Annotated in this window: 206 protein-coding genes, 4 pseudogenes and 1 riboswitch (2 of these 211 running past the window's edge); of the genes and pseudogenes, 120 read left to right on the forward strand and 90 right to left on the reverse strand. The window is 63.7% G+C overall.

Annotation, left to right across the window (positions count from 1 at the left end; all coding sequences use genetic code 11):
- The 3 genes in view from X739_RS153630 to moaB are tightly spaced (at most 5 nt apart) and all read left to right on the forward strand, a layout consistent with a single transcriptional unit that may run on beyond the window.
- A protein-coding gene (locus tag X739_RS153630) for a membrane protein (RefSeq protein WP_023772965.1) crosses the window boundary here: on the forward strand, positions 1-25 show its 3' end. Its footprint begins 161 nt before the window's first position; the window shows 25 of its 186 coding nt (coding positions 162-186); its start codon lies beyond the left edge, outside the window; it ends in the stop codon at positions 23-25.
- Between the two features lie 5 nt (positions 26-30).
- Positions 31-954, forward strand: coding sequence for a 4-(cytidine 5'-diphospho)-2-C-methyl-D-erythritol kinase (locus X739_RS153625; protein WP_198026142.1), 924 nt, complete (start codon positions 31-33; stop codon positions 952-954).
- On the forward strand, positions 941-1,495 hold the full coding sequence (moaB, locus tag X739_RS153620) for a molybdenum cofactor biosynthesis protein B (RefSeq protein ID WP_023772967.1): 555 nt from the start codon (positions 941-943) through the stop codon (positions 1,493-1,495). Before X739_RS153625 ends, moaB begins: the two co-directional genes overlap by 14 nt.
- A gap of 324 nt (positions 1,496-1,819) precedes the next feature.
- On the opposite strand, the gene X739_RS153610 is transcribed toward moaB, so the two are convergent.
- A complete protein-coding gene (locus X739_RS153610; protein WP_023794600.1) occupies positions 1,820-2,341 on the reverse strand; it encodes a glycosyltransferase in 522 nt (173 codons plus the stop codon).
- Between the two features lie 150 nt (positions 2,342-2,491).
- Here X739_RS153610 and X739_RS153605 point away from each other — a divergent pair, with 150 nt between their 5' ends.
- Positions 2,492-3,646 carry a PA0069 family radical SAM protein gene (locus X739_RS153605; protein WP_023794601.1) on the forward strand — a complete coding sequence of 385 codons (1,155 nt, stop codon included), beginning with the start codon at positions 2,492-2,494 and terminating at the stop codon, positions 3,644-3,646.
- A gap of 152 nt (positions 3,647-3,798) precedes the next feature.
- Positions 3,799-4,494, forward strand: coding sequence for a ribonuclease HII (locus tag X739_RS153600; protein WP_023771005.1), 696 nt, complete (start codon positions 3,799-3,801; stop codon positions 4,492-4,494).
- Positions 4,495-4,623: 129 nt separating this feature from the next.
- Here the strand turns inward: X739_RS153600 and X739_RS153595 are convergent, their stop codons facing one another.
- The 7 genes from X739_RS153595 to X739_RS153565 all read right to left on the reverse strand — a co-directional run bounded on the left by X739_RS153595 (position 4,624) and on the right by X739_RS153565 (position 10,193).
- On the reverse strand, positions 4,624-5,115 hold the full coding sequence (locus X739_RS153595) for a F0F1 ATP synthase subunit B (protein ID WP_023771006.1): 492 nt from the start codon (positions 5,113-5,115) through the stop codon (positions 4,624-4,626).
- Between the two features lie 10 nt (positions 5,116-5,125).
- Positions 5,126-5,725, reverse strand: coding sequence for a F0F1 ATP synthase subunit B (locus X739_RS153590; protein WP_023771007.1), 600 nt, complete (start codon positions 5,723-5,725; stop codon positions 5,126-5,128).
- Positions 5,726-5,787: 62 nt separating this feature from the next.
- The gene (locus tag X739_RS153585; protein ID WP_013896722.1) at positions 5,788-6,012 is read right to left on the reverse strand and encodes a F0F1 ATP synthase subunit C; all 225 of its coding nucleotides are present in this window, start codon (positions 6,010-6,012) and stop codon (positions 5,788-5,790) included.
- Positions 6,013-6,100: 88 nt separating this feature from the next.
- On the reverse strand, positions 6,101-6,859 hold the full coding sequence (locus X739_RS153580) for a F0F1 ATP synthase subunit A (RefSeq protein ID WP_023771008.1): 759 nt from the start codon (positions 6,857-6,859) through the stop codon (positions 6,101-6,103).
- Positions 6,860-6,916: 57 nt separating this feature from the next.
- Complete coding sequence (locus tag X739_RS153575) at positions 6,917-7,318, reverse strand: AtpZ/AtpI family protein (RefSeq protein ID WP_023771009.1); 402 nt, start codon at positions 7,316-7,318, stop codon at positions 6,917-6,919.
- A 257-nt stretch (positions 7,319-7,575) separates the two neighbouring features.
- Positions 7,576-8,757 (reverse strand): cell wall hydrolase, encoded by a 1,182-nt coding sequence (locus X739_RS153570; protein ID WP_023771010.1) that lies wholly within the window; start codon positions 8,755-8,757, stop codon positions 7,576-7,578.
- Between the two features lie 68 nt (positions 8,758-8,825).
- Complete coding sequence (locus tag X739_RS153565; RefSeq protein WP_023771011.1) at positions 8,826-10,193, reverse strand: MFS transporter; 1,368 nt, start codon at positions 10,191-10,193, stop codon at positions 8,826-8,828.
- A gap of 116 nt (positions 10,194-10,309) precedes the next feature.
- On the opposite strand from X739_RS153565, the gene X739_RS153560 reads away from it, so the two are divergent.
- A complete protein-coding gene (locus X739_RS153560) occupies positions 10,310-11,230 on the forward strand; it encodes a LysR substrate-binding domain-containing protein (protein WP_023771012.1) in 921 nt (306 codons plus the stop codon).
- A 37-nt stretch (positions 11,231-11,267) separates the two neighbouring features.
- On the opposite strand, the gene der is transcribed toward X739_RS153560, so the two are convergent.
- Together der and X739_RS153550 are read right to left on the reverse strand one after the other, a co-directional pair.
- The gene (gene der, locus X739_RS153555) at positions 11,268-12,698 is read right to left on the reverse strand and encodes a ribosome biogenesis GTPase Der (RefSeq protein ID WP_023782200.1); all 1,431 of its coding nucleotides are present in this window, start codon (positions 12,696-12,698) and stop codon (positions 11,268-11,270) included.
- Positions 12,699-12,759: 61 nt separating this feature from the next.
- The gene (locus X739_RS153550; RefSeq protein WP_023771013.1) at positions 12,760-13,425 is read right to left on the reverse strand and encodes a tetratricopeptide repeat protein; all 666 of its coding nucleotides are present in this window, start codon (positions 13,423-13,425) and stop codon (positions 12,760-12,762) included.
- A 323-nt stretch (positions 13,426-13,748) separates the two neighbouring features.
- On the opposite strand from X739_RS153550, the gene X739_RS153545 reads away from it, so the two are divergent.
- Positions 13,749-14,762 carry a polysaccharide deacetylase gene (locus X739_RS153545; protein WP_198026139.1) on the forward strand — a complete coding sequence of 338 codons (1,014 nt, stop codon included), beginning with the start codon at positions 13,749-13,751 and terminating at the stop codon, positions 14,760-14,762.
- Between the two features lie 31 nt (positions 14,763-14,793).
- Here X739_RS153545 and sbmA read toward each other — a convergent pair whose 3' ends face one another.
- From sbmA to X739_RS153535, 3 genes and pseudogenes are all read right to left on the reverse strand, one after another.
- Positions 14,794-16,053 (reverse strand): peptide antibiotic transporter SbmA, encoded by a 1,260-nt coding sequence (sbmA, locus tag X739_RS153540; RefSeq protein ID WP_023771015.1) that lies wholly within the window; start codon positions 16,051-16,053, stop codon positions 14,794-14,796.
- 113 nt (positions 16,054-16,166) lie between these two features.
- A pseudogene (locus X739_RS0134260) lies at positions 16,167-17,403 on the reverse strand (YbfB/YjiJ family MFS transporter).
- A gap of 78 nt (positions 17,404-17,481) precedes the next feature.
- Positions 17,482-17,700, reverse strand: a complete 219-nt coding sequence (locus X739_RS153535) for a hypothetical protein (protein ID WP_023782203.1) — start codon at positions 17,698-17,700, stop codon at positions 17,482-17,484.
- Between the two features lie 94 nt (positions 17,701-17,794).
- Between X739_RS153535 and X739_RS153530 the strand changes: the two genes are divergently transcribed.
- From X739_RS153530 to X739_RS153520, 3 genes are read left to right on the forward strand one after another with little or no spacing between them, the layout of a single operon-like run.
- Positions 17,795-18,787, forward strand: a complete 993-nt coding sequence (locus X739_RS153530; RefSeq protein WP_023771018.1) for a LysR substrate-binding domain-containing protein — start codon at positions 17,795-17,797, stop codon at positions 18,785-18,787.
- Entirely contained in the window at positions 18,784-20,049 is a 1,266-nt protein-coding gene (locus tag X739_RS153525) for an aminopeptidase (protein ID WP_023794603.1), read from the forward strand. Before X739_RS153530 ends, X739_RS153525 begins: the two co-directional genes overlap by 4 nt.
- A 14-nt stretch (positions 20,050-20,063) precedes the next feature.
- Positions 20,064-20,420, forward strand: coding sequence for a DUF488 domain-containing protein (locus X739_RS153520; RefSeq protein WP_023782206.1), 357 nt, complete (start codon positions 20,064-20,066; stop codon positions 20,418-20,420).
- Positions 20,421-20,476: 56 nt separating this feature from the next.
- Here X739_RS153520 and X739_RS153515 read toward each other — a convergent pair whose 3' ends face one another.
- The 7 genes from X739_RS153515 to X739_RS153480 all read right to left on the reverse strand — a co-directional run bounded on the left by X739_RS153515 (position 20,477) and on the right by X739_RS153480 (position 26,934).
- Positions 20,477-20,830, reverse strand: a complete 354-nt coding sequence (locus X739_RS153515; RefSeq protein WP_023771021.1) for an ArsC family reductase — start codon at positions 20,828-20,830, stop codon at positions 20,477-20,479.
- Between the two features lie 337 nt (positions 20,831-21,167).
- On the reverse strand, positions 21,168-21,521 hold the full coding sequence (locus X739_RS153510) for a SnoaL-like domain-containing protein (protein ID WP_023771022.1): 354 nt from the start codon (positions 21,519-21,521) through the stop codon (positions 21,168-21,170).
- Between the two features lie 649 nt (positions 21,522-22,170).
- Complete coding sequence (locus tag X739_RS153500) at positions 22,171-23,256, reverse strand: ABC transporter ATP-binding protein (protein WP_023782208.1); 1,086 nt, start codon at positions 23,254-23,256, stop codon at positions 22,171-22,173.
- Positions 23,246-23,854 (reverse strand): cupin domain-containing protein, encoded by a 609-nt coding sequence (locus tag X739_RS153495; RefSeq protein WP_023782209.1) that lies wholly within the window; start codon positions 23,852-23,854, stop codon positions 23,246-23,248. Before X739_RS153495 ends, X739_RS153500 begins: the two co-directional genes overlap by 11 nt.
- A 281-nt stretch (positions 23,855-24,135) precedes the next feature.
- Positions 24,136-25,206, reverse strand: a complete 1,071-nt coding sequence (locus X739_RS153490) for an ABC transporter substrate-binding protein (RefSeq protein WP_023771026.1) — start codon at positions 25,204-25,206, stop codon at positions 24,136-24,138.
- A gap of 25 nt (positions 25,207-25,231) precedes the next feature.
- Positions 25,232-26,053 (reverse strand): ABC transporter permease, encoded by an 822-nt coding sequence (locus X739_RS153485; RefSeq protein ID WP_023771027.1) that lies wholly within the window; start codon positions 26,051-26,053, stop codon positions 25,232-25,234.
- Positions 26,050-26,934: an ABC transporter permease gene (locus tag X739_RS153480; protein ID WP_023794604.1), complete on the reverse strand. Its 885-nt coding sequence runs from the start codon at positions 26,932-26,934 to the stop codon at positions 26,050-26,052. The genes X739_RS153485 and X739_RS153480 overlap by 4 nt, the downstream gene beginning before the upstream one ends.
- Before the next feature lie 346 nt (positions 26,935-27,280).
- On the opposite strand from X739_RS153480, the gene X739_RS153475 reads away from it, so the two are divergent.
- The 5 genes from X739_RS153475 (at position 27,281) to X739_RS153455 (ending at position 32,615) form a co-directional block, all read left to right on the forward strand.
- A complete protein-coding gene (locus X739_RS153475; RefSeq protein WP_023794605.1) occupies positions 27,281-28,432 on the forward strand; it encodes a fumarylacetoacetate hydrolase family protein in 1,152 nt (383 codons plus the stop codon).
- Positions 28,433-28,725: 293 nt separating this feature from the next.
- Positions 28,726-29,661 carry a substrate-binding domain-containing protein gene (locus X739_RS153470; RefSeq protein ID WP_023794606.1) on the forward strand — a complete coding sequence of 312 codons (936 nt, stop codon included), beginning with the start codon at positions 28,726-28,728 and terminating at the stop codon, positions 29,659-29,661.
- A gap of 118 nt (positions 29,662-29,779) precedes the next feature.
- Positions 29,780-30,766 (forward strand): ABC transporter permease, encoded by a 987-nt coding sequence (locus tag X739_RS153465; protein WP_023794607.1) that lies wholly within the window; start codon positions 29,780-29,782, stop codon positions 30,764-30,766.
- Between the two features lie 3 nt (positions 30,767-30,769).
- On the forward strand, positions 30,770-31,561 hold the full coding sequence (locus X739_RS153460) for an ATP-binding cassette domain-containing protein (protein ID WP_015318877.1): 792 nt from the start codon (positions 30,770-30,772) through the stop codon (positions 31,559-31,561).
- A gap of 31 nt (positions 31,562-31,592) precedes the next feature.
- On the forward strand, positions 31,593-32,615 hold the full coding sequence (locus tag X739_RS153455; RefSeq protein WP_023782213.1) for a LacI family DNA-binding transcriptional regulator: 1,023 nt from the start codon (positions 31,593-31,595) through the stop codon (positions 32,613-32,615).
- Positions 32,616-32,940: 325 nt separating this feature from the next.
- Here X739_RS153455 and X739_RS153450 read toward each other — a convergent pair whose 3' ends face one another.
- Positions 32,941-33,531 carry a TetR/AcrR family transcriptional regulator gene (locus X739_RS153450; protein ID WP_015318879.1) on the reverse strand — a complete coding sequence of 197 codons (591 nt, stop codon included), beginning with the start codon at positions 33,529-33,531 and terminating at the stop codon, positions 32,941-32,943.
- Between the two features lie 491 nt (positions 33,532-34,022).
- On the opposite strand from X739_RS153450, the gene X739_RS153440 reads away from it, so the two are divergent.
- The 4 genes from X739_RS153440 (at position 34,023) to X739_RS153425 (ending at position 40,388) form a co-directional block, all read left to right on the forward strand.
- On the forward strand, positions 34,023-37,199 hold the full coding sequence (locus tag X739_RS153440; protein ID WP_023794609.1) for a multidrug efflux RND transporter permease subunit: 3,177 nt from the start codon (positions 34,023-34,025) through the stop codon (positions 37,197-37,199).
- Between the two features lie 15 nt (positions 37,200-37,214).
- A complete protein-coding gene (locus X739_RS153435) occupies positions 37,215-38,366 on the forward strand; it encodes an efflux RND transporter periplasmic adaptor subunit (protein ID WP_023794610.1) in 1,152 nt (383 codons plus the stop codon).
- A 188-nt stretch (positions 38,367-38,554) separates the two neighbouring features.
- Positions 38,555-39,247, forward strand: a complete 693-nt coding sequence (locus X739_RS153430) for a GntR family transcriptional regulator (RefSeq protein WP_023782217.1) — start codon at positions 38,555-38,557, stop codon at positions 39,245-39,247.
- Positions 39,248-39,281: 34 nt separating this feature from the next.
- A complete protein-coding gene (locus X739_RS153425; protein ID WP_023782218.1) occupies positions 39,282-40,388 on the forward strand; it encodes a mandelate racemase/muconate lactonizing enzyme family protein in 1,107 nt (368 codons plus the stop codon).
- 54 nt (positions 40,389-40,442) lie between these two features.
- Here X739_RS153425 and X739_RS1000000170480 read toward each other — a convergent pair whose 3' ends face one another.
- On the reverse strand, positions 40,443-40,622 hold the full coding sequence (locus X739_RS1000000170480; RefSeq protein ID WP_245273835.1) for a hypothetical protein: 180 nt from the start codon (positions 40,620-40,622) through the stop codon (positions 40,443-40,445).
- Here X739_RS1000000170480 and X739_RS01000000166045 point away from each other — a divergent pair.
- The 5 genes from X739_RS01000000166045 (at position 40,605) to X739_RS153405 (ending at position 47,533) form a co-directional block, all read left to right on the forward strand.
- Entirely contained in the window at positions 40,605-41,573 is a 969-nt protein-coding gene (locus tag X739_RS01000000166045; protein ID WP_245273862.1) for a mandelate racemase/muconate lactonizing enzyme family protein, read from the forward strand. The two genes, X739_RS1000000170480 and X739_RS01000000166045, sit on opposite strands and share 18 nt — an antisense overlap.
- 265 nt (positions 41,574-41,838) lie before the next feature.
- On the forward strand, positions 41,839-43,503 hold the full coding sequence (locus X739_RS153420) for an ABC transporter substrate-binding protein (protein ID WP_023794611.1): 1,665 nt from the start codon (positions 41,839-41,841) through the stop codon (positions 43,501-43,503).
- 70 nt (positions 43,504-43,573) lie between these two features.
- Entirely contained in the window at positions 43,574-44,527 is a 954-nt protein-coding gene (locus X739_RS153415; RefSeq protein ID WP_023771039.1) for an ABC transporter permease, read from the forward strand.
- Positions 44,524-45,402, forward strand: a complete 879-nt coding sequence (locus X739_RS153410) for an ABC transporter permease (RefSeq protein ID WP_023771040.1) — start codon at positions 44,524-44,526, stop codon at positions 45,400-45,402. The genes X739_RS153415 and X739_RS153410 overlap by 4 nt, the downstream gene beginning before the upstream one ends.
- On the forward strand, positions 45,395-47,533 hold the full coding sequence (locus X739_RS153405) for an ABC transporter ATP-binding protein (RefSeq protein ID WP_023794612.1): 2,139 nt from the start codon (positions 45,395-45,397) through the stop codon (positions 47,531-47,533). Before X739_RS153410 ends, X739_RS153405 begins: the two co-directional genes overlap by 8 nt.
- 13 nt (positions 47,534-47,546) lie before the next feature.
- Here the strand turns inward: X739_RS153405 and X739_RS153400 are convergent, their stop codons facing one another.
- Positions 47,547-48,449 (reverse strand): LysR family transcriptional regulator, encoded by a 903-nt coding sequence (locus X739_RS153400; protein WP_023794613.1) that lies wholly within the window; start codon positions 48,447-48,449, stop codon positions 47,547-47,549.
- A gap of 116 nt (positions 48,450-48,565) precedes the next feature.
- On the opposite strand from X739_RS153400, the gene X739_RS153395 reads away from it, so the two are divergent.
- From X739_RS153395 to X739_RS01000000166055, 6 genes and pseudogenes are all read left to right on the forward strand, one after another.
- Positions 48,566-50,221, forward strand: a complete 1,656-nt coding sequence (locus tag X739_RS153395) for an ABC transporter substrate-binding protein (protein ID WP_023771043.1) — start codon at positions 48,566-48,568, stop codon at positions 50,219-50,221.
- A gap of 88 nt (positions 50,222-50,309) precedes the next feature.
- A complete protein-coding gene (locus X739_RS153390; RefSeq protein ID WP_023771044.1) occupies positions 50,310-51,107 on the forward strand; it encodes a DUF427 domain-containing protein in 798 nt (265 codons plus the stop codon).
- A 74-nt stretch (positions 51,108-51,181) separates the two neighbouring features.
- A complete protein-coding gene (locus X739_RS153385) occupies positions 51,182-51,946 on the forward strand; it encodes an SDR family oxidoreductase (RefSeq protein ID WP_023771045.1) in 765 nt (254 codons plus the stop codon).
- Positions 51,947-52,419: 473 nt separating this feature from the next.
- A pseudogene (locus tag X739_RS01000000166050) lies at positions 52,420-53,407 on the forward strand (ABC transporter substrate-binding protein).
- A 72-nt stretch (positions 53,408-53,479) separates the two neighbouring features.
- Positions 53,480-54,547 carry a glycine betaine/L-proline ABC transporter ATP-binding protein gene (locus X739_RS153380; RefSeq protein WP_023794614.1) on the forward strand — a complete coding sequence of 356 codons (1,068 nt, stop codon included), beginning with the start codon at positions 53,480-53,482 and terminating at the stop codon, positions 54,545-54,547.
- A pseudogene (locus tag X739_RS01000000166055) lies at positions 54,544-56,534 on the forward strand (ABC transporter permease subunit). The gene X739_RS153380 and the pseudogene X739_RS01000000166055 overlap by 4 nt, the downstream one beginning before the upstream one ends.
- 10 nt (positions 56,535-56,544) lie before the next feature.
- Here the strand turns inward: X739_RS01000000166055 and X739_RS153375 are convergent.
- Positions 56,545-57,903, reverse strand: coding sequence for an NAD(P)/FAD-dependent oxidoreductase (locus X739_RS153375; protein WP_023794615.1), 1,359 nt, complete (start codon positions 57,901-57,903; stop codon positions 56,545-56,547).
- A complete protein-coding gene (locus X739_RS1000000169300) occupies positions 57,900-58,112 on the reverse strand; it encodes a hypothetical protein (RefSeq protein WP_156939860.1) in 213 nt (70 codons plus the stop codon). Before X739_RS1000000169300 ends, X739_RS153375 begins: the two co-directional genes overlap by 4 nt.
- A gap of 49 nt (positions 58,113-58,161) precedes the next feature.
- Between X739_RS1000000169300 and X739_RS153370 the strand changes: the two genes are divergently transcribed.
- The gene (locus X739_RS153370; protein WP_023771050.1) at positions 58,162-58,878 is read left to right on the forward strand and encodes an XRE family transcriptional regulator; all 717 of its coding nucleotides are present in this window, start codon (positions 58,162-58,164) and stop codon (positions 58,876-58,878) included.
- Positions 58,879-59,002: 124 nt separating this feature from the next.
- On the opposite strand, the gene X739_RS153365 is transcribed toward X739_RS153370, so the two are convergent.
- The 4 genes from X739_RS153365 to X739_RS153350 are packed head-to-tail and all read right to left on the reverse strand — an operon-like array spanning position 59,003 to position 62,787.
- Positions 59,003-60,043: a DUF3445 domain-containing protein gene (locus X739_RS153365; RefSeq protein WP_023794616.1), complete on the reverse strand. Its 1,041-nt coding sequence runs from the start codon at positions 60,041-60,043 to the stop codon at positions 59,003-59,005.
- 9 nt (positions 60,044-60,052) lie between these two features.
- Complete coding sequence (locus tag X739_RS153360; RefSeq protein WP_023771052.1) at positions 60,053-61,018, reverse strand: PDR/VanB family oxidoreductase; 966 nt, start codon at positions 61,016-61,018, stop codon at positions 60,053-60,055.
- Positions 61,015-61,611: a dimethylamine monooxygenase subunit DmmA family protein gene (locus X739_RS153355; RefSeq protein ID WP_023794617.1), complete on the reverse strand. Its 597-nt coding sequence runs from the start codon at positions 61,609-61,611 to the stop codon at positions 61,015-61,017. The genes X739_RS153360 and X739_RS153355 overlap by 4 nt, the downstream gene beginning before the upstream one ends.
- A 42-nt stretch (positions 61,612-61,653) precedes the next feature.
- Positions 61,654-62,787, reverse strand: coding sequence for an aminomethyltransferase family protein (locus X739_RS153350; RefSeq protein ID WP_023782230.1), 1,134 nt, complete (start codon positions 62,785-62,787; stop codon positions 61,654-61,656).
- 284 nt (positions 62,788-63,071) lie between these two features.
- Between X739_RS153350 and X739_RS153345 the strand changes: the two genes are divergently transcribed.
- The 16 genes from X739_RS153345 (at position 63,072) to X739_RS153265 (ending at position 80,643) form a co-directional block, all read left to right on the forward strand.
- Entirely contained in the window at positions 63,072-63,359 is a 288-nt protein-coding gene (locus X739_RS153345; protein ID WP_023771055.1) for a hypothetical protein, read from the forward strand.
- An 11-nt stretch (positions 63,360-63,370) separates the two neighbouring features.
- Positions 63,371-63,748 (forward strand): hypothetical protein, encoded by a 378-nt coding sequence (locus X739_RS153340; protein ID WP_023771056.1) that lies wholly within the window; start codon positions 63,371-63,373, stop codon positions 63,746-63,748.
- Positions 63,749-63,780: 32 nt separating this feature from the next.
- Positions 63,781-63,942, forward strand: a complete 162-nt coding sequence (locus tag X739_RS1000000167955) for a hypothetical protein (protein WP_015318908.1) — start codon at positions 63,781-63,783, stop codon at positions 63,940-63,942.
- 14 nt (positions 63,943-63,956) lie between these two features.
- The gene (locus tag X739_RS153330) at positions 63,957-65,360 is read left to right on the forward strand and encodes an APC family permease (protein WP_031240484.1); all 1,404 of its coding nucleotides are present in this window, start codon (positions 63,957-63,959) and stop codon (positions 65,358-65,360) included.
- Positions 65,361-65,405: 45 nt separating this feature from the next.
- Positions 65,406-66,095, forward strand: a complete 690-nt coding sequence (locus X739_RS153325; protein WP_023794618.1) for a hypothetical protein — start codon at positions 65,406-65,408, stop codon at positions 66,093-66,095.
- Positions 66,092-66,421 (forward strand): hypothetical protein, encoded by a 330-nt coding sequence (locus X739_RS153320; protein ID WP_023794619.1) that lies wholly within the window; start codon positions 66,092-66,094, stop codon positions 66,419-66,421. Before X739_RS153325 ends, X739_RS153320 begins: the two co-directional genes overlap by 4 nt.
- Positions 66,422-66,504: 83 nt before the next feature.
- Positions 66,505-67,401 carry a glutamine amidotransferase family protein gene (locus tag X739_RS153315; RefSeq protein WP_023771060.1) on the forward strand — a complete coding sequence of 299 codons (897 nt, stop codon included), beginning with the start codon at positions 66,505-66,507 and terminating at the stop codon, positions 67,399-67,401.
- 4 nt (positions 67,402-67,405) lie between these two features.
- A complete protein-coding gene (locus X739_RS153310) occupies positions 67,406-68,128 on the forward strand; it encodes a GXGXG domain-containing protein (protein WP_023794620.1) in 723 nt (240 codons plus the stop codon).
- Between the two features lie 6 nt (positions 68,129-68,134).
- Positions 68,135-69,463 carry an FMN-binding glutamate synthase family protein gene (locus X739_RS153305; RefSeq protein ID WP_015318914.1) on the forward strand — a complete coding sequence of 443 codons (1,329 nt, stop codon included), beginning with the start codon at positions 68,135-68,137 and terminating at the stop codon, positions 69,461-69,463.
- Positions 69,464-69,495: 32 nt separating this feature from the next.
- Entirely contained in the window at positions 69,496-70,803 is a 1,308-nt protein-coding gene (gene glnT, locus X739_RS153300) for a type III glutamate--ammonia ligase (protein ID WP_023771062.1), read from the forward strand.
- A 34-nt stretch (positions 70,804-70,837) separates the two neighbouring features.
- Positions 70,838-72,091 carry a sarcosine oxidase subunit beta family protein gene (locus X739_RS153295; RefSeq protein WP_023794621.1) on the forward strand — a complete coding sequence of 418 codons (1,254 nt, stop codon included), beginning with the start codon at positions 70,838-70,840 and terminating at the stop codon, positions 72,089-72,091.
- A gap of 15 nt (positions 72,092-72,106) precedes the next feature.
- Positions 72,107-72,382 (forward strand): sarcosine oxidase subunit delta, encoded by a 276-nt coding sequence (locus tag X739_RS153290; protein ID WP_023771064.1) that lies wholly within the window; start codon positions 72,107-72,109, stop codon positions 72,380-72,382.
- A 226-nt stretch (positions 72,383-72,608) separates the two neighbouring features.
- Positions 72,609-75,590, forward strand: a complete 2,982-nt coding sequence (locus X739_RS153280) for a sarcosine oxidase subunit alpha (RefSeq protein ID WP_023794622.1) — start codon at positions 72,609-72,611, stop codon at positions 75,588-75,590.
- Entirely contained in the window at positions 75,583-76,206 is a 624-nt protein-coding gene (locus tag X739_RS153275) for a sarcosine oxidase subunit gamma family protein (RefSeq protein ID WP_023794623.1), read from the forward strand. Before X739_RS153280 ends, X739_RS153275 begins: the two co-directional genes overlap by 8 nt.
- A gap of 105 nt (positions 76,207-76,311) precedes the next feature.
- A complete protein-coding gene (locus X739_RS153270; protein ID WP_023794624.1) occupies positions 76,312-78,681 on the forward strand; it encodes an aminomethyltransferase family protein in 2,370 nt (789 codons plus the stop codon).
- 252 nt (positions 78,682-78,933) lie between these two features.
- Positions 78,934-80,643 (forward strand): APC family permease, encoded by a 1,710-nt coding sequence (locus X739_RS153265; protein ID WP_023794625.1) that lies wholly within the window; start codon positions 78,934-78,936, stop codon positions 80,641-80,643.
- Positions 80,644-80,711: 68 nt separating this feature from the next.
- On the opposite strand, the gene X739_RS153260 is transcribed toward X739_RS153265, so the two are convergent.
- From X739_RS153260 to X739_RS153245, 4 genes are all read right to left on the reverse strand, one after another.
- Positions 80,712-83,858, reverse strand: coding sequence for an efflux RND transporter permease subunit (locus tag X739_RS153260; protein ID WP_023794626.1), 3,147 nt, complete (start codon positions 83,856-83,858; stop codon positions 80,712-80,714).
- A 249-nt stretch (positions 83,859-84,107) separates the two neighbouring features.
- Entirely contained in the window at positions 84,108-85,250 is a 1,143-nt protein-coding gene (locus X739_RS153255) for an efflux RND transporter periplasmic adaptor subunit (RefSeq protein ID WP_023794627.1), read from the reverse strand.
- 54 nt (positions 85,251-85,304) lie between these two features.
- Positions 85,305-85,910, reverse strand: a complete 606-nt coding sequence (locus X739_RS153250; RefSeq protein WP_015318925.1) for a TetR family transcriptional regulator — start codon at positions 85,908-85,910, stop codon at positions 85,305-85,307.
- A 189-nt stretch (positions 85,911-86,099) separates the two neighbouring features.
- On the reverse strand, positions 86,100-87,740 hold the full coding sequence (locus tag X739_RS153245) for an acyl-CoA synthetase (protein ID WP_023794628.1): 1,641 nt from the start codon (positions 87,738-87,740) through the stop codon (positions 86,100-86,102).
- A gap of 202 nt (positions 87,741-87,942) precedes the next feature.
- Here X739_RS153245 and X739_RS153240 point away from each other — a divergent pair, with 202 nt between their 5' ends.
- Positions 87,943-88,908, forward strand: coding sequence for a sugar-binding transcriptional regulator (locus tag X739_RS153240; RefSeq protein ID WP_023771073.1), 966 nt, complete (start codon positions 87,943-87,945; stop codon positions 88,906-88,908).
- Positions 88,909-88,994: 86 nt separating this feature from the next.
- The gene (locus X739_RS153235; protein ID WP_023794629.1) at positions 88,995-91,049 is read left to right on the forward strand and encodes a bifunctional aldolase/short-chain dehydrogenase; all 2,055 of its coding nucleotides are present in this window, start codon (positions 88,995-88,997) and stop codon (positions 91,047-91,049) included.
- A gap of 160 nt (positions 91,050-91,209) precedes the next feature.
- Here the strand turns inward: X739_RS153235 and X739_RS153230 are convergent, their stop codons facing one another.
- The 3 genes from X739_RS153230 to X739_RS153220 all read right to left on the reverse strand — a co-directional run bounded on the left by X739_RS153230 (position 91,210) and on the right by X739_RS153220 (position 94,898).
- Entirely contained in the window at positions 91,210-92,259 is a 1,050-nt protein-coding gene (locus tag X739_RS153230) for a substrate-binding domain-containing protein (RefSeq protein ID WP_023771075.1), read from the reverse strand.
- A 50-nt stretch (positions 92,260-92,309) separates the two neighbouring features.
- Positions 92,310-93,305: an ABC transporter permease gene (locus tag X739_RS153225; protein ID WP_023794630.1), complete on the reverse strand. Its 996-nt coding sequence runs from the start codon at positions 93,303-93,305 to the stop codon at positions 92,310-92,312.
- An 81-nt stretch (positions 93,306-93,386) separates the two neighbouring features.
- A complete protein-coding gene (locus X739_RS153220) occupies positions 93,387-94,898 on the reverse strand; it encodes a sugar ABC transporter ATP-binding protein (protein WP_023794631.1) in 1,512 nt (503 codons plus the stop codon).
- A 136-nt stretch (positions 94,899-95,034) separates the two neighbouring features.
- Here X739_RS153220 and mtnK point away from each other — a divergent pair, with 136 nt between their 5' ends.
- On the forward strand, positions 95,035-96,309 hold the full coding sequence (mtnK, locus tag X739_RS153215; protein WP_023794632.1) for an S-methyl-5-thioribose kinase: 1,275 nt from the start codon (positions 95,035-95,037) through the stop codon (positions 96,307-96,309).
- Positions 96,306-97,400 (forward strand): S-methyl-5-thioribose-1-phosphate isomerase, encoded by a 1,095-nt coding sequence (gene mtnA, locus X739_RS153210; RefSeq protein ID WP_023771078.1) that lies wholly within the window; start codon positions 96,306-96,308, stop codon positions 97,398-97,400. Before mtnK ends, mtnA begins: the two co-directional genes overlap by 4 nt.
- An 11-nt stretch (positions 97,401-97,411) precedes the next feature.
- On the opposite strand, the gene X739_RS153205 is transcribed toward mtnA, so the two are convergent.
- The 4 genes from X739_RS153205 to nanR form a co-directional block, all read right to left on the reverse strand.
- Entirely contained in the window at positions 97,412-98,113 is a 702-nt protein-coding gene (locus X739_RS153205; protein ID WP_245273838.1) for a TIM barrel protein, read from the reverse strand.
- A 141-nt stretch (positions 98,114-98,254) separates the two neighbouring features.
- Positions 98,255-99,100 carry a phosphogluconate dehydrogenase C-terminal domain-containing protein gene (locus X739_RS153200; protein WP_023771080.1) on the reverse strand — a complete coding sequence of 282 codons (846 nt, stop codon included), beginning with the start codon at positions 99,098-99,100 and terminating at the stop codon, positions 98,255-98,257.
- A gap of 45 nt (positions 99,101-99,145) precedes the next feature.
- Positions 99,146-100,411, reverse strand: a complete 1,266-nt coding sequence (locus tag X739_RS153195) for a ribulose-bisphosphate carboxylase large subunit family protein (protein WP_023794634.1) — start codon at positions 100,409-100,411, stop codon at positions 99,146-99,148.
- Positions 100,412-100,513: 102 nt separating this feature from the next.
- Positions 100,514-101,230 carry a transcriptional regulator NanR gene (gene nanR / locus X739_RS153190; RefSeq protein WP_023771082.1) on the reverse strand — a complete coding sequence of 239 codons (717 nt, stop codon included), beginning with the start codon at positions 101,228-101,230 and terminating at the stop codon, positions 100,514-100,516.
- Positions 101,231-101,579: 349 nt separating this feature from the next.
- Here nanR and X739_RS0134285 point away from each other — a divergent pair, with 349 nt between their 5' ends.
- The 10 genes from X739_RS0134285 to X739_RS153145 all read left to right on the forward strand — a co-directional run bounded on the left by X739_RS0134285 (position 101,580) and on the right by X739_RS153145 (position 114,623).
- Positions 101,580-102,602, forward strand: coding sequence for an ABC transporter substrate-binding protein (locus tag X739_RS0134285; RefSeq protein WP_031240494.1), 1,023 nt, complete (start codon positions 101,580-101,582; stop codon positions 102,600-102,602).
- Between the two features lie 74 nt (positions 102,603-102,676).
- The gene (locus tag X739_RS153185) at positions 102,677-105,151 is read left to right on the forward strand and encodes an ATP-binding cassette domain-containing protein (RefSeq protein WP_023771084.1); all 2,475 of its coding nucleotides are present in this window, start codon (positions 102,677-102,679) and stop codon (positions 105,149-105,151) included.
- Positions 105,148-106,182 (forward strand): ABC transporter permease, encoded by a 1,035-nt coding sequence (locus tag X739_RS153180; protein WP_023771085.1) that lies wholly within the window; start codon positions 105,148-105,150, stop codon positions 106,180-106,182. Before X739_RS153185 ends, X739_RS153180 begins: the two co-directional genes overlap by 4 nt.
- A 107-nt stretch (positions 106,183-106,289) precedes the next feature.
- Positions 106,290-107,117 (forward strand): phosphogluconate dehydrogenase C-terminal domain-containing protein, encoded by an 828-nt coding sequence (locus tag X739_RS153175; protein WP_023771086.1) that lies wholly within the window; start codon positions 106,290-106,292, stop codon positions 107,115-107,117.
- 268 nt (positions 107,118-107,385) lie between these two features.
- Complete coding sequence (locus X739_RS153170; RefSeq protein WP_023771087.1) at positions 107,386-108,327, forward strand: D-ribose ABC transporter substrate-binding protein; 942 nt, start codon at positions 107,386-107,388, stop codon at positions 108,325-108,327.
- Positions 108,328-108,465: 138 nt separating this feature from the next.
- Positions 108,466-109,128 carry a DUF2291 family protein gene (locus X739_RS153165; protein ID WP_023771088.1) on the forward strand — a complete coding sequence of 221 codons (663 nt, stop codon included), beginning with the start codon at positions 108,466-108,468 and terminating at the stop codon, positions 109,126-109,128.
- Positions 109,125-110,666, forward strand: a complete 1,542-nt coding sequence (locus X739_RS153160) for a sugar ABC transporter ATP-binding protein (protein ID WP_023771089.1) — start codon at positions 109,125-109,127, stop codon at positions 110,664-110,666. The genes X739_RS153165 and X739_RS153160 overlap by 4 nt, the downstream gene beginning before the upstream one ends.
- A complete protein-coding gene (locus tag X739_RS153155; RefSeq protein ID WP_023771090.1) occupies positions 110,666-111,730 on the forward strand; it encodes an ABC transporter permease in 1,065 nt (354 codons plus the stop codon). The genes X739_RS153160 and X739_RS153155 overlap by 1 nt, the downstream gene beginning before the upstream one ends.
- Positions 111,731-111,732: 2 nt before the next feature.
- Positions 111,733-112,767, forward strand: a complete 1,035-nt coding sequence (locus tag X739_RS153150) for a Gfo/Idh/MocA family oxidoreductase (protein WP_023794635.1) — start codon at positions 111,733-111,735, stop codon at positions 112,765-112,767.
- Positions 112,764-114,623, forward strand: a complete 1,860-nt coding sequence (locus X739_RS153145) for a hypothetical protein (RefSeq protein ID WP_023771092.1) — start codon at positions 112,764-112,766, stop codon at positions 114,621-114,623. Before X739_RS153150 ends, X739_RS153145 begins: the two co-directional genes overlap by 4 nt.
- Here the strand turns inward: X739_RS153145 and X739_RS153140 are convergent.
- The gene (locus X739_RS153140; protein ID WP_023794636.1) at positions 114,599-115,312 is read right to left on the reverse strand and encodes a transcriptional regulator NanR; all 714 of its coding nucleotides are present in this window, start codon (positions 115,310-115,312) and stop codon (positions 114,599-114,601) included. The genes X739_RS153145 and X739_RS153140 overlap by 25 nt on opposite strands.
- Positions 115,313-115,521: 209 nt before the next feature.
- Between X739_RS153140 and oiaX the strand changes: the two genes are divergently transcribed.
- The gene (oiaX, locus tag X739_RS153135) at positions 115,522-116,772 is read left to right on the forward strand and encodes a 3-oxo-isoapionate-4-phosphate decarboxylase OiaX (RefSeq protein ID WP_023782255.1); all 1,251 of its coding nucleotides are present in this window, start codon (positions 115,522-115,524) and stop codon (positions 116,770-116,772) included.
- Positions 116,773-118,047: 1,275 nt separating this feature from the next.
- Here oiaX and X739_RS153130 read toward each other — a convergent pair.
- Positions 118,048-118,587 (reverse strand): Lrp/AsnC family transcriptional regulator, encoded by a 540-nt coding sequence (locus X739_RS153130; protein ID WP_023771096.1) that lies wholly within the window; start codon positions 118,585-118,587, stop codon positions 118,048-118,050.
- Positions 118,588-118,635: 48 nt separating this feature from the next.
- On the opposite strand from X739_RS153130, the gene X739_RS153125 reads away from it, so the two are divergent.
- The 4 genes from X739_RS153125 to dhaL all read left to right on the forward strand — a co-directional run bounded on the left by X739_RS153125 (position 118,636) and on the right by dhaL (position 122,335).
- A complete protein-coding gene (locus X739_RS153125) occupies positions 118,636-119,811 on the forward strand; it encodes an MFS transporter (protein WP_023771097.1) in 1,176 nt (391 codons plus the stop codon).
- A 99-nt stretch (positions 119,812-119,910) separates the two neighbouring features.
- Positions 119,911-120,055: riboswitch (FMN riboswitch) on the forward strand.
- Between the two features lie 77 nt (positions 120,056-120,132).
- Complete coding sequence (locus X739_RS153120; protein ID WP_023771098.1) at positions 120,133-120,606, forward strand: 6,7-dimethyl-8-ribityllumazine synthase; 474 nt, start codon at positions 120,133-120,135, stop codon at positions 120,604-120,606.
- A gap of 69 nt (positions 120,607-120,675) precedes the next feature.
- Positions 120,676-121,689 (forward strand): dihydroxyacetone kinase subunit DhaK, encoded by a 1,014-nt coding sequence (locus X739_RS153115; RefSeq protein WP_198019187.1) that lies wholly within the window; start codon positions 120,676-120,678, stop codon positions 121,687-121,689.
- Between the two features lie 10 nt (positions 121,690-121,699).
- A complete protein-coding gene (gene dhaL, locus X739_RS153110; RefSeq protein WP_023771100.1) occupies positions 121,700-122,335 on the forward strand; it encodes a dihydroxyacetone kinase subunit DhaL in 636 nt (211 codons plus the stop codon).
- Here the strand turns inward: dhaL and X739_RS153105 are convergent.
- The 3 genes from X739_RS153105 to X739_RS153095 are packed head-to-tail and all read right to left on the reverse strand — an operon-like array spanning position 122,332 to position 124,345.
- The gene (locus X739_RS153105; protein WP_023771101.1) at positions 122,332-122,772 is read right to left on the reverse strand and encodes an RpiB/LacA/LacB family sugar-phosphate isomerase; all 441 of its coding nucleotides are present in this window, start codon (positions 122,770-122,772) and stop codon (positions 122,332-122,334) included. The genes dhaL and X739_RS153105 overlap by 4 nt on opposite strands.
- A gap of 25 nt (positions 122,773-122,797) precedes the next feature.
- Complete coding sequence (locus X739_RS153100; RefSeq protein WP_023771102.1) at positions 122,798-123,556, reverse strand: triose-phosphate isomerase; 759 nt, start codon at positions 123,554-123,556, stop codon at positions 122,798-122,800.
- An 18-nt stretch (positions 123,557-123,574) separates the two neighbouring features.
- The gene (locus X739_RS153095) at positions 123,575-124,345 is read right to left on the reverse strand and encodes a DeoR/GlpR family DNA-binding transcription regulator (protein WP_023771103.1); all 771 of its coding nucleotides are present in this window, start codon (positions 124,343-124,345) and stop codon (positions 123,575-123,577) included.
- Positions 124,346-124,618: 273 nt separating this feature from the next.
- On the opposite strand from X739_RS153095, the gene fba reads away from it, so the two are divergent.
- Positions 124,619-125,683, forward strand: a complete 1,065-nt coding sequence (gene fba, locus X739_RS153090; RefSeq protein ID WP_023771104.1) for a class II fructose-bisphosphate aldolase — start codon at positions 124,619-124,621, stop codon at positions 125,681-125,683.
- 54 nt (positions 125,684-125,737) lie between these two features.
- Here the strand turns inward: fba and X739_RS153085 are convergent, their stop codons facing one another.
- The 10 genes from X739_RS153085 to X739_RS153040 all read right to left on the reverse strand — a co-directional run bounded on the left by X739_RS153085 (position 125,738) and on the right by X739_RS153040 (position 137,548).
- Positions 125,738-126,679, reverse strand: a complete 942-nt coding sequence (locus X739_RS153085; RefSeq protein ID WP_023771105.1) for a TIM barrel protein — start codon at positions 126,677-126,679, stop codon at positions 125,738-125,740.
- Positions 126,680-126,727: 48 nt separating this feature from the next.
- Entirely contained in the window at positions 126,728-128,245 is a 1,518-nt protein-coding gene (locus X739_RS153080; RefSeq protein WP_023794637.1) for a glycerol-3-phosphate dehydrogenase, read from the reverse strand.
- Between the two features lie 46 nt (positions 128,246-128,291).
- Positions 128,292-129,332 carry a 2-hydroxyacid dehydrogenase gene (locus tag X739_RS153075; protein ID WP_023771107.1) on the reverse strand — a complete coding sequence of 347 codons (1,041 nt, stop codon included), beginning with the start codon at positions 129,330-129,332 and terminating at the stop codon, positions 128,292-128,294.
- 10 nt (positions 129,333-129,342) lie between these two features.
- Positions 129,343-130,896, reverse strand: coding sequence for an FGGY-family carbohydrate kinase (locus tag X739_RS153070; protein WP_023771108.1), 1,554 nt, complete (start codon positions 130,894-130,896; stop codon positions 129,343-129,345).
- On the reverse strand, positions 130,896-132,020 hold the full coding sequence (locus X739_RS153065; RefSeq protein ID WP_023771109.1) for an ABC transporter ATP-binding protein: 1,125 nt from the start codon (positions 132,018-132,020) through the stop codon (positions 130,896-130,898). The genes X739_RS153070 and X739_RS153065 overlap by 1 nt, the downstream gene beginning before the upstream one ends.
- On the reverse strand, positions 132,017-133,135 hold the full coding sequence (locus X739_RS153060) for an ABC transporter ATP-binding protein (protein WP_023771110.1): 1,119 nt from the start codon (positions 133,133-133,135) through the stop codon (positions 132,017-132,019). Before X739_RS153060 ends, X739_RS153065 begins: the two co-directional genes overlap by 4 nt.
- Before the next feature lie 2 nt (positions 133,136-133,137).
- Complete coding sequence (locus X739_RS153055) at positions 133,138-133,995, reverse strand: carbohydrate ABC transporter permease (protein WP_023771111.1); 858 nt, start codon at positions 133,993-133,995, stop codon at positions 133,138-133,140.
- 9 nt (positions 133,996-134,004) lie between these two features.
- Positions 134,005-134,928 (reverse strand): sugar ABC transporter permease, encoded by a 924-nt coding sequence (locus tag X739_RS153050; RefSeq protein WP_015318968.1) that lies wholly within the window; start codon positions 134,926-134,928, stop codon positions 134,005-134,007.
- A gap of 154 nt (positions 134,929-135,082) precedes the next feature.
- Positions 135,083-136,528: an extracellular solute-binding protein gene (locus tag X739_RS153045; RefSeq protein ID WP_023771112.1), complete on the reverse strand. Its 1,446-nt coding sequence runs from the start codon at positions 136,526-136,528 to the stop codon at positions 135,083-135,085.
- Positions 136,529-136,573: 45 nt separating this feature from the next.
- A complete protein-coding gene (locus tag X739_RS153040; RefSeq protein ID WP_023771113.1) occupies positions 136,574-137,548 on the reverse strand; it encodes a sugar-binding transcriptional regulator in 975 nt (324 codons plus the stop codon).
- On the opposite strand from X739_RS153040, the gene X739_RS1000000170500 reads away from it, so the two are divergent.
- Positions 137,477-137,797, forward strand: coding sequence for a hypothetical protein (locus tag X739_RS1000000170500; protein ID WP_245273867.1), 321 nt, complete (start codon positions 137,477-137,479; stop codon positions 137,795-137,797). The genes X739_RS153040 and X739_RS1000000170500 overlap by 72 nt on opposite strands.
- A gap of 480 nt (positions 137,798-138,277) precedes the next feature.
- Here X739_RS1000000170500 and ftsZ read toward each other — a convergent pair whose 3' ends face one another.
- A complete protein-coding gene (gene ftsZ, locus X739_RS153035; RefSeq protein ID WP_023771114.1) occupies positions 138,278-139,315 on the reverse strand; it encodes a cell division protein FtsZ in 1,038 nt (345 codons plus the stop codon).
- 436 nt (positions 139,316-139,751) lie between these two features.
- On the opposite strand from ftsZ, the gene X739_RS153030 reads away from it, so the two are divergent.
- From X739_RS153030 to X739_RS153020, 3 genes are all read left to right on the forward strand, one after another.
- Complete coding sequence (locus X739_RS153030) at positions 139,752-141,812, forward strand: N,N-dimethylformamidase beta subunit family domain-containing protein (RefSeq protein WP_023771115.1); 2,061 nt, start codon at positions 139,752-139,754, stop codon at positions 141,810-141,812.
- Between the two features lie 185 nt (positions 141,813-141,997).
- The gene (locus X739_RS153025) at positions 141,998-142,696 is read left to right on the forward strand and encodes a GntR family transcriptional regulator (protein ID WP_023771116.1); all 699 of its coding nucleotides are present in this window, start codon (positions 141,998-142,000) and stop codon (positions 142,694-142,696) included.
- Between the two features lie 242 nt (positions 142,697-142,938).
- Entirely contained in the window at positions 142,939-144,294 is a 1,356-nt protein-coding gene (locus X739_RS153020; protein WP_023771117.1) for a glutamine synthetase family protein, read from the forward strand.
- 5 nt (positions 144,295-144,299) lie between these two features.
- Here X739_RS153020 and X739_RS153015 read toward each other — a convergent pair whose 3' ends face one another.
- Positions 144,300-145,160: a MurR/RpiR family transcriptional regulator gene (locus X739_RS153015; protein ID WP_023771118.1), complete on the reverse strand. Its 861-nt coding sequence runs from the start codon at positions 145,158-145,160 to the stop codon at positions 144,300-144,302.
- Positions 145,161-145,311: 151 nt separating this feature from the next.
- On the opposite strand from X739_RS153015, the gene murA reads away from it, so the two are divergent.
- From murA to X739_RS152975, 9 genes and pseudogenes are all read left to right on the forward strand, one after another.
- Positions 145,312-146,568, forward strand: a complete 1,257-nt coding sequence (gene murA / locus X739_RS153010) for a UDP-N-acetylglucosamine 1-carboxyvinyltransferase (RefSeq protein ID WP_023794638.1) — start codon at positions 145,312-145,314, stop codon at positions 146,566-146,568.
- The gene (locus X739_RS153005; RefSeq protein WP_023794639.1) at positions 146,565-147,446 is read left to right on the forward strand and encodes an N-acetylglucosamine kinase; all 882 of its coding nucleotides are present in this window, start codon (positions 146,565-146,567) and stop codon (positions 147,444-147,446) included. Before murA ends, X739_RS153005 begins: the two co-directional genes overlap by 4 nt.
- Before the next feature lie 166 nt (positions 147,447-147,612).
- Entirely contained in the window at positions 147,613-148,536 is a 924-nt protein-coding gene (gene murQ, locus X739_RS153000; protein ID WP_023794640.1) for an N-acetylmuramic acid 6-phosphate etherase, read from the forward strand.
- A gap of 120 nt (positions 148,537-148,656) precedes the next feature.
- The gene (locus X739_RS152995) at positions 148,657-150,168 is read left to right on the forward strand and encodes an ABC transporter substrate-binding protein (protein ID WP_023794641.1); all 1,512 of its coding nucleotides are present in this window, start codon (positions 148,657-148,659) and stop codon (positions 150,166-150,168) included.
- A gap of 31 nt (positions 150,169-150,199) precedes the next feature.
- Positions 150,200-151,159: an ABC transporter permease gene (locus X739_RS152990; RefSeq protein ID WP_023771123.1), complete on the forward strand. Its 960-nt coding sequence runs from the start codon at positions 150,200-150,202 to the stop codon at positions 151,157-151,159.
- Positions 151,159-151,998, forward strand: a complete 840-nt coding sequence (locus tag X739_RS152985) for an ABC transporter permease (RefSeq protein ID WP_023794642.1) — start codon at positions 151,159-151,161, stop codon at positions 151,996-151,998. Before X739_RS152990 ends, X739_RS152985 begins: the two co-directional genes overlap by 1 nt.
- Complete coding sequence (locus X739_RS152980; protein WP_023794643.1) at positions 151,995-153,743, forward strand: ABC transporter ATP-binding protein; 1,749 nt, start codon at positions 151,995-151,997, stop codon at positions 153,741-153,743. Before X739_RS152985 ends, X739_RS152980 begins: the two co-directional genes overlap by 4 nt.
- A gap of 91 nt (positions 153,744-153,834) precedes the next feature.
- Positions 153,835-154,802: pseudogene (locus X739_RS01000000166070) on the forward strand (serine hydrolase).
- Complete coding sequence (locus X739_RS152975) at positions 154,802-155,917, forward strand: anhydro-N-acetylmuramic acid kinase (RefSeq protein WP_023794644.1); 1,116 nt, start codon at positions 154,802-154,804, stop codon at positions 155,915-155,917. Before X739_RS01000000166070 ends, X739_RS152975 begins: the two are co-directional and overlap by 1 nt.
- Here the strand turns inward: X739_RS152975 and X739_RS152970 are convergent, their stop codons facing one another.
- Genes X739_RS152970 through X739_RS152960 form a run of 3 tightly spaced genes read right to left on the reverse strand, consistent with a single transcriptional unit; the run spans position 155,918 to position 159,478 of the window.
- Positions 155,918-156,343 (reverse strand): GNAT family N-acetyltransferase, encoded by a 426-nt coding sequence (locus tag X739_RS152970; protein ID WP_023794645.1) that lies wholly within the window; start codon positions 156,341-156,343, stop codon positions 155,918-155,920.
- A 28-nt stretch (positions 156,344-156,371) separates the two neighbouring features.
- The gene (locus X739_RS152965; RefSeq protein ID WP_023794646.1) at positions 156,372-157,727 is read right to left on the reverse strand and encodes a sigma-54 dependent transcriptional regulator; all 1,356 of its coding nucleotides are present in this window, start codon (positions 157,725-157,727) and stop codon (positions 156,372-156,374) included.
- Positions 157,724-159,478 carry a sensor histidine kinase gene (locus tag X739_RS152960; protein ID WP_023794647.1) on the reverse strand — a complete coding sequence of 585 codons (1,755 nt, stop codon included), beginning with the start codon at positions 159,476-159,478 and terminating at the stop codon, positions 157,724-157,726. Before X739_RS152960 ends, X739_RS152965 begins: the two co-directional genes overlap by 4 nt.
- A 366-nt stretch (positions 159,479-159,844) precedes the next feature.
- On the opposite strand from X739_RS152960, the gene X739_RS152955 reads away from it, so the two are divergent.
- A complete protein-coding gene (locus X739_RS152955; protein WP_023771131.1) occupies positions 159,845-161,173 on the forward strand; it encodes a dicarboxylate/amino acid:cation symporter in 1,329 nt (442 codons plus the stop codon).
- A gap of 151 nt (positions 161,174-161,324) precedes the next feature.
- Here the strand turns inward: X739_RS152955 and X739_RS152950 are convergent, their stop codons facing one another.
- The 12 genes from X739_RS152950 to X739_RS152895 form a co-directional block, all read right to left on the reverse strand.
- Positions 161,325-162,347, reverse strand: a complete 1,023-nt coding sequence (locus X739_RS152950) for an ROK family protein (protein ID WP_023794648.1) — start codon at positions 162,345-162,347, stop codon at positions 161,325-161,327.
- Positions 162,347-163,069, reverse strand: a complete 723-nt coding sequence (locus X739_RS152945) for a ribulose-phosphate 3-epimerase (protein WP_023794649.1) — start codon at positions 163,067-163,069, stop codon at positions 162,347-162,349. Before X739_RS152945 ends, X739_RS152950 begins: the two co-directional genes overlap by 1 nt.
- A complete protein-coding gene (locus tag X739_RS152940; protein WP_023794650.1) occupies positions 163,066-163,896 on the reverse strand; it encodes an alpha/beta hydrolase in 831 nt (276 codons plus the stop codon). The genes X739_RS152945 and X739_RS152940 overlap by 4 nt, the downstream gene beginning before the upstream one ends.
- Positions 163,896-164,714 (reverse strand): sugar phosphate isomerase/epimerase, encoded by an 819-nt coding sequence (locus X739_RS152935; RefSeq protein WP_023794651.1) that lies wholly within the window; start codon positions 164,712-164,714, stop codon positions 163,896-163,898. The genes X739_RS152940 and X739_RS152935 overlap by 1 nt, the downstream gene beginning before the upstream one ends.
- Entirely contained in the window at positions 164,714-165,790 is a 1,077-nt protein-coding gene (locus X739_RS152930) for a Gfo/Idh/MocA family oxidoreductase (RefSeq protein WP_023782287.1), read from the reverse strand. The genes X739_RS152935 and X739_RS152930 overlap by 1 nt, the downstream gene beginning before the upstream one ends.
- Positions 165,791-165,794: 4 nt before the next feature.
- Positions 165,795-166,616 carry a sugar phosphate isomerase/epimerase gene (locus X739_RS152925; RefSeq protein ID WP_023794652.1) on the reverse strand — a complete coding sequence of 274 codons (822 nt, stop codon included), beginning with the start codon at positions 166,614-166,616 and terminating at the stop codon, positions 165,795-165,797.
- 50 nt (positions 166,617-166,666) lie between these two features.
- Positions 166,667-167,509: a carbohydrate ABC transporter permease gene (locus X739_RS152920; protein WP_023782289.1), complete on the reverse strand. Its 843-nt coding sequence runs from the start codon at positions 167,507-167,509 to the stop codon at positions 166,667-166,669.
- 6 nt (positions 167,510-167,515) lie between these two features.
- Positions 167,516-168,412: a sugar ABC transporter permease gene (locus X739_RS152915; RefSeq protein WP_023771139.1), complete on the reverse strand. Its 897-nt coding sequence runs from the start codon at positions 168,410-168,412 to the stop codon at positions 167,516-167,518.
- Positions 168,413-168,532: 120 nt separating this feature from the next.
- Positions 168,533-169,780, reverse strand: coding sequence for a sugar ABC transporter substrate-binding protein (locus tag X739_RS152910; protein WP_023771140.1), 1,248 nt, complete (start codon positions 169,778-169,780; stop codon positions 168,533-168,535).
- A gap of 110 nt (positions 169,781-169,890) precedes the next feature.
- The gene (locus X739_RS152905) at positions 169,891-171,036 is read right to left on the reverse strand and encodes an ABC transporter ATP-binding protein (RefSeq protein ID WP_023771141.1); all 1,146 of its coding nucleotides are present in this window, start codon (positions 171,034-171,036) and stop codon (positions 169,891-169,893) included.
- Between the two features lie 88 nt (positions 171,037-171,124).
- A complete protein-coding gene (locus X739_RS152900; RefSeq protein WP_023794653.1) occupies positions 171,125-172,075 on the reverse strand; it encodes a PfkB family carbohydrate kinase in 951 nt (316 codons plus the stop codon).
- Positions 172,076-172,078: 3 nt separating this feature from the next.
- Complete coding sequence (locus X739_RS152895) at positions 172,079-172,879, reverse strand: class I fructose-bisphosphate aldolase (protein ID WP_023771143.1); 801 nt, start codon at positions 172,877-172,879, stop codon at positions 172,079-172,081.
- 162 nt (positions 172,880-173,041) lie between these two features.
- Here X739_RS152895 and X739_RS152890 point away from each other — a divergent pair, with 162 nt between their 5' ends.
- The 3 genes from X739_RS152890 to X739_RS152880 all read left to right on the forward strand — a co-directional run bounded on the left by X739_RS152890 (position 173,042) and on the right by X739_RS152880 (position 176,247).
- Positions 173,042-173,803 (forward strand): DeoR/GlpR family DNA-binding transcription regulator, encoded by a 762-nt coding sequence (locus tag X739_RS152890; protein WP_023794654.1) that lies wholly within the window; start codon positions 173,042-173,044, stop codon positions 173,801-173,803.
- A gap of 264 nt (positions 173,804-174,067) precedes the next feature.
- Positions 174,068-175,216, forward strand: coding sequence for a Gfo/Idh/MocA family oxidoreductase (locus tag X739_RS152885; protein ID WP_023794655.1), 1,149 nt, complete (start codon positions 174,068-174,070; stop codon positions 175,214-175,216).
- Between the two features lie 77 nt (positions 175,217-175,293).
- Positions 175,294-176,247, forward strand: coding sequence for an alpha/beta hydrolase (locus tag X739_RS152880; protein ID WP_023794656.1), 954 nt, complete (start codon positions 175,294-175,296; stop codon positions 176,245-176,247).
- Here the strand turns inward: X739_RS152880 and X739_RS152875 are convergent.
- Positions 176,235-177,269, reverse strand: coding sequence for a LacI family DNA-binding transcriptional regulator (locus tag X739_RS152875; protein WP_023771147.1), 1,035 nt, complete (start codon positions 177,267-177,269; stop codon positions 176,235-176,237). The genes X739_RS152880 and X739_RS152875 overlap by 13 nt on opposite strands.
- A gap of 259 nt (positions 177,270-177,528) precedes the next feature.
- Between X739_RS152875 and X739_RS152870 the strand changes: the two genes are divergently transcribed.
- Both X739_RS152870 and X739_RS152865 read left to right on the forward strand, forming a co-directional pair.
- Positions 177,529-178,482 (forward strand): sugar kinase, encoded by a 954-nt coding sequence (locus X739_RS152870; RefSeq protein ID WP_023771148.1) that lies wholly within the window; start codon positions 177,529-177,531, stop codon positions 178,480-178,482.
- Positions 178,479-179,762, forward strand: a complete 1,284-nt coding sequence (locus X739_RS152865; RefSeq protein ID WP_023771149.1) for a D-tagatose-bisphosphate aldolase, class II, non-catalytic subunit — start codon at positions 178,479-178,481, stop codon at positions 179,760-179,762. Before X739_RS152870 ends, X739_RS152865 begins: the two co-directional genes overlap by 4 nt.
- 179 nt (positions 179,763-179,941) lie before the next feature.
- On the opposite strand, the gene X739_RS152860 is transcribed toward X739_RS152865, so the two are convergent.
- The gene (locus X739_RS152860; RefSeq protein WP_023771150.1) at positions 179,942-180,871 is read right to left on the reverse strand and encodes an aldose 1-epimerase; all 930 of its coding nucleotides are present in this window, start codon (positions 180,869-180,871) and stop codon (positions 179,942-179,944) included.
- Positions 180,872-180,923: 52 nt separating this feature from the next.
- On the opposite strand from X739_RS152860, the gene X739_RS152855 reads away from it, so the two are divergent.
- From X739_RS152855 to X739_RS152820, 8 genes are all read left to right on the forward strand, one after another.
- Complete coding sequence (locus X739_RS152855; RefSeq protein WP_245273839.1) at positions 180,924-181,724, forward strand: FadR/GntR family transcriptional regulator; 801 nt, start codon at positions 180,924-180,926, stop codon at positions 181,722-181,724.
- A complete protein-coding gene (locus X739_RS152850; protein WP_023771152.1) occupies positions 181,721-183,448 on the forward strand; it encodes an IlvD/Edd family dehydratase in 1,728 nt (575 codons plus the stop codon). The genes X739_RS152855 and X739_RS152850 overlap by 4 nt, the downstream gene beginning before the upstream one ends.
- 11 nt (positions 183,449-183,459) lie before the next feature.
- Positions 183,460-184,239, forward strand: coding sequence for an SDR family oxidoreductase (locus X739_RS152845; RefSeq protein ID WP_023771153.1), 780 nt, complete (start codon positions 183,460-183,462; stop codon positions 184,237-184,239).
- Positions 184,240-184,272: 33 nt separating this feature from the next.
- Complete coding sequence (araD1, locus tag X739_RS152840; RefSeq protein ID WP_023771154.1) at positions 184,273-185,271, forward strand: AraD1 family protein; 999 nt, start codon at positions 184,273-184,275, stop codon at positions 185,269-185,271.
- Between the two features lie 53 nt (positions 185,272-185,324).
- A complete protein-coding gene (locus X739_RS152835; protein WP_023771155.1) occupies positions 185,325-186,350 on the forward strand; it encodes an ABC transporter substrate-binding protein in 1,026 nt (341 codons plus the stop codon).
- Positions 186,351-186,426: 76 nt separating this feature from the next.
- Positions 186,427-187,536 carry an ABC transporter ATP-binding protein gene (locus X739_RS152830; protein ID WP_023771156.1) on the forward strand — a complete coding sequence of 370 codons (1,110 nt, stop codon included), beginning with the start codon at positions 186,427-186,429 and terminating at the stop codon, positions 187,534-187,536.
- 35 nt (positions 187,537-187,571) lie between these two features.
- Entirely contained in the window at positions 187,572-188,405 is an 834-nt protein-coding gene (locus tag X739_RS152825; protein WP_245273840.1) for an ABC transporter permease, read from the forward strand.
- Positions 188,402-189,202: an ABC transporter permease gene (locus tag X739_RS152820; protein WP_023771157.1), complete on the forward strand. Its 801-nt coding sequence runs from the start codon at positions 188,402-188,404 to the stop codon at positions 189,200-189,202. Before X739_RS152825 ends, X739_RS152820 begins: the two co-directional genes overlap by 4 nt.
- 3 nt (positions 189,203-189,205) lie before the next feature.
- Here X739_RS152820 and X739_RS152815 read toward each other — a convergent pair whose 3' ends face one another.
- The 7 genes from X739_RS152815 to X739_RS152785 all read right to left on the reverse strand — a co-directional run bounded on the left by X739_RS152815 (position 189,206) and on the right by X739_RS152785 (position 195,169).
- The gene (locus X739_RS152815) at positions 189,206-190,600 is read right to left on the reverse strand and encodes an FAD-binding oxidoreductase (protein ID WP_023771158.1); all 1,395 of its coding nucleotides are present in this window, start codon (positions 190,598-190,600) and stop codon (positions 189,206-189,208) included.
- Positions 190,601-190,814: 214 nt separating this feature from the next.
- The gene (locus X739_RS152810) at positions 190,815-192,074 is read right to left on the reverse strand and encodes an ABC transporter substrate-binding protein (RefSeq protein WP_023771159.1); all 1,260 of its coding nucleotides are present in this window, start codon (positions 192,072-192,074) and stop codon (positions 190,815-190,817) included.
- A gap of 47 nt (positions 192,075-192,121) precedes the next feature.
- The gene (locus tag X739_RS152805) at positions 192,122-192,544 is read right to left on the reverse strand and encodes a DUF4440 domain-containing protein (RefSeq protein WP_156939356.1); all 423 of its coding nucleotides are present in this window, start codon (positions 192,542-192,544) and stop codon (positions 192,122-192,124) included.
- A 5-nt stretch (positions 192,545-192,549) separates the two neighbouring features.
- On the reverse strand, positions 192,550-193,605 hold the full coding sequence (locus X739_RS152800) for an aldo/keto reductase (RefSeq protein ID WP_023771161.1): 1,056 nt from the start codon (positions 193,603-193,605) through the stop codon (positions 192,550-192,552).
- A 1-nt stretch (position 193,606) separates the two neighbouring features.
- The gene (locus X739_RS152795) at positions 193,607-193,954 is read right to left on the reverse strand and encodes a TIGR04076 family protein (protein ID WP_023771162.1); all 348 of its coding nucleotides are present in this window, start codon (positions 193,952-193,954) and stop codon (positions 193,607-193,609) included.
- A 1-nt stretch (position 193,955) separates the two neighbouring features.
- The gene (locus X739_RS152790; protein ID WP_023771163.1) at positions 193,956-194,438 is read right to left on the reverse strand and encodes a DUF3830 family protein; all 483 of its coding nucleotides are present in this window, start codon (positions 194,436-194,438) and stop codon (positions 193,956-193,958) included.
- Positions 194,435-195,169, reverse strand: a complete 735-nt coding sequence (locus tag X739_RS152785; protein ID WP_023771164.1) for a GntR family transcriptional regulator — start codon at positions 195,167-195,169, stop codon at positions 194,435-194,437. Before X739_RS152785 ends, X739_RS152790 begins: the two co-directional genes overlap by 4 nt.
- 126 nt (positions 195,170-195,295) lie before the next feature.
- On the opposite strand from X739_RS152785, the gene X739_RS152780 reads away from it, so the two are divergent.
- From X739_RS152780 to X739_RS152760, 5 genes are read left to right on the forward strand one after another with little or no spacing between them, the layout of a single operon-like run.
- Positions 195,296-196,096 carry an ABC transporter ATP-binding protein gene (locus tag X739_RS152780; RefSeq protein ID WP_023771166.1) on the forward strand — a complete coding sequence of 267 codons (801 nt, stop codon included), beginning with the start codon at positions 195,296-195,298 and terminating at the stop codon, positions 196,094-196,096.
- The gene (locus tag X739_RS152775; protein WP_023771167.1) at positions 196,093-196,842 is read left to right on the forward strand and encodes an ABC transporter ATP-binding protein; all 750 of its coding nucleotides are present in this window, start codon (positions 196,093-196,095) and stop codon (positions 196,840-196,842) included. Before X739_RS152780 ends, X739_RS152775 begins: the two co-directional genes overlap by 4 nt.
- Positions 196,839-197,747 carry a branched-chain amino acid ABC transporter permease gene (locus X739_RS152770; protein ID WP_023771168.1) on the forward strand — a complete coding sequence of 303 codons (909 nt, stop codon included), beginning with the start codon at positions 196,839-196,841 and terminating at the stop codon, positions 197,745-197,747. The genes X739_RS152775 and X739_RS152770 overlap by 4 nt, the downstream gene beginning before the upstream one ends.
- Positions 197,744-198,727, forward strand: a complete 984-nt coding sequence (locus X739_RS152765; RefSeq protein ID WP_023771169.1) for a branched-chain amino acid ABC transporter permease — start codon at positions 197,744-197,746, stop codon at positions 198,725-198,727. Before X739_RS152770 ends, X739_RS152765 begins: the two co-directional genes overlap by 4 nt.
- Positions 198,724-200,028, forward strand: a complete 1,305-nt coding sequence (locus X739_RS152760; protein WP_023771170.1) for an FAD-dependent oxidoreductase — start codon at positions 198,724-198,726, stop codon at positions 200,026-200,028. Before X739_RS152765 ends, X739_RS152760 begins: the two co-directional genes overlap by 4 nt.
- A gap of 22 nt (positions 200,029-200,050) precedes the next feature.
- Here X739_RS152760 and X739_RS152755 read toward each other — a convergent pair whose 3' ends face one another.
- The 4 genes from X739_RS152755 to X739_RS152740 are packed head-to-tail and all read right to left on the reverse strand — an operon-like array spanning position 200,051 to position 204,384.
- Positions 200,051-200,707: a GntR family transcriptional regulator gene (locus X739_RS152755; RefSeq protein WP_023771171.1), complete on the reverse strand. Its 657-nt coding sequence runs from the start codon at positions 200,705-200,707 to the stop codon at positions 200,051-200,053.
- 15 nt (positions 200,708-200,722) lie between these two features.
- Entirely contained in the window at positions 200,723-202,027 is a 1,305-nt protein-coding gene (locus tag X739_RS152750) for an aspartate aminotransferase family protein (RefSeq protein WP_031247752.1), read from the reverse strand.
- Complete coding sequence (locus tag X739_RS152745; RefSeq protein ID WP_023771173.1) at positions 202,028-203,086, reverse strand: phosphotransferase; 1,059 nt, start codon at positions 203,084-203,086, stop codon at positions 202,028-202,030. It abuts the gene before it with no gap.
- Positions 203,083-204,384: an ArgE/DapE family deacylase gene (locus tag X739_RS152740; protein WP_023794658.1), complete on the reverse strand. Its 1,302-nt coding sequence runs from the start codon at positions 204,382-204,384 to the stop codon at positions 203,083-203,085. The genes X739_RS152745 and X739_RS152740 overlap by 4 nt, the downstream gene beginning before the upstream one ends.
- Before the next feature lie 178 nt (positions 204,385-204,562).
- On the opposite strand from X739_RS152740, the gene X739_RS152735 reads away from it, so the two are divergent.
- The 8 genes from X739_RS152735 (at position 204,563) to X739_RS152700 (ending at position 213,621) form a co-directional block, all read left to right on the forward strand.
- The gene (locus X739_RS152735) at positions 204,563-205,210 is read left to right on the forward strand and encodes a GNAT family N-acetyltransferase (protein WP_023771175.1); all 648 of its coding nucleotides are present in this window, start codon (positions 204,563-204,565) and stop codon (positions 205,208-205,210) included.
- Positions 205,211-205,278: 68 nt separating this feature from the next.
- The gene (locus X739_RS152730) at positions 205,279-207,921 is read left to right on the forward strand and encodes a LuxR C-terminal-related transcriptional regulator (RefSeq protein WP_245273841.1); all 2,643 of its coding nucleotides are present in this window, start codon (positions 205,279-205,281) and stop codon (positions 207,919-207,921) included.
- 80 nt (positions 207,922-208,001) lie between these two features.
- A complete protein-coding gene (locus X739_RS152725; RefSeq protein ID WP_023771177.1) occupies positions 208,002-209,123 on the forward strand; it encodes a class II histone deacetylase in 1,122 nt (373 codons plus the stop codon).
- Entirely contained in the window at positions 209,068-209,985 is a 918-nt protein-coding gene (gene urtB, locus X739_RS152720) for an urea ABC transporter permease subunit UrtB (protein ID WP_245273842.1), read from the forward strand. Before X739_RS152725 ends, urtB begins: the two co-directional genes overlap by 56 nt.
- Positions 209,982-210,965 carry a branched-chain amino acid ABC transporter permease gene (locus tag X739_RS152715; protein WP_023794659.1) on the forward strand — a complete coding sequence of 328 codons (984 nt, stop codon included), beginning with the start codon at positions 209,982-209,984 and terminating at the stop codon, positions 210,963-210,965. The genes urtB and X739_RS152715 overlap by 4 nt, the downstream gene beginning before the upstream one ends.
- Positions 210,965-211,669: an ATP-binding cassette domain-containing protein gene (locus X739_RS152710; protein WP_023794660.1), complete on the forward strand. Its 705-nt coding sequence runs from the start codon at positions 210,965-210,967 to the stop codon at positions 211,667-211,669. Before X739_RS152715 ends, X739_RS152710 begins: the two co-directional genes overlap by 1 nt.
- A gap of 2 nt (positions 211,670-211,671) precedes the next feature.
- Positions 211,672-212,373, forward strand: coding sequence for an ABC transporter ATP-binding protein (locus tag X739_RS152705; RefSeq protein ID WP_023794661.1), 702 nt, complete (start codon positions 211,672-211,674; stop codon positions 212,371-212,373).
- 78 nt (positions 212,374-212,451) lie between these two features.
- Complete coding sequence (locus tag X739_RS152700) at positions 212,452-213,621, forward strand: substrate-binding protein (protein ID WP_023794662.1); 1,170 nt, start codon at positions 212,452-212,454, stop codon at positions 213,619-213,621.
- A gap of 37 nt (positions 213,622-213,658) precedes the next feature.
- Here the strand turns inward: X739_RS152700 and X739_RS152695 are convergent, their stop codons facing one another.
- The gene (locus X739_RS152695) at positions 213,659-215,305 is read right to left on the reverse strand and encodes an acetolactate synthase large subunit (RefSeq protein ID WP_023794663.1); all 1,647 of its coding nucleotides are present in this window, start codon (positions 215,303-215,305) and stop codon (positions 213,659-213,661) included.
- A 94-nt stretch (positions 215,306-215,399) separates the two neighbouring features.
- Positions 215,400-216,302, reverse strand: coding sequence for a LysR family transcriptional regulator (locus tag X739_RS152690; RefSeq protein ID WP_023794664.1), 903 nt, complete (start codon positions 216,300-216,302; stop codon positions 215,400-215,402).
- Between the two features lie 103 nt (positions 216,303-216,405).
- Here X739_RS152690 and X739_RS152685 point away from each other — a divergent pair, with 103 nt between their 5' ends.
- From X739_RS152685 to X739_RS152675, 3 genes are all read left to right on the forward strand, one after another.
- Complete coding sequence (locus X739_RS152685) at positions 216,406-217,395, forward strand: zinc-dependent alcohol dehydrogenase family protein (protein WP_023771185.1); 990 nt, start codon at positions 216,406-216,408, stop codon at positions 217,393-217,395.
- 184 nt (positions 217,396-217,579) lie between these two features.
- On the forward strand, positions 217,580-217,879 hold the full coding sequence (locus X739_RS152680) for a zf-TFIIB domain-containing protein (protein WP_023771186.1): 300 nt from the start codon (positions 217,580-217,582) through the stop codon (positions 217,877-217,879).
- Positions 217,880-217,953: 74 nt separating this feature from the next.
- A complete protein-coding gene (locus X739_RS152675) occupies positions 217,954-218,955 on the forward strand; it encodes a Tim44 domain-containing protein (RefSeq protein ID WP_023794665.1) in 1,002 nt (333 codons plus the stop codon).
- A gap of 25 nt (positions 218,956-218,980) precedes the next feature.
- Here X739_RS152675 and X739_RS01000000166075 read toward each other — a convergent pair whose 3' ends face one another.
- Positions 218,981-219,316, reverse strand: coding sequence for a beta-propeller fold lactonase family protein (locus X739_RS01000000166075; protein ID WP_023794666.1), 336 nt, complete (start codon positions 219,314-219,316; stop codon positions 218,981-218,983).
- 268 nt (positions 219,317-219,584) lie between these two features.
- Between X739_RS01000000166075 and X739_RS152670 the strand changes: the two genes are divergently transcribed.
- From X739_RS152670 to X739_RS152660, 3 genes are read left to right on the forward strand one after another with little or no spacing between them, the layout of a single operon-like run.
- Positions 219,585-220,136 (forward strand): MaoC family dehydratase, encoded by a 552-nt coding sequence (locus X739_RS152670; RefSeq protein WP_023794667.1) that lies wholly within the window; start codon positions 219,585-219,587, stop codon positions 220,134-220,136.
- A 2-nt stretch (positions 220,137-220,138) separates the two neighbouring features.
- Positions 220,139-221,299, forward strand: a complete 1,161-nt coding sequence (locus tag X739_RS152665) for a CaiB/BaiF CoA-transferase family protein (RefSeq protein ID WP_023794668.1) — start codon at positions 220,139-220,141, stop codon at positions 221,297-221,299.
- A gap of 32 nt (positions 221,300-221,331) precedes the next feature.
- Positions 221,332-222,459: an extracellular solute-binding protein gene (locus tag X739_RS152660; RefSeq protein WP_023794669.1), complete on the forward strand. Its 1,128-nt coding sequence runs from the start codon at positions 221,332-221,334 to the stop codon at positions 222,457-222,459.
- A gap of 9 nt (positions 222,460-222,468) precedes the next feature.
- Here the strand turns inward: X739_RS152660 and X739_RS152655 are convergent, their stop codons facing one another.
- Positions 222,469-223,308 carry an amidohydrolase gene (locus X739_RS152655; RefSeq protein WP_023794670.1) on the reverse strand — a complete coding sequence of 280 codons (840 nt, stop codon included), beginning with the start codon at positions 223,306-223,308 and terminating at the stop codon, positions 222,469-222,471.
- A 63-nt stretch (positions 223,309-223,371) separates the two neighbouring features.
- Positions 223,372-224,157 carry an IclR family transcriptional regulator gene (locus X739_RS152650; protein ID WP_023771193.1) on the reverse strand — a complete coding sequence of 262 codons (786 nt, stop codon included), beginning with the start codon at positions 224,155-224,157 and terminating at the stop codon, positions 223,372-223,374.
- 157 nt (positions 224,158-224,314) lie between these two features.
- On the opposite strand from X739_RS152650, the gene X739_RS152645 reads away from it, so the two are divergent.
- From X739_RS152645 to X739_RS152615, 7 genes are all read left to right on the forward strand, one after another.
- The gene (locus X739_RS152645) at positions 224,315-225,634 is read left to right on the forward strand and encodes a sugar ABC transporter substrate-binding protein (RefSeq protein ID WP_023794671.1); all 1,320 of its coding nucleotides are present in this window, start codon (positions 224,315-224,317) and stop codon (positions 225,632-225,634) included.
- Between the two features lie 126 nt (positions 225,635-225,760).
- Positions 225,761-226,657, forward strand: coding sequence for a sugar ABC transporter permease (locus X739_RS152640; protein WP_023771195.1), 897 nt, complete (start codon positions 225,761-225,763; stop codon positions 226,655-226,657).
- 2 nt (positions 226,658-226,659) lie between these two features.
- A complete protein-coding gene (locus X739_RS152635; protein WP_023782328.1) occupies positions 226,660-227,526 on the forward strand; it encodes a carbohydrate ABC transporter permease in 867 nt (288 codons plus the stop codon).
- Between the two features lie 4 nt (positions 227,527-227,530).
- Positions 227,531-228,628, forward strand: coding sequence for a sn-glycerol-3-phosphate ABC transporter ATP-binding protein UgpC (gene ugpC, locus X739_RS152630; protein ID WP_023771197.1), 1,098 nt, complete (start codon positions 227,531-227,533; stop codon positions 228,626-228,628).
- A gap of 5 nt (positions 228,629-228,633) precedes the next feature.
- Positions 228,634-229,746, forward strand: coding sequence for a mandelate racemase/muconate lactonizing enzyme family protein (locus X739_RS152625; protein WP_023794672.1), 1,113 nt, complete (start codon positions 228,634-228,636; stop codon positions 229,744-229,746).
- Positions 229,747-229,755: 9 nt separating this feature from the next.
- Positions 229,756-230,085 carry an L-rhamnose mutarotase gene (locus X739_RS152620; RefSeq protein ID WP_023782331.1) on the forward strand — a complete coding sequence of 110 codons (330 nt, stop codon included), beginning with the start codon at positions 229,756-229,758 and terminating at the stop codon, positions 230,083-230,085.
- Positions 230,078-230,686: the 5' portion of a Gfo/Idh/MocA family oxidoreductase gene (locus X739_RS152615; RefSeq protein ID WP_023794673.1), read on the forward strand. 468 nt of this gene lie beyond the right edge of the window; the window shows 609 of its 1,077 coding nt (coding positions 1-609); it begins with the start codon at positions 230,078-230,080; the stop codon falls past the right edge of the window. Before X739_RS152620 ends, X739_RS152615 begins: the two co-directional genes overlap by 8 nt.

Consider the following 230,686-nt stretch of genomic DNA (forward strand, 5'->3'; position numbering starts at 1 on the left):
CGAATACCGGCTGGCCAAGGACTGACCCTCATTTTACTCGCAATCGAGACCGCGGAATCCGGTCAGCGTGTCCGGACATGGGCCGCACCCGCCAAGATAAACCTAGCTTTGCACGTCACCGGCAGGCGCGCCGATGGCTATCATCTCATCGACAGCCTGGCTGTGTTCACGCGCTTTGGCGACAGGATCGAGATCGCGCCGGCCGACGCCGATGAGTTCAGCGTGTCCGGACGCTTTGCGGCGGACGTGCCGCTCGATGGCGGCAATCTGGTGCTGAAGGCTCGCGACGCCTTGCGGCAGGCCGCCGGCGTTCGGAGCACGCCGCCCGTATGCATCAGGCTCGAAAAGAACCTTCCGGTCGCATCCGGCGTGGGCGGAGGTTCGAGCGATGCGGCAGCCGTGCTGCGCGGGCTGACCGAGAGCTGGGGGCTAGAGCTCGATAGCGTTGAGCTGGCGCGGATCGGTCTTTCGCTCGGCGCAGATGTGCCGATGTGCCTGGCGGCAAAGCCGCTGATCGCGCGCGGCATCGGCGAGGAACTGTCGATAGTGCCGGATTTTTCGGCACTGGGTCTCGTGCTGGTCAATCCGGGCGTTCCGGTCTCGACGTCGGAAATCTTCGCCGCGCTTTCCCATCGCGATAGTGAGCCGCTGCCGCCGCTGCCGCGCAGTATCGATTTTCACAGCCTGCGCAACTGGCTGGAAATCACCCGCAACGATCTCGAGCAGCCAGCCCTTACGATGCAGCCCGCCATAGGCAGGGCGCTTTCATGGCTTGATAAGGCCGGATCGGGCTTTTCACGAATGTCCGGATCGGGTGGGACGTGCTTCGGCCTGTTCGAGACCGGCAATGTCGCCAAGCGCGCGGCGGCCGAGATCCGCAGCCGCCAGCCCGACTGGTTCGTCGCGGCAACGCGCAGCATGGCGTCGGAGGCTGGGCGAGATGGCCAGAATTGACGAGAGCCGTGCCTTCATTCCGGTGCGCATCGCGGTGCTGACTGTTTCCGACACACGCAGCCTTGCCGACGACAAATCCGGCCAGACACTGGTCGATCGCATCACCAAGGCCGGCCACATCCTGGCCACCCGCGATATCGTCACCGACGACCGCGAAAGAATCCGCGACACCGTTCTGGCATGGTCGCGGGACAAGGCCATCGACGTCGTGATCACCACTGGCGGAACCGGTTTTACCGGACGCGATGTGACGCCCGAGGCGCTGGAGCCGATCTTCGAAAAGCGCATGGACGGCTTTTCGGAAGTGTTCCACCGCATTTCCTATGACAAGATCGGCACCTCGACGATCCAGAGCCGGGCGACCGGCGGTGTCGTCAACGCCACCTTCGTCTTTGTGCTGCCGGGCTCGCCCGGCGCCTGCAAGGACGCCTGGGACGGCATCCTCGAGCCACAGCTCGACTACCGGCACATGCCCTGTAACTTCGTCGAGATCATGCCGCGCCTGGACGAACATCTGCGGCGCGGCAAATCGGCCCCGTAAAAGCCTCCAGCACCTCCTGCATCACCGCGCGGATCACTTCGTGCAGCCCATCCGGGTTCGAAAGCAGAATGTCTTTGACGGCAGCGNATCTGCGGCGCGGCAAATCGGCCACGTAAAAGCCTCCAGCACCTCCTGCATCACCGCGCGGATCACTTCGTGCAGCCCATCCGGGTTCGAAAGCAGAATGTCTTTGACGGCAGCGATGGCGGATTTATCTTCGGTCTTGGTCATGGTGGCGTTCCTTCGCGGGAATCAGGTGACGTTGAACATCACCAGCCTGCCATGAACGCCCTCTCTCAGCGAATTTGCAGAACTCTCAGCACACTACCGGCGGCGCTTGTACCTGGGCGGCGCCGCCCAGATCTCGGCGTCGAGTTTCTTTGTCGCCAGACCTCGTGCCAACGCCTCGGCGCTGCCGGCATTCTTGGACAGAGATGCCGCCTGTCGCTTGCTGATTACCAGTCCGTCGGCGAGCGCGCGGTTCGCGGAAAAGACCCGGGCCAGGAACGGTGGACGGCTGCCCCGCGCCCGCGAGAACCGGGCCGCCATTGTCTGCCTAGCCGTATGGGCGAGGACGGCGTCGATCCAGCCCTCCACCAGCCTCGCACCCGGCTCGAGAAACAGCAGCCAGTCACCCTTTGCCTGGCGGATGCCGGCGGCGATGCCGCCGCTCCCCACATAGTGGCAGCCGGCATGCTCGGCGACGCGATGCGTCTGGTCGCTGGAGCCGGTGTCGCAGACGACGACCTCGCGCACCACGCCCTCGACCGCGCCGCCAATCAGCGTCGACAGCGTACGGGCGAGCCCCTCCTCGTCATTGTGCGTTTCAATCAGAACACTGAGCATGATTAGCCGAATACCGGAAAGCGTCGATCGGCGCCAGTTTTCGCGGCGCACCATAGAAAGTTCTTGATTTGTTCTCATCGACGAAATAGGAATAATTTCATGAGCAGAGCGATTCGACACAACATGAACAGTCCTTGGGAGCGGGCGAAGATGGAACCGATCATGCGCGCCGACATTGCAGCCTTCGGAGCAGGACGAGCCGAAATGGCCAATGCAATGATCGAGCAGAGCGGCATGCGGGTCCGTCCGGACCGCAACCGCGGCCGGTCGGCAGGCATCAATCCGTCCGGCCGGTTCGAACCTGTCAGCCGGCATGTCTTCGACGACGGCTGGAGTTCGCTGGAGGAACTTCCTCCCTTCAAAACCGAGGTGCAGGTGGAAAAGCCGCGCACCATCATCACCCGCAACGAATCGCCCGACATCTCCTTCGACCGGTCGATCAATCCCTATCGCGGCTGCGAACACGGTTGCGTCTATTGCTTCGCGCGGCCGACGCACTCGTTCATGGGCCTGTCGCCGGGCCTGGACTTCGAATCCAAGTTGTTCGCCAAGCCCGACGCGGCACGCCTGCTCGACAAGGAATTGTCAAAGGATGGCTACCAGCCGCGCACCATCGCCATCGGCACCAACACCGATCCCTATCAGCCGATCGAGAAGCAGTACCGGATCATGCGCGAAATCCTCGAAGTGCTGGAGGCGCGCGGCCACCCGGTCGGCATCGTCACCAAGTCAGCCCTGGTCGTGCGCGACATCGACATTCTGTCGCGCATGGCGGAGCGGGGCTTGGCCAAAGTGGCGCTGTCGGTGACGACGCTTGACCGCATGCTGGCCAGGACGATGGAGCCTCGCGCATCGACGCCGACCAAGCGGCTGGAGGCGATCAGGCAGCTTTCGGATGCCGGTATCCCCGCCTCGGTGATGGTGGCGCCGATCATTCCGGGCCTGACCGACCAGGAGATGGAACGCGTCCTCGATTCGGCGCACCATGCCGGGGCGCGCGAGGCTGGCTACGTGGTGCTGCGCCTGCCGCTGGAGGTCAGCCCGATCTTCAAGGACTGGCTGCTGCGCCACTATCCCGACCGCTACCGCCACGTCATGTCGCTGATCCGTTCGATGCGCGACGGCAAGGACTACGATTCGGAATGGGGCAAGCGCATGAAGGGCGCCGGACCCTATGCCTGGCAGATCGGCCGGCGCTTCGAAATCACCGCCAAGCGGCTCGGCCTCAATGCCGAGCGGCGTACGCTGCGGACCGACCAGTTCGTCGCTGCCGGCAAGGACCAGGAGCAGTTGATGCTGCTCTGAACCGAAAATCGCCTCGGCTGTTCATTGCCGCCGTGGCAAAGAAATCCCGTCCGGCCTGCCCCGGCCTGCAGACGGTGCCCTCCCGGTCCGGCGCCCCACCCGACCCGGAGGGACTTGCGGAGAATCGGAGCCGATGCGAACCTCGCCGCAACATGGCTCGCGCGCGTTCTGATTCTCCGCCTCTCTTCGAAATCGTCGAGAAACCCGATTTCTCCTTCGAGACGAAGGCGATGGCCGATGGTTTGTGGCCGGTCGCGGGGATGGACGAAGCCGGCCGCGGCCCGCTCGCGGGTCCTGTGGTCGCGGCGGCAGTGGTGCTCGACCCCGCCAATATTCCCGAGGGTCTCGACGATTCCAAGCGGCTTAGCCACTTGCAGCGCGAAGCGCTGTTCCTGCACATCATCGGCTCCGCTCTCGGCGTCTCGATGGCGTCGATCAGCGCCGAGGGCATCGATGGCAGCAACATCCTCAAGGCGAGCCTCGAAGCGATGCGCCGCGCACTGGTCGGGCTGCCGGTGCAGGCTAAGCTCGCGCTCGCGGATGGGCGCGACGTGCCGCCGGGGTTGCCCTGCGAGGGGCGCGCGCTGATCAAGGGCGACCAGCGCTCCCAGTCGATCGCCGCGGCCTCGATCGTCGCCAAGGTCATGCGCGACCGCATGATGCGCGGCTGCGGCAATCATCACGACCGCTACGGCTTCGAAGTCCATATGGGCTACGCCACGGTCCGGCACCGCACGGCGATCGAGGCGCATGGGCCAGTGGCTCGACTGCATCGCTCCTCGTTTGCGCCGTTCCGACTGGGCGGGACGGATGTGGTTGAGGAAGAGAGCTTGGCCGGGCTGGAGTAAGGCGACGGCAGTGGTAATGCCGATCTTGCCCACGAGGGCGGAGATTGGCCGCTTTGACGCGCCGCTTTCTCCCAACAAAAAAAGCCGCCAGGTTGCCCGGGCGGCTTCATGTCAGCGACTGAAGAACGCTCAGTTCAGCTTGGCCTTCACGTCCTGCAGCGCGGACCTGAACAGGTCGGCTCCGGCCTTGGCGTCAACCTTGGCGGCGAGCAATGCGCGTGCCGCCTCGACGGCTATGTCGACGGCGCTGGCGCGCACTTCGGCAACCGCGTCACGCTCGGCTTGGCCGATCTTCTGCTCGGCAAGCGCGGTGCGCCTGGCAACGTAATCCTCGGTCTTCTTGTGGGCGTCAGCGGCCAGCAATTCGGCCTCGCGCTTGGCGGCCGCTACAATGTCGGCGGCCTCCTGCTCGGCTTCCTTGCGCTTCTTCTTGTATTGGCCGAGCAGTTGCTGGGCTTCGTCGCGCAGCTTGCGGGCCTCGTCGAGCTCACTGCTGATCCTGGCGGCGCGGGCGTCGAGCGCCTTGGCGATCATGCCGGGCACCTTGATGTAGACGGCGATGGCCAAGAAGATGATCAGGGCAATCGTGGCCCAGAGCGTTGCGAGAGATGTAGCGTCCATGATGCGCTCCTCACCGGGCCACGGATTTGACCGCGGCCGCGATCTCGGCCTTGCTGGCCTTGCCGCCAACGAGTGCCTCGACGATCGCCGAAGCGGTATCCTCGGCGATGCTGCCGACTTCCTTCATGGCATTGGCCTTGATGGAAGAAATGCGTGCCTCGGCCTCGCCAAGCTTCTCATCGAGCGCGGCCTCGATTTTCTTGCGCGCGGTGTCGGCTTCCGCCTTGGCCGCATCGTTGGCCTGCTGGCCGATCGAGTTCGCGTTCTTCTTGGCTTCCGCCAGTTCCTGCTCGTAAGCGGCAACGGCGGCGTCGGCCTCGCCCTTCAACTTGGCTGCCTGGTCGAGATCCTGGCTGATACGGTCGTTGCGGACATCGATGATGCCCCCGACGCGCGGCATCACGACCCGCTTCAGGAAAAGGTAGAACAGCCCGAACGTGATCGCCAGCCACAGAAGCTGCGACGGAAACGTCTCCGGATTGAATGGCGGAAACGTGCCGTGCGCTTCGGCAGGCACGCTGGTGCCGGAATGCGTGTCGCCTCCGGTCGCAGCGTGGCTGGTGTCAGCTGATGGCGCGGACTCTTGCGCGAAGGCAGATGTCACGAACATGGACTATCCCCAGATATCAGGCCCGCCGCTTGCGCGGCCGGCCTGTCCAATCTTCTCAGTACTCAGCCGAACAGGGCCAGAAGTGCGATGAGAAGCGAGAAGATGCCCAGAGCTTCGGTCACGGCGAAGCCGAAGATCAGGCGGCCGAACTGGCCGTCGGCAGCCGACGGATTGCGCAGCGCGCCCGAGAGGTAGCTGCCGAAGATGTTGCCCAGGCCAATGCCCGCGCCACCCATGCCCAGGCAAGCGATGCCGGCGCCGATGTACTTTGCTGCTTCTGCGTCCATTTGTTCAACTCCTTTGGATCTGAAATTCCGTTGCGATTTCCATCCGGCGCCAGTGTTGGAAACCCTTGGGCCGGAAACTCTTGGGGCCTTAGTGCCCGGGATGCAGGGCGTCGTTGAGATACATGCAGGTCAATACCGCGAAGACGTAGGCCTGCAGGAAGGCGACCAGCAATTCAAGCGCCGTCAGCGCCACCGCCATGGCCAGCGGCAGGACCGAGCCCGCGACGCCGACCGCGCCGAGTGCGGAGAGGCTGACGACGAAGCCGGAGAACACCTTGAGCGTGATGTGGCCCGCCAACATGTTGGCGAACAGACGAACCGAGAGGCTGACCGGGCGCGACACGAAGGAAATGACTTCGATCAACACAACCAGCGGCAGCAGGAACACCGGCACGCCATGCGGCACGAACAGTTTCAGGAAACCGAAACCATGCTTCATGAACCCGTAGACCACCACGGTTCCGATCACCAATGCGGCGAGACCGAAAGTGACGATGATGTGGCTGGTGACGGTGAAGAAATAGGGGAACAGGCCGAGCAGATTGGCGACCAGCACGAACATGAACAGCGAGAACACGAAGGGGAAGAACTTCATGCCCTGCGTGCCGGCGGCGTCGCGCAGCATGTTGCCGACGAACTCATAGGCCATCTCGGAGACCGACTGCAGCCGGCCGGGGACCAGGCTGCGGCTCGACGTCGTCAGCAGCAGGAAGGCCGCCGCAACGACCACGGTCGCGACCATGAACAGTGCGGAATTCGTGAAAGACAGGTCGTAGCCGCCGATATTAATCGGAACCAGCTTGATGATATGGAACTGGTGGATCGGATCGACCTTGTCAGCTGCCACGTTCTAACCCCGTCAATGCCGCGTACGGCCAAATTTATCATTGCCGCGCGAGAGCGGCTATTTGCTGTTGTCCCGGTCAGGGCGCGATTTGTTGCCCTGTCCGAATTCCGCCACAACGCCAGCTGAACGCATGACATTGAGCACGCCGGCGCCAAAGCCAAGCAGCAGGAAAACGATCAGACCCCACGGCGATGTCCCCGCCATACGGTCGATGATCCAGCCGATGCCGGCGCCTACCACCACCCCGGCGATAAACTCGCTGGATAGTTTGATCGCCTGACCGTATCCGGTCACTGGTCTCGCGTCGTCTTTCCCCTCGAGCCGGTTCGGCAGCCTTGTCGCAAGCGATGCTCCAAGTTCACGCCGACGTCGCTCAAGATCGTCGTCGCGGATTTCGGGGTCATGCTGCTTGCCGCGGCCGGTTTCTCCGGTTCCGTCTGGCCTGTTTTTCTCGGCCATCGCAACCCCCCTGCCCGGGCAGACCGTCACCGTCCCGTCCGTTTCTAAAGTCGCCGGCAACATAGTTAGAGGGTTTGCGCCCGTCAAGCCACGGAGGGAAGTTCCGCTCTGTGTATTTTAGCTAGGAAAATCAAATAATTAGAAAGGTGCGACATCGTGCCCTTTGCGATCGGCGGGATGCGCCGCGCGAATCCCCCCGACAATGGCTCTCCGATCGACCGTGCGACCGCGCGAAAACACGGGCGGCGGCGGACCGCTCAGCTCCAGCCACCACCATAGGTCCGGTAGAAGATATGCAGGCCGATCTTGGTCATCTTCTGCATCGTGCGCGCCCAGCCAGGATGGACGTAATTGGCATAGTAGTGGGTCGACGATCCCACTTCCGGAATGAAGATCTTGCCGGCGGTGACGGCCATGCCGACATCCTGAGCGGTCTTGTAGGCGACCGGATTGTCGATGCGCTTCTTCCTGCCGTCGCAGGCGAAGGAGAACTGGCAGCGGTTGAACCAGCTGTCGTTCTGGTAGACGACGCCGCAGATCGAATTGGGATAGGCAGGATTGCGGACCCGGTTGAGGATCACCTGGGCAACGGCGGCCTGACCGCGCACGGCTTCGCCGCGGGCCTCGAAATAGATGCCGTTGGCCAGGCACTTCTGCTCCGGCTTGGAGAAGACGCTGGCCGGAAGCGGATTCTGGATCCAGGCGTGGTCGCCCTTGGCCATCGGCGGAATGAAGCGGCCGCTGTTGGGCTCTTCATCCTGAAGCAGGGCCTCAAAGGGTGAGGCCTTGGCATAGTCGGGCGCGGATTGCGCATAGGCGGTCGCCAGCACATCGGGATGGTCGTTGTTGACCAGGGCGGCAAGCATGGCCGGCACGCCGGGATCCGGCTTCTTGTCCTCACGCGCATGAAATGCCGCGGCGATCTGGATTTCCTTGCCTTTGATCCGCGGTTTGGCGAAGGCCATTTTCAGGTCGCCGTCCATGCTCGGCCGCATCAGCGAGGAGGTCCGCTGGAAGATCGAGCCGGCATTGAAGTTCTTCGGTGGTGCCACGGGAGAGACCTGGACGATGCGGCCCTTCTTGTCGGCGCGCACGACGCGATCCTCGTCGGGCGACCCGCTGACCTTGCCGCCCTTGCCGCGAAACGAGACCGCGCCGACACCGGGAAGGCGAACGCCGGAACCCGAGATCGAACTGGTGACGTCGGAATCGACGAACGGCATCTCGGCGGCATGGACCGAACCGGCGACGGATTTCTCGACATAGGAATTCCAGCGCGTGGTCGGCGATTCAAGGCCGGAAACGAGGCTGGTCATGTCCTGGTAGGCAGCGACGGTCGGAAAGCCGATCCAGATGCCGAGACCGATGATGAACGGAGACACAAGGCTGCGTTTCTCACCGGCGGCGGCCATCAGCCGCTTCAAGACACGTCGATGCACGGAACTCTCTCCAGGAACGCAACTGACCCCACTGGAGAGCAAAATGATGCATTAACCTTGATGGGACGTTAACGAGGTCGGTCAGGTTTTCTCGGTCGGCTGGAGGTCGTGGTTTCGAAGTCTGGCGATTTTGCGGCGGGAGGCTCAGTCCGCGGCAGGAAGATCGGCCAAGCGACCAGGGCGCAGGCGGCTGCCGACAGCCACACGCCAGGCCATGACCAGAGGTGCAGCAGCCCTGGGATGGCCACCGGAACCAGGAAGAAGCCGACAAAGACAAAGCTGTTGGCAAGGCTGAGCGCGGTTCCGACATGGCCGGCACCGGCAAGCGTGGCAAGCTCGGTATAGGCAACGCCGTGCCAGGCGGAGACCGAGATGCCGGCAACGACAAGCACCAGGGGCAGGACAGCGATCAGGATGGATTGGCTGGCAGGCATCGCGGGAGCGGCCAGAACCAGCAACCAGAGCACCACGAAGGCCAACGCGCTGTGCGCACTGCACAAGCGGAGAAATTGACGGCGGTTGCCGTGGCGGTCGGTAAAGCGGCCACTCCAGACGCGCATGACCATGGCGCCGACCTGTACAGCGGCGAGGCTGGCGCTGATCGCCGTCGTGCCAAGCCCGGCGAAGTCGTGCAGGAACACCGACGCGAAAGTGAGGACCGCCACCTGCGGAAAGCAGAGCAGGCCGATGGCGGTCGAGATGCGCCAGACCTCGATGTTGCGCAACGGCGCCTGGCCTGCCGCTTCAGATGAAGCGGCGTGGCCGCCACCCGCCATCGGCGGTTCGTGCAGCCAACGCCAGGCGAACAGGGCGGAGAGAGCGGATGCCGCCGCCAAAAGCCCGAACACCGCGGCGAACCCGAAAGCCAGGGCAAGGGAAGGCAGGACGAGTGCGCCGAGGCCGCCGCCAAGCGGCACCGCCGTCTGCCTGATGCTCATGGCAAAACCGCGCTCATTCTCCCGGAACCAGGCCATGATGGCGCGGCCGCTCGAGCCATTGACACTTCCGCCGAGCAATCCCGTGACGAGCAGGCTTGCCGCCAGCAACGTGACATCGGGAATGCTTGACCTTGTCGGCACGACGAGCATCGCCATCGTCAGCAGCGAGGCCGCCGTTGCACCGAGGCCGATCAGAAGCACGCGGCGATCCCCCCAGCGGTCGGTGAGCAGGCCCCATGGCAGCTCACTGAGCGCAACCCCCAGTCCAAGAAGACCGAGCGCCAGGCCAAGCTCGGCATTGCTCAAGTGATAGCCCTGACGAAGCACGACCGCCGTTGCCGGTATGCCGGAGAAAGTAGCCGAGAAACCGGCATTCGCGGCAACTCCGATGCCCAAGACCTTCCAGCGGTGGTTGGGGCCGAAGGTCCGGCCGGCCGCGGTCGTGATGGTGCCTCGCCCGGATAGCTGGCAATCGTTGCGAATGACGGTGGCAGACATGATTCCATTCCCGTGACGCCGGTCGAGCGGCCTTGACGGGAGGCATGTAGCGCCATAGCTTCATCCATAAAATCAGGAATATTTTGATCGATAATCCTGAAAATAAGGATGATCTCATGCGCCGCGTCACATTCGATCTCGACGTGCTCAGGACTTTCGTCACCGGCATGGAACTGGGAAGTTTTGCCAGGGCAGCTGAGCGGCTTGGCCGCTCGACCTCCGCCGTCAGCGCGCAGCTGAAGAAACTGGAAGAGCAGGCCGATACACCGATCTTCCGTAAGGCGGGGCGCGGCCTGTCACTGACCGAAGCCGGCGAGACGATGCTCGGCTATGCGCGGCGCCTGATCGAGCTCAATGACGAGGCAGCCCTGGCGATCCGCGAGGTCGAACTAGAGGGCTGGGTGCGGCTCGGCTTGCAGGAGGATTTCGGCGAGGCCGTGTTGCCGGAGGTGCTCGGTCGCTTCGCTCGCGCCCACCCCAAGGTTCGGATCGAAGCACGGATTGGACGCAGCCACGAATTGGCCGAGCGTGTCCTTTCCGGCAACCTCGACATTGCGCTCGCCTGGCATGATGGCACGACGCTGCCGTATAGCCGGCATGTCGCCGACGTGCAGGCGCGCTGGATCGGGCCGGCGAAACCAATAGAGGCAGGCCCCCACAATGGCGAGGCGCTGCAACTGGTTGTGTTCGAGGCGCCTTGCCTGCTGCGCACCGTGGCGACCGAGACGCTGGATCGTGCCGGGCGGCCCTGGCGGATGGCGTTCTCCAGCCCCAGCCTTGGCGGCATATGGGCGGCGGTGGCGGCTGGCCTCGGGCTGACGATCCGCACCGACATCGGCCTGCCCGCGAATGTCCGGGCGCTCGCGCCCGGAATGCTCGGGCTGCCGCCGCTGCCGAAGATGGCGCTCCATCTGCATCAGAAGGATGCCGAGCTCGAGCCGGTCGCGGCGCGGCTGGCCGACATCCTGCTCCAATCGGCGTTCGAGGCGTTGCCCGAGGGCGCCGAGATGAAAGAGACCCTGCCAAAAGTCGCTTAGTGCAGCTCCCGACGGAGGGGGGTTGCCGCCTCCATCCTCAACGCTTCTTCGCGCGGCCGGCGAACGGATTGTCCGAAGTGCGCAGCGCGATGCGGATCGGCACGCCCGGCATGTCGAAGGCTTCGCGCAGGCTGTTGGAGAGATAGCGGACATAGCTTTGCGGCATCGCGTCCGGCCGCGAACACTGGACAACGAAGCCCGGCGGCCGGGTCTTGGCCTGGGTGACGTATTTGACCTTCAGCCGGCGCCCGGCAACGGCGGGCGGCGGGTGATGCGTCAGGATGGCTTCAAGCCAGCGGTTGAGCTTGCCGGTCGAAACACGGCTGTTCCAGACCTTGTGCGTCCTCAACACCGCATCCATCAGCTTGTCGAGGCCGCGTCCGGTCTCGGCCGAGACCGGCACAGCCTGGATGCCGCGCGCCTGAGGCAACAGCCGCTCGGTCTTCTCGCGCAATTCGGCCAACAGTTCCTGCGGGTTGTCGATCAGGTCCCATTTGTTGAACGCGATCACCGGTGCCCGGCCCTCGCGGATGATCAGATCGGCGATCTGCAGGTCCTGCTTTTCGAAGGGAATGGTGGCGTCGAGTACGATGATGACGATCTCGGCGAAACGGATGGCGCGCAGGCCATCCTGCACCGACATTACTTCCAGCTTTTCGTGGATCCTGGCCTTGCGGCGCATGCCGGCGGTGTCGAACAGTTTGATACGGCGGCCGCGCCAGTCCCAGTCGACCGAAATGGAATCGCGGGTGATGCCGGCTTCCGGTCCGGTCAGCAGCCGCTCCTCGCCGATCAGCGCGTTGATCAGCGTCGATTTGCCGGCGTTCGGCCGCCCGACGACGGCGATGCGCATCGGCTTGGTGTCGTCATAGGATGGCTCGGCGTCCGGATCGGCGATGTCCTCGCCGATCAGCACCTCGCTGGCGGCGGCCTCTTCGTCGTCTGTATCCTCGTCTTCACCGAAGGCGCGCGCCTCGCCGAGCGCTTCGATCACGGCGTCGCGCAGGTCGGGCATGCCCTGGCCGTGCTCGGCAGAAACCGGGATCGGTTCGCCAAGGCCAAGTTCCCAGGCCTCCAGCATGCCGCCCTGGGCACCCTTCGCCTCGGCCTTGTTGGCGACCAGCACGACCGGCTTGCCGGATTTTCGCACGATCTCGGCAAAGGTCCTGTCATCCGGCAGCAGGCCGGACTTGGCGTCGATGGTGAAAAAGATCAGATCCGCCTCGCGGATGGCGATTTCGGTCTGCGCGCGCATGCGGCCCGGCAAGGTCGAAGCTCCGGCGTCCTCGAAGCCCGCGGTATCGATGACATCGAAATGCAGATCGTAAAGCTTGGCGGCGTGGACGCGGCGGTCGCGGGTGACGCCCGGCGTGTCGTCGACGAGCGCCAGCTTTCTTCCCACCAGCCGATTGAAAAGCGTCGATTTGCCGACGTTAGGTCTGCCGATGATGGCGACTTTGAATGTCATCCGACCCTACATCTTCCATGCATGTCGTGGTCCCAAACCGCCGCGCGCCTTGGGAAAGAGGTCACGATGCACTGCCCGACCCGCGGATCAGCTCGGACATCAAGGTCGCCCGCTCGCGCGTGTTGCGTGGGGCGCCATCATCGGAGGCGATCTGATCGAACAGTTTCAGCGCATCCTGGGTCTTGCCTTCCTTCCAGGCGGCAAGGCCAAGCGCCTCGCGCGCGCTGTGGCGCAGGGTGTTAGTGTCCGATGTCAGCGCCTCGACGCGGCTCGACACGTCGGCGAAGGAGCCATGATCGACGAGCAGGAGCGCCGCCCTCAGCCGCGCCATGTCGCGCAGGCCCTGGGGAATGGCGGTGTCGGCGGCGACATCGTCGAAGTCCTTGACGGCGGCATCGACGTCGCCCTTGTTGGCCTTGACGGTCGCGGCGCGCATGCGGGCGAGTAGGGGATAGGCGCCGTAACCATCCTTTTCCAGCTGATCGAGCGCGGCCAGCGCGTCATCGTTCTTCCCATCATTGGCAAGCTTCAGCGCCTGCGAGAAGGCATCGCCGGAGCGATTGGCGCGCGTCTCGTCCCAATAGCGATAGCCGACGAAGGCCGCGGTGCCGAGCACCACAAGCACCGCAATGACAAGCAAGGCCGGGCCAAAACGGTCCCACAGCTTCTGCGCCTGCTCGCGACGCATCTCATCATTGACTTCGCGAATAAAACTGTCGTCGGACATCAATCAAACCATTCCTGCCCCGGGCCGGGGCGGTTCATGAGCCCGCGTTTTAGCGAAATTTTGTCGGCATGGAAGGGGTTCGGCCGGAAAATCGGCTATTCCCGGGGCAAACCAATGTTTGTCCCCGGGGCAAACCAATGTTTGTCCCCGGGGCAAACCAATGTTTGTCCCCGGGGCAAACCAATGTTTGTCCCCGGGGCAAACCAATGTTTGTCCCCGGGGCAAACCAATGTTTGTCCCCGGGGCAAACCCACGAAAACCCAATCGCACCGGCGCCACATTTGCGCGATAGCCGGCTTGCCGACCACCCGGAGCCCGTGAATTTGCCAGTGCCTTGTTTGTCCCGCGTTGTTTTGTTCTCGCTTGCCTCGCTCGCCACCGCCGGCGCGGCCCTGGCCGATCCGCCCGCGCCACCAGCACCGGCAAGGCCGAAGCAGATCGTGATCATCTCCTTCGACAGCGCGCGCGACATCTCGCAGTGGAAGCGCAGCCGCGCGCTGGCCCAGCGCACCGGCGCGCATTTCACCTATTTCCTGTCCTGTGTCTTCCTGTTGTCGCCCGAGACACGCGGCCAATACACCGCGCCTGGCAAGACGGCGGGCAAATCCAACATCGGCTTTGCCGCATCAAGGCAGGACGTGGCCGAGCGGCTGGAACAGATCGGCCTCGCCGCCCATGAGGGTCACGACATTGCCAGCCACGCCTGCGGCCATTTCGACGGCAAGGATTGGAGCAAGGCCGACTGGCTGAAAGAGTTCGCCTCCTTCGAGCACATTTTCGAGAACGCCTATGCCATCAACGGCATTGCGCCCGAACCCGAGGGCTGGCGGGAATTCGCGCGGCATGCGGTGGCCGGTTTCCGGGCGCCGTATCTGTCGACCGGCAAAGCGCTTTACGAGGCACTCCCGGCAGCCGGCTATCGGTTCGACGCCAGCGGCGTTTCAATGGGGCCTGCCCTGCCGCCGACCGTTGGCGGCATCACCAACTTTTCCCTGCCGCGGATTCCGGAAGGGCCAAAATCACGGCCGGTGATCGCCATGGACTACAATCTGTACGTCCGCCATTCCGGCGGCTTCGAGCGGCCGAGCAACGCCGGCGAGTTCGCGGACCGGACCTACCAGGCGTTTCACGCCGCCTTCGACGCGCAATATCGGGGCAAGCGCATTCCGCTGGAACTCGGCTTCCACTTCACGCTGATGAATGACGGCGCCTACTGGAACGCGCTGGAACGTTTTGCGGGCGAGGTCTGCGTCAAATCAGATGTCGAGTGCATCAGTTTTCGCGATTACGTCTCGCGGCAGGATGGCGGCCAGAAGCAGGCGACAGTCGGCGGCTGACCCGCCAACCGGCGTTTCGTTCAGAGCGTCGTCAAGCCGGATCCTCGGCGCCCTGCCTTGCCAGATAGCGCTGATCAATATCAGGCAGGGGCTCGCCCTGCAGCGTCGCCTCGAAGGCGCGCAGGCGTTTGTGCACCGATTGCAGCTCGACGATGGTCGACCACGAGGTAAGCAGGAACTGCAGCGAACCCGTCACCTTGCCGAACGCGTTCGATATCTGGTTCAGCGCGCCGAACGTTATCTTGTGCGCGACCAGCGACGGACCCAGGATCAGCAGCGAGAAAATGTTGTCGGCCTGCAGGTAAGTGTACCGGACGACGTTGAAATAGATGTAGTGGAAATAGAGCCGGAAATAATTGTGCCGGACATTGGCGAACAGCTCGGCGGTGGTGGCGGGTTGCGCCCTGTCCGCATGATCCTCGCCATAGACCAGCTCCTTGCGGTAAGCGGCTTCGACGCGCTGGTTGCGGAACTGCAGGCCGGGAAGCTTCATGCCGGCAATCATCACCGAGATCGTGCCGAACAGACACCAGGCAAGTGCCGCGACCACCAATGGCTGCGGGATCGCGCCGATGATCGGCAGTTCGCTGATATGGGCCTGCAACTGGATCATCACCGGCAGGAAGGCGATCAGGGTCATGATCGACTGGACAAAGCTGGAACCGAGATCCTCCATGATCTGCGAGAACCGCATCGTATCTTCCTGTATGCGCTGCGAAGCGCCCTCGATATGGCGCAGCCTGCTCCAGTTCTCGATAAAATAATTGTTCATGGCTGTGCGCCAGCGGAAGATCCAATGGCTGACGACGAAGGCGTTGACCACTTGCACGTTCATGCCGACCAGGGCCAGCCATGAGAAGTCGGCCAATCCGGTATAGAACTCGGCGTCCGTCGACTTTCCGGTGCCCGACATCAGCCCCTGTACATAGTCGAAGAACGGGCCGTACCAGGCGTTGACGGCGACACTGACCTGCACGTTGAAATAGATGAAGAACAGGATGACCGCCGTCATCAGGATCGACCAGCGCTGCCATGGGTGCGGCGAATACCAGCTCCAGAACGCATAGAAGATGGCCACGCACAGCACGAAGTAGATGTAGAACCAGAGGAATGGCTTCGATACCAGAATGGCGATGCCGATGATGGGTGGCGCGCCGGGAGCAGCAGGAGGCATGCCGAAAACCGCCCCCAATTGCTCCCCGCCGAAAAACCAGAACAGGATCGCCGCAAGGCTCCAGATGGCGGCCGAAGAGAAGAACAGCTTCGGCTGCGGGAAGAAGGATACGAACACTGTGGCGAATTCCTCGATCTATGCGCAAATCAGGTGGGTTCGGCGGGCATAAGGTCACACATTAGGAGGAAAGAAAATGCCTGCCCGATGCCGGTGCAGAGCAAGACCACAAATCATGGCGATTTTGGCGCAGCCGACCATGTGACGGCGCCGGAGACGACCAGGACGGCCGCGGCGACGATCGAGGCGAGGAAGAAATCGCCCGACGCCTGGGCCAATAATCCGGCCGCGATCGGGCCGATGATCTGGCCAAGACCGAACGAGGCGGTCATCAGGGCAAAGATACGCCGGGGCGACGCTGGGGCCTGCTGCCTGGCGGCCTGCAGGCCAAGTGCGGTGATGGCTATGAACGTGCCGCCGAGCAGCACGCCGCCAAGCAGCGGCCCTATGCGCCCGCCGGCGGCGACGCTCGCGGTCACGCCGACAACTTCGACCAAGCATCCCAAGGCATAGGCGGCATAAAGACCGATCCGCGCCGCTATCTTCTGCCACAGCCAGACCGNCTTCGACCAAGCATCCCAAGGCATAGGCGGCATAAAGACCGATCCGCGCCGCTATCTTCTGCCACAGCCAGACCGAAGGGAAACCGGCAAGACCGGCAACCATCCACACCACGGCCTCGAAGACGCGGCTGCCGCCGGCTTGGCGGACGATGGCGACGAGGAAGGTTGCCGTCACCACATAGCCGAAACCGAACAGGCCATAGGCGACGATCACCTTCATCAGCGACCGATCTTTCGGCAGCGCCGGTTCACGGCGGACCTCGCCGTTGGTGAGTGGACCCTGGTTCACCAGCAGCCCCACGACGACGAAGCCGCAAGCCGAAATCGCCCCCGACCACAGCCAGCCCTGCGCCCAGCCGGCATGCTCGGTGACCAGCACCGCCATCATCGCCGCCGATATCGCTATGCCAAGGCCGACACCGCCGAAATGCCAGGCCTGCAGGTCGCCGCGCCCCACCGCCGCGATATGGCTGAAAACGATGCTGGCCATGAACACCATGACGAAAGCGCTCGCTAGACCGGCTAGAAAACGGATGGCGACGAAGGCGGCCATGGCGTCGGTCAGCCCCATCCAGGCGGCCAGCACGGCGCTGGCGCCGAGGGCGCCCAGCATCAGCAAACGCTCGCGTCGATGCGCCCAGCTGCCCGCCGCCACCAACGCGCCAACCAGATAGCCCAGATAATTTGCCGAGGCGATCCAGCCGGCATCGGCCGGCGACAGATGCAGTTCCTCCATCATGCCAGGCAGGATTGGCGTGTAGACGAAGCGGCCTATGCCCATGGCGACGGCCATGGCGATCATGCCGGCGAAGGCGTAACGCAGCGCTGTCGATTGGGGCGAAGTCATTGCAGTGCACAATAGATGTGCGAGCGGGTGAAACAATCCGCCTCGTGTTGGGCCAGGGCCTTGTTCGTGATCGCGCGCTCAGCAGCGCTCGCCGAAACCGGCGCTCGGTGAAACAGTCTCATGCACGGTCCGGCGCGCTGTCAGCCGGAACGGCACATCACCGAGTTCGCGCTCCGACATCACATCCAGCGCGGGATGGGCAAGCGGATCGGTGAGCCAGCTCAGCGTATCGAAGTCGCAGCGCGTGTCACCCGGCGAATTGGCCGCGACCAGGGCCTTCAGCAACATGCTCAGCATTCCGGCTCCGTGTGCCTGTTTCGACCCGTAAAGTCTGCCGTTTCGATATCTCTTTCAATTGAGATTTCGGCCGGATCGGTTTAGAAAATCTCAAATGGCCATGCTCAACCGCGTTCATCTCAACGGCCTTCGCGCCGTGGAAACCGTCGCCCGTCTCGGCTCGCTCGCGACCGCCGCCGGCGAACTCAATGTTTCCGTCAGCGCCGTAAGCCAGCAGATCAGCCGCACCGAAAAACAGCTCGGCCAGGCACTCTTCGAGCGCACGACAAGCGGCCTCGTGCTGACCGAATTCGGCGCCGTCTTCGCGGCCCGCCTTGGCGCCGGATTTCGCGAGCTTGCCCAGGCCGTGGCACTGGCCGACGAAGCCAGCCAATGCACATTGGTTGTTTCGGCGGCACCGGCCTTTGCCTCCAAATGGCTACTGCCACGGCTGTCGCGGCACTTCGACAGACATCCCAACGTGCTGCTGCGTATCGACGCTTCGGTGCGGCTGGTCAATCTCGATCACTCGGACGTCGACATTGCCATCCGGCTTGGCGACGGCAAATGGCCGGGTGGAAGGGCGGAGTTGCTCTTGGCGCAGGAAGTCTTCCCGGTCTGCGCGCCCGGGATTGCCAGAAAACTGACGTCGATCGGTGACCTCGCCCAGACCTGCGCCATCACGGACGAGCGGGCGATGATCAACTGGGAAAGCTGGTTCGCGGCCGCCGGGGTTGAACCCGTCACCTTCCAGAAAGGCGCCCGCTTCACCGATCCGATGCTGTGCCTGGAATCGGCGATCGCCGGCCATGGCGTGATGCTAGGCTGGCAATTGCTTGCGGCCGATGCGCTGGCCGACGGGCGCCTGGTGGCGCCGTTCGGAATCCGCGCCCAGAGCGGCCTCGGCTACTGGCTGGTGACCTCCACCACAAAGGCCGAAAGCCGCAAGGTCCGGGACTTCAAGGCCTGGATCAAGGAGGAGATCGCGGCGACGATGGCGCGGTTCGGATCGTCGGTCGCCGAGCCCAGCGGCACGATCGCGGTGGAAAGCACCGCGGCACCGGTCTATGTTCAATCAGACATCCCAAGACGACAGGCAGGATCATGACCACACATTCGCGCGGCGTTTCCGCAACGATCGACCCGGTGAAGCTCGACAGGCTGGCGGAAGTCGCCATCAAGGTGGGGCTGCAATTGCAGCCCGGACAGGACCTGGTGCTGACATCGTCGATCGCGGCCCTGCCGCTGACCAGGCGCATCGTCGAACACGCTTACAGGGCCGGTGCCGGGCTGGTGACGCCGATCTTCAACGATGACGAGATGACGCTGGCGCGCTACCGCTTCGGCGCCGATGCTGGCTTCGACCACGCCGCCGGCTGGCTCTACGAAGGCATGGCGAAGGCCTTCTCCAACAACGCAGCCCGGCTTGCCGTGCGCGGCGAGGATCCGTCGCTCCTGTCGGCGCAGGATCCGGCGAAGGTGGCGCGCGCCAACAAGGCCAATTCGATGGCCTACCAGCCGGCGCTGGAGAAGATCACCGGCTTCGACATCAACTGGAACATCGTCGCCTATCCTGATCTCGCTTGGGCAAGGCAGGTTTTCCCCGGCGATGCCGACGACGTGGCGGTTGCGAAGCTCGCCGACGCCATCTTCGCCGCCTCGCGGGTGGATGTGGAAGACCCGATCGGCAACTGGACGGCGCACAATGCGGCGCTGCGCGGCCGCACCGAATGGCTCAACGGCCATAATTTTCATGCCCTGCATTTCACCGGACCGGGCACCGACCTGACGGTCGGGCTGGCGGACGGCCATGAGTGGATGGGCGGCGCCTCTACCGCCAAGAACGGCATCACCTGCAATCCCAACATCCCGACCGAGGAAGTTTTCACCACCCCCCATGCGCGGCGCGTCGAGGGCCATGTCTCCTCGACCAAGCCGCTGTCCTACCAGGGCACGCTGATCAATGACATCTCGGTGCGCTTCGAGGGCGGCAGGATCGTCGAGGCCAAGGCGTCGAAAGGTGAGGACGTCCTGAGGAAGGTGCTCGACACCGACGAGGGCGCGCGCCGCCTGGGCGAAGTGGCGCTGGTGCCGCATTCCTCGCCGATCTCGGCCAGCGGCCTGCTGTTTTTCAACACGCTGTTCGACGAAAACGCCGCATGCCACATCGCGCTCGGCCAATGCTATTCGAAATGCTTTGTCGAGGGCGCCTCGCTCAGCCAGGACGAAATCGCGGCGCGCGGCGGCAACAAGAGCTTCATCCATATCGACTGGATGATCGGGTCGGACAAGATCGACATTGACGGCGTCGCCAAGGATGGCGGCCGCGTGCCGGTGATGCGCAAGGGCGAGTGGGCCCAACGGGTCTAGCCAGCGGAGGTGTGATGGCCTTCGATATCGCAGTCAAGCGCGTCTACGAGACACCCGGGCAGGCCGATGGCCAGCGGGTGCTGGTGGATCGAATATGGCCGCGCGGCGTCGCCAAGAAGGATGCCGCGTTGACCCTGTGGCTGAAGGAGATCGCGCCGAGCGACGCGTTGCGCAAATGGTTCGGCCACGAGCCGGCGCGCTGGGCGGAGTTTCAGAAGCGGTACCGTGGCGAGTTGGATGCGAATGAAAAGACCGTGGCGCAACTGCGCGCGATGCTCGGCCGCGGCAAGGTGACGCTGCTCTATGGCGCCCATGACGAAGCGCATAACAATGCCGTCGCTTTGACGGGGTATTTGCGAGCCCACACGTAATATCGCGACGCCGGCGGGACAGCGGGGGGTGCAAAGGAGCGCGGTGAGAGTCGGTTCTATTTCCCGCCCACCGCCCCTTCATAAACATCCGGCTTGAAACCGACCAGAATTGTGTCGCCGACCTCCAGCACCGGCCGCTTGATCATTGTCGGCTTGGCCAGCATCAGCGCTTTCGCCTTCTTCTCGTCGAGGCCTTGCTTGTCCGCCTCCGGCAGTTCGCGAAACGTCGTGCTGCCCTTGTTGAGCAGCTTTTCCCAACCGACCTTGCCGACCCAGCTATCCAGCTTGCCCGCCTCGATCCCTTCGGCCCGATAGTCGTGGAAACGATAGGGAACCCCATGGCCCTCCAGCCAGACGCGCGCCTTCTTGATCGTGTCGCAATTGGTGATGCCGTACATGGTGGTCGTCAAGACGCGCTTTCCCTAGGCTGACAGTCGAATCTTTTTCGCAGCCTAAAACCGCCCTTTCCGCTTGGCCAGCAGCTTGGCCAGCATTACCGGAAACACTAAGGAAATTACCTAATTGTCGCTAACGGCTTTTTGACGACCCGGGACTTTCGATGACCCGCCTCCACCCGCGACAACCATGAAAATGGGTTCTTCGACGGCTGGGGCACCGTGGCGATGAACTTGCGCAGTATGTGAAAGACAATTTGAGCGCCCCCAGCGGCCAGAGGATCGCTCTGGCCGCCGTGCTCATTTTCAACCTTGCCGCAAAGAGAGCAAGTTAGGTAGGCCTGTTCCGGCCTCAGTAATAAAAGCGCTCTTCGGTGATCTTGCCGTTCTTGACCGTGTACAGGCCAACCTCATCCATGGTGACACGCTCGCCCGTGGCCTTGGGCGTTATGTCAAAGGTGAAGCGCACCGCGAACTGGTCGCCATTGACATAAGGGCCCTCTACCGAGCCGCCATGCACTTCGTGGTTCTCTTGCCACCACTGGCTTTTCTGCCTGAGGGCCTCCTTGCCATGGCTGACGGCCATTGGCCCTTCCATGGCTTCATAGCTGGCGATATCGTCGGCGTTGTATTTTTCGGCAGCACCATTGTTGTCTCCCTGCTTGAGGAGCTCGGTGAAATCCTTGGCAATTTCCGTAATGGTCATGGGTGTTCCTCCTGTTCAGACGCATTCGAAGTAGGGAAGCACTTGCTGGCCTGCCACCCCTGCCCGCACGACAGCTGACAAGGCGTGTCAGCACGATAGATATAGCGCGGCTATGTGACGACGATTTGAGGATCGGCGCATCAAATCGCACTCAGCGGCCGACATCCCGGGAAAACGTACCTCCTCAGTCCGCGCAAACTGTGCACAAGAACGAACTGCCGGGCGACAAAGCTGATTGGGCCGATAGGCCGTTGCGGGATAAGTTTCTGGTCATAGGCCAGCGTCAAATGTGGAACGAAACTGTCCGAAGCTTTGAGGCCCTCGCGCAACATTTCAGCGCCGGGTTTCCTGCTCAATTCACAAACCGGTCCGTCATCGGCGAGAAGCACGAAAGGATGCTTGGCCAAGGGCCCCTCGTTGCCGGGCAACCGGGAAAGCTCCCGAATGACGAAAGGGTGACCTCAAACTCAGACATCGCGATGCGCCGCCCCGATCGGGCGGCAGCAAAGATGATTCCGAAATCGAACTCGCCTTGGTACATCCGCATACCCCACGCGCCGTAGCGATGATGCCCGTGACCTTCAGAAAATCGTAAGATCGCCCCAGTCGGCATATTCGCGGCCGTTGCCGACTGCTTGTAGCCGCCGAACTATGCGGAGAGCATCGGGCAGTTGGCACCACGGCGCAGGCTGATATGCGCCACGTCGCCGACGTTGAATTGAAAGCCTTCGGCCTGGCGCGGGGCATCGATGACGACGGAGGTTCCCTGCCCGATCTGGGCATGAAGGCGCAACGTGCGACCGTGGAAGACAACCCCGCTCACCCGCGCCGGCGCGGTGCCGTCGGCTGCTTCGGCGGCCGCCAGCAAATCCTCCGGGCGCACGCCGATGGTACGTGTATCGCCCGCGGCCGGCGTCTCGCCATTGTCGGAGGTAGCCTCCAGCGGCAGGTCACCGGCGGCAAAGCGCAAACGCTCGCCATCTCGGCCGAGAAAGCGCGACTGCAGGAGATTCATCGTGCCGATGAAGCTGGCAACGAACTTGGTCGCGGGCCGGTCATAGAGTGTTGCCGGCGGCGCGATCTGCTCGATGCGGCCCTTGTTCATGACGACGATGCGGTCGGAAATCGATAGCGCCTCGGTCTGGTCGTGGGTGACCATGACGAAGGTGGTGCCTAGCCGCGACTGCAGCCGCTTCAGCTCAATCTGCATCTGTTCGCGCAAATGCGCGTCGAGCGCCGACAGCGGCTCATCGAGCAGCAGCACGCGCGGTTCGCAGACGATGGCGCGGGCGAGCGCGACGCGCTGGCGCTGGCCGCCCGAGAGTTCCAAAACGCGGGCGCGAAGCTTGTCGCCGAGACCGACCATGTCGAGGGCTTCACCGACGCGGTTTGCCTGCTCGGCACTGGTGAGTTTTCGCAGGGACAAGCCGAAGCCAACATTTTCGGCGACGTTCATATGCGGAAACAGCGCGTAGTCCTGAAACACGGTGTTGACCGGCCGGTCGAACGGCCTAAGGGCCGTGATGTCTCGGCCGTCGAGCAAGACTTTGCCGCTCGACGGGCTTTCGAAGCCGGCGATGACGCGCAGGCTGGTGGTCTTGCCGCAGCCCGACGGCCCGAGCAGCGTGATGAATTCGCCGCTGATAATGTCGAGGTCGACAGCATCGAGCCCGACGATGCCGCCTGGGAAAACCTTCGAGACGGCCTCAAGCCTGACGAGTGGATCAGGCGCCATCGCGAACCTCGGAGGGCTTCGTGGTGTTGACCCAGAGGATCTGGCATTGCTCGGCGCCGGGATTGCGGAAAGCGTGCAACAGCGTGCTCTTGAAGGCAAAACTGTCGCCGGTCTTCAGCCCGTATGTCGTCGAATCCACCACCAGTTCGACCTCGCCCGAAAGCACATAGCCGAACTCATGGCCGGCATGGGCGTAGGCTTCCGCCGTGCCGCCGCCGGCTTCCACCGTCACCAGCATGCCGGTGAGCGTCGCACCGGGCGGCGACAGCAGCGCCTTGGCGATGCCTTCCGATCTTACGGGAATCCCGCGGCGGCTGTTGGCGCGCACGCAATAGAGATCGTTGACGGCATCGTTGCCGTCGCCGATCAGCGCCGACGGCTCGATATCGAGTGCGGCGGCCAGCGGCCAGATCACCTTGACGCGCAGCGAGGACATGCCGCGCTCGATCTGGCTCAGCGCACCGATTGATACGCCGGCTTTTGCCGCCAGTTCGGCCAGCGACAGGCGGCGCTCAAGCCGCAGCGCCCGCACGCGCCGGCCGACGCGAACGTCGGCATCGTCCTTGGGTTTCTCGGCGGCTTCATCGACTATATCCATCCGTTGGTCCTTCGATTGCAGTCATCTGCGCCGACGGCTGAGAAGGCCGGCATCAGAGTAGGATCGTATCTTGCCGGAAGCCGGCGCCGCCCCTCATCGCCCTGCCGGGCACTTCTCCCCGTATAGTGACGGGGAGAAGTGGCTGCCCCCGCGTCGTCTTTCTTCCTGCAACGCTGGCGATTGGCGAAATCTGCGATGACAGCGCCCCTCTCCCCGTCCCTATACGGGGAGAGGATGCCCGTAGGCAGGTGAGGGGCAGCACCAGCATCGGCGATTGGCCCTCAGCCCCCCGCTTTCACCTTCTCGAACATCTTCGCCATATCGTCATTCTGTTTCATCGGTCCGGTGAAGATCGTGCTCTTCAGCATGACATCCGGGTCGGCCGGCAGCTGCAGCTTCTCCAGTTCCTCCTTCGACACGCCGGCGAAAGCAGTGCTCAGCGAACTGCCATAGCCGTAGGACTGGATCAGGAACTTGCCCGAATCGGCGTCGAGCCGGCTGTTGATGAAGTCATAGGCGAGATCGACATTCTTGGCGTCCTTCAGCATGACGAAGCCGCAGGCCCAGGTCAGCATGCCTTCTTTCGGCTTCATGAATTCGACCGGCACGCCCTGTTTCTTCAGCGAGGTGGCCGACGCGTTCCAGGTCATGGCGGCGACCAGCTGGCCGCTGGCCAGCGCCTGTTCGACCGAGGTCATGTCGGTGGTGTAGTTGGAGAGCAGCGGACGCTGTTCGCGCAGTTTTGCCGCGACCTTGTCCATCTGAGCAGGCGTCATGTCGAACGGATTGACGCCAGCCAGAAGCGCGGCAACAATCGGCGTATCGTGCACGGCGTCGATGGTCGCCATGCGGCCGGCATATTGCTTGTCCCACAGAAGGTTCCAGCTGGCCTCGGGGTTCTTCACCAGATCGGTGCGGTAGAGGATCGAGGTGTTGCCCCAGTCCCATGGCACCATCCACACCTTGCCGTCGCCCGCCTGCAGATCAGGCAGGTTCTTGAATACCGGGAAGATCGAATCCCAGTTTTTGATGCGCTTGGTGTCGATCGGCTGCAGCAGGCCTTCCTTGTTCCAGCGCGCCACCTTGTCGTAGCAGGGATGGGCAATGTCGGGACGGAAGCCGGCCTTGACCTTGGTGAAGGCGTCGTCGTCGTCACCGAAGATAGAGGCCTCGACGCCGTCCGGGTGGGCGGCAAGAAAACTCTTGTTGAAATCGGGCAGTTCGTAGCCCGACCAGGTGAAATATTGCAGCTTTTCGGCGGCCAGCGCCACGGTTGACGACAGTGCGAGCGCCAGTGCGGCAAGGCCGGCCCGGGCCTTGTGCCCTGATATCGATTTCAGGTGGAATGCCATTTTCGTTCTCCTCTCATTGTTGTGGTCAGGCTGGATTGCGGCGCGCGGCTCCGAGCCCGCGATGGCGCAGGATCTCGGCGGTGCCGGCGATGATGAAGGATACGGCCAGAATCACCGTTCCGAGCGCCATGACGGTCGGCAGCGAGCGGGGGAAGCGTAGCTGGCTCCAGATATAGAGCGGCAGGGTCGGCTCGGTGCCGGCAAGGAAGAAGACGACGATGAATTCGTCGAAGGAGATCAGGAAGGCGAGCATGAAGGCCGACAGCACGGCAGGCAGGCTGAGCGGCAGCATCACCCGCCGGAACGTCGTCCAGTCGGTGGCGCCGAGGTCGAGCGCCGCCTCGCGAATGGTTTTCGGGATGGCGGCGAAACGGCTGCGCATGATCACCACCGTGGTCGGCAGGGCCACGAGGATATGGCCGAGGACGATGGCGACGCGTGATGGCCCGAGGCCGATGAGGTTGACCAGGATCAGCAGCGATATGCCGACGATGACGCCGGGGATGAGGATCGGCAGCCGGGCGATGGCGCTGATGGTGGTTGCCAATGGCGAGCGGCCGTAGAGGTCCATGTAGGAAACGGTGATGCCGCACAGCGTGGCGCCGGAAGCCGCGATGACGCCGATGACGAGGCTGTTCAACAGCGCGCCCGACAGCGCCGGGTTCCCATAAAGCGTCTCGTACCATTGCAGCGTAAACCCCTGCAGCGGGAACGCCGCCTGGATGGAATCGTTGAAGGAAAACAGCGGGATCAGCAGTACCGGCAGATAGAGGAAGACGAGATAGGCAAGGACGTAGAGGGCGAGCCAGCGGCCATCCCGTTTCGTACCTGCGCGTTCGGCTTTCATGTGCGGCTGCCAAATCTGCGGTCGGCGCCGCGTGCGACCAGCACCACGACCAGGATGACCAGCATGACGCAGACCGAAAGCGCCGCGCCGAACGACCAGTCATTGGCCTTGCCGAACTGCGACTGGATCAGCGTGCCGATCATGGTGCTGGCCGGGCCGCCGACCATAGCGGGAGTGACATAGTCGCCGACCGTCGGTACGAAGACGACGAGCGCCGCGGCCAGCACGCCTGGCATTGAATTGGGCAGCACGACGCGGCGGAAAGCGGTGAATGGCCGCGCGCCGAGGTCGGAAGCGGCTTCGAGCAGCGATTTCGGGATGGTGTCCAGCGCCACATAGATCGGCAGGATGGCGAAAGGCGCATAAGCATGGGCGAGCGTGACGACCACCGCCGCCGGCGTATTCAGAAAGGCCAATGTCGGCTGGGACCAGATGCCGCTTTCGATCAGCGCCGAGTTCAGCACGCCATTATAGGCAAGCACGATCTTCCAGGCGAAGACGCGCAGCAGGTAGCTGGTCCAGAACGGCAGCGTCACCAGGAACAAGAGCAGGCCGCGCCGCCGCCCGGCGTGGAAAGCGAGATAGTATGCGACGGGATAGGCCGTGACGACTGTTGCCAGCGTCACCAGGCTGGCGATGACCAGCGAGCGCAGCGTCACCGTCCAGTAAAGCGGATCGGTGGCCACGGCGACGAAGTTTGCGATGGTCAACCCAACGCCGAGCAGCGAGCCGTCATTGCCGCGGAAGGCGAGAAACAGCACCAGGCCAAGCGCAAACAGGATCAGCAGGAAAGTGACCAACGCGCCCGGCAGCAGCATGGCGAGCCGGAAGCCCGATGAAGAGCGAGCCTCCTGCGCTTGTGTTGCAACGACGGTCGACATCGACCTGCTCACCGAGATTTGAAATTGTCTAAGACTTTTTCATATTCATGAAATCTGTCAAGCGGAATCCCGATGACGGGATGGTTGTGCTCAACGTCTCACCGAGGCCGTCGCGACAGAGGTTGAATGCACCGCAAGCAAATCCATCGAGGTTTCATGCTCTTGAAAAATCCCGCCACTTCTCTCCTGCACATGACAGACCGGTCGCCGCGAATCCGGGATTTCGCAACCAAAAACACAGCACCTTTGATCACCATCGGTGGGATAGACCTTTGCAAGGATTCCGGTGAAAGTGCCGCGCCGACCCGGCACGGCCGTATCTTTCGATGATCAAAGGAGCGCACACATGACCAACCCGACACATCTGCCCGCTGAAGGCCTTTTTGTCGGCCGCGCCAAAAGCGCCTCGCACCCCCTGGTGGTCACCGTGCGCGACGGCACCGTCTTCGACATCACATCGAGCGCGGCGCCCACCGTGCGCGACGTCTGCGAACTGGCCGACCCGGCCGGCCACGTGCGCTCAGCCAGGGGCAAGCCGATCGGCTCGCTCGACGACATCGCGGCCAACAGTTTTGCGGCCAAACGCGATCCGGCAAAACCCTATCTCCTCTCCCCGGTCGACCTGCAGGCGGTCAAGGCATCGGGCGTGACGTTCGTCGTCAGCCTGCTCGAGCGGGTGATCGAGGAACAGGCGCGCGGTTCGGCTGACAAGGCGGACGCCATCCGCGCCGACATTGCCGGGCTGATCGGCCATGACCTGTCGAAGCTCAAGCCCGGTTCGCCCGAAGCGATGGAGATCAAGGCCAAGCTGATTTCGCGCGGCGCCTGGTCGCAATATCTGGAAGTGGGCATCGGCCCGGATGCCGAGATCTTCACCAAGTGCCAGCCGATGGCCTCGGTCGGCTTCGGCGCCGATGTCGGCCTCCACCCGGTGTCGACCTGGAACAATCCGGAGCCGGAGATCGCCATGATCGCCGCCGCGAGCGGCAGGATCGTCGGCGCCACCATCGGCAACGACGTCAATCTGCGCGACGTCGAGGGGCGTTCGGCGCTGCTGCTCGGCAAGGCCAAGGACAACAACGCCTCGGCCTCGCTTGGCCCCTTCATCCGGCTGTTCGACGACACGTTCTCTATCGCCGACGTGAAGCAGGCCGTCGTGCGCCTCAAGGTGGAGGGTGAGGACGGGTTTTCGCTGGAGGGGGCAAGCTCGATGGCCGAGATCAGCCGCTCGCCGGAGGAGCTTGTTGCCGCGGCGATGGGGCCGCACCACCAGTATCCCGACGGGTTGGCGCTCTATCTCGGCACGATGTTCGTGCCGTCGAAGGATCGCGGCGAAAAGGGCAAGGGTTTTACGCACAAGGTCGGCGACATCGTTACCATCTCGTCGGATAAATTCGGCGCGCTGGTTAACCGCGTGCGGCTGTCGCCCGATTGTCCGCACTGGATCTATGGCGCCAGCCATTTGATGCGCGACCTGGCCAAGGCCGGCCTGCTCTAGGCGGCTCTTGGGGTTCTCGCCCCAAGTGACCGCCCAGACATGATCGGGACAGTCCGCCCGGTTGAGCTCTCGGCGACAATCATCCGACTGCCCCGGAAAAATCATCCCGACTGATGCGATCTGATGGGGTCGCTGATGGCGCCGCGTCAGGCGCCAACTACATCTGCAGATGGAGGCTTGCCATTCGCCGAAAAAGGGAATGCTCTTAGGCATCCGAGCGGCGCTGGCAAAAAGACGCAATCCGGCTGAAGCCGGAACAAGGGACGGATCATCTTCAACCGGGAGGAAATCAAATGCTGACGAGACTAAGACTTGTGCTCTACGGCCTGCTGATCGCGCTGACGGTCATTCCGGCAGCCGCGCAGGCCAAGACGTTCTACTGGATTTCACATGGCGGGCCGGCCGACCCGGTCTGGACCTACTTCCTCGCAGGCGCCAAGCAATGGGCCAAGGACACCGGCAACACCGTCAACACCTCGTTCCACAATGGCGACGTCGCCTCGCAGCAGGAGGCGGTCCGCGCCGCCCTCTCGGCCAAGGCCGACGGCATCGTCACCACCAGCCCCGATCCGGGCAGCCTGGTCGAGATCGTCAAGGAAGCGCGCGCGGCCAACGTCCCGATCATCAACTTCAACACGCCCGATCCCAAGGCCAATTTCAACGCCTATGTCGGCGGCGACAACGTCACTTTCGGCAAGCACTGGGCGCAGTATCTGGTCGACAAGGGCCTGGTGAAGAAGGGCGACTTCGTCTGGATGCCGGTCGAGATCCCCGGCGCCACCTACGGCGTGCAGGAAGAGGAAGGCATCAAGAGCGTCTTCGGCCCACTCGGCATCACCTATGAAGTGACCGAAGCGACGCTCGACCAGGCCGAGGTGATCAACCGCATGGTCGACTACCTCACCGCCCACAAGGGCAAGGTCAAAGCCATCATCGGCCTGGGCGACCTCGTAACCGGTTCGATCAAGCGCGTGTTCGACCAGGTCGGCGTCAAGCCGGGCGAAATCCCGGTGGTCGGCTGGGGCAACTCGCTCGACACCACCCAGGAAGTGCTGAACGGCTATGTCAATGCCGGCCAGTGGCAGGATCCGCAGGCGACCAGCTATGTGGCGCTGTCGCTCGCCAACATGGCGGCCAGCGGCATTCCGCCGGGCTTCAACGTCATCACCGGCGCCCTCTATGAGAAGGACACCGCGGCGGTGTACGACAAGATCCTGTCCGGCAAATAATCCGCGATCCCCTGGCGCCGCGCGTTTTCGCACGGCGCCAGATATCTTCCTGCGCCGTGGCTCATCCACCCGATGCGGTGGAGCCCGCGGCCCGTCCCAACCATGTCGCGGGTTCCCAGTGGAAAATCATTCGCTCATCCAACGCCTGATCGCGCGGCCGGAATTCGGACCCTTCATTCTGCTCATCGTGGAGATTGCCGTTTTCTGGGGTTTCAACCACGACTTCCTGTCGCCGCAGAACATTTCCAATACGCTGGCCTTCACGGTCGAGCTCGGCCTGATCGCGCTGGCGATGACGCTGCTGATGACGTCGGGTGAATTCGACCTTTCCGTCGGGTCCCTGTTCGGCTTCTCGCCGGTGCTGATGTGGACGCTGTTCAATGCCGGCGTCACCTCGCTGGAAATAGGCTTCCTTGTCGCGCTGGTGGTTGCCGCCTTGATCGGCCTGGTCAATGGCTGGTTCGTCACGCAGCTCAAGATCCCGTCCTTCCTGGTGACGCTCGGCATGCTGCTCGTGGTGCGCGGCAGCGCGCTTTTCATCACCGACGGGTTTCCGCAGCGCACCTGGAGTGCCGAAGGCAGCTGGCTGGCGGAGGCTCTGGTCGGCGACTTCTTCATCGGGCCGTTCCGCATCTACATGTCGCTGTTTTGGTTCATCGCCGCGGCGATTGCGCTCGGCTATGTCCTGACGCAAAGCCGGACCGGCAACTGGATCCAGGCGGCGGGCGGCAATCCCAACGCGGCGCGTGCCCGCGGCGTCAATGTCAATCGTGTCAAGGTCGGCCTGTTCGTCCTGTCGTCGGTCATGGCCTCGCTTGCCGGCGTCATCTCATCGCTGCGCACATCCGCCGCCAACCCCAACAGCGGTACCGGCTACGAGCTCGAGGTAATCGCCATGGTGGTGATCGGCGGCACCGCACTCACCGGCGGGCGCGGCACCATCATCGGCACCGTGCTCGGTATCCTGATTCTGCGCGTGATGCGCAACGGCATCGTGCTGGTCGGCGTGCCCGGCCTTGCCTACAACATCTTCATCGGCGCGATCATCCTTGGCATGATGGCGTTGCACTCATGGCTGGAACGCCGGCACCAGGCGGGGACTTGAATCATGGCCGAGCCATTGATCCGCATGCACAACATCCGCAAGTCCTACGGCCGCGTCCAGGCGCTGGTGGACGCCAATTTCCATGTCAACGAGCGTGAGATCGTCGGCCTGCTCGGCGACAATGGCGCCGGCAAATCGACGCTGATCAAGGTTCTCTCCGGCGCGGTGCCGCTGACCAGCGGCGATATCTTCATCCGCGGCAAGAAGGTCACCTTGCGCGATACCAGCGACGCCATCGCCCACGGCATCGAGACCATCTACCAGGACTCCGCCCTGGTCACGCAACTGTCGATCGCGCGCAACCTGTTCCTGGGTCGAGAACCGATCAAACCGCCGCGCTTCCTCAACCGCATGGACCAGGACGCCATGAACACGGTGGCCCGCGATCTGCTCAAACAGGTCGGCATCTCCAAGAACATCCCGCCAACGACGCCGATCGGTTCGCTCTCCGGCGGCGAGCGGCAGGCGGTGGCGATCGCGCGCGCCATGCATTTCGACAGCGACCTGATCATCCTCGACGAACCGACCAACAATCTCGGCGTGGCCGAGACCCAAGGCGTGCTCAGCTTCGTGCGCAACGCCCGCGATTCCGGCCACTCCTGCATCTTCATCGCGCACAATATCCACCATGTCTTCCAGGTGGTCGACCGCATCGTCGTCATGCGCAGGGGCAAGGTGGTCGCCGACGACATCGATCCGAAGACGACAACCGTGACTGAAGTCGAGCGCATCATCACCGGCATGTCGGACAAGGACATCCGCGACGCCCTCGCCGACGGCAAGCCGGCGCACTGAGGACGTACGGATCGACGTGTAGGGCTGCGGCATGAAGGCTACCGTCTCCGACATCGCCAGGAACTGCGGGCTGTCGACCGCCACGGTCGACAGGGTGCTCAACAATCGGCCCGGAGCGAGTGCCGCCAACCGGCAACGCGTCATGGAGGCCGCCAAGCAGCTCGGCTATCTGCCGGTCGCCGACCAGGTGACGCTTCCCTCGAAGCCGGCAAACCTCGAATTCTTCCTGCCGATCGGCTCGAACGACTTCATGCACGACCTGGCAAAGCACATCGAGGACTACGCCTCGCGCTTGCCATTGGTGGCGTCCTGCCGGATTCACAATCTCGCCGGTATCTCGCCCAATGCCTTGCAGAACGCGGTCGAAAAGCTGTCGCTGCGCGCCAACGGCGTCGGTGTCATCGCGGTCGATCATCCCAGGACACGCAACATCCTGCGCGACATGGTGGAGGCCGGCATCCGCCTGGTGACGCTGGTGTCCGATATTCCGGCCGCACCTCGCTCGGCCTATGTCGGCATCGACAACCGCGTGGCGGGACGGACCGCGGCACTTTTGATGGGACGCTTCCTCGGCGGCCGCGAGGGGCAGCTGGCGATGGTCGTCGGCTCGCGTTCCTATCGCGGCCATGAAGAGCGCGAAATGGGCTTCCGCTCCGTGCTTGGCGAGGAGTTTCCCAACCTCACCGTCAGCAGCGCCGTCGAGATCAATGACGAGCCCGATGCCAGCTATGCGGCAACCATGAAAGCGTTGCGCAACGAGCCGGAACTGCTCGGCATCTATTGCGTCGGCGCCGGGCGCTCCGGCATTGCCAAGGCGATCCGGGAAACCAGGCCCAACCGCAAGCCGGTGTTCATCTGCCACGACCTGACAAGGGAGACACGCGGCTACCTCGTCGACGACCTCGCCGACGTCGTCATCGACCAGAACGCCAGGCTGATCGCGGAGCAGTCGGTCATCCAACTGCTCGGCTCGATCGCATCATCGGCGCCCTATCTCACCCGCAAATTCATCGAGCCGCGACTGATCTTCCGGGAAAACGTGCCCGTGCAGTGATATCCCGCATCTCCTGGTGAACCTGACCGCCCCGGCAAATCTGCACAGCAGCTATGCACAATTCATTGTTGCCGAATCATTGGGCAACTCGTAGGTTCTGGTTGTCGGCCATCTACTCCTCCCAGATGCGATGCCGACGCTGAATGGGGTGCACCTCCTCCCGCGCCACATTCGAAATCGAGCCCGCTGCCACCTCCTCCCGGCAGCGGGCTTTTTTCGTTCGGTCAATGGGAGATACGGTGCGGTCTGGTGAGATACCGTCCAGCCTGCAGGGCAGCCAAGCATCGTCGGTCACGCGACCGCAAATCACCAGCCACGGCAATACTTAACCGGCGGCAGTGCCCCGGAAGGAAACGATCAGTCCTTCAGCCATCCGCACGAACTGCGTGCTCGGGCCCTCGGCACCGACGGTCTGCACGCTGACCCGCGCGCCTTCAAACAGCAGCGACAGCGTATCGGCGAGAAGCTCGGCCTGGCCGATGCCGGCATCCCGGCAGAGCCCGACCAGGCGTTCGCGCTGGGCTTCCTTGAGTTCCTTGATGACGCGCCTTGCCGGATGATCGGGTTCGGTCAGCTCGGCGGCGGCGTTGGCCATGTCGCAGCCACGGCCGTCGGTGTTGAGCATGGCGGCGGCCTTGCGAACCCAGGCATGAAGTTGAGCGAGTTTGTCGCCCGGATGCTCGGCCTCGAACGTTTCCCACATCGCGCCGGCTTTCAGTGCGTTGGCGCGCAGGCATTCGACGATCAGTTCGTCCTTGGATTCGAAGTGACGATAGAGCGTCATCTTGTTCGTGCCGGCAGCCTCGGTGATGGCGTCGACGCCGACGCCCTTGATGCCGTGCTTGTGGAACATGTCACGCGCCGTCTCCAGAATCCGATCCCGGGGACGAGAGCGCTCCACGACGCCATCTGTCATCATGATCTCCTTTCGTTTCCAAAAAACCCTCGGCCACCTCTTGACTAGGGTGTTACCGGTCTGTAACTTCCAGAATGTTACTTACTGGTAACACCTATAGCGTCCGTCGTCAATAACAAGGTCGTGAACTGGTCCTACCAGATCAGATGGACAAAAAGATTGCCAATCATGCGGCCTCGGCCGGTGAAGAGATGAAAAAACGGTTCGCGAGCATGGGCTGCGAATCGACAGACAAGGAGCCGGCCAATGCCACAGCGCCGCGATCTTACCATAGATGAGGCCGTCCGGGATCCGATGATCCGGCTGGTCATGAAAGCAGATGGGGTCGACCCCCGCGCGTTCGAGAACATGTTGCGCTCGCTTGCCGATGGGCAGCGTCGCGAGGTGCCGTTGCTGCGTTCACAGGAAGGGTCCCGGGACGGGCGCGGCCAGTTATCCAGGGTCGCCAGCGCCTTCGGGCGGGCAAGAGCGGCCGGAGAGGCGTGCGTGTCGTGGTAAACTTTTTCATCCATCGTCCGATCTTCGCCTCGGCGATCGCCATCATCATGGTGCTCGCCGGCACGATTTGTTATTTCCTGCTGCCCGTCTCGCAGTTCCCCGACATCACACCGCCGCAAGTCGTGGTCAGCGCCCACTATCCGGGCGCCAGCGCGCAAGTGGTGGCAGACACGGTGACGACGCCGCTGGAGCAGCAGATCAACGGCGTGCAAGGCATGACCTACATGTCCTCGACGAGCTCCAATGACGGCTCGTCGACCATCACCATCACCTTCGATGTCGGCTATTCCCTGAGCACGGCCGCCGTCGACGTCCAGAACCGCGTCTCGCAGGCGGCCTCGTCGCTGCCGGCGATCGTCAACCAGGGCGGCGTGACGATCAAGAAGCAGAACCCGAACTTCGTGCTCATCGTCAACCTGACCTCGCCCGACCATTCGGTCGATCCGGTGGCGCTCTCCAACCTTGCCTATCTGCAGGTGGTGGACCCGCTGAAGCGGCTGCCTGGTGTCGGCGACGTGCAGATTTTCGGCGAACGGCGCTATTCGATGCGCGTCTGGCTCGATCCGGACAAGCTCGCCAATCTCGGCATCACCGCCGTCGATGTGCAAAATGCCATCGCCGAACAGAACGTCCAGGTGGCGGCCGGCAAGATCGGCCAGTCGCCGGCGCCCGCCGGCACCGCATTCGAGATGCAGGTCAACGCCGTCGGCCGGTTGAGCGACCCGAAGGAATTCGGCGACATCGTCGTGCGTGCCAACACTGATACCGGTTCGCTGGTGCGGCTGCGCGACGTCGCCCGTATCGAGCTTGGCGCCCTGCAATATTCGTCCTCGGCCTTTTTCGGCAAGGACCCGACCGTGGTGCTCGCCGTCTATCAGATGCCCGGCTCCAACGCGCTCGATCTGCAGCAGCGCGTCAAGGACAAGATGCAGGAACTTTCGGCCCGTTTTCCCAAGGGCGTCGACTATGCGATGCACTACGATACGACGCGCTTCGTCTCGGCCTCGATGCATGACGTGCTGATCACGCTCGGCGAAGCCCTGGTGCTCGTCGTCGCCGTGGTGTTCATCTTCCTACAGAGCTGGCGAACGACCATCATTCCGACCATTGCCATTCCGGTGTCGCTGGTGGCGACGCTTGTCATCATGGAGATGATGGGTTTCTCGCTCAACATGCTCTCGCTGCTCGGCATGGTGCTGGCGATCGGCCTTGTTGTCGACGATGCCATCGTCGTGGTCGAGAATGTCGAACGACAGCTCGAGGCCGGACTGAAACCACTGGCGGCGACAAAGGCCGCCATGGCCGAGGTCACCGGCCCGATCATTGCGACCACCGCCGTGCTGATGGCGGTGTTCGTGCCGGTTGCCTTCATTCCCGGCGTTTCCGGCAAGCTATACAACCAGTTCGCGCTGACGGTGGCGATCTCTGTCGGCATCTCCGCCTTCAACTCGCTGACGCTTAGCCCGGCGCTCAGTGCAGCCTTCCTGCGCCATCGCGGCGAAACGCAATTCTTCCTGTTCCGCTGGTTCAATACGGGCTTCGACAGACTGTCGCATGCGTATGCCCATGGCGTGCGCATCCTTATCCGGCTGCGCTGGATCATGCTTGGCCTGTTCGCGGCCGGCCTGGTCGCCACCTACTTCGTCTGGCAAAAGCTGCCCTCGACCTTCCTTCCGGTTGAGGACCAGGGTTATTTCTTCGTCGTCATCCAGCTGCCCGACGGCGCTTCGCTGGAGCGTACCGATGCGGTGGCCCAGAAGGCGCGCGACATCCTGCAGGCGACGCCAGGCGTCGACATCGTCGGCTCGATCAGCGGCCTGAACTTCCTCACCAGCGCGGCGCAGTCGAACTCGGCGGTCGAGTTCGCCATCCTCAAGCCGTGGGAGGAGCGTGGCCCCGACCAGAGCGCCTCGAAGCTCGTCGGCGACGTGCGTGGCAAGCTGATGCAGATTCCTGAAGCTTTCGCGCTCTCCTTCGATCCGCCCTCGATCCCCGGCATCGGCACCACGGGCGGCTTCGAATTCGTCGTCGAGGACCTCACCGGCCGCGGCAGCACGGCCCTCAACGACGCCACGCAAGCGGTGATCGCCGAGGCCCGCAAGCAGCCTGAAATCAATCCGCAGCAACTGTTTTCGCCGTTCTCGACCTCGACGCCACAGTTCAACTACGATCTCGACCGCGCCAAGGCGAAGCTGCTCGGTCTCAACCTGCCCGACGTCTTCAACACGCTGCAGATCTATCTCGGCTCGCTCTACGTGAACGACTTCAACCTGTTTGGCCGCACCTTCCGGGTGACCATCCAGGCCGACAAGGATTCACGTGCCGGTGCAACCGACATTTCACGGCTCTATGTGCGCAATGCTTCCGGCGGCATGGTGCCGCTCAGCACGCTGGGAAAGCTGGTGCCGTTCGTCGGCCCGGAAACCGTGCCGCATTACAACAACAACGCCTCGGCCACCATCAATGGCGGCGCCGCTCCCGGCTTCTCGTCGGGCCAGGCGGTCGCCGCCATGGAACGGGCCGCGGCAACCGCGCTGCCCAGGGATTTCGGTTTCGAATGGACCGGAATCACTTTCCAGGAGCTCAAGGCGGGGTCGATCGCGTCGGTGGTCTTTGCCCTCGCCATCGTCTTCGTCTTCCTGATCCTGGCGGCGCAGTACGAGAGCTGGGCAATGCCGTTCATGGTGCTGCTGGCGGTGCCGCTCGCCCTGTTCGGCGCGTTCGCCGCACTTTGGGTGCGCGGCATGCAGATCGACGTCTATTCGCAGATCGGCTTCGTCATGCTGATCGGCCTTGCGGCCAAGAATGCGATCCTGATCGTCGAGTTCGCAAGACGGCGGCGCGAGGAAGGCCTCAGCATCGTCGAGGCTTCAATGGAGGCCGCCCGGCTGAGACTGCGGCCGATCCTGATGACCGCGTTTGCCTTCATCCTAGGCGTGGTGCCGCTGATGATCGCCACCGGTGCGGGTGCCGCCAGCCGCCAGTCCATCGGCACCACCGTGTTCGGCGGCATGGTCGCCGCGACCATCCTGTCGCTGGTGTTCGTGCCGGTCTTCTACGCGGTCATCGAACAGCTGCGCGAACGGCGCGGCGGCGACGAGCCCGCTTCTCAACACACTGAACCAACGGCCAAACCCGCCTTCCCCCCCTTGGCGGAAGCGGCCGAATAATATTGGAGAATCATTATGCGTAAATGGAAAATCGCGTTGGGAACGGCTGTCGCGCTGGGCGCGATCTCGGTGGCGAGTGTCCACCTGCTGGACATGGGCAATCTCAGCCTGAATGCCGGCACGGCCGGAGCCGCGCCGGCTCCAGCAGCGTTCGTCATGCCGGTGCCGGTAGCGAACGTGGTCAAGAAGACGATCCCGATCTATCTTGACTATGCCGCGCGGACCGAGCCGATCCGCAGCATCACGCTGCAGGCACGCGTCCCCGGCTATTTGCAGGAACAGACGGCGCAAGACGGCGCCGACGTGCGGCAGGGCGACCTACTCTACAGGATCTCGCCCGATGACTTCCAGGCCTCGCTCGACCAGGCGAAGGCACAGGTTGAGCGTGACACGGCGACCCTCGATTATGCACGTTCCAATCTCGGCCGCGGTACCGAGCTGGCCAAGAGCGGCTACCTGGACAAGGACAGCTTCGACCAGCGCACCAGCACCTTGCGCGAGGCGCAGGCGTCGCTGGCGCTGAACCAGGCGGCTGTGCGCACGGCCGAGCTCAATTTGAGCTACGCTGAAATCCACGCACCGTTCGCTGGACGTCTGGGCCGCAACCAGGCTTCCGTGGGAACGCTGGTCAGCGTTGCCGGCACCGTTCTCAACACGCTGGTGCAGCTCGATCCGATCTACGTCACCTTCAATCCGAGCGAGACGGATCTGGCGCAGATCGAGGAAGCGCGTGCCGCCGGCCCGATCGAGGTCGAGGTCCTGCTTCCCGGTGAGACGGAGGCCCACCAGAAGGGCGAGCTCACCTTTATCGACAACACGATCGATCACTCGACCGGCACAATCACCGCACGCGCCACCATCGGCAACGCCAAGTTCACGCTCTTGCCTGGCCAGTATGTTCGCGTGCGGCTGCACGTCAAGCAACAGCCCGATGCGCTGATGGTGCCGCAGGTCGCATTGGGATCAAGCCAGCTCGGCAAGTATCTCTATGTCGTCGGCAAGGGCAATACGGTCGACCAGCGGCTGGTTTCGCTGGGGCCGACCAGCGGCGACATGATCGCCATCCTCAGCGGCGTCGCTGAAGGCGACCAGGTGATCACAGGCAATCTGCAGAAGATCGGCCCCGGAATGCCGATTTCGCCCCTGCCACAGAAACCGGCTACCTGAATCCCCCGCAGGCCCGGTTTCCGCGCGGCGCCCCCGACCTTTTCTCCGGTCGCGGGCGCCGTTTTCACGAGCAGACCGACCAGAGCGGCGACGTCGGCGCTGGGAAGTGGAAAACCCTGGTTGTTGGCTCTTGTCAGATTGTCGACAATCTGATTGTCTCTCCTTCTGTTCTCGCGGGAGTGGGCCGGATGGTGACGACGGAATTCAGTCCGATTGCCGACACGACACGCCGTGCCGAGATCGTAGCACTGCTCAGACGCGCGATCCTGACCGGTCAGCTCGAGCCGGGCCAGAAGCTCAACGAGCTCAGGATTTCCGAACAGATGCGGGTCAGCCGCGCGCCGTTGCGCGAAGCGATGCGCGAGTTGGTCCAGGAAGGCATCCTGACCAGCATTCCCTATGCCGGCACCTTCGTCATCAATGTCACCGCCAAGGACATCCACGACGCCTATTCACTCAACAAGGTGCTCGACGAATTCGCCATCGAGCGGACGTGGGAACTGCGCGACCAGCGCTTTTTCGATGAGCTCGACGGGCGCCACGAGGCGGTGAAGCAGGCGACGCGGGACCGCGACACCACAAGGCAGATCGAGACCGCGCTGCAACTGCATGGCCTGATCCATGAATGGGCCGACAATTCAGTGCTCTTGGAAACCTGGCAAAGGCTGACCAGCCGTTTGCAGATGTACTTCGCCCTGCACCAGCAGGCGCGCAAGGAAGCCGTGCCCGCCGAAGACGTTCATGAAACCTATGTGGCGCTGCTCAAGGGCGACGACATGCGTGCCGCCCAGCGCCACGCACGAGAGCATATCGACCACGATTTCGAAGAGCTTCTTGCCTATGCGCGCGGCCTCGAAAAGCGTTCGTCGAAAGGCGCCTGACCCTCCCCCTCATCGCGGATAATGGATACCCCACGTGCAGATCGAAACCATCAAAGCCTATCACGTCGTGCAGCCTTTCGTGGACGGCCCCTATCGTATGTCCAAGGGGCGTATGGCCGACTGCTTCGACGCTGTGATCGTCTCCATCACCTCCGACAGCGGCATCACCGGCTGGGGTGAGATGGCGCCGCTCGGCAATTTCTACTCGGCCGCCTTCCCGGCCGGCACCCGGGCCGGCGTGCCGGAGATCGCACCGCATCTTATCGGCCGGGACCCGCGCGGGCTGGCCAGCATCGGCCGACTGATGGACACGGTATTCAAGGACCATCCCTATATCAAATCGGCGCTCGACATGGCCTGCTGGGATCTGGCGGCGCGTGCCGCCGGCGTGCCGCTGGTGACGCTGCTCGGCGGCAGGGAAAGCGACACGGCCGAACTCTACAAAGTCGTCACCCATGGCACGGTCGATCAAATGGCCGCACTTGCCAAGCGCATCGTCGAGGACGGTTTCCGCCGGCTTCAGGTCAAGGTCGGCGGCAATGTCCATGACGACGTCGAGCGCGTCACGGCGGTCGCCGCCTCGGTGCCGAAAGGCACTGTCATTTTCTGCGACGCCAATGCCGGGTGGACGCCATACCAGGCGCGGCAGTTCGCCGATGCGACGCGGGCGATCGACTATACGTTCGAGCAGCCCTGCACGACGATCGACGAAAACATGTCGGTGCGGCGCATGCTCGACAAGCCGATGGTGCTCGACGAATCCGTCACCTCGCTGGAGGCTATGCTGGAAATCCATCGCCTCGGCGCGGCGGACGGGCTGACATTGAAGATCTCGCGGCTCGGCGGCGTCACCAAAACCCGGCTGATCCGTGACGTCGCCGTCGATCTCGGCTTCATGATCACGGTCGAGGACACCGGCGGCGCCGAGATCGACACATCCGCCATGGCGCATCTGTCGCTTTCGACCCCGGAGGAGCGCCGGCTGCACGCGATCGCCTTCCATGAATGGGTGACGGTGCGCACCGCGTCGAACGCACCGCTGGTCACCGGCAGCCGCATGGGTATTCCCGCCGGTCCAGGCCTTGGCATCGACGTCGTTCCCGACCTGCTCGGCAAACCCTTCTTCGAAGTTGGACGCTGAGATGAAGATCCGCGGCATCAAGGCCACGCCGATCAATCTTCGCCTCGAAGCGCCCTATGCCTGGGTGTTCGGCGAACTCGACGGTTTTTCCCCTGTTATCGTCGAAGTCGAGACCGAGGAAGGCCTTGTCGGCTGGGCGAAGCGCCAACGCCGGCAGCGGCCGCCATCATCAATGATGTTCTTGCCCAGCGGCTGGTCGGCCGCGATGCCTTCGACATTGCCGGCGCCGAACATGTCTGCCTGCCGTTTTGGACCGGCGTGCAGTCGATCAACGACCGCACCCGCATCATGGCCTTCGGCGCCATCGAGATGGCGCTTTGGGACCTGCGCGGCAAGGCCTGGAACCAGCCGCTCTATCAGTTGCTCGGCGGGGCCGTGCGCAAGGACATCCCGTTCACCGACTATTTCTCGCTGCGCGGCGATGGGGATGGTGTCAAGGGCGAGACGACGCCGGAAGAAGTCGCCGACTATTGCGTGGAACTGCACGAGACACATGGCACGACCTTCTTCGAAGGTAAGTTCTCGACCGACGACCCAAAAATCTCGCTGAGAATGGTCGAATTGATCCGCGAACAACTCGGCGACGATGCGATGATACGCATCGATTCCAACCAGGCCTATTCGCTCAGCACGGCGCGGCGGCTGGCGCGGCCGCTGGAAGAGCTCGGCGTGCGCAACTGGGAGGATCCGGTGGCCACGATCGAGGAGATGCGGCAGTTGCGAAAGCATTGCTCGATCCCTTTCTCGACCCACAATATCGACATCGCGCGCGCCATGGACCTCAAGGTGCCGGATGCATTCGTCGGCAATCCCACCGCGCATGGCGGCATCGGCCGGATGCTGCGCTTTGTCGGCGCCTGCGAGCACGCGGGCATCGATTTCTGGTGCTACAGCGGCGACAGCGGCATCGGCAGCGCGGCCTACCTGCATCTGTGCGCGGCCCTGGGCTGGATCCGGGAGCCGAACCAGTCGCTGTTTCGTATGCAACCCATGGACATCACCGAGGAGGGGCCGTTTTACCCCAGGAACAATACGGTGCGTGTCCCGGAAGGTCCCGGTCTTGGTGTCACCTTGTCGCGGAAAAATCTCGCCGCCTGCCATCGCGACTTTGCCGAGAACGGCCCTTGCAACAAATATCATGACCCGGCCAAGCCCGGGACATATCGCCGTTTGCCGCTGAACTAGGAGAACGACACGGGAAAGGAAACATAATTCAAGAACAAGAGTCCGCCGCGGCGATCGATGGCGACGGCAGGACCGGACGGGTGGAAGCATTGCTCAAGAAAATCTGACCCCCGCGCCGCAGGGATCGGATGGACCAGGGAAAACCGCATGCTACAGTCCCGGTCGACTGACATCGTTGATGGCCGGGGACAGGAGAATTCCACGGACTACGTCAACTGAGAGACGCGTTCATCAAACCATAAGAAACAGGGGAAGGGTTAAACCCATGATCAAGAACTGCCGCATTCTCGACCTGATCCGGCGCAATCGCTCGCCGCTTGAAAATCACCTGATCGACGGTCTCGTCGACGGCCGTGTCAGCCGCCGCGATTTTATCCGCCATGGCAGCCTGCTTGGCCTGTCGCTGCCGCTGCTTGGAGGCATCACCACGGCTGCCGGCCTTGGCGGAATGCCGTCTCTGGCCCGCGCCCAGGGCGCGCCCGGCGCCACGATCCGTGTCGCCAGCAGCGTGCCGGCGGCAGCCATCGATCCCGTCACGATCGCCGACGCCGGCGGCCTGCTGATCATGCAGCAGGTTGCGGAATTCCTCTGCGTCGACGGCCCCGACCTGGTGCTGCAGCCTGCATTGGCCGAGAGCTGGAAGCCGAACGACAACGGCTCGGTTTGGACCTTCAAATTGCGCAAGGGCGTGAAATTCCACAGCGGCGGCGAGATGAAGGCCGAGGACGTGGTGGCGAGCATCGACCGCCTGGCCGATCCGGCAAACTCGTCCAACGCGCTGTCGGTGTTCACCGGTATCCTGTCGAAAGGAGCCAGCAAGAAGGTCGACGACTACACGGTGGAATTCCACCTCGACGCGCCGAACGGCAATTTTCCCTACATGGTCTCGTCGGACAATTACAACGCCGTCATCATCCCGGCGGACTACAAGGGCGACTACGAGAAGAGCTTCGACGGCACCGGGCCGTTCAAGGTGGAGAAATACACAGCGAAGGTCGGCGCTTCCTTCGTCCGCAACGAGAACTACTGGGGAGCGAAGGCGCTGCCTGACCGTACCGAGTTCACCTTCTTTACCGACGTGCAGCCGATGATCCTGGCGCTGCAGGGTGGGCAGGTCGACGTCATCAACCAGATGCCGGTGCTGGCCGGCGTGGCCCTGCTCAACGATCCGGGCTTCGAAATCATCAGCCTGAAGTCGTCGGCTCACCAGCAACTGCATCTGCGCTGCGACGACGGTCCGCTGAAGGATGCACGTGTGCGCCGCGCCATCGCGCTCTGCCTCGATCGCGACAAGCTCGCCGCCGGTCTGATGAAGGGACGCTCGTCGCTGGGCAATGACAGCCCATTCGCCGCGGTCTACCCCTCGACCGATACGAGCATACCGCAGCGCAAGCAGGACATCGCGCAGGCCAAGCAGCTCATGGAAGCAGCCGGTGCCGGCAAGGGCTTCAAGATCACGCTGACCACCGAGCGCTATCTCGAAATCCCCGAATATGCCCAGCTCATCCAGAACTGGGTCAAGGAGATCGGCATCGAGCTCGAACTCAACATCCTCGACCAGAGCGCCTATTATGGCGACGCGGTGTTCGGCAAATCGAACTGGCTGGATTCGGTGATGGGCATCACCGACTACGGCCATCGCGGCGTGCCGAATGTCTATCTTGCCGCTCCCCTGAAGAGCGACGGCACCTGGAATGCCGCGCACTTCAAGAACAAGGATTACGATGCGTTGGCGACCAGCTATATCGCGGCGCTCGACCTCGAGGCACAGAAGGCCGACGCCGGGAAGATCCAGAAGCTTCTGCTCGAGGAAACGCCTGTCATCTTCGGCTATTTCTACGACTACCTGACGGCGACGGCGAAAGGCGTGGCCGGCGTGCAACCGACAGCCATGTCGCAGCTGTTCCTCGAAAAGGCATCGAAGGCGTAAGCGAAAAGGGAAAGCCAGTCCTCTAACAGCCAGCTCCCGCAGGGGGCTGGCTTTGCAAGGAGTCTTAGCCATTCTCTCCTTCTTTGCGCGGCGTGTGTCCCTGTCGCTGGTGACGCTGTTCCTGCTCAGCATCATGGTGTTCCTGGGTGGCCAGGTCCTGCCTGGCAATGTCGGGCGCGCGATCCTCGGCCCGTTCGCCGACCAACGCGCGGTCGACGCGCTCAATCACACGCTCGGCGTCGATCGCCCGCTGCTCATCCAGTACTGGAGCTGGATCTCGAACTTCGTCCAGGGCGACATGGGCACCTCCTACATATTCCGCTCGCCGGTAGCGCCCTTCGTCATCGGCGCGCTTGGCAATTCGATGAAACTAGCGGCGGTCGCCTTCGTGCTGGTGGTGCCGATCGGCATCCTCGGCGGCGTCATTGCCGCACTCAACCTCAACCGCCCGCTTGATCGTATCATCAGCCTCGGCGGCCTGTCGGTGACGGTGCTGCCGGAATTCGTCACCGGCATCATCCTGATCCTGATCTTCGGCGTGTGGCTGCGCTGGCTGCCGATCTCTGCCGCATGGCCCAGGGATGCCGGCGTCTTCACCCAACTCTATTACCTGATCCTGCCGTCGCTGCCACTATTCCTGGTGCTGTTCGGCTATATCGCGCGCATGGCGCGTTCCGGCATGATCGAGGCGCTCGATTCCGACTATACGCGAACGGCGGTGCTCAAGGGCCTGCCGTGGCGCACGGTGATCTGGCGCCACGTGCTGCGCAATGCGCTGCTGCCGACCATCACGGTGATTGCCACCCAGACCGGCTATCTCATCGGAGGCCTGGTCGTGATCGAGACGCTGTTCCGCTACCAGGGCATCGGCTCGCTGATCTTCACCGCCGCGCGCGGCAAGGATTTTCCGATGCTGGAATCCGGCATCCTCACCATCGGCATCGTCTATGCGGTGGCCACGTTGATCGCCGACTTCCTCTACTCCGTGCTCAATCCGCGCATCCGCCTGGGGTCAGACCAATGAGCGCCGTCCAGACCCCCTCCCCCGCACAGGACGACATGCGGCGCCGCGGCCCGCTGGCCGAAGTCTTCTTCTCCCTGCTGCGCTCGCGAACGTTCCTGGTCGGCATCGCCATCGTGCTGTTCTGGGTTGCCTGCGCGCTGTTTGGCGAACATTTTGTCCCCTACGATCCGCTCGCCGACGACATCATCAACGCCCTGGCGCCGCCTTCGCGCGAACACTGGTTCGGCACCGACCAGATCGGCCGCGACGTGTTCTCGCGCGTCATCGTCGGCTCGCGCGATATCCTGACGGTCGCGCCGCTGGCGACCTTGCTGGCGACGGTCGCCGGCACCGCGCTCGGCCTGCTCACCGGCTACTTCCGCGGCATCGTCGACGACGTCGTCAGCCGCATCCTTGAAGCCTTCATGGCGGTCCCCGTGGTGATCGTGGCGCTGCTTGCGATCGTCGCGCTGGGCACGTCCAAGACCACCGTCATCATCGTCATCGGCCTGAGCTTCGCGCCGATCATCGCGCGCACCGTGCGTTCGGCGGTGCTGGCCGAGCGCGAGCTCGACTATGTCGCCGCCGCACAGCTCAGGCATGAGAGCGCTCTGCATACGATGTTCATCGAGATCCTGCCCAACGTCATCCCGCCGATCCTGGTCGAGACCACGGTGCGGTTGGGCTACGCCATCTTCGCGGTCGCTACCCTCTCCTTCATGGGCTTTGGCATTCAGCCGCCGTCACCCGACTGGGGGCTCTCCATCTCCAGCAATTACGGCATGATCGGCGGCGGCTTCTGGTGGACGGTGCTGTTCGACGCGCTCGCCATCGCCTCGCTGGTGATCGGCGTCAACCTGGCCGCCGACGGCGTGCATGGGGCCTTCAATGACTGAACCCGCCAATGCATCGATTGGGAAAGCAAAGGACGCGCTCGCAATCAAGAATCTGTCGGTCGCCTACCGGGTCGCCGGCCGCAATCGCGCGGTGCTGCGCGATCTCAGCCTCACCATCGGCCAGGGCGAGGCCTATGGACTGGTCGGCGAATCCGGCTGCGGCAAGTCGACGGTAGCCCTCACCGTGGTGCGCTATCTCCCGCGCAACGGCTCGATATCGGGTGGCGCCATCTCACTCGACGGCCAGGACGTGATGAAGCTCGACGCGGAGGCGCTTCGGCGCGCGCGTGCCGAAAGCGTCTCCATGGTTTATCAGGATCCGGGAAAGGCGCTAAACCCGTCGATCCGCATCGGCCGGCAATTGACCGAAATTTTCGAGCTTGGCGGCATCACGGGCCAAGCGGCCACCGATCGCGCCATCGCCATGCTGAACCGCGTGCGCATCTCCGATCCGCCAAGCGTCATGCAGCGCTATCCGCACCAGCTGTCGGGCGGCATGNTGCTGAACCGCGTGCGCATCTCCGATCCGCCAAGCGTCATGCAGCGCTATCCGCACCAGCTGTCGGGCGGCATGCAGCAGCGCGTGGCGATCGCCATGGCGCTGGCCAACGATCCCTCGATGCTGATCCTCGACGAGCCGACCACCGGGCTCGATGCGACGGTCGAGGCCGAGGTGCTCGACCTCATCGCGCAGCTCAGGCAAGAGCTCTCGGCCTCGATCCTGTTCATCAGCCACAACCTCGCGGTCGTCTCCAACATGTGCGACCGGGTCGGCGTGCTCTATGCCGGCATGCTGGTGGAGGAAGGACCGACAGACGTCGTCTTCAACGATCCGCGCCACCCTTACACGGTGGCGTTGCTGCGTTGCCTGCCGCGCGGCGGCCAGCGCAAGGACCAGGGCCGGCTCGACACCATCCCCGGCTTCCTGCCCGGCATCGGCGCCGACATCAAGGGCTGCGCCTTCGCCGACCGCTGCGCGCTGGCCACCGACCGCTGCCGCACCGAATTGCCGCCGCTCTATGATCTGACCGACGAGCGCGGGAGGCGGCTGTCGCGCTGCCACTACCACGACCAGGCGCAGGCCCTGCCACGCGCCACGCCCGCCAACGTGGTGCCCGCACCGAAACCCACAACGGCGCCGGTGCTGCGCGTCGCCGGGCTGAACAAGACCTACGCCAGCCACGGCCATGCACTGCGCGCCGTCAAGGACGTTTCGCTCGATCTCAGGCCCGGTGAGACGCTCGGGCTCGTCGGCGAATCCGGCTCGGGCAAGACCACCTTCGCCAGGCTGCTGCTCGGGCTGGTGCCTCCCGATGAGGGCGGCACCATCGAGCTCGAGGGCAAGGCGCTGGCGCCGAAGCTGGAGAACCGCGGCGACGACCAGGTCAAGGCGATGCAGATCGTGTTCCAGAACCCGGACTCCGCCCTCAACCGCTCGCATTCGATCCGCCATCTGATCGGCCGTGCGCTGAAGCGGCTGGCAGGCTTGAGGGGTGCCGCACTGGAGGCACGCCTCAACGATCTCGTCCGCTCGGTGCGGCTCACCGACCGGCATCTGGCGGTCAAGCCGCGCCAGCTTTCGGGCGGGCTGAAGCAGCGAGTCGCCATTGCGCGTGCCTTCGCCGGCGATCCGCGCATCGTCGTCTGCGACGAGCCGACCTCGGCGCTCGACGTTTCCGTCCAGGCGGCGATCCTCAACCTGCTCGCCGACCTGCAGGCAAAGGAGGACGTCAGCTACATCTTTATTTCGCATGACCTTGGCGTGGTGCGTTATCTATCCGACAAGATCGCCGTGCTCTATCTCGGCCGCATCCTGGAGATCGGGCCATCGGAAGACGTTTTTTCCGGACCGCATCACCCCTACACCGAGGCGCTGCTATCGGCCGTACCCAAGCTCGATCAGGCCGAGACAGCGCGCATCCGGCTCGATGGCGAAATCCCCAGCGCCAGCAACCCGCCATCGGGCTGCGTCTTCCACACGCGCTGCCCACGCAAGATCGGGCCGATCTGCGAACAACAGGAGCCGCCGCTCGCCGAGGCCCAGCCGGGGCATTCGATCCGTTGCCACATTCCCTATGCCGAGTTGAGGCGGCTGCAGAAACCGGCGGCGGTCGCGGCCCTGCCGGCGTAGCGGCCCGTATCCATTAGGCCTGGCCGCTCATGCTGAAGGAGCGGTCGCCCTCGGCAAAGCCCTGCTCACCGGTCCAGTCCCTTGCCAGCGTCCGCAATCCGGTCAACGCGACGTCGAGCACATCCGACGATGCGGGATTGCTGGGATAGGCGAGATAGATCGGCCGCTGAAACACAGGCGCATCCTCTATGCGTTTCATCTCACCGTTCTCGATGTAGCCGCTGACGGCACTGAGCGGCAGATAGGCCGCGGCTTTTTGCGACAGCACGTGCTGCAGGCCGATGAATACCAGCCCGGCCGAGATTGCCGGCTGCACCATCCCGGCGAAGGCGCGATCGTGCTCGATGCGGAATTCGAGCCCCCAATCCATCAGGATATAGTTCTGCGTCCACGGTCCTGCCTGCGCGGAATGCTGGACAAGCACGACCTGATCGACGGCCAGCGTCTCGTAGACGATGCCGGGATGCGGCTGCGGCAGATAGAGAATGCAGATGTCGAGCAGCCCTTGGGCCAACTGGTCGATCGCCAGGTCGGGAAAGCTTCCTTCGAGCCGCAGCGCCACGTTCGGCCGCTGGGCTCGCATCCACGCGATCCATGGCGAGGTGACGCGATCCCAGAGATAGGCGGGCGCGGTGAAGCGCAACAGCGACTCGTAGCCGTCGGGAACGGCGATGTCCTGCCGCGATTGCTCCCAAGTGCGGGTGATCGAGGAGGCGTGCGGGAGGAACTGCCGGCCAGCCGGCGTCAGCGTGACGCCGTCGCGGTCACGGACAAAGAGCCGGCGCCCCAACTGCTCCTCCAACCCCCTTATCCGGGCGCTGACGGTTGACTGCGCGAGATTGAGCCGGCTGGCCGCGACGGTGAAACTGCCATGCTCGGCGACCTCCAGGAAGCTGCGCAGGTTTTCGGTATCCATGCCATCTCTCCAGCATCGAAAATTTCGATGGACCCCATCAAAAAATATCGCTTTCCGGTCGCGGTCAACAATGACCTAAATGGCCACTCTCCCGAGGGCAAGCGAGGAATGCAGCCATGCCAAGGCATTTCATGACGATCGACGCCGCCCGCGAAAGCCTCACGGAAATCGAAAATTCCGCTGTCGACGAGTTCATGGCAGGCAGGCTCGACCGGCGTGATTTTCTCCGCCACGGCAGCATGCTTGGCCTATCGCTGCCGTTGCTTGGCGGCATTTTGGGAGCGGCCGGTTTCGGCACGCGGAAGGCCCGCGCCGAGGGCAAGCCGGGCGGCACGGTGCGCGCCGGCGTGGCCACGCCCGGCGGTGCCATCGATCCTGTTACCTTCTATGACAGTGGCAGCTATCAGCTGGTTTTCCAGACCGCCGAATTCCTTTGCATCACCCAGCCGGATCTGACCTTGAAGCCGGTTCTGGCGGAAAGCTGGTCGCCCAATGCCGACGGCAGCGTCTGGACCTTCAAGCTGCGCAAGGGCGTGAAATTCCACAATGGTGAGGAGTTCAAAGCCGACGACGTCGTCGCAACGTTCGATCGGCTGGCCGATCCGAACGGCGCCTCCAACGCGCTGTCGGTGTTCAAGGGCCTGTTGTCGAAGGGTGGAACCCGGAAGGTCGACGATCACACCGTCGCCTTCCATCTCGATGCGCCGAACGGCAGCTTTCCCTATTCGGTGTCGATCGACAATTACAACGCCGTCATCCTGCCGGCGAGCTACAAAGGCGATTATGAAAAGACCTTTGAGGGAACTGGGCCGTTCCGGATGGAGACCTACACGCCGAAGGTCGGCGCGACCTTCGTGCGCAATCCCGACTATTGGGGCGAGAAGGCATTGCCCGACCGGCTCGAATTCAAGTTCTACAACGACGTGCAGCCGCGCATCCTGGCGCTGCAGGCCGCCGAGGTCGACATTCTCGACGCGGTGCCGCTCGACGTCAGCCAGGTGGTGCTGAACAGCCCCGACATCACGGTGCTGCGCGTCGCCTCGACCGCGCATCGCCAGTTGCACATGCGCTGCGACATGGCGCCCTTCACCGACAAGCGCGTGCGCCAGGCGCTGGCGCTCAGCATCGATCGGTCCAAGCTGGTCGACGGACTGTGCCGCGGCATGGCGGCGACCGGCAATGACAGCCCGTTCGCGCCGGCCTTCCCGGCCACCGACAAATCGGTGCCGCAACGCACGCAGGATATCGCCAAGGCCAAGCAACTCATGGAGGCGGCGGGGCTTGCCGATGGTTTCGACATCACACTGACGACGTTGCGCTACTCCGATATCCCCGGCTACGCGCAGTTGTTCCAGAACTTCGCCAAGGAGATCGGCGCCCGCATCTCGCTCAACATCGAAGATCAGGACAAATATTACGGCAAGGCTGTATTCGGCCAATCAGACTGGCTGGACAGCCCGCTCGGCATCACCGACTACGCTCATCGCAGCGTGCCGAATGTGTTCCTCAAGAGCCCGCTGGTCAGCGACGGTCCGTGGAACGCGGCGCATTTCAAGAACCCTGCCTATGACGACACGGTCACCAGCTATCTCAAGGCGCTGGATATCGGCGCGCAGCGCGCGGCAGCCTCCGACATCCAGAAACTGCTGCTCGACGAGACACCCGTCATCTTCAGCTACTTCCCCGATCTCCTGGTGCCGGTGCGCAAGAAGGTCAGCGGCTTGCCGCCGATCGCCGCCGGGCTGCTGCTCGATCGGGTGTCGCTGGGATAGAGGCTGCCGCGCCAACGTTCGGCCACGACAGAAACGGGAGACTACCATTCGCAAGCCTCATCTGCGCGGTCGCGGACCGCATTTCCCCGTGCTCGACACTATCGAGCAGTACGAGTTCGAGCCGGGCTATGTCGCCTTCACAATGCCGTCGCTGAAGCGGCTGCGGGTCCAGGTCGGTTCGATGACCGTTGCCGACACCACCAGGGCATTGGTTTTGTTCGAATCCGACCATCTGCCGGTCTACTATTTCCCGATCGAGGACGTGCGCGAGGAATTCCTGCTGCCCTCAAAGACGACGACGGAAGATCCATACAAGGGCGTCGCCACGCACTACTCGCTCAATACAGGCATCACCTTGGTCGAAGATGGTGCATGGCGCTATCTCGATCCCGTCAAGGGTTGTCCGCCGATCGCGGGCTACATGTCGTTCGTGTGGGGCAAGATGGGCCACTGGTTCGAGGAAGACGAGGAGATCTTCGTGCATGCCCGCGACCCGTTCCGCCGCGTCGACTGCCTGCCGTCGTCGCGGCGCGTCCAGATCATCCTCGATGGCGAGCAAGTCGCCGATTCACGGCGCGGCGTGTTCCTGTTCGAAACCGGCCACCCGGTGCGCCACTATCTGCCGATCTCCGACACGCGGCTCGATATGTTCGCGCCCAGCCGTTACATATCACGCTGCCCCTATAAGGGCATTTCCAACTATTATCACGTGACCACGCCCAAGAAACGGCACGAGAACATGGTCTGGTATTATCCGGAGCCGGTGCACGAGGCAGAACGCATCAAGGGACTGGTCTGCTTCCACCACGAACTGGTCGACAAGATCCTGGTCGATGGCGTCGAAATCTCGAAGGAAGCCACGGCTGCGTCCGACGGATATTTCTAGGCACGCCGCAGCCCGCTGAGGCTTGATCGAGATATAGGTCAGCGCATACCTTCCTTGAGCAGGGAGGGCTATCGATGGATCTTTTCAAACTGGACGGCGATGTTGCGCTGGTCACCGGCGCTGGCAGCGGCATTGGCCAGGCAATCGCGATCGGACTGGCCGAGGCAGGCGCCGATGTCGCTTGTTTTGGCCATGCGTCGAAGGGTGGGCTGGACGAAACCGCTCACCGGATCACGGCACTCGGCCGCAGGGCGCTGGTGCTGACGGGCACGGTGACGTCGGAGGGCGACCTGGCCGCGGCCATGGATCGCGTCGAAGCCGAACTCGGCCCGTTGACGGTCGCCGTCAACAATGCCGGCATTGCCGGTTCCGAACCAGCGGAGACACTGGCGCTGGATAAATGGCGAAAGGTGCACGAGGTCAATGTCGCCGGCGTGTTCCTGTCCTGCCAGGCAGAAGCGCGCAAGATGCTGGCGCGAGGCAAGGGCTCGATCATCAACATCGCCTCGATGTCGGGCACCATCGTCAATCGCGGATTGACGCAGGCGCATTACAATTCCTCGAAGGCCGCCGTCATCCACATGTCGAAGAGCCTCGCCATGGAGTGGGCCGATCGTGGGCTGCGTGTCAACGTCGTCAGCCCAGGCTATACGCTGACGCCGATGAACAAAAGGCCGGAGGTGGCCGAAGAGGTGAAGATCTTCAAACGCGACACGCCGATGGGGCGCATGGCGGCGCCGGAGGAAATGGTCGGGCCGACGGTTTTCCTGGCCAGCCGCGCGTCGAGCTTCGTCACCGGGCTCGACCTGATCGTCGATGGCGGCTACGTCTGCTGGTAAACACGGCGTGGACCCGTGTCCCGCCGGTTGCGCATGCAGTCCGGAATTCTGCTTCTTCGCGGCCTTAATCGTTGCGCTGCATGAACGTTGGTATATATATTTTCATCCTATGAAACCGCGCTGGCGAGATGGGACTTGCCAGGCGATAGCCGAGAGCAAATCCGCCGGAAATGCTCGGGATCATGGACCTTGATGGCTCGCACCCTGCAGGGCGCCGCAGGACTGGCAGTTGATCGGCGGATGATCGCTATTGATCCGCGGATGATCGCTCTCGCGGCGATCGATCGGCCATGAGACTGGCTGTCTCGGCAGCGTCCGTCATCACCGAAATCGAGCATCATCGCGCCTGTGCCGGCTTTGGCTCCGGCATGGCGAGAACGGTCTTGCACAACAGCCTGCCTTTCCAACACAATCAAGAAAAGACGCAACAAGGGAACGACCAATAACCGTTACAGCTTGAAGGAGAACCAAGCATGCCATTTCGCAGTGTGATATCGAAATTCTCAATGGGAGCTTTTGCACTTGCCGCGGCAAGTGTCCTGACGCCGACAGCACAGGCAGCGGCGCCGGAATCGAACGACCCGATCAAGATCGCGCTGTTCGACTGGACCAGCGTCAATCTCAACGCCAAGATCCTCGGCGGCATCCTGGAAAAGCTCGGCTATACCGTCGAATATCCGACCGCCGACTACCTCTCCAGCCTGACCACCGGTCTCACCAATGGCGATCTCGATGTCGGCCTGGAATTCTGGGACACGACCGCAGGCGAGGCCATGAAGGCCTCCGACGCGACCGGANGACGCCACCGGCCAGACCGAAAGGCTCGGCAAGCTCGGCCCGAAGGCCAAGGAAGAGTGGTGGTTTCCCGAATACATGAAGGAGAAATGTCCCTCCTTGCCGGACTGGCACGCTCTGCTCGACGCCACCTGCGCGGCATCGTTCTCCACCGCCGAGACGGTGCCAAAGGGGCGCTATCTCGGCGGCCCGGTGACCTGGGAAGGCTTTGACGACGAGCGTGTCGCGGCGCTGAAGCTGCCCTTCACCGTGATCCATGCCGGCACTGATGCCGCGATGTTCGCCGAGTTGGACTCCGCCTATCAGCGCAAGGCGCCGATCATGCTGTGGATCTATTCGCCGCATTGGGCGCCTGCAAAATACAAGGGCGAATGGGTGCAGTTTCCCGAATACACGCCCGAATGCTACAGCGACCCGAAATGGGGCGTGAACCCGGACGCCAAATACGATTGCGGCAAGCCGCATGGCGAGATCTGGAAGTACTCCTGGAACGGGATGAAAGACAAATGGCCGGTCGCCTACAAAGTGGCCAAGGCCTACACGATCGACACCGACGAGTTGAACAAGATGAGCGGCGAGATCGATCTTGACGGCAAGACGCCGGAAGACGTCGCCGCCGCCTGGATCGCGGCTCACGAGGCGGACTGGAAAGCCTGGGCGCAGTGACCTCCGACTGGAAAGGGAGGCCGGCTGTTGACCGGCCGGCCTCAATTCCTGATGTTCCAGAAGGACGACTGAATGACGGAAGCGATTGAACAGGCATGCGACGAGACGGATGCCCGCCCGATAAAACTTGCTTGCCGCAACGTCTGGAAACTGTTCGGCTCGAACGCCGCCAATTTCATTCGCGAGCGTGACGGCAAGGCCAGCATGGCGGAGGTCTCGGCGGCAGGCCTTGTGGGTGCGGTGCGCGCCGTCGACCTCGAAATCCGCCAGGGCGAGATCTTCATCATCATGGGCCTGTCCGGCTCCGGCAAGTCGACGCTGGTGCGCTGCATGTCGCGGCTGGTCGAGCCGACACACGGCAAGGTCGAATTCGAAGGCAAGGACCTGCTCAAGATTTCCGATGCCGCCCTGATCGAACTCAGGCGCCATCGCATGGGCATGGTGTTCCAGAATTTCGCGCTGTTGCCGCATCTCAACGTGCTCGAGAACATCGCCTTTCCTCTGAGTATCCAGGGGCAGGATCGGCCGACACGCGAGGCGCGCGCCCGGGAAGTCATCGAACTCGTCGGTCTGCGCGGCCGCGAGCACTTCTATCCGCGCGAACTGTCGGGCGGCCAGCAGCAGCGCGTCGGCATCGCCCGCAGCCTCGCCACCAAGCCGGAGATCTGGTTTCTCGACGAGCCGTTCTCCGCGCTCGATCCGCTGATCCGCCGCGAGATGCAGGACGAGTTGATGCGGCTGCAGACCATGCTGCACAAGACCATTGTCTTCATCACCCATGATTTCGACGAGGCCATCAGGCTGGCCGACCGCATCGCCATCATGAAGGACGGCCAAGTCATCCAGATCGGCACGCCGGAGGAACTGGTGGTCAATCCGGCGACCGACTATGTCGCCGAGTTCACCCGCGACGTCGACCGCGCCAAGGTGATCTCAGCGCGCAGCCTGATGCGTACCTGCGCTAGCGCCGAGCACGGCGGCACGGTGGCGCCCGAGGCCAAGATATCGAGTTTTTCGGCCAGCATCGTTGCCGCCGGCAAACCCTTCGCCGTGATCAACGGCACCGGCACGCCCATCGGCGAAGTGACGCCGCAAGCGGTGATCGATCTTCTGGCCGGCATCGAGCGAGGCGGCGCATGACGGTAACGGCAAACGCCAGCCGGACAAGGCCGCCGATCCAACGGTGGCTGGTGATCTGGGTGCTCGCGCTTGCCGCCGTGCTGGTGATGTTCCTGCTGCAGGAAAGGCTGCCATGGGCCGTCAACTACCCGGTCGAGGCGGTCGTCCCCGTCGCCGACTGGGTCAGCGCGCTGATGGGCTGGATCAAGTCGAACCTGTCCTGGCTGACGCGCTCGGTCACCGCGGTGCTCGGCGTGCCGCTCGACTTCGCGCTCAATCTCTTGGCCAAGAATTTCAAGTTCGGCCATGGCGCCGACGCTTTCGTGCTGCCGCGTTTGTCCTGGGTTGGCGTCTGCGCCGTCGCCTCCCTCGCCGGCCATGCGGCAGGAGGCAGGAAGCTCAGCCTGCTCGTTGGTGGATGTTTCCTCTACATCGCGCTGTTCGGCCAATGGACGAGCGCCATGCTGACCCTGGCGCTAATCTCGATCGCGGTGCCGTTCTGCATTCTCACCGGGCTGTTCGCCGGCATCTGGGCTTGGCGCACGCCGTGGGCCGAGCGGCTTGTGGTCTCCCCAGCACTTGACCTGATGCAGACGATCCCCACCTTCGCCTATCTCATCCCGATGCTGCTGCTGTTCGGCAACAGCCCGGTCTCGGCGATGATCGCCACCGCCATCTTCGCCACGCCCCCGATGGTTCGGGCGACGATGCTGGGCCTGTCTCGGGTGCCGTCCGAGATCGACGATTTCAGCGAGATGGCAGGCTGCACGGCGCGGCAGAAATTGTGGCGCGTGCTGCTGCCATCGGCGCGGCCGACGCTGATGGTCGGCGTCAACCAGGTGATCATGCTGGCACTCAACATGGTGATCATCGCCTCGATGATCGGCGCCGGCGGCCTAGGCTACGACGTGCTTTTGGCGCTTCGCGCGCTCAAGGTCGGCGAGGCCATGGAAGCCGGGCTTGCCATCGTCGCACTGGCCATCGCGCTCGACCGGCTGAGCCAGGCCATCGCCCGCAAGCAGGCGAAGGGCAACGTCCACCGGTCCGGCAGCCCGGGTCTCTGGCGCCGCCATCCCAATCTGACGCTCGCCATCGCCATCCTTGCCGTCACCACTCTGCTCGGCCTGTTCGTTCCCGCCCTCGCGACCGTGCCGAAGGCGATCACCTTCACCACCGCGCCACTGTGGAAAGCGGCGGTGAACTGGGTGACGATAAACTTCTTCGATGTCATCGAAGCCTTCCGCGTGGCGCTGATCCTCAATGTGCTCAATCCGGTGCGCGCCTTCTGCGAAGGCTTCCCTTGGCTGGGCGCGGCGTTCCTGCTCGGTCTTGCCGGCTACCAGCTTTCCGGCCCGCGGCTGGCCGTCCTGGTGGCAATGCTGACCGCTTTCTGCGCGGTCACCGGCCTGTGGGAAAAGACCATGGCGACGGTCTATCTCTGCGGCATCTCCGCCTTCCTCGNGCCTTCCTCGCCTGCCTGATCGGCATTCCCGTCGGCCTGATGGCTGCCCGTAGCGACCGCTTCGAAAAGATCGTCACACCCGTCATCGACACCCTGCAGGTGCTGCCGTCCTTCTGTTTCATAATCCCGGTCGTGATGCTGTTCAGGGTCGGCGACGTGACGGCGATGATTGCAACGATAGCCTTCGCCGTGGTGCCGGCGATCCGTTACACCAATCACGGCATAAGGCAGGTGCCGTCGGCACTGATCGAGGCAGCGAAAGTGTCGGGCTGCACCCCGCGCCAGACCTTCTTTCGTGTGCAACTGCCGCTGGCGTTGCCGGAAATCATGCTGGGCGTCAACCAGACCATCCTGATGGCATTGGCGATGATCATCATCTGCGCCATGGTCGGCACGCGCGATCTCGGCCAGGAAGTGTTCATCGCGCTGTCGAAGGCCGATTCCGGCCGCGGCATCGTCGCCGGCCTCGCCATCGCCTTCATCGGCATCGTCGCCGACCGGCTGTTCAATGCCTGGACGGCCAAGGCGCGGGCGAGGCTTGGATAGCGGCGGCGGCCTACTCGGCCGCCACTCCTTTCACCTCGAGATAGCTTTCCATGGAATCGTCCAGTGCCTGCAGCCACGGCGTGTGGTGCAGCGGCGCCATGGTGCCGGTCATCAGCGAACGGTAGGCGTGGTCGCGGAAGCTCATAATGTCTTCGGCCTTGTGATGCTCCCACTCCATGAAGGTCTGGTTGACCGCCTTGACGTCGAAGCCGGGATAGTCGGTCTGGTCCATGAGTTCCTTGGTGTAGTCGCCTTGGAACCAAATCATCTGCTCGGCATCCTCCAGCGTCTCCTCGCGGGCGCGCCATTTGGCACCATGCGCCGCCATCGCCTCGGCGGACGGCAGCTTGATGCGGCCCATGATGACGTCGCGGGCGTACCAGGCCTGCGCGTCGAACATGTTGAAGGTGTAGAACTGGTCCTGCATGCCGATATAGGACAGCTTCGGGTTCTTCTCCCAGACCACGCCCTCATAGAGGTCCAACGGCCACATGCGGTTGGCGGTCTTGAGCTTGAGATCGTCGGTCAGGAACGGAAAGGAATGGAGATAGCCGGTGCACAGGATGATGGCGTCGACATCCTTGGTCGTGCCGTCCTTGAAATGGGCGGTCTTGCCGACGACTTTTTGCAGCAGCGGCACTTCCTTCCAATTCTCGGGCCATTTGAAGCCCATCGGTTTGGAACGATAGCTGGAGGTGATCGACTTGGCGCCATATTTGTAGCACTGCGAACCGATGTCCTCGGCCGAGTAGGAGCGGCCGATAATCAGGATGTCCTTGCCCTTGAACTCCATCGCGTCGCGGAAATCGTGGCTGTGCAGGATGCGGCCGTTGAAGGTCGAGAAGCCCTCGAAATAGGGAACGTTGGGCACAGAAAAATGCCCGGAGGCGACGACGACATTGTCGAACTCCTCGGAGTAAGTCACGTCGTTGGTGCGGTCATGCGCGGTGACGGTGAATTTCTTCGTCTCGTCCGAGAAGGTGACCATCCGCACCGGGCTGTTGAAGCGCACCCATTTGCGCAGACCCGACTTCTCGACGCGGCCCTTGATGTAGTCCCACAGCACCGCACGCGGCGGGTAGGAGCCGATCGGCCGACCGAAATGCTCCTCGAATGTGTAGTCGGCGAATTCCAGGCATTCCTTCGGCCCGTTCGACCAGAGATAGCGGTACATCGAGCCGTGCACGGGATCGCCATGTTCGTCGAGGCCGGTACGCCAGGTGTAGTTCCACAGACCACCCCAGTCGGATTGCTTTTCGAAGCAGACGATCTCGGGAATCTCGGCGCCCTTGTCGGCCGCCGACTTGAAAGCCCTGAGTTGAGCCAGACCGGACGGTCCGGCTCCGATGACGGCAACGCGATTGTTCATTCCGGGCCTCCTTTTTTGATTTCCCCAGCGAAACAAATTTCACTGGCAGTGACAGTAATTGGCCTCTTGGTGCTGTCAACAGACATCTGCTGGAACGGCGTTTGCGCGCAGAGGATTCCTGGCGGAAAACCCACGGGCGCCGCGATGGTCGCACTGCCGCGCGCGACATAAGATGGCTTGCCGTTGCGGTTGCGCTCCTGTATCGGCACCTGACATGTTCACCTTGAGTGAAATAAATCCTGACGATTGGGGGGCGACATGGCAAAGGCGAATTCGGATTCCAAGGCTCCCGCGAGCGCAAAGGCAAAGCCGTCGCCGAAAGTGTCGGCGGACGGCAGGACCATACGCGCGCCGCTGACACAAAACCCCCACGCCATTCGCGATACCCGCGAAAAAGTGCTTGAGGTCGCGATCGGCCGCGAGGTGCGGGCCTTCCGCAAGAAGCTCGGCATCACCGTGGCGGATCTCGCGGTCGCCACCGATATTTCGCTGGGCATGCTGTCGAAGATCGAGAACGGCATCACCTCGCCGTCGCTGACCACCTTGCAGGCACTGTCGCGGGCGCTCGGCGTTCCGGTCACCGCCTTCTTCCGCCGCTTCGAGGAAGAGCGCAGCGCCGTGTTCGTCAAGGCGGGCCAAGGCCTCGACGTCGAACGCCGCGGCACGCGCGCCGGTCACCAGTACAATCTGCTTGGCCATATCGGTTCCAACACCAGTGGCGTCGTCGTCGAGCCCTATCTGATCACGCTGACCGAGGATTCCGACGTGTTCCCGACCTTCCAGCACGAAGGCATGGAGTTTCTCTACATGCTCGAGGGCGAGGTCGTTTACCGGCACGGCAGCAATCTCTATCCGATGAAGCCCGGCGACAGCCTGTTCTTCGACGCCGACGCACCGCATGGACCGGAGCGACTGACGAAACTGCCGATGCGTTATTTGTCGATTATCTGCTACCCGCAGGGCAGTGCTGGGTAGGCGGGACGCCGCAGCCCCCTCACCTGGATTGCCCTCAGGGGAGAGGAGCCTGGCGCCAGTCTTCGCTATCTCTTCTCCCCTCGGGGAGAAAGTGGCCGCGAAGCGGCCGGATGTGGGAGGCCTTTCAATCCGGCCCGAACCCCGGGCTCGTCGGGCTCCCATCGTCCAGCTTCGACAGCCACTCGACCAGTGTCGGGCGAAAGCGCGTGAGGCCTTTGTAGCTGGCGAGTTCCTCGGGCAGGTCGCGGATGACGCGGTGCAGGCGCCGTGCCCATTTCGGCTGCGTCACCAGTTCGTCCATCTTGATCAGGTAGCAGCGGATCGGAAAGACGATGCCATTGGAGCGCGGCAGCCGCCAGAAACTCTGCAGTTCGACACGCAGATGCACCTTGTCGCCGACATTCTCCGACGTGACCGTCGCGCGGTCCGGACCCCATTTGTGATAATTCTCAGGGCTGGTGTCCAGCCGCGGATTGATGGTCATCGTCCAGTTCAGGCGCCGTGCCGGCTTGCCCTGCTGGATGTTGGTGAGGAACTTCAAGGCGCGCGTGAAAATACCCTTCTCATGCGCCAGCGGCACCGGCGCGTGCCATTCGAAGAAATTCATGCCGATGTCGAAATCGAGCGACCAGTCGGCCTGGGTGGTGACCATGCCGGCGTCCATCCACAGATTGCCGTCGCGCTGATCGAGGATGCAGAAATCGCCTTGGCTTTGCCGGGTGATATACTCCATCGGCCCGTAGGGCAGCGTCGAGGTGTCACCGAAGGTGAAGGTGTCGTCGATGCCGAGCGGCCGATTGATCCAGCGCCAGCGGTCGCCGTCGCGCGTCAGCGTGAAATGCTCGGGATAGCCCAGCGCCTGCTGCTCCATCAAAAGTTCCAGCAGGTCCCAGCCGGCGAGCGTCATGTGCGGCAGCGACTGGCAGCGCAGGGGATCCTCGGCCAGCACCATCGCACGGTCCTGCATCTCGGCGACATAGTGTTCGTCGACGTCGATCAGGTTTTCGAGCACCGAGCCCTTGGGCCCGACGACATGCGGCTCGATGTTGACGGCGTACATATAGCTGTCTTCGTGGAACGGGAACGGAAACCGCCTGATATGCTCCGGGCTGTTCTTGAAGGTGAAGTCGTCGCGGAACGTTTCCTTGCGAAAGGTGATGCCCATTCTCGCCTCCTATCTTTCCAGGACCAGCGACCTGCCCTCGAAGCGCGACACGCACGGCATGATCTTATTGCCCGAACGGTGCTCTTCCTCGCTCAGCCAATGGTCGTTGTGGATGAATTTGCCGTCACACGAGATGACGTTGGTCTCGCACTGGCCGCAGACGCCGCCACGGCAGAGATAGGGCGGATCGACGCCGGCGGCTTCGATGGCTTCCAGCAGGCTCTGCTGCTCGCCGACGCGGATGGTCTTGCCGCTGATGGCAAGCGTCACGTCGAATGGCAGGCCGGGCTGCGGCGCCGCGAAATGCTCGTAGTGGACGGTCTCCGGCGGCCAGCCCAGGCTAGCTGCGCGGTCGCGCACCCAGTTGATCATGCCTGCGGGGCCGCAGACATAGAGGTGCGTCCCGAGCGGCTGCGTGGATAGCAACCGGTCGAGCTCGATCCGCTCCTCAAGGTCATCGTGATAGAGCCGGACGCGACGGCCGTAGCGTTCCCGCAGCACATCGGCATAGGTGCCAAGCGAGGCGGTGCGACAGGTGTAGTGCAGTTCGAAATTGCCGCCCTCCCCCGCCAGTTGGGCGGTCTGGGCCATGAACGGCGTAATGCCGATGCCGCCGGCCAGCATCAGGTGTTTTTTGGCGCGCAGATCGAGCGAAAAAAGATTGACCGGATAGCTGATCACCATCTCCAGGCCCGGCTTGACCGACCTGTGCATGAACAGCGAGCCGCCGCGACCGACATCATCGCGGCGCACCGAGATGGTGTATTCGCGCGTGTCTAGCGGCGAGCCCATCAGTGAATAGGGATTGAGCCTTGTGCGCTCGCCATCGCGCATCTCGACCACGACATGGGCGCCGCCGGAAAAGGTCGGCAACAGCTCGCCATCACGTCGGCGAAAATGGAACCGGGTGACCAACTCATTGACCGGGACGACGTCGCTGACGACGACGTCGAGCTTGGTGGTGCCGGTGCTCATCGAAATATCTCCTCCATCGGAGGAATTTCACTACGATCCTCGGCATTGATGCAGACGCCCTGGAAAGCGGCAAGGCGTCGGGAATAGTGATCGCGCACGAGAAGCAGCAGGCCGCAATGCGAGCAGGTCGCCGGCTGCGTCGTCACATTCTCGGTGATGCCCTTGCAGTGGACACATTGCATGCGGCGCGCCAGCGAGCCGCGATGCTCGGTCTGCATGGAGGTGTGGTCGACGCCGGCTTCGAGCGCCACCTGCATGGCCTGGCCGATCAGCCCTTCGGTGCCGGCGAGATAAAGGCGCAGACCCATATGCGCGTTGGTCAGCGTCTGCTTCAGACGCGGCAGCAGGCTGGCGAAGGACGGCGCCAGATGAAGCCGCGCCGGCTTCAATGCTTCGAGAGCGGCAACATATTTGCCGTCAGGACCGGGAATGAAGACGATTTCGGCTGCATCGAAGAACCTGGCCGGAACCCTGGCGGCCATGTCTCTTATCGCGAGCGCGCCTTCCGCATCCGCCACGAAAAGATGATGCTTGCCGGGTTGCGGAGACAGGGTCCCGTAGATGGGCCGGCTGATGATGGTCTTGACTGCCATTTAAGTCTTCGTGCCTCGAAACCCCTCGCTGTCGATTATACCTCAGCCTTTCGCCGTGCGCTTGGTCTTCTTGGGATCGTCGAACGGCAAGGGCTGCGCCGTCGCCTGGATCGATCCGCTCTTGTTGCGGATTTCGAGCGTGGTGTCCTTGACCGCGCAGTCGACGTCGAGCCGGGCGATGCCCATCGATTTCTCGACCAGCGGCGAATACATGGCGCAGGTGACAACGCCGACCTTTTTGCCGTCGCGATAGACCGGAGCGCCCTCGTCCGCCGGCTCTCTGCCGTCGAGCAGGACGCCATAGATCTTAAAGCGCTCCTTGCCTTTCAGGCGATAGTGCTCCTCGGCACCGCGAAAGCCGGTCTTGCCGGGACTGACGGTGAAGTCGAGGCCGAGCTCCCAAAGCGTATCGCCGGGTCCTTCATTCTCGAACGGATACTTTTGGGAATTGTCGTAGGGGTAGAACAGCAGGTAGCTTTCGACCCGCAGCATGTCGAGCGTGGTGAAGCGGCACGGAATGATGCCGGCGCTCTTGCCCTCGTCGAGAATCCTGTCCCAGATCGTGCCTGCATCCTGGCCACGGCAGAAGATCTCGTAGCCGCGTTCGCCGGTATAGCCGGTGCGCGAGATCATGACGGGGAAGCCGAACAGTTGCGTCTGCATATGATGGAAGTAGTTGAGGTCGCGGATGCCGGGCACGTGCTTGGCCAGATAGTCGACCGCTGTTGGCCCCTGCAGCGACAAATCGTGCAGATTGTCGTCGAAGCGCAACGACACGTCCCGTCCCATCGCCGCCCGCTGCAGTTCCTCATGGCCGGTGCCCGAGCCGTGCACCACCATCCAGGAATTCGGTCCCGTGCGGTAGAGGATGCAGTCGTCGGTGAATTTGCCCGCCTCGTTCAGCATGCAGGCATAGGCCGACTTGCCGGGATAGATCTTTTCGACGTCACGCGTGGTGGCGAGGTCGATCAGATGCGAGGCGTGTGGCCCTGTGATGTGAACCTTCTTCAGGCCGGAAACATCCATAAGCCCGGCCTTGGTGCGGATGGCGATATATTCCTCGTCGGCATCCTTGTCGTAGGTCCAGGCGGTACCCATACCGCTCCAGTCTTCGAGTTTCGAACCCAGCGCACGATGGCGATCCGCCAGGGTCGAAAATCTCCAGGATGCCGTCATCCGCTCGTCTCCATCGAAAATGCTGCTGTTCCCTGCTCCCGTGCGCAAGGCCGGGAGCCTGGTCGAATATTGATCGCAAACGCGAGAGGCCCGCAATCCCCCTAAAGCAAATAATTTCATTGTCAGGCAAAATCGGCAGGTCGAAGCAAGCGGTTAACTCAGCGTAAATTCATCTTGACAATTGCGGAATTCGGCCTGAATTTATGAAAAAAATTTCACTCTCTTGAAAGAGAGCGGCGGGCGGTGGATTCGGAACCGGGCGTCGGCAAAAAGGGGAAAAACCGATGGCAGACCTGCAGCAGCGCATCGAGGCGCTGTACCGCTCCGACTTGCGCGGATCCGCGATCCTGATCATCTGCCTGTGGGCGACGATCCTCTTCGTCCTCTTCATGACATGGCCATACATTCCTCAGGGCAGCATCAAGGCCGTCGTCGCCATTGCCGCCGCCGCCGTGCTCATCTTCAACACGGCAGCCATCCTGGCGATGGTCAAACACTACAAGGAAGACAAAGAGTTCATCTACGGGCTCGACATCAAGAACGCCGACGCATCCCGCAACCGCAAGTCCTGAGGGGAGAAACAATGTCCCGCTATACGCCGCCGGAGCAGAGCAAGGCCGGGCAAGTCTTCGACATCGCCGTTGTCGTGGTCGCCATCTTCGTGGCGCTGTGGCTGCCGCTGAAGCTTGGTCTTGCCGGTGCCGCAAAATCGATCGACGCGCTCGATGCCAAGACCTGGGAAGCGCTCGGGCAGAATCCGACCATGGCTTCGATCTGGGAAAAGCTCGGCTATACACCCGAGACCGCGCACGACGTCATCCAGAACCGGTTCCACTACATCATCGACTGGCCGACGCTGATCATCATGGCGGCCGTCCTGATCGGTTATTTCGTGTTCCTGTTCCGGGCATCCGACCGCGAATATCGCGATGTCATCAACGAGAAGTTCGACGATAAGTAAAGTTTGACGACGAAGATTTTGGGGACACGATCATGTGGGTGGCACTCTCTTACGCATGCTGGGGCATCTCGATCGTGCTCGCGCTGTGGATGCTCTACGACTGGTTCAAGGTCGATACGAACTACTCCGAGGACGTTTTGACCTCGTCGCGTGAAGGCGAGCTTGAAGCCGCTTCCGAAAAACACCGGATCTGAGTGGGGATTGATCGATGACGGTCGCGATTGAAAACACCACCACCACAATTCACGGGGACCGGGTGTCGCTGCTTCGGGTGCTTGGCCCGGCCCATGTCTGGGCACTCGGCGTCGGCATCGTTCTGGTCGGCGAGTTCACCGGCTGGAATTTCTCGGCCGACAAGGGCGGCGCGCTGGCTGCCCTGATCGTGTGCTGGGTCGTCGGGCTGCTCTACACCTCGGTGGCCATGATCGATTCCGAAGTGACGTCGACAGTGGCCGCCGCCGGCGGCCAGTATGCGCAGGCCAAGCACATCGTCGGGCCGCTGATGGCGTTCAACGTCGCGCTGTTCCTGGTCTTTGCCTATACGATGCTGGAAGTGTCCGACGCCATCCTGCTCGGCGACACCATCGTCGCCAAGGCAGGTGTAGAAGGGCTAACCCACAATTCCTTCATCGCCGCCACCATCGTGGTGCTGGCCTGGCTCAACTATCGCGGCGTGCTGATGACGCTCAACGTCAACTTCGTCATCACGGCCATCGCCTATGTCTCGATCGTCGTCCTGTTCTTCTCGGTCAGCCCGTGGACGCAAGGCGCGGTGCTGAAGCTCAACGAACTGGTCACCCCAGGCAACGCGCTGCCCTATGGCTGGATCGGCGTCATCGCCGCCTTCCAGTTCGGCATCTGGTATTATCTCGGCATCGAAGGAACCACCCAGGCCGCCGAAGAAGTGCGCTCGCCGGCACGCTCCCTGCCCTACGGCACCATGGCCGGCATGATCACGCTTCTGATCGCCGCCGCCATGACCTGGTATGTCTGCGCCTCGCTTATGCCTTGGGAATATCTCGGCATCACCTATTATCCGCTGTGGGACGCCGGCAAACTGACCGGCAGCCCGCTGCTCGAGAACCTCCTGTTCATAGCGACGCTGCTCGCCGCGCTTGCCTCGGCCAATGGTTGCATCAACGACGCGGCGCGCGCCTGGTTCTCGCTCGGCCGCGACCGCTATCTGCCGAGCTGGTTTTCGGCGGTGCATCCGAAATACCGCACGCCCTATCGCTCGATCCTGTTCCTGCTGCCGATCGCGCTGGCCTTCGCCTTCATCGCCGATCTCAACCAGGCGATCACCTTCTCTATCCTGTCGGGCGTGCTGCAATACACCTTCATGAGCATCAACATCATGATGTTCAGGAAGAAGTGGCCGCTGGGCTCGATCCGCCGCGGCTACACGCATCCCTTCCATCCGCTGCCGGCAATCGTCCTGTTCTGCCTGTGCGTGGTGACCTTCTTCGCCATCTTCCTCGGCTTCGGCTCTCAGTTGATCGCCATGGTCGCCTTCTATTTCCTGATCTCGCTGTGGTTCCATTTCTATCGCTACAAATTCGTGCGGCGTGGGGACCAGTTCACCATGCCGTGGCCGAAACCGCAGGGCTATTGATGGGAGTAGGCCCGTCCTGGATCTGGACGGGCCTTGCACGATAAAATGTCCGACGTGACATCAGCACTGCTTGCCGGGGCAATTGTCCTGGCTCTCGTCCTTCACCTTGCGTGGCAGGCACGCCGCAGCCGCGACAGGGCCTCGGCATCGCTCGCGGCCGACGAGGCGGGCATTCGCGCGATTGTCGCGGATGCAGAGAATGTCTCGGACGGCACCGCCGGCGTCATCACCTGGGAAGGATCGTGGAACGGCCAACGTGTGCAGGTGCGCACCATCGTCGACACGCTGGCGACGCGGAAACTGCCGGCGCGCTGGCTTAGCGTATCGATCACCGAGAAGGTCTCGGTACCCGCCATCTTCGATATGATGATGCGGCCGGGCTCGCCGACCACGTTCTCCAATTTCGACCATCTCCAGCATACGTTGCCGAAGGCGCCCGGTTTTCCGGCCGAGGCGGTGCTGCGGACAGACCGCAGGGGCACACGGTTCCCGCAGAGCATCATCGCCGACCATATGGAGCCGTTTTCAGAAGGCCGCGCCAAGGAGCTGCTGATCACGCCGAACGGAGTGCGCATCGTGTGGCTGCTGGCCGAGGCCGAGCGGGCACGCTACGGTGTCTTCCGGCAAGCCGCGTTCGGAGACACACGGATCGATTCTGCGCTGATCGAGCGGTTGCTCGTATCACTCTCGGATCTGCGCGACGCCATCAACGGAAGCGAACGGCAGGCCGCATGAGCACTTCAAACACTTCGCCGCCGCCGGTGAGCCCCTATCTCGTCCTCGGCGCCGCAATCGTGCTGCCGGCAAGCGGTCATGTCATTCTGGGCGTCCCTGTGCGCGGACTGCAATTTCTTTTCTTCATGGTCATCCTGGCCTGGGTGACCGCCAAGATTTCGCCGCCGGACGCCAGCTTCGTCGGCCGTCACGCCGGCGGCTTCCTGATCTATGCGCTGTCGATCCTCGACGCCTACAAGATCGCCCGCATCCGTACCGCCAAATGGGCTCATAATGCCCGGCCGGAAGGAAACGAAACACAGAGCGGCATTGAGCCGCATACGTAACCAGAGGAAAATTTCTTTCATGCCATTGAATTCGAGGATTTCATTCGATACATCATCTTAGTCACAAACGTCGGGAGGCTGACATGTGCGGAATCGTTGGACTTTTCCTGAAGGACAAGGCGCTGGAGCCGAAGCTCGGCGCGATGCTGTCGGAGATGCTGGTATCGCTCAGCGATCGCGGCCCTGATAGTGCCGGCATTGCCATCTATGGCGCGACATCAGGCAACGAGGCCAAGATCACCATCCAGTCGCCGAAGCCGGAGCGCGATTTCCGCGGCCTGGACGCCGAACTCGCGAAGGCCGTCGGAGCGCCGGTGAGCATTGCGGTGAAATCGACCCACGCAGTGGTCAGGACCACGCCGGACAAGGTCGACGCGGCGCGTGAAGCCCTCCAGTCGCTCAGGCCCGACATCCGCATCATGGGCGCCGGCGAAGCGGTGGAAATCTACAAGGAAGTCGGCCTGCCCGAAGCCGTCGTCGATCGCTTCGACGTGCGCAAGATGACCGGCACGCATGGCATCGGTCATACCCGCATGGCGACGGAATCGGCAGTGACGACGATGGGTGCGCATCCTTTCTCGACCGGTGCCGACCAATGTCTTGTGCACAATGGTTCATTGTCGAACCACAACAATGTCCGCCGCGAATTGATCCGCGAAGGCATGAAATTCGAGACCGAGAACGATACCGAAGTGGCGGCCGCTTACCTTTCCTCGCAAATGGCGCATGGCAAGAACCTCGGCCAGGCACTGGAAGGCACGCTGTCCGACCTCGACGGCTTCTTCACCTTCGTCGTCGGCACCAAGAATGGTTTTGGCGTGGTGCGCGATCCGATTGCCTGCAAGCCTGCCGTGATGGCCGAGACCGACCAGTATGTCGCCTTCGGCTCGGAATATCGCGCGCTGACCAAACTGCCCGGTATAGACAATGCGAGGGTCTGGGAACCGGAGCCCGCAACCGTGTATTTCTGGGAGCATTGAGTTCATGCCGGCAACCTCCAAGGCAACGCGCGACAGCCATGCGCGCGTCTTCGACCTCGACATCCTGTCGCTGCGCGAACTCAATCAAGCGCTCCACAATCTGGCTCCGGGTTCGAACGAGACGGCGTGGGAAGTGCTCAACCCGAAAGGGAGCCATTCGGTCGCCGTCGGTGTCGACCACCCTGTCAGCATCGATGTGCGCGGCAGCGTCGGCTATTACTGCGGCGGCATGAACTCCGGCAGCGCCATCACCGTGCACGGCTCGGTCGGCCCGGGCGTTGGCGAGAACATGATGTCGGGTTCCATCGTCATCAAGGGCGATGCCAGCCAGTATGCAGGCGCCACCGGCAAGGGCGGCCTGCTGGTCATCGAAGGCAACGCCTCGTCGCGCTGCGGCATCTCGATGAAGGGCATCGACATCGTCGTGCATGGCAATATCGGCCATATGTCGGCCTTCATGGCGCAATCCGGCAACCTCGTTGTTCTGGGCGATGCCGGCGATGCACTGGGCGATTCCATCTACGAGGCGCGGCTCTTCGTGCGCGGCAAGGTCGATAGTCTTGGTGCAGACTGCATCGCCAAGGAGATGCGGCCCGAGCATCTGGAACTGCTGCAGGATCTGCTCGACCGCGCCGGCGTGACCGGCGTCAAGCCGTCGGAGTTCAAGCGCTACGGCTCGGCGCGCACGCTCTACAATTTCAATATCGACAACGCCGACGCGTATTGAGGCAGCATGACCTATCGCAACCCGCCGACGACGCCGCGCAAATCCGCGACCTTCGACGACTACACGCTCTCCGAAATCCGCCGCGCCGCGGCGACCGGCATCTACGACATCAGAGGTGCCGGCGCCAAGCGCAAGCTGCCGCATTTCGATGACCTTCTGTTCCTCGGCGCTTCGATCTCGCGCTACCCGCTGGAAGGCTACCGCGAGCGCTGCGACACATCCGTGGTGCTCGGTTCGCGCCACGCCAAGAAGCCTATCGAACTGAAGATCCCGATCACCATTGCCGGCATGAGCTTCGGCTCGCTGTCCGGTCCCGCCAAGGAAGCGCTCGGGCGCGGCGCGACGCTGTCGGGCACCTCGACCACGACCGGCGATGGCGGCATGACAGAGGAAGAGCGCGGCCATTCCAAGCAACTGGTCTATCAGTACTTGCCCTCGCGTTACGGCATGAACCTGCGCGACCTGCGCCGCGCCGATGCGATCGAAGTGGTCGTCGGCCAGGGCGCCAAGCCCGGCGGTGGCGGCATGCTGCTCGGCCAGAAGATTTCCGACCGTGTCGCCGAAATGCGCACGCTGCCCAAAGGCATCGACCAGCGCTCGGCCTCGCGCCACCCCGACTGGACCGGTCCGGACGATCTCGAGATCAAGATCCTCGAACTGCGCGAAATCACCGACTGGGAAAAACCGATCTACGTCAAGGTCGGCGGCGCCCGGCCCTACTACGACACAGCGCTTGCGGTGAAGGCCGGCGCCGACGTCGTCGTGGTCGACGGCATGCAGGGCGGAACGGCGGCGACGCAGGAAGTGTTCATCGAGAATGTCGGCCAGCCGACGCTCGCCTGCATCAGGCCGGCGGTGCAGGCGCTGCAGGATCTCGGCATGCACCGCAAGGTGCAGCTCATCGTCTCAGGCGGCATCCGCAACGGCGCCGATGTGGCCAAGGCGCTGGCGCTCGGCGTCGACGCCGTGTCGATCGGCACCGCGGCACTCGTGGCGCTCGGTGACAACGATCCCCGCTGGGAGGCGGAGTACAACGAACTCGGCACCACATCGGGCGCCTATGACGACTGGCATGAGGGCAAGGACCCTGCCGGCATCACCACGCAGGACCCCGAACTGATGAAGCGGGTCGACCCCGTGGCCGCCGGGCGCCGGTTGGCGAACTACTTGAAGGTGATGACGCTGGAGGCGCAGACCATCGCCCGCGCCTGCGGCAAGAACAGCCTGCACAATCTCGAACCCGAGGACCTCGTCGCATTGACGATCGAGGCTGCCGCCATGGCCGGCGTGCCGCTGGCCGGCACCAACTGGATACCGGGGAAGAACGGCTTCTAGAACACATCCAAAGACATAAGCGAGGAAATATAATGGGGAACGATCTCGCCGATTTCGCCAAGAAGAACGGCGTCAAATATTTCATGATTTCCTACACTGACCTGTTCAGTGGCCAGCGTGCCAAGCTGGTACCGGCGCAAGCCATCGCCGACATGCAGAAGGACGGTGCCGGCTTTGCCGGGTTCGCCACCTGGCTCGATCTCACGCCGGCGCATCCCGACATGCTGGCGGTGCCGGATCCGGACTCGGTCATCCAGTTGCCATGGAAACCGGAAGTCGCCTGGGTCGCCGCCAACTGCATCATGGACGACAAGGAGGTCGACCAGGCGCCGCGCAACACACTGAAGCGGCTGATCGCGGAGGCAGCCGCCGACGGCATGCACGTCAAGACCGGCGTCGAGGCCGAGTTCTTCCTGATCTCGCCGGACGGCAAGACGATCTCCGATGAATACGACACGGCATCGAAGCCTTGCTACGACCAGCAGGCGGTGATGCGCCGTTACGACGTCATCGCCGAGATCTGCGACCACATGCTGGCGCTCGGCTGGGGCGCTTACCAGAACGACCACGAGGACGCCAACGGCCAATTCGAGATGAACTGGGCGTTCGACGATGCGTTGCCGACCGCGGACAAGCATTCCTTCTTCAAGTTCATGGTCAAGTCGATCGCGGAAAAACATGGGCTGCGCGCCACCTTCATGCCCAAACCGTTCCAGGGCCTGACCGGCAATGGCTGCCATGCCCACATCTCTGTCTGGGACAAGTCGGGCAAGACCAATGTCTTCGCCGACAATTCGATGGAACTCGGTCTTTCCGCCAAGGGCAAGAACTTCCTTGGCGGCATCATGAAGCACGCTTCGGCGCTCGCCGCGATCACCAACCCGACGGTCAATTCCTATAAGCGCATCAACGCGCCGCGCACCATTTCGGGCGCGACCTGGGCGCCGAACACGGTGACCTGGACCGGCAACAACCGCACCCACATGGTGCGCGTGCCCGGCCCCGGTCGCTTCGAATTGCGCCTGCCGGATGGCGCCGCCAACCCCTATCTCCTGCAGGCGGTCATCATCGCCGCCGGCCTCGACGGCATCCGTTCGAAGGCCGATCCGGGCAAGCGCTACGACATCGACATGTACCAGCACGGCCACACGGTGAAGGGCGCGCCTAAGCTGCCGCTCAACCTGCTCGATGCGTTGCGCGAGTTCGACAAGGACAAATCGCTCAAGGCGGCGCTGGGTGAGGAATTCTCGTCGGCTTATCTAAAGCTGAAGCACCAGGAATGGAATTCCTATGCTTCCCACTTCACGCAATGGGAGCGCGACCACACGCTGGACATCTGAGCCCCAGCAGTGCGAGCGACCTCGGAATGACCTGATGAAATATTCGATCTTCTCGCTCGCACGTGCCGCTCTATCCGGCCACAAGAACTGGCAGCGCACCTGGCGCGACGCGAGCCCGAAAGACCACTACGACGTGGTGATCGTCGGCGGCGGCGGCCATGGGCTTGCCACCGCCTGGTTTCTTGCCAGCGAGTACGGCATCAGAAACGTCGCCGTGCTGGAAAAGGGCTGGATCGGCTCCGGCAATGCCGGCCGCAACACCACCATCATCCGCTCCAATTACGGCCTGCCCGGCAATACCGGCTTCTACGAATTGTCGATGAAGCTTTGGGAACGGATGGAGCAGGACCTCAACTACAACGCCATGGTCAGCCAGCGCGGCGTTCTCAATCTCTATCATTCCGACGCGCAGCGCGACGCCTATGCGCGGCGCGGCAACACCATGCGCATCAACGGCATCGATGCCGAACTGCTCGACCAGGCAGCACTGAAGAAGATGCTGCCGTTCCTGAATTTCGACCATGCGCGTTTCCCGGTGCAAGGCGGGCTCTTGCAGCGGCGCGGCGGCACGGCGCGGCACGACGCGGTGGTTTGGGGCTACGCCCACGCTGCCAGCGAACTCGGCGTCGACATCATCCAGAATTGCGAAGTCACGGGCTTTGTCAGGGACACCAACGGCAAGGTGACTGGCATCGAGACCTCGCGCGGCAGGATCGGCGCCGGCAAGGTCGGCATGGCGGTGGCCGGATCCTCATCGCGCGTCGCGGCGATGGCTGGCCTGCGGCTACCGATCGAAAGTCATGTGCTGCAGGCCTTCGTCTCGGAGGCGATCAAGCCGCTCATTCCCGGCGTCATGACGTTTGGCGCCGGCCATTTCTATGTCAGCCAGTCCGACAAGGGCGGGCTGGTCTTCGGCGGCGACATCGACGGCTACAATTCCTATGCCCAGCGCGGCAACATGCCTGTCATGGAAGATGTCTGCGAAGGCGGCATGGCGCTGATGCCGATGATAGGCCGCGTGCGCCTGTTGCGCCAATGGGGCGGCATCATGGATATGTCGATGGACGGCTCGCCGATCATCGACAAGACACAGGTCGACGGGCTCTACCTCAATGCCGGCTGGTGCTATGGCGGCTTCAAGGCGACACCCGGCTCAGGCTTCGTCTTCGCCCATCTGCTTGCTCGGGACGAATCGCATGCCGAGGCCGCCCGCTTCCGGCTCGACCGGTTCCGGTCTGGTGCTGTCATCGACGAGAAGGGCCAGGGCGCCCAACCGAACCTGCACTGAGGACAGTCGAAAAACATGCGTATTGTCTGTCCATTCTGCGGTGAACGCGAGCTCGGCGAGTTCACCTATCTCGGCGACGCCAGGCCGGTGCGGCCAGCACCTGGGGCATCGGAAGACGAGGTCTACGATTACGTCTATCTGCGCGACAACATCGCCGGCGTAATGGATGAGAACTGGTATCATGGCGGCGGCTGCCGGGCCTGGCTGAAGGTCACCCGCAACACGCTGACGCACGAGATTTCGGCGGTTGAACCGGCGGCGGGTGCCGGCGCGAGGCAGGTTGTGAAATGAATTATTTTCGCCAGGTCAGCGCCGCCCCTCACCTGCCTGCCGGCATCCTCTCCCCGTGTAGAGAAGGGGAGAGGGGGGCTGGCCGCGACCTCCGCGCCCTTTTGGCAACGTCGATGATTGGCGAAATCTTTGACGACAGCTTCCTTCTCCCCGTCACTATACGGGGAGAAGTGCCCGGCAGGGCGATGAGGGGCGGCGCGACGCTCCCGCATGAGGGTCAAGCATCGTGACTTCCTTCCAATCCCATCGCCTGACATCAGGCGGCCTGATCGACCGCTCGGCGCCGCTCAGCTTCCGCTTCGACGGCAAGACTTTCTCAGGCTTCCAGGGCGACACGCTTGCCTCGGCACTGGTTGCCAACGGCGTCAAGCTGGTTGGCCGCTCGTTCAAGTACCATCGCCCGCGCGGCATCCTGACCGCGGGATCGGAAGAACCTAACGCGCTGGTGGAACTGCGCAGCGGTGCACGGCGCGAGCCGAACACCAAGGCGACGACAGCGGAGCTCTATGAAGGGCTCGACGCCGCCAGCCAGAACCGCTGGCCGTCGCTCGCCTTCGACGTGATGTCGGTCAACCAGCTGTTCGCGCCGATCTTCGTCGCCGGCTTCTACTACAAGACCTTCATGTGGCCGGCGAAGTTCTGGGAAGCGATCTATGAGCCGGCGATCCGCCGCGCCGCGGGGCTCGGCCGTGCAGCCGGCATTGCCGACCCGGATCATTACGACAAGGCCTGGGCGCATTGCGACGTGCTGATCGCCGGGTCTGGCCCGACGGGCCTCGCAGCCGCCCTCGCGGCAGGCCGCGGCGGCGCTCGCGTCATCCTGTGCGAAGAGGATTTTGTTCCCGGCGGGCGCCTGCTTGCCGATGGAGGCACGATCGACGGCATGGCTGCCGACGAATGGATCGCGCGCACGCTCAGTGAGCTTGCCGCCATGCCTGATGTCCGCATCATGACGCGCACCACGCTGTTCGGCGTCTATGATGGCGGCACCTATGGCGCGATCGAGCGCGTCAGCGACCATCTACCCTCGCCGCCGGAGCACCAGGTGCGCCAGCGACTATGGCGGATCGTGGCCAAGCGCTGCGTCGTCGCGGCAGGCGCGCTCGAACGGCCAATCGTCTTTGCCGGCAACGACACGCCGGGCGTGATGATGGCGTCCGCCATGCGCAGCTATATCGCACGTTATGCCGCGGCACCGGCCAGACGCATCGCGCTGTTCACCAACAATGAGGACGGCTGGCGCACCGTCGAGGCAGCGCTCGGGGCCGGACTGCAGGTCGCCGCCGTGATCGACGCGCGCGCGGAAATCTCGTCCGAGCACCGCTCGCTTGCCAGCAAGGGCGGCTTTGCGGTTCTGCATGGCTCCGTCAGCGGCATCGATGGCGGCAAGAAGGGCGTGCGCAAGATTTCCGTCTCACTCACCGGCGGCGCGCGGGCCGAAGTGGAAGCCGACGGGCTTGCCGTTTCCGGTGGCTGGAACCCGGCGGTCGGGCTCACCTCCTATCATCGCGGCCGGCCGAAATGGCGCGACGATATCGCCGCCTTCGTGCCCGACGGCGCGCCTCCGGGAATGGTCGCGGCTGGTGCCGCCAACGGCGCCTTCGGGCTTGGCGCCTGCTTGCGCGAAGGATTTGCGGCGGGCGAGGCCGCGGCACGTGATGGTGGACACGGCAATGGTTCAGGCTCCACGCCGGTGGCCGACGACGAAGCCTTCTCGCTGACGCCGCTTTGGCACATTGCCGGCAAGGGCAAGGCTTTCGTCGACCAGCAGCATGATGTCACCGCATCGGATATCGAGCTGGCACAGCGCGAAGGTTTCGAATCGGTCGAGCACCTGAAGCGCTACACCACGCTCGGCATGGCGACCGACCAGGGCAAGACCTCGAACGTCGCCGGCCTCGCCATCATGGCGGCGGTCACGGGCAAATCCATTCCCGATACCGGCACGACAATCTACCGGCCTCCCTATGTGCCGGTCGCCATCGGCGCCTTCGCCGGCCATCATCGTGACGAGAATTTTCACGCCACGCGGCTGACGCCGTCGCATCACTGGGCCGCCGAACAGGGCGCGATCTTCGTCGACACCGGCCTGTGGAAGCGCGCGCAATGGTATCCGCGCGCCGGCGAGAAGGACTGGCTGGAATCGGTGACCCGCGAGGTCAAGGCGGTGCGCTCAGGGGTCGGCTTCTGCGATGTCTCGACGCTGGGCAAGATCGACGTGCATGGCGCGGACGCCGGCACTTTCCTCGACCGCGTCTACATCAACACCTTCTCCACTCTTGCGGTGGGAAAAGCGCGCTACGGGCTGATGCTGCGCGAGGACGGCATCGTCTATGACGACGGCACCACGTCGCGGCTGGCCGAGGACCACTATTTCCTCACCACCACCACGGCCAAGGCCGGCCTGGTGATGCAGCATCTCGAATTCTGCCGGCAGGTGCTGTTTCCGGAACTCGATGTGCAGTTAACCTCGGTCTCCGACCAGTGGGCGCAATTTTCGATTGCCGGCCCCAAAACCCGCGACCTGTTGAAAGAGATCGTCGATCCTTCGGAAGACCTTTCCAACGAAGGGTTTCCCTTCATGGGCGCGCGCGAAGTCGCGTTGCGCGGCAGCGTCAGGGCGCGGCTGTTCCGCATTTCGTTCTCGGGCGAAATGGCGTTCGAGATTTCGGTGCCGGCGCGCTACGGCGAGGCGATGGCGCGCAATCTGATGATTGCGGGCAAGCCGTTCGGCGTGACGCCTTACGGCACCGAGGCACTCGGCGTCATGCGCATCGAAAAGGGTCACGTCGCGGGTCCGGAACTCAGCGGCACGACCACCGCGGCCGACCTCGGCCTCGGCAAGATGATGTCGACCAAGAAGGATTTCATCGGCCGCGTCATGGCCGGACGCGAGGCGCTGATCGCAGCGGATCGTCAGGTCGTCGTCGGCATCAAGCCGACCGACAAGGCCCGGCGCCTGCGTTCCGGCGCGCACATCATTCCGAAGGGGCAGACACCCGGGCCCGACAACGACCAGGGCTACGTCACCTCGGTCTGCTTCTCGCCGACATCAGACCAATGGATCGGGCTTGCACTTGTCGAACGCGGCCGCGAGCGGTTCGGCGAGATCGTGCATGCGCACGATCCTCTACGCGGCGAGGGTTACGATTTGGAACTGTGCAACCCCGTCTTCTATGACCCGGCTGGAGGGCGCCAGCGTGGCTGAGTTTGCCTGGGAAACCCGCAGCCCTCTCCACCGCGCACTCGTCGCCGGTCCACATGGCGCGCGGGGCGACGCCGGCGTGACCCTGAGCGAGATCCGCAATTTCGACCTCGTCCAGGTGATGGCGCGGCGCGGCAAGACGGCCGAGATGGCGAGCGCCGCGAACGCGCATTTCGGCGTGGCGGTCCCGGAAACGCCGAAGACGGCTGCAGCAGTCGAAGCCACGCTCATCTGGTCGGGACCGGATCAGTTCTTCGTGCTGTCGAAGGGCAGGCACACAGTGGAGTCGCTGGCCCTGGTTTTCGCGACCTCGGCTTCGCTATCGGACCAGTCACATGCGCGGGTGTTGATCAGCATTTCCGGCAACAAGGCGCGCGCCCTGCTCGCCAAGCTGTCGTCGATCGATCTGTATCCGACGGCGTTCCCGGTCGGAGCCGCGGCAACCACCTCGATGGATCACACCAGCGTCACGCTGTGGCGCGGCAATGATGCGCCGGACGGACAGGCTGTTTTCACCGCTCTGGTGTTTTCGACCTTCGCCGAAAGCCTGTGGCACACGATGCTGGACTCGGCTGCCGAGTATGGTGTCGAGATCGGGCATTCGGAGGACTTGGCGTAGCACTGCGCTTCTTCCCCGCCTTGCCAAACTCCGCTCCGCTGCTATTCTTGCTGCTAAAATAATTTCACGCACAGGCAAACTTGTTTCTCGAACCGCAAGGCTGAGATGAGCCAGTCGCCCTACCCCACCGTGACAGCCGGACCGCCCAGGCCAAGCCTGATCCTGCGGCCCGGCCAGATCTCGCTGCCGGCCGGCATGGAGCGCTATACCGTACAGGGGAACGGCGCGGTGCTGATCGAGGTCGAGGCCGGCGATACGATCACCGTTCGCAACGCCGAGGGTGGCCAGGCCTGCGAGTTGCTGGCCTGGGACAGGTCAGGCGCCAGTGATCCCGGCATTCTCGGTGAAAAATCCAACAGCAATGCCGCCGGCATCAAGGCGCTGCTCACCGAGGGCGACGACAGTCTTTCGGCTGTGCGCCGCGGCCTCGAACGTCGCCAGGTTCAGCTTGGGCAGGCCGAGGCGGTGCGCGTGTTTGGCGGCGCCACACCAGCCGGTACCGAGCAGGCATTCACCGTCGCGCGCGACGGTGCGATGCTGATCGCCGCACCCGGCGGTCCGATGCTGGTCGATGGGCACGACACAGCGACGCCGCTCAGCGTCGTCGTGCGGCGCAACACGATCCGCCTGAAAACAAAGCCCCGGCTTGCCGATCCATTGGCCGATCCGGTGCTCGACCTGCGCGTCCATTCGGCGACGGCGGGATCGTATTTCGTCAAGGCGGGCGACTATCTGCAGATCATCGATGTCGACGGGCGCCAGTGCACCGACTTCCAGTGTTTCTCGGCGCGCAAGCTTGACAAGGGGCTCGACCATCCGCTCGACGTCACGACGACACGCACGCTGATGGGCGCGAGCTATCCGATGCCTGGCCTGCATTCGAAATATTACGATCAGGACATGGAACCGCTGGTTGAGGTGGTGCAGGACACATGCGGCCGGCACGATGCCTTCGCGCTCGCCTGCGCGGCGAAATATTACGACGACATCGGCTATCCCGGCCACATCAACTGCTCGGAGAACTTTAATCGCGCGCTGGACGGCAAGGGCGTCAATCCCCGCGCCGGCTGGATGGCGATCAACTTCTTCTTCAACACGGCGATTGACGCCCATGGTGTCATGGTGTCGGACGAGCCATGGTCGCGGGCCGGCGACTATGTTCTGCTCAGAGCGCTGACCGACATCGTCTGCGTCTCGTCCGCCTGCCCCGACGACACGACGCCGGCCAATGGCTGGGACCTGACCGACATCCACGTGCGGACCTATTCCAGCCAGCACAAATTCTCGCGAGCGATCGCCAGACGCATGACGCCCGATTCGGACCCGAAAATGACCCGCGAGACAGCTTTCCATTCGAGCTTTGCCAAACACACACGCGACTTCGTCGAGTACAAGGGCTATTGGCTGGCCAATTCGTTCGCCAGGGAAGGCGCCATCGCCGAATACTGGGCCTGCCGGCAGGATGCCGTGATCATGGACCTGTCGCCGCTGCGCAAGTTCGAAGTGACCGGCCCGGATGCCGAAGCGCTGCTGCAATATACGCTGACGCGTGATGTCAAGAAGCTCGGCGTCGGCCAGGTCGTCTACTCCGCCATGTGCTACGAGCATGGCGGCATGATCGACGACGGCACGCTTCTGCGGCTCGGCAAGGACAATTTCCGCTGGATTGGCGGCGACGATCTGTCCGGCGAATGGCTGCGCGAGACGGCGACAAAGCTCGGCCTCAATGTGCTGGTGCGCTCGTCCACCGATCAGATGCACAACATCGCCGTGCAAGGGCCAAAGAGCCGCGCCATCCTGAAGGAGGTGATCTGGACCTCGCCGCTGCAGCCGTCGATGGAGGAACTCGAATGGTTTCGCTTCGCCGTCGCCAGGATCGGCGGCGGCAACGGCATCCCCGTCGTCGTTTCACGCACCGGCTATACCGGCGAACTCGGCTACGAGATCTGGTGCCATCCGCGCGACGCGCAAAAGGTTTTCGACGCGATCTGGGAGGCCGGACAGCCGCATGGGCTGAAGCCGATGGGCCTGCAGGCGCTCGACATGGTGCGCATCGAGGCGGGACTGATCTTCGCCGGTTACGAATTTTCCGACCAGACCGACCCCTTCGAGGCCGGTATCGGCTTCACCGTGCCGCTGAAGAGCAAGACCGACGATTTCATCGGCCGCGAGGCGCTGATCGGGCGCAAGGATCATCCGCAGACGAAACTGGTCGGCCTCGACGTCGACAGCAATGTCGCCGTCGGCCACGGCGACTGCGTCCATGTCGGCCGCGCCCAGATCGGCGTCGTCACGTCGGGCATGCGTTCGCCGGTGCTGAGCAAGAACATCGCGCTGGCGCGGCTCGACGTCACTCATGCCGCTATCGGCGCGGAGGTCGAGATCGGCAAACTCGACGGCCATGCCAAGCGGCTGCCGGCTCGGGTCGTGGCCCTTGCCCACTACGATCCGCAAAAAACCAAACCACGTTCCTGACCTGCCCTTTTGGGCTAGCAAAGCGCCCGCCGGCCGCACCTCCGGACGCTTTGCCGTTCCCGCGCGCAAGCGTGATGTGCATGGTTTCACAAATCGCTTGACGTGACAGCGCGCCGGATCAATCTTCACTCTTAAGAAAAAAATACGACTGAGTGGAAACACCGCGGCCGGAACGATCATTTGCCGGGGAGTAAGTTTCGCGTAGCCGAGGCACCACTGGCGGGGAACATCGAAAAAGGGGAACTTATCCACATGAGCACAATAAGTACGGTCCTGGACCAGCCTGCCGAAAGCAAGCTGCTCAGGCATATCGACTGGCGCGGCGCCTTCTGGGTGGCGAGCGGCGTTCCGGCGCTGGTCCTGTTCTCGATCGGCGGCATTGCCGGCACGACGGGAAAGCTGGCGTTCCTGATCTGGACGGTGTCCATGATCATGGGCTTCCTGCAATCCTTCACCTATGCCGAGATCGCCGGCCTGTTCCCGAACAAGTCCGGCGGTGCCTCGATCTACGGCGCCACCGCCTGGCTGCGCTACTCCAAGTTCATCGCGCCGCTGTCGGTGTGGTGCAACTGGTTCGCCTGGTCGCCGGTGCTGTCGCTGGGCTGCTCGATCGCCGCCGCCTATATCCTCAATGCGCTGGCGCCGGTGCCGCTGTTCACCGAGGCCTCGCCCGATGTCGTCGCCTACATCGCCGCGCATGCCGGAACGGCGCCTGCCGACGCCATTACCGCGGTAACCGCCGCCGCGACGCCGGCGATCCGCAACTGGACGCTGTGGAGCCACACGCTAGGCCCGGTGTCATTCACGCTCAATGCGACCTTCTTCATCGGCGCGGTGCTGATGCTTATCATCTTCTCGATCCAGCACCGCGGCATCCTGGGCACTGCCAGCGTGCAGAAATATATCGGACTGCTGGTCATCATCCCGATGCTGATCGTCGGCGTGGTGCCGATCTTCACCGGCCAGATCGACTGGTCGAACTTTTCGCCGCTGGTGCCGCTCGCCGCCGCCTATGCACCTGAGCCCGGCTCCTGGAACATCGCCGGCTGGACATTGGCGCTCGGCGGAATGTTCATCGCCGCATGGTCGACCTATGGGTTCGAAACCGCCGTCTGCTACACGTCGGAGTTCAAGAACCCGGGTACCGACACGTTCAAGGCCATCTTCTATTCCGGCCTGCTCTGCATGCTTTTGTTCATCCTGGTGCCCTTCACCTTCCAGGGCGTGCTGGGCTTGAACGGCATGTTGGCAACACCGATCGTCGACGGCTCCGGCGTGGCCGATGCGCTGGCCGGCATGGTCGGCGGCGGCAGGCTTATCCACAGCCTGCTGGTGATGCTGATGATCCTGGCGCTGGTGCTGTGCATCATGACGGCGATGGCCGGCTCGTCGCGCACGCTCTACCAGGGCTCGGTCGACGGCTGGCTGCCCCGTTATCTCAGCCACGTCAACGAGCACGGCGCGCCGACGCGGGCCATGTGGACCGATCTGTGCTTCAATCTGGTCGTGCTGGCGATCGCCTCGGCCGACGCGACGAGCTTCTTCTTCATCCTCGCCGTGTCGAACTGCGGTTACATCATCTTCAACTTCCTCAACCTCAATGCCGGCTGGATCCACCGCATCGACAACGGCCATATCGCACGGCCATGGAAAGCACCGAGCTGGCTCTTGGGGATCGGAGCGATCTTCGCCTACGTCAACGCGATCTTCATGGGCGCAGGCGCCAAGGTGTGGAACCCGATGGCGCTGTGGGCTGGACTGATCACGGCGGCGCTGATCATCCCGGTGTTCTGCTTCCGCCACTACATCCAGGATGGCGGAAAGTTCCCCGACCATATGCTGGCCGATCTCGGCATGACGGGAGCCGACCTTTCGGTCAGGAAGGCGGGCATGCTGCCCTATCTGACGCTGGTTGCCGGCGTGGCGGTCATGCTCATCGCCAATTGGGTATTCGTCATCTGATGGTCTGACCGCGGCCCAAGCCACCGCAGCAAGGGAAACCGGCCGGTCGCAAATCGACCGGCCGGTTTTTATTCCGCCGCCAACGGCAGTTGCGGCCGTTCGATGCGTTCGATCTCTCCTTGATCCGGCGCCTGCTCGTCGGTCTTCGCCTTCTTCGGCTCGCGGCCGAAGAAGAGCGCATAGCCCGCCGGCAGCACCAGGATGGTGAGCACGGTGGCGACCAGAATGCCGCCCATCATGGCATAGGCGAGCGGTCCCCAGAACACGCCGCGCGAGATCGGGATCAGTGCCAGCACCGCCGTCATCGCCGTCAGCACGATCGGCCTGAAGCGGCGCACGGCCGAGCCGACGATCGCTTCGGAACGGTCCATGCCCTTGGCAATGTCCTGGTCGATCTGGTCGACCAAGATGATCGAGTTACGCATGATGATGCCAAGCAGGGCGATGACACCGAGGATGGCGACGAAGCCGAACGGTGCACCGCTGATCAGCAGAGCCGCGGCCGCACCGATGATGCCGAGCGGGCCGGTAGCCAGCACCAGCATCGCCTTGCCGAAATTCTGCAGCTGGATCATCAGGAGCACGACGATGACGGCCAGCATGATCGGCGCCTTGGCGGCGATCGAAGCCTGGCTTTCGGCCGAATCCTCGGCCCCGCCTTGGATCTCGATCTTGTACCCGGGCGCCAGGCCATCACGCAGGCCCTGCATGTCCTTGTACATCTTGGTGACGACATCGTTTGACTGCACGCCGTCTGGCAAGGTGGCGCGCACGCTGATCGTCGGCAGGCGGTCGCGGCGCCACTCGATGCCTTGCTCCAGCACAGGCACCACCTTGGCCACCTGCGACAGCGGCACGAAGCCGCCGAAATCGGTCGGGATATAGACCGAGTCCACCGAGGACAGCAGGCTGCGGCTGGCATCCGGCTCGCGGGCGACGATCGACACCGTCTCCTCGCCGTCGCGGAAATCGTCGAGCGGCGCGCCGGACATCGTCGCCTGCAGCATCTGGCGGATGCGCTGCGAGGTGACGCCGAGCGCACGGGCGCGGTCCTGATCGATGACCAGCTTCATCGCCGGAACGGGCTCCAGCCAGTCGTCATGGACGGCGCCGAGCAGGGGATCCTGCCGGAACTTCGCCTTCACTTGGTCGGCGATGCGGCGCACCTCCTGGCGGTCCGGACCCATGACGCGCATCTGCACGGGCCAGCCGGTCGGCGGTCCGAGGAACAGGCGGTCGACCTTGGCACGGATCGAGGGGAAGTCCTGAGCCAGAACCGTGCGCAGCTTGACGATCAGCCGCTCGCGCGCCGGCTCGTCATTGGCCATGACTAGCATCTGGGCGAAGTTCGGGTTGCGCAGTTGCTGGTCGAGCGGCAGGAAGAAGCGCGGGGCGCCCTCGCCGATATAGGTGGCGATGAAACGCTTGTCCTTGTCGTCCATCATCTTGGCTTCCAGGGCCTTGGCCTGCGCCTCGACCTCCTTGATGCTGGTGCCTTCCGGCAGCCAGAGGTCGACGAGAATTTCGGGCCGCGACGATTGCGGGAAGAAATTCTGCGGGATGAACTGGAACGCCCAAAGGCTGGTGCCGAAGGTCGCCAGCGTCATCACCAAAACGATGATGCGATGGCGCACGGCCCAGCTGACCGTGGCGCGCAGCCGACGATAGAAGCCTGTATCGAAGGCGTCGTGATGGCTGCCGGCATGCTTGCGCTGCTTCAGGATCATATAGCCGAGCCAGGGCGTGAAATAGACCGCCACGAACCACGACACGATCAGCGCGATGCCGACGACATAGAACAAGGTGCGCACATATTCGCCAGCCGTCGAAGCAGCGAACCCGACCGGTATGAAGCCGGCGGTGGTGATCAGTGTGCCGGTCAACATCGGGAAGGCGGTCGATGAATAGGCGAAGCTCGCCGCCTCGATCTTGACCAGCCCCTCCTCGAGCTTGCGCTCCATCATCTCGACGACGATCATGGCATCGTCGACAAGCAGGCCGAGCGCGATGATCAGAGCGCCCAGCGAAATGCGCTGCAGGTCGATGCCGATCTCGTACATGATGGCGAAGGTGGCGGCGAGCACCAGCGGTATGGCGATGGCGATGACCAGCCCCGAGCGCCAGCCGATCGACAGGAACGAGACGACGAGCACGATCAGCAGCGCTTCGCCGAGCGCATGCATGAATTCGCTGACGGCGTCCGTGACGACGCCCGGCTGGTCGGAAATCTGGTCGACCGAAACGCCATAGGGCAGCGCCTCCTCGAAGCGCTTGTAGGTCGCCTCGACATCCTTGCCGACATCGGTGACTTTAAAGCCCTTGGCCATGACCACGCCAAGCTGCACGCTGTCGTGGCCATTGAAGCGGTATTTGCGCTGGAAGGGGTCCTCCAGGCCCGAAGTGACGGTGGCGATGTCACCCAGCCGGGTAACCTGGCCGCCGGCGCGCAGGCGCAGTTCGCGGATGTCGGCCGCCTTGGCGACGTCGCCTTCAACCGAGATGCGCACCGAATTGACGCCGGTATCGACTGAACCCGAGGGATCGACATTGTTCTGGCCCTTGATCGCGTTCTGCAGGTCGGTCAGCGTCAGGCCGCGTTCGGCCAGCGCCTTGGACGAGACATCGATATAGAGCTTTTCCGGTTGGTCGCCGATGATGACGGCCTTTTCGACGCCGGGCGTCGTCAAAAGCATATCGCGCGCCTGGATGGCGAACTTCTTCAATTCGGGAAAGGAGAAGCCGTCCCCGCTGATCGAATGCAGGGTGATAAACGTGTCGCCGAACTCGTCGTTGAAATACGGGCCGAGCAGGCCCTGCGGCAGATCGCCCTGGATATCGCCGACCTTCTTGCGCACCTGGTAGAAAGCATCCGTGACTTCGGCGGCGTTGGTGTCACCCTTGATCTGGACGGTGATGATGGCGCTGCCGGCGCGGGTGAAGGAACGCACGAAATCGAGATGCGGCGTCTCCTGCAATTTGCGCTCGATCTTGTTGACGACCTGGTCCTCCATCTCCTGGATCGAGGAGCCCGGCCAGATCGCCTGCACGACCATGACGCGGAAGGTGAAGTCGGGATCCTCCTTCTGGCCCATGCGCATCAAGCCGAGCGCGCCGGCGATGATGATCAGCCCGAACAGGAACCGTGCGATCGAGGGATGGCCGATAGCCCAACGCGACAGGTTGAAGGGCCGCTTTTCTTCAGTGGGGGTCGTCATCGGTGGTGGTCCACTTTGCTTGGGTGCCGGCGCTTCGAAAAAGGGGCTTCTAGGAAGCGCGGCGCGCGGAACGAAATCATCTGCGTTCGATACTGGCTTCCGGGCGGCGTTGCTCTCGAACGGAGAGACACTCATCGCGGTGGGACGCGAGGATCGATGCGGGGGGTACATCGGCCTTGACGTCTCGACTTTCGGGCACGCCGCCCGGAAACCCGCGGCCGCGTGAACGCGCGGCCGACCTGTCTGTCGTCAGCGCAACTGGCTGGCTTCGTCGCCCTCGGCCGAAGCGGACTGTTGTGCGGTTCCGCCGGGGAGTTTCACCTTCAGGTTCTCGGTCATGAACTGCGTACCGGCGGCGACCACGACGTCACCCGGTTTCAATCCCTCCGCGACACGCACGCCATCGGGGGCGAACTCGGCGACCTTGACCGAACGGGCGTGCACGGTGTCGGCGCCACGATCGACCGTCCAGACGATTGACTGGCTGTCTTTCTCGGCCAGCGCACTGAGCGGGATGGACACGAGCTGCTTTTCGTTAGCCGCCGACGCTTCGATATTGGCGGTCATGCCGAGCAGCACGCGTGGGTCGTTGGGCAGGCTGACGCGGACGGCAAAGGTGCGCGACTGCGGATCGGCGCTGCCGGCGACCTCACGAACCTTGCCACCGAGCTTCAGCCGATCGTCCGACCAGAAGCCCGCGTTGACGTCCTTGCCCGGCTTGAACTCGGCGATCTCCATTTCCGGAACCGCGATCAGCACTTCCTTTTCACCGTCGACCGCGACGGTGACCACGGGCGTGCCCGAGCCGACCACCTGGCCGACATCGGCGTTTACCGCCGTGACGATGCCATCCCTGTCGGCCTTGAGGTCGGTATAGCCGACCTGATTCCTGGCCTGGGCAAGCGTCGAGCGTGCGGAGTCGCGCGTGGCGACTGCCTGGTCGTAGGTCAGTGTCGCCTGTTCGAGCTGCGATTTCGGCGCGAAGTTCTTGGCGAAAAGCTGTTCGGCGCGCTTGCGGGCGAGTTCGACCGTCTCGACCTGCCGTTCGGAGGCATCGAGTGCTGCCTGCGCGCTCTTGACCGACAGGTCATAGTCGGAGGGATCGATGCGGGCGAGCACGTCGCCAGGCGCCACGTGCTGGCCGATGTCGACGAGACGCTCGGTGATCTTGCCATTGACCCGGAAACCCAGCGTGCTCTCGGTGCGGGCGCGCACCGATCCGGAATAGGACAGCGTGCGGGTGTCATGCGCCTGGGCGATCTCGACGACCTTGACCGGGCGGACGATGTCCTTCACCTCGGCTTTTTCCTGCGAGCAGGCGGCGAGCGCAAGCGACGCGACGATCAGGCCGGCAGCCGGCAGCTTGCGAAGGATGGAACTGGGCAAAAACATCTTGGTACTCCCGACTGGAGACGGACTGTCGACACCGGCACCGGCTGGCGGCGGCTATTTCAAGGCTCTGATGGCGTAATCGATGAGGTCGTCGGGCATTGCCCGATTGGTCTTGGCGAGGCACTGCGCCACCATCTGCGGATGGCACAGGATGACGGTGGCGGCACCGAAGCAACGCGATGCGGTCACTGGGTCCTGCTTCCTGAACTCGCCGGCCTCGATGCCCTCGCCGATCACCTCGGCGAAGAGATCGTGAATGCTGTCGACATGCTTGTCGATCACGCCCCAGTCCCGCTCGAGCGCGACGATGACCATCTCGTGGACCTTCTGGTCGTCGAGCATGACCTCCATCGTCAGCTTGTACTGTGCATGCACATAACGACGCAGCCGCTCCTCGGCGCTGATCGGCAGGTGCATGATCTCGTACGCCATCTTGTAGCTGGCGCCGAGCATCCGGCCACATACGGCCTGGTGGATTTCGACCTTGGAAGCGAAGAACCTATAGATGTTCGCCGGCGACATGCCGAGTTCACGGGCGATGTCGGCGACATTGGTCTTGCCGTAGCCATAGTGCCGGAACAGGCGCTCGGCGCAATCGAGAATGCGCGTTACATTTTCCTGTCGGGCGACGTCGGCGACAATGTTGGCGGCTTCGGACATTAGCTCTCTGTCAAATAACAAGTGACGAATTTCGATTTTCATCACTCGTAAATCCAAATGAGCAGGGTGTCAACACCGATTCGATGTACGCGTACGATAGGTGACAAATGGTGACATCTAGTAGATGTCACAAGGCGCGCTCAGGATGCGGGCCATTGAAAATATTCTCTCGAAGACCGCCGGGGGGCTTCAGCCGACCTTGGCCATTTCCCGCAGCCGGAACTTCTGGATCTTGCCGGTCGAGGTCTTCGGTATCTCAGCGAAGATCACCGCTTTCGGCACTTTGAAGCGGGCGAGCAGCGTCCGGCAGTGCTCGATGATCTCGGCCTCGCTCGCCTCCTTGCCCGGCTTCAGTTCCACATACGCGACAGGCACCTCGCCCCATTTGTCGTCACGGCGCGCCACGACGCCGCAGGAGGCGACGGCAGGATGCTTGTAGAGCGCTTCCTCGACCTCGATCGAGGAAATGTTCTCGCCCCCGGAGATGATGATGTCCTTGGAGCGGTCCTTGAGCTGGATATAGCCATCCGGGTGCATGACGCCGAGATCGCCAGAGTGGAACCAGCCGCCGCCGAAAGCCTCGTCAGTCGCCCTGCGGTTCTTCAGATAACCCTTCATGACGATGTTGCCACGAAACATCACCTCGCCGATGGTCTTGCCATCGGCGGGCGTCTCGGCCATGGTCTCCGAATCCATTACCGTCAGGCCTTCGAGCGCGGCATAGCGCACGCCCTGTCGTGCCTTCTTGCCCGCCCTCGCCCCTTTGTCGAGTGCGTCCCAGCCATTATGCCATTCGTTGACGACTGCGGGACCATACGTCTCTGTCAGGCCGTAGAGATGAGTGACGGCAAAGCCGGCATCGGCCATGCCCGACAGCACGGCTTCGGGCGGCGGGGCGGCGGCCGTGTTGAAGGTTACGGTTTGCGCAAACGCGCGCTTGTCCTCGTCCCTGGCGTTGACCAGCACCGACATGACCACCGGCGCCCCGCACAAATGGGTGACGCCATGATCGGCGATAGCGTCAAAGATGGGCTTCGGTCGCACCCAGCGCAGGCAGACATGGGTGCCGGCCTGGACGGCGAGCGTCCAGGGAAAACACCAGCCATTGCAGTGGAACATCGGCAAGGTCCAGAGATAGACCGCGTGCTTGGCCATGCCGGCATGGATGGTGTTGGTGTAGGCCATCAGCGCAGCACCTCGGTGATGGTAGACGACGCCCTTGGGATTGCCTGTCGTACCCGACGTGTAATTGAGCGAGATCGCATCCCATTCGTCGTCGGGCATCGACCAGGCGAACGCCTCGTCGCCATTGGCGATAAAGGCCTCATAGTCCACCGTGCCGACCCGCTCGCCTTTCGGATAGGGCGCGTCGGTGGCGTATTCGGGATCGTCGTAGTCGATGACCAGCGGTTTGACCCCGGCCAGACCGAGCGCTTCCCGCACCACGCTGGAAAACTCGCGATCGACGATCAGCACCTTGGTCTCGGCATGGTCGAGCTGGAAGGCGATGACGGCGGCGTCGAGACGCGTGTTGAGCGAGTGCAGAACCGCCTTGGTCATCGGCACGCCGAAATGCGCCTCCAGCATCGGCGGCGTGTTCGACAGCATGACGGTCACCGTGTCGCCCTTGCCGATGCCATGCTTGTGCAGGGCCGAGGCGAGCTTCAACGAACGGCGCCAGAAACCGCGGTAACTGATGCGCTGGCTGCCATGAATGATGCCGACATGGTCGGGATAGGTTCTTGCCGCGCGCTCCAGATAGGTGAGCGGCGTCAGTGGCTGGTGGTTGGCGGCGTTCCTGTCGAGATCCTGTTCGTAGGGATTGGCCATCCCATTCTCCCCAAACTCTTTTCGAGCTTTCTAACCTTACACTCGTCGTCACGCTATCCCCCCTGAAGGGCTGAGAATGCTATCCTGCACCGACTTGCTAGAATGGGGATCTCGATTGTGCCGCGCCAGCAGGATCTCTTCCTGTTTCTCCAAAATTTGACTTTTGTCGAGAGCCGTGACTAATGTCAGCCAAGGAGGCGGCATGGCGATCCGACCGGCAGAACAGCTCATCCACAAGGCGGCCTGGCTTTACTATGCCCATGGGCTTCGCCAGGACGAAGTGGCCAATCAACTCAACATTTCGCGCGCTTCCGTCGCCATGTATCTGCGCAAGGCGCGTGAGACAGGCATCGTCAACATCTCGACCTCGACGCAACTCTTCACGGACGACGTCATGGCGCGCAGGCTGGAAGACGCCCTGAAGCTCGACGCCGTCTGGATCGCGCCTGAGAACGCCTATCTCGCCGACCCCTCGACCGATATCGCGGTGCTGGCGGCAAGCGTTTTCCTGGAACTCGTCGGGAAAGGCGACCGCATCGGCGTCGCCTGGGGCCGCACCGTCTACACCATCGCCGACATCATGTCCTATGCCGACCTGCAGGACGTCACCGTGGTGCAGCTCTGCGGCAATCTCGGCGCGCCGTATTCCTACCGTCCCGATCAATGCACGATGGAAATCGCGCGACGGCTCAATGCCAAGGGCCTCAACTTCTACGCGCCCCTGGTGCTGTCGACCGAGGAACTGGCGCAAGGCCTGCGCGCCGAACCTGTGATCCGCGACCAGCTTGCCGGGATCAGCGACTGCGATCTTGCGCTCTACTCCATCGGCGCGGTCGATGCCGACAGCCACCTGGTGAAGTGCGGCGCGCTGACGGCGGCCGAGATGGCGGCGCTGCGCAGGGAAGGTGCCGCGGGTGTTATTGCCGGGCAGATCATCGATGCCGGTGGCGAGTTGCTCGACTGCAGCTACAACCGGCGGGTCATCTCGGCGGGGCTTGCTTCACTGCGCGTTATCGGGAAGCGGCTGATGGTCGTGCAGGAAGACAGCAAGTTCGAGCCGCTGCTCGCGGCGATCGCCGGCGGCCTCTGCACGCATCTGGTGGTCGGCGCGCATATGGCGCAGCGGCTGCTCGATCATGCCGGAATGTCAGCAGAAAAGGCATCCTGAAAACCAACGCTTTGCCGACGCATTTGTCATCAAGGCGTCGCGGCATTCCTGTTCACCATCAAAGATAGCAACTGGACGAAACGAACATGAAGAATCTGTGGAACGACGACGCGGCCGAAAAACTCGTTGCCGATTATGCGAAGAAGGGCGTCGGCCGCGACCTCGCCTTGCGCGTCTACACGACGCGGCTTCTGGGCGGTGTGCCACAACTGGTCCTGCATGGCGGCGGCAACACCTCCTGCAAAACCAAGGCGACCGACCTCGTCGGCGACGAATGGGACGTGCTGTGCGTCAAGGGCAGCGGCTGGGACATGGCCGTCATCGAGCCGCAGGGCCTGCCCGCCGTCAAGATGGGCGCCCTGCTCAAGGCGCGCAAGCTGGACAGGCTTTCCGACGAGGACATGGTCGCGTTGCAGCGGGCCAACCTGATCGACCCCGCCTCGCCCAACCCTTCGGTCGAGACCCTGCTACATGCCTTCCTGCCGCATAAATTCGTCGACCACACCCACTCCACCGCCATCCTGGCCATCGTCGACCAGGAAGACAGCAAGCCGCTGGTGGCAAAGGTGTTCGGAGCACAAATGGGCTATGTGCCCTACATCATGCCAGGCTTCGATCTCGCCAAGGCGGCCGCCGATGTGTTCGACGCCGACCCGACGGTAGAAGGCCTGATCCTCGACAAGCACGGCATCTTCACTTTCGGCGAGGATGCCAGGCAGGCCTATGATCGGATGATCCACTATGTGAACGTAGCCGAGGCTTATGTGGCCGAGCATGCCAAGCCGAAGGCTGCAAAGGCGGCATTGCCGGCAAGGCTAGCGTCACCGGCGGCGATCGCGCCCATGCTGCGCGGCGCTGTAGCGGCGCCACGCGGCGAAGGTCGCTTCGACCGCATGATCTCTGACTTCCGCAGCTCGGACGCGATCGTTGATTTCATCAGTTCTGCAGAGATCGCCGACTATGCAGGACGCGGCGTGTCGACGCCGGATCTGTCGATCCGCATCAAGACCGGGCCGATGGCCGTGCCAGCGCCCGACGCCGACAAGATCGGCGACTACAAGGCCGTAATCCAGAACCATGTCGACGCTTTCGCCAAGGATTACCGCGCCTATTTCGAGACCAATGACGCGCTCGACGACGTCAAGCGCACCATGCTCGATCCGATGCCCCGGCTGACGCTGGTGCCGGGGCTCGGCATGTTCGGCCACGGCCGCACGCTGAAGGACGCAAGGATCGCCTCGGACGTTGGCGAGATGTGGATCGAGGCCGTGCGCGGCGCCGAGGCCGTCGGCCGTTTCCACCCGCTATCCAAGGCCGACCTGTTCCCGCTCGAATACTGGTCGCTGGAACAGGCCAAGCTTGCCTCCAACAAGCCGAAGCCGCTGACCGGCCAAGTGATGCTGATCACGGGCGGCGCCGGTGCAATTGGTGCGGCGACCGCAAAACTGTTCGCCGACAATGGCGCTCATGCCGTCGTCGTCGATCTCGACGCCGAAAAGGCCGCTGATGCCGCCAAGAAAGCCGGCAACAATTCGATTGGCGTCGGCGCCGACATCACCGACCCGGACCAGATGCGTGCCGCCTTCGACAAGGCGGTCGCCGTCTTCGGCGGCGTCGACATATTGGTGTCCAATGCGGGTGCTGCCTGGGAAGGCCGCATCGGCGAGCTTGACGATACGCTGCTGCGCAAGAGCTTCGAGCTCAATTTCTTCGCCCACCAGTCGGCAGCGCAGAACGCCGTGCGGATCATGCTGGAACAGGGCACCGGAGGCGCACTCCTGTTCAACACCTCCAAGCAGGCGGTCAATCCGGGTCCAAAATTCGGCGCCTATGGCGTGCCGAAAGCGGCGACGCTGTTCCTGTCAAGGCAATACGCGCTCGACTACGGCGCCCATGGCATCCGCTCCAACGCCGTCAACGCCGACCGCATCCGCTCGGGCCTGTTGACCGACGCCATGATCGCCAGCCGCTCCGGCGCGCGCGGCGTGTCGGAGAAGGAATACATGTCCGGCAATCTGCTCGGCCAGGAAGTAACGGCGCAGGATGTGGCGCAGGCCTTCCTGCACCATGCATTGGCCGACCGGACGACCGCTGATGTGACGACGGTCGACGGCGGCAACATAGCGGCGGCGCTACGGTAGGTTTGCAAGAACCGCGTTGTCGGCGACGAATTGCAGCTTGCTGGTACCGGTTCGCATTCCGACCTGTTCCGTGAGTGAAGACAGTCTTCGATAGAAAAGCCGCCTGCAACAATTGCTGCAGGCGGCTCTCAGTTGTTAACCTTATCGCTTGCAGCGAAACCTACTTCGCGTTCGGGTTCGGCATCCAGGCCGGCATGGCGACGTCGGCATGGGCGAACTGCGGCAGCTTGGCCGACAAGTCTTCCATGTTCTTGATGTCCTTGTCGATCAGCTCCTGTTGGGTGATCAGCGTCGGCGGCACGATCACGTTGTGGCCGGGATCTTCGCCGGCGAGCAGTTGCGCCAGGGCGCGCACCGAGACCTGGCCGACGACGGCCGGGTTGGTGGCGGCGGTTGCCGCCCAGGCACTGTCGGGCTCGCGCATCGCCGCGATGTCGGACGTCGAAATGTCGGCCGAATAGATCTTGATCTTTTTGTTCAGGCCGGCTTCGTCGACGGCGATCTTCACGCCCTTGGCGAACTCGTCATAGGGCGCGAACATCACGTTGATGTCGGGGTGTGCCGACAGGACCGAGCGCGCCTGGTTGGCGACGGAGTTGGCGATCGGATTGTCGAGCGTCCCGAACATGGCGGCTTCCTTGATGCCGGCATGCTTTTTCTTGACGTCTACCCAGGTCTCGTTGCGGCGGTCGAGCGGCGCGATGCCGGCGACATAGACATAGCCGGCATTCCAGCTCTCGCCATTGTCCTTGACTGCCTGTTCAAGCGCCAGCCGTGCCAGGTCTTTGTCCGACTGTTCGATTTGCGGGATCTTGGGGTTTTCGACATTGACGTCGAATGCCACCACCTTGATGCCCGCGTCGACGGCGCGCTGGGCGGCGTCCTTCATAGATTCCGTCAGGCCGTGCTGGATGATGATGCCCTGCACGCCAAGCGCGATGGCCTGGTCGACCATGTCGGACTGAAGGGCGGCGTCCTGGCGGCTGTCGAGCACGCGCAGGTCGATACCGAGCGCCTTCGACTGCGCCTCGACGCCCGACAGATAGGCCTGGAAGAAGTCGCCGGTCGAGAGATAGCGGACCAGCGCGATCTTCACGCCAGGTTTGTCGAACGGCGCCGGCTTGTCGGCGGCAAATGCCCCCTGCATCAGCATGGTTGCGCCGGCGAGCCCGAGCGCCACTTTCCCCAGAAGTCTTCTTGTGATGTTCACCTTGTTTTCCTCCACTTTTTGTTGAACCCAAAATCCTGTCCGGCCGAATGCTAGTTCCTGCCCCTGCCCGAAAGGGCAAAGGTGAAGACAAGGGCGACGACCAGAACCACGCCCTTGACGAAATCCTGCGTGTAGTAGGGCGCGTTCATCATTGTCAGGCCTTGCAGCAAGATGCCGACGAACAGCGCGCCGATGGCGGTGCCGAAAGCGTTTGGCTTGGCGGCGCCGAGCACCGCGTAGCCGATCAGCGCCGCGGCAACCGCATCGAGCAGCAGATTATTACCCGAGGCGATGTCGCCACGTCCAAGCCGGGCGGCGAGCAAAATGCCACCGATCGAGGCAAAAACGCCTGAAATAACGTAGGCCCAGATCTTGTATGCCTTGACAGGCGCGCCGGCGAGTTCGGCGGCGCGCTCATTGCTGCCGACCGCATACATCATGCGGCCGAAGCGGGTGTATTCGAGGAAGAACCAGATGAGCACGGCCAGCACCAGAAGCACGACGACCGAGACCGGAATGAGGTTGGGGATGAAGAAGTCGAAGCGGTGGCGGCCAAGCGCCAGGAAGGCATCGGAGAACTTGCCCCCGGCGACCGAGCCATCGGGCATGGTCATGCCGGTTGCGATGGAGCGGCCTTCCGTTGGGATGCGCTGCAGACCGACCAGCAGGAACATCATGCCGAGCGTCGCCAGGAGATCGGGTACGCGCATGTAGACGATCAGCCAGCCATTGATCAGGCCGACAATGGCGCCGATCGACAGGCAGACGATGACCGCCACGAATGCATTCTGCTCCAGCACCACCATCACGTAGGCCGCCGCCATCATGGCCGAGGTTGCGACCGAACCGATCGACAGGTCGAAGCCGCCGACGACAAGCGTGGCGGTGACACCGAGCGCCAGCACGCCGGTGATGGCGACAGACTGGAAGATGAAGACGGCACTTTGCGGCGAGACGAACCCGTCGGCGGCGATCGCGAAATAGGCAACCAATCCGAACAGCAGCACGATGAACCCATAGCGGATGGCGTAGTCGCGCAGCGTCATTCGGCGCACCCCGGCGCCGCTGCCGTTTTTACCCAACTCGAAGCCATGGTCTCTCCATTCCAATTCCATCGGCCGCCACGCTCAGGCAGCGCTGTGCAGCGGTCCACCGGCAACCTCGGCCAACAGGCGGTCGAGGTCGACATCGGCATTGCGGTGTTCGCCGACGATCGTGTGCTCCGACATCACCAGGATGCGGTCGGCCGTTTCCAGCGCTTCGTCGAGTTCGGTGACGAACAGAAGCGTGGCGCGGCCATTGGCGCTTGCCCTCAGCTTGGCGGCGATATCGCGCCGGGCCGAAATGTCGACGCCCTGGAACGGCTCGTCGAGGATGAACAGCGCGGCATTCTGCGCCATCCAGCGGGCGACCATCACCTTCTGCTGGTTGCCGCCCGACAGCGCCGACATCTCGTCCTTTTCGGAGCGGCAGACGATGCCTAGTTGCTCGATCTGCCTGCGTGCGGTGGCGCGTTCGAGGCGGCCCCTGAGCACACTCAGACTGGACATGCGCTTCAGAAAGGGCAGGCTGACATTGCGCTCGATGTTGAAGCCGTCGACGATGCCGCTGGTCGCACGATCCTTGGCGACGAGGAACACGCCGGCTGCGATCGCGTCGCCAGCCGAGCGCGGCGCGTAAGGCTTGCCGTTCATCGTCATGGTGCCGGCGAGCGGCCGGCGCACACCGAACAGCGTTTCGGCAAGAGCGGTCTTGCCGACGCCGACGAGGCCGGTGATGGCGACGACCTCGCCATCGCCGAGTGTCAGCGACATCGGCTTGGCGCCCTGCGCGATGCGCAGGCCTTCGACGCTCAGGACCGCCCTGGCGGAACTCCTGGCCACGATCCGGTCGAGATGGATCTTGCGACCGAGCATGGCGTTGACCGCGCCTTCATAGTCGAGCGGCTTGGTATCGAAGGCGCCGGAGACGACACCGTCGCGCATCGAGACGATGCGATCCGCGAGCCGCCTGATGTCCGACATGCGGTGCGAGATGTAGAGGATCGCCACGCCCTGCTCGCGCAGCCGGTCGACCAGCGCGAACAGCCTGTCGGCCTCGGCACTGGAGAGCGACGAGGTCGGCTCATCGAGGATCAGCACTTTCGGCTGGTGCGCCAGCGCCCGGGCAATCGCCACCATCTGGCGGTCGGCCAGCGAAAGATCGCTGACGCGCGCCTTCAAATCGATGGCCAGCCCCATGCGGTCGGCGACCGCCCTGGCCTCACGGCGCACGCGAGCGGGATTGAACAGGGTCGGCACGCCCCGGCCGCTCAGCCTGTCGAGCGTGAGATTGGTGGCGACATCAAGGTCGGCGACGACGCCGTCATTGATGTTCTGGTGCACGGTGACGACGCCGGCGCGGATAGCTTCCGCCGGAGTGTTCGGCGCGAAGTCCTGCCCGGCGAGCGTCATGGCGCCGCCGCCACGCTCGTAAACGCCGCTGACGATCTTGACGAGGGTGGATTTGCCGGCGCCGTTGGCGCCCATCAGCACGGTCACTTCACCGGCATGGAGGTCCAGCGCGATGCCGCCAAGCACCTCGTTACGGCCAAAGGATTTCCTCAGTCCCTCTACGCGGAACACGGCATTGCCGACCATGCGTTCCTCCCTGGTGATGACGCTATGGTCAATGTCGGCAATTGTCAACACGATTGACAATTGCCAGACAGCTTCCTAGCTTGGCCCGACCGCTAGGGCTCCCTATGATCGGAGCACATAGGCGGGAGGGACAAGAATGACTGGGAACTTGCCGTTCGAAGCATTGTCGGTGGAGACGCTCGCAACACGTCTGGGCGCGAACGAGGCCTTGTGTGCCAGGATCGGGAAGGACACCAGCGCCTGGAAAGTTCGCGAGGTCGGCGACGGCAATCTCAACCTGGTGTTCATCGTCGAAGGCGCCAGTGGCGGCGCCATCGTCAAGCAGGCCCTGCCCTATGTCCGCCTCGTCGGCGACAGCTGGCCGCTGCCGCTCAAACGTTCTTTCTTCGAATACCACGCACTGACCCGGCAAGAGGCGCGCGCGCCGGGCTCGGTGCCGGCGATCTACTACTTCGACGAGGTCCAGGCGCTGATCATCATGGAGTATCTGGCGCCGCCACACATCATTCTCAGGCGCGCCCTGATCGACGGGCACCAGTTGCCGAACATTGCCAGGGATATCGGTCTGTTCATGGCCCGCACGCTGTTTCGCGGTTCCGACCTGTCGATGGTGACCAAGGACCGCAAGGCGGATTTGGCGCTGTTCGCCGACAATGTCGAGCTTTGCGACATCACCGAGAACCTGGTGTTTTCCGACCCCTATTTCGACGCCAAGATGAACCGCCACACCAGTCCGCAGCTCGACGGGCTGGTCGCCGAACTGCGCGCCGACCGCGACCTCAAGGTGGAGGCGCAGCGGCTGAAACATATGTTCGCCGCCAATGCCGAGACGCTGCTGCATGGCGACCTGCATTCCGGCTCGATCATGGTCACCGATCAGGAAACGCGGATGATCGATCCGGAGTTCGCCTTCTACGGTCCGATGGCCTTCGATATCGGCATGCTGCTCGCCAATTTCTGGATGTCGTTCTTCTCGCAGCGCGGGCATGAGCAGAACGGGAAGCGCGACGCCATGCGCGCCTATCTGCTCGGCGTCACGGCTGAAACCTGGGCGGTGTTCCGCGCCGAGTTCTCGCTGTTATGGCACACTGAGCGCACCGGCATGCTCTATCAAAAAAGCCTTTTCGAGGATCAGGGCGACCGGCTGGGCGCCGAGCAGGCGCTCGACAACGTCCTGCACCAGATCTGGGACGATCTGCTCGGCTTTGCCGGCATCGAGGTGCACAGGCGCATCCTTGGCCTCGCCCACAATGCCGACTTCGAGACCATTGCCGATGAAGATCTGCGCGCCAGTTGTGAGGCGAAGGCACTGAAATTCGGCCGCCACATCGCCGTCAACCGGCGCCAGATCCACAGCATCGACGAGATCAATAATCTGGCCGCGCTTATCGAACAGGAGAACAGCATTTGAACGTCGGCGACCGCCACTACCGGACCATCTGGCTCAGCGAGGACGGCCGCTCGGTGGAGATCATCGACCAACGCTGGCTGCCACATGAATTCCGCATCGAGAAGCTCGTCACTGTCGCCGGCGTCGCCACCGCGATCCGCGACATGTGGGTGCGTGGCGCACCTCTGATCGGGGTCACCGCGGCCTATGGCGTCGCCATGCAGATGACGGATGATGCATCCGACGAAGCGCTCGACACTGTGTGGGAGGTACTGCACGATACCAGGCCAACGGCAATCAACCTGCGCTGGGCGCTTGACGAGATGCGCCGTTTCCTGCGGCCGTTGCCGCTTGGTGAACGCGCCGCGGCCGCCTACCGGCGTGCCAACGAGATCGCCGACGAAGATGTCGGGCTCAACCGCGCCATCGGCGAGAACGGTCTCGCCATCATCAAGGATATCGCGGCGCGCAAGCAGCCGGGCGAGACGGTCAATATCCTCACCCACTGCAATGCCGGCTGGCTGGCGACGGTCGACTACGGGACAGCCACTTCACCGATCTACCTCGCTGTCGAAGCCGGCATTCCGGTCCATGTCTATGTCGATGAAACACGCCCACGCAACCAGGGCGCCCAACTCACCGCCTGGGAGATGGCCGGCCACGGCGTGCCGCACACGCTGATCGTCGACAATGCCGGCGGCCATCTGATGCAACGCGGCGCAATCGACATGGTCATCGTCGGCACCGACCGCACCACCGCCGACGGCGACGTCTGCAACAAGATCGGCACCTATCTGAAGGCACTCGCCGCCGCGGACAACGACGTGCCGTTCTACGTCGCGCTGCCTTCGCCGACCATCGACTGGACGGTGGGCGACGGACTTGCCGAAATCCCGATCGAGGAACGCTCCGGCGACGAGGTTTCGCTGGTGTGGGGCAAGACAGCGAGCGGCGAGATCGCCCAGGTACGCGTCTCGCCCGAAGCAACGCCTGCGGCAAACCCCGCCTTCGACGTGACGCCGGCGCGGCTGGTCACCGGGTTGATCACCGAACGCGGCGTCGCCAAGGCGTCGCGCGAAGGGCTGAAGGCGATGTTCCCCGAGCGGGGGTAGTCGGGCCGCGCTCAGAACTCGACGTTGTCCAGCGCGTTCACGAATTCCAGCGAGCGCCGCAAGGCGCCGCGAATGGTGCCGATATCCACCGGCGTGCTTCGCCGCTGGGGATCACTGCGCCGCGGGCGCTGCAGCCGCAACGGCAGTTCGATGCTGACTGGCAGCGTGGCGGGCAACACGGCCCAGTAGGATGCATAGTCGACAGAGCCGTCGCCGATGGCGCAGAACGCCCACCCCGCCCCGGTGCTGACGACATCCTTCAGATGAGCATGTCCAACCGTATCGATGGCATCAGCGATATCTTGAGCCGGCTGCATCGTCTCGCCGCTGTAGGTGAAGACGTTGCCGGCATCGTGGTTCAGGCGGACGTACGGCGATCCGATATCGCGGACGAAGCTTGCCCCTGATTGAGCGCTGCCGAGCAGATCGCCGCTCCCATGCCCGGGGTTCTCGAGCGCCATAACAACATCAGCCTGTTCCAGCCGCGGCAGAACGGCATCGATCGTCGCGCGGATAGCCGCGCTGTTTCTCGCCGAACCGGTATTGGTGATCAGGAACGAAGCGCCAAGCCCGGCGGCAAAGCCGATCCGCCGGGACAACGCTTCGATCGCATCGGGCCCCGACAGGTCGAGATGAGCCGACACGGCGTTGATGCCAAGCCCGGCATTTTGCGCCGTCCGGCGCAGCTTCAATGCCTGCGCCTCGGCAAACATATCCTCGTCGAAATCGACATAGCCGCTGATAAAGGCCGGCTCGACATGGACACCCACAGCGGCAATCTCCTCGATGGCGAAATCGATGGAATAGCCGTCGAAGAGAGCGGTCGATACCGATACGATCCGCGAAGGCAGGGCTCAGGCTCCCTTGCCGTAGACGATCAGTTCCGAGGCTTCCTTCACCTTGGCCGGCGAGAGTGCCTCGCGCCAATCGTCACGGACCACGACGCCCTTGGCGAAGCGCATCAGGCGCAGAGCGGCGTCGGACGGCACTTTCGGCGAGAAGCCGAACCACATGGCGATCTCGACATTTAGATGACCGATCAGGAAGTCGAGCGCGGCCTGCCTTGGAATGCCGTATTTGCGCTCGCACTCCTCGACGGCCTCGACCATCGTGTCGACGAAAGGCATGGCGACCATTTCGGACAGGCCGGGCTCCAGGATTGCCAGCTGTTCGACCGTCACCCGGTGGCTGTCGATGATCGGCGACCACATTGCCTTACACACCTCCTCGCCAAGCGCGTAGTCCTCTTCGGGTCCCTGCATCAGGGCGCAGACGATCGACTGCCTGGCGATGCCGCCATGATAGTCGCGACGCGCGGCCCACTCCGTCTCGTCGCCGAACAAGGGCGGATGGCAGGGATGACCGACGAAATAGGTGAGATCCGGTCGATCGCCGGGCAGGTCGCCGGCATAGGGCGCCGCGGCATCCAGAACGAGGATCATGGTGCCCTTGGCAAGCATCGGCGAGACCTGCCGCGTCACCTGGCCGATGATGTTGTCCGGCAGGGCCATGACCACCACTTTGGCTCCGGGAATGCCTTCCTCCATGGCGACGGCGGCGATATCAGCTTCTCCCAGCCGCTTGCGGCCGGCCTCTCCGATCTCCACGGCGCGGACATCGTAGCCCGCTTCGATCAGCTTACGTGTCACGCGGAAGCCCATCTTCCCGCCTGCTCCAAGCACCGCTACGGATATCCTCATATCTCTTCTCCCATTTTATCTTGATGGCGCGCCGATGACGCAGATTCAGCCGAACGCTTGCAGCGCGGCCTCGAGCTCCGGACGCGTGGCGGCGTAGTCGCGCGGGGGAATGCCTGCCGCCGCGGCTTCGAAAGCATCGTGCAGGCTTTGAACACCGGCGGCCGGACCGCCCGGATGCGCCATGATCCCGCCGCCGCAGCAATAGATGAAATCGTTCGAGCCGAGCCTTTCATAGGTCTCGCCCGCCTGCACCGCGGTCTGTCCAGACGAAAACACCGGCATCACCGTATCGGGACGGTCGGCCCGGCCGAACATCGGAGTGAGGCAGGCGTGGGCGGATGCCATCACCGAACCGTCGAGCTCGCAGAATTTGTTGGACAACCCGTTGACGTGCATGTGGTCGATGCCGGCCAGGCGCCAGAATTTCTGGTAGGCGAGATAGCTCATGCCGAGATCAGGAGAACGGCTGAAGAGGCCCCAGCCCGCCCGATGGCCGTGAAGCGCAACGGCGGAATGCCGGCGCATCTCGACGACACCCGACAGGCCGACGGAATTCAGGACCAGCATGGCGCAGGTGCCGCCACGGCGCTCGATCAGGTCAAGCTGGCGGCGCATGGCGTCGATGTCCCCGGAAATGTTGGCCGCGTACATGACCTTGCGCCCGGTCCTGTCGGCGTGCCGGTCGATGACAGCCATGACCGCCTCGAACCGCTGTTCGAATGGCGAATGCGGGGGATCTCCCATCAGTTCGTCGTCCTTGATGAAGTCGAGGCCAGATGAGATCAGCGTATCGGCCAGGGTCGCGGTCTCCGCTGGCGTAAGACCGACGCTCGGTTTGACGATGGTGCCGACCAGCGGCCGTCCCGCGACGCCGGTCAGACGACGCGTGCCTTCGACAGCGAAAGCCGGCCCCGGATAGGCATTAGCGAAGACATCGGGAAAGCTGACGTCGAGCAGACGCATGGCCGAGAAATGATGCAGCTCGAACAGATTGCCGAGAACCGTCGACCAGACCGAAGCCAGCACGGTGCCCATGTTCTCGACGTTCCAGGAAAGACCCACTTTGGCCCGGCGCGGCCTGACGGCCGCCGTATCTCGGGGCGCGCGCGAAAACGGCAACGCCTCGCCATCGACCTCGCCAAGATCCTCGATGAATTCGACGCGCGCGCCGAATCTGAGCAGCAGTTCCGGCGTCTCCCCAGGGATGGGACGGAATGTCCCGCTCGATTGCTCACCCGCCATCGCGGCCGCGGCTACCTCCATGGGATAGCGGGTTTCGATGAGGTAGGTGGCGTTAAGGCGACCGGTCAATGCAGGCTCCCGGCTGGAATGAACTTCATGGCGGGAGCGATAGCATCAAAAAGATATCATGTCATCACATGAGTTTTCTCGATCAAAAAAATTTTGCGGCTGTCAGCTCCCGCCGTCGCTGCCGGCCAGTTTCGAATAGAGTTCATTGGCGCGGCCTATATGGTCCGCCATGGCGGCGCTGGCGCCTTCGGCGTCGCCGCCGGCGATCGCCTTGTAGATGCGTTCGTGCTCCTCGACCGTCAGACGCTCGGCGCCTTTCACCGCCACGAGATCGCGCTTGAAGCGCGACAGCCATTCGAGCATGCCCTTGGCCACGGCCGCGATCATCGAATTGCCGCTCATTTCAGCGATGACGGCGTGGAATTCCATGTCGGCGGTTACAAACCGAGCCTGGTCGCCCTTTGCCTCGCGCAGATGGCGCAAGGTCTCGGCAAGCCGTTCCAGGCTCTTGGCCGTTGCACGTCGGGTGGCGATCCGGACCAGGCCAGTTTCCAGCAAGAGCCTGACTTCCTTTAGGTCTTCAAGCCCGCGAGAGTTCGTCGCCAGCATCATGACCATAGCCGCTGAGACCTGATCGACGATCACCTCCGGCGTCGGGTTGATGACGCGCGCGCGTTCGCCGTGCGAAATCCTGATGAGCCCCATCTGTTGCAGCGTCAGCATCGCCTCCCGGATCGACGGCCGTCCGACGCCGATCATCGTCATCAATTCCTTTTCCGACGGCAATTGGGAACCAGGCGGAAATTCGGACGTCGAGATTGCCGCCATCAGCCGATCGAGAACCTCGACATACAATTTCTTCTTCTGGACCGGTTCCATCCGCATCTCTCCTGATCGTTTCTCGAGGCAATCGACCCCGAGTCGCACGGATGGGCAAGGTCCCCGCTCTTGATTGACATTACATATATGATGACCTAGCGTCCAGTGTGGCCAGTCTCAACGCGGCGCATGATGGCAACATGGTCGCCCCGACCGGCTGCCAGGGATGAGAAAGAAAACCCGGCGGGCGCGCGTTGCCCTGTCGACGCAATCAAATGAAGTTCCGAGCGGCTTGCCTATTTGGTATGCTGGTATAACATGTAGCTGGTATGGTGTCTTTCGGAAGAGACAGCATTACGGAGTGACAGACGAGCCGATCCAGGTCGGCCGGTTTTTGGGAGGAGAAATCATGAAGTTTTCAATTGTGGCGGCGCTTGTCGGCGCCGCGCTGGCCAGTGTTTCTGTTTTACCGGCGATGGCATCGTCGGACAAACCGGTGATCGCGCTCGCCAACGCCTATTACGGCAACACCTGGCGCCACCAGATGGTGGAGGCGTTCGAGGCCTCGGCCAAGGAAGCCAAGGCGGGTGGCCAAATCGCCGATTACATCATCATGAACGGTGACGGCTCGGTGGCGCAGCAGAACAGCCAGATCGCCGAGCTGATCCTCAAGAAGGTCGATGTACTCGCCGTCGACGCCGCCTCGGAGACCGCGGTCAACGGCATCATCGAAAAGGCCTGCAAGGCCGGCATCATCGTCGTTTCCTTCGATTCGGTTGCTTCGGCGCCCTGCAACTACCAGCTCAACTTCGACTTCAAGGGCTACAAAGCGGCCCAGGCCGAAGCCGTCTTCAAGATGATCGGCGGCAAGGGCAACGTCATCCAGGTGCGCGGCGTGAAGGGCTCTGCGCCCGACAACGACATGTTCAACGCGCAGCAGTCGGTGCTGGCGAAATATCCCGACGTCAAGGTTGTCGCGACCGTCTACGGCCAGGCGACCGCCTCGGTCGCGCAGGCGGCGATCGCCAACGTCCTGCCCTCGCTGCCACATGTCGACGCAGTGCTCGCTCAAGGCGGCAGCGACGATGTCGGCATCGCCCAGGCCTTCGTCCAGTATGGCGGCGATTATGCGGGCAAGATGCCCGTCATCGAAGGGGGCGGCGGCACCGACTTCGTAAAATGGTGGGCCGAGGAGAACGCCAAGAACGGCTACCAGACGGTCTCGATGAACACCACGCCCGGCATCGGCGGCGCCGCCTTCTGGCTCGGCCTGTCGCTGCTCAAGGGCGCCAAAGCGCCGAAGATGATGATCATGCCGGTGGCTACCGTCGATGCCGGCAACCTCAAGGAATATGCCAAGCTGCCGGGCGGCCAGATCATCAGCCCCAGCTATTCGCTCGACTGGGTCAAGCAGAACCTGCTCAGCAAGTAAGATCGCCATTGCCAGGGACCGGGCGCGCGCCAGACGGCCGCGCCCGGTCCCTGCCCGTAAGAATCGGAGGACGAATGTCCCATCTTGCCGTGACCGATCCGGAGGGCGCAGCCGCTACGGTGCCCGACACCAGGCCAAACGTCGTTTCGCTGTCGCGGATCACCAAGAGCTTCGGCCCGACGCTGGCGAATGCGCAGATCGACCTCGCCGTCTCGGCCGGCGAAATCATCGGCCTGGTCGGTGGCAACGGCGCCGGCAAATCGACGCTGATGCGTATCTTGTGCGGGGCGACGTCACCGACCCTCGGCTCGATTTCATTCACCGGCCAGGATGTGGGCTTCGCCGACTACGACACGGCGGCGGCGCAAAGGCGCGGCATCCGCATGGTGCACCAGGAACTGTCGCTGTGCGCCAACCTTTCCGTCGCCGAGAACTTCTTCCTGGAGACGCCAGGCGAAGCGGCCAACCGGCCGGGATGGCGAGCGCTCTATCGAGCCCGCGCCCGGGCGGCGCTGGACGCCGTCTTTCCCGCCAACGGCATCGATGTGAACGCCGAAGTCGGCCATCTCTCCATCGCCGAGCGGCAGATGGTCGAGATCGCGCGCGCCGCCGCCACGCCCGGCGTCAAGCTGATCGTGCTCGACGAGCCGACCTCCTCGCTCGACCTCGACCGCTCGAGGCAGTTGCGGGCCTTTATCCGCGAACGAGCCAAATCCGGCCTTGCCTTCATCTTCATCAGCCACAAGCTGCAGGAAATCATCGACATCGCCACGCAGGTGATGGTGCTGCGCAACGGGCGCACCGCCTGGCGCGGCGATGTCGCCGGCACTTCGATCGGCCAACTTGTGCAGCTCATGGGCGGCGACGCCAATTCGATCCACCAGCACAGCGCCGCCGCAGCCAGCAGCGGCGAGGCGCTGGTCAAATTGTCCGGCTTCCTGACCGCCGGGCTCGGCCGCGACATCGAGATCGGCCGCGGCGAGATCATCGGACTGGCAGGGCTCGAGGGCAGCGGCCAGAAGGAGTTGCTGCACGCCATTTTCGAGCCGGATTCCACCAGGGAGGCCGCGGTGACCAGGAGCGGCGATGCCGGTTTCATTGCCGGCGACCGCCAGAAGGAAGGCGTGTTCCCGCTGTGGAGCGTGCTTGGAAACATCAGCATCGGCAGCCTCGCCCGCCGTCCGGCACTGGGGCTGGTTTCGGAGCGTGCCAACCGCGAGGCGGCGGCCGAAGCGGCCGGCCGGCTGCAGCTCGACGACAAGCGCTTCGCCTCCAACATCCTGGAACTCAGCGGCGGCAACCAGCAGAAGGCGCTGGTTGCGCGCGCGCTCGTCGCCGACACTCCGATCCTGCTGCTCGATGATCCGACTCGCGGCGTCGACATCGCCACCAAGCAGGACTTCTACAGGCTCTGCAACGAGATCGCGCGCAGCGGGCGCACGCTGGTCTGGCACACGACCGAAGATGCCGAGCTTTTGGCCTGCGACCGCGTTCTGGTGTTTTCGGGTGGGCGCATCGTCAAGGAATTGAGCGGAGAGGCGATCACGGAATCGGCCGTCGTCGGCGCATCCTTCGCCCAGCAGGCGGACACGCGCCCGCGCCCGCGACACAGCACCGCAAGCGCCGGGCTTGCCCGCCGGCTGGTGAACGCGGCTCCCTTCATCGGCCTCGCCGCCGTGCTGGCGGTGATGATCTCGGCCAACCCGGCGGTCGCTTCGATCTTTGGGCTCGACCTGCTCCTGATGCCGGCGCTGTCTCTGGTGCTGGTGACGGCGGCGCAGATGTTCATCGTCGGCGGCAGCGAGATCGATCTCGGCGTCGGCGCCTTTGCCGGCCTGGTCAGCGTGCTTTCCGCCACGCTGCTCTACGATCAGCCATGGCTCGGAGCGCTGGCGCTGGTGGCGGCGGTCGCCGCCTATGCCGGGCTTGGCGGCCTGATCCAGGCACGTAAGATCCCAGCCATCGTCGTCACGCTTGGCGCCTCCTTCATCTGGATGGGACTAGGCTACGCGCTGCAGCCGACGCCGGGCGGCGCCAGCCCCGAATGGCTGTCGGCGATGTTCAGCTGGTCTCTGGGTTTCCTGCCCACCTCCATCATCCTCATCGCCGCGGTCGCGCTTGTGGTGCTGTTGATCGACCGGCTGCCGCTCGGTGTGGTGCTGCGCGGCTTCGGCAATAATCCAACCGCCATGGTCCGCTCCGGCTGGTCGCCGACGCGCTACGCGCTGGTGCGCTACCTCGTCGCCGGACTGTTCGCGGCTGCCGCCGGCCTGTCGCTGACCGCGATCAACACGGCAAGCGACATTAATTCCGGCAATTCGTTCACGCTGCTCAGCGTCGCCGCCGTGGTGATGGGCGGCTGCTCGCTGTTGGGCGGCGTCATCTCGCCAGTCGGCGCGGTCGCCGGCGCGGTCACGCTGGCCTTGATCGGCGCCTTGCTCGGCACGCTGAACGTGAGCAGCGACTTCAACGCGGCAACGCAGGGGCTGATCCTCATCGCCCTGCTGACGCTGCGCAGCCTGACCGCCGATCGCAGGAGCGAACAATGAACGGCCTTGCCGCCTTCAGCCTCTGGGCGCAGAAAAACCGCTGGGTCTGGTCGGCGATCGGCGTGCTCGTGCTTTGGCTGGTGCTGTCCATCGTCACCAACCGGTTCAGCCTCTCCAGCTTGTCGGGCATCATTCTATCGGCGTCGTTCCTGACCGTGGTTGGCATTGGCCAGATGTTCGTCGTCACCACCGGGCGCGGCAATATCGACCTTTCGGTGGCCTCGGTGATCACGCTCAGCGCCTTCGTGGCGCTGCTCACCATCAAGGGCCAGGATGCTAACCTCGCCATCGGCGTGGGTGCGGCGATCCTGCTCGGCCTCGCGGTCGGCGGCTTGAATTCGCTGCTCGTCGTCGGGCTGAACATACCAGCTATCATCGCCACGCTGGCGACAGGTTATGTGCTGGCGACGGCAACGCTGCTGTCGAACCGCGCCATATCGGGTTTCGCCGTCAGTCCGCTCTTGAAGACGCTGGCGACGGGCCGCGTCTCCGGCGTGCCGATCATGGCCGTCATCGCCATTATCGGCGTCGCGGCGACCGCGTTCGTGCTGCGCTACACGGTGTTCGGACAGTTGCTGTCGGCGGTCGGCCAGAATCGCACCGCCGCGCGATTGGCGGCGATCCGCAACAACCGGATCATCGCGTCGGCGTTCATCATCTCGTCGGTGCTGGCTTCGCTCAACGGGCTGCTGCTCGGCGCCTATATAGGCGGCGCTTTCCTGGAGATGGGCCAGCCCTATCTCCTGCAGTCGATCGCCGCGGTGGTTCTGGGCGGAACGCTGATCTTCGGCGGCTCGGCCAGCGCCGTCGGCACGCTGTTCGCCAGCATCCTTTTGATCCTCATCGTCACCACCATGCAGATCGTCGGCTTGCCGCCAGGTGCACAGGACATCGTGCAAGGCATCGTCGTGATCTTCGTTCTGGCGCTGGCCGGCCGGCAGGTGCTGTCGCGGCGAGCCGCCGTCGACCGCGCAGGCGACGAGGACACGCTGAAATCCGAGTCAGGTGCGGCGGCGATCCGGCCGGAATAACACTCGGGATGATGATTTCTCTTGCCAAGCTGTGGTAGAGTGATCATACCAGTAGGCAAGATGACGATCGGCAATGCCGGCGTCCGCGACTAGGGAGCAAGGGCTAGATGACGACGATTGCGCTGTTCGGTGCCGGCGGCAAAATGGGCTACCGCCTTTCGACCAATTTCCGCGGTTCGCCCTATACGATCCGCCATGTCGAGGTCAGCGAGGCCGGGCGCGAGCGGCTGAAGAACGGACTGGGCTTCGACACGGTCAGCGCCGAGGAGGCGCTGGAAGGCGTCGACGTGGTGATCCTGGCCGTGCCGGACACCCATATCGGCAAGGTCGCGGCCGGCATCGAGAGCAAGCTTGCGGCGGGCACGATGGTCATCGTGCTGGATGCCGCCGCACCGTTTGCCGGCCATCTGCCTAATCGTCCCGACCTGACCTACTTCGTCACCCATCCCTGTCATCCCCCGATCTTCAACGACGAAACCGACATGGCGGCCAAGAAAGACTATTTCGGCGGCGTCAAGGCCAAGCAGCACATGGTCAGCGCGCTGATGCAGGGACCAGAAGCGGATTACGCCAAAGGCGAGGCCATCGCCAAGATCATCTGGGCGCCGGTAATGCGCTCGCACCGCGTTTCCGTCGAACAGATGGCGCTGCTTGAGCCAGGCCTTTCGGAAACGGTGTGCGCCTCGCTGCTGGTGGTCATGAAGGAAGCCGTCGACGAGGTGGTGGCGCGCGGCGTCGACCAGCAGGCGGCGCTCGACTTCCTGCTTGGCCACATGAACGTGCTCGGCGCAGTCATCTTCGGCGAAACCAAGGGCGTGTTCTCGGATGCCTGCAACAAGGCGATCGAGTTTGGCAAGCCGGTGCTGATGCGCGACGACTGGAAGCGCGTCTTCGAGCCCGAAGAGATCGCGGCCAGCATCCAGCGGATCACTTGAGAGCCTTCGGTACAGATCTGCCTTTAGGTACATATCACCTGAATTAGTGGTTGACTCATCATACCAGTTAGCTAAGCTAATGTTCGCTCGGATCACGCTTCGCCGGGAGTTCGATGCTGAGACGAATAGAGGATGGGGACAGGAACTTGCCTTGGCGGAGCCGGCGGCTTGAGCCCAGGCGGTCCGCACCCTTCACACGCTGACGAATTCAAACGCAGACAAGTGCCTCGAACGATCGAGACACAGGCTTTTCAAACGGGAGGACTTCATGAAACTAACACGCAGAATGACGCTTGCCGCCTTCGCCGGCGTGCTGGCGCTCGGCACGGCGATGCCCGCCTACGCGGCGGACCTCATCGCCATCATCACGCCATCACACGACAATCCGTTCTTCAAGGCGGAAGCCGTCGGCGCCGAAGCCAAGGCCAAGGAACTCGGCTACGAGGCGCTGGTGCTGGTGCATGACGACGACGCCAACAAGCAATCCGAGCTGATCGATACCGCGATCGGCCGGGGCGCCAAGGCGATCATCCTCGATAATGCCGGCGCCGACGCGACCGTCGCCGCCGTGCAGAAGGCTAAGGACGCCGGCATTCCCTCCTTCCTGATCGACCGCGAGATCAACGCCACAGGCGTTGCCGTGGCGCAGATCGTCTCCAACAACTACCAGGGCGCCCAGCTCGGCGCGCAGGAGTTCGTCAAGCTGATGGGCGAGAAGGGCAATTTCGTCGAACTGGTCGGCAAGGAATCCGACACCAATGCCGGCATCCGCTCGAAGGGCTATCATGACGTCATCGACGATTACCCCGACCTGAAGATGGTCGCGCAGCAGTCGGCCAACTGGAGCCAGACCGAGGCCTATTCCAAGATGGAATCGATCCTGCAGGCCAACCCCGACATCAAGGGCGTCATCTCCGGCAACGACACGATGGCGATGGGCGCCTATGCGGCGCTCGCGGCGGCTAACCGCAAGGATGTCATCGTCGTCGGCTTCGACGGTTCGAACGACGTGCGTGATTCCATCACCTCGGGCGGCATCAAGGCGACGGTGCTGCAGCCGGCCTACGCCCAGGCGCAGATGGCGGTCGAACAGGCCAACGACTTCATCAAGAACAAGAAGTCGCCCGAGAAGGAAAAGCAGCTGATGGACTGCGTGCTCATCAATGGCGAAAATGCCGCCAAGCTGGAAACCTTCGCGCTGAAGAACTGAGCAGGCGCGATATAATTGCGAGGGGCGGACACGCGTTCGCCCCTCAGTGCTTTATTTTGATGCAATTCCGGACGGGAAACCGTTTCACAGTTTTCCTGGAATTGCTCTAATTTCACGTTCCGGGTGCTTTTGACCGCCATGCCGAAGACATTGACCTGGCTAACCCCTTTTAGTTGGCTGACGCTTGTCGCGCTCGCGGGCCTTGGCCTCGGCGGTTGCAAAATCCTGCCGACGCCGGTGGCGCGGAGTGAAAACAGCGCGTCTGCCTTTAATCCGGACAAGATGGTCGAGGACATCTGGGCCTCGAAGGTCATCCCCTACCTCAGGCAGAAGGCTGGGCCGTTCGCCGAGGTCCATGCCTTGGCGAAAACCGATCCGGCGGCGGCCGGCACCAAATACGGCAATCCAAGGAAGCAGGCGAATTCGCCATGGACCTTCGCGGTCCGCGTCGAGGGCAAGATCGTCGCCGCCAACACGCAGTCGCGCGCGGGCACGATGGACATCGACGTGGACGGCGACGGCAAGGCCGATGCGCGCGTCCAGATCGGGCCGGCGATGCGCGGCACTGCACTTAGAGACAGCCTCGATTTCGTCCAGTTCAACGACTTCACCAACCAGATCGACTTCGCCCAGTTCGGCAAGGCCTTCAACGCCTATGCCGGCAAGACCGTGCTGTCCAAGCTGCCGCGCGAGGCCCTTGAAGGCCGCACCGCCAAGGTGCTCGGCGCCTGTACGATCGAAGGCGGCCAGGACCTGCCGCTGGTGACCCCGGCGGAGGCCGAGATCGGGCCGAAGCCATGAGCCCCGCTCACGAGGTCATCCTCAAGCTGGAGGACGTCTCGAAGGTCTATGCAGGCACGGTCGCGGTCAAGCAGGCGAACTTCGAGGTGCGCAAGGGGGCCGTCAACGTGCTGGTCGGTGAAAACGGCGCCGGCAAGTCGACGCTGATGAAGATCATCGCCGGCGTCGAGCAGCCGACCCTCGGCCGTATCCTGCTCGAAGGCGAAGAGGTTTCCTTCTCCTCGTCGGGAGACGCGGTGGCGCGCGGCATCGGCATGGTGTTCCAGGAGCTGAACCTGTTCGGCAACATGACCGTCGCCGAGAACATCTTCGCCACACGCGAGATCACCAACCGCCTGGGTAAGATCGATCGCAAGGCACAGGAAGAGCGGGCGGGCGAATTCCTCGACCGGCTAGAAGCCGGCATCCGACCCGACATGCTGGTCGAGGATTTACGCATCGGCCAGCAGCAGCTGGTCGAGATCGCCAAGGCGGTTTCGCTCGACGCCAAGATCCTGATCATGGATGAGCCGACCTCGGCGCTGAGTGCTACGGAAGTCGAAATCCTGTTCAAGGTGATCGCCGACCTCAAGGCGCGCGGCGTCGCCATCGTCTACATCTCGCACCGGCTTGAGGAACTGATCCGTATCGGCGACACGGTCACCGTGCTGCGCGACGGCCGCATCACCGGCCAGGAGGAAATGAAGAACGTCGACACGCAGTGGATCGTGCGGCAGATGATCGGCTCGGATGCCAAGGATTTCGCCAAGGCCGACGGTCACCAGCCAGGCGAGGAAATCTTCCGCGCCGAGGAGATCTGCCTGCCGCGCGTCACCGGCGGACTGGCGGTCGACCATGTCTCGCTGTCGCTGCGCTCCGGCGAAATCCTCGGCATATACGGGCTGATGGGCGCCGGGCGCAGCGAATTGTTCGACTGCATCATGGGCCGTCACGGCCATGCCAGCGGCAAGATCTTCATCGCCGGCAGGCAAGTGAAGGAGCGCGACACGACGCGCCGTATCCAGCGCGGGCTTGCACTGATCCCCGAGGATCGCCAGCGCGAAGGCCTGGTGTCGATCCTCTCGGTGGCCAGCAACCTGACGCTGGCGAGCCTGTCGCGTTTCGTGCGCCTGTTCCATATCCGAGGCGGCGCCGAGCGGCAGGCCGTGATGCAAATGGTGGGGGAATTGGCGATCAAGGTCGCCGACCCGGCGCAGGAAGTCTCGTCGCTGTCAGGCGGCAACCAGCAGAAGGTGGTGATCGGCAAGGCGCTGCTCACCGGTCCGAAAGTGCTCCTGATGGACGAGCCCAGCCGCGGAATCGATGTCGGCGCCAAGGCCGATGTCTTCCGCACCATGCGCAAGCTTTCGCGCGACGGGCTGGGAATCCTGTTCGCCACCTCAGACCTCGACGAGGTGATGGCGCTGTCCGACCGCATCGCGGTGATGAGCAATGGCAGACTGACCGGCATGTTCGACCGCGCCGAAGCGACGGAGGCGGCGATCGTCGCCGCGTCGGCGCTGGGCCACGGACCGGCCGCACATGGGGAGCAACGCTGATGACTGACATTCCGGCCAAGGCGGCCGCTCCTTCCGCCTCCAGCGGCTCCGCGCTGCTGACGCTGATGAAGCTCAGGACCTTTATCGCGTTGATCGCGGTGCTGGTGTTCTTCTCGATCGCGGCGCCGAACTTCCTGTCGGCGGCGAACCTCATCCTGATGGCCAAGCACGTGGCGCTCAACGCCTTCCTGGCCATGGGGATGACCTTCGTCATCATCACCGGCGGCATCGACCTCTCGGTCGGATCGATCGTCGGCCTGTGCGGCATGGTGGCCGGCTATCTCGTGCTCAACGGCATCGACCTGCAGATCGGCTACACCATCTATTTCAACGTCGTCGAGATCGCCCTGATCACGCTTCTGGTCGGCATCGCGATTGGCGCCGTCAACGGGCTGCTGATCACCAGGCTCAACGTCGCGCCCTTCATCGCCACGCTCGGCGTGCTCTACGTCGCGCGCGGTTTCGCGCTGCTGTCGTCCGACGGCCGCACCTTCCCCAACCTGGTCGGCAAGCCGGAACTTGGCACCACCGGCTTCGGCTTCCTCGGTGCCGGCCGGCTGCTCGGCCTGCCGGTGTCGATCTGGATTCTGGTCGTGGTGGCGCTGGGGGCTGCCTATCTCGCCCGCTACACCCCGCTCGGCCGCCACATCTTCGCCGTCGGCGGCAATGAGCGCGCCGCGCGCATCTCGGGCGTGCGCGTCAACATGGTCAAGATGTTCGTCTACATGTTCTCCGGCTTCTGCGCAGCGATCGTCGGGCTGATCATCTCGTCGGAGCTGATGGCCTCGCATCCGGCAACGGGCGAGAGCTTCGAATTAAACGCCATCGCCGCGGCGGTGCTCGGTGGCACCTCGATGTCGGGCGGGCGCGGCACGATCGGCGGCACCATCGTCGGCGCCTTCGTCATCGGCATCCTGTCGGACGGGCTGGTGATGATGGGCGTGAGTTCGTTCTGGCAGATGGTGATCAAGGGGCTGGTCATCATCGTCGCCGTCGTGGTGGACCAGGCGCAGCGCCGGCTCCAGCAGCGCGTTACCCTGATGCAGATGGCCAAGGCGGGTTGAGCATGGCGGGTTTAAGTGGAGCGCTTATCGGCTGCGGCTTCTTCGCCGTCAACCAGATGCATGCCTGGCGTGACATCGAAGGCGTCTCGATCGTCGCCATCTGCGACCGGGACCCGGAGCGGCTCAGGCTCGTCGGCGACCAGTTCGGCGTGGCCCGGCGCTACACGGACGCGGCAGCGATGTTTGCAGCGGAGAAACTCGACTTCGTCGACGTCGCCACGACGGTCGGCAGCCATCGGGCGCTGGTCGAGATGGCTGCGGAGAACCGCGTTCCGGTGATTTGCCAGAAACCGTTCGCGCCAACGCTGGGCGACGCCAAGGCGATGGTGAAGGCTTGCGCGGATGCCGGCGTCCCGCTGATGGTCCACGAAAACTTTCGCTGGCAGTCGCCGATCCAGGCGGTGCGCGCCGTGCTCGACAGCGGCGAGATCGGCACGCCTTTCTTCGGCCGCATCTCCTTCCGCTCCGGCTATGATGTGTTCTCCGGCCAGCCCTATCTCGCGACGGGCAAGCGCTTCATCATCGAGGACCTCGGCATCCATATCCTCGATATCGCCCGCTTCCTGCTCGGCGACGTGTCGAGCCTGACCGCGCGGACCAAACGCATCAACCCGGCCATCGCCGGCGAGGATGTCGCCACGATCCTCATGGACCACGCTGGCGGCGCCACCTCGGTGGTCGATTGCAGTTATGCGACCAAGCTTGCCGTGGAGCCGTTCCCGGAGACGCTCATCGAACTCGACGGCAGCGACGGCACGATCCGGCTGGCGCAAGGCTACCGGCTGACCGTCACCGGCAAGAGCGGAACCAAGGTGAGCGACGTCTCGCCGCCGCTGCTGCCCTGGGCCTCACGGCCTTGGCACAATATCCAGGAAAGCGTCGCCGCCATCCAGCAGCACTGGGTCGACTGCCTTGCATCAGGCCAGGAACCGGCGACTTCAGGCGCGGACAATCTCAAGACATTCGCCCTGGTCGAGGCCGCCTATGCCGGTGCCGCCAGTCGAGAACCGGTGCAGATCGACGCGCTGCTCAGATGAAGGCGGACGCTTTCCAGCTCTACGGCACGCGCGCGGCCGAGCCAAAGCCGGTCACGCTGCGTGCGGGTGCATTGAGCGCGGAACTGGACAACGGCAATTTGCGCACCATCCGCCACGGCGGCACCGAAGTACTGCGTGCCATAGCTTACATCGTGCGCGACCGCGACTGGGGCACCTATGAGCCTGACCTGACGGACGTTACCATCGACCAGAAGGGCGACCGCTTCTCCGTCACCTACGCGGCAAGCTGCCTTGGTCCGGACGGCAGCCGGCTCGGCTTCCACGCCACGATCGAAGGCTCCGCCGACGGCAGGCTGGTTTTCCATGTGACCGCATTGCCGGAGAGGGATTTCGAAACCAATCGCTGCGGCTTCTGCATCCTGCACCCGATCGCCGGCCTCGCCGGCAGCCCGGTGACGGTCGAGCACACCGACGGCAGCGTGGTCGAGACGGAACTCCCCGATCTGATCGACCCCTGGCAGCCGTTCAAGGATTTGCGCGCCATCACGCATCAGGTACGGCCCGGCGTTTTCGCCGAATGCCGGATGAAAGGCGACACATTCGAGATGGAAGACCAGCGCAACTGGTCCGACGCCTCCTACAAAACCTATGTGCGGCCGCTGGCGCTGCCATGGCCCTATGTGCTGCCGGCAAGGCAGGCGTTGCGCCAGACGATCAGCCTGCGCATCACCGGCGATGCCAGTGTGCCTGCCTCGGCGGCGCCGGCCGAACCGGTCCGCGTCGAGCTTGGGCAAGCCGGCGCGCAGCTGCCTGATATCGGCATCATGGTCTATCCCGAGGATGTCGAGGCCACACTTGCCGATCTGCCGTTGCTGCGAGGGTTCGGTCCCCGGCAACTGCTTTTCCACTTCGACCCGACGCGCGGCCACGGCATCGATGCGCTACGCGCCCACGCCCGACTCGCCGCCGCTTATCCTGTTTCGACGACGCTGGAATGCGTGGTCGCTTGCGCAGGCGATCTGGACGCTGAACTTTCCGAGGTCGCCGACATGGTGCGCCTGGCAGGCCTGCGGCTTGACGCCATCGCGGTGTCGCCTGCCGTCGACCGCCAGTCGACGCCGCCCGGCAGTGCCTGGCCGGCATGCCCACCGCTCGAGGACGTCTACGCGGCCGCCCGCCGCGCCTTTCCCGGCCTCCGCCTCGGCGGCGGGATGTTCAGCTATTTCACCGAGCTCAACCGCAAGCGCGTTCCAGCCGGCCAGCTCGACTTCATCACCCACTGCACCTGTCCACTCGTACATGCCGCCGACGATCTCAGCGTGATGCAGTCTCTGGAGGCGTTGCCCTTTATCACCCGGTCCACGCGGGCGATCTTCGGGACAAAGCCGTACCGGATCGGACCATCGACGATTGCCATGCGCCAGAACCCGTATGGCGGCGCGACCAAGGACAATCCTCAGGGGCAGCGCATCGCCATGGCGAACCGCGACCCGCGCCACGCTGCGCAGTTCGCCGCCGCATGGACGATCGGCTATGCCGCGCGCGTCGCGCCGGCGGGACTGGAGATGCTGACACTGTCCAGTTTCGCCGGACCGTTCGGCGTGGTCGCGGGATCGGGCGAACCCGTCGCAGAGGGATCGCCCCGGCCGATTTTCCAGGCCATCAAAGGGCTTTGTGAGTTGGCCGGGCTGACGCATGTTTCCGCCACGACGAGCGACGAGACGCGGGTCCTGGCGCTGGCCGGCCGCTCCGCCTCGGGCGAGACCATCGTCTGGCTGGCGAACCTGACACCGAACGACATGCGGGTCGACGCTTCCGCGCTTGGCCAGGGCGATCTCGAAATGCCGCCCTATGCGATCACCAGGATCGGTTACTTCTCGGAATTCATCACATAGAGCGCACGCGAGCGCTCGAGGTGCTTGATCATCGCCTTCTCGGCGCCGTCGGCATCCCCGTGCTCGATGCGGTCGATGATCTCTTGATGCTCGGTCAGCGTGTATTTTTCCTTGCCGGTCCAGATCAGCATTTCGGTGTGGTATTCCTTCAGCCACCCCAGCGTGGCTTCGCTGACGGCGACATAGATCGGATTGCCTGAAATGGACGCGATCTGGGTATGGAATTTCATGTCGGCGGAGATGAAGGCTTCGGAATCGCCGCGCGCGGCGCGCTGCTCGGCCACGGTCGCCTTCAGCAATTGCACATCTTCTGATTTGGCCTTTTCCGCGGCTTCCCTGACCATGCCGCGCTCGAAGAAGATGCGCGCGGTCTTCAGGTGCTCCAGCGTGTCCCTGGACGAGGACAGGATGATCTTGGCCGCGCCGTCGACCTGCTTGATGATCGACTTGGCGGTGAGTTGCAGCACCTTGGCGCGCTCGCCATGCGAAATGGCGACGAGCCCCATGTTGCTCAGCGCCTGCATGGCCTCGCGGATCGCCGGCCGGCCGACCTCGAAGCGCTCCATCAACTCGCGCTCGGACGGCATGTCGTTGCCCGGCTGCAGTTCGCCGCTGGTGATCAGCCGCTTCAGTCTTGCAAAGACTTCGTCGGAAAGTTTGCGCCGGACGATCGGCTCCGAACGGTTCATCGTGACGAATCACTCCCTGGCCCGGTTCCTGTTTAGCATTCCCGGCAGGATTACCGGAATGCCCGCGCCTGGAGCGGTTCGCTCCAGCTTTGCCGCAGCCCACCAGTCCTGCCGAGCTCGGATATCTCTTGCAATGCTTATGTACTCATTATACCAGACTTCCTGCGCGACGAAACTTTTTTCGAACCTTTTCGAGCGGCCGACCGACCATGATCACGCTTACCTATCGCATCGAAACCCCTGGCAGCATCGAGGCGCTAGCCGCCAAGATCGCCAGCGACCAGTCGACCGGCACCTTCGTCGCGCTGCCGGGCGAGACCGAGGAGCTGAAGGCGCGCGTGGCGGCGCGCGTTCTGGCGATCCGGCACCTGCCGGATGCCGCGCAACCCTCTCTCCCGGGATCCGGCAGCGGCCCTTTCCGGCGCGCCGATGTCGATATCGGCTTCCCCTTTGACGCCATCGGCACCGACCTGTCGGCACTGATGACCATCGCCATCGGCGGCACCTTTTCGATCAGGGGCCTGTCCGGCATCCGCGTCATCGACATGAAGCTGCCGGAACAGTATCGGGGCGCCCATCCGGGTCCACAATTCGGCGTTGCGGGCAGCCGCGGGCTAACCGGTGTCGAGGGCCGCCCGATCATCGGCACCATCGTCAAACCGGCGCTGGGTCTCAGGCCACACGAGACAGCAGCTATGGTGGGAGAACTGATCGAGGCCGGCGTCGATTTCATCAAGGACGACGAGAAGCTGATGAGCCCGGCCTATTCGCCGCTGGCGGAGCGGGTGAAGGCGATCATGCCAAGAATTCTCGACAATGAGCAGAAGACCGGCAAGAAGGTGATGTATGCCTTCGGCATCTCGCATGCCGATCCCGACGAGATGATGCGCAACCACGATCTCGTGCTCGAAGCCGGCGGCAATTGCGCGGTCGTCAACATCAACTCCATTGGCTTCGGCGGCATGGCTTATCTGAGGAAGCGCTCCGGCCTGGTGCTGCATGCCCACCGCAATGGCTGGGACATCCTCACTCGCCACCCCGGCCTCGGCATGGACTTCAAGGTCTGGCAGCAATTCTGGCGGCTGCTGGGCGTCGACCAGTTCCAGATCAACGGCATCGGCTCGAAATATTGGGAGCCGGACGATTCTTTCATCCGCTCTTTCGAGGCGGTGACCACGCCGCTGTTTTCATCAGACGATTGCGCGCTGCCCGTGGCCTGCTCCGGCCAATGGGGCGGCCAGGCACCCGAAACCTATGAGCGAACCGGCCGCACGGTCGACCTCCTCTACCTCTGCGGCGGCGGCATCGTCAGCCATCCGGACGGGCCCGGCGCCGGCGTGCGGGCCGTGCTGCAAGCCTGGCAGGCCGCGGTCGAGGGCATTGCGCTGGCGGATTATGCCCGCGATCACATCGAACTGGCCCGATCGATCGAAAAGTTCGGCGACGGCAAGACAGCATGAGCATGGCCGTGCAAAACCTGCTCCTCAGTTATTATGGCGACGACCTCACCGGTTCAACTGATGTCATGGAGGCGCTTGAGCTCGGCGGCGTGCCGACGGTGCTGTTCATGCGCCAGCCCGACCCGTCCTTGCTGGCGCGATTTTCGCATTGCCGCGCGGTTGGATTAGCGGGCACCAGCCGAAGCGAAACGCCGCAATGGATGGAGGAAAACCTGACGCCGGCCTTCGAATGGCTCAAAAGATCGGAAGAGCACACGTCTGNGAGTTCAGACGTGTGCTCTTCCGATCTATGGTGGTCGGGGCGCCGCAGCTCAAGCGCTACACGGCCTTCGGCAATCTCTTCGCGGCATTCCGCGGCGCGTTTTTCCGCATCGACCGGCATCCGGTGATGAGCAGGCATCCGGTGACGCCGATGGACGAGGCCGACCTGCTCGTCCACCTTTCGCGCCAGACCAGCCTCGGTTCCGGCTTGGTCAACCTGGCGACGTTGCAGGCGGACAATCTCTCGCAAACGGTCGATCAGATCCTGCGAGACAAGGACATCGTGCTGTTCGACGTCGATAGCCTCCGGACTCAGCAGCGAGTCGGCGAGCAACTCTGGCGCATCCATGAAAAGGGCCATGGTTTTGTCGTCGGATCATCCGGCGCCGAATATGCCTTGCTTGCCGCGTGGGCCGCCAAAGGCATCGTGTCGGGGCATGCGGCATTCCCATCGCCCGGTCCGGTGGATCGGCTCGCCGTTGTGTCGGGCAGCGTCTCCCCAACCACGGAAAAGCAAATCCGCCACGCACTCGCCCACGGGTTCGAGGGTATTGAGATGGATGCGATGCGACTGGTCCGCGAAGGCGCCGGCGAAGCGATCGAGCAGGCGGTCGCGGCCGGGCTGGCGAGCCTTGCCAAGGGCCACAGCGTCGTCCTCTACACCGCGCTTGGTCCGCAGGCCGATCGCGGCGCCGAGATCGACCGAATCGAGGGCGCCCGGAACACGCTCGGGCGGGCGCTGGGGACCATCCTGCGCCGTCTGATCGCCGAGCAGAAACTCAAGCGCGCGGTGATCGCCGGTGGCGATACGTCCAGCCACGCACTCGGACAATTGGCCATCGACGCGCTGACCGTGCGCATGCCGCTGCCGCAATCGCCGGGATCACCGCTCTGTGTGGCCCATGGCGGCGGTGAAATCGACGGTCTTGAGATCGCGCTGAAAGGCGGCCAGGTTGGCACCGACGACTATTTCGAGACGATCCGGCTGGGAAGCTAGGCGACGACCCAGGCCGTTCAATAAAGCGGCTTGCCCATGTGCTTCGGCGTCGGCCACTGCGCCGTGATGCCGGGTTGCACCGGCCGTTCGAGATAGGTCGCCAGAACCACGTAGCTGCGCGTCGAGGTGACGCCGGGTGTCTCGTAGAGACGCAACAGCAGGCCTTCGAGCGCCTTGGTGTCCTCGGTGCGCACCTTGAGCAATACGCATGTATCGCCGGCGACGGTGTGGATCTCCTCGACTTCGGGATATTCCGAGATCGCCATCAGTTCAGGGGTCTTGCCCCAGCCGCTGGTGTCGATGTGGACGAAGGTGAGTAGAGGCTTTCGCACCGCGTTGGGATCGATGATGGCGGCCGTGTTGCGAATGGCGCCGCTGCGCCGAAGCCGCTTGACGCGCTCATGCGCGGCCGGCGGCGACAGGCCGACGCGATCGCCGAGCTCGGCATAGCTGACGGTCGCGTCGTCGACCAGAACGCCTAATATTTTTCGGTCGGTCGCGTCGACATCCCGGGCCGCCGGCCTGTTCCGCGGAATGCCATCTGTTTCTTCATCCATAGCGGTATTCCCGATTGTCACGGAATTTAATACGGCCATTATGATGATATGTCGAACAACGATCAAGCTACAGCCTTGGGCGCGGACACCAGGCCGCCCATCCCGGCCCTCGCCTATCTCTTGACCGGGTGCATCGCCGTGATCGGCTCGAATTCGCTGGTGCTGGGCCCGATCGCTCCGGCAGTTGCCGTGTCGTTCTCGACCAGCGTTCCCATGGTGATGATGGCGGCGGCCGCGTTCGGCCTCGGCACATCGGCGAGCGCCCTGTTCCTGGCACGCCATATCGACCGGCTCGGCGCGCGGCGGATGTTGCAGGCGGCCTTGCTGCTGCTGGCATTGGCCTTGGTCGCCAGCGCGGCCGCGCCGACGGTGAGCGCGCTGGTTGCCGCGCAGCTTGTCGCTGGGATCGCCGCCGGCGTCGCCATGCCGGCAATCTATGCCAGTGCCGCGGCCATCGCCCCGCCCGGGCGGGAAAGCGGCACGATCGGCGTGGTGCTGACCGGATGGACGCTCAGCATGGTGGCCGGCGTTTCGCTGTCGGCGGTGCTCGCCGATCTCGTGCACTGGCGCGCCGTCTTTGTCGCCGTGGCCGTGCTGGCCGCCCTGGCGCTCGGCGGCTTGAGCGCATCGTCGCTCCCGGATGTCAGGAAGGCCGGACCGGCACCCGCCCCGCTGGCCGCGTTGAACATTCCCGGCATTGTGCCCCTCCTGGTTGCCTGCGGCGCTTTCATGACCGCCTTTTACGGCGTCTATGGCTATCTCGGCGATCACCTTCACAGCGGGCTGGGGCAGCCGGTCAGCGCCAATGGCCTGGCCGCCCTCGCCTATGGCGCGGGATTTGGCACCGCGGCGCTCTTCGACGGCATCATCGACCGGCTGGGCGCCCGGCGCGTCATGCCCTTCGCTTATCTTCTCGTCGCCATGATCTACGTGGCGATCGCCTCGACCAGCGACAGCTATGGCTTGACGCTCGCCATGGTCGCGGCCTGGGGACTTGCCAATCATTTCGGGCTGAACGTGCTGGTGATGCGCCTGTCGGCGCTCGATCCGTCGCGGCGGGGCACGATCATGGGGCTGAACAGCGCGGTGACCTACCTCGCGGTGTTCGTCGGCACCACCGGCTTCGGGCCGCTCTATTCCGGCTTCGGCTTCGCCACATGCGCGGCGGTCGCGGCCTTGCTGATGCTGATTGCCGCTGGCGCGGCGGCATGGCGCACCCGATAGAACCTTCCTCCTGGCATTGCTCCAGCCGGTACAACGTGATTGGCCAGCGGACTTTCGCGTAGTTGACACCGGCACCCCTGCCTTCCATACAAAGCGCGTCAATGTTCTCAGGGCGGGGTGAAAGTCCCCACCGGCGGTAACGGTCTCGGCCGAAGCCCGCGAGCGCTTTCCGGTATCGGAGAGGTCAGCAGATCCGGTGTGATTCCGGAGCCGACGGTTAGAGTCCGGATGAAAGAGAACGAAACGGGAGACGGACCGCCCCGGCGGGCCGGATTTCGTATCGTGCGTCCTGATTCTGGTTCGAAACGGAAGGATGGACCCATGAATCAGCATTCCCACAAAGACTATGAAACAACCCGCATTGCCGTCATCAGGGCGCGCTGGCATGCCGACATCGTCGACCAGTGTGTGCAAGCCTTTGGGGCGGAACTGGCCGAGATTGGCGGCGGACGCTTTGCCGTCGACATCTTCGACGTGCCTGGCGCCTACGAGATTCCGCTCCATGCCAAGACGCTCGCCGGCACCGGCCGCTACGCCGCGATCCTCGGCACGGCATTCGTCGTCAATGGCGGCATCTACCGGCACGACTTCGTCGCCAACGCCGTTATCGACGGCATAATGAACGTGCAGCTCTCGACCGGCGTGCCCGTGCTTTCGGCGGTGCTGACGCCGCACAATTTTCACGACAGCGCCGAGCATCATCGCTTCTTCTTCGAGCATTTCACGGTCAAGGGCAAGGAAGCGGCCAACGCCTGTGTGCAGATACTCGCCGCGCGGGAAAAGATCGCGGCCTGAAGCGCCGCTGCCGGGGTGGAAATCCCGGTAACGGGCTGTAGTATCCCGGAAAATACCGAGTTCGGGAGGATGCCGGTGCAGACCAAGAAGATCATCAATGACGGCAACCGTGCCGTCGACGAAATGCTCGAAGGGATCCTCGCCGCGCATCCTCGCCATCTCACAAGCGTGGACGGCAGCCCGCGCTCGATCATCGCCCGCGACGGACCACGGCCCGGCAAGGTCGGGCTGGTGATCGGCGGCGGCTCCGGCCACGAGCCGACCTTTCTCGGCTTTGTAGGCAAGGGGCTGGCGGACGCGGCGGCTGTCGGCAACGTCTTTGCCTCGCCGCCGCCCGATCCGATCCTGGCATGCGCCAAGGCGGTCAGCGGCGGCGCCGGCGTGCTCTTCATGTACGGCAACTATGCCGGCGACGTGATGAATTTCGACATGGCCGCCGAAATGGCCGCCATGGACGACATCGAGGTGCGCACGGTGCTGACCACCGACGACGTCGCCTCCGCGCCGCGTGACGAGCGGCGGAAGCGCCGTGGAGTCGCCGGTAATTTCTTCATCTTCAAGGCGGCCGGTGCCGCCTGCGACCTGATGCTCTCCCTCGACGAGGTCGAGCGCGTCGCGCGCAAGGCCAACGACCACACCTTCACCATGGGCGTGGCGCTGTCGCCCTGCTCGCTGCCGCAGACCCGGCGGCCGAATTTCGAGATCGGCGCCGACGAGATGGAAATCGGCATGGGCATTCATGGCGAACCCGGCATCGCCCGCGGCAAGCTCGGGACCGCCGACGAAATCACCGACGAGATGCTCGACAAGATTTTCGCCGAGATGGCGCCGAAGCGCGGCGACAAGGTCGCGGTGCTGATCAATTCGCTGGGATCGACGCCGCTGATGGAGCTCTACATCATGAACCGCCGGGTCAAGCAGAGGCTCGACGCCATCGGCGTTTCCATCCACGCGACCTGGGTCGGCAATTACTGCACGTCGCTGGAAATGGCCGGCGCTTCGGTGACGCTTTTCCATCTCGACGAAGAATTGCAGGCGATGCTCGACCACCCCTGCGACTGCGCCATGTTCCGTGCCGGCTGAGGACCGCTCCATGACCATCGCTGCGTTCGACCTGAAAAGAATGTTCGATGCGATCGCGGTGGCGATGGAAGCCGACAGGGACCGGCTTTGCCAGCTCGACGGCGTCATCGGCGACGCCGACCATGGCATTGCCATGGCGCTGGGGTTCAACGCCGTGCGCGATGCGCTGGCGTCGCTCGACCTTGCGGCGGCCGAGCCGACCGCGCTCCTCAACACCGCGGCGAAATCATTCCTCAATGCGGTCGGCGCGTCCTGCGGCCCGCTCTATGCCACCGCCTTCATGCGCGCCGCCGCCGCCGTCAAGGGCAAGGCGACGCTGGCGGATGCCGATGTCGTCGCGCTGCTGCAGGCCATGGCGCAAGGCATCAAGGATCGCGGCAAGGCCGAAACCGGCGAAAAGACAATGGTCGACGCCTGGCAACCGGCGGCGGAAGCAGCCGGCGCCAGCAATGCAGCAGGAAAGAACCTTGCCGAAAGCCTCCAGGCAGCTTTTGCCGCCGCCGAGCGCGGCGCGGAATCGACCAAGGACATGATTGCCGCCAAGGGCCGCTCGTCGCGGCTCGGCGAGCGCTCGCTCGGCCATATCGATCCCGGTGCGGCTTCGGCCGTCACCGTCATCGGCGCGATGCGCGACAGTCTCGCTTAGCTCTTCGCCGTGTCGAGCTTGTTGATCGCCTCGACGTTGCCGGCCGACGGTCCCTTCTCGTCGAACTCCGAGGCCAGCCAGGTATCGACAATGGCCTTGGCCAGTTCCGGGCCGATGACGCGGGCGCCCATGGTGATAATCTGGGCATTATTGGATTTCGCCGCGCGTTCGGCCGAATAGGTGTCGTGGGTGAGTGCGGCGCGGATGCCCGGCACCTTGTTGGCCGAGATCGAGACGCCGATGCCGGTGCCGCAGAACAGGATGCCACGATCGTTCTCGCCGTCGACGATCGTCTGGGCAAGTTTCCGTGACAGGTCGGCATAAAAGCCGGCCTGGCTGAGGTCGCTGACGGTGAGCCCCGGCTTGGTCGCCAGATGCGCTGATATGACGTCGAGCAGCGGCTTGCCAGCGCTGTCGGCTCCAATGGCTATTTTCATTTTTTGTCCTTTCGGGTTCGATGATTCAGATGGCGGCCGACGCGCGGCGCAGGATGTCGATGTAGCCTTCGGCCTGCCAGGCCGAGCGGCCGATGAACAGGCCGTCGATGTTGGGCTGGGCGATCAGTTCCGCGGCATTGCCCGGATTGACGCTCCCGCCATAGAGCACCGGCGGCACGGTCGGCAGCAGACCGCCGGCGACCTTCTTGATCAGCGCCTGCTGCTTGTCGGCATAGTCGGAACTGGCCGGAATGCCCTTGTCGCCGATCGCCCAGACCGGCTCGTAGGCGAACAGGATTTTTGCTTCCCTGGCCCCGCCCTCGATGAATCGCAGTGCGCCCTCGACCTGGCTGGTCAGTACCTCATCGGCCTTGCCGCTTTCGCGCTCGGCCAGCGTCTCGCCGACGCAGATCAGCGGTATCAGTCCGTGCTTGACCGCTGCCGCCGTCTTCAGCCCGACCGTGCGGTCGGTCTCGCCGAAGTGCTCGCGCCTTTCGCTGTGGCCGAGTTCGACCAGGTCTAGGCCGCAATCGTTCAGCATCACCGGCGAGATCTCGCCGGTCCAGGCGCCGGCGTCGGCCCAATGCATGTTCTGCGCGCCGACCTTGATGCGCGTCGCCAACAGCGCCTGCCCGACCTCGCGTACCGCCGTGAAAGGCGGGACGACGAAAGGCTGGATGCGATCGTCGAAACCCGCCACGAAGCCGGCCAGTGCGCCCGCAAAATCAAGCGCCTCGGCGAGCGTCTTGTTCATCTTCCAGCTTGTACCGACCCAGTAAACCACGCGTACACTCCTTGATCCTCAATCCTTGTCGGCGACCACCGTGAGCGAGACGCCGGCCGCATCCAGTGTGTCTTGCATTCCGGGCCCCGGCTCGCGCCCGGTGAAGACGGCGTCGAATGCCTTGAGATCGGTCAGGAAATGCAGAGCGCTGCGGCCAAACTTGCCGTGATCGACAAGCAGATATTTGCGTGTCGCGGCGGCCATCATCAGTCGCTTGGCCTGCACCACTTCCTGGTCCTGATGGAAGGCGGAGGCGCCATGGATGGCGGACGACGACAGGAAGGCGACGTCGGCGCGCAGCGACCGCAGCGAAGCCTCGGCGAGCAGCCCGAAGAAGCCGTGGAATTTCTTCGAGTACTGGCCGCCCAGCGCGATCATGTTGATGCCTGCGGCACCGGCCAGATCTTGGATGACGGCGAGGTTGTTGGTGATCACCGTCAGTGGCCTGAAATCGGCGAGATACCGCGCGATACCGCCCGCGGTCGAGCCGTCGTCGATGATGACCGTCTGGCCGGGTTCGATCATGGTCACGGCCGCCGCCGCAAGGCGCTGTTTTTCCCCGATCGCCTGCTTCTGCCGGAAGCGAAAATCGCTTTCAAACAGGCTGCTCGGCTGAATCGACGCGCCGCCGCGCACCTTGCGCAGCAAACCGCTCTCCTCGAGCTCGTCGAGGTCGCGATGCACGGTCATCCTGGATACGCCAAAGCGGGAGGCAAGATCGTCGACGCTCGCCGCGCCGGCGTCCACCAGGAAGTCCATGATCCCTTGGCGTCTGTTGTCGCTCTTCATTCTCGCCGACCCGCCAACGCAGAACCCCTGGCTCCTTGATCGAGCGAAGATATAACAGATATGATCGCGTAAGTATCATGTTTTTTGTGATAATGAGATATTTCCGTGGGATATTTCGCCGGCTTTTATCACGCCGCTGTAACAAGAATTGCTGCCGGGACGGTCTGTCACGGTTGCGGTTGCGCAGGATTCCGGCCAGAAGCATCGGTGGGCTGAACGATGCGCGGGCGGCCCGCAACCACAGGTTCGAAACCAGATACGGGAGACTAATCGTTGGCTCGCATCACACTGAGACAATTGCTCGATCACGCCGCCGAATACGGCTATGGCGTGCCGGCCTTCAACATGAACAACATGGAACAGGGCCTCGCCATCATGGAGGCTGCCGAGGAGACTAAGTCCCCGGTCATCCTGCAGGCGAGCCGCGGCGCCCGTGCCTATGCCAATGACGTGGTGCTGGCCAAGCTGATCGACGCGCTGGTCGAGATCCATCCCGACATCCCGGTCTGCATGCATCTCGACCATGGCAACAACGAAGCCACCTGCGTCACCGCGATCCAGCACGGCTTTACCTCGGTGATGATGGACGGCTCGCTCACGGAAGACGGCAAGTCGCCGGCCGACTATGCCTATAATTCCGGTATCACACGGCGCGTCGTCGACATGGCGCATTGGGGCGGCGTGTCGGTGGAAGGCGAGATCGGCGTGCTGGGCTCGCTCGAGAGCGGCGGCGGCGAGCAGGAAGACGGCCACGGCGTCGAAGGCGCGATCAGCCACGACCAGCTCCTGACCGATCCGGTGCAGGCCGAACAGTTCGTGCGCGACACCCATGTCGATGCGCTGGCGGTGGCCATGGGCACCAGCCACGGCGCCTATAAATTCTCGCGCAAGCCCGACGGCGCGGTGCTGGCGATGAACGTGATCGAGGAGATCCACCGCCGCTTGCCGAACATGCATCTGGTCATGCACGGCTCATCCTCGGTGCCGGAGGACCTGCAGGAGATCATCAACAAATATGGCGGCCAGATGAAGCCGACCTGGGGTGTCCCGGTGGAGGAGATCCAGCGCGGCATCAAGCATGGCGTGCGCAAGATCAACATCGACACCGACAACCGCATGGCGCTGACCGGCGCGATCCGCAAGGTGCTGACCGAAAATCCCAGCGAGTTCGATCCGCGCAAATATCTGACGCCGGCGATGGCGGCGATGAGGAAGCTCTGCAAGGAGCGCTTCGAGCAGTTCGGCACCGCCGGCAATGCGCCGAAGATCAAGCCGCTGCCGGTTTCGGACATGGCCAAGCGCTACAAGTCGGGCAGTCTCGATCCGAAATTCGCCTGAGTTCGATCGGGTTGCATTTCATGGACAGGAGCCACGTGGACTCCTGTCCGATCTCTATCCGGCTTTCGGCAGCAGGCCAGGCCTGCCGGTCTCGATGAACGGTGCCCAGAAGTCGACCGACTCGCGGATCATGGCGACCACCTGATGGTCGACCGGCTCGCGCTCGCGGAAGGATAGTTCGAGGCAGATTTCGTTGTCGGTGCCGCCGCCGCGTCGCACCGTCTCCAGCAGCTTCTCAGGCGTGATGCGGCCGTCCTTGTTGTAGGCCGCGGTGAATGGCCAATGGCCGCCCTTGTTCATCGACGATTGCTTGATGTGGATGATCGGCGACTTCAGAGGGAAAGCTTCGGCCCAGGCATAGGGATCGATGTCGGCCGGATTGGAGGAAGTGACGTCGCCATGGTCGATGTCGACCATCATCTCCAGCGGAATGGCCATGCCGGCCGCGTCGATCGCCTCCTGCAGCATCCGGCAATTCTCGATGGTGTGGCCGAATTCGCGACCAACCGACATCGGCTCCCAGAATAGATAAGTCAGGCCTGCCGCCCGGGCGTGCTCGGCGACCTCGCGCCAGCAGTCCAGCGCGATGTCGAACAGCCTGGCGCGACGGGCGGGGTCGTCATAGTCCCGATGCGTGAAGATGGCGAACTGCGTGCCCATGCCGTCGGCGCCAAGCTCGGCCGAGATATCGGCGAACGTCTTGAACCAGTCGACATAGTAGCGGCGCACATCGGCATCCGGATGGCCGAAATGGTTAAGCCGGCCATAGGGGCCGGTCATGCCGGAGGTGACGCGCACGCCGGTGCGATTCAAGGCGTTGCGGTACAGGCGGACGAACTTGACGATCGTCGCCGCCGGCCAGCCTGGGTTGACGAATTCATGCGTGAGCTGAACGTCGCGAATGCCGATCTCATAGGCGACGGTATCGATCAGATCGTCCGGCTCGGCGAAGCGGTTGACCAGCGGATTGGTGTTGAGGGAGAGCGTGAAAGGCAAGGTCGCGATCCCTTCAACGCTGGCGCGGAACAGGGGCAATGAGCGCCATCAGCCTGCCCTCGCCTGCCGGCTCGCGCACCAATGCTCGAAGGCCGCCTTCTCCTCGGCGGACAAATGCAGGCCATGCTTGGTGCGCCGTTCGAGAATGTCGGCCGCGTCTTCAGCCCATTCCTGTTCGAAGAGGTAGTTCGCCTCGCGCTCGAAGAAATCCTTGCCGAAGCACCGCCCAAGTACGGCGAGCGATCGGGCGCCGCCGACCACGGACCGCGTCCTGGTGCCGTAGAGCCGGCCGTAATGCTTGAGCAGCGATGCCGGCATCCATGGATACTCGTTTGCGAGGCTGCCAAGAAACTGTTCGAAGTCGGCATTGGCGATGTCGCCGCCCGGCAGATGCGCCTTCGCGGTCCACGCTTTGCCCATGCGGGGAAAGAACGGTGCGATCCTGTCCAGCGCATGCTCGGCGAGTTTGCGGAAGGTGGTGATCTTGCCGCCGAAGACGGAGAGCAGCGGCGCCTGCGCGTCCGGCGCGTCGAGTTCGAAAATATAGTCGCGCGTCACCGCGCTCGGATTGTCGGCATTGTCGTCATAGAGCGGCCGGACACCGGAGAACGAATGGACCACGTCGCCCCGCGCAAGGCCGCGCTTGAAATAGCGGTTGACCACTTTGATGAGGTAATCGATCTCGCTCTCATCCGCTCTCACATCCTCGGGCCGGCCCTCGTAGGGGATATCGGTGGTTCCGATCAAGGCCAGATCGTTCTGGTACGGATTGATGAAAATGACGCGCTTGTCGTTGTTCTGGACGAGATAAGCCTGCCTTCCCTCCCAAAATTTGGGTACGACGATATGGCTGCCCTTGACGAGGCGGACATTGCGCCTGGAGTTCTGGCCGGCAACGCGGTTGACGATGTCGTTGACCCAAGGGCCGGCGGCATTGATCAGCGCGCGGGCCCGTACACTGGTTTTGATGCCGGTCCTGACGTCGCGCATCTCGACAACCCAGAGGCCGCCCTCGCGGCGGGCCGCGGTGCAGGCGGTGCGGGTGAGGACCTTCGCTCCCCGTTCGGCGGCGTCGAGCGCATTGATGACGACGAGGCGGGCATCGTCGACCCAGCAGTCCGAATATTCAAAACCGCGCTTGAAGCCGTCCTTGATCGGCGCCCCCTCGGGCGCTGTGCGCAGATCGAGCGTCCGGGTGGCGGGCAGCCGCTTGCGGCCGCCGAGATGGTCGTAGAGGAAGAGGCCGAGCCGCACCAGCCATGCCGGCCGGTCGTCCGGGCTGTGCGGCAGCACGAAGCGCATGGGCCAGATGATGTGCGGCGCCGATTCCAGCAGCACCTCGCGCTCGATCAGCGCCTCGCGCACCAGGCGGAATTCGTAATATTCGAGGTAGCGCAGACCGCCATGGACGAGCTTGCCCGAGCGCGAGCTGGTGCCTTCGGCGAGATCGTCCTTTTCGCACAGGATGACGGAAAGCCCGCGGCCGGCGGCGTCGCGCGCGATGCCGGCGCCGTTGACGCCGCCGCCGATGACGAAGAGGTCGACGATGTCAGGGCCGACGCTCATCTTGCCGTCACCCCGCTGCCGAATTCTCGCATCATGGCCATCGCTCTCAGCACGGATTGACCGGAGGCAGGCCGGCCAGGTAGCGGCGCACTTCCTCGGCGGCCTGCTCGGCGGCATAGGTCACGGTGCGCACCGAAGCGCCGGCGATATGCGGCGTCAGCGTCACGTTTGGCAGCTGCAGCAAGGGCCAGTCCGAGGGCACCGGTTCGACCGCGAAGGTTTCCAGCATGGCGCTGGCGATCTGCCCTGAAACCAGCGCCTCGTAGAGTGCGTCGTAGTCGACCAGCGGGCCACGCGCCGTATTGACGAAGATCACGCCCGGCTTCATCCGCGCGATGGTGTCCTTGCCGATCAGACCGCGTGTCTCCTGCGTCACCCGCGAATGCAGCGTGACCACATCGGAGCGCGACAGGAGGTCGTCGAGCGCAACCAGTTCGACGCCAGCGTTGCGATCCTCGGCGCTCAGTTGCACATAGGGATCGCTGACCAGGACGTGGCAGCCGAAGGCGCGCAGCAGGCGCACCACCTTCGTGCCGATATTGCCGTAGCCGACCACGCCGACGGTCATTTCGCCGAGTTCGCGGCCGGTGCGGTCGGCGCGGTAGAGATCGCCGCGCCATTCCCCCTTGCGCAAGGCCTCGTGGCCGACCCGGATCAGCCGCGTCTCGGCAAGGATGGCGCCGATGGTGAACTCGGCCACGGCCGTGGCGTTGCGGCCGGGCACATTGACCACGGTGATGCCATGCGCCCTAGCCGCTTCCATGTCGATGTTGATCGGGCCGCCGCGCGACACCGCGACCAGCTTGAGCCCCGGCAGACGCCGCATCATGCCTTCCGACAGGGGCGCTAGCTGCGTGACGAGGATTTCGGCATCGCCGATGAAATCGACGACCTCGTCGGGCTGGCCAAAATATTCCTTGACCTTGTCGAGGCCGAGCGCGGCGTTGCCGAACTCCATCGGCTCGTCGGGCCAGGCCGTCTGCAATGTCCTGATATCGAGGTCGCCACCGGCGACCTTTTCGACTTTGGCGCGAAACACCTCCGGCAGCATGAAGTTGTCGCCAATGATCGCTATTTTCCTCAGCATACTCGACTTCTCAATCTTCCTGCGATGTCGCCATGGAACGCCAGACCGGCCGCAGGGCCTGGTGCGCCAGCATGTAGGACGGGGTCATCCTGTCGTAGATCGCGGCGAGGCCCGGGTCGCTCGGCTCGGCCTCGCCGAGCAGCGGCGTCACCCATTCGCCGACGCATTCGTCCATGGAGGCGTATTGACCGACGCAGACCGCGGCGATCATTGCGGCACCCGCGGCACCGGCCTCCTCGCGCGCGCTGGTGCGCGTGTCGGCACCAATGGCGGCCCCCAGGATCTTGCGCAGCGCCGGGCTTCTGGCGGCGCCGCCGGTCAGGCGAATTTCGCGAGGCAGCGGGCCCATGGCGGCGTAGCAGTCGCGCGCCGCGAAGGCCAAGCCTTCGAAGACGGCGCGCACCAGATCGGCGTAGCCGTGGCGCGACGAAATGCCGACGAAGCCTGCCCTGGCGTTGGCATCGACGAACGGTCCCCGCTCGCCGGCTTCCGACACGTAGGGCTGGTAGAGCAGCGAAGCTGGCCGCGTGGCCGCGATCCAGGCATCGACCAGCGCGATCATCTCGCCATTGCTGCGGGTTATGCCTTGCGAGGCGAGGATGCCCGAAGCGAGGCCAAGCACCCAGTCGATGTTGAGCGTCGCCGCCATGTTGGACTGCATCTGCGCGAAGACGCCCGGCGCCGGCATCGCCATCGTGTAACCGGTCGCCGCTTCGTTGAGCTGCACATCATCCGGGGTCTCGGCCAGCCGCATGTGCATGCCGGTGGAACCGATGATCGAGCAGCCGGGCTTGCGTTCACGGTCGAGGAGGCCGGCGCCGAGCGCGGTGCAGACGACGTCGACATAACCGAGCACGACGGGTGTGCCGGCAAACATGCCGGTGACGTCGGCGGCGGCCGGCGACAGTCCGGCGCTGTGCCTCGTGCCGTCGACGATCGGCGGCAGCAGGTGCCTGAGATCGGCGACGCCGAGGACGTCGAGCACCTCCCCACTGTAGTCACGGGTGCGGAAGTCGCCGAAAGTGAAGGTCCCTTCGGACGGATCGGTGGCGCGTTCGCCGGTCAGCTTGAAATAGAGCCAGTCCTTGCAATGGAACGCGGTCGCCGCCTTGCCGAGCATTTCGGGCATGGTGCGCTTCATGAAGGCGAACTGCGAGCCTTGCTGGCAGGCGGCAAGACCGCTGCCGGTCTTTTCGAAGCGCAGCCGGTCATCGGGCCGCGCACGGATTTCTTCGACGATGCCGGCGGCGCGCGCGTCGAGCCAGAGCCAACCCTTGGCCACCGGCTCGCCCTTGCCGTCGATCAGCCAGGTCCCGTCGCCCTGCCCGGTCACCGCGATGGCGACGGTCCGGCTGGCGAGATCGGGCACCTTGTCGGCAAGCTGGCGCAGGGTCGTGGCGGCATCGGCCCATGTGCGGGACAGATCCTGTTCGGCGCCGCCGCCCGGCAGCGTCTCATAGTGGTTCGGCGTTGCCGCGGCCGCGATCTGGCGGCCCTTCGTATCGAAAGCGATGGACTTGATGACAGAGGTGCCGGCATCTATGCCGATCAGTACGTCGCGCATCACGCGAGCTCCATGCCGTGCGAGATCGCAATGCCGCTCGCTTGGTCAAAGACGTGCAGGTTTTTGGGATCTATGCTGACATTGATCGGCGCGCCGAGGTCGAGCCGGGTGCGGTCATGCTCCACCAGTACCAGCGAGCCGCCGGCGAAGTCGGCGGCGATGTGGGTCTGGTCGCCGAGCCATTGGTTGGCCGAGACCCTGGCCGGAACACCCTCCTTCGAGCGCCGGACCGCGTAGGGCCTGATGCCGATAACCACCCGCTCACGGCTGAGCAGCTGGTCGCGAACCGGAGCGCTGAAGGCGTCCTTGTCGTAGTCGAGCGACAGCCCGTCGGGCAGCCTGAGATTGATGCGGCCGGCGGCCGTGCCGACAAAGGCCTCGAAGACGTTCATCGGTGGCTCGCCGACGAACGTGCCGGTGAACAGGTTCGCCGGGCGCTCCTTGATCCGGTCCGGCGTGTCGAACTGCTGCAGCACGCCACCCTCCATCACCGCGATGCGGTCGGCCAGCGCATTGGCCTCGGTCTGGTCGTGGGTGACCAGGATCGCGGTCAGGCCGCGCTCCTTGATGAAGTGCTTGATGCGGCCGCGCAGCACGGCGCGAAGCTGCGGTTCGAGCTGGCCCATCGGCTCGTCGAGCAGATGCAGGTCGGCCTCGCGGATCAGCGCCCGGCCGAGGCTGGCGCGCTGCTGCTGGCCGCCGGAAATGGAGCTGGGATAGCGCTCCAATATGTCCTCGATCTCCAGCAGCTTGGCGATGCTGGCGACCTTGGCGTCGACCTCGCTCCTGGGCAGCCGGGCGGCCTTGAGCGCGAAGGCCATGTTCTCGCGCACGGTGAGCGGCGGATAGAGCGAATAGCCCTCGAAGGCCATCGCCACATTGCGTTTGACCGGCGGCAAGGTGTGTACCTTGCGGCCCGCGACCGCGATCGCGCCGCGCGACACCTCCTCGAAGCCGGCAATCATGCGCAAGGTCGAGGTCTTGCCGCAGCCCGAAGAGCCGAGCAGCGCCACGATCTCGCCCTTGCCGATCTCCATCGTCAGGTTCTTGACGGCGTGAACGCCCCTGTCGATCGGGCCATAGAATTTGTCGACGCCTGATATGGTGAGCGCGCTCGGGCTCATGCCGCTTCTCCGTTGCGCAGTTTGACGACATTCCTGGCGCCGATGCGCTCGCCGCTCGCCCGATCGAACAGCAGGGCGCTCCTGCCGTCGACGGCGATATGCGCCTTGCCTTCGCTGCGCCCCGGCGTTCCGGCCGGGCGCGAGACCAAAATTTCACGGCCGCGCACGGTGCGCACCAGCGTGACGATCTTTTCGTTGAGCGGCGTCTCCGCCTCGACGGTCACCGGAATGGCGCCGGGTTCGTTCTCGCCAACGAAATGCAGGGCCTCGGGTCTCAGCCCGATGATGCAGTCGCGGCCGATGGCGGCCTCCGGAGCATCGGTGAGATGGACCTGTACATTGGACAGGCCGACATAGACCCCCCGGGCATCGCGCGCGGGCTTGACGTCGAGCAGATTGATGGTCGGATCGCCGAACAGCCGCGCGATCTCGACGTTGGCCGGCTCACGATAGATCTGCTCGGGCGTACCAAGCTGCCTGATGACGCCTTGCGACATCACCGCGATGCGGTCGCCGAGCGCCATGGCTTCCTTGTAGTCCTGAGTAACGTAAACGACGGTGGCGCCGCGATCGGCGAGCAGCCGCGGCAGTTCGAGCCGCATCTCGAAACGCAGCTTGGCGTCGACATTGCGCAAGGGATCGTCGAGCAGAAGGAGCGGCGGCGAACCGACCAAAGCGCGGGCAAGGGCCGTGCGCTGCTTCTGGCCATTGGAGAGAGCGCGCGGCTTGTGGCTCAGCACATGGCCGATCTTCAACAATTTGGCGACGCTCTCGACCCCGGCCTTGATCGCGCTCTGCGACGAGCGCTTGGCCGCCAGCGGCGTCGCGATATTGTCGAAAGCGCTCATATGCGGAAACAGCGCGAAATTCTGGAACGCCATGCCGACGCCGCGGAATTCCGCGTCGACATCGGTCATGTCCTCGCCGCCGATAAGGATCTTGCCTTCGTCCGGATCGATGACGCCGGCGACCAGCCGCAAAAGCACCGTCTTGCCGGCGCCCGAGGGACCAAACAGCACCAGCGTCTCGCCATCGGCGACCGTCAGCGACAGATTGTCGAGGACGGTCTGGCTCTTGTAGCGCTTGACGACGTTTCTGAGTTCGAGGCTGGCCATTTCTATCCTTTCACCGCGCCGAGCGACAAGCCCTCGACCAGATAGCGCTGTGCGTAAAGGGCGAGCGCCAGCGTCGGCGTGATCGACAAGACGATGGCCGCCGAAATCTGGCCGTACTGGATGCCCGATGAAGTGATGAAGGCCAGCGCGCCGACCGTCACCGGCTGCTTGTCGGCCGAAGCCAACACCAGCGCGAAGACGAAATTGTTCCAGGCGAAGATGAAGGCGAGCAGGCCTGCCGCCGCGATGCCGGGGCCGGCGAGCGGCAGCGCGATCTTGCGGAAGGTGGCGAACCAGGAATGGCCGCCGATGCGGTAGGCATATTCGATGTCGGCCGGAATGTCCTCGAAATAGCCGCGCACGATCCACAGGATCAGCGGCAGGCATATCAACTGGTAGACCCAGATCAGGCCGATATAGGTGTTGGCAAGGCCGAGCTTCTGGAAATAGAGGGTCAGCGGCAGCAGGACCAGAAGTGCCGGCGCGAACTTGAACGACAGCAGCGTGAAGGCGATGTCCTCCGAACCGCGGAATTTGTGACGCGCGAAGGCGTAAGCCGCCGGCACGCCGAGCAGCAGCGAAACGGCGACCGAGGTCACCGACAGGAACACCGAATTCCAGAGATTGCGCATGAAGGCGATGTCGAGCGTGCCGGCGGCGGTCATCAGCTTGCCGGTGATCAACGCCGTGTAGTTGGCGAGCGTCGGATCGAAGATGAGCTGCGGCGGGATGCGCAGAATGGTCTCGTTGGTCTGGAACGACATCATGAATATCCACAGGATCGGGAACATGAAGAAGATCACGACCAGCGTCAGTGCCGCGCCGCGCAGGATGCGTTCGAGAAGCGAGGTATGTTCCATCGCCGCCTCCTATGCCTGGCCGCGGGCGCGTTCGCGCAGCCTGAGCCAGTTCTTGATGAAGATGTTGGAGAGGAAATAGGTGATCGCCCACAGGATGATCATGAGCGCCGCCGAGCGGCCGACATTGGTCGACTGGAAGAAGTTGAGATAGGCCTCGACCTGGAACACGGTCAGCGTGTCGCCCGGCCCGCCTTGGGTCATCGCGTAGATGATGTCGAACTGCTGAATGGAATCGAGCAGCCGGAACAGCGTCGCTGTCAGGATGTAGGGCGTCAGCATCGGCAGCGTGATGCGGAAGAAGACGAAGCTCCTCGGCACGCCGTCAAGCGCGGCGGCCTCGAAGGGCTGCGTCGGCAGGCTGCGCAGCCCAGCGAGCAGCAGGATCATGATGAATGGAGTGTAGACCCAGATGTCGACCAGCACGACGGTGAACAGCGCCGTCGACGGCGACGACGCCCAGCGAAAATCCTGCAGCCCGATGAGGCTGGCGAGATAGCTCAGCACGCCGAAGCCCGGATTGGTCATCAGCTTCCACATCAGTGCCGCCAGCGCGGGTGCCGTCATCAGCGGCATCAACAGCATGATCGAGATGAAGTTGTTGAGTGTCGAGCGCTTCTGCAGCAGCAGCGCGATGGCGAGACCGAGAAGCAGTTCCAGCACGACCGTGGTGCCGGCATAGAGCAGCGACACTTTCAACGTGTTCCAGAACTTCGGATCGGTGAAGAAGGAGATATAGTTGTCGCCCCAGTTGAACTGGCGCGCCCAGGGCTGGCTCAGACGATAGCGTTGGAACGAATAGACCACCGAGGTCAGGAACGGGATCAGGATGCCTATGCAGACCAGCAAGGCCGGCAGGCTGAGAACATAGGGCAGCACCCGCTTGCTGATCCTGAAGCCGGATGGCTTGAGCCTTTGCGATACCACCGCAGTCATCGAGCTGCTCCGTTGTTGCTGTCGCTTCGCCCTGCCGGCCGCCCAAGGGAGCAAGGCGGCCGGTGGGGCGAAATGGCACCTTTCGGCACCGCATCGCAAACATGAAAGATGTGGCGAGGGCCGAACCGCCAAGCAGGCCGGCCCTCGTTGCGACTTAACCGAGGCCGGCTTCCTTGAGCTGGCCGTTGATGCTCTCGGCGAGCTTGTCGAGGCCCTCGTCGACCGGCACTTCCTTGGACACCATCTTCTGCAGCGTCGCCGCCCATTCGGTGGTGAGATCGAAGAAAAGCGGCTGCGCCGTGAACTTGATCGAGGCGCCGGGTGCCGAGGCGTCGAACATCTCGACATAGCCCGGATAGCTCTTGTTCAGCTTCTCGCGGAAGACCTCATCCTTCCAGACCGACTGGCGGACTGGGTTGACGAAATCCATCTTGGTGGCGCCGAACAGCGCATGCTCGGGTCCGGAGGCCCATTGCATGAAGTACCATGTGGCGTCCTTGTCCTTGGAGAAGTTGGACATCGACAGCGACCAGATCCAGATGTTCGGCGTTGGTGCCTTGGCCTCCGGATTCGCCTTGAAGGCGGCGAAGGCAAGCTTGCCGGCCATCTTGTTGTCGCCGCCATTCATGAAGTAGCCGAGGATATCGGCGTCGAAGATCATCGCCGAGGCGCCGGCGCCGAGATCGGTTCCGACCTGGTACCACGTATAGGTCGACCAGTCCTTCGGGCCGCTCTGCTGGATCATCTGCACCCACTGCTTGTGGAAAGCCTTGGATTGGGCGGTGTTCATGGCGGCCGACAATTTGCCGTCGGCCGACACATTCAGGTCCTTCTGGTCGAAATTGGCGTAGGCCGACAGGAACCCCGGGTGAATGGTCGCCCAGGAGCGTGAGCCGCGCACACCAATGCCGTAGACGCCGCCACCGACATCCTTGGTGAGCTTGGCGGCAGCGGCCACCATCTCGTCCATGTTGCCGGGAACCTTGACGCCCGCCTTGTCGAACATCGCCTTGTTGTAGGTGATGTTGTTCTGCTCGAACCCCCACGGAATGCACCACTGCTTGGCGTCTTCCGATCCCAAAGCTCCGCCCGGCTTGCCGTTCCATGCGCAGGAATTCTTGACGCCTGGCAGGAAGTCGTCCCAAGCATAGTTCGGGTTGGTCTTGGCCGGATCCTTGATCCATTCGTTGAGGTCGGTGATCCAGCCGGCTGGGCCATAGGTCCAGGTCATGTACGCGCCGGTCATGAAGGCGTCGTATTCGGGCGAGCTCGCCGACAATGCGGCCGTCACCTTGTCGAAATAGACGTCTTCGGGGAATACGTCGTAGACGACGTTCATGCCGGTCAGCTTCTTGAAGTTCTCAAGATTGGCGATCATGGCGTCGGCATATGGATGCTTGTTGAGCAAGAGCTTGATGGTCTTGCCCTTATGCGCCTGCCAGTCGAAGTCCGCGGCGAGCGCGCGGGTCTGGCCCAGGTTGAGCAGCGTGCCGGCGGTGCCGGCGGCGAGGCCCATGGCACCCAGGCCCTTGATCAGTCCACGACGGTCGACTTGTCCGCGCAGGAAGGCGTCTATCAGGTCTTTCTCTTTCTCATGCATTTCGTCTTCTCCTCCACAGGGTAGTTTCAACTGGACTGTTGCCGGCTACCCGACCGGCGTCTCTTCCACGAGCGATCGCGCCGTGCGCTCGTCCGTTATCAGGCCCTCGAGATAGCGCCCCTCCAGCACCGACTTGATGGCGCGAACCTTGATCCTGCCGCCGGCGACGGCGACAATCCGGCGGCTGGCGATATCCTCGCGCGCCAGTGCCAGCGCCCGGTTGGAAACGGTCGTCGCCACTGCCTTGCCGGCCTCGTCGAAGAAATGGCCGAGCAATTCGCCGACACCGCCATTGCGACGGATCTCCTCCATCTCGCCCTTCTCGATCATGCCGGTGGCGACAAGCGAAGCCTCGCGTTCGGCGGTGCCGATCCCAGCAAACAGCAGGTCGGCCGATCTGGCGAGATCGAAGACCTCGCTGATCCCCTTCTGGCCCAGCAGCACGATGCGGTCATCCGCCGTGTTGGCGAACATCGGCACCGGCATCACATAGGCTTCGGCACCGGTGCGTTCGGCGAGACGGTGGATGACATCATGCGGGTTGGCCGAGAATTTCCGGGTCAGGCCACCAAGCAGCGACACGAAACGGATGCGGTCGGTGGTGGTGCGCGGCAGATATTCCACGCAGGCCGCGAGCGTGCGGCCATGGCCGACGCCGATCAGCGCCTGCTCGCCGCGCTCGATCTCGCGCTTGAGGAACTGCGCGCCGGCGATGCCGAGCGCCTTGAGCGGCAGATCCTCGGAATCGAAATCCGGGACCACCTCGCAATAGTCGAGGCCGTAGCGGCGGGACAATTCGTCCTCGAGCTCGACGCATTCCGACACTTCGCCGTCGATATAGACCTTCACCAGCCCTTCCTGGTTGGCCTTGGTGATGAGGCGGTGCGCCTTGAGACTGGTCAGCCCCAGCCGCTTGGCAACCTCGGACTGGGTCAGGCCGCCGGCGTAATGAAGCCACGCGGCCCGCGCCGCCATGCTGGCATCGTCGTCCCGAAAAAGGCCGTTTCCAAAACCAACCACGTTTCCGTCCCGATGATATTTTTATCAGTTGCTGCAAAATTTTTCACATGGCTTGGCCGAAGTCAAGCGCCACCTTCAAATGGCGTCGCGTCTGGTCGGCTGCCGCGCGACGGTTCGGCCGGGCACCTCAGGAGGGCAAGAGGTTCTTACTTCTTCGCCAGCGTGGACGTGCTTCGTCTGCCGCTTGGCGTGCTGACCGGCGTCGGCTTCATCGGCGGCGACGCCATCCTTCGGCGCGGCGATCTCTGACTGGGATCACCACCGCGGCCACCATGTGGATCATGACGATGATCGGACTTGCCTTTGGCGGGGCCAGTTTGGTCTTGCGGCAATTGCAACCGTGCTGACGCTACTGACACTTCAGGTGTTGAAATGGGTCGACCTCAAGTTGCCGCGCGACCACTATGCGGTCCTGTCGGTTTCCTGGGCAAAAGGATCCCCACCTGACCTTCCCAAGAGGGTGCGGCCGCTCGGCTATGGCGCGTGCCTTGCCAAGGTCGAGAATCACTCCAGCCGCGACCGCTTCGTGTACTCGTTCAATCTCGAATGGAGACAGCCCGATGCGACCCGAACCCTAGACGGCAATCCTGGCACTGGTCGCCCGCGAATGCGAGATCGAGCGATTCGAGCTCATCGGCGAGAAGGCGTCCTAAAGAGCACCGTTTCCGGCCCTGGCACGCGACAGATACCGCGGGTCGCCTGCCCGGGAGTGTTAATTCGAACGGAAGGCTACTGCAAGGTCCGTGCGGCGGACGGCATGGAATGGCCATGTGCCATGCCGGCATCGGCATCACCCTCGCCGAGCGAACGATCGAGGCCCGTCGCCACCACCGAGACCCTGAAGCGGCCTTCCATGCTCTTGTCGAAGATGGCGCCGACGATGATGTCGGCGTCCTCATAGACCTCTTCACGGATGCGCGTGGCCGCCTCGTCGACCTCGAACAGGGTCATGTCCCGGCCGCCCGAAATCGACACCAGCACGCCCTTGGCGCCCTTCATCGACATTTCGTCGAGCAGCGGATTGGCGATCGCGGCTTCCGCCGCCTTCATCGCCCGGCCGTCGCCGGAGGCCTCGCCCGTTCCCATCATGGCGCGGCCCATGCCGCGCATCACCGATTTGACGTCGGCGAAGTCGAGATTGATCAGGCCTTCCTTGACGATGAGGTCGGTGATGCAGCTGACGCCGGAATAAAGCACCCTGTCGGCGATGACGAATGCATCGGCAAAGGTGGTCTTGGCATCGGCGATGCGGAACAGGTTCTGGTTGGGGATCACGATGACGGTGTCGGCGGCTTCGCGCAGCCGCTCGATGCCTTCTTCCGCCATCTGCATGCGGCGCCTGCCCTCGAAGGTAAACGGTTTGGTGACGACGCCGACCGTCAGGATGCCGGCCTTGCGCGCCGCCTGGGCGATGATCGGGGCCGCACCGGTTCCGGTGCCGCCGCCCATGCCGGCAGTGACGAAACACATGTGGGTGCCGGCCAGATGATCCATGATCTCGTCTAGCGATTCTTCGGCCGCGGCACGGCCGATCTCGGGCAACGAGCCGGCGCCAAGGCCTTCCGTGACGTGGGCGCCAAGCTGGATCAGCCGCGTCGCCTTCGACATGGTAAGCGCCTGGGCATCGGTGTTGGCGGCAATGAACTCGGTTCCCTGAAGCTGTTCCACGATCATGTTGTTGATCGCGTTGCCGCCGCCGCCGCCGACGCCGATCACGGTGATCTTGGGTCTCATCTCGGAGATTTCCGGCTTCTTGAACTCGGCCATGCCTGCTTCTCCTTCGCCAATTGCGTGCGCTTCACGACCCACAAGCAGACTGCCTACAAGACATTGCAATCGAGCGGCATGACGCGAATCAGTCCGTTCGGATGGGTGCCCCAAAAAGCCAGAGAGCGGCCGGACGTGCAAGTGCGTGAAGGTCAAGTTTTGTGATGAAGAGGCCGAGTTGCGAGAACGACTGTCCGGTTTCGCACGATCGCGATAATGTCGTCGTCGATCAGGCACGAAGCGGATGCCTGCGATGGATGCGTAGAACTCGCATTGCCGATGGCCATCGATGGCTGAGCGAGATTCCTACGGACTTCGTCAGCAATCAAGGCCGTGGGGTATATACGACCTCCAGACCCAAAGGTTTGAAAGCATTGTCCAGTTTGCCATCGATGAGATTGCGACAGCCGGGATCGCGACGCGGATTTTCGCGGCGATGAAGCGCCCCGTCGACCACGGCGCCATGGCCGTCTCAGGCTATACCGTTCCCTGGCATACAGCGGCCGGAACACCGGTCGCCCTTCATGTCTCGGCGTCGCGGCAGGTATGCCACGTGCACGTCGTGCGGCTCGACACGCCCGCGGCCGAGCCGATGGGCTGGCGCGTCGAGCCGACGGGAAATGCCGTGTCTCACCGCGATTTCGATCACGGATCCTTCCTGAAGATCGCGGCGGCGGAACTTGCCAAGGCCACCGAGATCGAAGGCGTCGCCTTCGAAGTATACTTGACCCGCAACGATGGCGCCCGCGTGCTGTTCGAAAGCGGGAACCTGCGCCTCGGCTTGCAGGACGGGCGGCTGATGTCAGCCGCCGACGGCAACTCGCTCGATAGCGGCGTGGTCTTGCCGGCAAACACCTGGCTCAAGGTCGAGATTTCGTCGAACGACGGCGCGACCGTGCTGCGGATCGACTCGGACGATCTCCTGTCGCCGTTTCGCGTGGATCATCGATTCGACCTGCCGTGGCGGCCCCTGACCGGTGACATGGTCTTCGGCACCAGCACGGCAAACGATGTAAGGTCGCTGAACGCCAAGTTCTCGGCGATCTCGCTGCGAACCGCGGCCGGTCGTATCGCCTGGATTTTTCCGACCCTGCTGCCGAGCGGCCCGCTCGCCTCGACACGCACCGATCGCGTCCTCTTGCTGGAGACGATCAACCAGCCCGCCTTCTGCATGACCTCACGCCGTTGGGATGGGTCGAGCTTTGATCCCCGCTTGGTGCCATCGCATTACGACGCCGTGCATTGCCATGACGACGACATGGGCGCGTTGGGCTGGCCCCCCTCTTATCATCTGCAGATCCCTGCCGATGCCTCTGCCGGCGTCTATGCCTTCGAAGTCAGCCATGACGGTGGATCGGAGCGCATCGTCTTCTTCATCACCTCGACGGCACGCCGGGCACCGCTGCTGTTCCTGGTGCCGACGGCCACCTATCTCGCCTATGCCGATGAATTCCTACCGGCGCATCTCTACGAATGGATGTGCGAGGATCGCGGCCATCGCTTCGCGATCGATAACAATCTGAAGTCGCTCTACGACTATCACAGCGATCTCAGCGGCGTGTCGATCTGTTCCACGAGGAAGCCCAAGGCGACGCTGCGCGACGACTACAATTATCCGCTCTGCGGCTGCCCGCACAACCTGCCCGTCGACCTGCATTTTCTGCGCTTCTGCCACAAGAATGATATCGGCTTCGATCTCATCACCGACCGCGACCTGCACGAACTGGGTCTTGCCTGCCTGCAGGGCTACGAGGCGGTCATCACCGGCAGCCATCCCGAATACATGTCGGTCGAGATGGAGCATGCGCTGCGCCAATTCGCGGCGGCGGGTGGCAGCATCGCCTATCTCGGCGGCAATGGTCTTGCCGGCAAGGTGGCGTTCCAGGACGATCTGATGGAATTGCGCCGCTCGCCGCTCGAGGCGGGCCGGACCTGGGACGGCTCTATCGCCGAACAGTCACTGTCGATTACCAACCAGCCGGGAGGGTACCTGCGCGCCAGCGGGCGCGGCGAGTTCTCGCTGACCGGCGTCGCCATCTCGCTGATGGGGTTCGACGGCGCGCGGCCCTTCACACGCACGCCTCAAAGCCATGAAGCTTCCGCTGCATGGCTGTTCGACGGCGTCACCAGCGAGACCTTCGGCGACGAGGGCATCGTGCTTGGAGGAGCCGCCGGCTACGAGGTGGATGCCACCGACCCGCATCTGGGCACATCCCCCGACACCATGGTCATTGCGCGCGCGACCGGGTTCCCGGACAGCTTCATCCATGACGCCACGCGATGGTACGAAGGAGGTGACAGAGAGCGCGAAGGGCGCCGTTGCGCGGAGATGACGCTGCGCCATCTGCCCTCGGGCGGCCTGATCTTCTGCGCGAGTTCGGTCGCTTGGTGCGGCGCCTTGCCTGTGGGCGATGCCATGAACGACGTCGGCCGGATCACCAGGAATTTGCTGACGCATATGGCATTGGAGAAGAGCGGGCCGGTTCCGGATCGATAGGCGGAAAGGAAGGCAGCCCGCCGCACCGCGCCGGCTCCTGCGGTTGGCTTGCCGCGCAACGATCGAAGCGTCTATCATGCTCGATCAATCGGCGGCTTGGGTGTTCCCGCCGTGCCAGGCCTAAGCTTTGTCCGCGGCGCGTGTCGTCAGGTCATTTTCAGAACGGATGAAGGTGCGCCCCGCCAATGGCCGGCAGAACACATTTCGGTTTGACCGCCGTAGACACCGTGCCCTTGCACGAGAAGGTCTATCTGGAGCTTGTGCGAGCCCTGATGTCGGGCCAATTCCTGCCCGGCCAGAAGCTGACCTCGCGCAAACTCGCCAAGGAACTCGGCACCAGCGACATGCCGGTGCGCAGTGCCTTCATGCGGCTGCAGGCATTGCGGGCACTGAGCCCGATGCCGAATGGCAGCGTCGAGGTGCCGGTGATCTCGGCCGAGCGGTTCTCGCAATTGACCGCCGTGCGCACACTGCTCGAAGGCCCGGCAACCGAACTTGCGACGAAACTGATCAACGGCAACAATCTGCGGACGATCCGACGCCATTGCACGGAACTGACCCTGACGGCCAGCAAAGGCGATATTGGCGACTATCTCAGGAAGAACCACGATTTTAAATTCTCGATCTATCGCCATTGCGGCAACGAGCAGATGATCTTCCTGATCGAGACGGTGTGGATGCAGGTCGGCCCGTTTCTCAGGAACCTCGCCATGGGATTCGAGGACGACCTCTCCTCCATTCTGGATATCGACTATCACGAGGAAGTCGTTGCCGCGATCGAGGCGCAGGACGGTGGGCGAGCGCGGGCGGCCATCGTTCGCGACATCGACGAGGGTGCTGCCCATATCCTGCGGCAGGTCAGATTCCCGGAAGCGAGGAGCTAGACCGGTGTCTCCTGGCCCCCCGATGCCGCTTGGCTTTCCCTTGCCTTGTCGCTATGTTGCGATCGCAGATCGCGCAATTGGTTCCTGAAATGCCTCCCGACATACCGGCTAATGACTTGAAAAGATGAAGGAAAATTTCCGACCTATGTCGGAGATGCCTTCATGAACTCGTCAGCTGCTTTGTCGTAGAAAATAGGGTGCTCGCCTCAGACGCGACACCGCAGGGAACCAGAGGTTTGAAATTGAGCGATGCAATTAAGGACGTTTTGAACTGGCTTGAAAGCCGAAGCGACATCCTGAGCCTGAGGGCCGCGGTGTGCGACCTCAACGGCATCATGCGGGGAAAACGCATCCCCGTCGAGCAGGCCCGCAAGGCGCTGGAGGGCAAGCTGCGCATGCCCTACTCGCTGATCGGGCTCGATGTCTGGGGCGAGGACATCGAAGGCAACAGCCTGGTCTTCTCGACCGGCGATGCCGACGGTCTTTGCCAATGGACGGGTCGCGGCATTCTGCCGGTGGAATGGACGGCGCATCCGACGGCGCTCGTCCCGCTCTGGCTCGCCGATGAGAGCGGAGCGCCCTATCTCGGCGACCCCCGGCGGGCACTGGCCCGCATCCTCGATCGCTACAAGGCGCTCGGCCTCACTCCTGTCGCGGCGACCGAACTGGAATTCTACCTGGTCGATCCGCAATCACAGCGGCCGGTCGGGCCCGTGTCCCCGGTCACCGGGCGGCGTCTCGATTCCGACGCGGCGCTGTCGATCGACGAAATCGACGATTTCGAAGCCTTCATCCACGACATCTATGAAGCCTGCCGCGCGCAAGGCATTCCCGTCGATACGGCCATCGCCGAAAACGGCGTCGGCCAGTTCGAGATCAACCTGAACCATGTCGCCGACGCGTTGCGGGCGGCCGACGATGCGGTGTTGTTCAAGCGCACGGTGAAGGGCATTGCCCGCAAGCACGGCTTTGCCGCCTGCTTCATGGCCAAGCCCTATGGCGACCGCGCCGGCAACGGCTTCCATGTCCATTTCAGCCTGGTCGATGCCGATGGGCGCAACGTGTTCGACGACGGCACCGACCAGGGTTCCGACACCATGCGACACGCGGTCGGCGGGCTGCTGGCGGCGATGGCCGAAAGCACGCTGGTGTTCGCGCCGCATTTCAATTCCTACCGAAGGCTGCGCCCGAGATCCTACGCGCCGACCGCGGTCGCCTGGGGTTACGAGAACCGCATGGTCGCGATCCGCATCCCCGGCGGCCCGACCGGCGCGCGCCGCATCGAACATCGCGTCTCGGGAGCCGACGCCAACCCCTATCTCGTGCTTGCCGCCATACTGGGTGCCGCGCTGATCGGCATCGAGAAGCAGATGTCGCCAGGCGACCCGGCGGGGAATGACGGGCAAGGCGTCGCCCCGGCCAAACTGCCGCCGGACTGGGCGTCCGCGATCGCAACCTTTGAAGGCGGGACGCATGTGGCGGAGATCTTCCCGGCGATCCTGCGCGACTCCTTCGTCGCCTGCAAACGCCAGGAATTGAATACGTTTGCCCTCAACGTGAGCGATTTCGAGGTCGAGACCTATCTCGAAAGCGTCTGAGGCCTCTACGACGAGCGCTCGGCCTTCAGCACCGTGACCGCGGCCTCGCTGTTGTGAACGTAGTCGTTGGCGTCGGGCTGCTTCTGAACCAGCAAGATGAACAGAAGGTCGGTCAGCGTCAGCTGGGCGTCGCGCGCGGTGATGGAGGAAGAGCGCGCACGTTCCTCGTCAGCGAGGGTGTAGAGGCGGATGTCGGCGACGCGGCTCAGCGGATTGTCGTGCAGGCCGGTGACGGCGATCACCGTCGTGCCACGCTTGCTGGCAAGTTCGGCGATGCGCAAGGTTTCGATACTGGCGCCGGAATAGGACAGCGCGAACAGCACATCGTCAGGCCCGAGCGTCGAGGCGTTGGCCATCTGGATGTGGCTGTCGCTGTCATGCAGCACATTGCGGCCGAGCTTCATCAGCTTGTAGGAAAAATCACGTGCCACTAGCGAGGAAGCGCCGACGCCGACCAGATGGATGCGCCGCGCGCCATCCAGCAGGTCCAGCGTCCGGGAGAGAATGCGCTCGCTGTTGGCGGCCACGGTCTGCTGCATCGACAGCAGCTTGCTGCCGATCAGCTTCTTCAGGATGACCGGAAAACCGTCACCCACCTCGATCGAGCCGTGGATGACGCCGGCCGGCACCTGCCAATCCTGCGCCTTGGCCTCGCTGACGGCGAGCTTGAGCTCCTGGTAGCTGGCATAGCCGAGCTTCTGGCTGAACTTGACGACGCTAGACTGGCTGCGGCCGATCTCGGCCGCGAGTGCGGCCGTCGACAGCCGCAGCATCTGGTCGGGATTGCCGATAATATAACGGCCTATCTCGCGATCGCCGGGCGCCATGCCGTCGAGCTCGGCACTGATCCTGCTTAAGACGGACACGGAAATCCCTCGCTCTTCCTTGCAAGAAGAGGAATAAATTATTCCAATTTTGATTGACAGCCAAGAACGCAGAATTAATTCTCGACTTGGCCCGGGGTCGTCGCTCGGGATTCCCGGGCAGGTCACCGGATTGGCCGTCAAGGTTCCAGCCATGGACAGATTGCGGATCGTCGGCGGACAGAGACTGCAGGGCGCGGTCACCATTTCGGGCGCCAAGAATGCCGCTTTGCCGCAGATCGCGGCTGCGCTGCTCAGCCCCTATCCGCTGGAATTGACCAATCTGCCCGATGTGACCGACGTCGAAAACATGCTCGGCGTGGTGCGACTTCACGGCGCCGAAATCACCCGGTCCGCCCATGCCGCCACCATCGACACAAGTACCGCCGTTTCCAAGGAGACGTCCTACGACACGGTTCGGAAAATGCGGGCGACGGTGCTTGTCCTGGCGCCGTTGCTGGCGCGGTTCGGCCATGCCCGGGTTTCGCTGCCGGGCGGCTGCGCGATCGGCGCGCGGCCGCTCGACATGCATGTCGCCGCACTCGCCGCGCTCGGCGCCAGGATCGCCGTCGAGAACGGCCTGATCGTCGCCGCGGCCCCGAACGGGCTGACCGGCACGCGCATCGTGCTCCCCTCGCCATCGGTCGGGGCGACGGAAACCGCGATGATGGCGGCGACCGCGGCCAAGGGCGAAAGCGAGATCCTGAACGCGGCGCGCGAGCCGGAAGTAGCCGATCTCGCCGCTTGCCTCGTTGCCATGGGCGCGCGCATCGAGGGCGCCGGCACGCACCGTATCCTGATCGCGGGCGACACCAGCTGGCATGCCACCAGGCATGACATCATCCCCGACCGCATCGAGGCCGGCACCTATGCCATCGCGGCCGCAATCACCGGCGGCCAGCTCGAACTGACGCATGCCCGGCTCGAGCACATGGCCTCTGTCGTGCAATTGCTGGAGGCTACCGGCGTCAGCGTCTGGCCAGGCGATCGCGGTCTGATCGTCTCGCGCGACCGACCGCTCAAGGCCGCGGATCTGACGACGGAACCTTATCCGGGCTTTCCGACCGACCTGCAGGCGCAGTTCATGGCGCTGATGTGCTGCGCGCAGGGTGCGTCGCTGCTGCGCGAAACCATCTTCGAGAACCGCTTCATGCATGTGCCCGAACTGATGCGGCTCGGCGCCAACATCAAGCTGCAAGGCACCATGGCGCTGGTGCGCGGCGGCGAGAAATTGCACGGCGCGCAGGTGATGGCCACCGATCTGCGCGCTTCGGTGTCTCTGGTGCTGGCCGCGCTGGTCTGTGAAGGCGAGACGACAATCAACCGTGTCTATCACCTCGACCGCGGCTACGAGCAACTGGACCGCAAGCTGCGCCTATGCGGCGCCGACATCGAGCGGCTGGGCGCATGAATACCGAAGCGGATTATTTTCTCGGCGTCGATGGCGGCGGCACCGGTTGCCGCGCCCGTGTCGAGGACGCGCAAGGCAAGGTGCTGGGACAGGGCCTGTCGGGGCCGGCGACGACGCGGCTCGGGGTCGAGGCAGCCTGGGCCTCCATCGCCAAAGCTTTCGGCGCGGCGATCGAGGAGGCAGGTTTCGCGCCAGCCGAAACCGCCAAGATCCATGCCGGCGTCGGACTTGCCGGCATCGGCCGCAAAGGCGCGCTTGAGGCGTTGCGGGCAATCGCGCACCCCTTTGCCGGCATCGACTTCGTCAGCGACGGCATCGGTGCCTGCCTTGGCGCGCATTCCGGCCAGGACGGCGCCATCGTCATCGCCGGTACCGGCTCGATCGGCCTCGGCTTCGTCGAGGGCCGCGACCTGCGCGCCGGCGGCTACGGGTTTCCGATCTCCGACGAGGGCAGCGGCGCCGACCTTGGACTGAAAGCCGTGCAACTGGCATTGCGCGCCCATGACGGCCGCCACGAGCGCACGGCGCTGCTGGCGGAGGTCATGCAGCGCTTCGCGGGCGACCCAATGGAGACCGTCGCCTGGATGGACCGCGCCAGCGCCACGGACTATGCCGCGCTTGCACCCATGGTGATGCGCCATGCCGACCAGGGCGATCCCGTTGGGCGCCGCATCGTGCAAGGTGCCGCCGAACAGATCGACACGCTGGTGCGAGTGCTGTTCGAGAAGGGCGCGCCGCGCGTGACGTTGCTGGGCGGCCTCGCCAGCCCGCTCGAACCATGGCTTTCTCCCGATGTGCGCCGCCGCCTGAAGCCCGCCGACGGCGACGCCGTATCCGGCGCGATCATTCTTGCCAAGCGGTCGGTTTGCAAGGGATAACCACATGGATAGGAATAAAATATTCCAAACCTCTGTTGACGATGTGAATATCAAATTCTAAAAAGTTAACAAAGAAAAACTGCGATGACGGACCAAGGACCGGCCGCACTGGTTGCCAGACGAGTGTTGCCGGGCGCCGTGCGGCAGAATTTTTGAAAGCGCTGGGATGACCGAGCAAGGGTTGATGTCCGAGCTGGATCGCTTGGTTTCCGAGGGTCGGAACCCAAGGACCGTCGACATCGATCTGCTGCCGACCATCGACGTGCTGCGCAGGATCAATGACGAGGACAAGATCGTCCCTGCGGCCGTCGAAAAGGTGCTGCCCGAAATTGCCGCCGCGGTGGATCGGATCGTGCTTGCCTTCCAGAGGGGCGCGCGGCTCATCTACATGGGCGCCGGCACCAGCGGCCGGCTTGGCGTGCTCGACGCTTCGGAATGCCCGCCGACATTCGGCGTGCCCGAACGCATGGTGGTCGGCCTGATTGCCGGCGGGCCCGACGCGCTGGTGCGCTCGCTCGAAGGCGCCGAGGATGACCCGAAGATGGCCACCAAGGCCTTGCAAGGGATCGGACTCACACCCGACGACGTGGTGGTCGGCATCGCGGTCAGCGGACGCACGCCCTACGTCATCGGCGGGCTGAACTATGCCAAGCGGGTGGGCGCGACAACGGTCGCCCTCTCCTGCAATCCGGCATCGGCCATTGCCGGCATCGCCGACATCGCCATCTCGCCCGTCGTCGGCCCCGAAGTGCTGACCGGCTCGACGCGGCTGAAATCGGGAACCGCGCAGAAGCTGGTGCTCAACATGCTGACCACGGCCTCGATGATCCGGATCGGCAAGAGCTACCAGAATCTGATGGTCGACCTGAACCCGTCGAACAGGAAGCTGGTGGCCCGGGCGATCAGGATCATCATGCAGACCACCGGCTGTACTCCGCAACAGGCACGAGAGTCGCTCGACCGGACCGGCAATGACGTCAAGCTGGCGATCCTGGTGACCATCACCGGCCTCGACGTGGACGCGGCGCGGGCTGCTTTGACCAGGGCCGGAGGGTTCCTGCGAAAGGCGATCGGTGACGAAGCGACCTGAAGCCGCTTTAGACAAGACGGCGTCAAGCCGCATAGACTGGGCCGACACTCCATAGCATGTGTGCCTTGGAAGCGGTCCTCGGAAACTGCAAGGCATCGAGTTCAATAATGGGAGACGAGAATGGTTCATCTTACAAGAAGGCTGCTTTCGGGCATCACCCTTGCCGCGATGCTCGGCATCGCGACGGTTTCGGCGCAGGCGGCGACGCTGCATATGGCCTGGTCCCAAGACGCCACCGGGCTTGATCCGCACAAGCAGACGGCCTTTTCGTCGCTGCGGCTCTTGGAGCTGATCTATGAGCCGCTGGTGCGCGTCGACGCCAGCCTGCGGATCATCCCCGCCATCGCCTCCTCCTGGGAGTTTTCGAAGGACGGCAAGGAGCTGACCTTCAAGCTCGATCCCAAGGCGAAATTCCAGGACGGCACGGCCGTGACCCCGGCCGACGTCAAGGCGTCGTTCGAGCGCATTCTCGACGAGAAGACCGGCGCCGCCGCCCGCGCCAACTTCCTGTCCATCGCCAGCATCGATACACCCGATCCGGCGACCGTCGTGTTCCACCTGTCGCAACCCGACGTGCCGATCCTGACGGCGATGAGCGACGTCAACGCGGCCATCGTTCCGGCGTCCGAGATCAAGGCCGGCTCGATCGGCACCAAGACGGTCGGTTCGGGCCCGTTCAAGCTCGACAAATGGGATCCCAATGCCAAGGAAGTCTTGAGCGCTAACAAGAACTGGGCCGGCGGCGCGACCGGCGTCGACGGCATCGAGATCAGCGTGCTGCCGGATGAGGCGGCGATCCTCGCCGCCATGCGCACCAAGCAGATCGATTTCGCGCTGCTGAATGACCCGCTCGTCGCCACGCTGGTGCCGAAGGAAGCCAGCCTGCAACTCAACCGCGTGCCGGTGCTGGCCTATCACGTGCTGCAGCTCAACCCGTCGCGTAAACCGATGACCGAGCTCAAGGTGCGCCAGGCGATCTCCTGCGCCATCGACCGGCAGGAGGTGCTGGACACCGCTTCGCTCGGCGAAGGCAAGGTCACCGGACCGCTGACCATCCCGGCGCTGGCGACCGATCCGAACCAGTTGTTCTGCTACAAGCGCGATGTCGAAAAGGCCAAGAAGCTGATGGCCGAGGCCGGCTTTGCCGACGGCTTTTCGGCGACGGTGATCGGCGCCACAGGCGAGCCGCCGACGGCAGTGGCCGAAGCGCAGGTCATCCAGTCGCAGCTCGCCGAAATCGGCGTCAAACTCGATATCAAGATGATGGAGCTCAACGTCTATGTCGACGCCTGGCTGAAGGGCGATTTCGACATGGCGATCGCGCTCAATGGCGGCCGGGCCGACCCCTATACCATGTACAACCGTTACTGGACCAAATCAGGCAATCTGCAGAAGGTGGCGAACTACATCGACGATACGCTCGATGCCCTGATGCAGCAGGGCCGCGCAGAAACCGATCCGGCCAAACGCAAAGCGATCTTCGCCGAATTCGAGAAGCATCTCGCCGAAATGTCGCCGTGGATCTGGCTCTACACCTCGTACAGCTACACGGCCCAGCAGAAGAACATATCCGGATTCGTGCCGACGCCGACCGGCACGCTGTTCAGCCTGAGCAAGGTGACGATCCAGTAGCTTCGGCAACGGGACGAGAGGTCTTCCTGGCGTGAACTATCTCCTGCGACGGCTGGCGACGTTTCCTCTCGTCCTGCTTGGCGTGTCCATCCTGGTCTTCGTGGCGATCCGGATGGTGCCTGGCGATTCGATCACGGCAATGCTGGGCACCGAGGCCGGCCTGCTGACGCCGGCGCAACGGGATTCGCTCGCCGCCTATTTCGGCATCGACCAGCCCTGGTTCGTCCAGTACTGGCACTGGACCGGCGGCATCCTGCACGGCAATTTCGGCATATCCGTCACCTATGGCAGGCCGGTTCTCGACGTCATCCTCGAGCGCTTTCCGCTGACGCTGGAACTGGCCGTGCTGTCAATGATCATCGCGCTCCTGGTCGGTATGCCGGCCGGCATCCACGCCGCCACGCACAATGAGAAGCTGTCGGATCTCGGTGTGCGCGTCGCCGCGATGATCGGCCAATCGACGCCGAGCTTCGTGCTTGGCTTGTTGATCATCTACACGCTGTCGGCGGGCTTCGGCGTGCTGCCGGCGATGGGCGAATTCGTGCCGCTCTGGCAGGATCCCTTGCGCAATCTCAGCCAGTTGATCCTGCCAGCCATCACGCTCGGCTTCGCCTTCGCGGCATCGGTCACCCGCATTGCGCGATCGGCAATGCTCGACGTGTTGAGCGACGATTATGTGCGCACCGCGCGCAGCAAGGGCGCTTCGGCGCGCAGCGTCATCTGGCGGCACGCGCTTCCCAATGCGCTGATTCCGGTGGTGACGCTGAGCGGCATGGAATTCGGCTATCTCCTGGGCGGCGCCGTCATCGTCGAGCAGATCTACGCCCTGCCCGGCCTCGGACGCATGGTGCTCGACGCCATCCTGCAGCGCGATTACGCGCTGGTGCAGGGCAGCGTGCTGTTCATCGCCTTCAACTTCATGATCGTCAATCTCCTGGTCGACCTCGCCTATGTCGCGCTCGATCCGCGCATCCGACTGGGGGAACAGTGATGCGCATCCTGCGTGCCATCTTCGGCCATGGCAGCGGCCGCATCGGTGGCGTCATCGTGTGCGTCTATCTGCTGCTTGCCATCCTCGGTCTGCTCGGGTTGACGCCGCACAATCCGATCACGCAGTACCGTATCGACCGGCTGCATGCGCCCAGCGCCGCCTACTGGATGGGCACCGACCTGTTCGGCCGCGACGTCGCCAGCCGCCTGATGGCGGGCATCGGCCAGTCTTTTACCGTCGCCTTCTTCTCGGTGGCCTTCGCGGCGCTTGCCGGAACGATCCTGGGGTTGGCCGCCGCCTGGCTCGGGCGCCGCTGGGACGGCGTCGTGATGCGGATCATGGACGTGCTGCTGGCCTTCCCGGCGATCCTTCTGGCACTGCTCATCGTCACTGTCGCCGGACCCGGCACCTGGACCAGCGTCGTTGCCATCGGCATCGTCTACACGCCGATCTTCACCCGTGTGGTGCGCGGCCCCGCGCTGTCGCTGAAGACACGCGAATTCGTCGATGCCGCGCGTACCTTCGGCAGCAGTTCAAGCTACATCGTCACGCGCCACCTGCTGCTCAACCTGGTGGCGCCGCTGACCGTGCAAGTGACCCTGGCACTCGCCTGGGCGCTGCTGACCGAAGCCGGCTTGAGTTTTCTCGGCCTCGGCACGCAGCCGCCCGCCGCGTCGCTCGGACTTATGCTGAGCGACAGCCGCAATCTGATGGAGACGGCACCCTGGCTGATGATCTTCCCGGGCCTGGCGATCATGATCAGCATCCTCGGCTTCAACCTTCTGGGCGACGCCTTGCGCGACATACTCGACCCGAGGACGCGGAGCGCGTTCGCATGACCCCGCTCTTGTCAGTCTCGGACCTGCGCGTCGGCTTCAGCCGCGATCCCTGGGCCAACGAGGTGGTGCGCGGCGTCAGTTTCGATATCGCCGACGGCGAGACGCTGGCCATTGTGGGCGAAAGCGGCTCGGGCAAGTCGGTGACGGCGCTGTCGATCAACCGGCTCGTCGATTTCGGTGGCGGCCGCATCACTGGTGGGTCGATGAAGCTCAAGCGGGCCGATGGCACCATCTTCGAGTTGACGACCGCGACCGAACCGCAACTGACCGGCATTCGCGGCGCCGAGATCGGCATGATCTTTCAGGAACCGATGACCTCGCTCAACCCTGTGCTGACCATCGGCACCCAGATCGAGGAATCGTTCCGCCTGCATCGCGGCCTGACCGGCCGGCAGGCCACGGCGGCAGCGAGGGACGCGCTCGACCGCGTGCGCATTCCCGATGCCGCGCGCCGGCTGAAATACACGCCCAACCAGCTGTCCGGCGGCATGCTGCAGCGGGTGATGATCGCCATTGCCCTCGCCTGCAACCCGCGCCTGCTGATCGCCGACGAGCCGACGACGGCGCTCGATGTTACCGTGCAGGCACAGATCTTGGCGCTGCTTGCCGAGCTGAAGCGCGAAAGCGGCATGTCCGTTATCTTCATCACCCACGATATCGGCCTGGTTGCCGGCATCGCCGACAAGGTGATGGTAATGCAGAACGGGCAGGCCGTCGAACAGGGTGAGCTCAACCGTGTCCTCGACAGCCCCCAGCATCCCTACACCCAGCATCTGCTGCATGCCGTGCCACATTTCGCCAGCGGTCGCGCGACGCGCTCGGATGGGCAACGTGACAACGGCGCGAGCGCCGAACCGGCCTTGAAGGTCGATGGCCTGGTGGTGCGGTTTCCCCTCAAAAGCAGTTTCTTCAGCCGCGCCACCGGCGCGGTGCATGCCGTCGATGGCGTCGATTTCGACCTGATGCACGGCGAGACGCTGGCCATAGTCGGCGAGAGCGGTTCGGGCAAATCCACTGCGGCCAAGGCGATGCTAGGGCTTGTGCGGTCGACGCGCGGCAGCTTCTCGGTCAGCGCCCGAGCGGCCTCGCCGAGGCGCAGCGCCAAGCCCATTCAGATGGTGTTCCAGAACCCTTACGCCTCTCTCAATCCGAGGCTGACGATCGAGAGCATTCTGGCGGAACCCGTGATCGCCACCGGCGGCCGGGTGGATGCCGAAACGCGGGCCAGAATGGCGTGCCTGCTGGAACGCGTCGGCCTGCCCAAGAACAGCCTCGAGCGCTATCCGCATGAATTCTCCGGCGGCCAACGACAAAGGCTGTGCATCGCCCGAGCGCTGATGCTCAACCCGTCCGTCGTGGTCCTCGATGAAGCAGTGTCGGCGCTCGATGTGTCGGTGCAGGCCAAGGTGTTGGAGCTGCTGGTCGACCTGCAGCGCGAGTTTGGGCTGGCCTATCTGTTCATCTCGCATGACATGGCGGTGGTCGAGCGGATAGCGCACCGCATCGCGGTCATCTATGCCGGCCAGATCGTCGAGATCGGCGACGCACAATCCGTGCTGTCGAAGCCGAGACATTCGTATACGAAGAAGCTGATATCAGCCGTTCCGGCCATCGACCGTCGGCGTGAGCATTTCGAGATCGACACGCGCCAGGTACCCTCGCTGGTGCGCCCGCCAGGGTTCGAGCCGGCGCCGGCGAAATGGGAGCGGTTTGGGGTGGATCATGTGGCGAGGGCGGAGGCTTAGAGATGTTTGCGGGACAGCGCCATCTCTCCGAGGGTGGCCGGCATTGAGCGACCTCCCCGAGATTTTCGATAGCGCATTCCAGCCCCTCGCAATGGCAGTAACCGCCAAGCGAATCCCCGGCGGCGTGCTCGGAATTGTCGACAAAAACGGCGAACGTATCATCCGCGCGACCGGCTCAGCGCAGCTCGTGCCGAAGCCGCGCCCGATGCGGGAAAACACCTGGTTCGACCTGGCGTCGCTGACCAAGGTGATCTTCGCCACGCCGCGTATCCTGGCGCTGGCGCAGGACGGTATCATCGATCTCGACGCGCCGCTGATCTCCCTGCTTCCCGACCTTCGCCAGTATGACGCGAACGCATGGGAGCGGAAGGTGACCTTTCGCCAGTGCCTTGGCCACCAGACGCCGTTCCCCGCCGTCGAGCCGATCTACACTNCTACACTTATGGGCGCGACCCCGAACTACTCCGCGCCTTCATCCTGCAGCGGGAATGGCGGGCGCGTGACCCTGTCTATTCCGACATCAATTTCATCCTGCTCGGCTTCGCGATGGAGCGGCTGTCGGGCAAGAGCATCCGCGCCATGGAGCCCGGCCCAGGCTTTGCCTGGTTCGCGGAACCCGATACCGCCGCGGCGACCGAGGACTGCACCTGGCGCCATCGCGTGCTGTCCGGCGAGGTTCACGACGACAATTGCTCGGCGCTGCATGGTGCCGGCCATGCCGGCCTGTTCGGCACGGCTGCTTCGGTGCTCGATTTCGCCCGGGCATTGCTGGACGGAACGGGCGCATCCGAACAATCGATCGCGCTGATGCGCGAGCCCCTGTCGGCCACCCGCACCCATGGCTGGGAGCGCCCTTACGAAGGCTGGTCCGGCGGTGCGCTGTGCAGTCCGGGAACGATCGGCCACACCGGCTTTACCGGCACCGGGCTGTGGATCGACTTCGACCGGGGCCAGGCTTGGACCTTGCTCACCAACCGGATCCATCCCACACGTCATTTCGACAGCGGGATCGTTCAGCTTCGGCAAGCGGTCGGCGACCTAATAAATGGAGCTCAATGATGGAACCTATCTGGGCCGTCGGCCTGATGACCGGCACGGTGCTTGACGGCAACATCGATGTCGCCCTGATCAAGACCGATGGCGAGCGGATAGACGATTTCGGCACTTACCGGCTGATGCCTTATCCCGCGTCGATCCGTTCGCTGCTGGAAGAGACGCTGACAGCGGCGCGAGCCTGGAATTTCACCGGGCCGGAACCCGCGATTTTCCGCGGGGCCGAAGAGGCGCTGACGCGCGCCCAGTCGGCGGCGGTGAAGGAACTCGTGGAAGGTTACGGCATGACGATGGCCGAGATCGGGGTCGTCGGCTTTCACGGCCAGACCGTGCTGCATCGCGCGCCGCGGGTCGGACGGCTCGGCCAGACCCGGCAGCTCGGCGACGGCGAGCTGATGCATGCCATCCTCGGCACCAAGATCGCCTATGATTTCCGCTCGGCCGACATGCGCGCCGGCGGACAAGGCGCGCCTTTGGCCGCTGCCTATCACACCGCGCTGATGCGCGGCGCCGGCGCCGGTGGCGAGGTGGCAGTGCTCAATCTCGGCGGCGTCGCCAACATCACCTGGTGGGACGGCGCCGACAATGTCATCGCCTTCGACACCGGCCCCGCCAATGCCCCGCTCAACGATTTCATCAAGTCGAAAGGGCTCGGCGATATGGACCGCGACGGCGCGCTTGGCCGCGCGGGAAAGGTGGACGAAGCCCGGCTCGCCAAGCTGTTGCAGCATCCTTATCTGACCAAGCCGTACCCAAAGTCACTCGACCGTTTCGACTTCGGCGCGGCCATGGCCGATGGCCTGAGCGCCGAGGATGGCGCGGCCCTGCTCACCGCCTTCACCGCGTCGGCTGTCGGCAAGGCGCTCGACCTTCTGCCAAGCCGGCCGAAGAAGCTGGTGGTCAGCGGGGGCGGCCGCCACAACCCGACGATGATGGCGATGCTCGCCAGCCGCGCCGGCGTCGAGGTGGTGCTGGCCGAAAGCCTCGGCTGGAGCGGCGACGCTGTGGAGGCGGAGTGTTTTGCCTTCCTCGCGGTTCGCGTGCTGCGCGGCCTGCCGATCAGTTTCCCGAGCACGACGGGCGCGCCGCAGCCGATGCGTGGCGGAAAGCTGGCTGGCTGATCAGTCGACCAGTTTCTTCCGCAGGAAGATGCGGCTGCGGCCGACAGGGAAATCGGCCAGCGTCCCGAACGGCTGATAGCCTTGCCTCTGATAGACCTTGGCGGCGTTAGGATTGAATGTATCGATCCAGGCGTTTTGGCAGCCGCGCGCCACGGCTTCGCGTTCAGCCGCGTCGAGCATCCGGCCTGCCATGTGCTGGCCGCGCAGCCTTTCGTCGACCCACAGCCACTGTATGTAGAGCCAACCCCAGGCGGTGTAGCCTGAAATGCCGGCGACGATCGCCCCGATCTCGTCGCGCACGAACACGGCCAGCGCCTTCCTTTCGGACGCGCCGACATCGCCGTCGTTGAACGCCGTCAGCCGTTCACTGAGAAAAGCGAGTTCTTCCGGCAGGGGATCGGCGGTCGTTTCAAATGTCGTGTTCATGGCTTTTCCGGATACTCGCTTGGAAACGTCAAGAGGGACGAAAATCAGATGCGGCGATGCCATAGCGCTTGAGCTTGTCGTAGAACGTCTTGCGCGGCACGCCGAGCGCGTCGATGGCGCCGCGCACGTCGCCGGCATGGTCGCGCAACGCGTCACGGATGAGCTGTGCCTCGTAATGCCCGACCCGCTCCGGCAGTGCGGCTGCAGGCGCTGGCGATCGTGGGGGCGAGGACCTGGTTTCGTCATCGGGACCAAGACCGAGCGCGACGCGATCGGCGAAATGGGCGAGCTCGCGCACATTGCCCGGCCAGTCGTGCGACTGGAGATGATGGCTCACGGCGGCGTTCACCTTGGCGACAGGCCGGCTAAACCGTTCCGCCGCTTTACCGAGGAAATGGCCGAACAGCATCTCGATATCGCCGCGCCGCTCGCGCAGCGGCGGAATGCGCAGCGTCACCACGTTGAGGCGGAAATAGAGATCCTCGCGAAAATCGCCGCGCTGGTCCTGCCGGCTGAGATCGACCTTGGTCGCCGCGACGACCCGGAGATCGAGACGCCTTGTTTCGTTCGAGCCGAGCGGGGTGAGGCTGCGCGTCTCCAGCACCCGCAACAACTTGACCTGCAGGGCCGGCGGCATGGATTCGATCTCGTCGAGGAACAGCGTGCCGCCGCTGGAATGCTCGATCCTGCCGATCCGCCGTCGCTGCGCCCCGGTAAACGCGCCGGCCTCGTGGCCGAACAGCTCGCTTTCGATGACGGTCTCGGGCAGAGCGCCGCAGTTCAGTGCCACGAACGGCTTTGCACGCCGTCGGCCCCACCGGTGCAGGAGGTCGGCCACCACCTCCTTGCCGGTTCCGGTCTCGCCTTCCACCAGCACGTCGACGTCCATGTCGGCAATCTGGCGCAAGGTCTCGCGCAACCGCCTTATGGCGAGCGCTTCGCCGATCAACGGCATGCCGTCCGCGGCAAGTGCGGCGGCTTCGCGCAGCCGCCGGTTTTCCATCACCAGCCGCCGCTTCTCCGATGCACGCTTCAGCGCCTCCACCAGACGCTCCCCCGCATATGGTTTCGGGATGAAATCATAGACGCCATCCTTGAGCGCGGCGACCGCAAGATCGACATCGCCATGCCCGGTGACCAGGATCACCGGCAAGTCGGGATCAACAGCCTTGACGCGGTCGAAGAGTTGCAGCCCATTCATGCCGGGCATGCGGATGTCGCTGACGACCACACCCTCGAAGTTCCGGTCGACGACACCAAGCGCTGCCTCGGCGTTGTCGAACCCGATCACCGTGAAGCCGGCAAGTTCGAGCAGTTGCGTGGTGGCATGCAGCAGATCCGCATCGTCGTCGACAAGCGCGACCAGCCCTGATCCCTGCGTCATTCGATCCGCCTCAAGTCGATGGTGAAGGATGCACCGCTGCGGGTGCCGGGGTCGAGCCGCAGCGTGCCGCCCAATTCCTGGGCGATCTCCTGCGAGATCACCAGGCCGAGGCCAAGCCCCTTCTCCTTGGTGGTCTGGAACGGCATGAACAGATTGGCGGCCGCGTCCGGGCCGAGGCCGGGACCGTTGTCGCGCACGGAAATCAGCACGCGGTCGCCGCGTTCGGCGAGGTTGATCTCAATGCGGGGATCGGGCCGGTCCTTCATGGCGTCCAGCGCGTTCTGCAACAGGTTCACGAGGATCTGCTCCAGCCGGATGCGGCTGGCCATGACCACGGGCGATGTGGTGCCGCGCGGCTTGACGATGGTGACGCCGGAATCGCGGATGCGGCCGGATAGAAGCGACAGCGCGCCGTCGATCGCCTCGCCTACCGGCAACGGCGAGGCAGCGACGCCAGGTCGTCGCGCAAAGGTGCGCAGCGTGCTGGTGATCGCGCCGATGCGTTCAGTCATCGACACGATCGAGGTCAGATTGCCGTTCGCCGGTTCGGTCCTGCCGGCCTCGAGAAAACGGCCGGCATTCTCGGCATAAGTGCGGATCGCGGCGACCGGCTGGTTGATCTCATGCGCCACGCCGGCGGCGATCTGCCCGAGGATGGAGAGCCGGTTGGCCTGAGCGAGATCGTCGCGCAGCCGGCGGACCTTGGCCTCGGCGTTTTCGCGCTCGGCGATTTCGCCGGCAAGAGCCGTGTTCGAGCGCGTCAACTCGGCGGTCCGCGTGCTGACCCGGCTTTCGAGTTCGGCATTCATGCGCCCCAGCGCCTCCTGGCGCAGCCGGCGTGTGCGCCGGCGCCGGGTGAACACATAGGCAAGCAACCCCATCAGCAGCAGCCCGAGCAGTGTCGTCAGGCGCGCCGTGTTGGCGGCGGCGGCCAAGGTGGTATCGGCGGGCGTCAGCAACCACAGGCGCCAGCCGGGGACGGCGCCGGGCAAGTCCTGCACCACTTCGACGAACCGGCGCGATTTTCCGGCTTCGTCTATTGTCGCCAGACCGTCACCGGCGCCACGCCGGATCGGCAGCGGGTCGAAGGCGGCTTCGACCAGTTGAAGCTGGTCATGCGCCGCGGCGGCATCCGCCGCGGAGAGCGGCGCCAGCGCATGGAACCGCCAGTCAGGCTGGCTGGTGGCCAGAACGACGCCGCGCTCGTCGGTGACGAAAACGAGAAAGCCGCTCGCCCGCCAATTGGCTTCGACGCCGCCGAGTTCGACCTTCAGAACCGCGACGCCAAGCGGTTTGCCACCATCGTCGACACGGCCGGCAAGGTAGAGTCCCGGCTTGCCGCTGATCGTGCCGAGGCCATATTGACTGGCTGCGCCCTTGGCCATCGCATCGGTGAAATAGTGGCGAAAATTATAATCGCTGCCGACAAAGCTGTCCGGCTGGCCGGCATTGCTGGCCGATATCGCCATGCCCGCCGTATCGATGACATAGATGGCCGAGGCCGACGCATCGCCGGCTATGGCCTTCAGCTTGGCGTCGAGCGCTGTTTCCTCGACTTTCCCGGCGCGGCGCAGCGCATCACGCACCGCATCGTCGCGCGCCAGCACCAGCGGCACGAGACGTTGCTTTTCGATTTCGCCGGTCAAGGTTCCGGCCGCCAGCGGCAAGGCGGCCAATGCCCCATTGCGCAGGTCATCGGCGGCCTGACCCTCGGCGATGCGCCCGGCGGTGGCAACCGCGCCGGCAAGCACAGCGAGCGCTATTGCCGCAAACAGCCAACGGCGGCGCAGGCGCGCTACCGCTTCGCGCAGCAGGTCGCGGCCTGCAGACCCCGGAGATCCGCTATCGATGCGCTGTCGTGGCGTCGGCTCTCTCCCTTTGCTCCCCGGCTTTGCCCAGTCTAATGCGAAATTCCGCCATGGCAAACAAGACCTGTGCGGAAATCCGCACAACTCCCCGTCGCAGGCAGGACAGAAACGGCTGAACCCAGGGATTCCGGCCTATCCGGCATCTGGCACAGCGCTTGCAAAGTTCTTGCAGCGGCGGGCGACCGGAACGCCGCGATGGGAGAAGTCACGCAGGGCGGGTTCCGCCTATCCGGCCAGGGAGAGAGTTCGATGCATATCGCAGACCAATCCGCCGCGCCCGCGGCGCAGCGCAAGCCCCTCTATGCCCAGCTCTACGTGCAGGTGCTGGCGGCGATCACCGTCGGCATCCTGCTCGGCCATTACTATCCATCGATCGGCGAGAGCATGAAGCCGTTGGGCGACGCCTTCATCAAGCTGGTCAAGATGATCATCGCTCCGGTCATCTTCCTGACGGTCGCAACCGGCATTGCCGGCATGAGCGACCTGCAGAAGGTCGGCCGCGTCGCCGGCAAGGCGATGCTCTACTTCCTCACCTTCTCGACGCTGGCGCTGATCATCGGCCTTGTCGTGGCCAATGTCGTGCAGCCGGGCGCCGGCTTCAACATCGACCCGGCGACGCTCGACGCCTCGACCGTGAACACTTACGCTGCCAAGGCACATGACCAGTCGGTCACCGGCTTCCTGATGAACATCATTCCCGGCACGATCGTCGGCGCCTTCGCCGACGGCGACATCCTGCAGGTGCTGTTCTTCTCGGTGCTGTTCGGCATCGCGCTGGCGCTGGTCGGCGACAAGGGCACGCCGGTGCTCAATTTCCTGCAGGCGCTGATGGCGCCGATGTTCAAGCTGGTCAGCGTGCTGATGAAGGCAGCCCCGATCGGTGCGTTCGGTGCGATGGCCTTCACCATCGGCAAATACGGCATCGGCTCGGTCATAAACCTCGCCATGCTGGTCGGAACCTTCTACGCGACCTCGTTCCTGTTCGTGTTCGTCGTGCTCGGTGCCGTCTGCCGCTACAACGGCTTCTCGATCCTGTCCCTGATCCGCTACATCAAGGAAGAGCTGCTGCTGGTGCTGGGCACCTCGTCGTCGGAGGCGGCATTGCCCTCGCTGATGGAGAAAATGGAGAAGGCCGGCGCCAAGCGCTCGGTGGTCGGATTGGTCATCCCTACCGGCTATTCCTTCAATCTCGACGGCACCAACATCTACATGACGCTTGCCGCCCTGTTCATTGCCCAGGCGACGAACATCCATCTGTCGATATCAGACCAGATCCTGCTGCTGCTGGTGGCGATGCTGTCGTCGAAGGGTGCCGCTGGCATCACCGGGGCAGGCTTCATCACCTTGGCCGCCACGCTTTCGGTGGTTCCCTCGGTGCCGGTCGCCGGCATGGCGCTGATCCTCGGCGTCGACCGCTTCATGTCGGAATGCCGGGCGCTGACCAACTTCGTCGGCAATGCGGTGGCGACGCTGGTCGTGGCGCGCTGGGAAGGCGAACTCGACGAAGCCAAGCTGGCGAGAGCGCTGGCTGGGAGCGCCGACGACAGCCTCCCGGCGGACATCGTTCCCGCCGAGTGATCCACGGCTTCATGCCACGGACCATGGCCGCAAGCACGCCGCTTGCGGCCAGGTCATGTGCCATCGCTATCAGGCGGCTTTGCGCAGCGGCGGCAGGGCCTTGCCATCGGCCGCGAAGAGATGGCAGAGACAGGGCCGCGCAAGCTTGAGCTCAGCCCTTGAAGTCCCTCCTCGTGTCCAGACATGTGCTTGGGCCGACAGGCATGGGAGCCGCCAACGTGCCCAAGTCATCGAACAGGACGAGGCTGGCCGCGCCGACCAGCCCGGCATGGCGGCCGAGCTGGGCCTGGACGACCGGCACGTCGCGATAGGCGCGCATGGCGCGCTGGCGGATGGTCGCGCCGATGACGGGCGCCATCAGGTCGAGGCCATTGGCGATGCCGCCGCCAACGACCAGCACGTCGGGCGAATAGAGGTGCAAAAGGTTGGTGAAGCCAAGGCCCAGCCACCGCGCCTCCTCCTCGAGCAGAGCCAGAGCGAGGTCGTCCTGCAGCCGCGCGGCTTCGACCACGTGGCGACCCGTGACCTCGGCGTTGGCCGAGAGGCGGCGCAGCGTCGAACCGTCCAGAGGAGACGTTGCGGCATTGGCGCGGCGGCCGAGCGCGGTTCCCGAAGCGATGGCCTCGAAGCAGCCGACGACTCCGCACACGCAGCGCTCGCCTTCGTTGGTGATGGTCATGTGGCCGATCTCGGCGGCAAGGCCGCGGCGGCCGTGCAGGATGCGTCCGTCGGCAACCACACCGCCGCCGATCCCGGTCGAGACGGTGACGAAGACCAGGGAGCGCACACCGTGTCCGGCGCCGAAGCGCCATTCGCCGAGCGCTGCCGCATTGGCGTCGTTCTCCAGCCGCACCGGCAGGCCGAGCCGCCGCCCGAGTATGTCGGCCAGCGGCACATCGTGCCAGCCGGCCAGCGTCGGCGGTCCGACGGCGATGCCGGCCAGCGGATCGAGCGGCCCCGGCGCGCCGATGCCGACGCCGAGGATCGACAGCCCCGGCGCTTCGGCATGAACGGTCGCGGCCAGCGCCTCGATCTGGCCGATCACCACTTCGGGGCCGGCCTGCGCCTGCGTCGGCACAGCAGCGAAGGCCAGGATCTTGCCGTCACGGTCGACCAGGGCGGCACGAAGCTCGGTGCCGCCAAGATCGATCGCGAGGGCGACTTCAATGCTCATCAGGCCGCGACCTTCAAACCATGCAGCCAGCCGATGCGGCCGGCGAGATCCTTGTCGCCGAAAGCGAGCGAACCGAGCACCACGGTCTCGGCGCCGGCGGCGCGCAGCAACGGCACGGTTTCCTGGCGGATGCCGCCATCGGCGGCGAGCACCACGGCCGACTCGCGACTGGCGTTCCTCAGGACGGCGCGGGCTTCGCCCAGCCTGTCACAGGCCTTCTCCGACAGGCCTTGGCCCTTGACGCCGATCGCGGTTCCAAGAAGCGTGACGAACGCCACTTCTTGGACGAAGGGCTTCACCGCCTCTACCGGGGTCTCCAGCCTCAGCACGACGCCGGCCTCGGCGCCGAGTTCATGCGCCAGCCGCACCGCGCGCAGACCCGCTTCGCCGTTCTCGGCATGGACGCTGACCATGTCGGCGCCGGCCTCGATGAACTGGCGCGTCTGTTCTTCGACGATTGCTTGGTCGACCATCAGATGGACGTGGATCGGCCTGGCCGTCAGCTTGGCGATACGGGCGACGAGATCGGGGAAGAACAGGAAGGACGGCGCGAAATGGCCGTCCGCGACGTCGATGTGGTGCATATCGACATAGGGTTCGATGCGCTGCAAGTCGCTCTCGAAATTGGCGAGATTAGCCGACCACGATGAGAATTCGGCGATCAGACGGTCGCGCGGCAATGCGGCGATGGCGGCCGGGCCTGACAAAGGTTTCGAGATCATGATTGGTCCTGGTTGTTGAAATTTCTATCGAGAAAGCCGCCGATGGCAGCGCGGATTTCGGTGAAATGGCGATCCTTGTCGACGGCTTTCGGCGTCACCTCGGCGAAGACGGCGCCGGGGATGGTCTCAGCCAGTTCGCGGGCGGTCGCCAAGGGATGGACGAGGTCGATGCCGCTGCCGATGACGAGCGTCGGGATTGCGAGGCCGGTCGCCCTGGCCCGCGTCACGCTAGGCCCATCATTTGCGATCGCTTGCATCACCTCGGCAAAAACGGTCGCGTTGTCACGCGCGAAGAAGCCGAGCAACGAGGCGAGATTGTCCGGCGCCTCCCTGCGAAAGCGGGTTGCAGTCGCGGAGGAAGCGAAGGCGTCGCGCGCCTCGTCCAGCGGCAGCCGGCTGATGAGTTCCGCCACTTCGACGTAAGGGCGCATGTTTCGCGGCGCCGCACCGAAGGTCCAGGCCGGGCGCACCAGCACAAGACCTGTGACGCGATCCGGGTGGTGGGCCGCCAGGTGCAGTGCAATGGCGGCGCCCATCGAGATACCGCCGGCGACGAAGCGCTCCATTCCAACCGCATCGGCGGCGGCCAGCACGTCGTCGGCGAACATCGCGATCGAGAAGGGACGCTTGCCGCCGGCGCCGGAACCGCCTTGCGCACGGCATTCAATGGTCAGCCGGCGGCGCGACGGACTGTCGGGAAAGTTCAGCGCCACCTGCGCGGCATCGCCGCCGAGACCATGCTGGAAGGCGATGGGAAGCCCCTGCCCTGTGTCCAAGACGTGGAGCGCAGCGTCGTCGCGCAGCATGATCGTCGGCGCGGCACCCATCAGAGCAGCCCTCGCAGGAAGATAGCGACGCCAGGGGCTTCGACGGCGGGCAAGCCGTGCGTGACCAGCGCGCCATCGAAATCCACCCCCTTCAGCCGCGCGACGAAATCCGGGAAGTCGACGACGCCCTGGCCTGATGTGGCGAAGCGGCCGTCGGCAAAACGATCCTTGGCGTGCGCCATGGCGATGTGGCCAGCGGCCTCATCGATCGCGGCGGCGACGATGGCTCTCGCTTCATCGGGCTTTGCATGCTCGAACAGGTTGGCGGGGTCGAGCACGATCTTCAGATGCTTCGAACCCATCTCGGCGATCAGCCGGGTCGCATCCATGGCCGAGGTCACGACGTTGGCCTGCTCGGGCTCGATGCCGAGATCGACGCCGGCCTCCTCGGCCAGCGCCAGTGCCTTCGCCATTTCGACGGCCATGTCGGACCAGGCGGACGGATCAGAATTGTCGGGATGGTATGCCCATTGGTCGGCTGCGTTGCGCGAGCCGGTGCAGAGCGTCACCAGTGGGATGTCGAGTGTGGCCGCAGTGTCGATGACCACCGCCAGGCGCCTCAGCCCGTCGTCGCGCGCAGCCTTGTCGGGATGCGCCATGTTGTAGGTGCCCGACAACGCGGCCAGCGAAATGCCTGACGATCGCGCGGCGGCACCAATGGCGGCGACGGCATTCGCCGGCACCGCATCCGGCATCGACGGCAGGCCGGCGCAGGCGAGATTGAACTGCGTCGTCTCATAGCCGGCCTGCTTCACGGCAGCCAGCACGGCGGCCGGGTCGGTACCCGCAAATGTCTTGGCGAAGATGCCTAGATACATCAGACCGCACCCGAAACCGAGGCAAGCTCGATCCGCTCGCCAGTCTCGACAGAGCGCGCAATCGCCACCATGGCGCGGATCGACGCGACGCCGTCCCCGACATTGGCGCCGCGCATCGGCGAGCCGGTGAGCACGGTATCGGCAAGGCCCTCGAGCTGGCGGCGGAAGAAGTGGCCGTCGGCGCCAAGCGGTTTTCGCGAGGTCGCGTCCTTCTCATGGAAGATGTCGACCTCGCTGGCGCGGAAGTACCAGGGATTGAAGGTCTTGGCGATGACGGAACCGTTCTCGCCGTAGAGCTGAAACCCTTCGTGCCAGTCCATGCGCACGGCGACGGTGAGGTCGAGATGGCCAAGCGCGCCGCTGGCGAATTCGGTTTCAACGAACCAGCAATAGGCGCCGAAGCGCTCGTTGAGGCGGGCGCGCACGGCAACGATGTCGCCACAGAGGAAGCGGGCGGTGTCAACCAGATGCGATCCGTGCGCCAGCATGAAATATTGCCTGAGATCAGCCTTGGGATTCCCGCCGGGCTTTTTCGCGAGCTTACTGGTGACGGGCAGCGGCTGCACGGCATCGGTGTTGGTGTAGCGGTGGGTGGAATCGCAATACCAGGCCTTCAGTGCCAGAACCTCGCCCATCTCGTCGCGGACGAAGTCGCGGGCGGCCTCCAGCGCCGGATCGAAGCGCTTCATGTGGCCGACCTGCAGCACCTTGCCGGAGCGTTTCACCGCCTCGGCCAGCGCTTCGCCTTCCTCGACCGAGGTACCGATCGGCTTTTCGCAGAGAACATGCTTGCCGGCATCGAGCGCCTTGATCGACATCGGCACGTGATAGGCATCCGACGTGGCGACGATGACTGCTTCGAGCTCGGGATCGGCGAGCATGGCATCATAGTCGGCATACATCTTCCGAGGTTCATAGGAGGCGCCCATGCGGGCGAGCAAATCGGGTGCCGCATCGCAAATGGCGTAGAGGTCGGCATTGCCGGCCTTGACGCAGGATTCCAGATGCGCGAACTGGGCGATCGGGCCGCAGCCGAGCACACCGACCCTGAGGCGTCTGTCCTGTTTCTTGATCATCGTCTCAGGCCCCGTAGCCGCGCATGGTCTGGCGGTTGGTCTTGACCGCGCCGGCCGGATCGGCGGCGGCCGTGTCGGATTCTTCTTCCAGCACCAGCCAGCCGTTGAAGTTCGGCGCGGTGCTGGCGATTTCGATGACCGCGGGCGTGTCGCAGACGCCTTGGCCCAGCATCGCCCAGGTGCCGTTGGCGTCGACGTCCTTGAGGTGGATGTAGCGGATGCGGTCACGGTAGGTGGTGAGCGTGTCGGCCATGTCCCTGTGGCCGCGCAGGATGTGGCCGGTGTCCGGCACCCAGCCGACCAGACCGGGATCGAGCAAGGCGAACATCGCGTCATAGTCGGCACGGTCGAACAGCAGCGTGTTGTGGTGCGAACTCGGATGCACCGCCACCTGGACACCCGCCTTGCGGCCGATCTCGCCGGCCTTGTTGTAGACCTCCGCGGCGATGGCGAACTTGCCGTCGCGCGGCCCGTCGGAGACGACGGTGGCCGAGCCCATCGACACCAGTGCGCCCGGAAAGGCGGCGGCGAAATCGATCCAGCGCCTGGCGGTTTCGAGATCGGTGCCGATCCCGTCCTTGAGCGTGAAGCCGCTCCTGGAGCCGAAGGCGAACGATACGAGCGCCAGACCGGACGACTTCAGCGCGGCGGCGAACTCGATGGGTTTGCCGCCATAGTGGCCGATCATGGTGTCGGTGATCTCGATGCCGGCATAGCCGCCATCGCCGATCGCCTTCAACAGGTCGTCGGGGCCGCCGGTGAACCGGTCTCCGAGCATTTCCCAGGTGAAGGTCTGGCAGCCGACTTTGAGGTCTTTCACGTTCATCCTTTCATTCCTTGATACCGATCTGTTCCATCAGTTGTCCGTGCGACATCCTACTTGACCGAACCCGCGGTCATGCCGGCGAGGAAGTACCTCTGGGCAACGAGGTAGATGAGCAACAAGGGTAGCGAGCCGAGCACGCTCATTGCCATCATCTGGTTCCATTCGAAGGCGTGCTGCCCCATCAGCAGCTGGATGCCGATCGGCACGGTGCGCATGGACGTCGACTTGGTCAGCGTCAGCGCAAAAAGAAATTCGTTCCAGCACAACAGGAATGTGTAGACCGATGTCGCCACGATACCAGGCAGTGAGATCGGGACGATGACCCGCCAAAGCGCTGTCCAACTGGTGCCGCCATCGACAGCCACCGCTTCATCGAGATCGCGGGGCAAGGTGTTCAGATATCCCGTCATCAGCAGGATCGCGTAGGGCAGCGTAAACACCAGGTAAGTCAGGATCAATGCGACATAGGTGTCGAAGATACCGTATGAGACGACAAGCCCGAAGAAGGGGATCAGCAGCGTGATCGGCGGTATCGTCTGCGTGCTGATGATGAGCGTGTTCAGGCTGCCCTTGCCACGGAAATTGAAGCGGCTGAACCCATAGGCCGCCAGCAAGGCGATCAGCACCGTGAGCACCGTCACCGCTCCCGCGACGAAGTAGCTGTTGAAGAAGAAGCGCAGCTTTACCGGGTCGCCAAGGATGGCCGCGTAGGCTTCCAGGGTGAAGGCCTTCGGCAGGATGGTTGGCGGCAAAGCGAAGATTTCGGTATTCGACTTGAATGAGCTGCTGAGCATCCAATAGATCGGGAAGGCCGCGAAGAACAGCCCTGCCGCAAGAGCAATATGCAGCGCGACGGTGATCAGCTTGTCTTTGCCGGTGTTTCGTCTTCTCATGGCGTCCTACCTAGCCCGCTGATAGCGAATATAGAACAGCGTCAGGCCCAGAGAGATCAACAGGATGACCACGGCACTCGCCGACGCTTGAGACAGGTTGTAGCTCGAAAACGCCAGCTTGTAGGTGTAGGTGCTGAGCACCTCGGTCGAGTAGATCGGACCACCGCCCGTCGTTATCCAGATCAACGGGAAGACCTGCATGGTCCAGATGAAGTCGAGCAGCGAGATGCTGATGATGATCGGCATCAGCTGCGGAATGGTGATGAAGATCAGCTTCTGGTAGGCCTTCGCCCCGTCGATATCGGCGGCCTCGTAGAAATCCTTGGGAATGCCCTGCAAGCCTGCGAGCAGGCTGACCATGAAAAGCGGATAGCCCGCCCAGATATTGGCGAAAGTGACGGCGTGCAGCGCGGTCTGCGGCGAGGAAAACCACTCGACCTTGGAACCAATGAAGCCCAACTGCATGAGAATGCTGTTCACGACACCATTCGGCTCGAGCAGCAGGCGCCAGATCACCGCGATGATCACCGCCGTGAACAGCCAGGGCAGAATGTAGAGCACGCGCAAGACATTGCGCAACGTCGGATTGATGCGGTCGCTGTTCAGCATGAGCGCGAAGACCATGCCGATGGTCATGTGGAAAACGACACTCATGCAGGTGAAGTAGAGCGTGTGCCACAGCGAGGCCCAAAACACAGGATCGTCGAAGATCGCCTGGTAGTGTTTCAGTCCGGCAAAGGATGGGTCACGACGCAGCACCGCGCTGTTCTGGAACGAGTAGGCAATCACCGTCGCCATGGGCAACAGCATCAGAAGGCCGATTATGAGCAGCGAGGGCGACAGGTAGAGATAGGGCGCCACAGCTCGTTTGAGCTTGTGATGGGAGCGCTTCCGCTGGGTCATGGTGCCAACCTCGCGACAAGAGAAATGAGCTTCAAATACCATTCAGAGTCGTCATTTGCCGGCTGGCCCGCCTAATGGCAGGCCAACCGATAAATGGGCCGCAAGAGCGGAGGACGACGATCAGAATTTCGCCATCCAGCCCTTTTGCGCGGCAGCGGCCGCTTCTTCCGGCGTTTGCTCGCCGGCAAGCATCTTTTGGGCCTGCACGTCGAACTGGGTCATCAGGTCTTCAGCCACCGGCAGGCCGGTGAACTCGTTGGCGAGGTAGCCGGTCTTGAAGATCTCGAAAGCCTTGCCGAAAGCCTTGTCTGATGTCACGAAGTCGGGTTTGGCGTTGACGTTGCCCGGGAAGGCGTTGGCAAGCGAAACGAGCTTGGCGTTGACCTTTTCGCTCATCAGATACTGGACGAGTTTCCAGGCCTCCTCCTGATGTTTCGAGGCCGCCGAGATGCCGATACCCCAGGAGGCATAGGGAAGGCCGCGCTTTCCGGTATAGTTCTCCACAACCGGGACCGGGATGAGGTCGAAGTTCAGCTTGGGATTACGCTTGCGGATGAGGTTCACATGGGCGAGCGAGTCGATCATCATCCCGACGCGGTCGTTGACGAATTCCTCGACCTTTTCCTGTTCGGTCTTGGTGGCAATGCCGGGCGAGATGGTGCCGGCGTCGTTGAGCGATTTGACGAAGGTGAGCATATCCACCACCGGTTTGCCCTCGAGGTCGGGCTTGCCGTTCGCCATCATCGATTGGCCCGAAGCCCAGACCCACGACATCATGTCGTTCTGGACACCGGACGGCGTTTGCAGCGACAGAGGCAGCACCCAGCCATACTGGTTCTTGTCGGCGTGCGTCATCTTCTTGGCGGCTTCGAGAAATTCCGCGCGCGTCGACGGCAGCTTGGTCACGCCTGCCTGGGCGGCGAGGTCCAAATTCACGAAGACCGGATAGACGAACGAAGCGACCGGGAACATCACCGCCTTGCCGTCCACCTTGATGATATCCGCGACCTGGGCTTTGTCGAACTTGCTCGCATCCATCAGCGGGTTCATGTCGGCCAGCGCACCCTGCGCATTCAGATTGTTCACCCAGGCGCCGTCAAGACCGACGACGTCGCTCAGCGTTCCGGTTGCGGCACCAACCGAGATCTGGTCTCGCGTCGTCGCATAGGGGCCGCTGACCAGTGTCACCTTGATGCCGGGGTTTGCGGCCTCGAAGTCATTCATGATTGCCCTGAGCGAGCCGGCCGGCAGTTCGGGCTCCCACCATTGGGTGAATTCCAGCGTCGTGTCGGCCATGGCGCCGGTCGCACCAAGCAACCATGCGGCCGCGGCCATCTTCAGCATCGCGGGTTTTATACGAAACATCATTTTCTCCTCCTTCTCTGGGATCGACCGCACAATGCTGCCGATCGTCTGGTTATTCAGAAGTCTTCTTACGCAGGCGCCTCGCCCTCGCCTGCGGGCCTTGCCGGGGTTCTTCAGATCGCCAGATGCGTCTCGGGATCGAAGAAATGGAACTTGGCATCATCCACGGCCAACCGGATTTCCGAGCCTGAGCGGACGGCGCTGATTGGCTCGAACCTCGCCACCGCGTTCGATGCCAGGCCAAAATCGTCCACCGCGTCCGGATCGCCGGAGTCCACCCGGACCGCGTCGATGTTCAGGTGGACAATCTGTTCGGAGCCGAGTTCCTCGATCGAGGTCACCTTTGCCGGTATCGTCTGATACTTGCGCCCGGAGTCGAGGCTGCTGTCATAGAGATCCTCCGGCCGGATCCCGAACACGACCTTGCGCCCGGCATAAGACCGCAAGCCCGGCCTGCGCACGAAGGCTGCCTCCTGCAGCCGGATGGCGAAGGCGGCGGACGTCAGTTCGTCGCCCTTCAGCGTCGCCTCGAAAAGGTTCATCGAAGGAGAGCCGATGAAGCCGGCAACGAAGGCGTTCACCGGTGATTCATAGAGCCTCTTGGGTGTGTCGACCTGCTGCAGCACACCGCCTTTCAACACCGCGACCCTGTCCCCCATCGTCATCGCTTCGATTTGGTCGTGGGTCACATATATGGTCGTGACGCCGAGCTGCTTTTGCAGGCTGGTGATTTCGGCGCGCATTTGAACACGCAGCTTCGCGTCCAGATTGGAAAGCGGCTCGTCCATGAGAAAGGCGGCCGGCTCGCGCACCATGGCACGGCCCATGGCAACCCTTTGACGCTGTCCGCCTGAAAGGTTCGCGGGTTTGCTGTCCAGCAGCGACGTTAGCTGAAGGGTTTTGGCGATCTCGTCGACGCGCTTCTTGCGCTCGGCCTTCGGCTTGCCTGCCAGCCGCATCGAAAAGGCGATGTTTTCAAATACCGTCATATGCGGGTAGAGCGCGTAGCTCTGGAAGACCATCGCGATGTCGCGGTCCTTTGGCGGCATATCGACGACGTCGACGCCGCCGATCCGCAGGCTGCCGCTGGTGATGTCCTCCAATCCCGCGATCATTCGCAACGCGGTGGATTTGCCGCAGCCCGACGGCCCGACGAGAATCAAGAACTCGCCGTCCTCGACCGCCAGGTTCAATTGATCAATCGCTCGAAAATTGTTCCCGTAGGTCTTGCAGATATTCTCAAGAACGACTTCTGCCATCTTCCTCCCTCCACAAGTCCAAGCCACTGATTTTTGATTATTCGTGGCCATTTTTTGCCTGCGAAACGTCTCCTCGGACCTTTCCAGCCTATGTTCCGGTCTCGAGCCGCGCATATTTCAGCCCGACCGCCGACGGAGCGTTCGCCGATGCCAATAATTCCGTGACCTGGGCGTCGGTCGGAAGCGCCTCGCGCCCGCCACGACCCGTTATCGACAGCGCCGCCGCCGCGGCCGCGAACGCGACCCGGCCCGCGGTGTCGGCTCCGCGCGCCAGTGCATGCGCATAGGCGCCATGAAAGCAGTCGCCGGCGCCGGTCGAATCGACGACGGCAACCCGGTGCGGAGGCAAGTGCCAAAGCCCTGCCTCGTCGCGTCCGCGGTAGTAGACGCCCCTGCCGCCATCCGTCAGAACCACGGCGGACCGCGACGGCAACCACAATGCATCGAGCATCTCGGCCGGCGATCTGCAGCCCGTAGCGGTCTGTGCAAAGCCCAGGGGAAGAATGAGATGGTCGCAGAGCGCGATCAGCCTCTCGGTGGCCGGGCCGGCGCTCCATTCGATATCACCGAGGATCGCAAGGCCGAGATCGCGAGCCCGTGCCACGACATCCAGCGACCGGATCGCGTAACTATCGATGATCAGGACTGTCGCGCTGCTGAGGACCTCGTCCGGAAAGTCCGGAGCGGTGCCCAGCATCGCTTCGTCGTCATAGGCGATGAACCGCTCGCCATCCGAGCCGACGGTGATCCGCGAGCGCACCGGGCGGGCGTGCGGGTGGCGCGGCGCGAATGCAGTTTCAACGCCGCTCGCTACGAGATCACACAGCACGGCATCGTCCGCGGCACTGCCCAGCCATCCGACGAACCCGGCGGTGCCGCCGAGCCGCGCGACGGCGGCAAGGGCCGTCGCGACATTTCCGCCGAAAGCCCGGGCGCTGTGCAGAACCTTCCCCTTGCCCGCCGACAACGGCTGATCGACATAGACGATGTCGTCGATCGCAATAGCTCCGAAGCCGAGGATTGAAGGGACGGCGGGCATCGTTCAGGCACCCGCCCTTGCCAGGGCGTCTTGCGCCGAAAGGCCGTCATGGATGACGCCCCGAAAGGCAATCGCTGCCTTCTCCGGATCGCCATGCCCCCAGAGATTGCGGCCCACCACGGCACCGCGCGCACCGGCACGGATGGCGTCCGCCGTCTGCTGGAGGGCGCCGAGCAGCGTATCTGTCTTCGGGCCACCCGCGATCACAACCGGCACCGGGCAGGTCCGAACGGTCTCTCGGAACGATTCGAAATCGCCCGTGTAACCGATCTTGATCACGTCGACGCCGGACTCGTAGCCGATGCGCGCCGCATAGGCGATCTCGTCGGGGGTGAAGACGATTTTTGCCCCGTCGGTGAAATCGCGAGGGTAGATATGCGCGACTACCGGCATGCCGTAGCGGGCCGCTGCATTCACCGAATCGGTCAGCCAGCGTATGTATTTGCCCTCGGTCGCGCCGCGTACCGGAATGGCCACGGCCAAGGCATCGGCGCCGGCGCGCACGGCATCCTCGGGCGTTGCGATCAGCTCACTGATGCGATCGTCCGGGGTGAAGCAGCCGGCCTGGATCACCAGGCAGGCCTTGCCCGCGTATTGCGGCCATAGATGGCGCGCTGTGCCAGGCTGGATGCTGACATAGTCGGGTTTGCCCACCATGACGCGAGCGAGGGCGCCCGGCAGATCGGCAAGACCTCCTTTGCGCACGTCGCCATAGCCGACAAAGTGGTCGACCGCGCCGCCGAAAAGATTGCCCGATGGATGCGAGAAGAGGCGCGCAAGGCGCACCTGGGTTCCGAGGCTCATGAGTGCAAAATTCTCCAGTCGATTGATTTCCAAATGCTGGACCCAGTGTTTTCGAAAGAAAGAATAAATGCAATCTTTCGAAATCTTTCGAATTCGCGTATTTTCGGTAGAGTGAGCCGAGGCCAGGGCGGTTGCTTGGCAGATGGAGGCAAGGACAAGGCAATGTTGTCAGAGCAGAGACGCCAATCGATCCTGAGTGAGGTGCAACGCAGCGGACAGGTTCGCATCAAGGACCTGTCAGACGATTTTGGCGTGTCGGAAGTCACGGTGCGCTCCGACCTCGAGATACTGGACCGCAAGGGACTGCTGACCAAGACCCGTGGAGGGGCGGTGACCCGGACCACGGATTCGACCACGGCCGCGTTCGCCCGCCGGATGCAAACCAACCTCGATGCGAAGAAACGCATCGCCCGGGCAGCGGTAGAGCTGTTCGAGGACAACCAGTCGGTCATCTTCGACGGCGGCTCGACATTGATGCAGGTTGCCATGCAGTTACCGCCGCTCAACAACGTCGTGGTCGCGGCCACGGCGATGAATATCGTTCAGCATCTGATGCATCGGCCTGGGCTCGACGTTCACATGATCGGTGGCCGGGTCTATCCAGACACGGTGAGCACGCTGATTACCGATGCCGACACGGCTCTCGGCGGCTTGGTAGCGCATCAGGTCTTTGTCGGAGCGCACGCGATCGACTCGTCACTGGATGTGGTCGACGTGAACGAAGACATGGCGCGAACGAAGCGAATCCTGGTGCGCATGGCCCGGCGCGTCGTCCTCCTGGCGGATTCGAGCAAATTTGGCGTCAGCGGGACCTCCAAGGCCTTTTCGCTATCGGGCATCGATGTGGTGATCACCGACGATGGCCTGCCCGGTACAATACGCAGCGAGCTTGATAGGATCGGGGCCACGGTGATCTATGCCTGAACCCGTCGCGGTAGCTGGGCGCCCTCGAAATATCCGACTCGCGGATGACCCACCGGCTTTGGCGCCCGCGATCGGCCGTTTTTCATGTCCGTCATTTTCTCCTCCCAAGGCCAGCAGCCTCCCGATGCCCCGGCAGCATTTACGCATGTTCCATAAAAACTTTACGCGCGTCAATGTTTAAAATGTTGTATAGCCATTTCGAGCGCGATCCGGCACCGTCGCGAGAGATCAGGCAGATGATCGCATTGGGAGGTAAGACGGAAAATGCAGGCAAAATCAGAAGCCAAACTGGGCATCGGTGTCATCGGATGCGGCAACATCTCGATGACCTACCTGCGCAATGCCGCGCTTTTCGGCGGCATCGAATTGCGCGCCTGCGCCGATGTTTCAGCCGAGATGGCGGCGCTGCGGGCCAAGGAATACGGAATCCGGCCCCTTGGCGTCGATGCGCTGCTGGCCGATCCCCAGATCGACCTCGTCCTCAACCTGACCATTCCGGCGGCGCATTTCGACATTTCATTCTCCGCCCTTTCGGCGGGAAAGCATGTCTTCACTGAAAAACCGCTCGCAACCTCGGCCAGCGATGGCCGCCGTCTGGTGGCGGAGGCGGCCAAACGCGGCCTGCTGCTCGGCTCGGCTCCGGACACTTTCCTTGGCGCAGCGGGCCGCAAAGCGCGCCGCCTGATGGATGAGGGCGCCATCGGCAGCCCTGTCACCGGCACCGCCTTCATGATGGGGCGCGGCATGGAACACTGGCATCCCAATCCGCAATTCTACTACCAGCCGGGCGGCGGCCCGGTGTTCGACATGGGTCCCTACTATCTGACGATGCTGGTCAACCTGCTCGGCCCGGTCGCGCGCGTCATGGCGATGGCGACGAGGGGCCAGGAGGAACGGCTGATATCGGCCGAAGGGCCGTTCAAGAACACCACATTCAAGGTCGGCACGCCGACCAATGTGCTGTCGCTGCTCGAATTCCGTTCCGGCGCGACCGTCACTTTCGGCGCGTCATGGGATGTCTTCAGGCATTCCAACCATCCGATCGAACTGCACGGCACGGAAGGCTCGCTGCGGTTGCCCGACCCGGATACGTTCGGCGGCACGGTGTCGCTGTCGGAACGCGGCGCCGACTGGAAGGATTTCGCCAGCGAAGGCGAACTCTACGGCGCCCGCAACTGGCCTTACGCGGCGCCCGACCGCGCCAACTACCGCATGCTCGGCGTCGCCGACCTGGTGCGTTCGCTACAGACAGGCGCGACGCCCCGCGCTTCCGGCAATCTGGCGCTGCATGTGCTGGAGATCATGGAAGCGATCCTGCATTCGGGCGAGACGAAAAGTTCGGTCGCCATAACAGGTGACGTCCTCCAGCCGGCCCTGCTCGGCGAAGACGAAGCGCGCGGCTTGCTCGCCTAAGCGTTCCATGTTTTCACGCAATTCCGGACGGAAAACCGCTGCACACTTTTCCTTGAATTGCTTTGACGGAGATAACGATGACGCTCGACCCAGATGCGCTGCGTGCCCTGGAAATCGGCCGTGCCGCCGGCGGCGAGCCCTTCGAGAACGGCAGTGTCGCGGCGGCGCGGGCCACGTACAACGCTTCGTTCCCGACGCTGCAGGGCGAGCACGAGCCAGTCGCGGCAACCGAGCAGCGGCAGATCGACGGGCCGAACGGCCCGGTGACGATCCGCATCCATCGCGGTATCGGCACGCCGCGGACCGGGGCGCGCGCGGTGCTCTATCTCCACGGTGGCGGCTGGGTGATCGGCAATCTCTCCTCGCATGACGAGATCTGCCGCTGGCTGGCCAATCTCGGCAACGCCGTCGTCATCTGCCCCGACTACAGGCTGGCGCCGGAGCACAAGTTTCCCGCCGGGCTAGAGGATTGCGCCGCAGCGCTGCGCTTCATGGCTGCTGGAGGACTCGGAATCGACCCGACCCGCATTGCCGTCGCCGGCGACAGTGCCGGCGGCAACGTTGCCGCCGTGCTGGCATTGCTTGCCCGCGACAGGCTGGCGCCGCCGCTCGCCGCCCAGATCCTGATCTATCCCAACACCGATGCCCGCCAGACGGCGGACAGCTACCGGCGTTTCGGCAACGGCTTCGGACTCACCGCCGCCACCATGGCCTGGTTCCGCGATCATTATGTGCGAACGCCCGAGGATATCGCGGACTGGCGCGTATCGCCGCTGCTGGCCTCCAGCCTCGCCGGTGCACCGCCGGCCTTCGTCGTGATCGCCGGCCACGACATCCTTGCCGACGAAGGCACGGCCTATGCCGAGCGCCTGCGCGCCGACGGAGTGCCGCTGGTGTTGCGACACTGGCCGGGTCAGATCCACGGCTTCGTCTCGATGGGCCGCCACATCCTGGCCGCGCGGCAAACGGCAAGCGAGGCGGCGGCCTGGCTCCGCCTGCAGACGCCGGAGCCGATCACTCAGGCCGACTGACGCATCACAAGGGTCGCGCCAAGCTTGACGTTGCGCGCCAGATCATGGCCGGGTGGATCGGCCTCGTCCAGCAACGCCAGCAGGATCTCGACGCTGCGGCCGGCCATGGCGGCGAAGTCCTGTGCCATGGTGGTCAGCGCGGGACAGGTGTAGCGGCTCAGCGGATGATCGTCGTGGGCGGCGACCCGAAAATCGCAATCGGCACGGCGGCCGATCTTCAGCCCGCGCGAAAAGGCGGCCGCCATCACACCGAAGGCGAGACGGTCATTGGCGCAGAGCAGCGTGCGGGCCGGCAGACCGCCTTTCTCGAGCGTCCTGTCCATCCATTCGTGGCCGATGCGCTCGAAGTCCCAGCTATAGTCGCCCGCCGCCTTGAGAACGGTGGGCTCCAGGCCCGCGGCCTGCATCGTGTCGATATAGCTCTGCAGGCGTTCGCCCGAATTGTGGTTGACGTGCGGGATGTCGACATAGACAGGCGGTTCGCCGGACCGGCAGAGATAATCGACGATGGTCGAGGTGCTCTGGTGGTTGTCATTGCCGACGAATGGTGTGTCGCCTTCGATATAGGTGTCGAAATAGACGATCGGGATGTCCTCGCTCATTCGCTCGAAGACGCCGGGTTCGGAGACTAAGCCCAAGGGCGCGACGATGGCGCCGGCTACTTTCAGCGACATCAGCGTCCTGACCGATTCCGCCTCCAGCTTCGGCGAACCGTGCGAGGAGATGACGATCGGCCAAAACCCTTCGTCGCGACAGCGCCGTTCGATGCGGCTGACCATCTCGGCGTAGAAGGGATCGGTGATCGCCGGTACGACGATGCCGACATTACGGGTGCGCTTGCGGTTGAGGTTCCGGGCAAAAACATTCGGCTGATAGTCGGACGAACTAAGCGCCGCCTCGATGCGCGCCCGTGTCGCCGGCTTCACGCTGGCCGGATCGTCGAAATACTTCGACAGGGTCGGTCGCGAAACGCCGGACGCCCTGGCGAAATCATCCATCGTCCGGTGGGTCTTTTCCGCCATCTATGTTTCAGGCCCCCTTATCCTCGATGCCAGCCTTAACGCTCTGGCCAGAATCAGTCTTGCGATCGTCGCGGTGAGGCAGCATTGCTTGAGCGATCTTATTCAGTCAAATTTCCATGTTTCCAGTACAACGCAGAAGCATTGCGCACGTCAAATTATTTATTGACGCTCCGAAAACGACAATTTAGGTTTTGAACATGCACGGGCAAAGAAAGTTCTGGCCAAAGGGGAGGCCGTCCGTCCGGCAGATGGTGAGGACATGAAGAAACTGGTTTGTGCCGGCGAGATCCTGGTCGAGATCATGGCCGAGCGGATCGGCCAGAGTTTTCGCGCTCCCGGCCCGCTGGTCGGCCCGTTTCCGTCAGGCGCTCCCGCCATCTTCATCGATCAGGCGGCGCGGCTCGGCCAGCCGGCGGGGCTGATCGCGGCAGTGGGCGACGACGATTTCGGCCATCTGAACATCGAGCGCCTGCGTGCCGACGGCGCCGACATCTCGGCCATCACCGTCCATCAGGGCTCCGCGACCGGAACCGCCTTCGTCACCTATGAGAGCGATGGCAGCCGACACTTCGTCTACAACATCAAGCAGAGTGCCGCCGGCCTGATCGAGATGGGCGCGGAGGCGCGCGAGCTGCTGGCCGGCGCCGACCATTTTCACGTCATGGGTACATCGCTGTTCTCGCCCGAGGTGATCGAAATTGCCCGCAACGGCATCGAAGCCGTCAAAACGCGCGGCGGCACCGTCTCTTTCGACCCCAACATCCGCAAGGAGATGCTCGATCTACCGGGCATGCGCGACGCCTTGCACTTCGTGTTGTCAAAGACCGACGTGTTCCTGCCGAGCGGGGCGGAACTCTTCACCTTCGCCGAGGCAACCGACGAGGAAAGCGCGGTACGCGAAATGCTGGACCGCGGCATCTCCACTATCGTCGTCAAGAAGGGCGCGCAGGGCGCCGTTCACTACGACCAGTCGGGGCGCACGGCTTTACCCGGCTTCGTCGTCGAGGAAATCGATCCGACCGGCGCCGGAGACTGCTTTGCCGCAGCCTTCGTCTCCTTCTGGCTGCGTGGAGAGGCACCGGAGAAGGCGCTGCGAATAGCCAATGGCTGCGGCGCGCTGGCGGTGACGAAGAAGGGACCAATGGAAGGCATCGCCTCGCTCGCCACCGTCGAGGCGTTCATCGAGACCGCCCGGACCGGAGCACCGGCATGAGCCAGGCGACCGGTCGACTGGCTAGCATCGCCACGCGCCGTGCGGCCGGCGAACGCTGTGGCATCGCCTCGATCTGCTCGGCCCATCCGCTGGTCGTCGAAGCGGCGCTGCGCCACGGCAAGGCGCGCGGCGCCGACGTGCTGATCGAGGCCACCTGCAACCAGGTCAACCACGAGGGCGGCTATACCGGCATGACACCGGGCGAGTTCCGCCGCTTCGTCGAGACGATCGCCGGCAAGGCCGGCTTTCCCCTGGACAGGCTGGTGCTCGGCGGCGACCATCTGGGCCCCAATCCTTGGAAGCACCTGCCGGCGCCGGAGGCGATGGAAAAGGCCGCACGCATGGTGGATGCCTATGCCGAGGCCGGCTTCACCAAGATCCACCTGGACGCCAGCATGGGCTGCGCCGGCGAAGGTGCGGCACCGCCCGACGCCACCATCGCCGCGCGCGCCGCCGAACTGGCCGAGGTGGCGGAGGCCGCGGTTGAACGAACAGGCGGCACCAGGCCTGTCTATGTCATCGGCACGGAAGTGCCGGTGCCGGGCGGCGCACAGGAGGCGATGGACCATCTGGCGGTGACGACACCGGAGGCCGCGGGTGAGACGGTTCGCATCCACCGCGATGCCTTCAGCCGGCGCCGCCTCGACCAAGCTTTCTCGCGGGCGATCGGCGTCGTCGTGCAGCCGGGCGTCGAATTCGGCAATGCCGAGGTCATCGCCTACCGGCCGGAACGCGCCCGGGCGCTTGCTGGCACGCTGCGAGACCTGCCGCAATTCGTCTTCGAGGCCCACTCGACCGACTACCAGCCCACTGCGGCGTTGAGCGCACTGGTCGACGACGGTTTTGCCATACTCAAGGTCGGGCCATGGCTGACCTTCGCGCTGCGCGAAGCCCTCTACGGCTTGGGCCACATCGCCGACATTCTGGTTCCCGACCCATCGAGGGAAAGTCTGCCGGCGGCCATGGAGCGCGTCATGCTGGCGGCGCCCGGCAATTGGAAGAGTTACTATCACGGCGCCGAGGCCGAGCAGCGGATCGAGCGGCATTTTTCCTACAGCGACCGCATCCGCTATTACTGGCCCGCGTCGGCGGCGCGGCAGGCCGTGAACGCGCTGATGCAGGCGCTGGGCGAGCGTGACATCCCCTCACCCCTGATCAGCCAGTATCTCGGCCGCCTCGATAGCGCGGTGGCGAGCGGATCCGTCACGCCAAAGGCCAGGGAACTCCTCATCGCAGGCGTGACGGACGTTCTCGACATCTATGCCAGCGCTACCGGCTGATCCCCGTCATGGCTGCGGCACCAGGAGCAGGGCGCCCGTTGGTACGGCGCAACTCCAGACCGCGCTGCGCGTCAGCGGCGGCGTCAAGGGCTCCGGCTATGGTCGCTTCGGCGGCAAGGCCCGATCGCCGAATGCACCGATTTGCGCTGGGTGACGATTGAGGCCTCGCTCGCGGAAGATCAAACAGCCAGCGACGGTATGAAGCGGACGCTGGCGGATTGTTTCTGGCCAGGGGCCAGCACAATGCAGCCGGTGTCGATCTCCTTGTCGCCCATCCGGTTGAAAGCATCGGTGATGTTGCTGACCGGCTCGGCGCAAAAGAACGGTTCGCCCGGCGGCGTGTAGAGGACGAGGAAGTCCATCGGCGCCTCGGCCTCGATGTCCAGCTGCCGTCCGTGTTCGGGCCACGTAATCCGGGCGCGGCGCGTCCATCCGGTGAAGACCGTATCGAAGTCCACTTCCGATACGTCAAAGCCGATGGATGGATGGGCCCCCACGGGCGGCGGGACATGGCGGATGGGCAGCACCTCCGCATCGTTTTCCCACATGCCTGATACCCCTGCCTGGACATGCGTCCACTGTGTCGACGGGAAATAAGGATGGAAACCGAGGCCAACCGGCATCGGTGCGTCCGACAGGTTGCGCACGGCAATGGTCAAGCAAAGCCTGCCGTCGGCCAGGGAGATCGCTTGCTCTGCCTCATAGCTCCACGGCCAGGAATCGGCGGCGTGGCGATAGCGCAGGACGATCATGCTCGCTTCATGGCTCACGACCGTCCATGGGTGACGCCAGCCATGGCCGTGCTCATGGTGTGGATCGTCCGAGGCCGTCGGCAATTGAATGGGGCGTCCCGCGAAATCGAAGCGGCCATTCCTTATGCGGTTGGAATAGGGCACGAGCGGAAAGCAGGCCATGGCGCCGGGATCGCGGCGACCGATGGCCGTTGGCTCGGCCGGACGCAGCCAATCCACGGCGGAACCATCCCGCCACCATCGATACGAAGCCAGCGCTCCACCAGCGGCGGAAGCAACTTCAACGGTCGCGATGCCATCACTGATCGAGACCAGTTCCGTGTGCGGAGCGACGGCCACAAAGGAATTATCTGTCATCGGCACTCCCCAATCCCTTGACTCCAATCGCCACGGTTATAAGACATATCATATGAATAGTATGAAGAATAGAAAATCGTTCATCACGGTCCGCACGTCACGGGTCGCGGTCGCGGTTTCCAGCGGTTCCACCGCGCTGCACGCCACCGTCGTCGAGCAGATCGGGCTGCGCATCGTGCAGGGCGACTTCCAGCCCGGCGAGGCGCTGCCCAATGCCGACGATTCCAGCGAGATGCTGGGGGTCAGCCGCACAGTGCTGCGCGAGGCGATCAAGGTGCTGGCGGGCAAGGGGCTGGTCGAATCGCGGCCGAAGACCGGCACGCGGGTGCGTCCTCGCGCCGACTGGAATTTCCTCGACCCCGACGTCCTGTCCTGGCGCTATGCCGGCGGGGTCAGTGCCGAGGATGTGCGGGCGCTGTTTGAACTGCGCCGCGCCATCGAGCCGATGGCGGCGGCCCTTGCCGCGCAGCGCGCGACGCCGGCGCAGATCGCCGAGATCCACGCAGCGCTGGCCGAAATGGAAGCACTGAGCGACGACGGCGACCGCTTCGCCAAGCCCGATCTGGTGTTCCACCAGACCATATTGCGCATGACCGGCAACGAGCTGATCGGCTCGCTGGCCGCACTGGTCGAGACCGCGTTGGTAATGAGCTTTCGCCTCTCCAACGACAATCCGGAAGGGCAGCGCCATTCCTTGCCGCTGCACCGGGAAGTCGCCGAGAAGATCGCCGCCGGCGACGCCGCCGGCGCGCAAAAGGCATTGCTGGTGCTCATCGACAATGCCGAGGATGACGTGCGCCGCAGCGTCGAGAACCGCAACAAACGCCGCAACGAGCGGGGCCTGCAATCGTGACCGAGACCAAACGCAAATTGCGGTCCGAAGCCTGGTTCGGCGGTGAAGGCAAGAACGCCTTCATGCACCGCAGCTGGATGAAAAACCAGGGCATTCCCGCCGACGCTTTCGACGGCCGGCCGGTGATCGGCATCTGCAACACCTGGTCGGAACTGACGCCGTGCAATGCGCATCTGCGGGCGCTGGCCGATCACGTCAAGCGCGGCGTCTACGAGGCTGGCGGCCTGCCGCTGGAATTCCCTGTCATGTCGCTGGGCGAGAGCAACATGCGCCCCACCGCCATGCTGTTTCGCAACCTGGCCAGCATGGATGTCGAGGAATCCATCCGCGGCAATCCGATCGACGGCGTCATCCTGCTTGTTGGCTGCGACAAGACCACGCCGGCGCTCTTGATGGGGGCTGCCTCGTGCAACCTGCCAACCATCGCCGTCTCCGGTGGACCGATGCTGAACGGCAAGTTCCGCGGACAGGATATCGGCTCGGGCACGCATGTCTGGAAATTCGCCGAGGAGGTCAAGGCTGGCCGCATGCTGGTCGCCGACTTCCTCGCCGCCGAACAGGGCCAGAGCCGGTCGGCCGGCAGCTGCATGACGATGGGCACCGCCTCGACCATGGCCAGCATGGTGGAAGCGCTCGGCATCGGCATGCCGGACAACGCCGCGATCCCGGCGGTGGATTCGCGCCGAGGCGTGCTTGCCCAGTTGGCCGGACGGCAGATCGTCGATCTTGTCCACCGCGACGTGACGATTGCAAGGATCCTTACCAGGCAAGCCTTCGAGAATGCCATTCGCGTCAATGGCGCGATCGGCGGCTCGACCAACGCGGTGCTGCATCTGATCGCCATCGCCAACCGGGTCGGTGTCGATCTCGGCCTCGATGACTGGGACCGCCTTGGCCGCGGCGTGCCAACCATTGTCGACCTGATGCCGTCGGGTCGGTTCCTGATGGAAGATTTCTACTATGCCGGGGGGCTAGCTGCGGTCATGGCGGCGCTTGATGAAGCGGGGCTTCTTCATCGCGACGCCATGACCGTCAGCGCCAAGACCATCGGTGAACTGATCGACGGCGCGCCCAACTACAACCGTGAGGTCATTCGGCCGCTGCGCGAGCCGCTGACCAAGGAGGGCGGCATCTCGATCCTGCGTGGCAACCTGGCTCCCAACGGCGCGGTCATCAAGCCGTCCGCGGCAACGCCCGAACTGATGCAGCATCGTGGCAAGGCCGTCGTCTTCGAGAACATCGAGCATTACCATGCCCGCATCGACGATCCGGAGCTGGATATCGACGCCTCCTCGGTGATGGTGCTGAAGAATTGCGGACCGCGCGGTTATCCCGGGATGGCAGAGGTCGGCAACATGCCGCTGCCGGCCAAGCTGCTCAGAGAAGGCGTCTCCGACATGGTGCGCATTTCGGACGCGCGCATGAGCGGTACCGCCTACGGCACGGTGGTGCTGCATGTTGCGCCGGAGGCCGCGGCCGGTGGTGTGCTGGCCCTGGTGCGCGACGGCGATCTCATCGAGCTCGACGTCGCCGGCCGCCGTCTCGAGCTTTTGGTTTCGGATGAAGAGCTGGCGATCCGCCGCCGTGACTGGAAGCCGCCGGAGCCGCCGCAGGGTGGCTACCAGAGCCTCTATGTCGAGCGCGTGCTGCAGGCCGACAAGGGCTGCGACTTCGACTTTCTCGTCGGCCGGCGCGATGCCGGCATACCCCGGCATTCCCACTAGAGAGGCGCGCGATGACTGATCAGATCGGCAGCTACGCGACCTACCCCAGCCTCAAGGGCCGCAGCGTGTTCATAACCGGTGGCGGCAGCGGCATCGGCGAAAGCCTGGTGCGCCATTTCTGCGCGCAAGGCAGCCGCGTCGCCTTCGTCGATCTGGCCGAGGAGCCTTCACGGCGCCTGGTCGATGCGATCGCGGCCGAAGGGCGTGCCGCGCCGCTGTTCATTCCCTGCGACCTGCGCAATGTAGAGCAGTTGCAGACGGCGACCGTCGAGGCGATGCGGCACAACGGCCCGATCCAGGCGCTGTGCAACAATGCCGGCAATGACGACCGCCACCAGACCACGGACGTCACGGTGGCCTATTGGGACGACCGCATGGCGGTCAATCTGCGCCACCAGTTCTTCGCCGCCCAGGCGGTGCGTCCACAGATGAGTGCGCATGGCGGTGGCTCGATCATCAATTTCGGCTCCATCACCTGGATGGTCGGCGATCCCGACTGCCCTGCCTATGTGACCGCAAAGGCGGCGGTGTATGGCATGACGCGGGCGCTGGCCCGCGAACTCGGCCCCGAGCGCATCCGCGTCAACTGCATGGTGCCGGGCTGGGTGATGACCGAGCGCCAGATGCGGCTGTGGCTGAACCCCGCTGGCGAACGCCAGATCACGGAGCGGCAGTGCCTGCCCGACCGGCTGCAGCCATCCGACATTGCGCGCATGGCGCTGTTCCTCGCCGCCGACGACAGCCTGATGTGCACGAGCCAGCAGTTCATCGTTGACGCCGGCTGGGTGTGACCCCGTACGGCCTCTAGGGAAGAAGGGTATTTCATGCGTCTTGTTCAGTACATAACGATCGACGGCGGCAGGCGGGTCGGCCTCGTTTCCGATGACGGCGATCGCCTGCATCCACTCGACAAGACAAGCACCGTGCTGGAGCTCGCCGAAGCGGCGATCGCGCAGGGTGCGTCGATCGCGGCGCTGGTCGAGAAGCGGACGGGCGCGGCCACGATCGACTATGGCGAACTGCTGCGCGATGGCCGCGTGCTCGCTCCCGTCGACCATCCGGAACCGGCGCGGTTCCTGGTCACCGGCACCGGCCTCACTCACACCGGAAGTGCCGCCGCGCGCGACAAGATGCATGTGCTGACCCATGGCGAGGACGCCGAGGAGTCGGATTCGCTGAAGATCTTCCGCATGGGCCTGGAAGGCGGCAAGCCCGGTGCCGGCAAGATCGGCATTCAACCAGAATGGTTCTTCAAGGGCGTCGGCACCTGTGTCGTGCCGCCTGGCGCCGATCTGCCGATGCCTGCATTCGCGAAAGCCGGCGCGGAAGAGGCCGAGATCGTCGGCCTTTACCTCAATGGGCCGGATGGCCGCCCCTATCGCATCGGCTATGCGTTGGGCAACGAATATTCCGACCATGTGACGGAGGCCGAGAACTACCTCTATCTCGCCCACTCGAAACTCCGCTCCTGCTCGATCGGACCGGAGCTTTTGATCGGAGACCTGCCCGAAGAAGTGCGCGGCCATTCCCGCATACTGCGCGACGGCACTGTTATCTGGGAACAGGAATTCCTGTCGGGCGAAGCGCACATGTCGCACTCGATCGCCAATCTCGAACACTTCCATTTCCGCTACCCGATGCACCGCAGGGCGGGCGACCTGCACGCCTATTTCTTCGGAGCGGCGGTGATGAGCTACGCCTCCGGCGTCAAGACGGCTTCCGGGGACGAGTATGAAATCCAGGCACAGACATTCGGCAAGCCGCTGCGCAACCGGATGGTGTCGGTGCCGGACGAGGGACTGGTTGCCGTCACCCAGCTGTGACGGCGATAGCCCCGGAAATTACGGTCCACCAGAATGACAATGGGAGATTAAAAATGGGACTGAAGAAAGCGTTTCTGAGACTAGCGACCATCGGGCTCGGCATCGGCCTGATGACGTCGGCGGCGCTGGCCGCGAACCTTCGCGTGCTGGCCTGGGACGGTTATGCCGACCCGGATTGGGTGAAGGACTTCACCGCCGCCACCGGCATCGGTGTCGATGTAGTCTTCATCGGCAGCGATGACGAAATCTGGGCCAAGATCAAGGGCAGCGAAGGGCAGGACTTCGACGTCTTCGCGGTCAATACCGCCCAGTTGCAGCGCTACATCAAGGCCGATCTGGTGTCGCCGATCGACATCACCAAGCTGCCGAACCAGAAGGACGTGCTGCCGCGCTTCCGTAATCTGTCTCAGGTCAGCGGCGACACCAAGGACGGCAAGGTCTACGGTATTCCGTTCTGCTTCGATTCCATCGGGCTGATCTACGACACCGACAAGGTCAAGCCGGCGCCGACCTCGATGTCCGTCCTGTGGGATCCGGCTTACAAGGGCAAGATCCTCGCCTACGACAATGGCGAGCACAATTTCTCGTTCACCGCGCTGACGCTCGGCTACAAGGATCCGTTCAACCTCGACGAAAAACAAATGGCGGCGGTCAAGGCCAAGCTGGTCGAGCTCAAGCGCAATGTGCTGAGCTTCTACACCACCGCCGACGAGGCGCAGCAGATCTACCAGAACAATGACGTTGCGCTGATCTGGGCCAATTATGGCCAGCAGCAGGTCAAGGCACTGCAGAAGATCGGCGCCCATGTCGCCTACGTCAATCCGAGCGAAGGCGCGCTTGCCTGGCTCGACAACTGGGTCATTTCCAAGGGCGTCCGCGACAATGCCGCGGCCGAGAAGTGGATCGACTTCATGCTGACGAAGAAGGTCAGCGGCGCGCTTTCCGAGCGCACCGGATTCGGCAACACGGTGGTCCAGTCGAGCAGCGCCGGCGGCAACGACAAGCTGGTCTGGCTCAACAATGTCGAGGATCCGCTCAAGCGTTCGGACTTGTGGAACGAGGTCAAGGCGACGCCCTGATCCTTTCCACGCCTGACTTCGAAGGACCCGGCGGTCCGGACGTTCCGGACCGCCGAACCGTATGCGAGAATACCCCATGAGCCAGAACACCGACCTCTTGACGCTGCGGTCCGTCTCGAAATCCTACGGCACGGTTCCCGTGCTGCACGACATCGACCTGTCGATCCGGGACGGTGAGTTCCTGACCGTTCTTGGGCCATCAGGCTCGGGCAAGACCACGGTCCTGCGCCTGATCGGCGGGCTTGAGCCACTGACGTCAGGCGAGATCCGGCTCGACGGCCAGGACATCAGCCGCATGCCGATCAACAAGCGGCCGTTCAACACTGTGTTCCAGGATTATGCGCTGTTCCCGCATATGACCGTCTCCGGCAATGTCGGCTATGGGCTCTCGGTGCGCCATATCAAGCGCAAGGAGATCGCCAGCCGCGTGGCGCAAGCCCTCGATCTGGTCCAGCTCGGACGTTTCGCCGAGCGCTTTCCGGCACAGCTTTCCGGCGGCCAGCGCCAGCGTGTCGCGCTCGCTCGGGCGCTGATCTGCCAGCCGCGCCTGATCTTGCTCGACGAGCCCCTGGCGGCACTCGATCTCGAATTGCGCCGGCAGATGCAGGAGTTCCTAAAATCCATCCAGCGCGAAATCAAGACCACCTTCCTGTTCGTCACCCACGACCAGGAAGAAGCGATCGGCATGGCCGACAGGATCTGCGTCATGCAGGCCGGACATATCCGCCAGCTCGGCACGCCGCATGAGCTCTACTACAAGCCGAATTGCGAATTCGTGGCGCGCTTCTTCGGCGAGAACAATCTGGTGGCTGGAAAACTCGGTCCGGTGCAAGGCGAGCAACGACCGATCGAGACGGCACTCGGACGGCTGGTCTGCTCGATCAGCGACCAGCCGCATCTGAAGATCGCGCCGGATGGCGCCGAGGCTTTCGCGGCGTTCCGCCCCGAAGCCTTGCATCTCGCGGACACCAAGGACGGCGGCAACCGCTTTTCCGGCACCATCGCCGATCTGGCCTTTGCCGGTTCATCGACCGTCGCCACGATCACGGCAGGTGCGGACAATGCCGCGCTGCGCCTGCGCCTGCGGCTGCGCATGCCGAGCCGGATCGACGGCAGTGCTCTCAAGTCAGGCGAAACGGTCTCGCTTTGCTTTGCACCGCATGAAGGCCATCTGGTGCTGGCATGAGCGCGGCTGGCTCGACATCTTCCGAGGAGCGGCGCTTGTCGCAGCTTGTCACGGCGCTGGCATTCGTCTTGCCGGTTATCTTCGTCCTCGTGCCACTGGCGATCTTCCTGGTCTACAGTTTCTTCAGCGTCGACCAGGGTACGATCGTCCATGCACCGACCCTCGGCAACTATATCAGGTTCTTCACCGATCCGATCTTTCTGCCGGTGTTCTGGAACACCATCGTGCTGTGCGTATCGGTGGCCGTCATCTGTATCCTTCTCGCCTATCCAGCTGCCTATTTCCTGACGACGCTGAAGGGGCGGTGGCGGTACGCCCTGCTGATGTTGCTGCTGGTGCCGCTGCTGATGAGCTACGTCATCAAGATCTACGCGATCCGCAGCATCCTCGGACTCAACGGCTTCCTCAACAAGGCGCTGGTGGCGCTCGGCATCCTGGATCAGCCATCGACGCTTTTCGTCTTCAACATGAACGCCATCCTTTTGACGCTGAGCCTGCTTTTGATCCCGTTCGCCATCCTGCCGATCTTCCTGTCGCTGGAGCGGATTCCGCAAACCTTGCTGCGCGCCTCGGATGACCTGGGCGCCAGCAGCCTGCAGACATTCCTGCGCATCACGTTGCCGCTCAGCCTGCCCGGCGTCGCCTCGGCGGCGAGCTTCGTCTTCGTACTGGCGATCGGCGATTTCCTGACGCCCCAGATGGTCGGCGGGATCAGCGGCTTCACCTTCGGCCGCATCCTCTACAGCCAGTTCGGCACGGCCTATAACTGGCCGTTCGGCGCCGCGCTATCGGTGGCGCTTGCGATCGTGGTGATCGCCGCCATTCTCATTGGCGAACGGTTCGGGCGCAGCCGGGGAACGTCGGTATGAGCGCGCTGCCCCGGCCTTCCACCATCTTCCTGGCCTCGATTACGACGCTGGTCGCTGTGCTGCTTTACAGCCCACTGTTCGTGCCGATCGTGTCGTCGTTCTTCACCATTTCACATGGCAATGTCGACTGGTCGTCGCCGACCCTTTCGACCTATGTGGCGCTGGCTGGAAACCATGAGATTCTGGCCGCGCTGCGCACCACGCTGATCGTCGGCGTCTGTACCGTAATCCTGTCGGTGGTCAGCGGGACGCTGCTGGCGCTCTACTATCACAGCCGCCGCTCAGGACGTTCGGTTCTGCAGTTCATCATTTTCCTGCCATTCCTGATGCCGCCTATCATAAGCGGCCTGGCGCTGCTGATCTTCTTCCGCGAGATCGGCCTCGAACGCTCGCTGCTGACGGTCGTCATCGGCCACACCGTGTTCGTGCTGGCGATCGTCTACCGCACCGTGCTGATGCGGCTGCAGTCGATGAGCCGCACGCTGGTCGAAGCCTCCTACGATCTCGGCGCCAGCGGCTGGCAGACCTTCTGGCGCATCATACTGCCGAACCTGTCGAGCGCCATGGTCGGCGGCGCCATCCTGGCTTTCGCCCTGTCGTTCGACGAGACGATGATCACCATCCTGGTCACCGGCACGCAAAGCACGCTGCCGGTCAGGCTGTGGGCGATGATGCGGCTTGGCTTCTCGCCCGACATCAACGCGCTGGTGGCGCTGATCTTGATGTTCACCGTCCTGCTCTGCGTGCTCGCCGCCCGTTTTCTCATTCCCAGGCAAATGGCGACGGAACGTAGCTGAGTTTCAGGCGGTTGGGTCAAGGTCGAAGACTCGTCCGGGATTGAGGATGTTCTTCGGATCGAGCGCCGTTTTCAGCCGCCGCATCGTGGCGACCTCGGCGTCGCTGCGCACCAGATTCAGCCACTGCTTCTTGTCGAGGCCGATGCCGTGCTCGGCCGACACGCCGCCTCCGGCCGCCGCCACGCCGCGATAGATGATACCGTAGGCCGCCGCCGGATCCACCGTCAGCACCTGATAGTGCAGGTTGCCGTCGCCGAGATGGCCGAAGACATAGATGTCGGCTCCGGGATCGACCGCGCGGATGGCGGCATCCGCTTCTTGCAGGAACGCTCCCATTCGCGCCAACGGGATGCTGATGTCGACGCCGATCAGGCCTTTCATCGAAAACAGAACGCGGTTGGCGTCCTCCCGCACATCCCACAGCGCGCGGAATTCGCGCGGCGATTGGGAGACGACAACATCGTCGACGATGCCGTCCTCGACCGCCTGCATCAAGACCTCGGCGAATCGCTCGCCGTCGCGTTCTGGCTCGCTGCCCTGGATTTCGGCCAGCACGTAGACGGGTGAGCCAGCCGGAAGCGGCGCCGGCATGGCCATGCTGGCGACCATGACGTCATAGAGCGGCGCGATATTGACCTCATAGGCGGACAAAAGCGGGCCGAGCTTTTGCCGCAGCAGCCCGAGCAGGACGATCGCGGCATCGAGCGAAGGCAGCGCGCAGAAGGCGTTCACCTCCGATGCGGGCTTGTGATGCAGCCGGAGCGCGGCGCGGGTGACGACGCCAAGCGTCCCTTCCGCGCCTATGAAGAGTTGGCCGAGGTCGTAGCCGGAATTGTCCTTGGGCAGGCCTTTGAGCGACGTCAGCACCGTGCCATCGGCAAGTACCGCCTCCAGCCCCAGCACCTGTGCCCGGTACATGCCGTAACGCAGCACGCGGATGCCGCCGGCATTGGTGGCGATGTTGCCGCCGACCGTGGCGGAGCCGCGCGCGCCGATATCGACGCCGAACATCAGCCCGGCGCCGTCTGCCGCTTCCTGCACCGATTGCAGCGTCGCGCCAGCTTCGGCGACGATGGTGGCGGCTTGACGGTCCGGGGCGGCAAGGCCGGTCATGCGCTCCAGCGACAGCACGATCTCGCCCGGCTGGACGCGCGCGCCACCGGCCAGCCCGGTGCGACCGCCCTGGACGACGACCGGCTGGCCAAGAGCGTTGCATATGGCGAGTGCCGCCGCGACACCCTCGGTATCGGGCGGGCGCAGCACTGCTTCGGGAAGCGCGCCGAGCTTGCCGTCGGGATCATCGCGGTAGCGCTGGTCCACGTCGGAGCCGGCGAGCATGCCGCCCGAGCCCAGCCTGTTGCCAAGCGCGGACAGCAGCCGTTGTGTTTCAGGCGACATCCGGATCAGCCGCCTGCGTGACAAGGCGCATCGTCAGCGTCCAACAACCGGATGGCCCGATGAGTATCCTTGTCCAGCACGCTCGCCATCCCTTGAATTGCAGCCGGCCGATCCTATTCGCGCCCGCTTGTCGTGCAAGCGATATCGACCCGCCTCAGGTGACGCCGGCATCGATCGCGATGGGCGAGATCGATGCCGGAAGTACAGCGCCGGCTTACTGAAGCTTGGCCTGCAGCGCGTTGACGTCGTCGGTGGTCATTTCACCATCGGTCGTCACCTTGCCGTCGGCGATCTTCCACAGCCGGAACGGGCCGGTGATGTCGCCAAACTTGTCGAAGGCGACGGGACCGATGACACCTTCATAGCGGATCGGCTTGCCGTCCTTGATCAGGCCGAGCGCCTTGGCGAATTCTTCCTTGCCCGCATAAATCGGCGTGCCGGCGGGATCGACCGCCTTGTACATGGCGTCCTTGATCTTGGCCGGGTCCTCGGAGCCGGCAATCGCGATGGCGAGCCCGACAATGGCTCCGGCATCATAGGAGCGGTCTGCCGCGGGATTTGACGGTTCGATACCGGAAAACGCCTTGTAGTTCTTGGTGAAATACTCCGTCGAGGCGGTCGGGCTGGTGCCTGAAGACGTGCCATAGGCGTCCTTCAGATAATCGGCCCCGACGGACTCTATGAAATCAGGGCTGTTCATGCCGTCATTGAGCAGGAATTTCTGCACGCCGCCCTGCGAGATCCAGGTGCGGGCGATGGTGGCGCCGTCGACGGGCGTGCTGACCAGGTAAAGTCCATCCGGTTCGCCACCCATCGCCGCGGTGACTTCCGAGGCGTAGCTCGACTGCTTCTCGTTGTAGGGCGTGTCGGAGACGATGGTGCCGCCGAGCGCTTTGTAGGCACGCGAGAATTCGGCCACCATGTTGACGCCGAAGTCGTTGTTGACGTGGATGATCGCCAGCTTCTTGAAACCCTTGTCGACCGCATATTTGGCGGCGGCCACGCCCTGCAGCGCGTCCGAGGTAATGGTGCGGAAGAAGATGCCGTTGGTCTTGCCGTCGCGGCCGAGTGTCGTCAGCGTCGGCGAGGACGACGCCGGCGAGACCTGGACGATCTTGGCCGGCGCGGTAACCGAGGTCAGGATCGGGATCGACACCGAGGAAATGATGCCGCCGATGATCACAGGCACTTTCTTGACCTGAACCAGCTGGGTGGCGGCATCGACCGCGATGTTGCCCTGGCTTTGGCTGTCGCGAGTATCGGTGACGAGATCGCAGCCGCGCACGCCGCCGGCTTCGTTGATGTCGCGGAAGGCCATTTCGACCGATTTGGCGCCGGCCTGCCCGTATTCACCGGCCGGACCGGTCAGTTCCATGACGAGACCGACGGTGATCTTGCAGTCGGCGGCCTGGGCGGCACCCGCCATCGTCACGAGAGCAAGTGCCGTGGTGAGCTGGAGTATCGTCTTTCTCATTGTTGTTCCCCTTGAGTTACACGAACTGATTTGACGTCTGGAAAGTCTCAGTGTTCCGGCACCTGCAGCCAGGTTTCATGCAGATGCCGCCATTGGACGCCGTTGGGCGCCGATGAACTGGTGGTGAAGACCGCGCTCGACCGGCGGCGGCTGTGCTTGCCCGCGCGCAGCTGCGCCTCGACATAGAGGACGACGATGGTATCGCCATCCTGCCAGCCGGGCTTGATGTCCTCGATCGAAATGGCAAAGCCGTCGTCGCAAGTGGCGCGGCTGGAGCGCACATGGTCGATCACGGCATCGCGGTCGAGGATCTGGCCGCCTGGTGCGATCATGGTCAGGCCTTCGCCCATGACGGCTTCGAAGCGGCCGAAATCCACCTTGTCGGCGCGCGAGGCGACGAACCAGTCGACGAAAAAGCGATGCAGGGCGACGACTTCGGTGCTGGCCTGCGAAAACAACCTATCGTCCATGGTTTTCATATCCGGCCCGCGTTGAGATTGTAGTGCATGATAGAGCCGTGGCGGCCGTGGCGGTCGCGCTCCAGCGTGTAGACGTCTCCCTCAAGGCCGTTGCTCCTGGCTATCACGGCTGCAATCCGCGCACGGTCATCAGCGTCGAGTACGACATCCATGATTTTGGCGTTGGCCAGCGCGTGCGCCTGGTTGCGGGCACCGACGATGACCGCGGCGACTCGCGGCTGCTCCAGCACCCAGGCGCTGGCGATGGTGGCGATGTCGACGGCGTGGCGGTCGCCCACCGCCTTCAGTGCGCGAAGCAGTTGCTGGAACAGGTCCCAGCCGCCGAAATCGTCGATGATCAGCTTATATTTGACCAGCGAGCGGTTTTCGAGCGGCGTGCCGGGTTCGGCGACATCAAGCCATTTGTCGCTGAGAAAGCCGCCGGCCACAGAACCGTAGCAGAGGAAGCTGACGCCGTTTTCCTCCGCAAGCGCGGCGAGGCTGTTCGCCGGACGCTGGTCGAGCACCGAATATTGCAGCTGCTGGCTGACCAGTGGGATGCCAGCTGACAGGATTTCGGCAAGCCGGGGCGTATCGAAATTGGTGGTGCCGAGATTGCGCAGCTTGCCCTCGCGCCGAAGCTCGTTGAGCCAACCCATCGCCTCGACATAGCGCGGCTGCGCATAATCCCACCAGTGAAACTGCACGAGGTCGAGCCGCTCGGTCTTAAGCCTGCGCAGCGACTGGTCGACGATGCCCCTGATATAGTCGCGGCTGATCGTAGCGAGCCGTTCAAGGTCGGGCACGAGCTTGGTGTGCACCTTCATTTTGGCCGCTGCAGCGAGACCGCGCTCATTGGCCAGCCGCAAGCGCGCGGCGCCGATCAATTCCTCGACGCCGGTGTAGATGTCGGCGCAGTCATAAGTCCAGATGCCGGCATCGAAAGTGACGATCAGGTCGCTCACGGCCTGGCTGCGATCGATAGCGCCATGGCCGCCGGCCAGTTGCCAGCCACCGCGTATGACGCGCGAAATCGCGTAGCCCGGACTGAGCTCGAATGTCTTGGCGGTCATGTCAGGTCATTCCCTTCGGCAGCGGCACGGCCGTGGTTTCGGCATGGCTGAACCGCCGCTTGGCCAGCCTGACGATCCTTAGCCGACTGGCGCAGTTGGGATCGGGACAGGCGATCTCGGCGTCGGAGGTCATCCAGTCATTCGGGTGGGTCGGACGCTGCTTCGCCGCCAGCAGCGGCAGCACCGCCGAGATCGAATAGATCGAAAAGCCCTGCCCCGCCGGCATCGACAGCATCTCGCCCTTGAGTTCGAAATAGTCGCCGGCCCTGGCGCCGCAATAGATCGGCTTGCCCTGCGGAATGACCGCCTCGACGCGGAGATCGAAGAGTTCGAAACTGTCGTCAGCCATTTCAGGCCTCCACCAGGCTGAAGGTGATGTCGCAGGCGCCGTTGCGGCGGATAATGCCGCAGGCAGCCGCGAATTGATCGCGCTCCTTGGGCTTCACCTGCGCGACGACGCTGCCGGCCAGCCAGCCGATCGGGAACAGCAGACGCGCGCCCTGCCCGTAGAACAGGCCGATGTCGAAGATCGCGTTGGGATTGCCGCCCCACATGCGCGGCGGCACGTAAGACAACACGATGTCGCCCGGCTGCGGCGTCAGGGTCGCGTTCTCCGCCGGCAGCGGCCGGGCATAGGCCTGCCCCTCGAGATCGACTGATGGAACCGGACAGGAGATCTCAGGTCCCGTCCACATGGCGTGAATGGCGGGGACGACACGTGGCGTGGCGACATAGGCTGTGAGAAAGGCCGCGTTCTCCGGCGCCCTTTCCGGCAGCAGCAGCGCAGTGACGGAAAGCTTGGAGCGCGGCTCGCTGATCCTGATGGAGGTCATATCTGGCCTTTCGCGGCGGCGGATTGCAGCTTGCTGCGCAGGAAGGTGAAGGGCCGGCTGATGTCGGCGACCAGCGCTTCGCGCGCCGCCCGAGCATCCTGCTTGGCCAGCGCCTCGACAATGCGGCGGTGATACTGGGCGGTGTCGACCTCGCCGGCTTCCGAGAAGGCGTAGATGGCGACGCGGATGCATGGACCTGATTGCAGCCACAGGCTCTCGATCATCGGGATCAAAACGGCCGAGCCGCAGGAGCGATAGATCTCGAAGTGAAAGCTCTGGTTGAGCGTCACTTCGCGGTCGACATCCTTCTTGTGTTTCAGCGCCCGCATCTCGTCCCATTCGCCGAGAATGGTTTCGATGGTGGTGATCTGGCGCGGCCCCATGCGGACGGCGGCCAGCGCGATCGCCTCGCCCTCGATCAGGATACGGGCTCGCAAGAGATCGTCGAGGCGCTCCAGCGTGATTGGCGGCACCCGCACCGAACGGTTGGGCAGCGCCTCCAGCGCCTTTTCCGTGATCAGCCGGCCAAGCGCCTCACGCACCGGCATGGTCGAAGTGACCAGCGCATCGGCCAGACCGCGGATGGTCAGCACCTGGCTTGGCTCGAACAGGCCGCCTATCAAGGCCCGACGCAGCTCGGAATAGACTCGATCCTGCACCGTCTCGCGGCCCACCGGCGCGAGCTGGGCCGCGATCGCCTCGTTGTTTTTTTCGATGGCAGCCTTTTGCATGGAATTCCGTACTCGGCGGGTTTTCGGCTTGCGGATGAAATTAAAGCCGAATAGCGTGATCAAAGCAAGTGTGATCACAAATCATAATCAGAAGACGGCAAGGACCGTCTTCGGCCAGAGGGTTTGATGAGCGAGGCAGCGGAAAGGCAGGGGAAGGAGACCCGTGTCCCGGTTCTGACGGCAAGCAACGTCGTCAGGCGGTTCGGCGGCCTTGTCGCCGTCAACGATGTCTCGTTTCATGTCAAAGCGGGCGAAATCCTTGGCCTGATCGGACCCAACGGCGCCGGCAAGACGACCATGTTCGACCTGCTGGCTGGCAGCATCCTGCCCACCAGCGGCGACATCCTTCTCAACGGCACGCGCGTCTCAGGCGAAGCCGCTCACCTGCGCATCGGCCGCGGCCTTGGCCGCACCTTCCAGATCCCGCGCCCCCTGCCCAATCTGACGCTGATCGAAAACATCATGCTCGCGGCACAGGGCCAGGCCGGCGAAAAGCTGCTGGCTAACTTCCTCACGCCGTGGCGAGTGGCCGCACAGGAAAAAGCCGCCCGGACGAAAGCCCTCGACCTGCTGGAACTCGTCACCCTCAGCCATCTCGCCCATGAGCCGGCGCGCGTGCTGTCCGGCGGCCAGCGCAAGCTGCTCGAACTCGCCCGGGTCATGATGGCCGACCCGGCGATCATCCTGCTTGACGAACCTGCCGCCGGCGTCAACGCGACGCTGCTCGAAGTCATCATCGACCGCATCCGCGACATCAACGTGCGCGGCATCACCTTCCTGCTGATCGAGCACAACATCGACATGGTGACGCGGCTCTGTCACCGCGTCCTTGTCATGGCGAGCGGCCAACTGCTGAGCGAAGGCACGGCAGAAGAGGTCGCGCGCGACCCGCGCGTCATCGATGCCTATCTCGGAGGCACCGCATGAGCGAGACCGTCCTCGATGTACGCGACCTCGAAGCCGGCTATGAGCCCGGCGTGCCGATCGTGCGCGGCGCCTCGATCACCGTCGACAGAGGCGAGATCGTCGTCGTACTCGGCCCCAACGGCGCTGGCAAGTCGAGCCTGATCAAGGCGATCGCCGGCCTCGTGCCGATCACCGGCGGCACGGTGCTGCTGGACGGCAGGGATATCACCGCCGCGCCGGCCCACACCATGGTGCGGCTTGGCCTCGCCTTCGTACCGCAGACCGAGAACATCTTTCCGCTGATGTCGGTGGAGGACAATCTCAAGGTGTCCTGCGGCATCCTCGAGCGGCGCGACATCCCGGTCCGCATCGAGGAAATGTACGCCGCCTTCCCCGACCTTGGCCGCCAGCGCCGCACCGCCGCCGGCAATCTGTCGGGAGGCCAGCGGCAGATGCTTGCCGTGGCGCGGGCGTTGATCGTCCATCCCAAGGTGCTGGTGCTGGACGAGCCGTCCGCCGGCCTGTCGCCGAAGTTCGTCGCGATGGTATTCGAGATGCTGGCCGGCATCCGCAAGTCCGGAGTCACCATCCTTTTGGTTGAGCAGAACGCCAAGGCAGCGCTTGCCATCGGCGACCGCGCCTATGTGCTGGCTGAAGGCAAGGACCGGCACGAGGGCATAGCCTCCGAATTGTGGAACGACCCTGTCGTCGCCGAACTCTATCTTGGCCAGCGCCCTTCTCACACAGGCAAGGGAGGCGCGGGATGAGCCTGCAATTCATCGTCGACGGATTGCTGACGGGCTCGATGATCGGCCTCGGCGCCATCGGCGTGACGCTCACCTATTCGATCCTGCGCTTCTCCAACTTCGCCCATGGCGACTTCATGGCCTGGGGCACCTATGCGACGCTGGCCGTGGTCAGTGCCATCGGTGCGATGTTCGGCAAGGTGGCGCCGATCGGACCGCTGTCCTTCGGCTGGCCGCTTCTAGTCGCCCTGATCGTCGGCATGGCATTCACCGCCTTGCTCGCACTGCTGCTCGACAAGATCCTGTTTTCGCGGCTGCGCTCGCAAGGCCAGGCGATCATCGTGGTGATGGCGAGCTTCGGCGCCTCGATGGCGCTACGCAGCCTGCTCGAATTCACCTTCACCTCACGGCCGACCTACTTCAGCCGGGCGATCCAGATCGCCATGCCGGTCGGCTTCGGCATCCGCATCACGCCCGACCAGATCGCGTTGCTCGTGTTGACCGCCATACTCGTGCTCGGCGTGCATCTGTTGATGACGCGCACGCAGACTGGCCGCGCAATGCAGGCCTTGAGCCAGAACGCGGCACTGGCCCGCGTCGTTGGGATCGACGTCGCCAGCGTGGTGCGGGTGACGTGGATCATCGGCGGCGCGCTCGCCTGCGTGGCTGGCGTGATGATCGGCATCCTGGTGCAGATCCGCCCGTTCATGGGCTTCGACATGCTGCTGCCGATGTTCGCCGCCGCCATCCTCGGCGGCATCGGCAGCATCCCGGGCGCGGTGCTCGGCGGCCTGATCATCGGTCTCGCCGAAGCCGGCGCGGTGCAGTTGATCGGCGCCGAATGGCGCGCCGCCGTGTCCTTCGTCATCCTGATGGCTGTGCTGTTCGTGCGGCCGATCGGCCTTTTCGGAGTTCGGGAAAGATGATCGATCTGGTTGGCTACGGCGCCTTCTTCCTGACCACGGCGCTGATCTTCTCGCTGGTCACGCTGGGGCTCAACCTGCAATGGGGCCTGACCGGCCTGTTCAATGTCGGCCTGGCGGGCTTCGTCGCCATCGGCGCCTACACCTCGGCGCTGCTGACGACACCGGACGATCCCGCGCGGCTCGGCGGCTTCGGCCTGCCCATCCTCGCCGGCTGGGTGGGTGCCATGGTCGTTGGCGGCATTGCGGCCGCGCTTACCGGCATGGCGACATTGCGTCTTAGATCCGACTATCTGGCGATCACCACCTTCGGCGTGGCCGTCGTCGTGCAATTGGTCGCACTCAACGCGCAGAAACTGACCGGCGGCCCCTTCGGCATCGGCTTCATCCCGCGCCCCTTCGGCGGCCTTGCGGAGACGCCGCTGCTGTTCAACCTGTCGAACCTTGCGGTCGTCTGCGCTGTGACGCTGATTGCCTATCTCGCCTTGGAGCACCTGTCGCGCAGTCCGTGGGGCCGTGTCCTGAAAGCGCTGCGGGAGGACGAGTGGGCCGCGATTTCTCTCGGCAAGAGCGCGCGCTTCTACCGCGTCCAGGCGTTTGCCGTCGGCGGCGCCATCATGGCGCTGGCCGGCGCGCTGCAAGCGCATTTCACCGGCTTCATCGCGCCGGACAATTACCTGCCGATCCTCACCTTTCAGGTCTGGGTGATGCTGATCGTCGGGGGCTCGGGCAGCAATCTCGGCGCGGTCATCGGCAGTGTCCTGGTCTGGGGGATTTGGGCCGGATCGGGCACGCTGACCAGCGTGTTCTTCCCGCCCGAGCAGCAGGCGCGCGCCGCCTCGCTGCAGATCGTCGCCATCGGCGTGATGCTCTGCGTGATCCTGCTGATGCGGCCGAACGGATTGTTCGGCGACAGGCCCCCGCGGACGCGCTTTGGCAAGCGCAGGCGGATCGCCACGGACAAGAGCAGTTCCGGTTCATGAATGCCTCGGTCCGGCAGGGTGCGAACGGCATTTCGCTCTGGCATGCCATCAGCCGCGAGCGCCGCAAGCGGCCGGTGCTGCAAGGCAGGCTCGACGTCGACCTCGCCATTGTCGGCGGTGGATTTTCCGGTCTGTCGACCGCGCTGCACGCCGCCGAAAAAGGCATCTCGGTCGCTGTGCTCGAAGCCGAGATCATCGCCTGGGGCGCGACCGGCAGGAATGCCGGTTTCGTGGTGCCGAACTTCGCCAGGATGGATCCAGACAGCATCCTCGCGCATCTCGGCGCCGAGCGCGGCGAACGCCTCATCGATTTTGCCGCCGGCAGTGCCGACCACGTCTTCGACTTGATCCGGCGGCACGGCATCGACTGCGACGCGGTGCAGAACGGATGGATCCAGCCGGCGCACTCGCCGGCGGCCCTGGAGAAGGTCAGATCCCGCGCGGACCAATGGGCGCGGCGCGGCCGGCCTGTCGTCACCCTGGATCGGCAAGAGGTCGAGGCGCTGACCGGCGCGCGCGGCTATGTCGGGGGCTGGATGGATCGCTCCGGCGGCGTGCTCAATCCCGTCGCCTATGCGCTGGGGCTGGCCGATGGGGCGGAGAAGGCCGGCGCGAAGATTTTCGAGCACACGCCGGTCGCCTCGATCGATCGCGTCGCCGATGGTTGGGCACTTCAAACACGGTTGGGCTTGGTACGCGCGGCCAAGGTGCTGGTCGCTACCAACGCCTATGGCGGCTCCCTCGATCCGTTGCTGGGGCGAACTTATATTCCCCTGAAGGTCTTCCAGATCGCAACCGCGCCCCTGCCGCATGAAATCCGCACGCGTCTGCTGCCTGGCGGACAAGGCGTCGGCGACACCAGGCGCAATCTCTTCACCTTCCGCTTCGACGCCGACAACCGGCTGATCAGCGGCGGCATGCATATTCTTGGTGCCGGCGCCGATACGCGCGTGCGCCAAACAATCTGGCGACGGCTCGGCCGGCGCCTCGACCTGCCTGATCTGCCCCCCCTTGCATATGGCTGGTCGGGGATGGCGGCGGTCGAATCGGATTTCCTGCCGCATCTCCTGGACCTCGGACCCGGGCTGATCGCCGGTCGCGCCTGCAATGGACGCGGCATTGCCATGACCACGGCGATGGGCAAGGTGCTGGCCGACTGGGCCGCTGGAGCCGGAGCGCGTGATTTGCCGGTGCCCTTCGCACCGCCGGCGCCAATTCCGTTCCATGCCCTGCTGCGGCACGCGCCCAACATGCTGCTCGGCTGGAGCATCCTGCGCGACCGGATGGACGAGACGGCATAGGCCGACCGAGCCTGCCCTGCGATCAGTGCGCCATGTGAAGATTGTCGGAGAGGACCGCGGCCGCCACGGAGATATCCTCTTCAAGGGAAGCCCGAACGGCCGGACCGTTGCCCTGTTCCAATGCGGCGACGATCCTGCCGTGTGCGTCATTGGACTGCGGAATGTAGCGATCGGCCCGCATCAGGAGCTTAAGATAGGGTCCGACGCGCCCCCAGAGATCGCGGATCATGTTCAAGAGGATCGGCGCGCCGGCGTGCTCGTAAATAGCAAAATGGAAGGCTTCGTTCAGGGAAAGATAGGCCGTGGGGTCCTGCGTCTCGATGGTCCGCTGCATGCCGGCGAGCGCGGCTTGGATGTCGACCAGCCCGCTTTCAGTCATCCGTGACGTGGCCATCTCGCCCGCCAGTCCCTCGACGGCGATGCGGATGCGCGTCAGTTCCGCGAAAGCGGGCGCGGATAGCAAGGGCACGATGATCGAGCGGTTGTTCTGCATTTCCAGAAGCCGCTCGGCGACCAGTCTTTGCAGCGCCTCGCGGATCGGTGTGGTCGAAATGCCAAAAGTTTCGGCGAGCTTGCGAATGACCAGCGTCTGGCCCGGGCTGAAGCCGCCCGAGATCAATTCCTGCTTGAGCGCACCGTAGGCGCGGTCATTGAGGGTTTGATGCTCGAGCTTCAGCATGCGTGTCTGCTCGGCTCACCAGTTCGACAGTGCGCGATCGAGCGCCTCGGCCAGCTGCTCGGCATTGTCCCTGGCAAAGGGCAGCGGCGGCCTGATCTTCAGCACATTGCCGCGCGGACCGCACGACGAGATCAGCACGCCGTCCTCGCGCATGGCTTCAACGACCGATGAAGTCTTGGCAGCAGCAGTGGCCTCATCCTCCGTCAGCTCGACGCCGAAATAGAGGCCGTTCTGCCTGACATCGGCGACCATGCCGTGCCGGCCTTGCAAGGCGCGCAGCAATTCCCCGGTGTAGGCGCCAACCGTCCGCGCGTTCTCGATCAGCCCCTCGCCCTCGATCACATCGAGCACGGCGATGCCGACGGCGGCCGCCACTGGATTGCCGCCGAAAGTGTTGAAGTAGCCGGTGTTCGAACCGAACGAGCTCACCAGTTGCGGCCGCACGATCACCGCGCCCATCGGATGCCCGTCGCCGATCGGCTTGCCCATGGTGACGATGTCAGGCGCGAGGCCATAGTTGGCGAAGCCCCACATGCCCTGGCCAAGCCGGCCGAAGCCGGACTGGACCTCATCGGCGATGACGATGCCGCCTGCTTTCCTGACGTGATCGGCGGCCTCGCGCATGACGGACGCGTTGGGAAAGAAAATGCCGTCGCTGGAAAAGGCGGAATCGAGCAGCAACGCCGCCGGGCGGATGTTTTGCGCGCGCATATCCTCGATGGCGGCGGCGACATTTCTGGCGAAATCATGGGCGGCGCGGCCGCCGTCGCGGAACGTGTCCGGCGCCCCCACGGCTCGATGCCGCGCGGACACGCCCGCTGCCCCGACCGCCGCCGGCGACAGCTGTGCTGTCGCGATGGTGGCGCCGTGATAGGCGAAGTCGGTGATGATCACGCCGGTGTTGCCCGTCGAGTGCTGGGCGATCCGGATGGCGAGATCGTTGGCCTCGCTGCCGGTGCAGGTGAACATCGCATGGCCGAGATGGGAAGGAAGCGTGCCGAGCAGCCTTTCCGCGTAGTCGAGGATGATCTCGCTGAGATAGCGCGTGTGCGTGTTGAGCGTGGCGGCCTGCACAGACAGCGCCTCTACGACGCGCGGGTGGCAGTGTCCGACGGAGGCGACGTTGTTATAGGCGTCGAGGTATTTTCGGCCTTGGGCATCGTAGAGCCAGACACCGCTGCCACGCACCAAATGGATGGGGCTGCGGTAGAAGGCGCGATAGGTCGGCCCGAGTAATCTGGCACGGCGTTCGAGCAGCGCTTGCTCGGATGCCGCCGGATCGACATTTGCAGGATATGGCGAGGACAGGGACACGGGCATCTACTCCGGCTTGGAATGGTCGAGAAAATAGCGGCGGGCGTCCGCGGACGACAGTCCGTCCAGCCGCTCAAGCGAGGCCCAGACCTCGGTGATGAGGCGTAGGACATAGTCGCGTTTGGCCGGAAAACGCTCGGCCTGCCAGCTGGCGATGTTGGCGATGAGTGCGAGGCGGGCACGAATGAGGTGAAAGAGGATGCCAAGTTCTTCGATCTCGAGCGGCTGCACGGACTGATAGCCGGCGACGAAGCGCGCGGCGGGCGCCAGCGGATGACCTTCGGCCGGCCAGCGATAGACGGCCCCGATGGCGAGATCGCAGATCAGCGGCGAATGGATCATGTCGCCGAAATCGAGGATGCCGTTGACCATTTCGGGTCGCGAAGCGTCCATCACCACATTGTAGGAGTTCATGTCGTTGTGGACGATCTGGGCGCGCAGCCCCGGAATAACCGGTGCCGCGTGCTCCTCGTAGGCGTCGATGACGCGCTCGACCATGGCGCGATGGCCGGCATCGACGATATGCGCCAGCATGGGCCGCGTCTTGGCGACCTTGCGGATGTCCCACAAAAGGTCGCTGCCGGCGGCCGGATGGAAGAACCCGCGCAGCGCCCGGCCAAGCCTGGCGAGGAAGATGCCGAGATTGCGATCCTGTGCCGATGAGGTGGGCGAGCGCGAAAGCAGCTGTCCCGGCAGATAGGTCACGAGCCGCACGATGCGCGGCGCCGATCCGCCGATGCCGACCATGAACTGCGCTTCGCCTTCGAGGCTCTTGCGCACCGAAGGAACCGGCAAAGCCGGGTCGACCGTCAGTATGTGGTCGAGCGCCTTGTTCTGGAAATCGGTGAAATCAGCCTCTTCCGCCGGATGCGATATCTTCAGGACAAATTCGCCCTCGCCTTCCGAATGGACGTGAAAATTGTGGTCGCGTTCGCCTGGCAGCGTGCGCGCGCTGCCAGTGAGCCCATAGTGCCGGCGCAACAGGGCAAGCGCCTCGGCGATCGAGACATCCGGCGCATCGTCCGCGAGCGTCTCGCCGAAAGCATCCGATATGGCCGCGTTCATGGCCTGACCTCGTGATCGATCGGCTCGAGGCCGCACCAGTCGGCGATGAACAACGCGATGGTCTGGGTGACCTTGCGCACCGAGTCGAGATCGACAGCTTCGTCATAGCCATGCGGCATGCGGCAGATCGGGCCGTAGACGATTGCCGGCGTGTCGGCATAGAGGCCGAAGAAGCGCGCATCGGTGGTGGCCGAGGTGACATGTTCCGTCAACGGCTCACCCCACACGGCGGTATGGCTGCGGCGCAGCACGGCTTCCATCTCGTCAGCGCCCTCCAGCACATAGCCCTCGGCCATGAAGCCGTTATAGGTCATCCTGGGCGGGCGATTGGCGAGGAACGGATCGGCGCGGGCGGCATCGGCGATGCAGGCCTCCAGTTCGGCCCTGGCGTCCTCGAGCTTCTGGCCGGGATAGGTCGCGACCCGCATCTCGAAGACACAGCGCGCGGGAACGCTCGATGTCCATTCGCCGCCTTCGATCTTGCCGAGGTTGAATCGGATCGGGTGCGGGTGACTACAGAAATGCCTGTCGTCAACCTTTCTGGCATTCCAGACGATTTCGAGTTTCTTCAGCGCCTGGATGATGAGGAAGGCCTTTTCGATGGCATTGGCGCCGGCGGAAAAGGCGCCCGACGCGTGCTGCGGATCGCCGTCGACCTCGACCCTGAACCAGATCGGCCCAACCTGGGCCCGCATCAGTCTTGGTTCCAGCGGTTCGGGAATGAAGGCGGCGTCGGCGCGATAACCGCGCTGCAGGCAAGCGAGTGCGCCATTGCCGGTGCACTCCTCCTCGACCACCGACTGCAGGAACACGTTCGCCGCCGGCTGATAGCCGAGGCCGCGCAAGGCGGCGAGCGCAAAGAGACAGGCCGACAGGCCGGCCTTCATGTCGCCGGCGCCACGGCCGTGCATCCAGCCATCCTCGATCGCCGGATCGTAGGGATCGCGCACCCAGCGGTCGAGCGGTCCGGTCGGCACCACATCGATATGGCCGTTTAGGATCAGCGAGCGACCGGTGACGTTTTTCGGCGTGTGGGTGGCGACGACGTTGAACGCGTCATCGTACGAAACGGCTACGGGCGAGAATCCGGGCAGGTCGCGGATCGCATTGACGTCGACACGCCACATATCGACCGCATAGCCATTGGCTTCATAGGCAGCCGCCATGAAGGATTGCGCGGCGTGTTCCTCACCACGCTGCGAGGGAAAGCGTACGAGGTCCGCCAGGAAGGCGAGCTGGCGGTCGAAGCCATCGTCGACCGCCCGCAAGATGGCCTCGTCCGCAATTCGCTCAGGCATGATATTCCGCTTCTCCATGGATGGTGTATCATATCTCATATGCCATTCTCCGAAAAGGCAAGGCGACAGGCGGGCCAAAATGATGGCCCACCTCTGGAGCCACTTGGCAGGCGGTCGCAGAGTTGGCATCAGCTTCTTGACATGCCGCCCAGGCTGCGCGGCGGAAGACCGAGGACAGATGCAAGTCACTGAAGGCTCATTGCCGGATGAAACCACCGATCTCGCGCCGGGCTACCGGCGCGTGCCGGCAGGCAAAATCATCAATGCGGTGACGTGGATGGAGGCGCGTGCCCCGGTGCCCGGTCTCGTGCATCCGCTGACGATGAGCCGCGTCACCAAGCCCGATCCCGCCGTCTACCGCGCAGTCTTCCTCGAGATCGGCGCTCCCTGGCTCTGGGACCGCGCCGCCGAAATGTCGGACGCCGACATCGCGGCGCATTTCGCCGACCCACGTCAGCATCTCTACTACGGCCATGATGAGAGTGGGGGCCAGGTCGGCATGGTCGAATTCTCTCTCGCCGACAGCAACGAGATCGAGATCACCTATTTCGGCCTGTTTCCCTCCTTGACTGGCCAAGGCTTCGGCAAACGGCTGATGGCGGGCGCGCTCGACCAGGCATGGCGCCTAGGTCCCATCCGCATCTGGCTGCACACCAGCAGCTTCGATCATCACAGCGTCATCGGTTTTTACAGGGCTTGCGGATTTGAACCCTATGCAACCGGTTTCGAAATCACCGATGATCCCAGGATCAAGGGAACCCTGCCGCGCGATTGCGCGCCGCAAATTCCGCTGATCGAAACGGAATGGGTGCCCGGCGCCAGATGAGACCATCGTCGCAACCCACCAGCCTGGCATCGCCTCACCACCGCCGGTGGGTACGGCGCGAGAGCATCTTGTCGAGGCTGGAGCGGAATGTCGACACGCGCATCGTGCTGTTCGCCGCGCCCGCCGGCTTCGGCAAATCGACGACGATGGCGCAATGGGCGGCCGAGGTCGCGCGCCACGGCCGGCTGACGGCCTGGCTGTCCTGCGAGGCGACGGACAATGACGAAGGCGCCTTCCTGTCGCATCTGGTGGGGGCGTTGCGCCATCTCGTCCAGAACCCGGCCGAGCTCGACCTCGCCTTCCAGTCGAGCCCCATCCCGCAGCTCGACGTGGTGCTTGCGGCACTCGTGTCGGGTTTCGCGGCACGCCACGCCGACATCACCCTGTTCTTCGACGACTATCACGCCATCGATGCACCGGCGGTGAAGCGGTTCATGGAACGGCTGACCCGGCAGGCACCAACCAACGTCGTCTTCGTCATCGGTTCGCGCAACCTGCCCGAGCTGCAGCTCGGCAAGCTCAGGGTGCTCGGCGATATCTTTGAAATCGGCCCGGACGATCTGCGTTTCGCCTCGTCGGAAGCCGAAGCCTTCTTCAACGACAAGCTGGGCCTCTCTGTCAGCAGCGGCACGGTGGAAACACTGTGCTCGCGCACCGAAGGCTGGGCCGCCGGCCTGCAGCTCGCCTCGCTGTCGCTCGGTGCGGCCCATGCGCCCGAAACCGTCATCGGCAATTTCACCGGCGCCAACCGCAACGTCGCCGACTTCCTGATGGGAGAAGTGTTCCTGGAACTGCCGCCGGTGCTGGCGAAGTTCCTGCTCTATTCCTCGATTTTCGAGCGCTTCAGCGCCGAGGCCTGCCGGGCGGTGATTCGGGAGGCGGACGCCGAGGTTGCCATCACCGAGATCGAGACCCGCAACCTGTTCCTGGTGCCGCTCGACGAGGAACGGCGCTGGTTCCGCTATCATCACCTTTTCCACGACTTCCTCAGCCGTGAAATGGAGCGGCGGGAGCCGGAGATGATCGCACCGCTGCACTTGGCGGCTTCGGAATGGTTCGGCGAACGCAAGATGCTGACCGAGGCCATCGGCCATGCGCTTGCCGCCGGCGACGAAGCCCGCGCCGCGGTGTTCATCGAGAACAACGCGCTAGAACTCATCGCTCAATGCCAGCTTCTCTATGTGCGCCAACTGCTGGCGCTGCTGCCAAGGAAACTGATCGACCAGCGCATCCGGCTGCAACTCGTCGTGCTATGGCTTGCGGTGCACAGCAGCCAGCCCGAGATTGCCCAGCAGACCCTCGCCAACGCGCGCCAGCTCGTCGAAACCGGGCCGACCGATAGAAAGGACCCGGGCACGCTGACCGGCACGACCATCGAGGCTGAACTCGAGGTCCTTGCAGCGGCCGTGCACAGCACGCTGGAACAGTTCGAGGACGCGCGCGACACCGCACTGGCGGCCCTGCGCATCATCGCCCCCGATGCGTGGTTCATGGAAGGCGCGACCGCAAACGTCATCGGCTACAATCTCTACGCGCTTGGCGACCTTGAGGGCGCTCGCGCTGCCGTGGACGCGGCGCGCAAGGCCCATGAGCGAAGCGGCAGCCTGCTCGGCGTCACCATCGCCAACTGCTACATGGCCGTCATCGAGCGCTCGGCCGGCCGCCTGCCCGCGGCCGAACGGCTGCTGCGCAACGCGATCATCGAGGCCAGGACGCGGATCGGCGCCAACTCCTATGCCGAGGCCCTCGCCGGAACGCTGCTTGCCGAACTCGCCTATGAGACCAACGCATCCGGCGAGGCACTGGCGCTGGTGGAGAATCTCGGGCCGCTGATCGAGGGCGCCGCGGTCATTGTCTATCCCCTCGCCAGCGTGCCGACCTATGCCCGGGCGCTGCAGCTGACCGGTCGCGGCCAAGCCGCCCTCGACATGCTGGAGCGCGTCTACCAGCGCGCGCGCGGCTCCGTCTACCGCCGCCTCGCTTCGGTGCTGGTGCACGATCGTATCCGGCTGCTTCTTGACCAGAACCGCATCCCCGAAGCCCGCGTGTTGCTCGACGAGCATCGCCGCGAAAGCGCTGAAACCGCCTCTACCGTCGCCAACGAATTCGAGTTCTTCGCCGAAGGCCGGCTGCTTACGGCGGAAAAATCCTACGCGGCGGCGGCGGCAATTTTCGACGCACTGCTGGAGCGAACCAAAAGCAGCGGGCGCATGCGCCGGCACATACTGGCGCTGATCCTGCGCGCCAAGAGCGCCGGCCATGACCAGCGGGGGGCAGACCGCCATCTGCACGAAGCATTGCGCCTTGCGCAACCCTCGGGCTTCATCCGCTCCTTCGTCGACGAGGGCAGGTCTGTCGTCGAAGGTTTGATGCGACTGCGGGCGGCCCAGGCAAAGGCCGACCCGTCACTGTCGGCCTATGCGACGCGCATCATCAATGCAGCGCAGACGATGCCCGTGACGACGCGCAAACCAGCCGCCCCGACGGTCGAGAAAGAACAGCTCACCCAGCGCGAGTCCGAGTTGCTGCACTTTCTTTCGGAAGGCATGTCCAATCGCGATATCGCCGTTGCACTGTCGGTAAGCGAAACGACGGTGAAGTGGCATTTGAAAAACATCTTCGGCAAGCTCTCGGTATCGAACCGCGTCCAGGCGGTGCGCGCGGCGCAGGTCGCCGCAAACCTCCGTACCCCTCCGAAAGGAGGGGCATAGATAACAGACGTGGCCCCTCTTTAGGGTCGGGCCGGGCGATTGTTAGCCTGCTAGCGTCTGGTTTTTAGAGGATGCCGCGGATGGCGACAGGCTACGTTTTTCACGAACAGCTGATGTGGCATGATACCGGCTCCAGCGCCGACATGATGCCTCCCGGCCGTTTCGTGGAACCCGGACGCCACCTGGAATCGCCTGGATCGAAGCGACGGCTCAACAATCTCATCCAGGTCAGCGGCCTGGCACGCCATCTGGTTCCGATCATTGCCGAACCGGTAACGGTGGAAGACCTGCTGCGCGTCCACACGCAGCGCCACGTCGATGATATCAGGATACTGAGCGAAGGCGGATCCGGTTTCGCCGGGCCTCAGGCACCGATCGGCCTCAACAGTTTCGACATCGCGCTGTTGTCCGCCGGCACCACCTATGCCGCGATGCGTGCGGTGCTGACCGGCCGCGTCGACAACGCCTATGCGCTGGCGCGGCCGCCCGGGCACCATGCCGAACCCGACCAGGCCATGGGCAATTGCCTGTTTTCCAACATCGGCGTCGCCGTGCGGCGGCTGCAGCACGAGGGCCTGCTCGGCCGTGCCGCCGTGGTGGACTGGGACGTGCATCACGGCAATGGCACAGAGACGGTGTTTTATTCCGATCCGTCGGTGCTGACGATTTCGCTTCACCAGGACAATCTCTACCCGACCGGACGCGGCGCGCTGGCCGACAATGGCAAGGGCGAAGGCGAAGGCTACAACATCAACATCCCACTGCCGGCCGGCAGCGGCACAGGCGCCTATGAAGCCACGTTCGACCGCGTCATCGGCCCTGCCTTGCGCGCGTTCAAGCCCGACCTCGTCATCGTCGCTTCCGGTTTCGACGCGTCCGGCTTCGATCCGCTCGGCCGCATGATGCTCAACAGCGAATGTTTTCGCCGCCTTGCCGCGCGCATGGTGGCGCTCGCGGCCGAAGTCTCGAACGGACGGCTGATGATGAGCCATGAAGGCGGCTATTCCGAGGGCTATGTGCCATTCTGCGGCCACGCCGTCATCGAGACGCTGGCCAATCACCGCACCGAGGTGGTCGACCCGCTGTCGGACCATATCGACGAGTGGGCGGGGCAGGACCTGCAGCCGCATCAGGCGGCGGTGATCGATGCCGCTGAAGGCCTGCTCGCGCGCTTGCGCCAACGCCTCGCCAGCGCGGCCTGAAGCGATGGATTTCGCCATCACGACATTGCTCAATGCACTGACGCTGATCAGCATCCTGATGCTGGTCGGGCTCGGGCTGGCGATCAGCTTCGGCCTGATGAACGTGACCAATCTGGCGCATGGCGAGTTCGTCACCGTCGGCGCCTTCGCGGTATACTTCATCCAGAGCATGGGCGGCTCGTTCTGGCTGGGCCTGGCGGCGGCGCCGATCGCCGGCGCCGTGGTCGGCTGCATCTTGGAATTCGCCATCATTCGCCACCTCTATTCGCGGCCGGTGTCGACGGTGCTTGCCACCTGGGGCGTCAGCCTCATCCTCCAGCAGGGGCTGGAACTGACCTTTGGCCTCGGCGCCAAGCCGGTGACGCCGCCGATCGAGGGCACGCTCGACCTCTTCTTCACCGTCTATCCGGCCTATCGGCTGATCCTGATCGGCATCGCCATGGCGACATTGCTCGGCGTCATCCTGCTGATCAGCCGCACATCCTTCGGCCTCGACATCCGCACCGTCATCCAGAACCGCGAAATGGCGGAGGGCGTCGGTATCAACACGCGCCGCACCTACGCCATCGCCTTCACCTTCGGCGCGGCCATCGCGGGCCTTGCGGGTGGGCTGGTCGCGCCGCTGGCGATCGTGCTGCCGCAGATGGGGGTGAACTATCTCGCCAACGCCTTCTTCGTCGTGATCGTCGGCGGGGTCGGCTCGATTGGCGGCCTCGTCGCCGGCAGCGTCTTCGTCGGCGGGCTGACAAGCATCCTCAACTACCAGATCTCGCCATCGCTGGCGCAGGCGATCGTGCTGCTGGCGGCCATCGTCGCCGTGCGGCTGCGGCCCAACGGCCTGTTCAACGGGGCTTCGCGATGATCGCCCGGGACCGCAACTGGCTGCTGATCTTCGTCGTCTGCGTGGCGCTCGCGATCCTATATCCCTTCCTCGCCGACGGCTACCAACTGACGGTGATCCGCGACGCGCTGATCTTCGGCCTGTTCGCGGCGAGCCTCGACTTCTTCTGGGGCCGCACCGGCATATTGTGCTTCGGCCACGCCGCTTTCTTCGGTATAGGCGGCTACATCATGGCGTTGGTCACGCTCAACGACGCCATTCCTTTCGGCGGCTTGCTCGGCATCGTGGGCGCCATTGCGGGTGCTGCCTTCGTCGCCGCCATCATCGGTTACTTCCTGTTCTTCGGCGGCATACGCGGCAGCTACTTCAGCATTGTCACGCTCGCCATGGGCGTCATCTGCCAGCAGGCCGCGGTCTCGTGGAGTTCGGTCACCGGTGGCGACAGCGGCCTGATCGGCATTCCGCCGATCGAATTCGATGTTGGTGGCCGGAATGTCGACCTCAGCCAGGACCTGCCGAGCTATATCTTCGTCTCGGCTGTCGTCGCCGTGGTCGTGCTGGCGCTGTGGTCGATCAGCCGTGGCCGCTGGGGCACGGTGCTGACCGCCATTCAGGACAATGAGGTCCGGGCGGCGGCACTCGGCCATAATGCGCCGTTACGGCTGCTCGTCACCTTCATCCTTTCGGCAGCCATCGCCGGGCTTGCCGGCGCGCTCTATGTCTGCATGGCCGGGCTGGTTGCCCCCGATCTGTCCGGACTGCTTCTGTCGACGGAGGTCATTGTCTGGGTGGCGGTCGGCGGGCGCGGCACGCTGCTTGGCCCAGTGCTGGGCGCAATCTTCATCCAGCGCGCGCAGCAGACGATCAGCAGCTTCAATCCGAGCCTATGGCCGCTGCTGCTGGGCTGCGTCTTCGTCATCATCGTCTTTGTCCTGCCGGACGGCATCCTGTCGATCTATGCGCGGCTGAGGAGCCTGTTCAAAGGCAGGAGGCAGGCCTGATGAGCGACGTCCTGCTCCAGGCCGAAAATGTCGGCATCCGCTTCGGAGGGCTGCAGGCCCTCGAAGGATTGAACCTGACGGTCCGCGACAAGGAGCTCTGCTGCATCATCGGGCCGAACGGCGCCGGCAAGAGCACGTTCCTCAACGTTCTGACCGGCACGCTGCGCCCGACCAGCGGCAGCGTCCATTTCCTCGGCCGAGACATTGCCGGCCTGCCGCTGCATCGCATCGCCCGGCTCGGCATTGCCCGCAAGTTCCAGATCCCGTCGGTCTTCCCGAGCCTCTCGGTGGAGGACAACCTCAAGGTCGCACGATGGGGTGCCCCCTTCCCGGCCCGGACAATCGGTGAATTGATGGAACTGGTCGCGCTGACCAATCGTGCCGCCACATTAGCCGGCGAACTGGCGCACGGCCAGAAGCAATGGCTGGAGATCGGTATGGCGCTGGCCATCGAGCCACGGCTGCTTTTGCTCGACGAGCCAACCGCCGGCATGACGCCGCAGGAGACGCTGGCGACGGCCGAAATGCTGCTGCGGCTGAAGGGCGAGTTCTCGATTGTCGCGGTCGAGCATGACATACGCTTCGTGCGGGCGCTGAATTGCGAGACGCTGGTGCTGCACCAGGGGCGCCTGCTTCGCAGCGGTCCCTTCCACGACATCGAGGCCGACGAGATGGTCCGCGACGTCTATCTGGGGAGGCGCTGAGCATGCTGCGGACACTTGCCGTTTCGGCCGGCTACGGCCTGCTCCCGGTGCTGAACGGCATCGACCTCGGCGTCGCGGCGGGCGAAGTGGTCGGCCTGCTCGGCCGCAACGGTGCCGGCAAGACAACGCTGCTGCGCGTCATCGCTGGCGGCCTGAAGGCGAGCGGCGGCGCGGTGGTTCTCGGCGACCAGGATCTCACCAACGCGCCGGCCTTCCGCCGCGCACGCGTGGGCATCGCCCATGTGCCGCAGGGCCGCGGCATCTTCAATCAGCTGACCGTGCGACAGAATCTGGAAGTCGGCACCCGCGCCGCCAAGGATCGTGGCGACGGCGACATTCCAGCCGATATTTTTGGCTATTTTCCCATCCTTCGCGAGCGCGAGGCGCAGATCGCCGGTACGCTCTCGGGGGGCCAGCAGCAGATGCTGGCGATAGGCCGCGCGCTGTGCGGCCTGCCGTCGGTGCTGCTGCTCGACGAGCCTTCGGAAGGCATCCAGCCGAACGTCGTGCAATCGATTGCCGAGCTGGTGCCGCGCATCGCGCGTGAGCGTAGCATCGCCATCGTTCTGGTCGAGCAGAATCTCGATCTCGTTCTCAAGGCGGCGGATCGCTGCCTGGTGATGGAGAAGGGCAGGATCGTGCATGAGGGCACGCCGGAAGCATTCGCCGACGAGACCCTACTGAAGGACCTGTTGGCCCTATAGGGGCGCCTGAAGCGCCTGGGAGCTTGTTGACTTGTAAGGCGTGCATGGGGCGCGCCTGGACTGGAAGGGAACACAACAATGATAAACAGAAGAACTGTTCTGAAATCCGGCGGCGCCGCGGCCGCCTTCGCAATGGTCGGCGCGCCTGGAATCCTGCGCGCTGCAGATACGGTCAAGGTCGGGCTATCGATCCCGATCACAGGGCTGCAGGCGATCCTGGGCGAGACGCTGCTCAATTGCTACAAGCTCGCCGCCGCCGAGCTCAACGCCGCCAATGGCATTGGCGGGCGCCAGGTCGAGCTCTTCATCGAGGACAACCAGACCACGACCAAGGGGTCCATCGACAAGGCCCGCAAGCTCCTCAACGAGGACAAGGTCGACGTGATCATGGGAACGATCATTTCGCCCGAGCGCAGCGCCACGCTTTCCGTCACCTCGAAGGCCAAGAAGCTGTTCTTCTACCCGACCAATTTCGAGGGCGGCGAATGCAATCGCTACTTCGTCGCCACCGGACCTATCCCGATGCAGCAGGTAGACCCGATGATGCCGTGGGTGGCCGAAAACCTCGGCAAGACCATCTACATCATGGCGTCCGACTATGCCTGGCCGCAGAAGATGACCGAGGCGATCACAGCAACCTATGAAATGGCCGGCGGCAAGATCGTCGGCGCCGACTATTATCCGTTCGGCACCACGGATTTCGGCCCGGCCTTCCAGAAGATCAAGTCGTTGAAGCCTGATGTCGTGTGGTCGATGGTGGTCGGCAACGACGCCGTCACGCAGCTCAAGCAGTATCGCAGCTTCGACATCAAACAGCCTCTGATCGCACCGCTCGACGAGGTCTTCAACAAGGACGCGCTGCCGCCTGGCGTCGCCGCCGGCACCTACGCGCCGCAGCCCTACTGGATGGCGCTCGACAACCCGGTCAACAAGAAGTTCATCGCGAACTTCCGCGAGAAATTCGGCCAGGAGAAGATGGTCAATGGCATCGGCGAGGCCGGCTATAACGGCCTGCATCTCTACGCGCTGGCGGCCGAGAAGGCCGGCTCGCTGAAGGACGACGATGTGCTCAAGGCGCTGCCGACGATCGAGTTCGATGCGCCACAAGGCAAGATCCGGGTCGATGCCAGCAACAACCACACGCTCTGCCATTCCTATGTCGGCAAGGCGGCGGCGGACGGCATCGGCTACGAGATCGTCAAGGATTTCGGAACGATCGCGCCGGTAACGCCTTACTGCAAGCTGTAGGCATCAACCGATCCTGACGGCGGCTTTGCCGCTGCCGTCAGGGTGCCTTTGGCGCGGGCAAGCGCTCGCGCAATTCGTCGACAAGCACCCTGGTGTTTTCGGAATAGTCCATGGGCACGACGACGAGATGCACGCCGCCGCCGGCGAAGGCCTGTTCCAGCGCCGGCAGCAGGTCGGCAATTTCGCCAACCCTGGTCCCCTTGGCGCCATAGGCTTCGGCGTATTTGACGAAGTCGGGATTGCCGAAGGTCATGCCGAAATCCGGGAATTCGTCGACAGCCTGCTTCCAGCGGATCATGCCATAGGCATGGTCTTCCAGCAGCAGGATGACGAGGTTGAGCTTGAGCCGGACAGCAGTCTCCAGTTCCTGGCTGTTCATCATGAAGCCACCGTCGCCGCAAATGGCCATGACGCGACGCTGGGGATAGAGCAGTGCCGCCATCATCGCCGACGGCAACCCGGCGCCCATGGTCGCCAGCGCATTGTCGAGCAGCAGCGTGTTGGCCATGCGCGTGCGGTAGTTGCGCGCGAACCAGATCTTGTACATGCCGTTGTCCAGCGCGAGGATCCCGTCCGCCGGCATCACGGCGCGCACGTCATGCACGATGCGTTGCGGCGTGAAACGGTCTTCGGTGGCGCGCGCGGCGATGCGGCTCAAAATGCCTTCGCGCAGCGGCAGCAGGGCCTGCGCGTTGGGAATCTTGCCCTCAATGCGGTCCGCCAGCAGCGCCAGCGATGGGCCGAGGTCGCCGACAATCTCGGCTTGCGGGAAATAGACCTGCTCGACATCAGCCGTCTGGTAGCCGACATGTATAACCCTCGGCCCCTTCGCCCCCATGATGAAGGGCGGCTTCTCGACCGTGTCGTGGCCGATGGTGATGATCAGATCGGCCTGTTCGATGGCCTCGTGCACGTAGTCGCGTTCCGAAAGGGCCGCCGTTCCCATATAGAGTTCGGTACCGCCGGGCACCGTGCCCTTGCCCATCTGCGTGGTGAAATAGGGAATTTGCGTGCGCAGCACGAACTGGGCGACATCGGGAGTGACGCGCGGGCGCGACGCCGCGGCCCCGAACATCAGCAGCGGACGCTTGGCCTCGATGATCATGCGGGCGGCGCGATCGAGCGCGCCAGCGCTGGCCAGGGGCAATTCGACCGGATGCGTCGGCACCAGGGCGATCGGCTCGCATTCCGCCGCCGCTATGTCTTCCGGCAGTTCGAGATGCACGGGGCCGGGGCGCTCTTCCTGGGCGACGCGGAAGGCTTCACGCACCAGCGACGGGATCATCCTGGGCGAGACGATCTGGCGCGACAGCTTGGTCAGCGGCTTCATCGCCGCGATAATGTCGACGATCTGGAAACGCGCCTGCCGGGACGACAGGATGCCCTTCTGGCCGGTGATCATGATCATCGGCATTGCGCCAAGCAGCGCATAGGCAGAGCCGGTCGTCAGATTGAGGGCGCCGGGGCCAAGCGTTGTGATGCACACACCCGGCTTGCCGGTGAGCCTGCCATAGGTGGCGGCCATGAAGGCCGCCGCCTGCTCGTGGCGCGTCAGGATCAGCTGGATCGACGAGCGGCGGATGGATTCGACGATGTCGAGATTTTCTTCGCCCGGAATGCCGAAAATTCGTTCGACCCCTTCATTTTCGAGGGCCGCCACGAACAGATCCGAACCCTTGGTCATGAACCGTCTCTCCTGCGATGCGCGCATTCCATAAGCCACCTTCATATGGCACCCGAACGCCACGCCTCAAAGAGCGCAAGTCGTCAGTTGGCGATCACGCCATCATTTTCGGTAAGGCGGCCGCCAATACGTCGACGGCCAGCCTGACCTTGAGCGACAGATGCGGCGTCCGCAGCCAGAGCGCATGACAATCGTAGGGATATCGTGGCTGGTCCGGCAACAGCTCGACCAGCGTGCCGGCCTGAATGCGCTCACGAGCCAGCCAGTAAGGCAACCACGCCAGCCCCATGCCGTCGACGGCGGCATCGGCGATAGCATCGAGATCGTCGAGCCGCAGCCGGCCGTTTGGGATAAGCTCGAGCGCAGTCTGCCCCTCGCGCGGAAATAGCCACGGCTGAACGATCATGCCGGGCCGGCGGTAGACAATCGCCTGGTGATCGGCGAGGTCGTCGATCCGCCGCGGCTCGCCATGAATTTCCAGATAGGAAGGCGCGGCACAGACGACCATGTCCTGGCGTGCAACGCGACGGGCGATCACACCGGCCTTGTCGTCCAGACCGCCGGTTCGGATGGCGAGGTCAAAACCGTCCTCGGCGAGATCGGCGAAACGGTCGCTCAGCGACAGGTCGAGTTCCAGCATCGGATATTGCCCTGCCAGCTTCAGCAGCACGGGGGTGACGCAGTGGCGCCCGAAATGCGCCGGCATGGTGACGCGCAGTTTTCCGCGCGGTTCCGAGAGCTGGTCGGCGGCGAGCGCATCGGCCGCTTCGGCCTCGGCCAGTACTAGGCGGCACCGCTCATAATAGGCGCGGCCGAAATCGGTCAGGCTCTGGCGGCGCGTGGTCCGGTTGATGAGACGCATGCCAAGCCGCTCCTCGAGAAACCGGACATGCTTGCCGACCATCGGTGCGGATAGATCGAGCGCAGTGGCCGCTGCCGCGAACGAGCCGAGATCGACCGCCCTGACGAACACGGCCATGCTCTCGAGCCTATCCATATTCGAAACTCCGGATTTCTACTGCATAATCCGAACAGCCGTTTATCGCACAAAGCTTTCGCGTCATAGCTCATTAGGTGTCAGATAATTTGGAGTGAACCGAATGGCCCGTATCATTCGCTTCCACCAGCATGGTGGTCCCGAGGTCCTGCGCATCGAGGAGGTCGACCTACTCCCACCGGGCCCGGGCGAGGTTCAAATCCGCGTCAAGGCGCTCGGCCTCAACCGCGCCGAGGCGCTGCTGCGCGCGGGCAGCTATATCGAGACGCCTGGGCTCCCCTCCGGGCTCGGGCTGGAAGCGGCGGGCGTCATCGAGGCAATTGGCGAAGGCGTGACGAGGCTGGCGGCTGGGGACGCCGTCAGTGTCATCCCGCCGCAATCGATGGTTCGCTGGCCGGCTTACGGTGAGCTTGTCACCTTTCCCGCGGGGCTCATCATCAAGCATCCGGCGTCCCTCGACTGGCAAACCGCGGCGGCGGTCTGGATGCCGTACCTCACCGCCTACGGCGCCCTGATCGACATCGCTAGGCTGCGCCCCGGAGAAGGCGTCGTCATCACGGCGGCTTCGAGCAGCGTCGGGCTTGCGGCGATCCAGATCGCCAACAGCGTTCGTGCGATAGCGATCGCGGTGACGCGGACATCGGTGAAGAAGCAGGCTCTGCTCGACGCCGGCGCAGCACATGTCGTGGTCCTTGAGGAAGAGGAACTTGCGGAAAGACTGAGCCAGATCGCCGGACCGCAAGGCGTGCGCGTGGTGCTGGACGCGATCGGCGGGCCGATCTTCGAGCCGTTGACGGCGGCGATGTCGCGAGGCGGCATTCTGATCGAATATGGCGGCCTCAGCAGCGAGCCGACCCCTTTCCCCTTACCTGCGATACTGGGCAAGACGCTGACATTGCGCGGCTATCTCGTGCACGAGATCACCGGCAACCCGGAGAAGTTGGAGGCGGCCAAGGCATTCATCCTCGAAGGCCTGGCGGACGGCACGCTCAGGCCGATCATCGACAGGATCTTTCCCTTCGACCTGATCGTCGAGGCGCATCGCTATCTCGAATCGAACGAGCAGTTCGGCAAGATCGTGGTGACGGTTTAAGCAGCAAATCGCTCTCGCCGGCAACATTGCCCCTTGAAGGCTTCGCCCCGCATTCCTAACTCCCGTGTGCGGGCCGGGCCCTCTGACTGTCGCTTTGGCGACCGTGATGTCGGACCGCTTCAACGGGCCCGTTTCCATTCCTTTCGGTTAAGCGGGCTCATTCCTTTCTGGTTAGGAGCCCCACATGACATCTTCCCTCCTTGGCATGGTTTGCCCCTCCTGCCGCGTCGCCCTCGTGATGAGCGAACGCCAGGGGATCGAGATCGACTACTGTCCGCAGTGCCGCGGCGTCTGGCTTGATCGTGGCGAACTCGACAAGATCATCGAACGGTCCGGCAGGGACACATCGCCCGCGCCGCAGCCACAGCCGGCAGCGTTCTCCCCGCCGCCCCGTGGCCGGGACCGCGATGACGACTATTCCCGCTCGCATGGCCACCGCTATCCGAAGCGGAAGAAATCATTTTTCGAAGAGCTGTTCGATTGACCATATGAGGCCGGTCTTTCCAAGGCCGGCCCTTTGCCGAAAACGCCCCAAACCACAGCGATAAAGGTCACCCGATGATTTCCCGCACAAGCCGATTCGCCACACTCTTTGCCGGCCTGTTCCTTGCATTCTCCATGGTTGCGATCGATCATGCCGAGGCGCGGCGCGGCGGCAGTTTCGGCAGTCGCGGCACGCGCACGTTCCAATCGGCCCCGCCGACCCGGACCGCGCCGGCGCCGACCGCGCCGGCGCCGACCGCGCCGGTCGAGCGTTCGATGACACCCAATACCGGCGTGAACAATGCTGCCCGGCAGCCGCCGGCCGGACTGCAGAGGCCCGGCTTCATGAGCGGCTTCGGTGGAACGATGTTGCGCGGCCTGCTGATCGGCGGCCTGATCGGACTGCTCCTTGGCCAAGGTTTCGGCGGCCTTGCCGGCATGTTCGGATTCCTGCTCCAAGCCCTGCTCATCGGTGGCGCGATCATGCTGGCCATCAGGTTCTTCCGATCGCAATCCGCGCGTGGCCCCGCGCCCGCGCTCGCCGGCATAGGCAATACCCAGGCTTCACGGTTCGAGAACCGCGCACAACAGGAGACGGGAAGCGCTGGCTCCTTCACAATTCCGGGGTTTGGCGGCGGATCGGGCGGAGGCTACGAGACCACCCGATCCGAAGAGATCACGCTGGCCCAGGCCGACCTCGACGCGTTCCAGCAGTTGCTGACCGAGATTCAGGAAGCATTCGGCCGCGAAGACCATGCGGCATTGCGCCGGTCGGTAACGCCCGAGATGGTGTCCTATCTGTCGGAAGAGCTGGCAGACAATGCCCAGAAAGGTCTCAGGAACGAAGTATCCGACGTCACGCTGCTGCAGGCCGACATCGCGGAAAGCTGGCGCGAGGATGACCGCGACTACGCCACGGCGGCGTTGCGCTACGAGTCCCGTGACGTGATGCGCGAACGGGCGAGCGGCAAGGTCGTCGAGGGCGATGAGGAGCAGCCGACCGAGACGACCGAGTTGTGGACGTTCACGCGCCAGAATGGCTCGAGCTGGAAACTCTCGGCCATCCAAGAGGCTTGAGCCCGGCTAGTCTGCTGGCCGGTGGTCATGCGACGATCTTGACACACATCGGCGGGCCGATCTCGATGCCGCGCCCGGTATCGGTCAGCATGCCCTTGCGGGCGTCGCGGACGAAGATCGAAATGCGGCCGGCATTCTGGTTGGCGGAGAACAGATGGCCGCCCGAAGGCGTCAGCGCCAGATTGCGCGGCGTGGCGCCTCCGCAAGGGATATAGCCGACAAGACTTAAGCTGCCGGTCTCCTGGTCGACCGTGATGATGACGACGCTGTCGTGGCCACGGTTGCCGCCATAGACGAAACGGCCGTCCGGCGAGATCTGGATATCGGCGCAGTGATTGCTGTCGCGGGCCTCGGCCGGCACCGCCGGCTTCGTGTCGATGATCGACGCCTGCCAGTCGCATTGTCGAGCGCCATCGACGCGACAGTCGAATCCAGCTCGTTCATGACAAAGACAAAGCGGCGCGTGGGACCGCCAAAATTTCGCTTGTCCTCGCTTGCAACGCAAACCCATATGTGAAAATAGTATTTACAAAAGAAGATTGATGGGAGGAGGACGTCGTGCACTCAGGCGCTTTGAAGCGTGCTCGAATGGCTGGATGGGCGCTTTCTCGAGCCCGCTGGACTACGCCATGAGCGATTTCGCGCCAACCGTTGGAGTTGTCTCGACGCACCCTAGGAATATGCCCGCCGATCATGCCACCCTGCCGGTGTGGAACGCCGAGAACTGGTTCTATGAGGACTGGCCGGTCGGCCAAAAGATCCGCTCGCTGCGCCGCACCATGGCCGAGGGCGACAGCCACCTTTTCAACACGCTGGTGCTCGACATCCATCCTTACGTGCAGGACCAGATGTTTGCCGAGAGCGACGGCATTTTCGGCAAGCGGCTGATTGCCGGCGCGTTCGTCTTCTCGGCCGGCCTCGGGCTGGTCGCCACCAACTGCGTCAACGCTTTTTCCTATGGCTATGACAAGCTACGGTTCATAAAGCCTGTCTTCATCGGGGATACGATCTATTCGATCCGTTCCAACCTCGACAAGAAGCCCCGCTACAAGGAGATGGGCCTGATCCGCGCCAGCTACGAGGTGTTCAAGGGAGAAGGCGAGCTCGTTCTCTATTGCGAGCATCTGCAGACGGTGAAGTACCGCAACCCGGCCGATTTCCTCGGCAAGACGGAGAAATAGAGATGCCGGCAGCAGCCGAATTGCCGCTTGCCGGTCTCATCGTCGTCGACATGAGCCAGTTCCTGTCCGGGCCCTACTGCTCGCTTAGGCTGCTCGATCTCGGCGCCCGCGTCATCAAGATAGAGCGTCCTGACGGCGGCGACCTGTCGCGCCGGCTCTATCTCAGCGACACCGAGATCGGCGGCGATTCCACCATCTTCCATGCCATCAACCGGGCCAAGGAAAGCCTCGCCATCGATCTGAAGAACGAGGCGGACCTCAATACATTGCGCGGGCTGCTGGCCAAGGCCGATGTGCTGATCCAGAATTTCCGGCCGGGTGTCATCGAGCGCCTTGGCCTCGACTACGAGGCCGTCCGCCAGATCAATCCGCGCCTGGTCTATGCCTCGATCAGCGGTTATGGCGAGGACGGCCCATGGGTCAAGCGGCCCGGCCAGGATCTGTTGGCGCAGGCGCGCTCCGGGGTGATGTGGCTGAACGGCGACGAAGACCAGGGGCCGGTGCCGTTCGGCCTCGCCATCGGCGACATGCTGGCGGGTGCGGCCTGCGCGCAAGGCATTCTCGCAGCACTTGTGCGGCGCGGCATCACCGGCCAGGGCAGCCATATCGAGACCAGCCTGTTGGAAGCGCTGGTCGACTTCCAGTTCGAGGTGCTGACCACGCATCTCAATGACGGGCGCCGCCTGCCCAGGCGCTCGAGCTTCCGCAGCGCGCATGCCTATCTCTCGGCGCCTTACGGAGTCTATCCGGCCAGGGACGGTTATCTCGCCATCGCCATGACGCCGATCCCCAAGTTGGCCGACCTTTTGTCGCTCGATGAACTGGCTTCCTATCGCGACAGGCCGGAATCCTGGTTCACCGCGCGCGACGATATCAAGGCGATCATCGCCCAGAGGATCGCGACCAAGACCATCGACGACTGGCTGGCCATTCTCGAGCCTGCCGACATCTGGTGCGCCAAGGTGCTGACCTGGCCGGAGATGCTGGCAAGCGAGGGCTTCCAATCGCTCGGCATGCTGCAGACTGTGACGCGCGAGGACGATGTCTCGATCCTCACCACCAGTTCACCGCTGCGGGTCGATGGCGTCAGGGCCAAGGTCGACCGGGCAGCACCGCGGATTGGCGAGCATAGCGCCGCAATCCGCGAGGAGTTCGGCCTGTGACCACGCGCTCCCTCAAGCCCACGCTCAGGGGCATGACCTGGAACCATCCGCGCGGCTTCGATCCGATGGTCGCCTGCTCGTCGGTGTGGAAGCAGAAGACGGGTATTGCCGTCGAATGGGACAAGCGCTCGCTGCAGGATTTCGAGTCCTTCCCGGTCGAGGAGCTGGCGCGAGCCTATGACGTGATCGTCATCGATCATCCGCATGTCGGCCAGATTACCGCGGAGCGCTGCCTCGAGCCGCTTGATCTCGTCGGCCGCGAGGCGGAACGCGCCGCCCTCGCCTCAGGCAGCGTCGGCCAGTCCTATTCGAGTTACACATGGCAAGGACGGCAGTGGGCGTTTCCCATCGATGCGGCAACGCAGGTTCAGGCCTGGCGACCCGAGGCGCTCGACCAACCGCCATCACGATGGAGCGAAGTGCTCGATCTCGCTCGGCAGGGCCACGTGCTTCTGCCGTTGCGGCCGCCGCATTGCCTGATGACCTTCTACACGCTGGCCGGTAATCTCGGGCATGCCTGCGCGACCGATCCGTCGGGCGATCTCATCGATGTCGAGACGGGCTGTGAAGTCTTCGAGATGATGCGTGAGATCGCGGCGTCGGTCGACCCGACCTGCTTCGACATGGACCCGATTGCCGTTTCGGAACTCATGGCCGAGGCTGGTTCGCGCATCGTCTGCGCGCCGCTGATCTATGGCTACGCGTCTTATGCGGCGTCAAGTTTTCGCGCCAACAGGTTAGCTTTTGCCGACATCCCGGTCGTCGGTTCCAATGGTCCGACCGGCTCGGCGCTCGGCGGCACAGGCATAGCCGTATCAGCCTTCTCCAAGGCCAAAGAGGCAGCGATCGATTTTGCCTATTGGGTCGCCAGCGGCGATGTCCAGCGTGGCATCTATGCCGCCGCCGGCGGGCAGCCGGGCCATGCGGCTGCCTGGGAAGACCAGACTATCAATGAACTGGCCGGCAACTTCTATCGGGGCACGCGCGCGACGCTGGAGAGCGCCTGGGTGCGGCCGCGCCATGACGGCTACATGGCGTTCCAGCAGGCGGCGTCCGACCGCATCAATTCCGGCCTGACCTCGGGCCATCGTGCCAGCCAGGTCGTCGCCGATCTCATTGGCCTGTTCCGGGCCAGTTCCCCCTCGCTTGGCGAGAGCTGAGGGAGGTCGCTATTTCAACCGCCATAGCCTGCGGGCATTATCCGACAACAGCCCGTCACGCTCCGAAACGCTGCAACCCGAAAGCAGCGCATGGGTCGCCGCCACCCAGGTCGAGAGACCGCCTCCAAGTGTGCAGACCGGCCAGTCGCTGCCCCAGACGACACGGTCCCAGCCGAATGAATTGATGGTGTGTTCGACGTAAGGCCGCAGCGTATCGACAGTCCAATTGGCGGGGTCGGCATAGGCGACCACGCCGGAAATCTTGGCCATCACGTTCGGGCGCCGTGCGATCTCGCTCATGTGTTCGCGCCAGGGATGCTCGGCTCCGCCCTTGATGTCGGGAACGCCGCAGTGGTCGAGGACGAACTGGACGTCGGGCGCAAGGTCGGCGAGCGCGATCGCTTTCGGAATCTGGTGCGGCAGCACCACGAGATCGAAGGTCAGGCCGGTGCCACCAAGCCGCTTGATGTTGTCACGGAACAGTGCGCCTTCGGATAGCTCGTCCGGGACGACGTGAAGGACGCGGCGGAACCCTTTGACGAAGGGGTTTGTCCGCTGGCGTGCGAGATAAGCGGCAAAGTCAGCGCCTTCGGGACGGCAGGATGCTATCGCCCCAGAGAGCATGCTGCCCGCTTGCCGCGACAGGCCCTCGATACGGGCGGTTTCCGCCTCGATGTCGGCCGGGTCGACATCGACCTCCATGTGCAGCACGCGTTCGATACCGGCGCGCTTTGCCTCCGTGGCGTATTCCTCATAGGAGAAATCGCGGTTCAGTGCCGGTACGCCGGCAAGCCAGGGGTAGCGAAGCGCCGAGCGATCGATGAGATGCAAATGGGTGTCGATGATCATGGCGGGCTCCTCCTGCAGCTTTTTTCGATCCTCTCACGGAGGAATTCTTCATTCAAATAAGAATTATGCCGATGATCCGACGGCCGACCCAGCCAGGTGAGACAGCTTCTCGCAGGTTGCCAGCAGCAACTCGATGGTCCGTGTGATGTCGGGTGCCGAGGGCGCGTTGACGACGGTTATGTAGGGGATCGACAGCGCCGCTATGGCCTTGCCGTCGGACCCGCGCACCGGAGCGGAAAGGTTGAAGACACCCGCGGTCTGCATGGAAGCCATCATCTCGTAGCCGCGGTCGCGGATCTGGTCGAGACGGGCGAAGAACTCGGCCGGCTGCGCGGTCTTGTCGGTGCTGCGGACGTGCTCCGAGATCATCATCTGCCGCTCTTCCGGTGAACGGAAGGCGAGCAGGACATGGCCTGAACCGGTGTCGAACAGGCTGATGTGGGAGCCGACCCGGATCGAAATCCCCCAGTAGTTCGGCGCCTCCTGCTGGCCTATCACCACGGCGGAACCGCGATCAAAAACAACTAGTTGGTTGGCCTGCTGCGAGGTCTCGGCCAGCTCCCGCATCAGCGGCGTCGCATAGGAAACCAGCCGCCGCACCGGCGCGTGCAATTGTGCCAGGCCAAACAGCTTGAGCGTCAGCGAATAGCGGTCGCCATCGAGCCGCGTGACGTAGCCGCGCCGCACCAGCCGGTCGAGCATGCGGTAGAATTCATTGGGGCTGCGGTCGAGCTTCTTGGCGATTTCCGCCTGGGTCAGGCCACCGTCCACGCCCGCTAGAAGCTCAAGGATGTCGAGCCCCTTGTCGAGCGCCGGCGCGCGATAACGCTCATCTTCACTGTCGTCCATGGCTCGTCCCTCCAGTGAATTCGTCTCTTCATATACGCAGGAACACAGCCTATGGAAATAAATTTCGCCTTGACGTACGGGTGAATGTTTTGTTTGTATATGAATGTGGCACTTCTTGTCACGTGACGAGTTGCGGGCGCACCCAGGGAGGATACCAATGAACAGACTGCTTTCCGGCGTATGCGCCGGCGCATTGATGCTTGCGTCAGGCGCAGGCACCGCCCTTGCCGGCGACCTGCCCGGCAAGTTCGACGGCGTGACCGTCGACGTGAAGCTGATCGGCGGCCAGCAATATGAAAAGCTCTACGAGCGCATTCCCGAATGGGAGAAGGCGACAGGCGCCAAGGTCAACATCCTGACCAAGAAGAACGGCTTCGACATCGACAAGGAATTGAAGTCCGACATCGCCTCGGGCAGCACCAACTGGTGCGTCGGCTGGAATCATTCCTCCTTCGCGCCGCAATACACCGGCCTCTACACCGACCTCAGCAAGCTCCTGCCGAAGTCGGAGATCGACGCCTTCGTGCCGTCGACGATCAAGGCGGCAACCATCGACGGCAAGCTGGAAATGCTGCCGCGTGCGCAGTTCGACGTATCGGCGCTTTACTACCAGAAGAGCCTGTACGAGAACGCCGACAACAAGACCAAGTTCAAGGCCAAATACGGCTATGATCTGGTGCCGCCGGACACCTGGAAGGAAGTCACCGACCAGGCTGAGTTCTTCGCCAACCCGCCGAATTTCTACGGCACGCAGTTTGCCGGCAAGGAAGAGGCGATCAACGGCCGCTTCTACGAAATGGTCGTCGCCGAGGGCGGCGAATATCTCGACAAGGACGGCAAGCCGGTCTTCAATTCCGAAGCCGGCATCCGGGCGCTCGACTGGTTCGTCAACCTCTACAAGGCCAAGGCCGTGCCGGCCGGAACCACCAACTACCTCTGGGACGATCTCGGCCAAGGCTTTGCCTCGGGCACCGTCGCCATCAATCTGGACTGGCCGGGCTGGGCCGGCTTCTTCAACGATCCTAAATCGTCCAAGGTCGCGGGCAATGTCGGCGTCAAGGTCGCGCCGAAAGGCTCCGCCGGAGTACGCACCGGCTGGTCGGGATTCCATGGCTTCTCGGTGACCGAGAACTGCCCGAACAAGGAGGCAGCGGCATCGCTCGTATGGTGGCTGACCAACGAGGACAGCCAGAAGCTCGAGGCCACCGCCGGGCCGCTGCCAACGCGCACCGCGGTCTGGGATTGGGACCTGCAGCAAGCCGCCAACGACCCTTACAAGAAGGAGGTTCTGTCGGCTTTCCAGGAAGAAGCCAAGCACGCCTTTGCCGTGCCGCAGACGCCTGAGTGGATCGAGATCTCGAACGCCGTCTATCCCGAGTTGCAGGCCGCGATCCTCGGCGACAAGACCTCCAAGCAGGCACTGGACGAAGCCGCCGCCAAGGCGAAGCAGATCCTGCAGGACGCCGGCAAACTGTAAGCATTGCTCACAAGATTGCCTCCCCCATCGTGAAATGAGGGAGGCGATCGCCTTTTGCCGGCGTTGCCCGTTTCATCATGTCGGGCCTCGGCCCAAAATCTGAATGCCAGATACCAGAGGAGCCCGATGAAGGGCCGCAAGCCATCCGCGCCATTACTGCTGCTGCTTCCGGCCATCGTCGTTCTGGCGGCGGTCGTCGTGGTGCCACTGCTTCTGTCGCTCTATTCAAGCTTCACCCCGTTCCGCCTGACCAAGCCCGAGACGTTCTTCGTCTTCATCGGCCTCAGGAATTACCTGTCGATCCTGGCCAACACCGATTTCTGGTGGGCATTCGGCCGTACCGTTCTGTTGCTGACGATCGCGCTCAATCTTGAAATGCTGCTTGGCCTTGGTCTCGCCATGCTGGTTGAGAAGGCGACGCGCGGCCAGCGCATCCTGCGCACGCTGATGATGTTTCCGATGATGTTCTCGCCGATCCTCGTCGGCTTCCAGTTCAAGTTCATGTTCAACGACAATATCGGCCTGGTGAACAATGCGCTGCAGTCGCTTGGCATCACCAGCGACGCCATCCCGTGGCTGATCGAGGGCCACCTCGCCTTCATCGCCATCTCGATTGCCGAGATCTGGTCGTCGACGGCGATCTTCGCCATCCTGATCCTCGCCGGGCTGCTCGCCATGCCCAAGGAGCCGATCGAGGCGGCGCGCGTCGATGGCTGCACGCCGTGGCAGACATTCCGCTATGTGACCTGGCCGTTCGTCATGCCCTTCGCCTACATCGCCATGACCATCCGCTCGCTCGACGTGGCGCGTGCCTATGACATCGTCAAGATCATGACCGATGGCGGGCCGGCCGGCCGCACCGAGCTTTTGTGGACTCTGGTGGCCCGCACCGCCTACAGCGACGGGCGCATGGGCATGGCCAACGCCATGGCCTACTTCTCGATCCTGCTGTCGATCGCCTTCACCGTCTATTTCTTTAACAAGCTCGCGGCGGCGCGCACGCAAATCGGCGCGGAGTGGTGAAGATGGACGAGAATTCTTCCGCCCGCCTAAAGCGCAGGCTGCTTGATATCGTCTATCGCATCGGCCTGCTCCTGGCGATGCTGACCATCTGCCTGCCGGGCCTGTGGATCGTGCTATCGTCGCTGCGGCCGACCGTCGAGATCATGGCCAAGCCGCCGGTGTGGATCCCGCAGGACATTTCGTTCGACGCCTATGTCGCGATGTTCTCAGGCATCGGCAAGGGCGGCATCCCTGTCATCGAATATTTCCGCAATTCGCTGATCATCTCTGTGACTTCGACGGTTATCGCGGTCGCCATCGGCATGGCGGGCGGCTATGCCTTCGCGCGCTACCGTTTTCGCGGCAAGTCGAGCGTCTTCCTCGGCCTGATGCTGACGCGCACGGTGCCTGGCATCGCGCTGTCGCTGCCACTGTTCTTCCTCTATGTGCGGCTCGGCATAATCGACACGCATTTCGGGCTCATCCTCGCCTATGTCGCGCTCAACGTGCCGTTCACCATCTGGCTGATCGACGGCTTCTTCCGCCAAGTGCCGAAGGATCTCGCGGAGGCGGCACAAATCGACGGCTGCACGCGCTGGCAGGCCTTTTGGCAGGTCGAGTTCCCGCTCGCCGGACCAGGTATCGCATCGGCCGCGATCTTCGCCTTCCTGACTTGTTGGAACGAGTTCGCGCTGGCCTCCCAACTGACCCGCTCGGTCAGCGCCAAGACGCTGCCGGTCGGCCTGCTCGACTACACGGCCGAGTTCACCATCGACTGGCGCGGCATGTGCGCGCTCGCCGTGGTGATGATCATTCCGGCGCTCACCCTCACTTTCATCGTCCAGAAGCACCTTGTCGGCGGCCTGACCTCCGGCGCGGTGAAAGGCTGATCTCATGGCAACGGTTTCCCTCAAAGAGCTGACCAAGCGCTACGGCAATATGGAGATCGTGCATGGCATCGACCTCGATATCACCGACCGCGAATTCATCGCGCTGGTCGGCCCTTCCGGCTGCGGCAAGTCGACAACCCTGCGCATGATCGCCGGGCTGGAAGAGATCAGCGCCGGTTCGATCGAGATTGGCGGGCGCGTCGTCAACGATTTGCCGCCGCGTTCGCGCAACATCTCGATGGTGTTCCAGTCCTACGCGCTCTACCCGCATATGACCGTGCGCGAAAATCTTGGCTTCTCCTTGAAGATCGCCGGCGCCGCCAAGGACGACATGGATCGCCGCGTCGCCGAGGCCTCGGCCATCCTCGGGCTGGATGCTTTGCTCGACCGTCGGCCATCGCAACTGTCCGGCGGCCAGCGCCAACGCGTCGCCATGGGTCGTGCCATCGTGCGCGACCCCGATGTCTTCCTGTTCGACGAGCCGCTCTCCAACCTCGATGCCAAGTTGCGCACGCAGATGCGCACCGAGATCAAGAAGCTGCATGCCAAGGTGCAATCGACGGTGATCTACGTCACCCACGATCAGGTCGAGGCGATGACGCTTGCCGACCGTATCGTCATCATGCGCGACGGCCATATCGAACAGGTTGGCACCCCAGATGAAGTGTTCCGCCGGCCGGCGACGCGCTTCGTTGCCGGCTTCATCGGCTCACCGCCGATGAATTTGCACGAGGCGACGGTCGACGACGGCCAGCTGGTTTTCGCCAGCGGCGCCAAGCTGCCCCTGCCCGGTCAGTTCAAGGCCAATGTCGCTGTCGGCGACAAGGTCGCGTTCGGGCTGCGGCCAGACGACATCTATCCGACCGGCCATGGTATCAGTTCCGGCGGCGCGGCCGACGTGCATCAGATCGAACTGCCGATCACCGTCACCGAACCGCTCGGCAACGAGACGTTGGTGTTCGTCGAGTTCAACGGTAGTGACTGGGTGTCTCGCATGCTGAACCCCAGGTCGCTGAAGCCAGGCGAGCGCGTCGCCATGAGCCTCGACCTGTCGCAGGCACATCTGTTTGCCGCTGAGACCGGAAAGACATTGCGGAGCTGACCGACATGGCCAAGATCGAAAAGATAGAATTGCGCATGGTCGACCTTGTGCCCAAGGTCAAGCGCACCGACGCGATCCAGAGCTTCGTCAGCCAAGAGACGCCAATCGTCACCATCACCGATTCCGACGGCGCGGTCGGAACCGGTTACAGCTACACGATCGGCACCGGCGGCTCGTCGGTGATGCGGCTCCTGTCCGACCATCTGGCACCGCGCCTGATCAGCCGGGATCCTGATATGATCGAGGCGATCTGGCACGATCTCGAATTCGCCTCCCACGCCACCACTATCGGCGCCATCACGGCAATCGCCATCGCGGCGATCGACACTGCGCTCTGGGACCTCAGGGCGAAGAAACAGAACCTGCCGCTATGGAAGCTCGCCGGCGGCGCCAAGGACCGCTGCCCGCTCTACACGACCGAAGGCGGCTGGCTGCACATCGAGACGCAGGCGCTGGTCGACGATGCGGTGGCCGCCAAGGCCAAGGGGTTTCGCGGCTCGAAGGTGAAGATCGGCAGGCCGCATGGCTCTGAGGACCTCGCGCGGCTCTCGGCGGTGCGCAAGGCAGTGGGCGACGGCTACGAGATCATGACTGACGCCAATCAGGGTTTCTCCGTCGACGAGGCGATCCGGCGTGCGGCGAGGCTTCGAGAACTCGATCTCGCCTGGATCGAGGAGCCGCTGCCGGCCGACGACATGGACGGGCATGTCAGGCTGTCGAATTCGACGCCGACGCCGATCGCCATCGGCGAGTCGCTCTATTCCGTCAGGCACTTTCGCGAATACATGCAGAAAGGGGCCTGCTCGATCGTGCAGGTCGATGTCGGCCGCATCGGCGGCATCACGCCCTGGCTCAAGATCGCCCATGCGGCGGAGGCCTTCGACATTCCGGTCTGCCCGCATTTCCTGATGGAATTGCATGTCAGCCTGACCTGCGCTGTTCAGAACGGCAGGTATGTCGAGTACATTCCGCAACTCGACCAATTGACCGGCAAGCGCATGCGCATCGAGGATGGGCATGCGCTGGCGCCCGACGAGCCCGGTATCGGCATCAATTGGGACTGGGACGCGGTCAAGGCCATGAGCATCGCCGAATTCACCACGGCGATCACGACATAAGGAGCTGATATGCAGCGGATGGGATTTGTACTCGGGCTGAAGCCGGAGAAGGTCGAGGACTATGTTCGTCTCCATGCCGCCGTCTGGCCTGACGTGCTGACCATGATTTCGGCATGCAACATCAAGAACTATTCCATTTACCTGAAGCGGCCGGAAAACCTGCTGTTCAGCACCTTCGAATACCACGGCGCCGACTACGAGGCTGACATGGCCAAGATGGCGGCCGATCCGAGGACGCAGGAATGGTGGGCCGTCTGCATACCTTGCCAGGAGCCGCTGGCGACCCGCAAAGAGGGTGAATGGTGGGCTTCGATGGACGAGGTCTTCCACCATGACTGATGCCGGTTTCGACCCTGCCTCACTCGTCCAGGCCTGGGCCAAACCCTCACAACCCCGACCGATCGTCACTTTCGGTGCAGGGTCGATTGTCGGCGACGCGCATTTCCCCGCCTACCGAAAAGCGGGGTTTCCGATCGCCGGTCTTTACGATCCGCACCAGGCCAAGGCGCAGGCCCTGGCCGATAAATGGGACGTGACGGCGTTCCGCTCGATGGAAGAAGCCGCTGGAATTAAGGACGCGATCTTCGATCTGGCAACGCCACCGGGGCGGCACGCCGATATCCTGAAGGCTCTGCCCGACGATGCGGTCGCCCTGATCCAGAAGCCAATGGGCAACTATCTCGGCGAGGCAAGCGAAATCCTCGGAATCTGCCGCGCCAAGAAGCTCAAGGCGGCGGTGAATTTCCAGCTCCGTTTCGCGCCGATGATGCTGGCGCTGAAGGACGCCATCGCCAAGGGCTGGCTCGGCGAGGTCGTCGACTTCGATGCCTGGCTGGCGCTGGCGACGCCTTGGCAGTTGTGGGAATTCCTGCTCAAGGCGCCGCGTGTCGAGATCGCCATGCACTCGATCCACTATCTCGACCTGATCCGGCAGTTGCTC

It is taken from the genome of Mesorhizobium sp. LNHC209A00 (assembly GCF_000502915.1).
GTDB lineage: Bacteria > Pseudomonadota > Alphaproteobacteria > Rhizobiales > Rhizobiaceae > Mesorhizobium.

What these genes read in the sequence shown, in the direction of transcription:
- X739_RS152870 (WP_023771148.1), top strand. Translation starts at nt 177,529, where the DNA reads ATGAAGAAACTGGTTTGTGCCGGCGAGATCCTGGTCGAGATCATGGCC.
- X739_RS153500 (WP_023782208.1), bottom strand. Translation starts at nt 23,256, where the DNA reads ATGGCGCCTGATCCACTCGTCAGGCTTGAGGCCGTCTCGAAGGTTTTC.
- X739_RS153495 (WP_023782209.1), bottom strand. Translation starts at nt 23,854, where the DNA reads ATGGATATAGTCGATGAAGCCGCCGAGAAACCCAAGGACGATGCCGAC.
- X739_RS153160 (WP_023771089.1), top strand. Translation starts at nt 109,125, where the DNA reads ATGAGCCCCGCTCACGAGGTCATCCTCAAGCTGGAGGACGTCTCGAAG.
- X739_RS153485 (WP_023771027.1), bottom strand. Translation starts at nt 26,053, where the DNA reads ATGAAAGCCGAACGCGCAGGTACGAAACGGGATGGCCGCTGGCTCGCC.
- X739_RS152950 (WP_023794648.1), bottom strand. Translation starts at nt 162,347, where the DNA reads ATGAGCATTGAAGTCGCCCTCGCGATCGATCTTGGCGGCACCGAGCTT.
- ugpC (WP_023771197.1), top strand. Translation starts at nt 227,531, where the DNA reads ATGGCAACGGTTTCCCTCAAAGAGCTGACCAAGCGCTACGGCAATATG.
- X739_RS153310 (WP_023794620.1), top strand. Translation starts at nt 67,406, where the DNA reads ATGCCGGCAACCTCCAAGGCAACGCGCGACAGCCATGCGCGCGTCTTC.
- dhaL (WP_023771100.1), top strand. Translation starts at nt 121,700, where the DNA reads ATGACCATCGCTGCGTTCGACCTGAAAAGAATGTTCGATGCGATCGCG.
- X739_RS153475 (WP_023794605.1), top strand. Translation starts at nt 27,281, where the DNA reads ATGACCAACCCGACACATCTGCCCGCTGAAGGCCTTTTTGTCGGCCGC.
- X739_RS152835 (WP_023771155.1), top strand. Translation starts at nt 185,325, where the DNA reads ATGGGACTGAAGAAAGCGTTTCTGAGACTAGCGACCATCGGGCTCGGC.
- X739_RS152810 (WP_023771159.1), bottom strand. Translation starts at nt 192,074, where the DNA reads ATGAGAAAGACGATACTCCAGCTCACCACGGCACTTGCTCTCGTGACG.
- X739_RS153340 (WP_023771056.1), top strand. Translation starts at nt 63,371, where the DNA reads ATGTCCCGCTATACGCCGCCGGAGCAGAGCAAGGCCGGGCAAGTCTTC.
- X739_RS153575 (WP_023771009.1), bottom strand. Translation starts at nt 7,318, where the DNA reads ATGGCCGAGAAAAACAGGCCAGACGGAACCGGAGAAACCGGCCGCGGC.
- X739_RS0134285 (WP_031240494.1), top strand. Translation starts at nt 101,580, where the DNA reads ATGAAGTTTTCAATTGTGGCGGCGCTTGTCGGCGCCGCGCTGGCCAGT.
- X739_RS152710 (WP_023794660.1), top strand. Translation starts at nt 210,965, where the DNA reads ATGAGCGACGTCCTGCTCCAGGCCGAAAATGTCGGCATCCGCTTCGGA.
- X739_RS153050 (WP_015318968.1), bottom strand. Translation starts at nt 134,928, where the DNA reads ATGACTGCGGTGGTATCGCAAAGGCTCAAGCCATCCGGCTTCAGGATC.
- X739_RS152925 (WP_023794652.1), bottom strand. Translation starts at nt 166,616, where the DNA reads ATGAACGTGAAAGACCTCAAAGTCGGCTGCCAGACCTTCACCTGGGAA.
- X739_RS152965 (WP_023794646.1), bottom strand. Translation starts at nt 157,727, where the DNA reads ATGACGCAGGGATCAGGGCTGGTCGCGCTTGTCGACGACGATGCGGAT.
- X739_RS153530 (WP_023771018.1), top strand. Translation starts at nt 17,795, where the DNA reads ATGGCCATGCTCAACCGCGTTCATCTCAACGGCCTTCGCGCCGTGGAA.
- X739_RS1000000170500 (WP_245273867.1), top strand. Translation starts at nt 137,477, where the DNA reads ATGAAGCCACGCGGCCCGCGCCGCCATGCTGGCATCGTCGTCCCGAAA.
- X739_RS153060 (WP_023771110.1), bottom strand. Translation starts at nt 133,135, where the DNA reads ATGGCCAGCCTCGAACTCAGAAACGTCGTCAAGCGCTACAAGAGCCAG.
- X739_RS153370 (WP_023771050.1), top strand. Translation starts at nt 58,162, where the DNA reads ATGGCAAAGGCGAATTCGGATTCCAAGGCTCCCGCGAGCGCAAAGGCA.
- X739_RS152915 (WP_023771139.1), bottom strand. Translation starts at nt 168,412, where the DNA reads ATGACCCAGCGGAAGCGCTCCCATCACAAGCTCAAACGAGCTGTGGCG.
- X739_RS153525 (WP_023794603.1), top strand. Translation starts at nt 18,784, where the DNA reads ATGACCACACATTCGCGCGGCGTTTCCGCAACGATCGACCCGGTGAAG.
- der (WP_023782200.1), bottom strand. Translation starts at nt 12,698, where the DNA reads ATGACATTCAAAGTCGCCATCATCGGCAGACCTAACGTCGGCAAATCG.
- urtB (WP_245273842.1), top strand. Translation starts at nt 209,068, where the DNA reads ATGCCGCTGAAGGCCTGCTCGCGCGCTTGCGCCAACGCCTCGCCAGCG.
- X739_RS153410 (WP_023771040.1), top strand. Translation starts at nt 44,524, where the DNA reads ATGAGCGCCGTCCAGACCCCCTCCCCCGCACAGGACGACATGCGGCGC.
- X739_RS152705 (WP_023794661.1), top strand. Translation starts at nt 211,672, where the DNA reads ATGCTGCGGACACTTGCCGTTTCGGCCGGCTACGGCCTGCTCCCGGTG.
- X739_RS153260 (WP_023794626.1), bottom strand. Translation starts at nt 83,858, where the DNA reads ATGACGACCCCCACTGAAGAAAAGCGGCCCTTCAACCTGTCGCGTTGG.
- X739_RS153120 (WP_023771098.1), top strand. Translation starts at nt 120,133, where the DNA reads ATGAATCAGCATTCCCACAAAGACTATGAAACAACCCGCATTGCCGTC.
- X739_RS152855 (WP_245273839.1), top strand. Translation starts at nt 180,924, where the DNA reads ATGAATAGTATGAAGAATAGAAAATCGTTCATCACGGTCCGCACGTCA.
- X739_RS153320 (WP_023794619.1), top strand. Translation starts at nt 66,092, where the DNA reads ATGAGCACTTCAAACACTTCGCCGCCGCCGGTGAGCCCCTATCTCGTC.
- nanR (WP_023771082.1), bottom strand. Translation starts at nt 101,230, where the DNA reads ATGGAACCGGTCCAGAAGAAGAAATTGTATGTCGAGGTTCTCGATCGG.
- X739_RS152875 (WP_023771147.1), bottom strand. Translation starts at nt 177,269, where the DNA reads ATGGCGGAAAAGACCCACCGGACGATGGATGATTTCGCCAGGGCGTCC.
- X739_RS153315 (WP_023771060.1), top strand. Translation starts at nt 66,505, where the DNA reads ATGTGCGGAATCGTTGGACTTTTCCTGAAGGACAAGGCGCTGGAGCCG.
- X739_RS152860 (WP_023771150.1), bottom strand. Translation starts at nt 180,871, where the DNA reads ATGACAGATAATTCCTTTGTGGCCGTCGCTCCGCACACGGAACTGGTC.
- X739_RS152635 (WP_023782328.1), top strand. Translation starts at nt 226,660, where the DNA reads ATGGACGAGAATTCTTCCGCCCGCCTAAAGCGCAGGCTGCTTGATATC.
- oiaX (WP_023782255.1), top strand. Translation starts at nt 115,522, where the DNA reads ATGATCACGCTTACCTATCGCATCGAAACCCCTGGCAGCATCGAGGCG.
- X739_RS152930 (WP_023782287.1), bottom strand. Translation starts at nt 165,790, where the DNA reads ATGATCAAGAAACAGGACAGACGCCTCAGGGTCGGTGTGCTCGGCTGC.
- X739_RS1000000167955 (WP_015318908.1), top strand. Translation starts at nt 63,781, where the DNA reads ATGTGGGTGGCACTCTCTTACGCATGCTGGGGCATCTCGATCGTGCTC.
- X739_RS153325 (WP_023794618.1), top strand. Translation starts at nt 65,406, where the DNA reads ATGTCCGACGTGACATCAGCACTGCTTGCCGGGGCAATTGTCCTGGCT.
- X739_RS152945 (WP_023794649.1), bottom strand. Translation starts at nt 163,069, where the DNA reads ATGATCTCGAAACCTTTGTCAGGCCCGGCCGCCATCGCCGCATTGCCG.
- X739_RS153175 (WP_023771086.1), top strand. Translation starts at nt 106,290, where the DNA reads ATGACGACGATTGCGCTGTTCGGTGCCGGCGGCAAAATGGGCTACCGC.
- X739_RS152620 (WP_023782331.1), top strand. Translation starts at nt 229,756, where the DNA reads ATGCAGCGGATGGGATTTGTACTCGGGCTGAAGCCGGAGAAGGTCGAG.
- X739_RS153610 (WP_023794600.1), bottom strand. Translation starts at nt 2,341, where the DNA reads ATGCTCAGTGTTCTGATTGAAACGCACAATGACGAGGAGGGGCTCGCC.
- X739_RS153435 (WP_023794610.1), top strand. Translation starts at nt 37,215, where the DNA reads ATGCGTAAATGGAAAATCGCGTTGGGAACGGCTGTCGCGCTGGGCGCG.
- X739_RS153045 (WP_023771112.1), bottom strand. Translation starts at nt 136,528, where the DNA reads ATGCATGAGAAAGAGAAAGACCTGATAGACGCCTTCCTGCGCGGACAA.
- X739_RS152895 (WP_023771143.1), bottom strand. Translation starts at nt 172,879, where the DNA reads ATGAGCCTCGGAACCCAGGTGCGCCTTGCGCGCCTCTTCTCGCATCCA.
- X739_RS152800 (WP_023771161.1), bottom strand. Translation starts at nt 193,605, where the DNA reads ATGACCGCCAAGACATTCGAGCTCAGTCCGGGCTACGCGATTTCGCGC.
- X739_RS152905 (WP_023771141.1), bottom strand. Translation starts at nt 171,036, where the DNA reads ATGGCAGAAGTCGTTCTTGAGAATATCTGCAAGACCTACGGGAACAAT.
- X739_RS152690 (WP_023794664.1), bottom strand. Translation starts at nt 216,302, where the DNA reads ATGGATAGGCTCGAGAGCATGGCCGTGTTCGTCAGGGCGGTCGATCTC.
- X739_RS153145 (WP_023771092.1), top strand. Translation starts at nt 112,764, where the DNA reads ATGAAGGCGGACGCTTTCCAGCTCTACGGCACGCGCGCGGCCGAGCCA.
- X739_RS152890 (WP_023794654.1), top strand. Translation starts at nt 173,042, where the DNA reads ATGTTGTCAGAGCAGAGACGCCAATCGATCCTGAGTGAGGTGCAACGC.
- X739_RS152725 (WP_023771177.1), top strand. Translation starts at nt 208,002, where the DNA reads ATGGCGACAGGCTACGTTTTTCACGAACAGCTGATGTGGCATGATACC.
- moaB (WP_023772967.1), top strand. Translation starts at nt 941, where the DNA reads ATGGCCAGAATTGACGAGAGCCGTGCCTTCATTCCGGTGCGCATCGCG.
- X739_RS153460 (WP_015318877.1), top strand. Translation starts at nt 30,770, where the DNA reads ATGGCCGAGCCATTGATCCGCATGCACAACATCCGCAAGTCCTACGGC.
- X739_RS152885 (WP_023794655.1), top strand. Translation starts at nt 174,068, where the DNA reads ATGCAGGCAAAATCAGAAGCCAAACTGGGCATCGGTGTCATCGGATGC.
- X739_RS153520 (WP_023782206.1), top strand. Translation starts at nt 20,064, where the DNA reads ATGGCCTTCGATATCGCAGTCAAGCGCGTCTACGAGACACCCGGGCAG.
- X739_RS153355 (WP_023794617.1), bottom strand. Translation starts at nt 61,611, where the DNA reads ATGGCAGTCAAGACCATCATCAGCCGGCCCATCTACGGGACCCTGTCT.
- X739_RS153140 (WP_023794636.1), bottom strand. Translation starts at nt 115,312, where the DNA reads ATGAACCGTTCGGAGCCGATCGTCCGGCGCAAACTTTCCGACGAAGTC.
- X739_RS153420 (WP_023794611.1), top strand. Translation starts at nt 41,839, where the DNA reads ATGATCAAGAACTGCCGCATTCTCGACCTGATCCGGCGCAATCGCTCG.
- X739_RS153165 (WP_023771088.1), top strand. Translation starts at nt 108,466, where the DNA reads ATGCCGAAGACATTGACCTGGCTAACCCCTTTTAGTTGGCTGACGCTT.
- X739_RS152920 (WP_023782289.1), bottom strand. Translation starts at nt 167,509, where the DNA reads ATGAGAAGACGAAACACCGGCAAAGACAAGCTGATCACCGTCGCGCTG.
- X739_RS153070 (WP_023771108.1), bottom strand. Translation starts at nt 130,896, where the DNA reads ATGCGCGACGTACTGATCGGCATAGATGCCGGCACCTCTGTCATCAAG.
- X739_RS152660 (WP_023794669.1), top strand. Translation starts at nt 221,332, where the DNA reads ATGACCTGGAACCATCCGCGCGGCTTCGATCCGATGGTCGCCTGCTCG.
- X739_RS153220 (WP_023794631.1), bottom strand. Translation starts at nt 94,898, where the DNA reads ATGGTCGGCAATGCCGTGTTCCGCGTAGAGGGACTGAGGAAATCCTTT.
- X739_RS153265 (WP_023794625.1), top strand. Translation starts at nt 78,934, where the DNA reads ATGAGCACAATAAGTACGGTCCTGGACCAGCCTGCCGAAAGCAAGCTG.
- X739_RS152755 (WP_023771171.1), bottom strand. Translation starts at nt 200,707, where the DNA reads ATGCTGAAGCTCGAGCATCAAACCCTCAATGACCGCGCCTACGGTGCG.
- X739_RS152715 (WP_023794659.1), top strand. Translation starts at nt 209,982, where the DNA reads ATGATCGCCCGGGACCGCAACTGGCTGCTGATCTTCGTCGTCTGCGTG.
- X739_RS153155 (WP_023771090.1), top strand. Translation starts at nt 110,666, where the DNA reads ATGACTGACATTCCGGCCAAGGCGGCCGCTCCTTCCGCCTCCAGCGGC.
- X739_RS152880 (WP_023794656.1), top strand. Translation starts at nt 175,294, where the DNA reads ATGACGCTCGACCCAGATGCGCTGCGTGCCCTGGAAATCGGCCGTGCC.
- X739_RS152845 (WP_023771153.1), top strand. Translation starts at nt 183,460, where the DNA reads ATGACTGATCAGATCGGCAGCTACGCGACCTACCCCAGCCTCAAGGGC.
- X739_RS152740 (WP_023794658.1), bottom strand. Translation starts at nt 204,384, where the DNA reads ATGCCTGAGCGAATTGCGGACGAGGCCATCTTGCGGGCGGTCGACGAT.
- X739_RS152745 (WP_023771173.1), bottom strand. Translation starts at nt 203,086, where the DNA reads ATGAACGCGGCCATATCGGATGCTTTCGGCGAGACGCTCGCGGACGAT.
- X739_RS152775 (WP_023771167.1), top strand. Translation starts at nt 196,093, where the DNA reads ATGAGCGAGACCGTCCTCGATGTACGCGACCTCGAAGCCGGCTATGAG.
- X739_RS152805 (WP_156939356.1), bottom strand. Translation starts at nt 192,544, where the DNA reads ATGGACGATAGGTTGTTTTCGCAGGCCAGCACCGAAGTCGTCGCCCTG.
- X739_RS153330 (WP_031240484.1), top strand. Translation starts at nt 63,957, where the DNA reads ATGACGGTCGCGATTGAAAACACCACCACCACAATTCACGGGGACCGG.
- X739_RS153200 (WP_023771080.1), bottom strand. Translation starts at nt 99,100, where the DNA reads ATGAGGATATCCGTAGCGGTGCTTGGAGCAGGCGGGAAGATGGGCTTC.
- X739_RS152980 (WP_023794643.1), top strand. Translation starts at nt 151,995, where the DNA reads ATGACCCCGCTCTTGTCAGTCTCGGACCTGCGCGTCGGCTTCAGCCGC.
- X739_RS153245 (WP_023794628.1), bottom strand. Translation starts at nt 87,740, where the DNA reads ATGGCCAATCCCTACGAACAGGATCTCGACAGGAACGCCGCCAACCAC.
- X739_RS152655 (WP_023794670.1), bottom strand. Translation starts at nt 223,308, where the DNA reads ATGATCATCGACACCCATTTGCATCTCATCGATCGCTCGGCGCTTCGC.
- X739_RS153375 (WP_023794615.1), bottom strand. Translation starts at nt 57,903, where the DNA reads ATGAACAATCGCGTTGCCGTCATCGGAGCCGGACCGTCCGGTCTGGCT.
- X739_RS153185 (WP_023771084.1), top strand. Translation starts at nt 102,677, where the DNA reads ATGTCCCATCTTGCCGTGACCGATCCGGAGGGCGCAGCCGCTACGGTG.
- X739_RS153080 (WP_023794637.1), bottom strand. Translation starts at nt 128,245, where the DNA reads ATGAGCGTCGGCCCTGACATCGTCGACCTCTTCGTCATCGGCGGCGGC.
- X739_RS153345 (WP_023771055.1), top strand. Translation starts at nt 63,072, where the DNA reads ATGGCAGACCTGCAGCAGCGCATCGAGGCGCTGTACCGCTCCGACTTG.
- X739_RS153250 (WP_015318925.1), bottom strand. Translation starts at nt 85,910, where the DNA reads ATGTCCGAAGCCGCCAACATTGTCGCCGACGTCGCCCGACAGGAAAAT.
- X739_RS152650 (WP_023771193.1), bottom strand. Translation starts at nt 224,157, where the DNA reads ATGGACGACAGTGAAGATGAGCGTTATCGCGCGCCGGCGCTCGACAAG.
- X739_RS153470 (WP_023794606.1), top strand. Translation starts at nt 28,726, where the DNA reads ATGCTGACGAGACTAAGACTTGTGCTCTACGGCCTGCTGATCGCGCTG.
- X739_RS153235 (WP_023794629.1), top strand. Translation starts at nt 88,995, where the DNA reads ATGAAGAATCTGTGGAACGACGACGCGGCCGAAAAACTCGTTGCCGAT.
- X739_RS153585 (WP_013896722.1), bottom strand. Translation starts at nt 6,012, where the DNA reads ATGGACGCAGAAGCAGCAAAGTACATCGGCGCCGGCATCGCTTGCCTG.
- X739_RS152975 (WP_023794644.1), top strand. Translation starts at nt 154,802, where the DNA reads ATGGAACCTATCTGGGCCGTCGGCCTGATGACCGGCACGGTGCTTGAC.
- X739_RS153400 (WP_023794613.1), bottom strand. Translation starts at nt 48,449, where the DNA reads ATGGATACCGAAAACCTGCGCAGCTTCCTGGAGGTCGCCGAGCATGGC.
- X739_RS152940 (WP_023794650.1), bottom strand. Translation starts at nt 163,896, where the DNA reads ATGGGTGCCGCGCCGACGATCATGCTGCGCGACGACGCTGCGCTCCAC.
- X739_RS153055 (WP_023771111.1), bottom strand. Translation starts at nt 133,995, where the DNA reads ATGGAACATACCTCGCTTCTCGAACGCATCCTGCGCGGCGCGGCACTG.
- X739_RS152700 (WP_023794662.1), top strand. Translation starts at nt 212,452, where the DNA reads ATGATAAACAGAAGAACTGTTCTGAAATCCGGCGGCGCCGCGGCCGCC.
- X739_RS153535 (WP_023782203.1), bottom strand. Translation starts at nt 17,700, where the DNA reads ATGCTGAGCATGTTGCTGAAGGCCCTGGTCGCGGCCAATTCGCCGGGT.
- X739_RS153305 (WP_015318914.1), top strand. Translation starts at nt 68,135, where the DNA reads ATGACCTATCGCAACCCGCCGACGACGCCGCGCAAATCCGCGACCTTC.
- murA (WP_023794638.1), top strand. Translation starts at nt 145,312, where the DNA reads ATGGACAGATTGCGGATCGTCGGCGGACAGAGACTGCAGGGCGCGGTC.
- X739_RS153560 (WP_023771012.1), top strand. Translation starts at nt 10,310, where the DNA reads ATGCGCCGCGTCACATTCGATCTCGACGTGCTCAGGACTTTCGTCACC.
- X739_RS153030 (WP_023771115.1), top strand. Translation starts at nt 139,752, where the DNA reads ATGAAGCGCCCCGTCGACCACGGCGCCATGGCCGTCTCAGGCTATACC.
- X739_RS153455 (WP_023782213.1), top strand. Translation starts at nt 31,593, where the DNA reads ATGAAGGCTACCGTCTCCGACATCGCCAGGAACTGCGGGCTGTCGACC.
- X739_RS1000000170480 (WP_245273835.1), bottom strand. Translation starts at nt 40,622, where the DNA reads ATGTTCGGCGCCGGCAATGTCGAAGGCATCGCGGCCGACCAGCCGCTG.
- X739_RS152750 (WP_031247752.1), bottom strand. Translation starts at nt 202,027, where the DNA reads ATGCCCGTGTCCCTGTCCTCGCCATATCCTGCAAATGTCGATCCGGCG.
- X739_RS152830 (WP_023771156.1), top strand. Translation starts at nt 186,427, where the DNA reads ATGAGCCAGAACACCGACCTCTTGACGCTGCGGTCCGTCTCGAAATCC.
- X739_RS153490 (WP_023771026.1), bottom strand. Translation starts at nt 25,206, where the DNA reads ATGGCATTCCACCTGAAATCGATATCAGGGCACAAGGCCCGGGCCGGC.
- X739_RS152910 (WP_023771140.1), bottom strand. Translation starts at nt 169,780, where the DNA reads ATGATGTTTCGTATAAAACCCGCGATGCTGAAGATGGCCGCGGCCGCA.
- X739_RS153480 (WP_023794604.1), bottom strand. Translation starts at nt 26,934, where the DNA reads ATGTCGACCGTCGTTGCAACACAAGCGCAGGAGGCTCGCTCTTCATCG.
- X739_RS153180 (WP_023771085.1), top strand. Translation starts at nt 105,148, where the DNA reads ATGAACGGCCTTGCCGCCTTCAGCCTCTGGGCGCAGAAAAACCGCTGG.
- X739_RS152685 (WP_023771185.1), top strand. Translation starts at nt 216,406, where the DNA reads ATGGCCCGTATCATTCGCTTCCACCAGCATGGTGGTCCCGAGGTCCTG.
- murQ (WP_023794640.1), top strand. Translation starts at nt 147,613, where the DNA reads ATGACCGAGCAAGGGTTGATGTCCGAGCTGGATCGCTTGGTTTCCGAG.
- X739_RS152640 (WP_023771195.1), top strand. Translation starts at nt 225,761, where the DNA reads ATGAAGGGCCGCAAGCCATCCGCGCCATTACTGCTGCTGCTTCCGGCC.
- X739_RS152780 (WP_023771166.1), top strand. Translation starts at nt 195,296, where the DNA reads ATGAGCGAGGCAGCGGAAAGGCAGGGGAAGGAGACCCGTGTCCCGGTT.
- X739_RS153170 (WP_023771087.1), top strand. Translation starts at nt 107,386, where the DNA reads ATGAAACTAACACGCAGAATGACGCTTGCCGCCTTCGCCGGCGTGCTG.
- X739_RS153385 (WP_023771045.1), top strand. Translation starts at nt 51,182, where the DNA reads ATGGATCTTTTCAAACTGGACGGCGATGTTGCGCTGGTCACCGGCGCT.
- X739_RS152665 (WP_023794668.1), top strand. Translation starts at nt 220,139, where the DNA reads ATGCCGGCAGCAGCCGAATTGCCGCTTGCCGGTCTCATCGTCGTCGAC.
- X739_RS152645 (WP_023794671.1), top strand. Translation starts at nt 224,315, where the DNA reads ATGAACAGACTGCTTTCCGGCGTATGCGCCGGCGCATTGATGCTTGCG.
- X739_RS152795 (WP_023771162.1), bottom strand. Translation starts at nt 193,954, where the DNA reads ATGGCTGACGACAGTTTCGAACTCTTCGATCTCCGCGTCGAGGCGGTC.
- X739_RS153105 (WP_023771101.1), bottom strand. Translation starts at nt 122,772, where the DNA reads ATGAAAATAGCCATTGGAGCCGACAGCGCTGGCAAGCCGCTGCTCGAC.
- X739_RS153150 (WP_023794635.1), top strand. Translation starts at nt 111,733, where the DNA reads ATGGCGGGTTTAAGTGGAGCGCTTATCGGCTGCGGCTTCTTCGCCGTC.
- X739_RS152790 (WP_023771163.1), bottom strand. Translation starts at nt 194,438, where the DNA reads ATGACCTCCATCAGGATCAGCGAGCCGCGCTCCAAGCTTTCCGTCACT.
- X739_RS152970 (WP_023794645.1), bottom strand. Translation starts at nt 156,343, where the DNA reads ATGAACACGACATTTGAAACGACCGCCGATCCCCTGCCGGAAGAACTC.
- X739_RS153380 (WP_023794614.1), top strand. Translation starts at nt 53,480, where the DNA reads ATGACGGAAGCGATTGAACAGGCATGCGACGAGACGGATGCCCGCCCG.
- X739_RS153430 (WP_023782217.1), top strand. Translation starts at nt 38,555, where the DNA reads ATGGTGACGACGGAATTCAGTCCGATTGCCGACACGACACGCCGTGCC.
- X739_RS153600 (WP_023771005.1), top strand. Translation starts at nt 3,799, where the DNA reads ATGGCTCGCGCGCGTTCTGATTCTCCGCCTCTCTTCGAAATCGTCGAG.
- X739_RS153240 (WP_023771073.1), top strand. Translation starts at nt 87,943, where the DNA reads ATGGCGATCCGACCGGCAGAACAGCTCATCCACAAGGCGGCCTGGCTT.
- X739_RS153360 (WP_023771052.1), bottom strand. Translation starts at nt 61,018, where the DNA reads ATGAGCACCGGCACCACCAAGCTCGACGTCGTCGTCAGCGACGTCGTC.
- mtnK (WP_023794632.1), top strand. Translation starts at nt 95,035, where the DNA reads ATGACTGGGAACTTGCCGTTCGAAGCATTGTCGGTGGAGACGCTCGCA.
- X739_RS153395 (WP_023771043.1), top strand. Translation starts at nt 48,566, where the DNA reads ATGCCAAGGCATTTCATGACGATCGACGCCGCCCGCGAAAGCCTCACG.
- X739_RS153595 (WP_023771006.1), bottom strand. Translation starts at nt 5,115, where the DNA reads ATGGACGCTACATCTCTCGCAACGCTCTGGGCCACGATTGCCCTGATC.
- X739_RS153365 (WP_023794616.1), bottom strand. Translation starts at nt 60,043, where the DNA reads ATGGGCATCACCTTTCGCAAGGAAACGTTCCGCGACGACTTCACCTTC.
- X739_RS153270 (WP_023794624.1), top strand. Translation starts at nt 76,312, where the DNA reads ATGAGCCAGTCGCCCTACCCCACCGTGACAGCCGGACCGCCCAGGCCA.
- X739_RS152785 (WP_023771164.1), bottom strand. Translation starts at nt 195,169, where the DNA reads ATGCAAAAGGCTGCCATCGAAAAAAACAACGAGGCGATCGCGGCCCAG.
- X739_RS152865 (WP_023771149.1), top strand. Translation starts at nt 178,479, where the DNA reads ATGAGCCAGGCGACCGGTCGACTGGCTAGCATCGCCACGCGCCGTGCG.
- X739_RS152770 (WP_023771168.1), top strand. Translation starts at nt 196,839, where the DNA reads ATGAGCCTGCAATTCATCGTCGACGGATTGCTGACGGGCTCGATGATC.
- X739_RS153550 (WP_023771013.1), bottom strand. Translation starts at nt 13,425, where the DNA reads ATGTCCGACGACAGTTTTATTCGCGAAGTCAATGATGAGATGCGTCGC.
- X739_RS153075 (WP_023771107.1), bottom strand. Translation starts at nt 129,332, where the DNA reads ATGCTGAGGAAAATAGCGATCATTGGCGACAACTTCATGCTGCCGGAG.
- X739_RS152625 (WP_023794672.1), top strand. Translation starts at nt 228,634, where the DNA reads ATGGCCAAGATCGAAAAGATAGAATTGCGCATGGTCGACCTTGTGCCC.
- X739_RS153065 (WP_023771109.1), bottom strand. Translation starts at nt 132,020, where the DNA reads ATGAGCCCGAGCGCGCTCACCATATCAGGCGTCGACAAATTCTATGGC.
- X739_RS152935 (WP_023794651.1), bottom strand. Translation starts at nt 164,714, where the DNA reads ATGTATCTAGGCATCTTCGCCAAGACATTTGCGGGTACCGACCCGGCC.
- X739_RS152735 (WP_023771175.1), top strand. Translation starts at nt 204,563, where the DNA reads ATGCAAGTCACTGAAGGCTCATTGCCGGATGAAACCACCGATCTCGCG.
- X739_RS153510 (WP_023771022.1), bottom strand. Translation starts at nt 21,521, where the DNA reads ATGACCATTACGGAAATTGCCAAGGATTTCACCGAGCTCCTCAAGCAG.
- X739_RS153025 (WP_023771116.1), top strand. Translation starts at nt 141,998, where the DNA reads ATGGCCGGCAGAACACATTTCGGTTTGACCGCCGTAGACACCGTGCCC.
- X739_RS152900 (WP_023794653.1), bottom strand. Translation starts at nt 172,075, where the DNA reads ATGCCCGCCGTCCCTTCAATCCTCGGCTTCGGAGCTATTGCGATCGAC.
- ftsZ (WP_023771114.1), bottom strand. Translation starts at nt 139,315, where the DNA reads ATGGCCGAGTTCAAGAAGCCGGAAATCTCCGAGATGAGACCCAAGATC.
- X739_RS153295 (WP_023794621.1), top strand. Translation starts at nt 70,838, where the DNA reads ATGAAATATTCGATCTTCTCGCTCGCACGTGCCGCTCTATCCGGCCAC.
- X739_RS153205 (WP_245273838.1), bottom strand. Translation starts at nt 98,113, where the DNA reads ATGTTTGCCGAGGCGCAGGCATTGAAGCTGCGCCGGACGGCGCAAAAT.
- X739_RS152675 (WP_023794665.1), top strand. Translation starts at nt 217,954, where the DNA reads ATGATTTCCCGCACAAGCCGATTCGCCACACTCTTTGCCGGCCTGTTC.
- X739_RS153290 (WP_023771064.1), top strand. Translation starts at nt 72,107, where the DNA reads ATGCGTATTGTCTGTCCATTCTGCGGTGAACGCGAGCTCGGCGAGTTC.
- X739_RS153115 (WP_198019187.1), top strand. Translation starts at nt 120,676, where the DNA reads ATGCCGGTGCAGACCAAGAAGATCATCAATGACGGCAACCGTGCCGTC.
- X739_RS152985 (WP_023794642.1), top strand. Translation starts at nt 151,159, where the DNA reads ATGCGCATCCTGCGTGCCATCTTCGGCCATGGCAGCGGCCGCATCGGT.
- X739_RS153565 (WP_023771011.1), bottom strand. Translation starts at nt 10,193, where the DNA reads ATGTCTGCCACCGTCATTCGCAACGATTGCCAGCTATCCGGGCGAGGC.
- araD1 (WP_023771154.1), top strand. Translation starts at nt 184,273, where the DNA reads ATGCGTCTTGTTCAGTACATAACGATCGACGGCGGCAGGCGGGTCGGC.
- X739_RS152815 (WP_023771158.1), bottom strand. Translation starts at nt 190,600, where the DNA reads ATGTCGCCTGAAACACAACGGCTGCTGTCCGCGCTTGGCAACAGGCTG.
- X739_RS152765 (WP_023771169.1), top strand. Translation starts at nt 197,744, where the DNA reads ATGATCGATCTGGTTGGCTACGGCGCCTTCTTCCTGACCACGGCGCTG.
- X739_RS152670 (WP_023794667.1), top strand. Translation starts at nt 219,585, where the DNA reads ATGAGCGATTTCGCGCCAACCGTTGGAGTTGTCTCGACGCACCCTAGG.
- X739_RS152820 (WP_023771157.1), top strand. Translation starts at nt 188,402, where the DNA reads ATGAGCGCGCTGCCCCGGCCTTCCACCATCTTCCTGGCCTCGATTACG.
- X739_RS152695 (WP_023794663.1), bottom strand. Translation starts at nt 215,305, where the DNA reads ATGACCAAGGGTTCGGATCTGTTCGTGGCGGCCCTCGAAAATGAAGGG.
- X739_RS153450 (WP_015318879.1), bottom strand. Translation starts at nt 33,531, where the DNA reads ATGACAGATGGCGTCGTGGAGCGCTCTCGTCCCCGGGATCGGATTCTG.
- X739_RS153095 (WP_023771103.1), bottom strand. Translation starts at nt 124,345, where the DNA reads ATGAAGAGCGACAACAGACGCCAAGGGATCATGGACTTCCTGGTGGAC.
- X739_RS153130 (WP_023771096.1), bottom strand. Translation starts at nt 118,587, where the DNA reads ATGGATGAAGAAACAGATGGCATTCCGCGGAACAGGCCGGCGGCCCGG.
- X739_RS153605 (WP_023794601.1), top strand. Translation starts at nt 2,492, where the DNA reads ATGGAACCGATCATGCGCGCCGACATTGCAGCCTTCGGAGCAGGACGA.
- X739_RS152995 (WP_023794641.1), top strand. Translation starts at nt 148,657, where the DNA reads ATGGTTCATCTTACAAGAAGGCTGCTTTCGGGCATCACCCTTGCCGCG.
- X739_RS152760 (WP_023771170.1), top strand. Translation starts at nt 198,724, where the DNA reads ATGAATGCCTCGGTCCGGCAGGGTGCGAACGGCATTTCGCTCTGGCAT.
- X739_RS153590 (WP_023771007.1), bottom strand. Translation starts at nt 5,725, where the DNA reads ATGTTCGTGACATCTGCCTTCGCGCAAGAGTCCGCGCCATCAGCTGAC.
- X739_RS153350 (WP_023782230.1), bottom strand. Translation starts at nt 62,787, where the DNA reads ATGACGGCATCCTGGAGATTTTCGACCCTGGCGGATCGCCATCGTGCG.
- X739_RS152680 (WP_023771186.1), top strand. Translation starts at nt 217,580, where the DNA reads ATGACATCTTCCCTCCTTGGCATGGTTTGCCCCTCCTGCCGCGTCGCC.
- X739_RS152955 (WP_023771131.1), top strand. Translation starts at nt 159,845, where the DNA reads ATGCATATCGCAGACCAATCCGCCGCGCCCGCGGCGCAGCGCAAGCCC.
- glnT (WP_023771062.1), top strand. Translation starts at nt 69,496, where the DNA reads ATGGGGAACGATCTCGCCGATTTCGCCAAGAAGAACGGCGTCAAATAT.
- X739_RS153225 (WP_023794630.1), bottom strand. Translation starts at nt 93,305, where the DNA reads ATGACGCTGCGCGACTACGCCATCCGCTATGGGTTCATCGTGCTGCTG.
- X739_RS153255 (WP_023794627.1), bottom strand. Translation starts at nt 85,250, where the DNA reads ATGTTTTTGCCCAGTTCCATCCTTCGCAAGCTGCCGGCTGCCGGCCTG.
- X739_RS153125 (WP_023771097.1), top strand. Translation starts at nt 118,636, where the DNA reads ATGTCGAACAACGATCAAGCTACAGCCTTGGGCGCGGACACCAGGCCG.
- X739_RS153005 (WP_023794639.1), top strand. Translation starts at nt 146,565, where the DNA reads ATGAATACCGAAGCGGATTATTTTCTCGGCGTCGATGGCGGCGGCACC.